Annotated in this window: 213 protein-coding genes, 6 tRNA genes, 1 pseudogene and 2 riboswitches (1 of these 222 only partly in view); of the genes and pseudogenes, 183 read left to right on the top strand and 37 right to left on the bottom strand. The window is 41.0% G+C overall.

All coding sequences use genetic code 11. The features are described from left to right. The 4 genes from PT285_RS08920 to PT285_RS08905 form a co-directional block, all read left to right on the top strand. Positions 1 to 542 carry the 3' portion of an XRE family transcriptional regulator gene (locus PT285_RS08920; protein ID WP_277149802.1) on the top strand. It extends 361 nt beyond the left edge of the window, so the window shows 542 of its 903 coding nt (coding positions 362-903); the start codon falls outside the window, past its left edge; its stop codon occupies positions 540 to 542. Next, positions 535 to 1,266 (top strand): lantibiotic ABC transporter permease, encoded by a 732-nt coding sequence (locus PT285_RS08915; RefSeq protein WP_277149800.1) that lies wholly within the window; start codon positions 535 to 537, stop codon positions 1,264 to 1,266. The genes PT285_RS08920 and PT285_RS08915 overlap by 8 nt, the downstream gene beginning before the upstream one ends. Positions 1,267 to 1,447: 181 nt before the next feature. Then, positions 1,448 to 3,040, top strand: coding sequence for an ABC transporter ATP-binding protein (locus PT285_RS08910; RefSeq protein WP_277149798.1), 1,593 nt, complete (start codon positions 1,448 to 1,450; stop codon positions 3,038 to 3,040). After that, a complete protein-coding gene (locus PT285_RS08905) occupies positions 3,030 to 4,619 on the top strand; it encodes an ABC transporter ATP-binding protein (RefSeq protein WP_277149796.1) in 1,590 nt (529 codons plus the stop codon). The genes PT285_RS08910 and PT285_RS08905 overlap by 11 nt, the downstream gene beginning before the upstream one ends. Before the next feature lie 94 nt (positions 4,620 to 4,713). Here PT285_RS08905 and PT285_RS08900 read toward each other — a convergent pair whose 3' ends face one another. Continuing rightward, a complete protein-coding gene (locus PT285_RS08900; protein WP_277149794.1) occupies positions 4,714 to 6,078 on the bottom strand; it encodes an HD domain-containing protein in 1,365 nt (454 codons plus the stop codon). A gap of 119 nt (positions 6,079 to 6,197) precedes the next feature. Here PT285_RS08900 and PT285_RS08895 point away from each other — a divergent pair, with 119 nt between their 5' ends. The 5 genes from PT285_RS08895 to PT285_RS08875 all read left to right on the top strand — a co-directional run bounded on the left by PT285_RS08895 (position 6,198) and on the right by PT285_RS08875 (position 10,575). Continuing rightward, positions 6,198 to 6,602 (top strand): DUF1934 domain-containing protein, encoded by a 405-nt coding sequence (locus tag PT285_RS08895; RefSeq protein WP_277149791.1) that lies wholly within the window; start codon positions 6,198 to 6,200, stop codon positions 6,600 to 6,602. A gap of 46 nt (positions 6,603 to 6,648) precedes the next feature. Next, a complete protein-coding gene (gene rpoE, locus PT285_RS08890) occupies positions 6,649 to 7,200 on the top strand; it encodes a DNA-directed RNA polymerase subunit delta (RefSeq protein WP_277149788.1) in 552 nt (183 codons plus the stop codon). Positions 7,201 to 7,325: 125 nt separating this feature from the next. Further along, positions 7,326 to 8,945, top strand: coding sequence for a CTP synthase (locus tag PT285_RS08885; protein ID WP_277149786.1), 1,620 nt, complete (start codon positions 7,326 to 7,328; stop codon positions 8,943 to 8,945). 126 nt (positions 8,946 to 9,071) lie between these two features. After that, on the top strand, positions 9,072 to 10,346 hold the full coding sequence (locus PT285_RS08880) for a UDP-N-acetylglucosamine 1-carboxyvinyltransferase (protein WP_277149784.1): 1,275 nt from the start codon (positions 9,072 to 9,074) through the stop codon (positions 10,344 to 10,346). Positions 10,347 to 10,431: 85 nt separating this feature from the next. Further along, positions 10,432 to 10,575, top strand: coding sequence for a hypothetical protein (locus tag PT285_RS08875; protein WP_277149783.1), 144 nt, complete (start codon positions 10,432 to 10,434; stop codon positions 10,573 to 10,575). A gap of 65 nt (positions 10,576 to 10,640) precedes the next feature. Here PT285_RS08875 and PT285_RS08870 read toward each other — a convergent pair whose 3' ends face one another. Then, positions 10,641 to 12,056 carry a C69 family dipeptidase gene (locus tag PT285_RS08870; RefSeq protein WP_277149781.1) on the bottom strand — a complete coding sequence of 472 codons (1,416 nt, stop codon included), beginning with the start codon at positions 12,054 to 12,056 and terminating at the stop codon, positions 10,641 to 10,643. Between the two features lie 163 nt (positions 12,057 to 12,219). Then, a riboswitch (purine riboswitch) is annotated at positions 12,220 to 12,317 on the top strand. Positions 12,318 to 12,384: 67 nt separating this feature from the next. Between PT285_RS08870 and PT285_RS08865 the strand changes: the two genes are divergently transcribed. Both PT285_RS08865 and PT285_RS08860 read left to right on the top strand, forming a co-directional pair. Beyond that, a complete protein-coding gene (locus PT285_RS08865) occupies positions 12,385 to 13,776 on the top strand; it encodes a glycoside hydrolase family 1 protein (protein WP_277149778.1) in 1,392 nt (463 codons plus the stop codon). A 36-nt stretch (positions 13,777 to 13,812) separates the two neighbouring features. Beyond that, a complete protein-coding gene (locus PT285_RS08860; protein ID WP_277149776.1) occupies positions 13,813 to 15,102 on the top strand; it encodes a PTS sugar transporter subunit IIC in 1,290 nt (429 codons plus the stop codon). A gap of 61 nt (positions 15,103 to 15,163) precedes the next feature. On the opposite strand, the gene PT285_RS08855 is transcribed toward PT285_RS08860, so the two are convergent. Next, positions 15,164 to 15,751, bottom strand: coding sequence for a xanthine phosphoribosyltransferase (locus PT285_RS08855; protein ID WP_277149774.1), 588 nt, complete (start codon positions 15,749 to 15,751; stop codon positions 15,164 to 15,166). Between the two features lie 77 nt (positions 15,752 to 15,828). Then, a riboswitch (purine riboswitch) is annotated at positions 15,829 to 15,926 on the bottom strand. Between the two features lie 197 nt (positions 15,927 to 16,123). On the opposite strand from PT285_RS08855, the gene guaA reads away from it, so the two are divergent. From guaA to PT285_RS08830, 5 genes are all read left to right on the top strand, one after another. Beyond that, positions 16,124 to 17,662, top strand: a complete 1,539-nt coding sequence (guaA, locus tag PT285_RS08850; protein WP_277150672.1) for a glutamine-hydrolyzing GMP synthase — start codon at positions 16,124 to 16,126, stop codon at positions 17,660 to 17,662. Between the two features lie 103 nt (positions 17,663 to 17,765). Next, a complete protein-coding gene (locus PT285_RS08845) occupies positions 17,766 to 19,943 on the top strand; it encodes a M13 family metallopeptidase (RefSeq protein WP_277149773.1) in 2,178 nt (725 codons plus the stop codon). Between the two features lie 74 nt (positions 19,944 to 20,017). Further along, positions 20,018 to 20,479, top strand: coding sequence for a GNAT family N-acetyltransferase (locus PT285_RS08840; RefSeq protein ID WP_277149771.1), 462 nt, complete (start codon positions 20,018 to 20,020; stop codon positions 20,477 to 20,479). Positions 20,480 to 20,568: 89 nt separating this feature from the next. Beyond that, complete coding sequence (locus PT285_RS08835) at positions 20,569 to 21,057, top strand: prolyl-tRNA synthetase associated domain-containing protein (RefSeq protein WP_277149769.1); 489 nt, start codon at positions 20,569 to 20,571, stop codon at positions 21,055 to 21,057. A gap of 16 nt (positions 21,058 to 21,073) precedes the next feature. Beyond that, entirely contained in the window at positions 21,074 to 21,475 is a 402-nt protein-coding gene (locus PT285_RS08830) for a hypothetical protein (protein WP_277149767.1), read from the top strand. 203 nt (positions 21,476 to 21,678) lie between these two features. On the opposite strand, the gene PT285_RS08825 is transcribed toward PT285_RS08830, so the two are convergent. From PT285_RS08825 to PT285_RS08810, 4 genes are all read right to left on the bottom strand, one after another. Then, positions 21,679 to 22,227: an ECF transporter S component gene (locus PT285_RS08825; RefSeq protein ID WP_277149765.1), complete on the bottom strand. Its 549-nt coding sequence runs from the start codon at positions 22,225 to 22,227 to the stop codon at positions 21,679 to 21,681. 3 nt (positions 22,228 to 22,230) lie between these two features. After that, positions 22,231 to 23,076 (bottom strand): pyridoxamine kinase, encoded by an 846-nt coding sequence (locus tag PT285_RS08820; protein WP_277149764.1) that lies wholly within the window; start codon positions 23,074 to 23,076, stop codon positions 22,231 to 22,233. Between the two features lie 216 nt (positions 23,077 to 23,292). Continuing rightward, a complete protein-coding gene (locus PT285_RS08815; RefSeq protein ID WP_277150669.1) occupies positions 23,293 to 24,207 on the bottom strand; it encodes an L-lactate dehydrogenase in 915 nt (304 codons plus the stop codon). A 206-nt stretch (positions 24,208 to 24,413) separates the two neighbouring features. Continuing rightward, positions 24,414 to 25,721, bottom strand: a complete 1,308-nt coding sequence (locus tag PT285_RS08810) for an APC family permease (RefSeq protein WP_277149762.1) — start codon at positions 25,719 to 25,721, stop codon at positions 24,414 to 24,416. A gap of 443 nt (positions 25,722 to 26,164) precedes the next feature. Between PT285_RS08810 and PT285_RS08805 the strand changes: the two genes are divergently transcribed. From PT285_RS08805 to alr, 14 genes are all read left to right on the top strand, one after another. Beyond that, positions 26,165 to 28,243: a BglG family transcription antiterminator gene (locus PT285_RS08805; RefSeq protein ID WP_277149760.1), complete on the top strand. Its 2,079-nt coding sequence runs from the start codon at positions 26,165 to 26,167 to the stop codon at positions 28,241 to 28,243. Between the two features lie 33 nt (positions 28,244 to 28,276). Beyond that, entirely contained in the window at positions 28,277 to 28,582 is a 306-nt protein-coding gene (locus tag PT285_RS08800) for a PTS sugar transporter subunit IIB (protein ID WP_277149759.1), read from the top strand. Positions 28,583 to 28,595: 13 nt separating this feature from the next. Next, positions 28,596 to 29,927 carry a PTS sugar transporter subunit IIC gene (locus PT285_RS08795; RefSeq protein ID WP_277149758.1) on the top strand — a complete coding sequence of 444 codons (1,332 nt, stop codon included), beginning with the start codon at positions 28,596 to 28,598 and terminating at the stop codon, positions 29,925 to 29,927. Positions 29,928 to 29,941: 14 nt separating this feature from the next. Beyond that, positions 29,942 to 30,382 (top strand): tetratricopeptide repeat protein, encoded by a 441-nt coding sequence (locus PT285_RS08790; RefSeq protein ID WP_277149756.1) that lies wholly within the window; start codon positions 29,942 to 29,944, stop codon positions 30,380 to 30,382. A gap of 62 nt (positions 30,383 to 30,444) precedes the next feature. Then, entirely contained in the window at positions 30,445 to 31,284 is an 840-nt protein-coding gene (locus PT285_RS08785; protein WP_277149754.1) for a class II fructose-bisphosphate aldolase, read from the top strand. Between the two features lie 15 nt (positions 31,285 to 31,299). Beyond that, the gene (locus tag PT285_RS08780) at positions 31,300 to 31,905 is read left to right on the top strand and encodes an AAA family ATPase (RefSeq protein WP_277149753.1); all 606 of its coding nucleotides are present in this window, start codon (positions 31,300 to 31,302) and stop codon (positions 31,903 to 31,905) included. Positions 31,906 to 32,202: 297 nt separating this feature from the next. Then, positions 32,203 to 32,853, top strand: a complete 651-nt coding sequence (gene deoC / locus PT285_RS08775) for a deoxyribose-phosphate aldolase (RefSeq protein WP_277149752.1) — start codon at positions 32,203 to 32,205, stop codon at positions 32,851 to 32,853. A 172-nt stretch (positions 32,854 to 33,025) separates the two neighbouring features. Further along, positions 33,026 to 33,940 carry a ribokinase gene (gene rbsK, locus PT285_RS08770; protein WP_277149750.1) on the top strand — a complete coding sequence of 305 codons (915 nt, stop codon included), beginning with the start codon at positions 33,026 to 33,028 and terminating at the stop codon, positions 33,938 to 33,940. Positions 33,941 to 34,020: 80 nt separating this feature from the next. Then, complete coding sequence (locus tag PT285_RS08765) at positions 34,021 to 34,554, top strand: hypothetical protein (protein WP_277149748.1); 534 nt, start codon at positions 34,021 to 34,023, stop codon at positions 34,552 to 34,554. Positions 34,555 to 34,658: 104 nt separating this feature from the next. Further along, entirely contained in the window at positions 34,659 to 34,907 is a 249-nt protein-coding gene (locus PT285_RS08760; RefSeq protein WP_277149746.1) for a type B 50S ribosomal protein L31, read from the top strand. A gap of 132 nt (positions 34,908 to 35,039) precedes the next feature. Beyond that, positions 35,040 to 36,407, top strand: a complete 1,368-nt coding sequence (murF, locus tag PT285_RS08755) for a UDP-N-acetylmuramoyl-tripeptide--D-alanyl-D-alanine ligase (protein ID WP_277149745.1) — start codon at positions 35,040 to 35,042, stop codon at positions 36,405 to 36,407. A 9-nt stretch (positions 36,408 to 36,416) separates the two neighbouring features. Further along, the gene (locus PT285_RS08750; RefSeq protein WP_277149743.1) at positions 36,417 to 37,916 is read left to right on the top strand and encodes a DEAD/DEAH box helicase; all 1,500 of its coding nucleotides are present in this window, start codon (positions 36,417 to 36,419) and stop codon (positions 37,914 to 37,916) included. A 78-nt stretch (positions 37,917 to 37,994) separates the two neighbouring features. Continuing rightward, positions 37,995 to 38,351, top strand: coding sequence for a holo-ACP synthase (gene acpS / locus PT285_RS08745; RefSeq protein ID WP_277149742.1), 357 nt, complete (start codon positions 37,995 to 37,997; stop codon positions 38,349 to 38,351). Further along, positions 38,351 to 39,481 (top strand): alanine racemase, encoded by a 1,131-nt coding sequence (gene alr / locus PT285_RS08740; protein ID WP_277149740.1) that lies wholly within the window; start codon positions 38,351 to 38,353, stop codon positions 39,479 to 39,481. The genes acpS and alr overlap by 1 nt, the downstream gene beginning before the upstream one ends. A 58-nt stretch (positions 39,482 to 39,539) precedes the next feature. Here alr and cbpA read toward each other — a convergent pair whose 3' ends face one another. Further along, a complete protein-coding gene (gene cbpA, locus PT285_RS08735; protein ID WP_277149738.1) occupies positions 39,540 to 40,244 on the bottom strand; it encodes a cyclic di-AMP binding protein CbpA in 705 nt (234 codons plus the stop codon). A gap of 166 nt (positions 40,245 to 40,410) precedes the next feature. Here cbpA and pth point away from each other — a divergent pair, with 166 nt between their 5' ends. The 16 genes from pth to rpoC all read left to right on the top strand — a co-directional run bounded on the left by pth (position 40,411) and on the right by rpoC (position 63,813). Further along, positions 40,411 to 40,968 (top strand): aminoacyl-tRNA hydrolase, encoded by a 558-nt coding sequence (gene pth, locus PT285_RS08730; protein WP_277149736.1) that lies wholly within the window; start codon positions 40,411 to 40,413, stop codon positions 40,966 to 40,968. A gap of 1 nt (position 40,969) precedes the next feature. After that, the gene (gene mfd, locus PT285_RS08725) at positions 40,970 to 44,464 is read left to right on the top strand and encodes a transcription-repair coupling factor (protein ID WP_277149734.1); all 3,495 of its coding nucleotides are present in this window, start codon (positions 40,970 to 40,972) and stop codon (positions 44,462 to 44,464) included. Positions 44,465 to 44,474: 10 nt separating this feature from the next. Next, positions 44,475 to 44,717 carry an RNA-binding S4 domain-containing protein gene (locus PT285_RS08720; RefSeq protein WP_277149732.1) on the top strand — a complete coding sequence of 81 codons (243 nt, stop codon included), beginning with the start codon at positions 44,475 to 44,477 and terminating at the stop codon, positions 44,715 to 44,717. Positions 44,718 to 44,780: 63 nt separating this feature from the next. Then, positions 44,781 to 45,158, top strand: a complete 378-nt coding sequence (locus tag PT285_RS08715) for a septum formation initiator family protein (protein WP_277149730.1) — start codon at positions 44,781 to 44,783, stop codon at positions 45,156 to 45,158. Next, on the top strand, positions 45,155 to 45,523 hold the full coding sequence (locus PT285_RS08710) for a S1 RNA-binding domain-containing protein (protein WP_277149727.1): 369 nt from the start codon (positions 45,155 to 45,157) through the stop codon (positions 45,521 to 45,523). The genes PT285_RS08715 and PT285_RS08710 overlap by 4 nt, the downstream gene beginning before the upstream one ends. Continuing rightward, entirely contained in the window at positions 45,507 to 46,766 is a 1,260-nt protein-coding gene (gene tilS / locus PT285_RS08705; RefSeq protein ID WP_277149725.1) for a tRNA lysidine(34) synthetase TilS, read from the top strand. The genes PT285_RS08710 and tilS overlap by 17 nt, the downstream gene beginning before the upstream one ends. Before the next feature lie 90 nt (positions 46,767 to 46,856). After that, the gene (ftsH, locus tag PT285_RS08700) at positions 46,857 to 49,010 is read left to right on the top strand and encodes an ATP-dependent zinc metalloprotease FtsH (protein WP_277149723.1); all 2,154 of its coding nucleotides are present in this window, start codon (positions 46,857 to 46,859) and stop codon (positions 49,008 to 49,010) included. 55 nt (positions 49,011 to 49,065) lie between these two features. Next, on the top strand, positions 49,066 to 49,956 hold the full coding sequence (gene hslO, locus PT285_RS08695; protein ID WP_277149721.1) for an Hsp33 family molecular chaperone HslO: 891 nt from the start codon (positions 49,066 to 49,068) through the stop codon (positions 49,954 to 49,956). A gap of 93 nt (positions 49,957 to 50,049) precedes the next feature. Further along, complete coding sequence (locus PT285_RS08690) at positions 50,050 to 50,673, top strand: histidine phosphatase family protein (RefSeq protein WP_277149719.1); 624 nt, start codon at positions 50,050 to 50,052, stop codon at positions 50,671 to 50,673. Between the two features lie 58 nt (positions 50,674 to 50,731). Then, the gene (gene dusB, locus PT285_RS08685) at positions 50,732 to 51,751 is read left to right on the top strand and encodes a tRNA dihydrouridine synthase DusB (RefSeq protein WP_277149717.1); all 1,020 of its coding nucleotides are present in this window, start codon (positions 50,732 to 50,734) and stop codon (positions 51,749 to 51,751) included. A 15-nt stretch (positions 51,752 to 51,766) separates the two neighbouring features. Further along, positions 51,767 to 53,317, top strand: a complete 1,551-nt coding sequence (lysS, locus tag PT285_RS08680) for a lysine--tRNA ligase (protein WP_277149715.1) — start codon at positions 51,767 to 51,769, stop codon at positions 53,315 to 53,317. A 97-nt stretch (positions 53,318 to 53,414) separates the two neighbouring features. Beyond that, positions 53,415 to 53,489, top strand: a tRNA-Gly gene (locus tag PT285_RS08675). Between the two features lie 40 nt (positions 53,490 to 53,529). Next, positions 53,530 to 53,603: transfer RNA gene (locus tag PT285_RS08670), tRNA-Pro, on the top strand. A gap of 151 nt (positions 53,604 to 53,754) precedes the next feature. Further along, positions 53,755 to 56,241 carry an ATP-dependent Clp protease ATP-binding subunit gene (locus PT285_RS08665; protein WP_277149713.1) on the top strand — a complete coding sequence of 829 codons (2,487 nt, stop codon included), beginning with the start codon at positions 53,755 to 53,757 and terminating at the stop codon, positions 56,239 to 56,241. 234 nt (positions 56,242 to 56,475) lie between these two features. After that, positions 56,476 to 60,135 carry a DNA-directed RNA polymerase subunit beta gene (locus PT285_RS08660; protein WP_277149711.1) on the top strand — a complete coding sequence of 1,220 codons (3,660 nt, stop codon included), beginning with the start codon at positions 56,476 to 56,478 and terminating at the stop codon, positions 60,133 to 60,135. A gap of 12 nt (positions 60,136 to 60,147) precedes the next feature. Beyond that, entirely contained in the window at positions 60,148 to 63,813 is a 3,666-nt protein-coding gene (gene rpoC, locus PT285_RS08655; protein ID WP_277149709.1) for a DNA-directed RNA polymerase subunit beta', read from the top strand. Between the two features lie 204 nt (positions 63,814 to 64,017). Here the strand turns inward: rpoC and PT285_RS08650 are convergent, their stop codons facing one another. Next, entirely contained in the window at positions 64,018 to 66,789 is a 2,772-nt protein-coding gene (locus PT285_RS08650) for a sigma-54-dependent transcriptional regulator (protein ID WP_277149707.1), read from the bottom strand. Between the two features lie 285 nt (positions 66,790 to 67,074). Between PT285_RS08650 and PT285_RS08645 the strand changes: the two genes are divergently transcribed. From PT285_RS08645 to alsE, 6 genes are read left to right on the top strand one after another with little or no spacing between them, the layout of a single operon-like run. After that, positions 67,075 to 67,482 (top strand): PTS sugar transporter subunit IIA, encoded by a 408-nt coding sequence (locus PT285_RS08645; protein ID WP_277149705.1) that lies wholly within the window; start codon positions 67,075 to 67,077, stop codon positions 67,480 to 67,482. Between the two features lie 14 nt (positions 67,483 to 67,496). Then, the gene (locus PT285_RS08640) at positions 67,497 to 67,982 is read left to right on the top strand and encodes a PTS sugar transporter subunit IIB (RefSeq protein WP_277149703.1); all 486 of its coding nucleotides are present in this window, start codon (positions 67,497 to 67,499) and stop codon (positions 67,980 to 67,982) included. A gap of 16 nt (positions 67,983 to 67,998) precedes the next feature. Then, the gene (locus tag PT285_RS08635; protein ID WP_277149701.1) at positions 67,999 to 68,748 is read left to right on the top strand and encodes a PTS sugar transporter subunit IIC; all 750 of its coding nucleotides are present in this window, start codon (positions 67,999 to 68,001) and stop codon (positions 68,746 to 68,748) included. A gap of 24 nt (positions 68,749 to 68,772) precedes the next feature. Further along, the gene (locus tag PT285_RS08630; protein ID WP_277149699.1) at positions 68,773 to 69,597 is read left to right on the top strand and encodes a PTS system mannose/fructose/sorbose family transporter subunit IID; all 825 of its coding nucleotides are present in this window, start codon (positions 68,773 to 68,775) and stop codon (positions 69,595 to 69,597) included. Between the two features lie 18 nt (positions 69,598 to 69,615). Further along, entirely contained in the window at positions 69,616 to 70,659 is a 1,044-nt protein-coding gene (locus tag PT285_RS08625; RefSeq protein WP_277149697.1) for a galactitol-1-phosphate 5-dehydrogenase, read from the top strand. A 40-nt stretch (positions 70,660 to 70,699) separates the two neighbouring features. Next, positions 70,700 to 71,356: a D-allulose 6-phosphate 3-epimerase gene (alsE, locus tag PT285_RS08620; RefSeq protein WP_277149695.1), complete on the top strand. Its 657-nt coding sequence runs from the start codon at positions 70,700 to 70,702 to the stop codon at positions 71,354 to 71,356. Positions 71,357 to 71,624: 268 nt separating this feature from the next. Here alsE and PT285_RS08615 read toward each other — a convergent pair whose 3' ends face one another. Further along, entirely contained in the window at positions 71,625 to 72,170 is a 546-nt protein-coding gene (locus tag PT285_RS08615; RefSeq protein ID WP_277149693.1) for a TIGR01440 family protein, read from the bottom strand. Between the two features lie 135 nt (positions 72,171 to 72,305). Between PT285_RS08615 and PT285_RS08610 the strand changes: the two genes are divergently transcribed. Beyond that, the gene (locus tag PT285_RS08610) at positions 72,306 to 72,821 is read left to right on the top strand and encodes an ECF transporter S component (RefSeq protein ID WP_277149692.1); all 516 of its coding nucleotides are present in this window, start codon (positions 72,306 to 72,308) and stop codon (positions 72,819 to 72,821) included. 44 nt (positions 72,822 to 72,865) lie between these two features. Here the strand turns inward: PT285_RS08610 and PT285_RS08605 are convergent, their stop codons facing one another. After that, positions 72,866 to 73,558, bottom strand: a complete 693-nt coding sequence (locus PT285_RS08605; protein ID WP_277149690.1) for a prepilin peptidase — start codon at positions 73,556 to 73,558, stop codon at positions 72,866 to 72,868. Between the two features lie 175 nt (positions 73,559 to 73,733). On the opposite strand from PT285_RS08605, the gene rpsL reads away from it, so the two are divergent. From rpsL to rplQ, 34 genes are all read left to right on the top strand, one after another. Continuing rightward, positions 73,734 to 74,141 (top strand): 30S ribosomal protein S12, encoded by a 408-nt coding sequence (gene rpsL, locus PT285_RS08600; RefSeq protein WP_277149688.1) that lies wholly within the window; start codon positions 73,734 to 73,736, stop codon positions 74,139 to 74,141. A 14-nt stretch (positions 74,142 to 74,155) separates the two neighbouring features. Further along, complete coding sequence (rpsG, locus tag PT285_RS08595) at positions 74,156 to 74,626, top strand: 30S ribosomal protein S7 (RefSeq protein WP_277149686.1); 471 nt, start codon at positions 74,156 to 74,158, stop codon at positions 74,624 to 74,626. Positions 74,627 to 74,652: 26 nt separating this feature from the next. Next, a complete protein-coding gene (gene fusA, locus PT285_RS08590; RefSeq protein ID WP_277149684.1) occupies positions 74,653 to 76,746 on the top strand; it encodes an elongation factor G in 2,094 nt (697 codons plus the stop codon). A 737-nt stretch (positions 76,747 to 77,483) separates the two neighbouring features. Further along, a complete protein-coding gene (locus tag PT285_RS08585) occupies positions 77,484 to 86,345 on the top strand; it encodes a BspA family leucine-rich repeat surface protein (protein ID WP_277149682.1) in 8,862 nt (2,953 codons plus the stop codon). A 23-nt stretch (positions 86,346 to 86,368) separates the two neighbouring features. Continuing rightward, positions 86,369 to 92,329, top strand: coding sequence for a BspA family leucine-rich repeat surface protein (locus PT285_RS08580; RefSeq protein ID WP_277149679.1), 5,961 nt, complete (start codon positions 86,369 to 86,371; stop codon positions 92,327 to 92,329). Positions 92,330 to 92,716: 387 nt separating this feature from the next. Then, a complete protein-coding gene (gene rpsJ / locus PT285_RS08575) occupies positions 92,717 to 93,025 on the top strand; it encodes a 30S ribosomal protein S10 (RefSeq protein WP_060459198.1) in 309 nt (102 codons plus the stop codon). A gap of 24 nt (positions 93,026 to 93,049) precedes the next feature. Further along, positions 93,050 to 93,679, top strand: a complete 630-nt coding sequence (gene rplC, locus PT285_RS08570; protein ID WP_277149676.1) for a 50S ribosomal protein L3 — start codon at positions 93,050 to 93,052, stop codon at positions 93,677 to 93,679. Positions 93,680 to 93,693: 14 nt separating this feature from the next. Next, the gene (gene rplD, locus PT285_RS08565; protein ID WP_277149674.1) at positions 93,694 to 94,311 is read left to right on the top strand and encodes a 50S ribosomal protein L4; all 618 of its coding nucleotides are present in this window, start codon (positions 93,694 to 93,696) and stop codon (positions 94,309 to 94,311) included. Beyond that, positions 94,311 to 94,619 carry a 50S ribosomal protein L23 gene (rplW, locus tag PT285_RS08560; RefSeq protein WP_277149672.1) on the top strand — a complete coding sequence of 103 codons (309 nt, stop codon included), beginning with the start codon at positions 94,311 to 94,313 and terminating at the stop codon, positions 94,617 to 94,619. Before rplD ends, rplW begins: the two co-directional genes overlap by 1 nt. Before the next feature lie 15 nt (positions 94,620 to 94,634). Further along, entirely contained in the window at positions 94,635 to 95,471 is an 837-nt protein-coding gene (rplB, locus tag PT285_RS08555) for a 50S ribosomal protein L2 (protein WP_277149670.1), read from the top strand. 19 nt (positions 95,472 to 95,490) lie between these two features. Further along, on the top strand, positions 95,491 to 95,778 hold the full coding sequence (rpsS, locus tag PT285_RS08550) for a 30S ribosomal protein S19 (protein WP_277149668.1): 288 nt from the start codon (positions 95,491 to 95,493) through the stop codon (positions 95,776 to 95,778). A gap of 19 nt (positions 95,779 to 95,797) precedes the next feature. Next, positions 95,798 to 96,151, top strand: coding sequence for a 50S ribosomal protein L22 (gene rplV, locus PT285_RS08545; protein WP_277149666.1), 354 nt, complete (start codon positions 95,798 to 95,800; stop codon positions 96,149 to 96,151). Positions 96,152 to 96,164: 13 nt separating this feature from the next. Next, on the top strand, positions 96,165 to 96,836 hold the full coding sequence (gene rpsC, locus PT285_RS08540; RefSeq protein WP_277149664.1) for a 30S ribosomal protein S3: 672 nt from the start codon (positions 96,165 to 96,167) through the stop codon (positions 96,834 to 96,836). Then, on the top strand, positions 96,836 to 97,276 hold the full coding sequence (rplP, locus tag PT285_RS08535) for a 50S ribosomal protein L16 (RefSeq protein ID WP_277149662.1): 441 nt from the start codon (positions 96,836 to 96,838) through the stop codon (positions 97,274 to 97,276). Before rpsC ends, rplP begins: the two co-directional genes overlap by 1 nt. Continuing rightward, the gene (rpmC, locus tag PT285_RS08530; RefSeq protein WP_277149660.1) at positions 97,266 to 97,463 is read left to right on the top strand and encodes a 50S ribosomal protein L29; all 198 of its coding nucleotides are present in this window, start codon (positions 97,266 to 97,268) and stop codon (positions 97,461 to 97,463) included. Before rplP ends, rpmC begins: the two co-directional genes overlap by 11 nt. 18 nt (positions 97,464 to 97,481) lie before the next feature. Then, positions 97,482 to 97,748 carry a 30S ribosomal protein S17 gene (gene rpsQ / locus PT285_RS08525; RefSeq protein WP_277149658.1) on the top strand — a complete coding sequence of 89 codons (267 nt, stop codon included), beginning with the start codon at positions 97,482 to 97,484 and terminating at the stop codon, positions 97,746 to 97,748. Positions 97,749 to 97,779: 31 nt separating this feature from the next. Then, complete coding sequence (rplN, locus tag PT285_RS08520; protein WP_277149656.1) at positions 97,780 to 98,148, top strand: 50S ribosomal protein L14; 369 nt, start codon at positions 97,780 to 97,782, stop codon at positions 98,146 to 98,148. A 19-nt stretch (positions 98,149 to 98,167) separates the two neighbouring features. Next, complete coding sequence (rplX, locus tag PT285_RS08515) at positions 98,168 to 98,428, top strand: 50S ribosomal protein L24 (RefSeq protein WP_277149654.1); 261 nt, start codon at positions 98,168 to 98,170, stop codon at positions 98,426 to 98,428. A 14-nt stretch (positions 98,429 to 98,442) separates the two neighbouring features. Continuing rightward, positions 98,443 to 98,985, top strand: a complete 543-nt coding sequence (gene rplE / locus PT285_RS08510) for a 50S ribosomal protein L5 (protein WP_277149652.1) — start codon at positions 98,443 to 98,445, stop codon at positions 98,983 to 98,985. A 12-nt stretch (positions 98,986 to 98,997) separates the two neighbouring features. Continuing rightward, positions 98,998 to 99,183 (top strand): type Z 30S ribosomal protein S14, encoded by a 186-nt coding sequence (locus PT285_RS08505; protein WP_046307561.1) that lies wholly within the window; start codon positions 98,998 to 99,000, stop codon positions 99,181 to 99,183. A gap of 24 nt (positions 99,184 to 99,207) precedes the next feature. Then, positions 99,208 to 99,606: a 30S ribosomal protein S8 gene (gene rpsH, locus PT285_RS08500; protein WP_277149650.1), complete on the top strand. Its 399-nt coding sequence runs from the start codon at positions 99,208 to 99,210 to the stop codon at positions 99,604 to 99,606. A gap of 24 nt (positions 99,607 to 99,630) precedes the next feature. Next, a complete protein-coding gene (rplF, locus tag PT285_RS08495) occupies positions 99,631 to 100,161 on the top strand; it encodes a 50S ribosomal protein L6 (protein WP_277149648.1) in 531 nt (176 codons plus the stop codon). Between the two features lie 24 nt (positions 100,162 to 100,185). Beyond that, positions 100,186 to 100,545: a 50S ribosomal protein L18 gene (gene rplR / locus PT285_RS08490; RefSeq protein WP_277149646.1), complete on the top strand. Its 360-nt coding sequence runs from the start codon at positions 100,186 to 100,188 to the stop codon at positions 100,543 to 100,545. A 16-nt stretch (positions 100,546 to 100,561) separates the two neighbouring features. Then, a complete protein-coding gene (gene rpsE, locus PT285_RS08485; RefSeq protein WP_277149644.1) occupies positions 100,562 to 101,071 on the top strand; it encodes a 30S ribosomal protein S5 in 510 nt (169 codons plus the stop codon). A 12-nt stretch (positions 101,072 to 101,083) separates the two neighbouring features. Next, on the top strand, positions 101,084 to 101,269 hold the full coding sequence (gene rpmD / locus PT285_RS08480) for a 50S ribosomal protein L30 (RefSeq protein ID WP_277149642.1): 186 nt from the start codon (positions 101,084 to 101,086) through the stop codon (positions 101,267 to 101,269). Positions 101,270 to 101,292: 23 nt separating this feature from the next. Beyond that, the gene (gene rplO, locus PT285_RS08475) at positions 101,293 to 101,733 is read left to right on the top strand and encodes a 50S ribosomal protein L15 (RefSeq protein ID WP_277149640.1); all 441 of its coding nucleotides are present in this window, start codon (positions 101,293 to 101,295) and stop codon (positions 101,731 to 101,733) included. Continuing rightward, positions 101,733 to 103,028 (top strand): preprotein translocase subunit SecY, encoded by a 1,296-nt coding sequence (gene secY / locus PT285_RS08470; RefSeq protein WP_277149638.1) that lies wholly within the window; start codon positions 101,733 to 101,735, stop codon positions 103,026 to 103,028. The genes rplO and secY overlap by 1 nt, the downstream gene beginning before the upstream one ends. Before the next feature lie 10 nt (positions 103,029 to 103,038). Beyond that, the gene (locus tag PT285_RS08465) at positions 103,039 to 103,695 is read left to right on the top strand and encodes an adenylate kinase (RefSeq protein ID WP_277149636.1); all 657 of its coding nucleotides are present in this window, start codon (positions 103,039 to 103,041) and stop codon (positions 103,693 to 103,695) included. 65 nt (positions 103,696 to 103,760) lie between these two features. Beyond that, on the top strand, positions 103,761 to 103,982 hold the full coding sequence (infA, locus tag PT285_RS08460; protein ID WP_034980408.1) for a translation initiation factor IF-1: 222 nt from the start codon (positions 103,761 to 103,763) through the stop codon (positions 103,980 to 103,982). Between the two features lie 15 nt (positions 103,983 to 103,997). Then, positions 103,998 to 104,114 (top strand): 50S ribosomal protein L36, encoded by a 117-nt coding sequence (gene rpmJ / locus PT285_RS08455; protein ID WP_003647815.1) that lies wholly within the window; start codon positions 103,998 to 104,000, stop codon positions 104,112 to 104,114. A 23-nt stretch (positions 104,115 to 104,137) separates the two neighbouring features. Further along, positions 104,138 to 104,488, top strand: a complete 351-nt coding sequence (gene rpsM, locus PT285_RS08450; RefSeq protein ID WP_277149634.1) for a 30S ribosomal protein S13 — start codon at positions 104,138 to 104,140, stop codon at positions 104,486 to 104,488. A 15-nt stretch (positions 104,489 to 104,503) separates the two neighbouring features. Then, positions 104,504 to 104,887, top strand: a complete 384-nt coding sequence (rpsK, locus tag PT285_RS08445; protein WP_277149632.1) for a 30S ribosomal protein S11 — start codon at positions 104,504 to 104,506, stop codon at positions 104,885 to 104,887. 42 nt (positions 104,888 to 104,929) lie between these two features. Continuing rightward, positions 104,930 to 105,868: a DNA-directed RNA polymerase subunit alpha gene (locus PT285_RS08440; RefSeq protein WP_277149630.1), complete on the top strand. Its 939-nt coding sequence runs from the start codon at positions 104,930 to 104,932 to the stop codon at positions 105,866 to 105,868. A gap of 28 nt (positions 105,869 to 105,896) precedes the next feature. Next, on the top strand, positions 105,897 to 106,280 hold the full coding sequence (gene rplQ, locus PT285_RS08435) for a 50S ribosomal protein L17 (protein WP_277149629.1): 384 nt from the start codon (positions 105,897 to 105,899) through the stop codon (positions 106,278 to 106,280). A gap of 185 nt (positions 106,281 to 106,465) precedes the next feature. On the opposite strand, the gene PT285_RS08430 is transcribed toward rplQ, so the two are convergent. Then, a complete protein-coding gene (locus PT285_RS08430) occupies positions 106,466 to 106,666 on the bottom strand; it encodes a hypothetical protein (RefSeq protein ID WP_277149626.1) in 201 nt (66 codons plus the stop codon). Positions 106,667 to 106,872: 206 nt separating this feature from the next. Between PT285_RS08430 and PT285_RS08425 the strand changes: the two genes are divergently transcribed. The 9 genes from PT285_RS08425 to PT285_RS08385 all read left to right on the top strand — a co-directional run bounded on the left by PT285_RS08425 (position 106,873) and on the right by PT285_RS08385 (position 114,646). Next, positions 106,873 to 107,724 (top strand): energy-coupling factor ABC transporter ATP-binding protein, encoded by an 852-nt coding sequence (locus tag PT285_RS08425; protein ID WP_277149625.1) that lies wholly within the window; start codon positions 106,873 to 106,875, stop codon positions 107,722 to 107,724. Next, complete coding sequence (locus tag PT285_RS08420) at positions 107,700 to 108,545, top strand: energy-coupling factor transporter ATPase (protein WP_277149622.1); 846 nt, start codon at positions 107,700 to 107,702, stop codon at positions 108,543 to 108,545. The genes PT285_RS08425 and PT285_RS08420 overlap by 25 nt, the downstream gene beginning before the upstream one ends. A gap of 4 nt (positions 108,546 to 108,549) precedes the next feature. Next, positions 108,550 to 109,347 carry an energy-coupling factor transporter transmembrane component T gene (locus PT285_RS08415; RefSeq protein ID WP_277149620.1) on the top strand — a complete coding sequence of 266 codons (798 nt, stop codon included), beginning with the start codon at positions 108,550 to 108,552 and terminating at the stop codon, positions 109,345 to 109,347. Next, a complete protein-coding gene (truA, locus tag PT285_RS08410) occupies positions 109,348 to 110,136 on the top strand; it encodes a tRNA pseudouridine(38-40) synthase TruA (RefSeq protein ID WP_277149618.1) in 789 nt (262 codons plus the stop codon). Between the two features lie 104 nt (positions 110,137 to 110,240). Beyond that, positions 110,241 to 110,684, top strand: a complete 444-nt coding sequence (gene rplM / locus PT285_RS08405) for a 50S ribosomal protein L13 (protein ID WP_277149616.1) — start codon at positions 110,241 to 110,243, stop codon at positions 110,682 to 110,684. 12 nt (positions 110,685 to 110,696) lie between these two features. Further along, the gene (gene rpsI / locus PT285_RS08400; protein WP_277149614.1) at positions 110,697 to 111,092 is read left to right on the top strand and encodes a 30S ribosomal protein S9; all 396 of its coding nucleotides are present in this window, start codon (positions 110,697 to 110,699) and stop codon (positions 111,090 to 111,092) included. A 205-nt stretch (positions 111,093 to 111,297) separates the two neighbouring features. After that, a complete protein-coding gene (locus PT285_RS08395; protein WP_277149612.1) occupies positions 111,298 to 112,134 on the top strand; it encodes an acetoacetate decarboxylase family protein in 837 nt (278 codons plus the stop codon). 138 nt (positions 112,135 to 112,272) lie between these two features. After that, positions 112,273 to 114,267, top strand: a complete 1,995-nt coding sequence (locus PT285_RS08390) for a translation factor GTPase family protein (protein ID WP_277149610.1) — start codon at positions 112,273 to 112,275, stop codon at positions 114,265 to 114,267. 115 nt (positions 114,268 to 114,382) lie between these two features. Further along, complete coding sequence (locus PT285_RS08385; RefSeq protein ID WP_277149608.1) at positions 114,383 to 114,646, top strand: hypothetical protein; 264 nt, start codon at positions 114,383 to 114,385, stop codon at positions 114,644 to 114,646. 119 nt (positions 114,647 to 114,765) lie between these two features. Here the strand turns inward: PT285_RS08385 and PT285_RS08380 are convergent, their stop codons facing one another. The 3 genes from PT285_RS08380 to PT285_RS08370 form a co-directional block, all read right to left on the bottom strand. Next, the gene (locus PT285_RS08380; protein WP_277149606.1) at positions 114,766 to 115,212 is read right to left on the bottom strand and encodes a helix-turn-helix domain-containing protein; all 447 of its coding nucleotides are present in this window, start codon (positions 115,210 to 115,212) and stop codon (positions 114,766 to 114,768) included. A gap of 99 nt (positions 115,213 to 115,311) precedes the next feature. Then, a complete protein-coding gene (locus PT285_RS08375) occupies positions 115,312 to 116,379 on the bottom strand; it encodes an LLM class flavin-dependent oxidoreductase (protein ID WP_277149604.1) in 1,068 nt (355 codons plus the stop codon). Between the two features lie 280 nt (positions 116,380 to 116,659). Then, a complete protein-coding gene (locus PT285_RS08370; RefSeq protein ID WP_277149602.1) occupies positions 116,660 to 117,550 on the bottom strand; it encodes a LysR family transcriptional regulator in 891 nt (296 codons plus the stop codon). 363 nt (positions 117,551 to 117,913) lie between these two features. Here PT285_RS08370 and PT285_RS08365 point away from each other — a divergent pair, with 363 nt between their 5' ends. The 9 genes and pseudogenes from PT285_RS08365 (at position 117,914) to PT285_RS11350 (ending at position 123,171) form a co-directional block, all read left to right on the top strand. Further along, positions 117,914 to 118,768 (top strand): DUF3737 family protein, encoded by an 855-nt coding sequence (locus PT285_RS08365; RefSeq protein WP_277149600.1) that lies wholly within the window; start codon positions 117,914 to 117,916, stop codon positions 118,766 to 118,768. Between the two features lie 2 nt (positions 118,769 to 118,770). Then, positions 118,771 to 119,934 carry a MalY/PatB family protein gene (locus PT285_RS08360; protein ID WP_277149599.1) on the top strand — a complete coding sequence of 388 codons (1,164 nt, stop codon included), beginning with the start codon at positions 118,771 to 118,773 and terminating at the stop codon, positions 119,932 to 119,934. A 13-nt stretch (positions 119,935 to 119,947) separates the two neighbouring features. Then, positions 119,948 to 120,121, top strand: a complete 174-nt coding sequence (locus PT285_RS11455) for a hypothetical protein (protein WP_277149597.1) — start codon at positions 119,948 to 119,950, stop codon at positions 120,119 to 120,121. 15 nt (positions 120,122 to 120,136) lie between these two features. After that, positions 120,137 to 120,244, top strand: a complete 108-nt coding sequence (locus PT285_RS11450) for an NAD(P)H-dependent oxidoreductase (RefSeq protein ID WP_277149595.1) — start codon at positions 120,137 to 120,139, stop codon at positions 120,242 to 120,244. Beyond that, positions 120,205 to 120,369: pseudogene (locus tag PT285_RS08345) on the top strand (DapH/DapD/GlmU-related protein); the annotation flags it as partial. The gene PT285_RS11450 and the pseudogene PT285_RS08345, both read left to right, overlap by 40 nt. Before the next feature lies 1 nt (position 120,370). Next, positions 120,371 to 121,378 (top strand): aldo/keto reductase, encoded by a 1,008-nt coding sequence (locus tag PT285_RS08340; RefSeq protein ID WP_277149593.1) that lies wholly within the window; start codon positions 120,371 to 120,373, stop codon positions 121,376 to 121,378. Positions 121,379 to 121,414: 36 nt separating this feature from the next. After that, positions 121,415 to 122,296: an alpha/beta hydrolase gene (locus PT285_RS08335; RefSeq protein ID WP_277149591.1), complete on the top strand. Its 882-nt coding sequence runs from the start codon at positions 121,415 to 121,417 to the stop codon at positions 122,294 to 122,296. A gap of 15 nt (positions 122,297 to 122,311) precedes the next feature. After that, complete coding sequence (locus PT285_RS08330) at positions 122,312 to 122,899, top strand: histidine phosphatase family protein (RefSeq protein WP_277149589.1); 588 nt, start codon at positions 122,312 to 122,314, stop codon at positions 122,897 to 122,899. A gap of 185 nt (positions 122,900 to 123,084) precedes the next feature. After that, positions 123,085 to 123,171: a putative holin-like toxin gene (locus tag PT285_RS11350; RefSeq protein WP_308203027.1), complete on the top strand. Its 87-nt coding sequence runs from the start codon at positions 123,085 to 123,087 to the stop codon at positions 123,169 to 123,171. Between the two features lie 300 nt (positions 123,172 to 123,471). Here PT285_RS11350 and PT285_RS08320 read toward each other — a convergent pair whose 3' ends face one another. The 5 genes from PT285_RS08320 to PT285_RS08300 all read right to left on the bottom strand — a co-directional run bounded on the left by PT285_RS08320 (position 123,472) and on the right by PT285_RS08300 (position 127,719). Then, positions 123,472 to 123,588 carry an integrase gene (locus PT285_RS08320; protein ID WP_277149587.1) on the bottom strand — a complete coding sequence of 39 codons (117 nt, stop codon included), beginning with the start codon at positions 123,586 to 123,588 and terminating at the stop codon, positions 123,472 to 123,474. Positions 123,589 to 123,733: 145 nt separating this feature from the next. Beyond that, positions 123,734 to 125,209, bottom strand: coding sequence for a hypothetical protein (locus PT285_RS08315; RefSeq protein WP_277149585.1), 1,476 nt, complete (start codon positions 125,207 to 125,209; stop codon positions 123,734 to 123,736). 4 nt (positions 125,210 to 125,213) lie between these two features. Then, positions 125,214 to 126,086, bottom strand: a complete 873-nt coding sequence (locus tag PT285_RS08310; protein ID WP_277149583.1) for an ATP-binding cassette domain-containing protein — start codon at positions 126,084 to 126,086, stop codon at positions 125,214 to 125,216. A gap of 347 nt (positions 126,087 to 126,433) precedes the next feature. After that, positions 126,434 to 127,018: a DJ-1 family glyoxalase III gene (locus PT285_RS08305; RefSeq protein WP_277149581.1), complete on the bottom strand. Its 585-nt coding sequence runs from the start codon at positions 127,016 to 127,018 to the stop codon at positions 126,434 to 126,436. Positions 127,019 to 127,059: 41 nt separating this feature from the next. Then, the gene (locus tag PT285_RS08300) at positions 127,060 to 127,719 is read right to left on the bottom strand and encodes an HAD family hydrolase (RefSeq protein WP_277149579.1); all 660 of its coding nucleotides are present in this window, start codon (positions 127,717 to 127,719) and stop codon (positions 127,060 to 127,062) included. 80 nt (positions 127,720 to 127,799) lie between these two features. Here PT285_RS08300 and PT285_RS08295 point away from each other — a divergent pair, with 80 nt between their 5' ends. The 15 genes from PT285_RS08295 to PT285_RS08225 all read left to right on the top strand — a co-directional run bounded on the left by PT285_RS08295 (position 127,800) and on the right by PT285_RS08225 (position 143,019). Next, positions 127,800 to 128,561, top strand: coding sequence for a sulfite exporter TauE/SafE family protein (locus PT285_RS08295; RefSeq protein ID WP_374211471.1), 762 nt, complete (start codon positions 127,800 to 127,802; stop codon positions 128,559 to 128,561). Positions 128,562 to 128,597: 36 nt separating this feature from the next. Next, positions 128,598 to 129,278 (top strand): histidine phosphatase family protein, encoded by a 681-nt coding sequence (locus PT285_RS08290; RefSeq protein WP_277149577.1) that lies wholly within the window; start codon positions 128,598 to 128,600, stop codon positions 129,276 to 129,278. A gap of 51 nt (positions 129,279 to 129,329) precedes the next feature. Continuing rightward, the gene (locus tag PT285_RS08285) at positions 129,330 to 130,214 is read left to right on the top strand and encodes a cation diffusion facilitator family transporter (RefSeq protein WP_277149574.1); all 885 of its coding nucleotides are present in this window, start codon (positions 129,330 to 129,332) and stop codon (positions 130,212 to 130,214) included. Positions 130,215 to 130,234: 20 nt separating this feature from the next. Next, positions 130,235 to 130,417: a DUF308 domain-containing protein gene (locus tag PT285_RS08280; protein ID WP_277149572.1), complete on the top strand. Its 183-nt coding sequence runs from the start codon at positions 130,235 to 130,237 to the stop codon at positions 130,415 to 130,417. A 2-nt stretch (positions 130,418 to 130,419) separates the two neighbouring features. Continuing rightward, positions 130,420 to 131,097 carry a 2,3-diphosphoglycerate-dependent phosphoglycerate mutase gene (locus tag PT285_RS08275; protein WP_277149570.1) on the top strand — a complete coding sequence of 226 codons (678 nt, stop codon included), beginning with the start codon at positions 130,420 to 130,422 and terminating at the stop codon, positions 131,095 to 131,097. A gap of 98 nt (positions 131,098 to 131,195) precedes the next feature. Next, a complete protein-coding gene (locus PT285_RS08270; protein ID WP_277149568.1) occupies positions 131,196 to 132,131 on the top strand; it encodes an AAA family ATPase in 936 nt (311 codons plus the stop codon). A 223-nt stretch (positions 132,132 to 132,354) separates the two neighbouring features. Then, positions 132,355 to 133,119, top strand: coding sequence for a DeoR/GlpR family DNA-binding transcription regulator (locus PT285_RS08265; RefSeq protein ID WP_277149566.1), 765 nt, complete (start codon positions 132,355 to 132,357; stop codon positions 133,117 to 133,119). 267 nt (positions 133,120 to 133,386) lie between these two features. Beyond that, positions 133,387 to 134,769 carry a Xaa-Pro peptidase family protein gene (locus PT285_RS08260; protein ID WP_277149564.1) on the top strand — a complete coding sequence of 461 codons (1,383 nt, stop codon included), beginning with the start codon at positions 133,387 to 133,389 and terminating at the stop codon, positions 134,767 to 134,769. A gap of 65 nt (positions 134,770 to 134,834) precedes the next feature. After that, positions 134,835 to 135,359, top strand: coding sequence for a pyridoxamine 5'-phosphate oxidase family protein (locus PT285_RS08255; protein ID WP_277149562.1), 525 nt, complete (start codon positions 134,835 to 134,837; stop codon positions 135,357 to 135,359). A 32-nt stretch (positions 135,360 to 135,391) separates the two neighbouring features. Beyond that, positions 135,392 to 136,291, top strand: a complete 900-nt coding sequence (locus PT285_RS08250; RefSeq protein WP_277149560.1) for an aldose 1-epimerase family protein — start codon at positions 135,392 to 135,394, stop codon at positions 136,289 to 136,291. A 239-nt stretch (positions 136,292 to 136,530) separates the two neighbouring features. Continuing rightward, positions 136,531 to 138,594: a BglG family transcription antiterminator gene (locus PT285_RS08245; protein WP_277149558.1), complete on the top strand. Its 2,064-nt coding sequence runs from the start codon at positions 136,531 to 136,533 to the stop codon at positions 138,592 to 138,594. 113 nt (positions 138,595 to 138,707) lie between these two features. Then, positions 138,708 to 140,495, top strand: a complete 1,788-nt coding sequence (locus PT285_RS08240; RefSeq protein ID WP_277149556.1) for a PTS mannitol transporter subunit IICBA — start codon at positions 138,708 to 138,710, stop codon at positions 140,493 to 140,495. 14 nt (positions 140,496 to 140,509) lie between these two features. After that, positions 140,510 to 140,956: a PTS sugar transporter subunit IIA gene (locus PT285_RS08235; protein WP_277149554.1), complete on the top strand. Its 447-nt coding sequence runs from the start codon at positions 140,510 to 140,512 to the stop codon at positions 140,954 to 140,956. A 1-nt stretch (position 140,957) separates the two neighbouring features. Then, positions 140,958 to 142,115, top strand: a complete 1,158-nt coding sequence (locus PT285_RS08230) for a mannitol-1-phosphate 5-dehydrogenase (RefSeq protein ID WP_277149552.1) — start codon at positions 140,958 to 140,960, stop codon at positions 142,113 to 142,115. A gap of 322 nt (positions 142,116 to 142,437) precedes the next feature. Next, on the top strand, positions 142,438 to 143,019 hold the full coding sequence (locus PT285_RS08225) for a hypothetical protein (protein WP_277149551.1): 582 nt from the start codon (positions 142,438 to 142,440) through the stop codon (positions 143,017 to 143,019). A 114-nt stretch (positions 143,020 to 143,133) separates the two neighbouring features. Here PT285_RS08225 and PT285_RS08220 read toward each other — a convergent pair whose 3' ends face one another. Beyond that, positions 143,134 to 143,532, bottom strand: coding sequence for a MerR family transcriptional regulator (locus tag PT285_RS08220; protein ID WP_277149548.1), 399 nt, complete (start codon positions 143,530 to 143,532; stop codon positions 143,134 to 143,136). 97 nt (positions 143,533 to 143,629) lie between these two features. Here PT285_RS08220 and PT285_RS08215 point away from each other — a divergent pair, with 97 nt between their 5' ends. Continuing rightward, positions 143,630 to 144,373, top strand: coding sequence for an SDR family oxidoreductase (locus PT285_RS08215; RefSeq protein ID WP_277149546.1), 744 nt, complete (start codon positions 143,630 to 143,632; stop codon positions 144,371 to 144,373). Positions 144,374 to 144,427: 54 nt separating this feature from the next. After that, positions 144,428 to 144,757, top strand: a complete 330-nt coding sequence (locus PT285_RS08210) for a carboxymuconolactone decarboxylase family protein (protein WP_277149544.1) — start codon at positions 144,428 to 144,430, stop codon at positions 144,755 to 144,757. A gap of 193 nt (positions 144,758 to 144,950) precedes the next feature. On the opposite strand, the gene PT285_RS08205 is transcribed toward PT285_RS08210, so the two are convergent. Next, positions 144,951 to 145,913 (bottom strand): D-2-hydroxyacid dehydrogenase, encoded by a 963-nt coding sequence (locus PT285_RS08205; protein ID WP_277149542.1) that lies wholly within the window; start codon positions 145,911 to 145,913, stop codon positions 144,951 to 144,953. Between the two features lie 177 nt (positions 145,914 to 146,090). Between PT285_RS08205 and PT285_RS08200 the strand changes: the two genes are divergently transcribed. From PT285_RS08200 to PT285_RS08185, 4 genes are all read left to right on the top strand, one after another. Beyond that, positions 146,091 to 146,690, top strand: coding sequence for a nicotinate-nucleotide adenylyltransferase (locus PT285_RS08200; RefSeq protein WP_277149540.1), 600 nt, complete (start codon positions 146,091 to 146,093; stop codon positions 146,688 to 146,690). 146 nt (positions 146,691 to 146,836) lie between these two features. Next, on the top strand, positions 146,837 to 148,309 hold the full coding sequence (locus PT285_RS08195; RefSeq protein ID WP_277149538.1) for a nicotinate phosphoribosyltransferase: 1,473 nt from the start codon (positions 146,837 to 146,839) through the stop codon (positions 148,307 to 148,309). Positions 148,310 to 148,312: 3 nt separating this feature from the next. After that, on the top strand, positions 148,313 to 149,143 hold the full coding sequence (nadE, locus tag PT285_RS08190) for an ammonia-dependent NAD(+) synthetase (RefSeq protein WP_277149536.1): 831 nt from the start codon (positions 148,313 to 148,315) through the stop codon (positions 149,141 to 149,143). After that, a complete protein-coding gene (locus tag PT285_RS08185; RefSeq protein ID WP_277149534.1) occupies positions 149,143 to 149,688 on the top strand; it encodes a histidine phosphatase family protein in 546 nt (181 codons plus the stop codon). Before nadE ends, PT285_RS08185 begins: the two co-directional genes overlap by 1 nt. A 93-nt stretch (positions 149,689 to 149,781) precedes the next feature. Here the strand turns inward: PT285_RS08185 and PT285_RS08180 are convergent, their stop codons facing one another. Then, positions 149,782 to 150,864, bottom strand: a complete 1,083-nt coding sequence (locus tag PT285_RS08180; protein ID WP_277149532.1) for a PTS sugar transporter subunit IIC — start codon at positions 150,862 to 150,864, stop codon at positions 149,782 to 149,784. A 124-nt stretch (positions 150,865 to 150,988) separates the two neighbouring features. Further along, positions 150,989 to 152,758 (bottom strand): oligopeptide ABC transporter substrate-binding protein, encoded by a 1,770-nt coding sequence (locus PT285_RS08175; RefSeq protein ID WP_277149530.1) that lies wholly within the window; start codon positions 152,756 to 152,758, stop codon positions 150,989 to 150,991. Between the two features lie 151 nt (positions 152,759 to 152,909). On the opposite strand from PT285_RS08175, the gene PT285_RS08170 reads away from it, so the two are divergent. Next, a complete protein-coding gene (locus PT285_RS08170; RefSeq protein WP_277149528.1) occupies positions 152,910 to 155,669 on the top strand; it encodes a TIM-barrel domain-containing protein in 2,760 nt (919 codons plus the stop codon). Positions 155,670 to 155,734: 65 nt separating this feature from the next. Here the strand turns inward: PT285_RS08170 and PT285_RS08165 are convergent, their stop codons facing one another. Continuing rightward, positions 155,735 to 156,205 carry a hypothetical protein gene (locus PT285_RS08165; protein ID WP_277149526.1) on the bottom strand — a complete coding sequence of 157 codons (471 nt, stop codon included), beginning with the start codon at positions 156,203 to 156,205 and terminating at the stop codon, positions 155,735 to 155,737. Between the two features lie 222 nt (positions 156,206 to 156,427). Between PT285_RS08165 and PT285_RS08160 the strand changes: the two genes are divergently transcribed. The 11 genes from PT285_RS08160 (at position 156,428) to PT285_RS08110 (ending at position 166,810) form a co-directional block, all read left to right on the top strand. After that, on the top strand, positions 156,428 to 157,144 hold the full coding sequence (locus tag PT285_RS08160; protein ID WP_277149524.1) for a GntR family transcriptional regulator: 717 nt from the start codon (positions 156,428 to 156,430) through the stop codon (positions 157,142 to 157,144). Between the two features lie 21 nt (positions 157,145 to 157,165). After that, complete coding sequence (locus PT285_RS08155; protein WP_277149522.1) at positions 157,166 to 158,335, top strand: SIS domain-containing protein; 1,170 nt, start codon at positions 157,166 to 157,168, stop codon at positions 158,333 to 158,335. 337 nt (positions 158,336 to 158,672) lie between these two features. After that, on the top strand, positions 158,673 to 159,161 hold the full coding sequence (locus PT285_RS08150) for a PTS sugar transporter subunit IIB (RefSeq protein WP_277149521.1): 489 nt from the start codon (positions 158,673 to 158,675) through the stop codon (positions 159,159 to 159,161). A gap of 11 nt (positions 159,162 to 159,172) precedes the next feature. After that, on the top strand, positions 159,173 to 160,078 hold the full coding sequence (locus PT285_RS08145) for a PTS sugar transporter subunit IIC (RefSeq protein WP_277149519.1): 906 nt from the start codon (positions 159,173 to 159,175) through the stop codon (positions 160,076 to 160,078). Continuing rightward, positions 160,065 to 160,883 carry a PTS system mannose/fructose/sorbose family transporter subunit IID gene (locus PT285_RS08140; protein WP_277149517.1) on the top strand — a complete coding sequence of 273 codons (819 nt, stop codon included), beginning with the start codon at positions 160,065 to 160,067 and terminating at the stop codon, positions 160,881 to 160,883. The genes PT285_RS08145 and PT285_RS08140 overlap by 14 nt, the downstream gene beginning before the upstream one ends. Before the next feature lie 57 nt (positions 160,884 to 160,940). Further along, the gene (locus PT285_RS08135; RefSeq protein WP_277149515.1) at positions 160,941 to 161,342 is read left to right on the top strand and encodes a PTS sugar transporter subunit IIA; all 402 of its coding nucleotides are present in this window, start codon (positions 160,941 to 160,943) and stop codon (positions 161,340 to 161,342) included. 336 nt (positions 161,343 to 161,678) lie between these two features. Beyond that, positions 161,679 to 162,527, top strand: coding sequence for a PRD domain-containing protein (locus PT285_RS08130; protein ID WP_277150663.1), 849 nt, complete (start codon positions 161,679 to 161,681; stop codon positions 162,525 to 162,527). 109 nt (positions 162,528 to 162,636) lie between these two features. Continuing rightward, the gene (locus tag PT285_RS08125) at positions 162,637 to 163,497 is read left to right on the top strand and encodes an MBL fold metallo-hydrolase (protein WP_277149513.1); all 861 of its coding nucleotides are present in this window, start codon (positions 162,637 to 162,639) and stop codon (positions 163,495 to 163,497) included. Next, positions 163,494 to 164,906, top strand: a complete 1,413-nt coding sequence (locus PT285_RS08120; RefSeq protein ID WP_277149511.1) for a glycoside hydrolase family 1 protein — start codon at positions 163,494 to 163,496, stop codon at positions 164,904 to 164,906. Before PT285_RS08125 ends, PT285_RS08120 begins: the two co-directional genes overlap by 4 nt. A gap of 21 nt (positions 164,907 to 164,927) precedes the next feature. Further along, positions 164,928 to 166,307, top strand: a complete 1,380-nt coding sequence (locus tag PT285_RS08115) for a PTS transporter subunit EIIC (protein WP_277149509.1) — start codon at positions 164,928 to 164,930, stop codon at positions 166,305 to 166,307. Positions 166,308 to 166,324: 17 nt separating this feature from the next. Continuing rightward, the gene (locus PT285_RS08110) at positions 166,325 to 166,810 is read left to right on the top strand and encodes a PTS glucose transporter subunit IIA (protein ID WP_277149508.1); all 486 of its coding nucleotides are present in this window, start codon (positions 166,325 to 166,327) and stop codon (positions 166,808 to 166,810) included. Between the two features lie 113 nt (positions 166,811 to 166,923). Here the strand turns inward: PT285_RS08110 and PT285_RS08105 are convergent, their stop codons facing one another. Then, entirely contained in the window at positions 166,924 to 168,942 is a 2,019-nt protein-coding gene (locus tag PT285_RS08105) for a hypothetical protein (RefSeq protein ID WP_277149506.1), read from the bottom strand. 269 nt (positions 168,943 to 169,211) lie between these two features. Here PT285_RS08105 and PT285_RS08100 point away from each other — a divergent pair, with 269 nt between their 5' ends. The 10 genes from PT285_RS08100 to PT285_RS08055 all read left to right on the top strand — a co-directional run bounded on the left by PT285_RS08100 (position 169,212) and on the right by PT285_RS08055 (position 181,856). Further along, positions 169,212 to 169,967, top strand: coding sequence for a DeoR/GlpR family DNA-binding transcription regulator (locus tag PT285_RS08100; protein ID WP_277149504.1), 756 nt, complete (start codon positions 169,212 to 169,214; stop codon positions 169,965 to 169,967). Positions 169,968 to 169,993: 26 nt separating this feature from the next. After that, entirely contained in the window at positions 169,994 to 170,422 is a 429-nt protein-coding gene (gene lacA, locus PT285_RS08095) for a galactose-6-phosphate isomerase subunit LacA (protein ID WP_277149502.1), read from the top strand. Positions 170,423 to 170,435: 13 nt separating this feature from the next. Continuing rightward, positions 170,436 to 171,011 carry a galactose-6-phosphate isomerase subunit LacB gene (lacB, locus tag PT285_RS08090; RefSeq protein WP_277149500.1) on the top strand — a complete coding sequence of 192 codons (576 nt, stop codon included), beginning with the start codon at positions 170,436 to 170,438 and terminating at the stop codon, positions 171,009 to 171,011. A gap of 188 nt (positions 171,012 to 171,199) precedes the next feature. Beyond that, positions 171,200 to 171,694: a PTS sugar transporter subunit IIA gene (locus PT285_RS08085; protein ID WP_277149498.1), complete on the top strand. Its 495-nt coding sequence runs from the start codon at positions 171,200 to 171,202 to the stop codon at positions 171,692 to 171,694. A gap of 9 nt (positions 171,695 to 171,703) precedes the next feature. Continuing rightward, complete coding sequence (locus tag PT285_RS08080) at positions 171,704 to 172,018, top strand: PTS fructose transporter subunit IIB (RefSeq protein WP_277149496.1); 315 nt, start codon at positions 171,704 to 171,706, stop codon at positions 172,016 to 172,018. Positions 172,019 to 172,046: 28 nt separating this feature from the next. Further along, positions 172,047 to 173,477 (top strand): PTS transporter subunit IIC, encoded by a 1,431-nt coding sequence (locus PT285_RS08075; RefSeq protein ID WP_277149494.1) that lies wholly within the window; start codon positions 172,047 to 172,049, stop codon positions 173,475 to 173,477. A 21-nt stretch (positions 173,478 to 173,498) separates the two neighbouring features. Further along, positions 173,499 to 173,750 (top strand): hypothetical protein, encoded by a 252-nt coding sequence (locus PT285_RS08070; RefSeq protein ID WP_277150661.1) that lies wholly within the window; start codon positions 173,499 to 173,501, stop codon positions 173,748 to 173,750. A 228-nt stretch (positions 173,751 to 173,978) separates the two neighbouring features. Then, the gene (locus PT285_RS08065) at positions 173,979 to 174,971 is read left to right on the top strand and encodes a tagatose 1,6-diphosphate aldolase (RefSeq protein ID WP_277150659.1); all 993 of its coding nucleotides are present in this window, start codon (positions 173,979 to 173,981) and stop codon (positions 174,969 to 174,971) included. Between the two features lie 595 nt (positions 174,972 to 175,566). After that, a complete protein-coding gene (locus PT285_RS08060; protein WP_277149492.1) occupies positions 175,567 to 180,591 on the top strand; it encodes an SLAP domain-containing protein in 5,025 nt (1,674 codons plus the stop codon). A gap of 266 nt (positions 180,592 to 180,857) precedes the next feature. After that, positions 180,858 to 181,856 carry a 2-hydroxyacid dehydrogenase gene (locus PT285_RS08055; protein WP_277149490.1) on the top strand — a complete coding sequence of 333 codons (999 nt, stop codon included), beginning with the start codon at positions 180,858 to 180,860 and terminating at the stop codon, positions 181,854 to 181,856. A gap of 106 nt (positions 181,857 to 181,962) precedes the next feature. Here the strand turns inward: PT285_RS08055 and PT285_RS08050 are convergent, their stop codons facing one another. From PT285_RS08050 to PT285_RS08030, 5 genes are all read right to left on the bottom strand, one after another. Further along, the gene (locus tag PT285_RS08050; protein ID WP_277149488.1) at positions 181,963 to 182,415 is read right to left on the bottom strand and encodes a MarR family winged helix-turn-helix transcriptional regulator; all 453 of its coding nucleotides are present in this window, start codon (positions 182,413 to 182,415) and stop codon (positions 181,963 to 181,965) included. 101 nt (positions 182,416 to 182,516) lie between these two features. Then, on the bottom strand, positions 182,517 to 183,920 hold the full coding sequence (locus PT285_RS08045; protein WP_277149486.1) for an MDR family MFS transporter: 1,404 nt from the start codon (positions 183,918 to 183,920) through the stop codon (positions 182,517 to 182,519). Positions 183,921 to 183,989: 69 nt separating this feature from the next. Continuing rightward, positions 183,990 to 185,762 carry an FAD-dependent oxidoreductase gene (locus tag PT285_RS08040; RefSeq protein WP_277150657.1) on the bottom strand — a complete coding sequence of 591 codons (1,773 nt, stop codon included), beginning with the start codon at positions 185,760 to 185,762 and terminating at the stop codon, positions 183,990 to 183,992. Between the two features lie 191 nt (positions 185,763 to 185,953). Then, positions 185,954 to 186,538: an NAD(P)H-dependent oxidoreductase gene (locus PT285_RS08035; RefSeq protein ID WP_277149484.1), complete on the bottom strand. Its 585-nt coding sequence runs from the start codon at positions 186,536 to 186,538 to the stop codon at positions 185,954 to 185,956. Continuing rightward, entirely contained in the window at positions 186,538 to 187,074 is a 537-nt protein-coding gene (locus tag PT285_RS08030; protein ID WP_277149482.1) for a TetR/AcrR family transcriptional regulator, read from the bottom strand. The genes PT285_RS08035 and PT285_RS08030 overlap by 1 nt, the downstream gene beginning before the upstream one ends. Positions 187,075 to 187,635: 561 nt before the next feature. Between PT285_RS08030 and PT285_RS08025 the strand changes: the two genes are divergently transcribed. Together PT285_RS08025 and PT285_RS08020 are read left to right on the top strand one after the other, a co-directional pair. Continuing rightward, positions 187,636 to 188,310: a hypothetical protein gene (locus PT285_RS08025; protein WP_277149480.1), complete on the top strand. Its 675-nt coding sequence runs from the start codon at positions 187,636 to 187,638 to the stop codon at positions 188,308 to 188,310. A 179-nt stretch (positions 188,311 to 188,489) separates the two neighbouring features. Then, positions 188,490 to 189,584 (top strand): SEC10/PgrA surface exclusion domain-containing protein, encoded by a 1,095-nt coding sequence (locus PT285_RS08020; RefSeq protein ID WP_277149478.1) that lies wholly within the window; start codon positions 188,490 to 188,492, stop codon positions 189,582 to 189,584. Positions 189,585 to 189,589: 5 nt separating this feature from the next. Here the strand turns inward: PT285_RS08020 and PT285_RS08015 are convergent, their stop codons facing one another. Then, positions 189,590 to 190,405, bottom strand: a complete 816-nt coding sequence (locus PT285_RS08015; RefSeq protein ID WP_277149476.1) for a Cof-type HAD-IIB family hydrolase — start codon at positions 190,403 to 190,405, stop codon at positions 189,590 to 189,592. A 78-nt stretch (positions 190,406 to 190,483) separates the two neighbouring features. Between PT285_RS08015 and PT285_RS08010 the strand changes: the two genes are divergently transcribed. Next, positions 190,484 to 191,002 (top strand): GNAT family N-acetyltransferase, encoded by a 519-nt coding sequence (locus tag PT285_RS08010; protein ID WP_277149475.1) that lies wholly within the window; start codon positions 190,484 to 190,486, stop codon positions 191,000 to 191,002. A 74-nt stretch (positions 191,003 to 191,076) separates the two neighbouring features. Then, positions 191,077 to 191,148 (top strand) — tRNA-Gln (locus PT285_RS08005). 1,569 nt (positions 191,149 to 192,717) lie between these two features. On the opposite strand, the gene PT285_RS08000 is transcribed toward PT285_RS08005, so the two are convergent. Further along, complete coding sequence (locus PT285_RS08000; protein ID WP_277149473.1) at positions 192,718 to 193,140, bottom strand: hypothetical protein; 423 nt, start codon at positions 193,138 to 193,140, stop codon at positions 192,718 to 192,720. Positions 193,141 to 194,393: 1,253 nt separating this feature from the next. Between PT285_RS08000 and PT285_RS07995 the strand changes: the two genes are divergently transcribed. After that, positions 194,394 to 194,864, top strand: a complete 471-nt coding sequence (locus PT285_RS07995; protein WP_277149471.1) for a YSIRK-type signal peptide-containing protein — start codon at positions 194,394 to 194,396, stop codon at positions 194,862 to 194,864. 228 nt (positions 194,865 to 195,092) lie between these two features. Here the strand turns inward: PT285_RS07995 and PT285_RS07990 are convergent, their stop codons facing one another. Beyond that, entirely contained in the window at positions 195,093 to 195,404 is a 312-nt protein-coding gene (locus PT285_RS07990) for an SLAP domain-containing protein (protein WP_277149469.1), read from the bottom strand. A 200-nt stretch (positions 195,405 to 195,604) separates the two neighbouring features. On the opposite strand from PT285_RS07990, the gene PT285_RS07985 reads away from it, so the two are divergent. From PT285_RS07985 to PT285_RS07965, 5 genes are all read left to right on the top strand, one after another. Then, positions 195,605 to 196,786, top strand: a complete 1,182-nt coding sequence (locus PT285_RS07985) for an aminotransferase class I/II-fold pyridoxal phosphate-dependent enzyme (RefSeq protein ID WP_277149467.1) — start codon at positions 195,605 to 195,607, stop codon at positions 196,784 to 196,786. A gap of 61 nt (positions 196,787 to 196,847) precedes the next feature. Further along, positions 196,848 to 196,929: transfer RNA gene (locus tag PT285_RS07980), tRNA-Tyr, on the top strand. Between the two features lie 6 nt (positions 196,930 to 196,935). Then, positions 196,936 to 197,007, top strand: a tRNA-Gln gene (locus PT285_RS07975). Positions 197,008 to 197,087: 80 nt separating this feature from the next. Then, positions 197,088 to 198,203: a hypothetical protein gene (locus PT285_RS07970; protein ID WP_277149466.1), complete on the top strand. Its 1,116-nt coding sequence runs from the start codon at positions 197,088 to 197,090 to the stop codon at positions 198,201 to 198,203. A gap of 86 nt (positions 198,204 to 198,289) precedes the next feature. After that, positions 198,290 to 198,988: a GntR family transcriptional regulator gene (locus tag PT285_RS07965; RefSeq protein WP_277149464.1), complete on the top strand. Its 699-nt coding sequence runs from the start codon at positions 198,290 to 198,292 to the stop codon at positions 198,986 to 198,988. 55 nt (positions 198,989 to 199,043) lie between these two features. Here the strand turns inward: PT285_RS07965 and tagD are convergent, their stop codons facing one another. Then, a complete protein-coding gene (tagD, locus tag PT285_RS07960; RefSeq protein WP_277149462.1) occupies positions 199,044 to 199,430 on the bottom strand; it encodes a glycerol-3-phosphate cytidylyltransferase in 387 nt (128 codons plus the stop codon). Between the two features lie 238 nt (positions 199,431 to 199,668). Between tagD and PT285_RS07955 the strand changes: the two genes are divergently transcribed. The 5 genes from PT285_RS07955 (at position 199,669) to PT285_RS07935 (ending at position 207,048) form a co-directional block, all read left to right on the top strand. Then, positions 199,669 to 200,400, top strand: a complete 732-nt coding sequence (locus PT285_RS07955; protein WP_277149460.1) for a WecB/TagA/CpsF family glycosyltransferase — start codon at positions 199,669 to 199,671, stop codon at positions 200,398 to 200,400. A 3-nt stretch (positions 200,401 to 200,403) separates the two neighbouring features. Next, on the top strand, positions 200,404 to 201,501 hold the full coding sequence (locus PT285_RS07950; RefSeq protein WP_277149458.1) for a glycosyltransferase: 1,098 nt from the start codon (positions 200,404 to 200,406) through the stop codon (positions 201,499 to 201,501). A 198-nt stretch (positions 201,502 to 201,699) separates the two neighbouring features. Next, the gene (locus PT285_RS07945) at positions 201,700 to 204,369 is read left to right on the top strand and encodes a calcium-translocating P-type ATPase, PMCA-type (protein WP_277149456.1); all 2,670 of its coding nucleotides are present in this window, start codon (positions 201,700 to 201,702) and stop codon (positions 204,367 to 204,369) included. A 233-nt stretch (positions 204,370 to 204,602) separates the two neighbouring features. Beyond that, entirely contained in the window at positions 204,603 to 205,838 is a 1,236-nt protein-coding gene (locus PT285_RS07940; protein WP_277149424.1) for an ArgE/DapE family deacylase, read from the top strand. Between the two features lie 34 nt (positions 205,839 to 205,872). After that, positions 205,873 to 207,048, top strand: a complete 1,176-nt coding sequence (locus tag PT285_RS07935) for a hypothetical protein (RefSeq protein WP_277149422.1) — start codon at positions 205,873 to 205,875, stop codon at positions 207,046 to 207,048. Positions 207,049 to 207,117: 69 nt separating this feature from the next. Here the strand turns inward: PT285_RS07935 and PT285_RS07930 are convergent, their stop codons facing one another. Further along, positions 207,118 to 207,561 carry a GAF domain-containing protein gene (locus tag PT285_RS07930; RefSeq protein WP_277149420.1) on the bottom strand — a complete coding sequence of 148 codons (444 nt, stop codon included), beginning with the start codon at positions 207,559 to 207,561 and terminating at the stop codon, positions 207,118 to 207,120. Positions 207,562 to 207,946: 385 nt separating this feature from the next. Here PT285_RS07930 and PT285_RS07925 point away from each other — a divergent pair, with 385 nt between their 5' ends. The 19 genes from PT285_RS07925 (at position 207,947) to PT285_RS07835 (ending at position 227,190) form a co-directional block, all read left to right on the top strand. After that, positions 207,947 to 208,684 (top strand): amino acid ABC transporter ATP-binding protein, encoded by a 738-nt coding sequence (locus PT285_RS07925; protein WP_277149418.1) that lies wholly within the window; start codon positions 207,947 to 207,949, stop codon positions 208,682 to 208,684. A 12-nt stretch (positions 208,685 to 208,696) separates the two neighbouring features. Then, positions 208,697 to 209,512, top strand: coding sequence for a transporter substrate-binding domain-containing protein (locus tag PT285_RS07920; protein ID WP_277150655.1), 816 nt, complete (start codon positions 208,697 to 208,699; stop codon positions 209,510 to 209,512). Next, a complete protein-coding gene (locus PT285_RS07915) occupies positions 209,509 to 210,147 on the top strand; it encodes an amino acid ABC transporter permease (RefSeq protein WP_277149416.1) in 639 nt (212 codons plus the stop codon). Before PT285_RS07920 ends, PT285_RS07915 begins: the two co-directional genes overlap by 4 nt. Positions 210,148 to 210,159: 12 nt before the next feature. Next, complete coding sequence (locus tag PT285_RS07910; protein WP_277149414.1) at positions 210,160 to 210,813, top strand: amino acid ABC transporter permease; 654 nt, start codon at positions 210,160 to 210,162, stop codon at positions 210,811 to 210,813. Between the two features lie 88 nt (positions 210,814 to 210,901). Beyond that, positions 210,902 to 212,050, top strand: a complete 1,149-nt coding sequence (locus PT285_RS07905) for a CDP-glycerol glycerophosphotransferase family protein (protein WP_277149412.1) — start codon at positions 210,902 to 210,904, stop codon at positions 212,048 to 212,050. Between the two features lie 10 nt (positions 212,051 to 212,060). Further along, on the top strand, positions 212,061 to 213,491 hold the full coding sequence (locus PT285_RS07900; RefSeq protein ID WP_277149410.1) for an oligosaccharide flippase family protein: 1,431 nt from the start codon (positions 212,061 to 212,063) through the stop codon (positions 213,489 to 213,491). Positions 213,492 to 213,493: 2 nt separating this feature from the next. After that, the gene (locus tag PT285_RS07895; protein WP_277149408.1) at positions 213,494 to 214,192 is read left to right on the top strand and encodes a glycosyltransferase family 32 protein; all 699 of its coding nucleotides are present in this window, start codon (positions 213,494 to 213,496) and stop codon (positions 214,190 to 214,192) included. Positions 214,193 to 214,203: 11 nt separating this feature from the next. Further along, on the top strand, positions 214,204 to 214,674 hold the full coding sequence (locus PT285_RS07890; protein ID WP_277149406.1) for a SprT family protein: 471 nt from the start codon (positions 214,204 to 214,206) through the stop codon (positions 214,672 to 214,674). Then, positions 214,671 to 215,117, top strand: coding sequence for a SprT family protein (locus PT285_RS07885; RefSeq protein WP_277149404.1), 447 nt, complete (start codon positions 214,671 to 214,673; stop codon positions 215,115 to 215,117). Before PT285_RS07890 ends, PT285_RS07885 begins: the two co-directional genes overlap by 4 nt. A gap of 105 nt (positions 215,118 to 215,222) precedes the next feature. Further along, a complete protein-coding gene (locus PT285_RS07880; RefSeq protein WP_277149402.1) occupies positions 215,223 to 216,524 on the top strand; it encodes a hypothetical protein in 1,302 nt (433 codons plus the stop codon). 133 nt (positions 216,525 to 216,657) lie between these two features. Next, positions 216,658 to 216,743, top strand: a tRNA-Leu gene (locus tag PT285_RS07875). A 115-nt stretch (positions 216,744 to 216,858) separates the two neighbouring features. Further along, positions 216,859 to 217,506, top strand: a complete 648-nt coding sequence (locus PT285_RS07870) for a glycoside hydrolase family 73 protein (RefSeq protein WP_277149400.1) — start codon at positions 216,859 to 216,861, stop codon at positions 217,504 to 217,506. A gap of 89 nt (positions 217,507 to 217,595) precedes the next feature. Then, a complete protein-coding gene (gene pcrA / locus PT285_RS07865) occupies positions 217,596 to 219,842 on the top strand; it encodes a DNA helicase PcrA (protein ID WP_277149398.1) in 2,247 nt (748 codons plus the stop codon). A 40-nt stretch (positions 219,843 to 219,882) separates the two neighbouring features. Beyond that, complete coding sequence (gene ligA, locus PT285_RS07860) at positions 219,883 to 221,889, top strand: NAD-dependent DNA ligase LigA (protein ID WP_277149396.1); 2,007 nt, start codon at positions 219,883 to 219,885, stop codon at positions 221,887 to 221,889. 13 nt (positions 221,890 to 221,902) lie between these two features. Continuing rightward, positions 221,903 to 223,042 (top strand): CamS family sex pheromone protein, encoded by a 1,140-nt coding sequence (locus PT285_RS07855; RefSeq protein ID WP_277149394.1) that lies wholly within the window; start codon positions 221,903 to 221,905, stop codon positions 223,040 to 223,042. A gap of 12 nt (positions 223,043 to 223,054) precedes the next feature. After that, entirely contained in the window at positions 223,055 to 223,357 is a 303-nt protein-coding gene (gene gatC, locus PT285_RS07850; protein ID WP_277149392.1) for an Asp-tRNA(Asn)/Glu-tRNA(Gln) amidotransferase subunit GatC, read from the top strand. After that, on the top strand, positions 223,357 to 224,799 hold the full coding sequence (gene gatA / locus PT285_RS07845; protein ID WP_277149390.1) for an Asp-tRNA(Asn)/Glu-tRNA(Gln) amidotransferase subunit GatA: 1,443 nt from the start codon (positions 223,357 to 223,359) through the stop codon (positions 224,797 to 224,799). The genes gatC and gatA overlap by 1 nt, the downstream gene beginning before the upstream one ends. Positions 224,800 to 224,803: 4 nt before the next feature. Beyond that, positions 224,804 to 226,234, top strand: a complete 1,431-nt coding sequence (gatB, locus tag PT285_RS07840; protein WP_277149389.1) for an Asp-tRNA(Asn)/Glu-tRNA(Gln) amidotransferase subunit GatB — start codon at positions 224,804 to 224,806, stop codon at positions 226,232 to 226,234. Positions 226,235 to 226,260: 26 nt separating this feature from the next. Continuing rightward, positions 226,261 to 227,190: a diacylglycerol kinase family lipid kinase gene (locus PT285_RS07835; protein WP_277149387.1), complete on the top strand. Its 930-nt coding sequence runs from the start codon at positions 226,261 to 226,263 to the stop codon at positions 227,188 to 227,190. Between the two features lie 226 nt (positions 227,191 to 227,416). Here the strand turns inward: PT285_RS07835 and PT285_RS07830 are convergent, their stop codons facing one another. Continuing rightward, positions 227,417 to 228,127 carry a Bax inhibitor-1/YccA family protein gene (locus tag PT285_RS07830; RefSeq protein WP_277149385.1) on the bottom strand — a complete coding sequence of 237 codons (711 nt, stop codon included), beginning with the start codon at positions 228,125 to 228,127 and terminating at the stop codon, positions 227,417 to 227,419. A gap of 564 nt (positions 228,128 to 228,691) precedes the next feature. Here PT285_RS07830 and PT285_RS07825 point away from each other — a divergent pair. Beyond that, positions 228,692 to 230,647 (top strand): M13 family metallopeptidase, encoded by a 1,956-nt coding sequence (locus PT285_RS07825; protein WP_277150653.1) that lies wholly within the window; start codon positions 228,692 to 228,694, stop codon positions 230,645 to 230,647. Positions 230,648 to 230,686 lie beyond the last annotated feature (39 nt).

The raw sequence follows: 230,686 nt of genomic DNA, 5'->3' as shown, positions 1-230,686 counted from the left end.
AATTATTGCAACCAGACGATGGCAAGATTGAATTATTTTATGATCCTAAAGCAGATTTAAGTATCATGCCGCAGGAAAATGTTTTAATCGATACTTTGAAAGTTACTGAGCAAATCCAGTTAGAAGCGGCGATCGATCAGGTCTATGATAAAGAACAGATTTCTGTGATGCTGGATGAATTTAATCTCAAGCAGCAGGCCAAAATTACTATTAATAAGTTGTCGGGCGGGCAAAAACGCAGGCTGTTGTTACTCATGACCTTAATTAAGCCGAGCAAGTTCTTGATTTTCGATGAACCGACCGCAGGTATGGATTTACAATCAATCGATTTCTTTTGGCAGCGACTGGATCATGTGAACAGCACGGTTTTAACTACCACGCATGATTTTAACCAGATTGATAAATATTTTTCCCGGGTTGTCTTGCTAAAAGATGGTCAGATTACGCAGGATGTCAGCGTGGATGAAATTCACCGCCACCACCAGACAATTGAACAATGGTACCGGCATTTTAACGATGGCAAGGAGACTAACAATGATTAAATGGCTACAATTAAAACATATTTTGCGTAATCCGCGTTTCTTATTATTTACGATTGTGATTCCAGGTGCATGGTATGTGCTGATGTTAAACATGATACCTTCACATACCGACATTAATTACGTGATTTTTTTAATTGCGTGTCTGTGGGGCATAGGCGGCAACTCGGTCGTGACTTTTGGCAAAAGAATTAATTCAGGCCGGCAATATTATGCACTAAAAGATAAGACATCTTTTTATTCCCTGGGAAATTACTTAGTGGATCAGGTTTTTCTGCAAGTACTGTTAAATTTATTGATTATTGCATTTAACCTTGTAATTGGCTTTGTCAGTTCACGATTGACATTTGATTATAAACTAATTATTTGCGTATTGCTGCTGAGTCTTGCAGGGCTATATACCAGTGTGATTGGCTTTACCTTGGGAATATTATTGCAGGCAGAAACATTAGATGCGCTAGACTTTCCCTTGATGTTAATTATGATGATGTTAGTTAGTCCCTTTAATTCATTTATGAGCACGAATAATGATTTTCTTAAATTAGTGATCAATATTCAAAAATTCTTCCCTTTTCATTATATTTATAACGCCCTCAATGATTTGTTAACTAAACAATCCCTGGTTAATGATTTAGGTTTGCTGTGTTTAACTTTTGTTGTTACGCTCATTCCGTGGCTAATAATTATTTGGTGGAAAGACAAGAAAGGCGAACTGAATGCCTTTTAAAAGAATTAAAAAAATTAGTGAAAGTTCTTTTGCTTGTACAGCAAGGGAGCTTTTTATTTTGGTTAGAAAAATCGACCACCTAGTAGGTTGCAGCGACCACTTAGTAAAAAGCCATTGCGTTTAATCAAAAATAAGCCTTAAATGATAAATAGATAAAATATTTATTTAGAAGGAGAGAGAAATGAACGTTAAAGAAATAATTAAAAGTAATTTACCGCGAGCTTTGTTCATTATGATTGTTTACATCATTTATTCGTGCGCGGGTACCATATCGGAGTATATGCTGAAATTTGCCACAAATAGTCTCAAAGTGGCAAATTTTCGCAGTTTCCTATTCTGGATGATGATTGAAGCAGCCGCGGGAATTTTAAGTGTAATTCTTTTTTCACTTGCTGCTTATAGTTCGAACAAGCAGGTTCAAGCTTATTTGCACCAGGTGCGTGATCAGTTGATGCACCATTATTATGGCAGCGGCAAAAGTAAACTTTCAGAAATGGAAAACGAACTGGGCAATAACATGAAAATCTTAGCAGATACTTATGCTCAGCCTTGGCTCGCCATTTTTGAAAATGTGCTGGTAGTTGCCATGTCAATCGGGGTTCTGCTTTCTTTACATTGGAGCCTGATTTTAGCGACAGCAGTGATAACCATCATCATCTTTTTATTACCCAAAATCATGGAAAAGCCGTTGGCGAAGGCAACAGCTAACGCTTCTGAACAAAATTCCCGCTTTTTAGACACGATTGAGCATTGGGTTAGCGGCTTAAACGAACTTCGGCGTTACCAGGCTTTTCCTAGGATGAACAAAGAGCTAGACCGTAGCAGTCAAAAATTAGCGCAGGCCAATATCAAAAAGCAAAATTTGCGCGGTGTCGCTATTGGCCTAAATGGTTTAGGCAATGTGCTAGGGCAAGTTGGTTTAAGTGTTTTTGCCTTGATTTTATTTTTCAATCACCAAATTGATCTTGGTAGCTGGATGGTAGCTGCTAGCTTTGGGTCTAGTATTTTTAATGGATTGTGGCAGATTATTGACGCCGTAACGATGATCAATTCTACCGCCGAATTACGCAAGCAGACTTACCAGCTGCGGCAGAATATTCGTCTGTCAGCGGCGCAACCCGTTAATAGTGTTGAAGTTAACGATCTAGTTGTGCAGTATCAAAACGGCGAGAAAATTAATTATCCTGATTTTACGATTAAACCAGGTGATAAAGTGCTGCTCACTGGGGATTCGGGCAGCGGTAAATCAACGCTGTTTAAAGTTTTATTAGGTGAGCTTGAACCTAAGCAAGGGCAGGTTGTCTATCTGACCAATCAGGGGCAAAAGGTGAGTCCTAAAGAAGCACAAGTTGGCTATATTGCTCAAGACAGCAATTTATTTCCTGCCAACATTGCCAATAATATTACGATGTTTGCGGATAAATTGCAGGCCAAAGTACCAGCAGTTGCAGAGCAAATGCAGCTGACACCAGACCTGGCTGCTTTTCCCGCAGGCATAGAAACGCAGGTTGATTTAGACCAAGATAATTTGTCGGGTGGCCAGAAGCAAAAAGTTGTTTTAGCGAGAGCAAAAATCCATGAAACGCAGATGGTGTTATTAGATGAGGCAACGAGTGCAATTGATAGTAAGACGACTAGTAAAATCATTCATGAATTACTGCAGTCCCAACAGACGCTGCTCTTAATTGCACATAACTTTAGTTCGGAATTAGTGCAGCAGTTTGATTATCAAATTCATTTACAGGGAAGGAAGGGAACAGAAAATGACGATTAAGGGCTTTTTTAAAGAGAATCCAGTACGTTTCATTTTGCTGTTTTGTGGTGCCGTTTTTGTACCTGCAGCAGCGATTGGCGTAACTTGGCTAACCGCCTTAATGACCACGGCTGTCAAAAAATGGCAGCCTGCTTTAGCCTTTTGGCTGGCAGCAGTTAGTGCCATCCTATTTTTAGCAAATTACCTTGTTCAAGGCTGGGTAACGTCGTTAAGCGCTAAACAAGAAGAAGAATATAACGTGACTTTACGCCGCGGCATTAACCAGCATTATTTCTATGATGGCGCTGACCACAAGGTAGCTCAGGTGCAAAACCGTTTAACTAACGACTTAGTGCAGGCAAATGAAGATTATTTTGCTGCTTGGCTAAATGTAATCATGGGGATTAGTTTCTTCGTTTCCGTTTTTATTTTGCTAGTCAGCTTTCATTGGTTATTGCTAGTGACCGTAATTTTAATGTCAGTTGTTTCATTAATCTTGCCTAAGCTGCTTGAAAAACAGTTGCAAACGGCCACGATTCATCTTTCGGAGGCCAATAAGTTTTATCTGGATAGCTTGGAAAAATGGCTGTCAGGCTTAGCTGAGATTAGGCGTTATTTAGCTGGCGGCAAGCTTTTTAAAGTAATGCAGACCAGTTCTAAAAAGTTAGAGGATGCTAATGTTAAGCAGATTGGTGTCAGGCAAATTCTGCGGGTAATTACTGGAACTGTTTCTGGAATTTTTAGTTTTTTACTTTTCGTATTAGCAGGTTGGCTGATTACACACAATCAAGTTCAGTTCGGTGTTTTCATTGCGGTGGGGAACTGCCAGTATTATCTTTCTAGTTCAATTCAGCAAATTATTGGGGCTTACGGGCAAATCAAAGGTGTCAAGACCTTAAGGGATAAGATTACCGTTTCTGCTAGTCCGGTTGCCAAAACTGAAATGAAAAATGTTGAAACACCGGTTGCTCTGGCAACATCTGATTTAAGTTTAAAGTTTCCCAATGGTGAGAGCCTAGTTTTTCCAGATATTGACGTAAAGAAGGGCGAAAAGATTTTACTAACTGGCGATTCGGGCGCCGGTAAAACTACCCTGTTCAAACTGCTACTAGGCGAAATTAAACCGGCGACGGGCAAAGTGATTTTCAAAGATGAAGCTGGGCAAGGGATTAAGCCTGATTTGAGTAAAATCGGCTATATTCCGCAACAACCAGTACTGTTTCCGGCAACGATTGCCGACAATATGACGATGTTCAATGCTAAACTGAAACAAAATTTGGCGCCGCTAGTGGAAAAAGTCCAGTTTGCTGACGATGTTGCCAAGTTTAGTGCTGGCCTTGACGAAGAAATTAATTTGAACAAGCTGAATATTTCGGGTGGCCAAAGGCAGAAGATTGTTTTAGTGCGCGCCTTAGTGCACCAAAGTGAAATCATTTTGATTGATGAGGGGACAAGTGCAATTGACCAAAGGGCAACGATGGAAATCCTGCGGCAAGTGACTAAGAGCGACGCCACCGTGCTGTTTATTGCCCATAGTTTCAACGCGGAGATGAAAGACCTATTTGACCGCGAAATTCATTTGGTGAAGAATAAGAAATAAGTTTAGGAAATTCGCTTTTTAGTGTAAATCTGCTGCTTTTTCTTGATTTTTAGTTTGCGGCTATAGAACTGAATTTTCCATAGCCGTTTGAGACTCACTCTTTTTTCTTTGGCCTTCTTAAATACCGCAGTGCACCATTTTTAACGTATTTTTGAAATTGCTGGTATAAGGGATCAAAAATTTGCGGTTCGCTGCTGTTGGACATCATGATTTTCGGGAAGAAGAACCGCTCGTCTCCCTGAAGTGTTCCGTTCAGCGCACGGACCAACGGGCTAAGCTGTGACAGTTCGATTAAGTTGCCGTCATCCTGCATGATTTCAATTTGACTGTTGGCATTTTTACCGCTTGGTTTATAAGCATCATACGGTTCATCGAAAGCTGAGTTGGTGTCGGTGTAATAAGTCGGGTTGAAACCGGCCTGCTTGATCAAATCCTTCAGTTTTGGCAGCAGGTTCTTGGTTTCCTCATCAATTTTGACACTGGCAAGCGGCTTGCGGTAGAGGTAGCGCGCGGCTAAATCTGCTAAAATCGGATCCGCCGAATTGGTCCACATGGAAAAGTTGGTTTCCATCACGCCGTCATCCAGTTTAAGATAGTCGCTCAAGGTCCAGTTTCCTTCCAGAAACTTGGCTAGACTGGGAGTTACCTGCAAAATGCCGCGCCGGTATACAATTTTTGCCCGTTCAAGCAGGTGGTGCAGGATAATTTCCATTGAACGACCGACGCGGTGGAAGTATACTTGCTGGTACATCTGGTAACGGGAGACGATGTAATCCTCAACCGCGTGCATCCCGCTGTTGGTAAAGCAGATGCCATCGCTGTACGGCCTGATTTCGCGTAAAATGCGTGAAAGGTCAAACTTGCCATAAGTAACGCCGGTAAAATAGGCATCCCTTTCTAAATAATCCATCCGGTCGGCATCCGCCTGGCTGGAGATCATCTTGACCACTTGGGGATTGGGATAAGTCTTGGCAATGACGCTGGCCACCAGCTCGGGAAAATTAGGTGCGACCTGCTTTAATGCCTGGTTAATTTCTGTGTTAGGATCGGTAATGATTTTTTGCCCAATTTTTTCGTGATTGGTGCCAAATAGGTGCTCAAAGGTGTGGGAATAGGGTCCATGGCCGATATCATGCAGCAATCCGGCACATTCAACTAAGAGCCGGTTGTTGTCGTCCCAAAGCCCGTCGCCTGGATTTTGCGTAGGATACTTTTCCGCAAAAATATTGCAAATGCGCCTAGTTAATTCGTAAACGCCCAAGTTATGTTCAAAGCGGGTGTGCGTGGCGCCGGGAAAAACATAGCTGATCGGGCCCAGCTGCTTGATGCGACGCATCCGCTGGAATTCTTTGCTGGATAAAACATCTAAAACAACCTGGTCATCGATATGAATGTATTCGTGAACCGGATCGCGCAGCACAATTTCGTTTGTTAATTTCTTACTTTGAAATCTTGCCATAAAAATTTCCTCAAGCTTGTCTGTTAATTTTTCCGTGAATATATATTAAAATAGTCTTGACTAAATGAATTATAGCAAATAAGTTGGTGAAATGGTTAAGTAAGTGGTATTTTTAGTAAATGAGCAAAATAAAAATTGATTTTACGAGTATAATCAAGCAGGAAGAAGAAACCGAAACTTTTAATAAGCAGGCTGCGGGCGAGATGGTTGTCACAAACGGGGTGAGGAGAATCTCCTACCTGGAAGACGGCACAATCCCGGTGAAAATGCTGCTGAAAGATAACGAGCTGATTATCAGGCGCGGCGTGAACCAGAATAACTATTCCTTACTCAAATTTGTTCCGGGTGAAAAAGAGGCCTGTCGCTATCTTATGGAAGGACGGCAGATGGATCTGGTCAGCAGCACTAACTTGCTTGAATTTTTGGCAAAGCAGGATGGATCACAGGAACTGCGGATTGAATATGACCTCTTTAGTGGGCTATACTTAATAGGTAACTACGCAGTGACATTGATTTTTACTTAAACGCTTAGTAAAATAGTAGGGACTGTAAAAAGAGAGGACATACATCGTGGGATTAAACGACTTTAAAGATAAAAATCGCAATGAATTGTCGATGATTGAGGTTGCACGGGCAATTTTGGAAGATAACAATAAGAGAATGGCATTTGCCGACATTGTTAACGCCGTGCAAAAATACCTAAATGAAAGTGACGAAGAAATTCGGGAACGTTTGCCGCAGTTTTACACTGATATGAACACCAACGGTGAGTTTATTTCCATGGGTGAAAATATTTGGGCTTTGCGGTCGTGGTTTCCGTATGAGTCGGTTGACGAAGAGGTCAACCACCCAGAAGATGAGGACGATCAGGACACCCGTAAGCACCACCAAAAAGTTAATGCCTTTCTTGCCGATGCTACCGGCAGCGATGACATCATTGATTACGATAATGATGACCCAGAAGATGAAGATCTAGATGAAGCGGCAGCTGATACTGATGACTTCACCGATGATGAAGCAGACTTTGATGATGCCGACGAAGAAGATGAAGATCTGCCTGACAGCATTCAGGGTCAGTTGACGCAGTTAGATGATGATGACGAAGACGAAGAAGATGAATAAATCTGCTTGACTTACTGGTCAAAAATAGATAATATTTTATTTGGGCACCCTAAGTGCGTTTATGCTCCCGTTAGTGGGAGCTTTTTTTATTGGTTATTACTTAAAAGCAAAAAGGAGTTTGGCAAATGACAAAATACATCTTTGTTACCGGTGGTGTTGTATCGTCCCTTGGTAAAGGCATTACGGCTTCAAGTTTGGGGCGTCTGCTTAAAAACCGCGGCTTAAAGGTTACAATGCAGAAGTTTGATCCGTACATTAATATTGATCCCGGTACAATGAATCCCTACCAGCATGGTGAGGTTTATGTTACTGATGACGGAACAGAGGCCGACCTTGACCTGGGCCACTATGAACGGATTGTTGATGTGCGTACCAGTAAGTATTCAAATGTGACTACCGGTAAGATCTATAAGGAAGTATTGGAAAAGGAACGCCGCGGTGATTATCATGGTGCAACTGTGCAAGTGATTCCGCATATTACTGATATGATCAAGCAGAAGATTATGCGTGCCGGCCTGACCACCGATTCAGATGTAGTCATTTCCGAAATTGGCGGGACCGTTGGTGACATTGAGTCAACTCCTTTTATGGAAGCAATTCGGCAGATGCGGCGTGAAGTTGGTGAAGAAAATGTGATGTATATCCACTGTACCTTAGTGCCATATTTGCACGCTGCCCAGGAAATGAAAACCAAACCAACCCAGCATTCCGTTGCTGAACTGCGTAATATTGGAATTCAGCCCAACATGCTGGTGCTGCGTGCCGAGAAGCCAGTTGATCAGGAACACAAGGATAAGATTTCCACCTTCACGGATGTTCCGGTTGACCGGATTATTGAATCAATCAATGTGCCGTCACTCTTTGACCTGCCGTTGGCTTTCCAAGAACAGGGCATGGACCAAAAGGTCTGTGATTTCCTGCATCTTGACAGCCCGAAAAAAGAAGCCGATATGGCAGAATGGAAGCGGCTTGATGAACGGGCAAAGAACTTGAAGCACACCACTAAGATTACTTTGGTTGGGAAATATGTTGAACTTGAAGATGCTTATATTTCGGTGACGGATGCATTGCAACATGCGGGCTATCTTTATAACACCAAGATTGAGGTTAATAAAGTACAGGCCGAAGATGTGACTGAGGACAATATCGCTGATTACATGAAGGTTGCAGACGGTTTGATCGTGCCCGGAGGTTTTGGTAATCGGGGTTATGAGGGCATGATTACCGCGATTAAGTATGCCCGTGAAAATGATATTCCATTTTTGGGTGTTTGTTTGGGGATGCAGCTGACAAGCATCGAATTTGCCCGCAACGTTTTGGGACTGAAGGATGCGAATACGACCGAGGCTGATCCTAACACCAAGCACAATGTGATCGACATTATGGCCGATAAACGTGATGAAGAAAATATCGGCGGAACCTTGCGGCTGGGCCTCTATCCAGCTACCCTAAAGAAGGGCACCAAGACGGCGGCTGCTTATGACAACCAGGAAGTAATCCAGGAGCGTCATCGTCACCGTTATGAATTTAATAACGAATACCGTGAAGCTTTTGAAAAAGCCGGCATGACGATTTCCGGTGTTTCTCCGGATAACCACTTAGTAGAAATTATTGAGCTGCCAAAGAATAAATTCTTCATTGCTGCCCAGTATCACCCAGAATTCTTAAGCAGACCGCAAAGACCGGAAGGCCTTTACAAGGCCTTCATCGGCGCTGCAAGCGGCTTGCCGGAAGATAAATTTTAAGTGATTTAATCGGATAAAAAACAGTTTTTTAAAGAAGGAAAGACTTAGTTCTTTCCTTGTTTTTTCCATAAATTTCCTTTACCATTATTATGGTTAAACAGTAAATAGAAAAGGATTTTTCCCCAGATGAAGCAAATGATAATTCATGGTGGAAAGCCCCTGCAGGGCGATGTTTGGATCGGCGGCGCCAAAAACTCAACGGTTGCGCTTATCCCAGCATCAATTTTGTCAAGAACGCCGGTAACCTTGGAAGGTGTTCCAAGAATTGCAGACGTAGATAACTTAATGGATCTTTTGGCCGAAATGGATGTTGAAAGTGATTTTCACGAAATGACTTTACGCATCAATCCGGTACACATTAAGATGCGTCCCTTGCCCAGTGGCAAGATAAAGAGTTTGCGTGCGTCTTATTACTTTATGGGTGCGCTGCTTGGACGGTTTGGCAAGGCTGTGGTCGGTTTTCCCGGTGGTGACGATATCGGACCGCGTCCCATTGATCAGCATATTAAAGGGTTTGAGGCTTTAGGTGCAAGTGTAAAAAACGAAAATGATCAAATAATTATTACTGCTCCGGCGGATGGCTTACATGGTGCAGATATTCACCTTAAGATGCCGTCTGTTGGTGCAACCATGAATATTATTATGGCAAGTGTAACGGCCCAGGGACAGACAACGATTGCTAATGCAGCTAAAGAGCCGGAGATAATTGATTTAGCAACTTTTTTGAACAATATGGGGGCCGTAATTCGTGGTGCCGGGACTGATTCAATCAGGATCGAGGGAGTGCCACAGCTGCGGGCGCAGGCGCCGCACACAATTATTCCCGATCGCATTGAGGCTGGCACCTATATTTCCTTAGCCGGGTGCATTGGTAACGGTATCCGTATTCACAATATTATTGAAGAACATCTTGATTCATATTTAGCTAAGGTAGAAGAAATGGGCGTTGTCATTAAGGCAGAAGAGGATTCGCTTTATGTTTACCCTGCCGGTGAACTAAAAATGGTGCAGGTTAAGACCGGTGCCTATCCGGGTTTTGCTACGGACTTGCAGCAGCCGCTTACGCCGCTGTTGCTGACTGCGAAGAATGGTGAAGGAGTGGTGATTGATCAAATTTATCCCAAACGGATCGGGCACATTGCCGAACTACAAAAGATGGGTGCGGATATCAAGGTTGAGGATAATATTATTTTGGTTCATCCAACACCAAAACTTCATGGTGCGGTTGTATCGGCGGGTGAGATCAGAGCTGGAGCCTGTTTGATGATTAGCGGACTGATGGCTGACGGCACGACCGTGATCAATAATGCCGGAAATATCTTGCGCGGTTATGACCGGGTGCAGGAAAAATTACGTCAGCTTGGCGCTGATGTGACGATTAAAGACGCGGAAGAAGCGTAAAATTGTTTTAAGAGAGCTTGAAATGTAAAAGTTTCGGGCTTTTGTGTGAATGATTAGAGGCAAGACATTTTAGGAGAGAACAAAAATGAAGAGTGAAACTGAAAAAATGCTTGATGAACTAACCAAAGATGATCCGGAATTAAAAGAGTATGCAGAGCAATATGGCAGGCAGCTTGAGGCTTCTGTGTTAATCAGGCATTGTAAGGGGAAAAACAGTAATTTATTTTGAATAGCAAAAATGCAGCAAAGTTAGTCGCTCTGCTGCATTTTAAATTTATTTTCAAACTTCAAATATTAATCAAGTAAATCATATTTAAGAGTCATAAGATTGTGGCCTTCATCAACCATATTGCCCAAGAGTTCAATGGTATTATTGTAAACTTGGTCGGCCATCTTTTGGTTGGCTGCTTCAAGTGCCTTTTGTAGTTCCTTGCCAGATTTACCTTTAACCTCTTTGTCTGTCTCGTGTTGAATTTGGTGGCATTCTGCGAGTGATTTTTGCTCAAAATCGTTTTCTAATTCGCCATATACCTTAAAGTTGGTGTCACCCAATTGGGCGGTCAGCTTGTTGAGCCAGAAAATTTTATTCAAATCAAACTTCGGTGAGGTTTGGTAACTGGCAGGCGTCGTCGTGACATTGGTATAAAACGGCACCATGCAATTAAAGGTATTTGGTCCAAAAGCTAACCATTGTACACCGGCAATTGCCTCTGGAACATCGTTTCTAACTTGTAAAATATGCGTTTCAAAATTACGGTTAAGGGCAATCGGACGCAGCGCCTTTTTTTCTGCCGTTGTTCCTTCATTACCGTAAACATCGTACGGGGTGTCTTGGTAGTGTGAGCTTTCAATCCAGGCAATGTCCTCAATGCTGATTTTACGGTTAGCGTGACAGATAAAGGGCTGCTCCTGGTCGCCAGGCTGACCGCCGAATTCAGGGTCAAAGTAATTGTGAACGAACCAAGCACGCGGATTGTTGTAATGGGCATCCTTGATAGTTGAACTGCCAAAAATGTGGCGCATGTTGTAGCCTTCGCGGTCAGGATTTAAATGATATTCTTTAATCAAGTCTTCTAAATCGGCAGATGCCATAAAGCCGTCTTTGCCAAAATGGAATTCATCAATGTTAAGGCGGTTCGGGGCAATCACATAGGCATCATCGGGAATGCGGCGTGCAATCCAGTGGTGGCCGCCGATTGATTCAAGATACCAAATTTCATTTTTATCGGCAAAAGCCATGCCGTTCATTTCATAGGTGCCGTATTTTTCAAGAAGGTAGCTGACACGCTTAACGCCATCAAGCGCATTGTGCAGGTATGGCAGTGTTAAGGTAACAAGGTCTTCTTCACCGAGGCCGCCTTTCTTGGTCAACGGATCGATTCCCTGAATGCGGCAATTTGTTGTGATGGTTTCCGTTGCCGTCATCGCCACATTATCTTCGTTAATTCCGGCTGCAGCCCAAATTCCGGATTTACCCGAAACGTCAGGAGCACTGGTATAGCGCAGCGGATTTGCCAATAGGTCGGCATCATCAATTTTTTGGTGACTGATCACACTCTCGTAATGCTTTGGCTGTTCATTGGCGTTGACAGCTTTAAATCCCTCAGGAATAATTTCTCTACCGCCGTCCTCACTCCTGGCGATCATTGTTGAACCGTCAAGTGAGGCGTTTTTTCCTACTAAAATTGTTGTACATTCTGTTTGTTTCATTTAAAACGTCCTTTCTGCTTTCATATACGTTATATTGTATAAAAAATAAGATATTGCTGGCAACGAAAATAGAAAGTTTCTTTTGATTTTTAGCAAAGCTGGCTTCTAAACGATATGCAGCAATAAAATTTGTTTTGACATGTAAAAATCATTAATGCTATAATGAATACGCTTAATAATATTAAATATAGTATTGCAATAGGGGCAATAGTTTCTACTCAGAGCCTTAAATTCTGAACTATCAGATTGTTTGCCTATTGCAGTAATTAAGGGAGTCTCTTTTATTACAATAGTTGATGAAAGAGACTCTTATTGTTTGGAGGAAAAGATGCAAACTGATTTTTTGTGGGGTGGTGCGACTGCTTCGTACCAATGTGAAGGTGCATGGAACGTAGATGGCAAAGCAGAATCTATGTGGGATCACTATTTGCATGAACAGAATTTGGAAAATGGTGATATTGCCAGTGATCATTACCACCGTTTTGAAGAAGATATTCGAATGATGCAAGAAGGGGGTCAGAATGCATACCGTTTTTCATTATCGTGGCCGCGAATCATTAAAGATCGTGATGGAACTATTAATCCCAAAGGAATTGAGTTTTACAATCGATTAATTGATTGTTGCTTAGATCATGGAATTACGCCATTTGTCACGCTGTATCACTGGGACTTGCCTCAATATTGGCAGGAATTAGGAGGCTGGCTTAATGATGAAACTTGTTTGGCATATGAACATTATGCCCAAGTTTGTTTCCAGGCATTTGGTGATCGAGTTAAATACTGGTCAACGTTTAATGAACCAAAATGGTTCACAGTTAACGGCTATTTAATTGGAAATTATCCTCCAAATGATCATAATTTGCAGCATACGATTGAATGTGGCTTTAACGTTATGTATGCCAGCAGTTTAGCAGTACAGGCTTTTAAAAAGTTAAAACTTTCAGGGCAAATTGGGATTGTTCATAGCTACTCTCCAGTTGATGGAGTTGACAACACGATTGAAACACAAATAGCGATGCGCAATGCTGATAATTATGCTAATAATTGGGTTTTAGATACTGCTGCGTTAGGCGAATTTCCGATAGATTTAATTTCTAAATTAGCCGAAACCTGCGATGTTTCTTTTATGAAACCTGATAAGCTAGCGACAATTAAAAATAATACAGTTGATTTTTTAGGCTTAAATTATTATGCACGCACCTTAGTCAAACCGTACAGCGGTGGCGAGACAAAGATGGTTTTTAACAATACTGGTAAAAAAGGTTCTACGCAGATGCGAATAAAGAATTGGTTTGAGCAGGTCATGGATCCTAATAGTGAGTACACTGAATGGGATACAGAAATTTATCCTCAAGGATTGCAAGAGGGCTTGCTGCGTGCTTACCATAAATACCATTTGCCAATTTTTATTACTGAAAATGGTGTTGGCTTCCGTGAAAATGTTCAGGTTCCAGAAGTACAAGATAACTACCGCATTTCTTTTATGAATGATCATATTAACGCTTTGATGAATGCGCAAGATCTTGGTGCAGATATTCGTGGCTACTTTACGTGGGCTCCGTTTGATCTTTATTCGTGGATGAATGGTGTGGAGAAACGTTACGGGTTAGTGGCTGTTGATTTCAAAACTCAGGAAAGACGTCCCAAAGCTTCATACTATTGGTACAAAGATGTTATCACTTCAAATGGAAAAGTAATTAAACGAAAAAAATATTGTTAAGTTCATAATTAAAATATTTATTATTAAGGAGAAAATATGAAATCTAATACAATGATGGATTGGATGAATAAACATATTACGCCTTTTGCCAATAAGTTAGCTAATCAGCGTCATTTGGCAGCTATTCGTGATACATTTATGACAATTTTGCCAATCACCCTTTTTGGTTCAATATTTGTGATTCTAGGTGCAGCACCGCCAGTGACTAAAAATAGTAATGGCTTCTTATTGGCTTGGGCTAGTTTTGCTAAACAAAATGCTTTGGCCTTAACTTGGCTTAGTACTGTATCGATGAGTGCGATGTCGATTTTTATTTGTGTTGGCATAACCTATTTTCTTTGCAAACACTATAAAGAAAATCCGCTTTCTCCCATTATGTTTTCATTGGTCGGCTTTTTTATGCTGGTTTTTGACCCTAAGAAGTTGGATTTTACTGGCAATGTTGCTGATATAAGTTATTGGGATGGCCGTGGAATCATAATGGCCTTGTTAATTTCTATTTTGACCACCGAAGCATATCATGCTATGCGTAAACACGATTTTGGCAGAATTAAAATGCCTGAAGGAGTTCCTTCTGCTTTATCTGAAAGTTTTGCTTCTTTTGTGCCTGCATTGGTTATTATGGGAATAGATGCTGCCTTTTTCATTATTTTCCATCTCAACCATACTACTGCTGTTAAGGCGATGTATAGTCTTCTTTCACCTAGTTTCAAGGTGGCTGATAGTTTACCAATCACCATCTTACTAACGATTCTTGTACATCTATTTTGGTTCTTTGGTGTTCATGATGCTGCTCTTGCTGGTATTTTGGGACCAATTAGAGATGGTAATTTATCAATAAATGCCGCTGCTAAATTGGCTGGTCATGAATTACCACGAATTTTCACAACGCCATTCTGGGTTTACTTCGTAATTATCGGTGGCTGTGGTTCGGTTTTGTCTTTAGCGATTTTAATGTCTTTTTCTAAATCAAAGCAATTGAAGACAGTCGGTAGAGTAGGATTAGTACCAGCATTCTTTGGAATTTCTGAACCAATGATTTTTGGAACGCCGCTCATGCTTAATCCTATTTTCTTTATTCCGTTTATCTTTACGTCGGTGGCTAATGCGACTATCAGCTATCTGTGTATGTCCTTAGGAATAGTCAAAAAGACTTTTGCACTGTTCTCTTGGCAAATGCCTGCCCCAATCGGAGCATTTCTTTCAACAATGGATTGGCGAGCTACTGTACTAGTTTTGGCTTTAATTCTTTTAGATGCCATTCTGTATTATCCGTTTATGAAAGTTTATGAGCAAAACTTATTAAAAGAAGAACAAGCTGAATAATATGTGGAAAGTACTTCATTCTTAATTGAGTGAAGTATTTTTGTCTTAATGCTAGTTAGGATTAAATTTTTGTTTCTTCTCCAGCAAAGTGCACCTGATCATCTGCAAAACTAGTTATGTCAGCCAAGGCTTCCAAGCGGTAACCGTGGCTTTTGACCCAGTCGCTGCCGCCCTGAAAAGTTTTAGCAACGACAACCCCAACGCCGGCAATCTGGCAGCCAGCCTGGTTGGCAATATTGATCATGCCCTTGATCGCCTCGCCGTGAGCTAGGAAGTCGTCGACAATCAGCAAGTTGTCATTTGCGTGCAGAAATTTCTGTTCCACACAGATTTTGTTAGTGACTTTTTTCGTGTATGAAAAAACATTGGCCGTGTATAAGGAATCATTCAGGGTCGATGGTTTCTTTTTCCGGGCAAAAACCATGGGCACATGCAGCTCATAAGCTGCCATGATGCCGGGAGCAATTCCCGATGCCTCACAGGTTAAAACTTTGGTAACATTGCTGTCTTGAAACAGACGGGCAAATTCTTTGCCGATTGCCATCATTAAGTCAGAATCAACTTGATGGTTTAAGAATGAATTGATTTTTAGCACTTCTCCCGGCAATACAACGCCGTCTTTTCGAATGCGATCTTCTAATAATTTCAATTTGCTCCTCCTTGAATAAAAAAGGGCTTTTTCACCTGAATTAGGTAAAAGAAGCCCTTTTTGACAGCAGAAAACAGCTGCAACTTGCAAGTACCTATAGTTCAGAATTTACGGTTCTAAGTAGAAACTGCCGCCCTTATTGCGTCAATATATAGATAATATTTGATTGTTGGTTAAACTTTAGCAAAAACTAGCGGCCTTGGCAAGACATTAGCAAATAAAACCGAATTATTATCTTTTTATACAAAAGATAATTCGTAAAAATTATAATCTTAAATAAAAATCATTTGACCTGCAAGCTAATTCTTAGTAAAGTTGAATTGATTTAAGCAAGTGAATTTAGTAAGGGGTGCTCAAGTGGCTGAAAAAAAGATGAAGGACTTTGATGAAATTATTGTGCTGGATTTTGGCAGTCAGTACAATCAATTAATCACACGGCGGCTGCGGGATTTTGGGATTTATTCCGAATTGCTGCCGCATGATATCAGTATGGAAAAAATCAAAGAAATCAAACCGAAAGGAATTATTTTTTCCGGTGGACCGAACAGTATTTATGATGAAAATGCGCTCAAAGTTGATCCCGCAATTTTTAAGCTGGGGATTCCCATCTTAGGCATCTGTTATGGGATGCAGCTGATGTCCTATTACTTGGGCGGAAAAGTTGAGAAGGCTGCCAATTCCGAATATGGCCGTGCCGATATCAAGGTGGAAGACCGGCAGGATGTGCTGTTCAGTGGCTTGCCCGAAGATGAATACGTTTGGATGAGTCACGGTGACCTCGTTACTTCTGCACCGAAGAATTTTAAGGTGGTTGCTTCAAGTAAAAATTGTCCGATTTCCGCGATTGCCAACGATGCTGATAATTTTTACGGGATTCAGTTTCATGCCGAGGTGCGCAATACCCAGTACGGCTTGGATATTTTGCATAATTTTGCTTTTAAGGTCTGCAAGGCAAACAATAATTGGTCGATGAATGATTTTATTGATTTGCAGATTGCGGCTATCCGGGCCGAAGTCGGAAATAAAAAGGTGATTCTTGGCTTATCCGGTGGCGTCGATTCAAGTGTGACAGCTACTCTGCTTCATAAAGCAATTGGCAATCAGCTGACCGCGATTTTTGTTGACCACGGAATGCTGCGTAAAAATGAGGGTGATGAGGTAATGGCCGCTCTTAGCCGCGATCTGGGCGTCAATATTATCCGGGTTAACGCTCAGGAACGTTTTTTATCTAAGCTCAAGGGCGTCACTGATCCCGAGCAAAAACGAAAGATTATCGGCAAGGAATTTATTGAAGTATTTAGTGATGAAGCCAAAAAGATTAAGGATGTTGATTTTTTGGCGCAGGGGACGCTCTATACCGATGTGATTGAGAGCGGGACGAATACCGCGCAAACGATTAAGTCACACCACAATGTTGGCGGCCTGCCTAAGGACATGCACTTCAAGCTGATTGAACCACTGCGCAAATTATTCAAGGATGAGGTGCGCGAGCTTGGTGAAAAGCTGGGGATTCCGCATGATCTAGTTTGGCGGCAGCCATTTCCGGGCCCAGGCCTGGGTATCCGGGTCTTAGGTGAGGTTACTGAAGATAAACTGGCACTGGTGCGCGAAAGTGACGCAATTCTGCGTGATGAAATTAAAAAGGCAGGCCTAGAAGAAAAGATTTGGCAATACTTTACGGTTTTGCCAGGCATTAGGTCTGTTGGCGTGATGGGCGATGGCCGGACTTACGATTACACGATTGGCATCCGGGCGGTAACTTCGATTGACGGGATGACCGCCGATTTTGCCCGGATTCCGTGGGAAGTTTTACAAAAGGTGTCAACTAGAATCGTGGACGAAGTTGATCACATTAACCGCGTCGTCTATGACGTGACGAGTAAGCCGCCGTCAACGATTGAATGGGAATAATTGCTTAAACCAGCTGCTGAAAAATTTAAAAAACAAGTTGAATGTTAGCGCTAGCACTGCTATAATTACACTGTATTATTAAGATAGGACACAAGGTGTAAGAATGAAAAGCAAGTCTAAAATACTAATCTCATCGATTGCGGCAATAATTGCAGCTAGTCTGCTGGCCGTAGCCAATAATGAGAATAATAATCAGGATGTTTTGGCAGCTATTACCAAAAGCAGTGTTGTCAATAAGCGCGTTGTTAAACCACGCCGACAAGCAAAAGCTTATGCAGTAAAGAATAAGCCAGTTAAAAATGTAAAAACCGCTAAAAAGCCGGTTAAGGCTGAACAAACAAAAGCAGCTCGCGGCGGCAGTGGCGATGTGCTGAAGCCTAAAGTAGGCACGCGGCCGCAGGATAATTTGTATTTGGCGGTTAATTCCAAGTGGATGAAAAAGGCTAAAATACCGGCAGATGCGGTAAGCACGGGGTCAACGGATGAAATTAGTTTGAAAGTTAACCGGCAATTGCGACAGGATATGGCTGATTTTGCTGACGGTAAAAAGCCGTTGCCAAACATTCCGAATTTTGATAAAGCGGTTGAGCTGTATAAGTTAGCACGGGATATTGATAAACGCAACAATGATGGGGCTGCGCCAATCAAGGCAGATTTGGCAAAACTTGAAGGAATTAAGGATTTTGCCGATTTTAATGCTAAAGCCGCTGATTTATATAATAACGGTATGGATTTGCCACTCGATCTGACTGTTTCTCCCGATATGAAAAATGCGCAGAAGAACGCACTCTATTTTAGTTCGGCCGGGACATTTTTGCCGGATACCAGCAGTTATAAAGATCCAAATTCTCAGAAATTACTTGCCGTTTTAAAGAAGCAGTCAATTGACCTCTTGAAACTGGCCGGAGTTTCTGAAACTGATGCAACTACTTATGCGGAAAATGCACTTAAATTTGATGGTATATTAGCTAAAAATGTTAAATCAGCTGAGCAGAATGCGGACGTAACCAGCCAATATAACCCAATGAGCATACAGAATTTTAAAGCTAAATTTACTAACTTTGATATTCAGCAGTTTTTAAAGGGAACGGTTGGCAAGGAGCCTGACCAAATTATCGTGACCGATCCTAAATTCTTAACCAATATTAACCAAGTGATCAATCAGGATAATTTTGCCGCTCTTAAAGGTTGGTTAATCGTTGACTTTATCAATGGAGCTGCTGGTGAACTTTCTCAGAAATTTATTGAAACTGCCTTTCCGTTTTCGCAGGCAATAGGTGGTCAAGCTAAGCTGCCTTCAACTGACAAGCAAGCCTTTAGTTTTGTTAATGGCGATTTTGGTGAATTAATTGGAATTTATTATGGTCAAACTTATTTTGGTGCTGATGCGAAAAAAGACGTCACCAATATGGTTAATAAAATATTGCAGACTTACGAAAGCCGGTTGCAAAATAATACTTGGCTGTCGAAAGCAACTAAAGAGAAAGCAATTGATAAGCTGAAGTCACTGGTTGTCAAGGTAGGTTATCCAGACGAGCAGTCGGGATCTTATAAAAATATTCAAATAACGCCGGCAAGTCAAGGCGGGACTTTGTATGGAAACGACCAAGCAATGACTATTGAAAGCATCAAAGAAAATCTTGCGCAATTGTTTAAACCGGTCAACCGCAACATCTGGGCGATGTCCGGAGCGGAAGTGAATGCTGCTTACAATCCGCAAGTAAACGATGTTACCTTGCCAGCTGCCATTTTGCAGGCACCATTTTATAGTAAAACTCAAAGCAGAGCAGCTAATTGGGGCGGCATCGGTACTGTAATTGGTCATGAGATTTCCCATGCTTTTGACAATAATGGTGCCCAATTTGATAAATATGGTAATTTGCATAATTGGTGGACGCAAAAAGATTACACTGAATTCAAAAAGCGGATTAAGGCTGAGGATAAACTATTCAATGGCATTAAATATGCTGGAACGAAGATAAAGGGTAAGCAAATAGTTTCGGAAAACGTTGCCGATTTAGGTGGTTTGACGGTTGCGCTGCAAGTTGCCAAAAGCGAAGGCGACAATTTGCGGGAACTATTTGAAAACAATGCTCGAATTTGGCGATTAAAAGCAACGCCGCAAGCAATTAAGACGATTCTTGCTGTTGATGTGCATGCACCAAATCCTTTGCGGGCAAATGTTCAAGCACAATGCCAAGATGACTTCTATAAGGTCTTTAAAGTTAAGTCATCTGACGGGATGTGGCTAGATCCAAAAAAGCGGATCCAAATATGGTAATTTGAATGTTCAAGTAATACGCATTTTCATTATTTTGTTGGAGATGCGTATTTTGTTTTAAAGAAGAGGCATTTATGGATACTAAATTGCAGTTGTATGAACTCACTGATAAAGATCTAGCACAGACTGCTGACTTATTTATTCACACCTTTACGCAACCGCCGTGGTGTGAAGAATATGAATCACGCGAACAGGTGATAAATTTTTTTGCTGCCTATATGAAAAGCAATTATTTTGTCGGCTACATTTTGAAGGATGGAGAAGAAATAATTGCATTGAGCATTGGCTTTAAAAAGCCTTGGATAAAAGGTATGGAATATTATATTGATGAGTTTTGTGTTGCTCCCGAATATCAGGGACAGGGCGTTGGCAGCAACTTTTTGAAGCTGATTGATGCTGCGATTAGCACTAAAGGCATGACAGGTATGATCTTAAACACGGGCAAAGGTTATCCGGCCGAACAGTTTTATCTTAAAAATGGTTTTACACAATTAGAAGATCTGATTGTACTTGCTAAAGTAAGTGATAAAAATTAGAGAGAGAGATTGTTGAGCAATCTCTCTCTTTTTTGTTAAGTGGTCTTGCTATATACTATGATTTAAAATTTGATTTCGGGGTGACTAATATGGACAAACAAGAAGTATATCGCTATCTAAATGAGAAAAACATTTGGCATGAAACTGTGGAGCATAAGGCTGTTTACAATATGGCAGAAACGGCTGAAATTAATTTGCCACATCCGGAAGCTAGTGCGAAAAATTTATTTCTACGTGATGATAAAAAGCAGAATTATTATTTAATTACGGTTAAGAGTGATCGCCGAGTTGATCTTAAAAAATTTCGCCGAAATAATGACACTAGAAGACTGTCCTTTACTTCAGAAAGTGAATTAAAGGCAATTCTGGGATTAATTCCGGGAGCAGTAACTCCTTTAGGATTGCTAAATGATGAGGAACGCAAAGTGCAATTCTTTATTGACGAATACTTCTTGCAGCAGTCAGGAATAATTGCCGTGCATCCAAATGACAATACGGCAACAGTTTGGCTGAAAACGCCAGACTTAATTGGGATTATCAAGGAACATGGTAATCAGGTTAAGGTAATGAAGAGTTAAAAAGGAGAAAATTTTGATGATACCAACATACAAAGACTTTACACATCAGCCTAGTCATTTATCTGTTACTGATGCAGAGTCCATCTATCAAGAGTTGGTTGATTTAACTACTGCCATGAATGATAGAAAGTTAAACGATCTGGTGACAAATTTAATTCAAAAGGCAGTTACATATACTGAAGTGCGTGCACAATGGTTACTTTTATCAAGTATAGAAAAAATGCAAATTGACCGCCATCGTACCGATCTGCACAATGATTTTATTGCTGCGGTTAATATTGTTCAGCGCTATATGAAACAGAAGGATGTGCCAACTGATTGGTATGAGCGGTTAGTGCCCACAGGAATTGTGGATCGCAAGCGAGTTGGCGACTTTGCCTGTTATATTAGCTATGTCTATGCAGTAAATGCTAGATAAATAGAAAAATTAGGAGGTTCATAATGAAGTCAATCTCGTACTCCGCATTCTTGGCAGCAATTGAAAAATGGTCAAGGAAAGATATGTGAATGAGAAAGGTGAAGACTATTTGGTCGGATGATGAAGGTTTAAAAATAGTTGCAGTACGTTGCCATTACACAAAATAAAAGATTGTTCCCAAGTAAAATTGAGAGCAATCTTTTTTATCTCCTCACCGAACGATAAAACTTCCTTACTGCAAAATATAGAATAGGTGTCATAATCGCTGTCGTAATTGAGTTAACTACGGTAGCCGGTAAACTCAAGAATGACGCAATCAGTGCCGCCTTGAGATTGGTGCCAATCATCAGCGCTTCAACGATCGAAACACAGTAGGTCGTGAAAATCTTAGTAATTCCCGCGACAATGGCAATAATAATGATGTTGCGCTTGGTATCCTGATAGTTGAACGCCTTGAAGATAGAGCTGATTACGGTCGCAACAACCACAACTTCCAGCATTGTTAGCCAAGACGTGGCTGCGTAGCCATTTAAAATGTCAAAACTGCCTAAACCAATAATTCCTGCCAGCATCCCGTTGCGAAAACCTAGAAACAAAATTGCCACTGCAGTTAACGTGTTGCCAAAGTGAATAAACGGCCTACCAACCATTGCCGGAATCGGTATCCGCAGAACCCAAATCCCAATATAAATAATTGCGGCAAATAATCCAGTCATTGTTAAAGCTGCTAACGAATTTTTTTGTTCACGCATAATTTACTCCTCCAAGTTAGAACTAATCTTTTCAATAAAAGCTGGCAGGCTGCTGGCATAATTTATTCCTAGACGTTGATCGCGGTCGGCCGGTAAATCCTTAATGGCCGAGCCGATAAAAGTACTTGCTGCTTTTGCGGCATTTTTAAGTGTTTGCTTGTGCAAAATACCTGCTAAAAGTGCTGCTGCAAAAATATCCCCGGATCCAAAATAGTTGCCGTTGATTTTAGGTGTAACAATCTGCCAAATGTTTTTAGCACCATCATCGCTGCCCACAATGGCAATTTCCTTGCCGCAGTTGATTCCTGTGATAACAATCTGCTTGACGGCAAAGCGCTCAGCAAGCTGTTTCAGTATTTGCGGCGCTGCTGTCAAGTCCGCTTGTGCCAGTTCGGGCCTGTCTAACAAGAAACTGGCTTCCGTTAGGTTTGGGGTAATCACGGTTGCCTGCATGATTAATTTTTGCATTTGTTCCACATATTCAGCGTTAAAACCGTGATACAATTTTCCGTGATCGCCCATTACAGGATCAATTAGAATGATGCTATCGCTGTTGCTTATCTTGCTTAAGCTTGAATGCCATTTTTTTAGTGCATTCATTCCCAGATAGCCCAGGTAAATAGAATTAAATTTGACCTGTAAATCTTGCCAGTGTGCAAAAATCTTCGTCATTTCTGCGCTCAAATCTAAATAAGTGTTGTCACCAAAGCCGCCAGTATGGGTTGAAAGCAGAGCAGTGGGCAAGACACTGACGTCACCGCCGCTGGCCGCTAATATTGGCAGTACTGTGACCAATGAAACTTGACCAATGCAGGAAATATCTTGACTGATTAATACGTCTAAATTCAAAGCTAAACTCCTTTGGTAATGTTTATTACAGTATAGCATTATTTATTAGTTTTAAATTAAAAATTAGATTGGCTAAATCTAATATTTAACGGTATAGGTCGAAACATTCTACGCTAACGTGATGGGGAAAAGTTCTATTTTTACTTTACACCTAGTCCAAGAGTAAAGTAAAAAGCAAGTAACCCTTGGAAGATTACTTGCCTATCTTTTACATGCTTAATTAAATTCTTTTTTAGTTTTTTCTTTAATCGCATCTGCAGTTTGTTGCAGTTGCTTCTTTTCTTCATCGGTTAGATTTAGTTCAAGCCTTTGCACAATACCTGATCTGCCAATAATTGCCGGATATGACATGTAAGTGTCGTATTGCTTTTGGTAATTAGAAACGGGCATCTCCGTGTGTGAATCGCTCAAAACAGCTTCAGCCAAGCGGGTTGCAGCAGCAGCAATTCCATAATTGGTATATTGCTTTCCTGCATAAACGGTGTAGCCGCCACGTTTGATTTCATGATTCATGTCCTCTAAATTCCACGAATTTTCTTTTGCAATTTCTGTGAATGGCTTTTGCAAGGCGGTGACTGTTGACCAAGCAGTAAATTGCGAATCCCCGTGTTCACCTAAAGTGAAGCCGATAACTGAACGGGGGTCAATCTTCATCTTTTTACCAACAGCTCGCTTCATCCGTGCGGTGTCAAGCAAAGTTCCAGTTCCAAGAACTTGGTTCTTAGGCAAGCCGGTCAATTTCTGATACATACTTGTGATCACGTCTACCGGATTAGAAATACAAATGATAATGCCATTAAATCCACTTTTCTTGATCTCGGGGGCAACTTGTTTAATTTGCTCGCTATTGAAGCGCAATTCGCCAAAACGATCCTCAGCAGAAAGCTTAATTTTGCCGACCGCACTGATAATAATGTCTGCGTCTTTTAAGGCCGCATAATCGTTCACAATTATATTTGCATGATGCTGCAGATTGGCCATTGCATCTTCAAAGTCAAGCGCATCAGCATTAACTTTAGCTTCATTCTTATCAATTAAAACTAGGTCATCAACTAACCCGGTCGCAATCAACTGATGTGCAACCGTACTGCCAACATGACCATCACCAATAACTCCAATTTTACTCATAATAATTCCTCACAATTCTTAAAAAGAAAACAGCCCAGCTGTTTTCTTTATTATAGTAGCTTATTTAATAAAAATAAATTTAATTTTAAAAAAATATGAATTTTTTAGCAAACAAAATGCAAAGACATAAAGTAATTTTGCAATATGACGTGATACGCGGTAACAATGAAAAAGCTTTTGTCGATTAAATGGACTCTGTTAAGGTGCCGTTAATTATTCACCTTCCTTTGGACAAAATAATATACGGGCCAGCCGCTCAGCGTCAGCAAGATGCCGATGATTGCTAAGACCGGTTGGGTGAGGCTGGTGTTAATGACAATGAAGAGCCCGCCAATGATTGCCAAAATGGGCGGCAGCGGATAAAGCGGAATTTTATATGGCCGCATCAATTCGGGTTCTCTTTTCCGCAAAATGAACACACCGATAAATAATAGAATGGAAAAAATCCACGAAACGTAAACCAGCATATCAGTCAAAGTATCGAAGGTACCGGATAAAATCATGACGGCAGCAATGGCGCATTCAAACAACATACTGTTGGTTGGGACATGAGTTTTACTGTTTAATTTACCGAAAAAGTTCGCAGCCGGTAATTGTTTTTTTGTACCGAGGGCATAGGGCATGCGCGATCCCAGCATCAGGTGGCCGTTAGCTGCCCCAAAGATTGATACGAGAATACCAATTGCAAGAATCTTACCGCCAAGATCACCAAAAAGCTTTTGTGCAGTTAACATGGCTGTGGCCTGATTGCCGACAATTTGGTGCCACGGAACCATTCTGATGTAACCCCAATTGAGCATGGTATATACAATAGTCACGCCCACCAGTCCCCAACTGATCGCTTTAGCCAAAGTTTTTGCGGGATTTTTAATTTCACTGGCCAGATTACCGACACTGAGCCAGCCATCATAAGCAAATAGCACTGCCAGCAGCGCTTGGCCAAAAGCGGTCGCTGCGTTAGCCGAAAAACTATGGGGAAGAGTTGTGCCAGCCAATTGGTTAGGCGCTTTGCTGAAAACTGCTGCCAGCGCAATAGCGATGATCGGAATAAGCTTAACAATTAACGAAACTTTTTGCACTTTGCTACTTAGTTTTGTTCCCAGCCAGTTAACTATTAGTAAAATCAACATGACAGCAAAAGCAATCATCGTGGTTGAAAAACTGCTGAAACCAGGCATTTCCCGCAGCTGAGTGGCAAACACGATTGCCAGGGCGGCGATGTTGGCCGGATAGTAGATAATAATTAGCGACCAGCCGAACAGAAAGGAAATCTTTGGTCCATAAATTGCTTCCAAGTATTTAACGGGGCCGCCGTCTTCCGGATAAATTGCCGCTAATTCGGCAATGCTGAGTCCGGCCATGATAGTAATAAAACCGGCAAGCGGCCAAACAAGAATACTCAACCACGGGTTGTGTGTCAGTGTCGAAACTGTAGCAATTTTAAAAAAAGCACCACCGCCAATCATGGTTCCCATAACGGTGGCCAGGGCTGCAAAAAAGTTTAATTCACGTTTCATAATCTTTCTCTCAAAATTAGTTAATATTTATTGAGCAATTATAGCAAAGTTTTGCAGAAAAAGTGTAATCCAAGTAATGCTTTACCAATATTTCAGATTTTGCCCAGTAAATTGCGACATTAGGTGAGCTTGAATTATAAAACCATAAAATAAATTTATTTATGTTAAAGCTTTATCAAGCAATAGGCCCACACTTTTAATTACTATCTGACTGAAATCTGAAAGCTAGAAATTATATAGGAAAAGTTTGATTTCCGGCTTTTTTAACGTACAAATGTAAGTTTTCTATATGTTATATTTTAGATAACATGTAAGCTTTTATACTTTCAAAAGTCAGGTGAAATAATATGTACTACGTATGAATTGTTTCCAAAGGAAAATGAACTAATCTGTTCTTTTAAATGTAAACGAATTCAGCTAATATTAAAAATGAGGTAAAGGATATGAAAGATCGACAATTATATATCTTAAATTCTTTAATAGAAGATGAACCTTTAAAAATTAAAGAGTTAAGCCATTCATTGGGCGTATCATCTCGGACGGTCAGAAATGATCTTAAAGAAATTAATTTTAAGTTAGAGCAATTATCAATTTCTAGAGTTGATAACTGTAGGGGCAATCTTTCACTATCTCTTACCTCAATTGAAAAAAATAAATTACTAGAATATTTGAAAACTACCGACAGCAATTTAATTTCGCCTAAGAATCGCCAGCTTGAGATAATTCTTGACTTTTTAAAATATCCAAAGAAGATAAAGATTTTTGAAGAACAAAAAAGGTTGGAAATTAGCAAGAGTACCATGGATAAAGATATGAAACAAATAAGAGAATATTTGTCAAAATACTCTTTAAATTTAAGTACTCAACAAGGTGCGGAAGTAATAGGTGCTGAGAAGAATATTAGAATTATGATGCAGCAGTTAATGGTTGCCAACGTTGATATTTCTGAATTCACAGATAAAACAGTAATAAATAAAAGCGATAGTTATAAACTTATTGTTGACTTCTTTGGATTAAATGTTTTTTCTCAATCTAGGAAAATTGCATATAAGTTAATAGCTGGCGGGAAATATGAAGGTGTTTCTGCAAGAGAAATACAAGTTAGTCTTCTATTAGCGATTTGGGTTAGCCGCATTTCCAATAAAAAATATATTAGTGAGAGTGAAAGCTCTTATGTTGAAACTCAAGAAAATAAAGTATCTTCTTTAATCGATGACCTTACCGTAAGATTGCACATCTGTGCACCTGTTGCAGAAAAAAAGTATCTGGCATATTCTTTGAAGTCTTTTTTGGGTAAGAATCACGAAAATATTTTTACTTGGAGTCAATCACAGGTATTAAGCGTAAAACTAATTAACTTTATGACTGATAAAGAGAATATCAGTTATAAAGATTCAGAGAAGTTTTTTGAGCAATTAAATTCGCATATTACTGATTTTTTGCAGAGGCAAAAAGATCATATACATATTTATAATCCATTGACAAATCTTTTGAAAAGTAATTATAGCAGTACTTTTAATGATATCAGTGAATTTTTTAAAACGAATTATCCTCATGATGAAGTATCTGATGAAGAGAAAGCATACATAGTAGTATATTTTGTAACATATGCTGAACAAGTATCTAAAAATGAGAGCACTTACCGAATTGCTGTGCTTTGTAATTATGGTGAAGCAACGGGACAGCTGCTTGCAACTAATATTGCGCGGAATTTAAATGTGGAAATTGTTGCTATTTTAGGATTACAAAATATAAATACTTTAAATAAATTAAATATTGATTTTGTGGTTAAAACAATTAATTATCCATTAAAAAACATTCCTAGTTTCCAGTTATCACCTGTGCCTCAAGCCAAAGATTATCGGCATTTAAAGGAATTTGCTCAAGGATTAAATCTGCAGAATCGTAGTTTCTTGAATAAGCATAAGGTAGATGATAGTAGTAATTTATTGAAAAATATAATAAAAATCATTGAAAAGGATTTGCACAAAAAAGTTAACAGTCAGTTAGTTGATGACTTAATTAGAGCTTTTTCAAATCACAAGATAATGGTAAAAGAAAGTGTGGTAAGGCCTATGATAGGGAATTTACTTACCAATAATAAAATTCAGCTCCATTTAAAGTCTAGCAATTGGACTGATGCTATAGAAAAAGCGGCTTCCCCGCTTCTAGATAATGGTTCAATAGACCAAAATTATGTTAAAGCAATGGAGAAATCTGTTGTTGATTATGGCGCTTATATTGTTATTGGACCAGGTATTGCACTTGCACATGCGCGCCCTGAGGATGGTGTAAATAAGCTTGATGTTAGTGTCGCTACTTTAGATCCAGCAATTAATTTTGGTAATAAAGATAATGATCCTGTCAAAGTTATATTTGTTTTAGCGGCTATTGATAATTATTCTCATTTGAATATTTTAAAAGGAGTAATTAATTTGATTCATCAACCTGGAAAGATTGATGAATTAGCTGAAGCAGAAGACATTAATAGTTTTAAGAATATATTATTTAAAAAGAATTAATACATAATAAATTGTGTTTAGGAGGTAATAATTATGGCTAAAGTGCCTAGTGTGTACTTTATTTGTGGTAATGGATTAGGCTCAAGTTTGGCGTGCCAAATGGAAGCTGATGATGTATTTTCAGAGGCTGGCATTGAAGTAAAGTCAGATCATGATTCCATTTCAGATGTTCCATCTTTAAATGCGGATGTAATTGTTTCTGCAAGCAATTTTGAATCTCAATTTGAGAATACTCAAATTGACCCTAAAACAAAAATTGTATACTTAAACAATATTGTTGATAAGGAAGAAATTAAAGAAAAGATTTTGCCAATCGTAAAAGAAATAGCTGAAAGTTAAGAGGGTGAATTAAATGGTAGTTGTTGAATGGATAATTAATAATATATTAACCCAAGCAGCGATTTTGATTTCATTAATTGCGTTTCTGGGATTAGTACTTCAAGGTAAAAAAGTCGGAGAAGTAATTAGTGGTACGCTTAAAACTTTATTAGGTTTTGAAGTACTGAGTGCTGGATCAACCATTATTCAGCAAAGCTTGGCTTATTTTGCTGTTATTTTCCAACATGGCTTTCATACCCAAGGCATTGTTCCAAGTATTGAAGCTATTAACGGACAAGCCATGAATAAATTGGGCTTGGGTAATGACATTGCTTTAACGTTATTAGGTATTTTTATTGTCAACATTATTATTGCAAGATTTACTAAATGGAAATATGTGTTCTTAACAGGTCAAGCATTGCTTTGGATGTCAACCATGACTGTTATTGGTGGCCACTTTGCAGGTCTTAAAGGATTTCCATTAATTTTAATGGGTAGTATTATCGGTGGTATTTTTGCAATAGCTATGCCGGCATTGGCCCAACCCATTGTTAGAAAAATTACCGGTAATAATTCAATCGCTTTGGGCCACTTCTGTACGATTGGGTACTTAGTTGAAGCTGGTGTTGCTTGGTTAGTAAGAGACCGTAAAGTTGACCAACATGTTAAGAAGATGAGTGAAAGGAAAGACTCATGGGAACATGTTAAGTTTCCTAAGAGCATGTCATTCTTACAAGATAACAGTCTTTCAATTATGGTAGTAATGGTTCCTTTGTATATTATTACTGCAGCATTAGCAGGCCCTTATTGGTGCGCAAAGGCAGCAGCAGGTGCAGCTGGTAGTATTAATTACATTGTTTATGCTTTCCTACAAGCTATTGAATTTACTGTTGGTGTGTACGTAATGCTTTCTGGTGTACGTCTAATGTTAGGTGAAATTGTGCCAGCCTTCCGTGGTATTGCGATGAAGATTGTTCCAGATTCAATCCCTGCATTAGACTGTCCAGTATTATTTCCATACGCTCCTAATTCAGTAATCGTTGGCTTTATTACTACTACTATTGGTACTTTGATTGGTATGTTTGTGACTCCTGTTCTAGGCTTAGCAGTTATTTTGCCTGGTATGACGTCTAACTTCTTTGCTGGTGGTACAGCTGGAATATTTGGTAATGCAATCGGTGGCAAACGTGGTGCTGTAATTGGTGGTATTGTTCACGGCTTGTTTATTACCCTACTTCCGGCATTGTTAGTTGTAGCTCTGTCAAAGGTAGGCTTTGTAAATGCTACTGCTACTGATGTAGATACAATTACTGCAGCACTCATTTATCTTTGGGTTATTGCTCCTGCCTTTAAAGCATTTGGTTAAAGTGGGGTTGTAATATGTCTTTTTGGTCAAAATTATTCAAGTCTACAAAGGATCCGGATTCAAATAATAAAGGATCTGCAAATCCAGCGACTAAATTATCAGAAGAAGAAAAATCAAAGATAGAATCAGAAATAAAGCAATTAAACGATCAAATTAAAAGTGAAAAAAATGCTGATTCAGAATCAGACGATTTTAGTAAAAAGAAAGCGGAGGTATTAACTCAGTTAGGCAAGGATTATCAAAGGATTGGCAATATTGATGAAGCAATTAATGCATATGAGACTAGTCTTAAGTGCAATGAAGATTTTGGTCCAGCCTTCGATGGTTTGCTTACATTGTATGACGAAAAACGCAAGCAAGCTTCATATGCCAAAGATAATGATGAGATTCAAAAATGGCTTAACAAGAGTGATAGCCTTACAGCTTTGTCAAAGAAAATCATGAGATCCAAATAGTTCTGATCTTAATAATTTTAGAATTAAATTTATTTTTGAGAGAAAACTCTCTAGGAGAAAAAATGGCTTATAAAACTTTAAAAGAAGTATTGAAAGATGCGGAAGATAATAACTTCACTGTAGGTGCATTCAATGCTCATAATTTAGAAATGGTGCCAGCAATGATTGAGGCTGCTCATGAAGAAGGAGCGCCAGTAGTTATTCAAACATCTGTCGCTACTGCACGCTACGTGGGTATGTCTAATTTTGTTGCGGTATGTAAGAGTATGGCAACTAATGAAGCTGTTGACGTAGTTCTTCACCTCGACCATGCACGTGATATTAAGGATATTGAAGATGCAATTGCAGCTGGCTATAGTTCGGTAATGTTTGATGGTTCACTACTTTCATTTAAAGAAAATATTGAAAAGACTAAGAGAGTTGTTGACTTTGCTCATGCACGTGGAGTGTCTGTGGAAGGCGAGATTGGTACCATTGGTGGTACAGAAGAAGGATTTACTGTTAAAGAAGGAAATTATACTCGTCCAGAAGATGCTGTTAAATTCTTACAAGAATGTGATGTAGATGCGTTAGCTGTTGGTGTAGGTACTCATCATGGTCAATTTCAGTCTAAGACTAAGTTGAACTTTCCGTTAATCGAAGAATTACATAAAAAGCTGAATAGACCAATGGTTATTCATGGTGGTACTGGTGTTAAAGAAGAAGATTATCATAGATTAACTGAAAATGGTATTAGAAAATTTAATGTAGGTACTGAGATTTTGGTAGCATGGACTAAAAAGGCTAAAGAAATGTTTGGTGAAACGGAAGTTAATAATTCTTTGAGGAATAATATTATTCCGTGTAATGATGAAGTTAATAAAATTATCAAACATAAGATTGAATTATTTATGAATAAGTAATAGAGGGTGTTTTCATTGAAAAGAACCCTGCTACTTCTCGCTGGCAGCCCTGGGACGGGAAAGACATATTTTGATAATTTGATTAGAAAAGAGATTCCTGGCTTTAACGAAACATCAATAGATGTTTTTAAAGAAAGTATGTATGATGAGTATGGGTTTAATAATCAGTCTGAAAAAAATGAACTTGATGAGAAAGCCTATAAACTTTTTTATAAGAGTATCGAAAGTTTGATGGAACAGGGCAAATCAATTATTTGTGATTATCCTTTTTCTTATCGTCAACATGATACTTTAGAAAAATTAGCTGAAAAATACAATTTTCAAATAATCACTATTACTTTAAGAGCTGATCTTAATATTTTGTATGAACGTCAAAAGAAACGTGATTTAGATCCTGAACGTCATTTAGGATATCTTATGAATCATTATCATAAAGGTGACGTTGTAGAAGATAGGACTAAAGTTGATATTCAGAGACCAAAAGAAGAATTTGAAGCATTCAACCAAAAACGTGATTATGCTCATTTCAAACTTGGAAAAACGATATTTTTAAATGTTTCTGATTTTAGTAAAGTTGATTATACAGGGACCATAGAGAAGATCAAGTCATGGATTAAATAAAACTAATCTATTTCATTTGTTTTGAATTTTTATTATGGGTTTGCAATTTACTTGATAGTAAAAATATTCTGATTATTGAATTAGTTGTTTCTGCAACTAAAAAAGAAAAAAGGATTTCTGAGTTTTTCTCAAGAATCCTTTTATTTTAAGTAAATATTAGTAGCAAATTTAGTAAAAACTTTCAGTGGAGGTGTTATGTGGTAATCATTTTAGGGCTTTGAAATGATGCCTAATATTGTCGGAAATACAATGGCAAAATTGAAGAAAAGATAAAAATAAATATTTTTGGAGTTTATTATGGAACTAAGTAAATATATAGATCACACATTATTAATACCAGATGCTACCGAAAAACAAGTTGATGAAGTGATACAGCAAGCTGTTGATAATCATTTTCATGCCGTTATGATAAACCCATATTGGGTGAAGAAAGTAAGCGAGGCATTAAAGGGCACAAAAATTTCTACAGCTTGTGTAATAGGATTCCCGTTGGGTGCCAATACTACTAGAATAAAAACTTTAGAAGCTGAGGATGCTATTGCAAATGGTGTAAATGAAATAGATATGGTCATGAATATTGGTGAAATGAAATCAGGTCACTACGACAAAGTTGAAGAAGATATTCAGGCTGTAGTTAATGTGGGACACGCTTCGAATAAAATTGTTAAAGTTATAATTGAGACATGTTTATTAACAGATAATGAGATCACAAAAGCTTCTAAGATTGTTGCCAAAACCGGTGCAGATTTTGTTAAAAGTTCAACAGGGTTTTCAACAGAAGGTGCAACCGTTCATGGCGTGGAGTTAATGTATGACGCAGTTAAGGGGACGCATACACAGGTTAAAGCTTCAGGTGGTATACACACAGCTAGCGAAGCACAAGAGATGATTAACGCCGGAGCCACAAGATTAGGTGTAAGTCACAGTATGGCAATTATTGGAAAATAGTTGTATGACAGTTGGTTATGATTCAAAAAGTAGGTGGACTGGGAAATAAAATATTTAACTTTCGCCTAGGAAAATTACACTCTTTTTGCGTAATTTCTAGTTTTCAAGTTTAAATTACTATTTAAAGATGCGATAATTACACTAGAAATAAAAGAGTTAAAGGAGCAACATCATGAACACTGTGACAATTATTGGAAGCATCAATCTTGACACCAACTTACGGGTTGAACGGATGGTTAGGCCGGGTGAAACGATTCATGCCAAAGAGCATTATTCGGCTGCTGGGGGCAAAGGCGCCAATCAAGCGATGGCTGCTGCTCGCTGCGGAACCCGGACGAATTTTATCGGGGCGGTCGGCAACGACTTGCCGGGCAAACAGATGCTGAACTTACTTAAAGATGAAGGAATTAATATTTCCGGTATTCAGACAATCAAAGATGAATCAACGGGTCAAGCCTTTATCACGGTTGATGATGTGGGGCAAAATTCGATCACGCTTTATTCTGGCGCCAATTACGATTTTACGGTTGATGATGTTGCACAGAATGCCGACTTAATAAATAGTAGTGATTTTGTGCTTGCTCAGTTTGAAACACCGCTTGCGGCAACGCTCAGGGGTTTTCAGATTGCCCATGAGAAGGGAATAAAAACCATTTTAAATCCAGCTCCCGCAATTAAAGAAATTCCGCAGGAATTGCTGGAAGTGACCGACATGATCACACCTAATGAAACCGAAGCCGAAACGATCACCGGGGTGCACGTTACAGATTTAGCCAGTGCTAAACAAGCGGCAGATAAACTGCATGCCTTGGGTGTTTCAGCTGTGATTATCACGATTGGGGCCAAAGGAGCTTTTTATGATTTCGCGGGGCAATCTGCATTGGTGCCGGCATACAAGGTTAAAGCAGTTGATACAACTGCTGCCGGTGATACTTTTATCGGGGCCATGGTCAGTCAACTCAAACCGGATTTTTCTAACTTGAAGGCAGCAATTAACTTTGCCAACAAGGCTTCATCACTGACCGTTCAGAGCTATGGTGCGCAGCCATCCATTCCGTACAAAAAAGAAGTTGAGCAAATTAAATAATATTTGATATAATTTTATTCTTTATCAGGAGTATAATTAATGTATACTTATGACTAATATTAATAACAAGATAAGGAAATATGATGATGAGCGAAACGAGTTCAGAAGAAACAAGCAGGCAAGACCTTGAGACGAAATATAACTTAGAAGCGGAAAAGCCTAAGGGTGCATATTCCGATGAAAAAATCATGTCCTATGAAAAGCGGATGGGTTTTCCCGTTGCGGAAGATGATTTTGTGATCGTTCAGCAGGGCTCACCCATTAAGCGGACAGTGGCCGGTAATTTTTTCGGCGGCCCGATAGTCGGTGGGTTAGCTTCATTAACGGCTAAGTGGTTTATTATGTGCTTTAAAGATGATGGTATCTTACTTTTGGGCTTGAATTTAATGAGTGGTTTTTCGGGGAAAAACTTGTTTATTCCGAAAGAAAGCATCAAACAAGTTACTGCTAAAAAAGCGCTCAGTGTTTTTGGTGTTATGAAAATTGAACTGGTGACTGATAATGACAAGAAATTGAAATTTCAAAATCGCTGGCAGGCCAGTAATAAGAATCTCAAATTAATTTCGGAGAACCACAAGCATTTACCTGACTTAGCTGCTAAGTATGATGATTAGCTTGGTCAAAAAGACTTGAAAAGATTGCTTGAAGATGGTAGAGTAATAAACGTTAATCGGTTAATCTATAACCTGAAAGACGGTTATGGCAAAGGAGTAATAATATGAAACAAGGTATACATCCAGATTACCAACAAGTTGTCTTTATGGACTCGGCTACAGGTGCTAAATTCTTAGCTGGTTCAACTTTGACAGCAAAGGAAACAGTAGATTATGAAGGTAAGACTTACCCATTAATTCGGGTTGAAATTTCTTCAGATTCCCACCCATTCTATACTGGCAAACAGAAGTTTGCTCAAGCAGATGGCCGGATCGAGAGATTCAACAAGAAATATGGCATGAACAACAAGTAATACCTTTGATCTGGTGGAAGCAGTCCCATTGGGGCTGCTTTTTTTCGCAACAAGCGATTACTTTGTCGCAGGTAGTAAAAGCAAGTATAATTACTGCTGTATTATGAATTTGTATTTTAGGAGTAGATATAAATGAAAATGCAACTGGCAGAAATTGCCAAGGCACTTGGTGCAACTTGTTCGGGTAACAGTGAAACAATTATTACTTCTGTTGCCTTTGACTCTAGAAAAATTAAAGAAGGCGGCCTCTTTATACCTTTAAAAGGTGAAAGAGATGGGCATGATTTTATTGTTAGTGCAATTAATAATGGTGCTGCCGCCACTTTATGGGAGAAGGGGCACCCAAATAAACCTGAAAAAATTGCGGTGATTGAAGTTGACGATCCGCTAATGGCAATGCAGGCTTTAGCCAAATATTATTTGGGCAAGGTAAATCCAACGGTTGTCGGCATTACCGGCTCAAACGGCAAGACGACAACCAAGGACATGACGGCGGCCGTCTTAACCAAACGCTTCAATGTTCATAAGACCGAAGCCAATTTTAATAATGAGATTGGTGTGCCGCTGACAATTTTGGAAATGAAACCCAATACGGAAATCTTGGTTTTGGAAATGGGGATGGATCATGCGGGCCAACTCCACCATTTGAGTGAGTTAACGCATCCTGATGTGACTGTGATCACCATGATTGGTGAAGCACATATTGAGTTTTTGGGCAGCCGGGCGCATATTGCAGATGCAAAAATGGAAATTACGGATTTCTTGCAAGAAGACGGCGAATTGATTTATAACGGTGACGAGCCGCTTTTAAGAGAACGGGCAGCAAAGCTTGAACAGGATCAGGCAACTTTTGGTTTTAGTGAAAGTGACACTGTTTACGCCACAAAATTTCGCAGTTATAAGCACCATGCCAGCTTCTGGATAAACGGCTCAAAGCAGAAATTTATGATTCCGATGATTGGCAAGCACAACGTTTCTAATGCGATGGCAGCATTATCAGTTGGCCGTTATTTCGGGGAAACTGATGAAGAAATTGCCAATGCTCTGGCCGATTTTGCTCCTACGGCCAACAGAATGGAATGGGAAAAAGGCGATGTGGGTGAAGATATCATGAGTGATGTTTATAACTCCAACCCCACTGCTGTACGCGCCGTTATTACCAGTTTTGGGCAAATTCGGGTGCCAGCTGGCGGTCGTCGAATTGCTGTTTTGGGCGATATGCTTGAACTAGGCGAACGGTCGGCAAGTTTACATGCGGGCCTGACTGATTGCCTTGATCCCCAGGTGATTAACGAAGTTTATTTGCTGGGAACGCAAATGAAGAATTTATATGATGCTTTACAGGGTAAATATGCCCCTGCACAATTGCATTATTACGGACAAGATCACATGCAACGCATGATTGATGATTTAAAGAATGATATTAAGCCGGACGACATCGTGGTTTTAAAGGGCTCACACGGGATGCACCTGGAACAAGTAGTTGAGCGGCTTAGATAGGAGAATTTGGTGAAATTTTCGGAATTAGGATTAAATGATGAGCTGTTAAAAGCAATTAAACGATCGGGCTTTGAGGAAGCAACGCCGATCCAGGAACAGACAATTCCTCTTGCTTTAGCCGGTAAGGATGTGATCGGCCAGGCACAAACGGGTACTGGTAAAACAGCTGCTTTTTCGCTGCCGATTTTACAAAACCTGGATAAACACAGCAAGACGATTCAAGCTTTGATACTTGAACCGACGCGTGAATTGGCGATTCAAACCCAAGAGGAACTTTTCCGCCTAGGCCGTGATGAAAAGGCCCGGGTACAGGTTGTTTACGGTGGTGCCGATATTGGTCGGCAGATTCGCTCGCTTAAACACCATGTACCGGCCATTTTAGTTGGCACCCCCGGACGCCTGCTTGATCACCTTAAGCGCAAGACGATCAATCTTGAGAACGTTAATACAATAGTTTTGGACGAAGCTGATGAAATGCTGGACATGGGCTTTATCAAGGATATTGAAAGCATTTTGGGCTATGTGAAAAACCGCAAGCAGACCCTGCTCTTCAGTGCAACCATGCCGCAACCGATCTTGCGCATCAGCGAAAAGTTTATGCATGATCCGGAGATTGTCCGGATTAAGGCCAAAGAATTGACCGCGGATCTGATTGACCAGTATTTTGTTCGGGCCAAGGATTCGGAAAAATTTGATATTATGTGTCGCCTGATTGATGTTGAAGGGCCAGATCTGGCGCTAGTTTTTGTCCGAACTAAGCGCCGCGTCGACGAAGTCAACCGCGGCTTGCAGGCACGCGGCTACAATTCAGCCGGAATTCATGGTGACTTGTCACAGGACCGGCGAATGAGTGTTTTGAAACGATTCCGTGCTGGTAAACTGGATATTTTGGTGGCAACTGATGTTGCTGCTCGGGGCCTAGATATTTCGGGTGTAACCCATGTTTATAACTACGATATCCCGCAGGATCCGGATTCATATGTTCACCGGATTGGCCGTACGGGGCGTGCTGGTCAAAACGGAATTTCGGTAACTTTTGTCACTCCGAATGAAATTGGCTACATGCGCACAATTGAGCAGTTAACCAAGAAAAAGATGACACCGCTCCTTCCGCCAACTGATGATGAGGCACTTCATGGTCAGCTGAAACTGGCTAAGTCTAAGATTGAAGACCTGATGAAGGATGACTTGACCAAGTACACCAAGGATGCTAATGACTTGCTGGAAAATTATTCAGCCCTTGATCTAGTTTCCGCCTTTTTGAAAAATCTGGCTAAGGATTCTTCTGATGTGGAGGTTAAGATCAGTTCGGAAAAACCGTTGCCGTATAAGGGTAACGGCCGCCGCAGTGGCGGTCATGGCGGATATCGCGGTCGCAGCAGTCGGAATGGCAGCCGTGGCCGTGGAAATTATCGCAGCGGTCGCCGTGATAGTGGTAATCGTTATGGCCATGGTCGGCGCGGCAATGGCGGTGGTCACAAATTTGTGATTAAAAACAAAAAAGATTAATCTTTCTTATAAAAATGAGTTGTTTTAATTTACAACTCATTTTTTAGATTATAATTATTTTTTGTATGAGGTAGAAAAATGATTAAAGGTGTAGGAATTGATGTCGTGGAAGTTGCTCGGGTCAAAAAAATTGTTGCTCGCGGCGATTCTTTTGCCAAGAAAGTTTTGACACCAAATGAATTTGCCCAGTACAAAAAAATGCAGGGCAAACGCAAGGTGGAATATTTGGGCGGACGCTTTTCACTCAAGGAATCCTTTTCGAAGGCAATGGGAACAGGCTTGGGCAAAGAGGTCGGTCTGCAGGATGTGGAAACACTGTGGAATGATGTTGGACATCCGGTGATGACGTCGACCAAGTTTTCCGGCAAGATTTTTCCCAGCATTTCGCACGATAATCACGAAATTGTTACATTGGTAGTTTTGGAGGAAGAATAATGGTTCCAGGCAGGCACCGGCCCGCAGTTGTTCGGGTCGATTTGAGCGCAATTAGAGAAAATGTTGCAGAAGAAGTTAAACGGTTGAAGCCTAAGCAGAAATTATTTGCGGTGGTCAAGGCTAATGCATATGGTCATGGTGCGATTCCAGTGGCCAAAACCGCCCTTAAAGCTGGCGCAGATGGCTTTTGTGTGGCGCTTCTTGATGAGGCGTTGGAGTTGCGGCAGGCAGGAATTGTTAAGCCGATTTTAGTTTTAGGCGTTACACCTGCGGAAGATGCACCGCTAGCGGCAGTCCATGATGTTTCGCTAGCCGTACCTAATCTTGCTTGGCTAAAGCAGGCTGAACAGTTTTTGCAAGAAGAACAGCTGCAGCTGAAGATTCATTTAGCAATTGATTCCGGAATGGGTCGAATTGGTTTTAGTGAAGATGACGAATTTGTTGCGGCTAACAAATTTTTAACGGCCAACAAATCTTTCTTTATCGAAGGCATGTTTACTCATTTTGCCTCGGCCGACAGCAGTGATGAGCGGTATTTCCAAAAGCAGGTTGCACGTTTTAACCATATGAAAGAACTGCTGACAATTAAGCCGAAGTGGATCCATGTGGATAATACTGCCGCAAGCGTTTTTGACAAAAATGTCCCGAGTGATATCGTTCGTTTCGGCATTGGTATCTATGGCTTGAATCCATCTTCTAATCCGGCCAGTCCAGATTTGCACGCTGCCCTAAAATTACGGCCAGCGCTGTCATTAGTCAGCGAATTGACACATGTTAAAATTATTCATCAGGGCGACGGTGTCGGCTATGGCTCGACTTACGTGGCCGATGGCGACCAAGTTATTGGCACCGTGCCGGTAGGTTACGCCGATGGCTGGCTGCGCAAGTTTCAGGGTTTTAAGGTAAAAGTGGGCGATAGTTACTGCCCAATTGTCGGGCGGGTGTGCATGGACCAGTTCATGGTGCGTTTGCCGCAGACCATGCCAGTCGGGACCAAGGTTGTTCTGATTTCTAATGACCCGGCAGAACCCAATAACATTAAAGCGGCCGCTGACTATTTGGACACAATTCACTACGAGGTGGCCTGCATGCTCAATGACCGCTTGCCGCGCGTCTATGATAATGAATAATTTTAGGCATAAAAAAACTTTTCCGTTCTCTTGGAAAAGTTTTTTGCTTAAAAAATATTTATTTCTTCTCTTGATTAATGTAAACGCCCGGATTTTCGTCGCTCATCAAGGTCATTCCTGCTTGCAGGTCTTCGATCTCGGAAACCACATACCCCTTGTGGTCCAACTTGCTGACGATCTCCTTCAATGTTTCTTCGCTGACACCAGCAGGTAAGGTAAACAAAATTCTGCGGACAAAATTGCCGCCTAATTGACCAGCCGAAGCATCCAAAGTCATTGTTCCTGCGATGTTACAGTATTTAGTGATGATTTTGGACATTTTAACTAAATTGCCCCGCGAGTCATCTGTCAAGACGGTCAAAACATAGGAACCATTTTTGACATTCCAAGCATCAGACAGCATGTCTAACAGTTTGGAGTGGGTTAAGATACCGTAAAACTTATTGTCTTCGTCTAGCACAGCGATATAAGGTAAATCTTTGATGGTAAAGAAAACCTTGAAAAACGGTGAATTAACCTTGATTGTCTTAGTTGCGTTTTTAAGTAGATAAGTAACTGGCAGACTCATATCGCCGCCCTGGGATTTGTGGCGGTAGATGTGCATCTTGTAGATGTTGCCCCGAAAGATTGTTCCGGTATCATCTAAAATCGGCACACACCTAAAACCGGAATCTTCAAGGATTTTCAGGGCTTCCTCAAGAGTCACGTGTTCATTAACTGTTGTTAAGTAATCTTTTTTAATAACTGAAGATTTGATAAGCATGCGCTTGCCTCCATTCCAAAATATTCTTTGTAATTATATCATAGAAATAGTAGAAATTAAATAAACATTAAAATCATCTTTTGAATTATCTATACCTGATTTTTGCGCACTATTTTAGTTAGCGGTTGTGCTATCATTAATAAGATAATGTATGAGGGGAATAGAAATGAAAATTATTGCAGGGTTAGGCAACCCCGGGAAGAAATATGATCAAACTAAGCACAATACCGGATTTATGGCGTTGGATAATTATTTGCGCAAAAATAATTTAGCCCTAGACAAGGACAAGTTTGAAGGCTTGTGGACCAAGCAAAAGGTTGCAGGTGAAGATGCCATCTTTCTTGAACCGCAGACTTTTATGAATGATTCGGGCCGCTCAGTTGCCCAAGTAGCTAATTTTTTCAAAGTTAAGCCGGAAGACATTATGATTATTCATGATGATATGGACATGCCGATTGGTAAGATCCGGCTTCGTGCCGGCGGCAAGTCCGGTGGGCACAACGGGATAAAAAGCATCATCCGTGACCTGGGAACAGACAAGTTCAATCGGCTGAAGATCGGTATTCGCCATCCGGAAAAGGCGACGGTGGTTTCATGGGTTTTGACACCGTTTAACGATGAGCAACAGAAGTTGATGGATGCGGCTTTTGCCACCAGTGGTGAGATCATTGCCGATTTTATTGCTGGTAAAAGCTGCCAATACCTGATGAATAAGTATAATTAGCATGCAATTAACAGAAATCGTTGCGCAAGATAAAGAGCTGCGCAATTTTATTGGCAAAACTGAACAAGTAAAAAATTCACTGATCACTGGCGCCAATGCCGGTGCTTTTAGTCTGCTGTTAAAGCAAATGGTCACGCAGCTCCAGGTGCCGGTACTTTTGGTTGAAGAAAATGAAAATAAAGCCCAAAAATTAACTGGTGCACTAAGCGGTATTATGGCAGATGACCAGGTACAGTCGTTTCCGGTGGATGCGACGATCGCCACACAAACCGCAGTTAGCTCCCCCGATGAACTGAGCAGCCGGGTTCAGGCCCTGAATTTTTTACTTTCGGGAAAACCGGGCATTGTTGTAGTGACACCGCAGGCACTGCAGTATAAATTATCCTTACCGGCGGAATTTGCTCAGGCCCAACGTGAACTGCTTCCGGGTAATGAATATGATTTGCAGGAATTAACCGCATTTCTTGTTTCTGTTGGTTATCAGCGGCAGAATTTGGTCGCCAAACCCGGCGAATTTGCTTTGCGTGGTGATATTCTGGATGTTTATCCGTTGGATCGGGAATTCCCGGTGCGAATTGAATTTTTTGGTGACGAAATTGATACTATCAAGGAATTTGACTTGTCTACCCAGCGCAGTAAAAAGGAAGTTGTGCAAGTAACGATTACGCCGGCATTAGACCGGGTGTTTGTGCCGGCCGCTTTTCAGCGGGCAGCAGATAAGATTACGGCAGCAATGGCCGATGCCCCAGCACCGGAAAAAGCGGTGTCTGACCACTTTACCGGTGTCTTGGACCAATTAAAAGATAATACTTTGCCGCAAAATTATTCTTTCTTGGTTGATTATTTGCTGGAAGAGCCGACAAGTCTGCTTGCTTATTTTGCCAAAAAAGGTGTAATTCTGTTAGACGATTGGCCCTTAATTAGTCAGGCGGTAAAAACTGTTGACCAGCAGAATGCCGGTTTTATTGATGATGAATTGAAAACCGGTGCAATGCTGCCGGGGCAGGAAATTCGCGCCAATTTTGCTAAAACTTGGTCTCGCGACCAGCACCATCACGTTTATTTTTCACTTTTTCAGCGCAGCATGGGCCGGCTTCGCTTGGGTCAGCTGTTTAACTGGCAGACAAGGGAAGCTGACCAATTTTTCAGTCAAATGCCGCTGATTAAAACCCAGCTTGAAGCCTACCAGAAAACCGGGCAAACGGTAATTTTGCAGGCTGATAATGAAAAAAGGGCACAGCAAATCAGTCAGACAATGGCCGATTTTGACATGAATATTCCGGTTGTCCCAGCAGATGATTTGCTTCAGGGCCGCACACAAATTGTTGTTGGTGCGTTTGCTAGTGGTTTTGTGCTGCCGACCGTTAAACTTGTCTTTTTGACGGAACGTGAGCTGTTTAACCAGCAAGTTCAACATAAAAAGCGGATCAAGACACTGGAAAATGCCCAGCGCCTGCGCAATTATACAGAATTAAAACCCGGTGACTATGTTGTGCATGTCAACCACGGCATTGGCCGTTTTGAGGGCATCAAGACACTGGAAAGTAATGGCACTAAGCGTGACTACATTACTATTACCTACCAGCACGGCGACCAGCTGTTTGTTCCGGCTGACCAGCTGGGCCTGGTACAGAAATATGTTGCTTCAGAAGGAAAACGGCCGCGAATTAATAAGCTGGGCGGCAGCGAGTGGGCGAAAACCAAGCGCAAAGTGCAGTCAAAGGTTGAGGACATTGCCGATGATTTGATTGACTTGTATGCCAAGCGTGAATCTGAGAAAGGGCATGCCTTTTTGCCGGATGACGACTTGCAACGCAAGTTTGAAGCCGAATTTCCTTACGTTGAGACGCCGGATCAACTGCGGTCAATTAAGGAAATCAAGGCGGACATGGAACAAGACAAGCCGATGGACCGCCTGCTTGTTGGGGATGTTGGTTTTGGTAAAACCGAAGTGGCGCTGCGGGCTGCTTTTAAGGCAATCGAAGATAATAAGCAGGTCGCTTTCTTGGTGCCGACGACGATTCTGGCTCAGCAGCATTACGAGACGATCCAGGATCGTTTTAAAGATTTTCCAGTGAATTTTGCCATGCTTTCGCGCTTTCAGACACCAGCCGAATCCAAGAAAATAATTGCCGGACTTAAATCCGGGAAAATTGACCTCGTCGTGGGGACGCACCGTCTCTTGTCAAAAGATGTACAGTTTAAGAATCTGGGTTTGCTGATTGTTGACGAGGAACAGCGTTTTGGCGTCAAGCACAAGGAAAAATTGAAGGAATTAAAGGCTAACATTGACGTCTTGACGCTGACAGCAACGCCGATTCCGCGCACCTTGCACATGTCGATGGTCGGCGTGCGCGACTTGTCCGTGATGGAAACACCGCCGGCCAACCGTTACCCGATTCAGACCTATGTAATGGAACAGCTTCCCAGTGTAATTAAGGACGCCTGTCTGCGTGAGATGCAGCGCGGCGGTCAAGTCTTCTATTTACACAACCGCATTAGCGATATTGATGAGGTTGTGGAAGAGCTGCAAAAACTGATTCCTCAAGCGCGAATTGCTAGTGTGCACGGGCGCATGAGCCAAAATCAAATGGAAGATATCCTTTATCGCTTTTTGAACCGGGAGTTTGACGTTCTGGTGACCACGACAATCATTGAGACCGGGATTGATATGCCTAACGTTAACACGATGATTGTTGAAAATGCCGATCATTACGGTTTGAGCCAGCTCTACCAGCTTCGAGGCCGGATCGGTCGCAGCGCCCGGCTTGCCTACGCCTACTTTCTTTATCAGCCGAATAAGGTCTTGACAGAAGTCGGTGAAAAGCGCTTGGATGCCATTCGTGATTTTACCGAGTTGGGATCTGGGTTTAAAATTGCCATGCGCGATTTATCAATTCGCGGGGCCGGCAACATGTTGGGTGCCCAGCAGCACGGCTTTATTGACAGTGTCGGCTACGACCTTTATTCGCAGATGCTCAGTGATGCCATTAAGCAGCGCAAAGGCAAAAAGAAGCATAAACGGTCTAATGCCGAAATTGCCCTCGGGCTTGAGGCTTACATTCCTGATACTTACATTGCTGACCAGGAAGAGAAAATCGAATTTTATAAAAAAATCAAGTCAGTTACCGAACAGGATGAACTAGCAGAAATTAAGGATGAGCTGATTGACCGCTTCGGCGATTATCCGGCCCCTGTGGAAAACTTGCTGGCTGTTTCGGGCCTAAAAGCTGCCGCGGATTATGCGCAAGCAGTTAACATTATCAAAAATGGTGCTAAAGTTAAAGTGGAATTTAATAATCACGCTTCGCGTGAACTTGAAGGCCCCAACATTTTTAAGGCGCTTGAGCACGTTAATCTGAAGGCGCGCATCAGCATGACACGGGAAAAGCGCTTGGTGATTCTGCTTGAACTGCCAACTGACATGACCAACCGCATGCTGTTTAATGAATTAACGACTTTTATGCAGGCGGCAGGCAAAATTGTGCAAAGATAAAGAGGTAAAAATGAGAATTGATAAATTTTTAAAGATATCACGCCTAGTTAAACGGCGTCCGATTGCCAAAGAGATGGCTGATCAAGGCCGGATCAAGGTCAACGACAAGGTTGTCAAATCCAGTTACGATGTTAAAATTGGCGATGTGATTGAGGTTGGCTACGGCACAAGACAGGTCAAGGCCAAGGTCTGCAGCATTCGTGAGACCACCAAAAAAGCTGAGGCCAGTGAATTATACGAACTGCTTGACTGATGACTTTTAAACGGTAAATTGTTATAATTAGATTAAGATTTTTAGCCTAAGCAGGGGAGATTAATGAGGGGACCACGTATTTATAATTCGCTTAGCCCGGAAGAACAGAGAGCCCGGTTAAAGCGCAAGCAAAAACAAAAAATAAGAGAAGTACACCGTGTACGAATCAACCGGATTATTGCCGTTTTTGCAATTATCGTTGTTATTTTAGGCATTCAAATTGCGATCATGCTTGCCAAGACTAAGCGGATTGACGGTCAGGTGCAGGCAGCCAAGCAATCGTTGACAAAGGTAAACAGACAGCGCAAGGATCTGGCTGCCAAAAAAGCCGATCTCAAAGATCCAGATTATGTTGCGAAATTGATTCGTGAGAAGTTTTATTATTCGAAGCCGAATGAAAAAGTATTTAACTTACCGAGAAAGAACAATTCAGATCAATGAAGTACCAAGTTGGCCAGCGGGTAACTGGCGTGATTAATAACATAACTGATCTTGGGATTTTTTTGACCCTTCCGGGTCGACGGTCGGGGCTAGTCCACCACGATGATTTTGGTGAAAACTGGCTGCGTGAGCGCCATAATTTTCGGAATGGACAAGAAATCCGGGTGGTAGTTATTCATAATTTTAAAGGCAAATTGGCGCTTTCGCTCAAGCGGGTTAATGATCCACTGCTTATTGATCCGCTCAACCAGTTTTCCAAAACTAAGACTACCGACTTTGAGCAGGTCATGAACAAGACACTAAAAGATGCCAAAAAAGAAATTACATATCTGAAAAAAGAATTGGCTGATGAAACAAGTTATTGATTTTTTTAAAGCACATAACTTGCCGCTTATAAATAGGAAATTAGTGGTGGCGGTGAGTGCCGGACCTGATTCGATGGCCCTGTTGGCGTTGCTCAATGAGGAAAAACGCCGCTATCATTTTCAATTGGTGGCGGCACATTTTGACCACCAGCTGCGCGCTGATTCTGCTAAAGAAGCAAAAATAATTAAGCAATATTGTGCTGAGCATGATATTGTTTTTGTTAGCGGAAAATGGCAGAGGCATGGGCCGCTAAAAAAGGGCGTTGAAGCTGCCGCCAGAAAGGCACGTTATGCTTTTTTGGTGGAAACGGTCAATCAATATCACGGCGACTATTTGCTGACGGCGCACCATAACGATGATCTGCTGGAAAACATTCTGCTTAAGTTTATTCGTTCGGGAGATCCTAGCGAAATGAACAGTTTGCAGGCAGTCGGCTCAATGCATGGTGTTATTTTGTTGCGGCCGCTGCTTACCTGGACAAAAGCTGAACTGCTTGCTTTCGATCAGGCTCATCAAATTGCTTTTGTCACCGATGAGACCAACTTGGCTGATGATACGCAGCGCAATCGCCTGCGGCATCACGTTGTGCCGCTTTTGAAAGAAGAAAATCCCAAATTGGGTCAGAATGCCTTAAATTTTAGTAAAAAAATTTCCTTGTTAAACGGTTTCATAGACAAAGAATTTGCTAAAATTGGCCCACCCCAGTTATTCTTAAATGTGGCTTATCGTTTGTCCGTGCAGGCGTTAAATGGTTTAACGAGTGCACAGCAGCGACTTTATTGGCAGCACTTTATTTGGCAAAAATGGCATTTGCGGGTAAATGAACATTTAGCCGGATTCGTTTTGGTTACTTACCGCGGCTACTTTTATTTAAGCAGGGGTAACTTGCAGCCGACTGCTGCGCGGTTGCCGGTGAAATTAGACCAGCAGTTTTCATTTAACGGTCGTCAGCTAGTTTTGACAACGACCATCAATAAGGACTTGCACTGCCTGGGCAGCTTTTATGCCAAACCGCAGCAGAATTTTGCTGTCGGTCCGCTGCCGGCGGGAGCAAAATTGCTTTTGCAAAATGGCCAGCATGTAAAAAGCAAGAAAAAATTTGCGGAAAATTCCATTCCCGCAAATCTGCGGCCTTTTTGTCTAACGATTTATGCGGGGACAGAGCCCGTATTCGTTGAGCAGACATACAAGCAGCAAACTTTTTCGCGTTTGAATAGGCATTACTATCTGTACGCGTACTAAATAATAAGAAATTATAAAATATTAGAGCATTAATGCTAATTGTGTTAAACTTTTAAGCGTATATGTTTAGAAACTTTGCGGAGGTTTTTTATGAAGAATAACCGGAATCGGCTGTTTTCAAACGGCCTGTTCTATATAGTTGTTTTCCTTCTGTTACTGGGAGGGATCAATTGGGCACTTGGCGGCAACAATAATTCTGGTGGCAGTGAAAATATCAGCTATTCAGAGTTTGTTAAAGAATTGCGTCAAGGCAAAATAAAGAGTTTTAACGTTCAGCCTTCAAACGGTGTTTATTCTGTATCGGGTAAATATAAAAAAGCACAGGGGAATACAGGCAGCGCGAAAAACAGTCTTGACTTTTTCAATGGTAGTTCAGGTAAAGAAGTAACTAGTTTTTCGACGACAATGCTGCAGAACAATTCCAGTGTTTCGACCGTGCAGGACTTAGCCCAAAAGAATGGCGTTAAGATGTCGAACCAGGAAGAATCGCAGTCGGGCAACTGGATCTCGACGATTGTCATGCTCGTCCCGACGATTCTGTTCATCGTCATGTTATGGATGATGATGAGCCAAGCTGGCGGCGGCCGCGGCGGCAGCGGTGGCGGCGGAATTATGAATTTCGGCCGCACCCATGTTAAACCTGAAGATCCCAAGAAAAATCATGTCCGCTTTTCAGACGTTGCCGGTGAGGAAGAAGAGAAGCAGGAACTGGTTGAAGTCGTTGAATTCTTAAAGAATCCATCGAAATACACCAATTTGGGCGCTAAAATTCCGTCGGGTGTTTTGCTTGAGGGCCCTCCGGGTACTGGTAAAACCCTGCTTGCCCGTGCGGTTGCCGGTGAAGCCAACGTTCCGTTTTATTCAATTTCCGGATCAGACTTTGTTGAAATGTTTGTTGGTGTTGGTGCCAGCCGTGTACGTGACTTGTTTACTAATGCAAAAAAGAGCGCACCAAGTATTATCTTTATTGATGAAATCGATGCAATCGGCCGGCGCCGTGGCAACGGCATGGGCGGCGGCAACGATGAGCGTGAGCAGACTTTAAACCAGTTGCTGGTTGAAATGGACGGCTTTGAAGGAAACGAGGGTGTAATTGTCATTGCGGCAACCAACCGTTCTGATGTGCTTGATCCCGCTTTGCTGCGTCCGGGTCGTTTTGACCGGAAGGTTTTAGTTGGCAGCCCTGATGTTCGTGGTCGTGAAGCAATTTTACGTGTTCATGCCAAAAATATGCCGCTGGCTGATGACGTTGACTTAAAAGAAGTCGCACGGCAGACGCCAGGCTTTGTTGGTGCCGACCTGGCCAACTTGCTTAATGAGGCGGCACTTCTGGCCGCACGGCGCAACGGCACAGAAATTACCGCATCTGATGTTGATGAAGCCGAGGATCGGGTAATCGCTGGTCCGGCAAAGAAGGACAGCCTGATTTCCAAAAAAGACCGGCAGCGGGTTGCTTTCCACGAAGCCGGTCACTCAATTTGTGGTCTGGTTTTAAGTGATTCACGGACAGTCCGCAAGGTCACAATTGTTCCGCATGGCCGCACCGGTGGCTATAACCTGATGCTGCCAAAAGACGATCAATACCTGCTGACCAAGGATCAGCTGATGGAGCAGCTTGTCGGTTTAATGGGCGGCCGGGCCGGTGAAGAGGTTGTCGTTGGCGGCCAGTCAACGGGAGCTTCAAACGACTTTGAGCAGGCAACCCAGATTGCGCACAGCATGGTGGTCAATTACGGGATGACTAAATCTTTAGGATTAGTTGAACTTGAAAAAGAGGGCGAATCCAATCCTTATAATATGAAGCCATACAGTGAGGCCACCTCTGCGAAGATCGACGAAGCTGTGAGACAACTTCTTGATGAGGCTCATACTAAAGCAGTCGAGATTGTCGAAACGCATCGGGATACGCACCGCATTATTGCCGAGGCTTTGCTGAAGTACGAAACTTTGGATGAAAAGCAGATTATGTCTCTTTATAAGACAGGCAAGATGCCAGAAAAGCAAGAGGAATTTCCAAGTGAGTCGAAGGCTTCAACTTATGAAGAAGCTAAGGCTGCGGCTGAAAAAAGAGAAGTTCTTAAGGCAAAAAAGAAGGATAAGGATGCTGCAAAATCCGAAGAAGCTAAGGATGGATTAGCTACTCCTTCTGAATTGGAAAAGAATAAGGAAGTTGAAGAGAAGAATCCTGAAAAACCGCAAGGAGTGGATTCCGATCAAGATGATGATTCGCCAAGTGACGAATAAATTTGATAAAAAAGAGGGCCTGTTTCATTAGGCTCTCTTTTTTTAGGAGAAAGATATGAGCGATTATTTAGTTAAGGCAATTGATAAAACAAAAAATTTACGGCTGCTGACGATTACCGCTAAGGATGTTGTCCAAGAAGCACAAACGCGGCATGATACCTGGTCAGCCTCTTCCGCGGTGCTGGGAAGGACATTAGTTGCCGGCTTGCTGCTTGCGGGTGCTGAATTGACAGACAAGGAAGAGCTGACGGTCCGCTTGCTGGGGGATGGTCCCGTTGGGCCGACGGTCGTAACGGCACAGGCTGACTTAACCGTTAAGGGCTATGTAAAAAATCCCCATATTGCTTTGCCACCCAAAAAAGATGGGCATATTGATGTTAAGACGGCGGTTGGTCAGGGAATGATGGAAGTAACCAAGGATTTGGGGTTGAAAAAACCTTATACAGGGCAGGTACCAATCATTTCGGGTGAAATTGCCGAAGATGTGGCCTACTATTTGACAAAGTCGGAGCAAATTCCTTCTGCAGTGGGCTTATCGGTTTTTGTTAATCCTAATAATAGTATCGGTGAGGCCGGCGGCTTCATGCTGCAGGCCTTGCCAGGTGCCAGTCAACACCTGATTGACCTTACGATTAAGCGAATCAATCTGTTGCCGGCATTGTCAGACGCATTTTTATCCGGAATGACACCAGAGGCCTTGGCAGGCAAAATTTTGGGTAAAGGATATAAGTTGCTGGAAAAAGATGCAGTAGCCTTTAAATGTGACTGTTCAAAGGAAAAATATGCGGGAATCTTGGAAACATTAAAGACAAATCAGCTCGACGCAATGATTAATGAAGATCACGGTGCAGAACTGACCTGCAGTTTTTGCGGCAACCAGTACCATTATGACGAAGCGGAATTAAAGGTAATTTTGGCTAAAAAGAAAGAAGATAAAGAGTATTAGCCTTAAAAATGTAATATTTACTAAACAATGAGGTCGATTCTTCGTTATAATGAAGTAAGTTAATTAATAAAGAATATAAGGAGAATTTTGTAAATGTTAAATGTCTATATTGTTCGGCATGGAGAAACGGATACCAATAAGTCGCATAGTATCAATGGTGCGTCCATGAATCTGCCTTTAAATGAAACTGGGGTTAAGCAGGTAGAACTGCTTCGTGATAGTTTTGATACCAGTAAAATTGATTATGTTTATGCAAGTCCATTGAAAAGGGCGCAAGAAACAGCAGAAATTTTAGATCAGGGGCGTCACCAAATTATCACTGATAACCGGTTAACAGAAATGAATTATGGTGATTGGGACGGTAAGACATCTGACGAAATTTATAATGTGTATCCACAAGTATTTGATGATCTCGGGTTTTTTAAAGAAAACTATAATGACTATTGTAATGGTGAATCTTTTCAACATTTGGCTGAACGAGTAATGTCTTTTTGGCATGAACTGCTGCAAAAACACGTTAATCAGTCTGTTTTGCTGGTTTTTCACGGGACTGCTTCACGGACAATGGTGCAAAATGTTTTGCAGATACCTGATATGAGCATGGTTACAGAAGTTGATAATGCTGGGGTGGTTAATTTTGTGGTTAATGACAAAACTAAATATCCGACACTTCTTTATTACAATCGGGTTGCACCAGGTAAATTTTTTATTGAATAGCACTTGCTCTTAGAAGCTTTTTTGGTATCATAATTAAGGTATTTGAAAGGATGATTTGGTGGATAATAGCTGGAAAATTCGCGACATTACAATTCCCAACCGGGTTGTTGTTGCACCGATGGCAGGTGTGTCCAACTCTGCTTTCCGGATGATTTGCAAGGAGTTTGGCGCAGGCCTGGTTGTCTGTGAGATGATTTCGGATCACGGGATTATTTATCGGAATAAAAAAACCATGTCGATGATGAAAGTGGATCCGCGGGAACACCCGATGAGCATTCAGATTTTTGGCGGGACTGAAGAAACACTGCTTGAAGCAGCCCAATATATCGACCAGCACACTGCGGCGGATATTATTGACATCAACATGGGTTGCCCGGTGCCGAAGGTTACCAAAACTGATGCCGGCTCGAAATGGCTGCTTGACGCCAATAAAATTTATCAAATGGTGCACGCCGTGGTACAGAATGTCAGTAAACCGGTTTCGGTTAAAATGCGCATTGGCTGGGATCGTAAGCATATTTTTGCGGTTGAAAATGCGTTAGCCGCTCAGGAAGCCGGTGCCAGCATGATTGCTATGCATGGTCGAACCAGAAAGCAAATGTATCAGGGGCACGCTGACTGGGAAACTCTGCACGACGTAGCCCAGGCACTAGAGATTCCGTTTGTTGCTAATGGTGATATTACGACGCCGGAACTAGCCAAAAAGGCCCTAGATGAGATCGGTTCGACGGCGGTAATGGTTGGAAGAGCGGCTTTGGGTAATCCGTGGATTTTAAAGGATATGACCCACTATTTGGCTATGGGGGAAAAATTACAACCACAAACCGTACGTGAAAAAGTGGCTACGGCTGAACATCAATTAACTAGGCTGGTTGACCTAAAAGGCGAAAAGATCGCGGTTCCGGAATTTCGGCAGCAGGCTGCTTACTATTTAAAGGGAATTCCCCGTTCAGCCCGGACACGTGCTAAAATAAATGATGTTTGGACTAAGCAAGAAGTATTTGATCTGCTTGATAGTTTTGTTGATGATTATGAAAAACGGCAGTCCCAGCGCGAAATGGTTGATAGTGCTAAGTAATGGAGGAAAGATAAATTGGCAAAAAATGAGATGAATGACCAGCTGATAGTTCGTCGTCAAAAGTTAGAGGAATTACGTGAGAACGGAATCGAGCCCTTTGGTAGAAGAAAATTTGACCGGCAGGATCTGGCTAGCACGTTAGAAGAAAAATATGCTAAGGATGACAAAGAAGAACTAAACAACGATATGCCCAAGACCAAGATTGCTGGGCGGATGCTTGCCAAGCGCGGCAAGGGCAAAGTCGGCTTTGCCGATCTTTATGACCGGACCGGTAAAATTCAGATTTACGTCCGTAAGGATATTGTTGGCGAAGACAACTACCAAATCTTTAAGAAATCTGATATCGGCGACTTTTTAGGAATTGACGGCGAGGTCATGAAGACAGATACCGGTGAGTTGACAATTCGGGCAACGCACGTCACGTTCCTTTCCAAGGCACTGCGGCCGTTACCTGAAAAATATCACGGCCTAAAAGATGTCGAGCAAATATACCGGCAACGTTATCTTGATCTGATTACCAACCGTGAAAGTTATGAGCGTTTTGTCAACCGGACTAAGATTATTCAAGCCATTCGTGATTACTTAAATGGCTTGGACTTTTTGGAAGTTGAAACTCCAGTCTTGCATAACATTCCCGGTGGAGCTGAGGCACGGCCTTTTGTTACCCATCATAATGCCTTAGATATTGATTTATACATGCGCATCGCCTTAGAGCTGCCGCTGAAGCGGCTGATTGTCGGCGATATGGAGCGCGTTTACGAGATTGGCCGGGTCTTTAGAAATGAAGGAATCGATACCCACCACAATCCAGAATTTACAGAGCTGGAAACTTATGCTGCATACTGGGACTTCCATAATGTTATGGATGAAGCCGAGGGCATCATTCGGGCGGCTGCCGAAGTTGTTTCAAAAGACGGCAAGGTTAATTATCAGGGTACGGAGATCGACTTAGGTAAGCCATTCCGCCGTGTGCACATGGTTGACTTGATCAAAGAAAAAACTGGCGTTGATTTTTGGCAGAAAATGTCTGTTGCTGAAGCGGCCAAGATTGCTGAGGAACATGATATTAAGGTTGAAAAATTCTGGAAGGTTGGCCATATTATTAACGCATTCTTTGAAAAATATTGTGAGGAAACAATTGTTGATCCGACCTTTGTTTATGGTCATCCGGTGGAAATTTCCCCACTGGCAAAGAAGAATGCAGATGATCCGCGTTTCACCGACCGCTTTGAGATCTACATCATGGGTGAGGAATACGGTAATGCCTTTTCTGAGCTGAATGATCCGGACGATCAGCGTGAGCGCTTTGAGGCGCAAATGGCTGAACGTGAAGCCGGCAATGATGAAGCCGACATGATCGATGAGGATTACCTGCGGGCGATGGAATACGGTATGCCGCCGACAGGAGGCCTTGGCATCGGAATTGACCGGTTGGTGATGCTGCTGACAGATGCCCCTGCAATCAGGGATGTTCTTCTCTTCCCGACGATGCGTCCGGAAAAGGTTGAAGATATTGACCGTGAAGTTCAGGAAGATTTAAAGAAAAAGGCCAATAAAGCCAAGTAAGTTTAGTCAAATTAAGAAATTCTCTAAGCAGAATTTCTTTTTTTATGCAAAAAAGGCTTGCAAATTAAAGTGGGTTTGCTATAATAATATTTGTCTTGCGGAAGTAGTTCAGTGGTAGAACATCACCTTGCCATGGTGGGGGTCGCGGGTTCGAATCCCGTCTTCCGCTCCAAGATGAATGGCTCGCTTGCATTGGTGAGCCTTTTTATTAGCGGGAAATAGCTCAGCTTGGTAGAGCGCTACGTTCGGGACGTAGAGGTCGCAGGTTCGAATCCTGTTTTCCCGATATGAAGCTGTCTGAAAGGGCGGCTTTTCTTTTTGCAGCTATTTAATTGTGCTGTGTAAGTTAGATATTCGCTTATAGCTTGCGATTTTGTTATAATGTTTGAAATGTTTTTGAAGAATACTAAGTAATTCATTTTTGGGATGGTGCAATAATGACAAATTCATACAGTAATAGTGCGAACCAGGTTTTGGAAATTGCGCGTGAGCAGGCACAAGATTTTCATCACCGGCTGATTGGAACGGAACATGTATTATTGGCCTTAGTTATTGAGTCGGATGGTGAAGCCGGCAAAGATTTGCGTGCATGGGGCGTAACGCCAACAAGTGTCCGTGAGGAAATTGAGCGCTATACCGGTTATGGTTCAGCGGCTAACACTAATTATATGGAAATTTCGCCAAGGCTAAGCATGGCACTGGCTTATGCCAAGACTTTGGCAGACCGCATGGGATCACCGGAAATTAAAACCGGCCATATTTTATTGAGCCTGATTTCGAGCGAACAGATTTTGTCTGCCACCATTTTAAAAAATCTTAACGTTAACCTTGATTCGCTTGAAGATGATGTTCATACCAGTCTTGGCGAAAATAATGACATTGAAGATGACTCCGGCTGGTTTGAAGAAGAATTTGGTGATGCAGGGCAAGGAACCAGTGAACAGAAGAAGAGTACAACGCCGACGCTTGACCAGGTTTCTGTTGATTTAAATGAACGAGCACGCAACGATCAGATTGATCCGGTTATTGGCCGTGAAACAGAGCTGACACGCGTGATTGAAATTTTGCTGCGCAGAACAAAGAATAACCCGATTCTGATTGGCGAGCCGGGAGTCGGCAAAACGGCGGTAGCTGAAGCGCTGGCAACTGAAATTATCAATAAAAAGGTGCCCCGCGAGCTGCGAAATAAGCGGGTAGTGGCTTTGGACCTGGGCAGTTTGGTTGCCGGGACAAGATACCGCGGCGAATTTGAGGAGCGGATTAAAAAAATCATCAAAGAAATTACTCAAGATGGGAAAATAATTCTATTTATCGATGAACTGCATACCTTAATCGGTGCGGGGGCTGCCGAAGGTTCAATTGATGCCGCCAATATTTTAAAGCCGTCGCTTGCACGTGGTGATATCCAAATCATTGGGGCAACAACTTTCGATGAATACCAAAAATACATTGAAAAGGATCAGGCGCTAGCCAGAAGATTTCAACAGGTGCGCTTGAATGAACCGTCAAAGAAAGAATCGCTGGCAATTTTACAGGGGTTAAGGCCCAAATATGAAAAATTTCATCATGTAAAAATTACTCAGGCCAGCCTTGAGAGTGCGGTTGAATTGTCGAGTCGCTATATTTCTAATCGTTACTTGCCGGATAAGGCAATTGATTTAATTGATGAGGCTAGTGCAGGTGTCAAGATGAAGAAAGATGCTGGCTCTGACAAACGTTTATATCAGGTTGATGAGCAGCTTAAAAAGACGATTGCGCAGAAAAATGCGGCGGCAGTCAGCCAAAACTTTGTTGAAGCGGCAAAATTGCAGGATAAGGAAAACAGTCTGCAATTTCGACGCGAAAAGCTGGTTAATGATTTAGATGATGCGGTTAAAGCAGGTGCGGTTGTTCAGCCTAAAGATATTGCCAAGACAGTTTCTAATTGGACCGGGGTTCCAGTTACACAGATGACACGCAGCGAGCAGCAACAGCTGTCTAATTTGGAAAAAATCTTGCACAAGCGGATTATTGGGCAGAATGAAGCCGTTATGGCGGTGGCACAGGCAATTCGCCGTAACCGCAGCGGAATTAAAGATGAAAAGCGGCCAATTGGCTCGTTCCTATTTTTAGGGCCAACCGGTGTCGGGAAAACGGAATTAGCAAAGGCTGTGGCTGAAGCAATGTTCGGTTCGGAAAGTAATTTAATTCGGGTTGATATGTCTGAATACATGGACCAAATTGCCAGCAGCAAATTAATTGGTTCTGCGCCCGGCTACGTTGGCTATGAAGAGGGCGGTCAGTTATCAGAGCAGGTGCGCCGTCATCCGTATTCGGTTGTTTTACTTGATGAGGTTGAAAAAGCGCATCCGGATGTGTTTAATATGCTGCTGCAGGTTTTAGATGACGGCTTTTTGACGGATTCTAAGGGCCGCAAGGTTGATTTTAGAAACACGATTATTATCATGACCTCGAACTTAGGTTCAAGAAGTATTTTTGAAACTAAGAAACTGGGCTTCAGCGCAGACAATGAGGACCAAGCAAAAATTCGTAAGGAACGTGTGCGTCAAGCACTTAAACAGTTCTTCCGGCCAGAATTTTTGAACCGGATTGATGATACGATTATCTTTAATGAGCTGACTCAAAATGAATTGCGGCAGGTTGTATCGTTGCTAACTAATAGGTTAATCAAGCGCTTAGGTAAACAGGGAATCCAATTGAAGCTTTCCCCGGCTGCACTTAATCAGATTGCTAAAGACGGTTATAATCCCGAGATGGGGGCAAGACCTTTGCGCCGGGCGATTCAGACTGATATTGAAAATCAAATTGCCGAAATGATGATTAAGAGTGAGCTGGTTAAAGGCGATGTACTGAAAATTGGCAGTAACCACGGCAAGTTGAAATTTGTAATTGATTCTAATAGCGAAAAAGTTGCCAGCAAATAAATGATAGTGACAGTAGTTATTATTTGACAAAAGAACGAATTTACAGTATATTTTAGAGTGTTTTAAAAGGCTGAGGTTCAGTATTTTGTTGATCTATTGTCCAACAAAATGATAAAGACAAAAACGACAGTGGTTGTTTTTGTCTTTTTTATGCATAAAATTGCCTGCCCTAGCTTTTGTAATCAAAATGTAATATTTAATATTTGCTTTTCCAAACAGAAAGGATGTTTTTCCTTGTTAAACGGACACGTAGTAAATTTTGGCCAACACCGAACAAGACGCAGTTTCTCGCGGATTAAAGAAGTGTTGAAGCTCCCTAATTTAACAGATGTACAAACCGAATCATACAAGTGGTTTCTTGATGAGGGCATTAAAGAAGTCTTTGATGACATTATGCCAATCAGTGACTTTTCAGGTAAACTGTCGCTGGAATATGTCGGCTATAAGCTGCAGAAGCCGAAGTACACCGTTGATGAGGCGCGTGATCATGATGCAACTTATTCCGCACCGATGCATGTTACTCTTAAATTAACCAATCAAAAAACAGGTGAAATCAAGACCCAGGATGTCTTCTTCGGTGATTTGCCCCTGATGACGGAATCCGGCTCATTTATTATTAATGGTGCTGAAAGGGTAATTGTTTCCCAACTTGTCAGATCACCGAGTGTTTACTATTCCGGTGATTACGATAAAAACGGCCGGCAGATTTTTGGTACGACTGTCATCCCCAACCGTGGTGCTTGGCTTGAATACGAAACTGATGCCAAGAATGTTTCGTATGTCCGGGTAGACCGGACCCGTAAGCTGCCACTGACTGTCTTTGTTCGGGCCATGGGTTTTGGTTCCGATGGTGAAATTCTGGATATGTTTGGTCAAAGCGACTCTTTGCAGTTTACCTTGGACAAAGATGTTCATAAAAACCCGGCTGATTCGCGTGTTGCCGAGGCCTTAAAGGATATTTATGAGCGTCTACGCCCGGGTGAGCCGAAAACAACGGATTCTTCACGTTCACTGCTGTATGCCCGTTTCTTTGATCCGCGCCGTTATGATCTCGCTCCGGTTGGCCGTTACAAGGTTAATAAGAAGCTGTCATTGAAGAATCGTTTGTATGGTCAAACTTTGGCTGAAACATTGGCAGATCCGGATACTGGTGAAATTGTGGCCAAAAAGGGCACAGTTGTGACCCATGAATTAATGGAAACACTTGAGAAGTACCTTGACCGTGATGATTTCAAGATGGTTACTTATGAGCCTTCAAAGGAGGGCGTTTTACCAGATCCGATTACGGTTCAAGAAATCAAGGTTTACTCTAAAGTCAATCCAGAGCGTGTTGTCAAGATGATGTCCAACGGTCATATTGATAAGAGCGTTAAGCATCTGACACCAGCCGATGTTTTGGCTTCAATCAATTACTTCTTCTTACTGCAAGATGAAATCGGTAATACAGATGATATTGACCACCTAGGCAACCGTCGTATCCGCCGGGTTGGTGAATTGCTGCAGAATCAATTTAGAATAGGTTTGGCAAGAATGGAACGGGTTGTTCGTGAACGGATGTCCATCCAAGATCCATCCACCGTTACGCCGCAGCAACTGATTAATATTCGGCCGATTGTTGCCAGCCTAAAAGAATTCTTTGGCTCTTCTCAGCTGTCACAATTTATGGATCAACATAATCCGTTAGGTGAATTGACGCATAAGCGGCGGATGTCCGCTTTAGGGCCTGGCGGGTTGACGCGTGACCGTGCCGGTTATGAAGTTCGTGATGTGCACTATACCCAGTATGGCCGTCTGTGTCCAATTGAGACTCCAGAAGGGCCCAACATTGGATTAATCAACTCTTTAGCAACTTATGCCGTAATTAACAAGTATGGTTTTATTGAAACCCCATACCGGCGTGTTTCGTGGAAGACCCACAAGGTTACTGACAAGATTGATTACTTAACTGCTGATGTTGAGGATAACTACATTATCGCCGGTGCCAACACCCACCTTAATCCGGATGGTTCCTTTAAGGATAAACTGATTTTGGCTCGGTCAAAGGAAGATAATGTCGAGGTTAGTCCAGATAAGATTGACTACATGGACGTTATTCCCAAGCAGGTTGTGTCTGTGGCTTCTGCATGTATCCCGTTTTTGGAAAACGATGACTCTAACCGGGCATTAATGGGTGCCAACCAGCAGCGTCAGGCAGCGCCATTAATTAATCCGCATAGTGCCCTTGTTGGTACCGGGATGGAATACCGGGCTGCTCACGATTCTGGTGCAGCTTTGGTTGCTAAGGCTGCCGGTGTTGTTGAATATGCCGATGCCAATGATATTCGGATTAGGCGTGCTGATTCTACTTTGGACAAATACACCTTAGAAAAGTACCGGCGGTCAAACAATTCCAAATCATACAACCAAACACCAAATGTGAATATTGGCGATCAAGTTGAAGAGGGCGAAGTAATTGCCAACGGTCCAACAATGGATCATGGTGAGCTTGCATTGGGGCAAAATCCTGTTATTGCCTTCATGACTTGGAACATGTACAACTATGAAGATGCAATCATGCTTTCAGAACGACTGGTTAAAGACGATGTTTACACTTCGATCAGTATTGAGGACTATGAATCTGAGGCACGGGATACCAAGCTTGGTCCTGAGGAAATTACGCGTGAATTGCCGAACGTAGGTGAGGATGCGCTTAAGGACCTTGATGGTGAGGGAATTGTCCGTATCGGTGCTGAAGTTCATGACGGCGACATCTTAGTTGGTAAGGTTACGCCTAAAGGGGTAACCGAGTTGTCAGCCGAAGAAAGATTGCTGCACGCAATATTTGGTGAAAAGGCACGTGAAGTCCGTGATACATCATTGCGGGTTCCTCACGGCGGCGGCGGAATTGTTCGTGACGTTAAAGTTTACACACGGGAAAATGGTGATGAACTTTCCCCAGGCGTTAATACTTTGGTTCGTGTTTACATTGCCCAGAAGAGAAAAATTCAGGTTGGAGACAAGATGTCCGGACGTCACGGGAACAAAGGTACTGTTGCCGCTGTTGTTCCTGAAGAAGACATGCCATATCTGCCAGATGGTACACCAGTCGATATTTGTTTGAACCCGATGGGTGTTCCTTCACGTATGAATATTGGGCAGCTGCTTGAATTGCACTTAGGCCGGGCTGCTAATACTTTGGGAATTCACGTTGCCACGCCTGTATTTGATGGTGCTAGCGAAGATGACGTGTGGGACACTGTTCATAAAGCCGGAATCGATAAAGATGGTAAGACCATTATTTATGATGGTCGGACCGGTGAACCTTTCCACAACCGGGTTTCAATTGGAATCATGCACTATCTCAAGCTAACGCACATGGTCGATGATAAGATTCACGCACGTTCGATTGGGCCGTACTCATTAGTTACCCAGCAACCTCTAGGTGGTAAAGCACAATTTGGTGGCCAGCGGTTTGGTGAAATGGAAGTTTGGGCTCTTGAGGCTTACGGTGCCGCTTATACACTGCAGGAAATTTTAACTTACAAGTCCGATGATGTTGTTGGCCGAGTTAAGGCCTACGAAGCAATCGTCAAGGGTGAGCGAATTCCCAAACCAGGTGTTCCGGAATCTTTCCGCGTTTTGGTTAAGGAATTGCAATCACTTGGGCTGGATATCCGTGTTCTTGACATGGATCACAAAGAAATTGAACTACGTGATATGGATGATGATTCAAATGAACATTTGAATATTGATACATTGTCACGGATGGCCGAAGAACAGCAAAAGAAGAGATTGGCCGATACAACCGCTAAATCGGAGGATGCAGCTGATGAAGATACAGAAGAGGCCACGCAAGCGGAAACTCCTGCACCAGCTGATGAGTCTGACGATGATAATAAGATTTCTAACAAGTAGGAGGTTAAACTTTTGATCGACGTAAATAAGTTTGAAAGCATGCAAATTGGTCTTGCCTCACCTAATAAGATCAGAAGCTGGTCATATGGCGAAGTTAAAAAGCCAGAGACGATAAATTATCGTACTTTAAAACCAGAAAAAGACGGTCTGTTCGATGAACGGATTTTTGGGCCGACTAAGGATTGGTCCTGTGCCTGTGGCAAGTACAAGGGTGTGCGCTACCGCGGTATTGTCTGTGACCGCTGCGGTGTTGAAGTTACTTCTGCTAAGGTAAGAAGAGAGCGGATGGGGCACATTGAGTTAGCTGCTCCTGTTACGCATATCTGGTATTTTAAAGGGATTCCTTCACGGATGGGCTTAATCTTGGACATGTCGCCAAGACTGCTTGAGGAAGTTATCTACTTTGCTGCCTATATCGTGATCGACGCTGGCGATACCGACTTAGAGCCGAAACAATTATTGACGGAAGCTGAATACCGTGAGCAAAAGGCAAAGTTTGGCAATCGTTTTGTCGCCAAAATGGGTGCAGAAGCAATTCGCGATTTGCTGAAGAAAGTTGATTTGGCTAAAGAAGTTACCGATCTGAAAAAAGAATTGCAGACAGCAACTGGCCAAAAGCGGACACGGGCAATCAGGAGACTTGATATTCTTGATGCTTTCAAAGATTCCGGCAATAAGCCTGAATGGATGGTGATTGACGCCGTCCCGGTCATTCCACCAGACTTGCGGCCGATGGTCCAGCTTGAAGGTGGACGTTTTGCCACTTCTGATTTGAACGACTTATACCGGCGTGTGATTAACCGGAACAATCGTTTGAAGCGTCTGCTTGATTTGAATGCCCCGAATATTATTGTACAAAACGAAAAACGGATGCTGCAGGAAGCTGTTGATGCCTTAATTGACAATGGTCGGCGCGGTCGTCCCGTTGTTGGGCCAGGTAACCGTCCGCTTAAGTCGCTGTCACATATGCTTAAGGGTAAGCAGGGCCGTTTCCGTCAAAACTTGCTTGGTAAACGTGTTGACTACTCTGGCCGTTCGGTTATTGATGTTTCACCAAAATTGAAGTTTTATCAATGTGGTGTTCCGCGGCCGATGGCACTTGAATTATTTAAACCATTTGTTATGCACGAATTGGTTAAACGCAAAATTGCTTCAAATATTAAGAATGCCAAACGTAAGATTGACCGTGAAGATGATGAAGTTTGGGATGTACTTGAAGATGTAATTAAAGAGCGGACGGTTCTCTTGAATCGGGCCCCTACTTTGCACCGTTTGAGTATCCAAGCCTTTGAACCAGTTCTAGTTTCAGGAAAGTCAATCAGGCTGCATCCATTGGCCTGTGAAGCGTACAATGCTGACTTTGACGGGGACCAGATGGCGATCCATGTTCCGTTATCAGATGAAGCTGTTGCGGAATCACGGCTTTTGATGCTGGCTGCCCACCATATTTTGGCGCCTAAGGATGGCAAGCCGATCGTTACCCCATCACAGGATATTGTGCTCGGCAATTATTGGTTGACGCAGGCTGAACGTGGTCGTGAAGGTGAAGGGATGATTTTCAATTCACCGCAGGAAGCAACAATTGCATATGAAAATGGTGATATTCACTACCATACAATTATTGGAATGGCTGCCGATTCAATGCCGGAAAAGAAATGGCCTAAAGGTTATGAGGATGGTATTTTTATTACCACATATGGCAAGCTGATTTTCAACCAAATTTTCCCAGACGATTACTTCTATATCAATGAACCAACCGAAGAAAACCTGAATAATCCGCTTGCGGCAAAATATTTCCTGGCTAATGGGGAAGACATCCACAAAAAGATTGACGATATTGGTGATGATCTGGTTTCGACACCGTTTAAGAAGGGCTTCTTGTCAGATTCGATTGCGACAATTTACAAGTACTACAAGGTGCAGCGGACTTCCGAATACCTTGATGATCTGAAAAAGCTTGGTTACACCAGTTCAACTACTTCGGGAATTACGATCGGAATGACCGATGTTCCGGAAATCGATGATAAGGATGAAAAGGTTGCCAAGGCCCACAAACAGGTTGACCTTGTTTCTAAACAATTTAGACGCGGCCTTATTACCGAGCAGGAACGGCATGACCGTGTGATTAGTATTTGGAATGAGTGTAAGGATCAGGTTCAGGATGAAATTGCCCAGATCTATGATCCGCGCAACCCAATTACAATCATGGCCGACTCTGGTGCCCGTGGTAATATTTCCAACTTTACACAGTTAGCCGGGATGCGTGGCTTGATGGCCACGCCAAACGGTGGATTGTTTGAAATTCCTGTTACCTCTAACTTCAAGGAAGGTTTATCAGTTCTGGAGCTGTTCATGTCCACGCATGGTGCTCGTAAGGGAATGACAGATACGGCTTTGAAGACCGCGCAGTCTGGCTACCTGACCCGGCGCTTAGTCGATGTTGCTCAGGATGTAATTATTCGTGACGAAGATTGTGGCACTGACCGGGGAATTGTTGTTCATGCAATCATGGAAGGTGACGAGTTGATTGAACCGCTCTATGACCGTCTGCTTGGACGGTTTACTGGTGAAACTGTTAAAGACCCGAAGACCGGTGAAGCAATCGTTGGTCCGGATGTGATGATTGATGAAGACTTGGCGCACAAAATTTGTGATGCTGGCGTTACTAACGTCAAAATTCGCTCAATTTTGACCTGTGACACACCGCACGGTGTTTGCCGTAAGTGTTACGGGATGAACCTTGCCACTGGCGAAGAAGTTGAAGTTGGTGAAGCTGTTGGTACGGTTGCCGCTCAATCAATTGGTGAGCCTGGTACCCAGCTGACTTTGCGGACCTTCCATAACGGTGGTGTTGCCGGTGCTGAAGATATTACACAGGGTCTTCCTCGTGTGCAAGAGCTGTTTGAGGCACGTAACCCTAAAGGTCGGGCAATCATTTCTGAAGTTGATGGTGTGATTGATTCAATTCAGGAAAATCCTGCTGAACATACGCGTGAAATAACCGTTAAAGGTAAGATTGATACCAGAAGTTATAGCATTCCGTATACTGCTTCTGTTGCTGTTGCTGAGGGTGACACAGTTCGCCGCGGTGACAAGCTAACACTTGGTTCAATTGATCCTAAGGAATTGATTCAGGTAACGGATACTTTAACGACCGAAGAATATATCTTGGTTGAAGTTCAAAAAGCATACCGGATGCAGGGTGTGGATATTTCCGACAAGCACGTCGAGGTTTTGACGCGGCAAATGCTGCAAAAAGTTCGTGTGCTGGATCCGGGCGAAACCAATCTTTTGCCTGGTGAGGTAATGGATATTGGTGACTTTAAGGCACGCAACAAGGATGTTATTATTTCTGGTGGCATACCAGCGACTGCTCAAAGTGTAATTTTAGGAATTACTAAAGCCGCTTTGGAAACAAACAGTTTCTTGTCGGCAGCTTCATTCCAGGAAACCACGCGGGTTCTTACTGATGCCTCAATTAGAGGTAAGAATGATCCGTTGCTTGGTCTGAAAGAGAACGTTATTATTGGTAAAATTATTCCAGCCGGAACCGGCCTTCCGATTTATCGTGATATGGAACCAAAAGCCGATGTTGAGAAGCCTGAATCTGTTTATTCAATCGCTGATATTGAAAAACAAATGAAGGAAGCAGACAAAGCTAAGGCTGAAAAAGATTAAACAAGATAAAAAGCTGATCTACAAAATGTTGTGGGTCAGCTTTTTTTGTGCTCAAATATGAATAGGTAATAGCAAAAATTTAAAACCTTCCAAATCGTTAAATTACGGAATCAGAATCAGCTTCAGGCTGACATCAAATAGTAAAGCAATTGATCAGAGATTTTTTAAGTTAGTAAACATATTCTCTATCTAAATTACTGGCTATTATATTTCATCTTTAAATATTGCTAAAATATATCTTTTTTCAGTACTGTTAAATTTTATTTTTAAAGGAATTTCAACATTGCTTTTTAGACCAGTAAATAGAAATGAGCTAAAATTTGTATTTTCCAGTTTATCATTTTTAACTTTTAACTGTTCATTTTGTAAAGCTCGTTCAGCAGCAAAAGCTGTATGAATGAATACCTTTATTATTAATGAATTGGAAAATTTTTTATTGTAATAAGTAAGATCATGCAACCATGATTCCATGTAGTTAATTATTTTATATGGATTCAAGACGATTAACTGCTTATCAAGTATAGAATGGCAAATATTAGAAATGATTGAAGGCGTCTTACTTTTTGCCAATCCCTTTTTGGTTACCGGCTTATTCAATATTAATGCACGCAATCTGCCTTCCCCGTTGCCAGATAATAGATTTTCCATTGAAATAAATGGAATTGATGAATCATTAGGTGATTTAGTTCCAACCGCAGCTATTATATTATAATTCCTTTTTAAAGCAGCTATTTTTTTAAAGTTTAAGACAGACAAGTTAATAACTTCAATTTCTTCTCTATTTTCAGTTGTATCTTCAATAATTTGGTGAATTACGTTAGCTAATTTTTGAGCCGTTCCTTCACCGGACATACAGATAGATAATATGGCTTTAGTATGGCTGTTGCTATTTTTAGAACTTAGGTCTCTAAAATTATCGACAATACTTTTTTTGGTATCGGTAACTAATTCATTAACTGTATATTTTGAAAAATTCGCCTTTCTGGTTACTTCTAATGCGATCGGTGTTGAAACAAAGTCCATGGATTGTACTGCTATACCAGTTTTATCATGAATTTTTTTATCTAAATGTGTTAGAGACCCCATGTCACTGAGAATAATCACGCCCTTATTTTGATTTACTTTTTTAACTGCCTCACATAATTTGGGGAATATAGTGGTTATACTTTTTGAAAGTGGCATGTCAACAGCCATTATGTTTACTTTTCCTAATAAGTTTTTAACAACTTCAACAATCCCTGAAGCGATACTGTCGCCATGACAACTCACTACTATTCCTATTTTATTGTTGGAATATAGGCTATCGATAGAATTTAATAATTCAGTAAGATAAACAACTTCTATGTTCGGTAGAATTATGTTTTGCTTTTTTTCAATAATGTCTTTAAATTTTAAAGCTACATCATATTCTTTTGGATACTTCTTTTTAGCATTTTCAATTTCAGAGATCATAGATAAATCATTTTTATTATTATGTGCCAAAAAAGAATCAAGGTGTAAACCTAAATAAAAAATAAAACGGTAATCAAACTTTTTTTTCAACGCTTTTTCAGCTAAAAATTGTAGCTCTTTACATAATTCAATCGTTTCTTTTGAAATAAATTCGTCTGCAATTGAAGTTTTTGGATTTAGCTTCAGTAAGCTTTTAATATGAAAGCGAATATCAGTTAATAAATATTGATTTATTCTTTCTGTTGGAATATTTTGATGTTCCAAAGTGCTTTTTTTTCTACGTAAAATATCATATATATTTTCTTCTTTATTGATATTTGGAATACTTTGATTTGGCTTGATCAAATTTCTTAAATTTAGAAGATTTGAAATCGTGTCAAAATCTTGTTCTGATAGTAATTGTTGATTTTTATTCAAATCGCTATCAGGGACATCTGCTTCACTTATAGAAATAAACTTCTCGTTTTCATTATCTAAACTTGTAACAAAGGATTTGGCACAAGTTAGTTGAATTTGAGTTTTAAGTTGCCCTATATTTGCATAATTTGGAACGGAAAGTAGACGAACGTATACACCTATATCAACGTACAAATTTTTTCGGATACGCTGAGCTTCTTGCTGAAATAAGAAATTGCATAGTTCGATTTTTTCTACAATTGGTCTTGAACTTAACGAAGGTATTTTTATCAGTGTAGGTATTCGTCTTATAAATGTATTCAGTAGCGAGGAAGAAGGGTTTTCAGTAGTTGCACAAATAACGAGCAAGTTTGCGGAACGCTTTTTTTCTTTTTCACCTAGTCTATTAAATTTACCATGATCTAAAAGATAAAATAGCATTTCTTGACCCTCTGGGGGTAAACGATGGACTTCATCCAGAAATAAAATTCCATTGTTAGCATGCTCAACAATACCTTCATCATCATTAAGTGCCCCCGTATAAGCCCCCTTAATATGTCCGAATAAGTGATCCATCAATAATTGGGGATTATCGTAAAAATCAGCACAATTAAAAACGACAAACGGAGCATCATTAGAGATAAGTCTGTTTTCCTTAGCATATTCATACATAATGTTAGCAAAATATGTTTTGCCGGAACCAGTTGGTCCCGTGATTAAAATATTTAAACCATGAGGTGGGTAGGCGATTGAAGCTTTTGCAATCGAAATAGCTTTTGCTAAGCTTCCGTTATAACCAATCAACTTAGAAAAAACATGATTAGAAGTTGCATTAGCACATTTCTGTATGAGTTCATCATAGCTATCAAAAATATTTTTATTAGTCATTAAACCTAATTTTTGTTTTAAAAAATTTGTTGCAATATATTTGACAGGATATTCTTTTATTTTAGTGACCATCTTTTTTTCAATCAGTTTATTCAATTCATGGCTTGTATTTGCTCGGCTTATTCCAAGTTGATTTGCAATATCTACAGTTGAGAAACCGTGTTTTTGCTTAAATTTTTCACTGGACATTGAATCACAGTCTGTAAGAAGCGCTTGGTATATTTTTTCTTTTTGAGTCATATGGACATCCTTCTTAAATATTAAATAGTTTAACAAAGTAAACACTCTTAAAAATTTACTTTGAATAGTTTTACGTTAATATTGAATTTATTACTTAGTCTAATATATAATAGTCTAATTTTCTTATTTAAGAAAGCGAATTCAAGAGTTTGAAATTATTGGAAAAAGTGTTTTGAATTTACAAACACTTTTAAAAAAATACAGACTAACTAGATAATTGAACGGTTGGCATGAAAATTGCTAATAAGTAGGCGTAGATAATTATAGAATGGATGGTGAATTTATTTGATTGGAATACTTGTTGTAACCCATGGAAAATTAGCTCAAGGATTTAAGCATGCAAGTGAAATGATTGCAGGAAAAGCTGATCAATTTGGTGTTTTAGGATTAAGTGAAGGAGAAAATATTGAGGATTTCAAAAATAAGGTAAGTAAAAAGATAAGCGATTTGAACTCGGGTAAAGGAGTAATTGTCCTTTGTGATCTTTTTGGTGCAAGTCCGTATAACGTAACATTACAAAGTTATCCGAAATTAAAATCAAGCGTCGAATATGAAATTGTTTCGGGGGTCAATTTACCTATGATCATTGAAACTATTTTAGAAAGGCGAAATTATGACAATTTAGCTCACCTTGTAGCCCATATTGCAGAAGTCGGTAAAAGTGCTATTAGAATTCAAAATTTTAATTTTTAGAAAGGAAAATACTTATGTCAGAAATAGTTTTGAGTAGAATTGATGATCGGTTAATTCACGGACAAGTCATGACTGCTTGGGTAAAAGTAACACATGCAAATTGCATAATTGTGATTGACGACGGTGTAGCTAATGATGATTTTATGTCAGAAGTCATTAAAATGTCCGCACCTAATGGAATAAAAGTGTTTGTTTTTAATGTTGAAACTGCGATAAAAAAATTACAAGGAACGTTAGAAAATGACGGCAAGAATGACAAAATTGTCTTATTAGCTAAGAATCCATTTACATTTGAGAAAATGATTGATGCTGGCGTCCAACTTAAAAAAATTATTCTAGGAGGAATGGGGGCTAGAAAAGATCGAGATGTGCTTTATAGGAATATTTCAGCTACTGAACAAGAAAAGGAAGCACTTAGAAAAATTCAATCATCTGGTGTGGAAGTGAAAATTCATATAATACCTGATCAGAAGGAAATAGATATATCTAAATTACTATAAAAGGAGGAGCAAAATTATGCTAATTTCAGCAATATTAGTATGTTTGATAGCCACTATGGCAAATTGGTGGCCAAGTCAATTAATAACCCGTTCGTGGTTTTATCCTGTTTGGACAGGGCTATTAGTTGGGTTAGCTTTAGGTCAACCCATGTTAGGAATGAAAGCAGGAGCATATATTAATCTAGCATATTTAGGCTGGATTACTGCAGGTGGTACTATGCCTGGGAATTTACCTGTAGCTGCTGTATTTGGTCCAGCAATGACCATACTTTCAAAAGCAGATCCCAGTTTAGGCGTTTCCTTTGCGGTTCCCTTCAGCCTTTTTGGAATTCTAACTTTTCAAATAACAATGTCGTTAAATTCAATCTGGGTACATAAAGCAGAAGATTACTTAGAAAAAGGAAATATACGCGCTATGCGTTTGATGAACTTTGTTCCATCAGGAATTCTTAATTTTATTGTTGTAGGTATTCCAGCGTTTGTTATGGTTTATTTTGGTTCAGGTGTAATGCGTCAATTTTTAGCTTCAATTCCAACTTCACTGGTAAGTGCAATGCAGGTAGTTGGTGCAATAATGCCAGCTTTAGGAATTGCAATGCTGTTAAACTTTATGGGTCAAAAGAAAATTATGCCATTTTACTTTTTAGGATTTTTACTTTCAGTATATATGAAAATGGACATTGTCGGTGTAACCGCATTAGCCGTTGTTCTGGGCGTCGTCTTTTATACAACTAATTTTTTGGAAAAAGCAGATGAAAATAATTAAATATAAAAAAGGAGAGAAAAAAATATGGTTAAATTATCGAAGCTAGACCTAGTAAAAAATTGGGCGCTAATATATTCTAACGAAGCTTCTTATAACTATGAGCGGCTACAAGCGCTCGGACAAGCAAATGCAATGGTACCCATTATAAGAAAGCTTTATCCTGATAATAAAGATCGCCAAGTTGAAGAATTGAAAAAATATTTTGTATTTTATAATACAGAACCTTCATTTATAGGTACAGTAATACCTGGTATTGCAACTGCAATGGAAGAACAGCGTGCAAATGGAGCTGAAGAAATTACGGCTGAAACTATTAATGGTTTAAGAACTGGATTAATGGGACCAATTGCCGGAATCGGAGACACACTAAGTCAAGGAATAATTTATCCAATTTTAGCTGGTATAGCATGTTCATTAGCAATTCAAGGTAATTATATTGGTCCAATCTTTTTTGAAGTTGCTTACAAAGCATTACTAATAGGATGTGGATGGACAATGTATCGATTGGGCTATTCAAAAGGAAAAGCATTTATCTTGGATATGATGAGAAAGGGAACTATTGCAAAGTTAACTGATATTTTTGGCATGATTGGGTTAATGGTTGTCGGTTCTATGACAGCGTCTCGCGTGTTAGTGAGGATTCCGCTCGTATTAAAAATTGGACAGGTTACGTTGAATGTACAAAAACAAGTACTTGATGCCTTTATGCCAAGCTTACTACCATTAGGGATAACTTTACTGGTATATTGGCTAGTCAGGAAAAAGATAAATGTTAATTGGATTATTTTAGGTATTTTTGTTGTTGGTATTTTAGGAAGTTATTTGAATATCTTTGGTGTAATCAAGTAAAATATATGGAGAAATAAAATGAAAGCAGTTGCTTTAACTAAAATTGGAAAATTGGAAATGATAGAAAAGGAAAAGCCACAGCCTAAAGAAGGTGAAGTTCTTGTACAAATAAAAGCAGCAGGAATTTGTGGTTCAGATATTCCTAGAGTTTTTGTTAATGGCGCCTATCATTTTCCAACTGTATTAGGTCATGAATTTTCTGGAAAAATTGTAGAAACGGGTAAAAATGTTGATAGTAAAATGCTTGGCTCTCGGGTCGCTGTTTTTCCGTTGCTTCCTTGTCATAAATGTAAGTATTGTGTAGCTGGACATTTTGTTCAATGTGAGAATTATCATTATTTTGGATCTAGAAATGATGGTGCCTTTGAGGAATATTTAGCAGTTCCTACATTCAATTTGTTACCGATTAGTGACAATATTTCTTATGAAGAAGCGGCAATGATTGAACCAGCTACTGTTGCGCAGCATGCTATTCAAAAAGCACATTTAAGGCTTGGAGATAATGTTGTTGTGTATGGCGCTGGACCAATTGGAATGATGGCTGCAAGATGGGCAAAAATAAATGGCGCAAATGAGGTCATTCTTTTTGATATTGATAAAGAAAAAATTGCATTAGCCAAATCATTAGGTTTTGATCATATCCTTTATAATAGGGGTAATGAAAATAGTGCTGCAATTCAAGAGATTTTTAATGGAGAATTAGCGGATGTAGCCGTAGAAGCAACTGGCAATACTCATTCATTTAATGACTGTGTAAATTCAATCAGAAAATTTGGTAAAGTTATTATGTTAGGAAACCCACATTCTGAAATGACATTAGATCAAAGTGTATATGATCAGTGTATGAGAAAAGAGGGCGAAATACTGAGTGTTTATAATAGTGTATTTAAAGGATATCCGATTGATGAATGGAAAGTAACTGAAAGAGCAGTATCATCAGGTAGATTAAAAATCAATGATTTGATTACTCAAAAAGTAAGTATTGATAATTTAATTGAACTTTTTGAAACAATTCATGACCATAAGGAAGTTTCATGTAAAGCAATGATGGTTAATAAATAAATTATTATAATTAGTAAAATTTTAATGGAAGGATTTTGTTATGCAAGCTTCTTTGTCTTTGATGTGTATGGACTTGAATAATGTTGAAAAGCAAATAAATTTATTAAATGACTTTGCAGATTTTTATCATGTTGATATTATGGATGGACATTATGTAAAAAATATCGTTTTATCACCTGATTTTATTAAATCTATCAAAAAAATAGTTAAAAAGCCGATTGATGCGCATCTAATGGTTACAAATCCAGAAAACTATATTGATGAGCTTTTAAAAAATGGAACAGATATTTTTGATATGCATGCAGATACTTTGCATGGACAAGCTTTTAGATTAATAAATAAAATAAAAGAAAAAGGTCGGCAAGTTGGTATTGTTTTAAATCCTGAAGATAACATTACCATGATTATGCCGTATATTGAAAAAATAGATGTGATAACAATTATGACCGTAGATCCGGGTTTTGCTGGTCAAAAATTTATTAAGGAAAGTGTTGAAAAGATTAAATCTCTTGATAAGTTGAGAACAGATAAAAAATTATGCTTTAGAATTCAAGTAGATGGGTCATGTAATGAAAATACAGTTGGCGTATTATCCAATGCTGGTACAGATACGATGATTCTAGGTTCTAGCGGTTTCTTTGGTTATTCAGATGATATTAGCGCATGTATAAAATACGCTAGAGAATATTTAGGTTAAAGTGCTAAGGCAAAAATAATTAATATGTAATTTTAGTTGAGTACTTAAAAAATTAAAAAGATGTGTCTGGGAAAAAACTAGATACGAAAAGGAACGTTAGTTTTTAATATTAACGTTCCTTTTTGGATATAAATAATTAATCGGATTATGTTGCAAAAAACTTATCTAAGTTAAAAATAATTCCAGCAGCATTCGATTTTTATAGATGTGTTTAAAGCATATCTATAAAAATTAGAGTTTTTTCCCAGACACATCTTTTTAGAGAAAACTAAGCGTGATACTGTGCTCTTTCGCCACCGATCAATTTTGGCCTTGATTTTAAGCAGACAACGTTTGCCATGCCAATTTTGGGGTCGGTAATTTTAACCGGAATTTGGACAAACTTGACGTGCATGCCGATTTCCGTGCCGCCGATATCAATGCCGCCAAAAGCCGAAATATGCTCAACTTCGACGGGATCTTTCATTGCTTGATACCCTGCAACTTGGGTTGCACCGCCAGCATGAAGTGCGGGAACAACGCTGACAATTTCGAAGTGATTTGCTTGCGCCACTTTTCTTTCCACAAGCAAGGCACGGTTGATGTGCTCACAGCCTTGAATTGCGATATTGATGTTTCTTTTTGCAAGGTAATCATGAATTGTATTGTAGACTGTTTCGCCGACTTCTTTGTTTGAGCTGCTGCCTTTCCAGTTGCCGATTATTTCCGATGTGCTGCAGCCGACTACGAACAAGCCGCCTTCAGGAAAAGTAACGCGTGAAAAATACTCATCAAGAATTCTGATGATATCGTCCTTAATTGTTGAAATATCCATTAATTGATCTCCCCTTCTATTATTATCATTTATTGTTGCATTATTTTATTCGTGCTGCAACAAATTATATCAAACATTATGCAGCTAAAGTGTTAAGATAACAAAGTATAGCAAATCAGGAAAAGAGACAATAAGATGCAAACAAAAAAAGATTTTTCTTTGAAGAAGTTGGTGCTGTTAGCTTTATTAATCGCCGTCAATGTTGCTGTTAGTCGGATCTTTATTATTCCGGTGCCGCTGACGCACGGAAGTGTGAACTTATGTGATGCGATTATTTTATTGGTAGCATTAATATTTGGCCCCAGTTCGGGAATAATTGTTGGCGGTCTTTCTGGTTTTTTACTGGATTTGCTATCGGGTTATGGTCAGTTTATGTTTTTCTCTCTGATCGTCCATGGCTTAGAAGGATTAATCGCCGGATTAATAAATCAATATCTGCATTTAAATAAATACCTGATTACAGCTTTTATTGCTGGCTTAGTCGGAATAGTCGTCATGGTAGCGGGCTATTGCTTGACGGATACCATCTTGTACACATGGAGTGCCGGATTTGCCGGGATTTTTACTAATACTATTCAGGGCTTGGTTGGGCTGCTTATTGCCCTGGTACTATTGCCGAAATTAAGAAAATTATTGCCCAAGTTTATCTAAAATGATGTTTGTAAAACTGTTGCGAAGTGGCGCAGCAGTTTTTCTTATCTGAGTAATTGAACAATCAGCCCACAAAAAATATAGGGAATAAAGGCTACTTCTTGCTGCTTGTCGCGCTCTTTATACTCGCCGCAAAAAATTAATAAAAAAAGCAACGCGGCACCTAAAAATGTTAGGTTAGCAAATTCAGGTTGAAAATAGAAAGCGAGAATCAGGTAGATTAATAGGTCGCCCAAGCCCATTTTTTGTTTGCTTACCTGGTAGACAAGTAAAATTAAGATAGGAAGTAATTCGATATAGTCGTAAGCTGTAAACTTAGGCACAGTCTGCCAAGCTTTGACGATTGTCAAAATTGCTGCCGGATAAAGCATCACCAGGTGAAATTCCATCTGGTTGTAATCGCTAATTGCAGCCAGCAGCAGTGAAAAAATAACAATGGCAGTAGCGATTCCGTTCAGCGTATAAAGATTAACTTTCATAAAGGCAAAGCCGCCAATAACCTCAATTATCACAAGTTCAACCGGAATCTGGGCATGGCAATAACGGCAGTGCCCCCTAAGCAAAAAATATGAAAATATTGGAATCTCATCAAGCAGGCTAAGCTCAAAGCCGCAATTAGTGCATTTTGAGCGCTTGAAGATAAAATCCTCTTTGCCAAAGCGGTTAGCAACAACTGCGGCATGGGATGCAAGACAGGTGCCGATTGCAAAATTAGTCAGATATAATATTAAGTTCATTTCATTTACCTCTGCATAAAGAGATACGAAAAAAGCCGGCGTTCTTTTTAAAAACATTTGCTTTATTTGCAAAAACGAGTAAAATAGTTTCTGTGTGTTTTGAAGATAAGTCTGGGATAAAAAAGAAACTCCTGGATGTGTGAACAAAATATAAAATTTTAGGAGGAAAAAATTAATGCCAACCATTAACCAATTGGTAAGAAAAGGCCGTCACACAAAGACGACCAAGTCAAAGTCACCAGCTTTAAGCTATGGCTACAACAGTATGAAGAAGGAACTGGTATTTAATCCAGCACCGCAGATGCGCGGGGTTGCTACTCGTGTCGGTACGATGACACCAAAGAAGCCAAACTCAGCTTTGCGTAAGTATGCCCGTGTTCGTCTGTCCAACTTAATCGAAGTTACCGCTTATATTCCTGGCGAAGGCCATAACTTGCAGGAGCACTCGGTTGTTTTGATCCGTGGTGGCCGTGTAAAGGACCTTCCTGGTGTACGTTACCATATTATCCGTGGTGCCCTTGATACTGCCGGTGTTGATGGCAGAAAACAGGGTCGTTCCAAGTACGGTGCTAAGAAAGATTAAGGAGGAGTTAAATAATGCCTAGAAAAGGACATGTAGCTAAAAGAGACGTTTTAGCAGATCCAGTTTATAACTCAAAACTTGTTACTAAGTTAATCAACCACTTAATGGTTGACGGTAAAAGAGCTAAGGCATCTTCAATCCTTTATGATGCTTTTAACATCGTTAAAGACAAGACCGGCAAGGAGCCACTTGATGTTTTTGAAGAAGCTATGAACAATATTATGCCAGTTTTGGAAGTTAGAGCCCGCCGGATCGGTGGTTCCAACTACCAAATCCCCGTTGAAGTTCGTCCCGAAAGAAGAACTACTTTAGGCTTGAGATGGCTTGTTTCCTATGCCCGTCTGCGTAATGAGCATACAATGGATGAGCGTTTAGCTAATGAAATCATTGATGCTTCAAATAACACCGGTTCAGCAGTTAAGAAGCGTGAAGATGTTCACCGGATGGCAGAAGCAAACCGTGCCTTTGCACATTATCGTTTCTAATTTAGTTTTTAAGGAGATAAGAATCTATGGCTAATAAGCGTGAATTTCCATTAGAAAAAACACGTAATATTGGTATCATGGCCCACATTGATGCGGGTAAGACTACCACTACTGAGCGTATCCTTTACTACACCGGTAAGATCCATAAAATTGGTGAAACCCATGAAGGTGACAGCCAGATGGACTGGATGGACGAGGAAAAGGAACGTGGGATTACGATCACTTCCGCTGCCACGACTGCGCAATGGAAAGATCACAGAATCAACATTATTGATACCCCGGGACACGTTGACTTCACGATTGAGGTTGAGCGTTCACTCCGGGTACTTGACGGTGCTGTGACCGTTCTTGATGCTCAGGCCGGGGTTGAGCCGCAAACTGAAAATGTTTGGCGTCAGGCCGAGACCTACGGTGTTCCGCGGATTGTTTTTGTTAATAAAATGGATAAAATCGGGGCCGACTTTGATAACTCCGTTAAATCTTTGCATGAACGCTTGAATGCAAATGCCTTGGCTGTTCAAATGCCGATTGGCGCTGCTGAGACTTTTGAAGGTGTTATTGACCTGATTAACATGGTTGCTGACGTTTATGATGAAGATCAGCTTGGTTCTAAGTGGGAAACGATTCCGGTTCCCGATGAATACAAGGAAGAAGCGCAAAAGCGCCGCGATGCTTTAATTGAGCAAGTAGCTGATGTTGATGACGGCATTATGGAAAAGTACTTGGATGGTGCAGAAATTTCAATTGACGAGTTAAAGGCAGCAATCCGTAAAGCAACTTTGGATCTGAAATTGTTCCCAGTATTTGCTGGTTCTGCATTTAAGAACAAGGGTGTCCAGATGATGCTTGACGGTGTGGTTGACTATTTGCCGTCACCATTAGATGTTAAGCCTTATATTGCTCATGATCCTAAGACTGGTGAAGAAGTTGAATTAGTTGCTGGGGATGACAAGCCGTTTTCAGCTTTGGCATTCAAGATTGCGACTGACCCGTTTGTTGGCCGTTTAACCTATATCCGGGTTTATACCGGTTCATTGGAATCAGGTTCGTATGTATTGAACGCTTCAAAGAACGGTCGTGAGCGTGTTGGTCGTTTGCTGCAAATGCACGCCAACTCACGTAAGGAAATCCCGGAAGTATTTTCAGGTGATATTGCCGGTGCCATTGGTTTGAAGAATACGACCACTGGTGATTCATTGACTGATCCGGATCACCCGCTTATTTTGGAAAGTTTGGAAGTTCCTGATCCGGTTATTCAGGTTTCTATTGAGCCAAAATCAAAGGCTGACCGTGATAAGCTGGATGTTGCCCTGCAGAAGCTGACCGAGGAAGACCCGACCTTTAGAGCTGAAACTAATGCCGAAACCGGCCAAACTTTGATTGCCGGAATGGGTGAATTGCACCTGCAAATCATGGTTGAGCGGATGAAGCGTGAATTCCACGTTGAAGCAACAATCGGTGAACCACAAGTTGCTTACCGTGAAACCTTTACTAAGGAAGCTAAGGCTCAAGGTAAGTTTGTCCGTCAGTCAGGTGGTAAAGGCCAATACGGTGACGTTTGGATTGACTTTACACCAAATGAACGGGGCAAAGGCTACGAATTTGAAGATGCCATCGTCGGCGGGGTTGTTCCGCGTGAATTTATCCCATCAGTTGATGCTGGTTTGCAGGAATCAATGAAGAATGGTATTTTAGCCGGCTACCCGTTGATCGATGTTAAGGCTAAACTTTATGATGGTAGTTATCACGAAGTCGACTCATCTGAAGCAGCCTTTAAGGTTGCTGCCTCACTCGCTTTGAGAAACGCTTCATCTAAGGCTGGTGCCGTTATTTTGGAGCCGATCATGAAGGTTCAAGTAATTACTCCTGAAGAGTACTTGGGTGACGTTATGGGTTCAATCACCGCTCGCCGTGGTACGATGGGTGATATGCAGGATCGTTCCGGTGCCAAGGTGCTGAATGCCATGGTTCCGTTAGCTGAAATGTTTGGCTATGCAACTACTTTGCGTTCGTCAACCCAGGGTCGTGGGACATTCACGATGGTCTTTGACCACTACTCGGCAACACCGAAATCAATTCAAGAAGAAATTATTAAGAAACGCGGCGGAAATGCGAACTAATTTTTGCTGCTAATATAAAAATTTAAAACTTTTCAAGTTTTTGCGCTATTGGTAAATCCAGTAGCGCTTTTTTTGCTTACTTTTAATATATATTACTTTTAAAAACCATAATCTACCATTTTTGACTCGAGTATGAATCATTTTCAAGCAAAATTGCTCCAAAATATCCTCTAAAATAACATAACTTTTATAAAATCAAGTGCTACAAATACTGCCAAACTGCCATTTATAGTCTATAGTTAAAATTGCTTTTATCTTGCAAACAAAAATCACCAAAAACCTGCAGGTTCTTCGTACTAAATAGTAACAGTTAATCTAACAGTAACGGTGGAAAAGATATTTTCACTGTTATTTTTATTAAAAGTTAATTTTTTACGCGGCTTTTTTTACTGCCTAAACTGTTATTGCTTTTTACTGAGTTATTCTATACTTTACTAAGTATTTGATTATAATTTGAAACCTTTTAATTATTTAGTTATGAAGAAATATTGTAATTATTTTTTGTTTTAAAATTGTTTGCTGTCTCATCGTACAATCATTGTCTGTCTGCTTCTTTTCGGTTGATATATAAGTGTTACCTGTAAGTAGAATATGTTTTAAAATGCTTTTCAAATAAAAGCCATTGTTATTAATTTTTTTCTAATTGTTATTAAAAATAACGTTTACAAAAATTGCATTTTGTTTTATCATTAACTATATATATAATTATATTTGAAGACAGATAATCAGGAGGTCAAATGTTGAGTAGGAATAACTTTACTGAGCGGTCTAAAAAAATTGGATCGCAGAATAAGCAAGAAAATTTTTCAATTCGCAAGCTAACAGTTGGGGCAGCTTCTGTCCTGATTGGTCTTGGTTTTGTTAATGCTAATAATCAAGTAGTTAAAGCTGATGCCCAAAAGCCGCAAGGCGAGACCAACGTGCAAACTAATAATCAGGGGCAGACAGCATCTAGTTCGGCAGACCAGCAACAAGCTGATACAGCTACCACTGCAGGTACTAATGCTTCTATTAATGATAATACGCAGACAGGAAAACATAACCAAGCAGAGGCCAGTGACCAACCAAAGGTCAAACTAACGACTTTTGCCGGCTTAACTTCATTTTTGCGTGACGCAACAGTACCTGAAACACCTAAGACAAGTGAAGAAGTACCAGCTTCTGCGCCGTCTAGTTCGGCTGAGCAGCAGCCAGAGGATACAGCTGATCAAAACAAGAAAGTTGAAGCAGAACAGAAATTAAATGCGGCAGCAACTAGTTTGAATACTGCATTGGATCAAGCTAAGACAATCAGTAACTCGGACAAGTATAAGCAGGAAACCTTGGAAAAGCAGGAAGCACTGCAAACGACGATCGCTCAGGCACAGACAGTGGCTAATAAATACCATGATTTGGGCAGTTCACCATTGTCGGAAGATGATCAGACCAAGCTGCTTGCTGATATTACTGCGGCCTCAGATAAGTTGACGACACTGCTGGCAGAATACACTACAAAAAAAGAGCAAGTAGGCCCTCAAGATGGGATTTCACTGCGTTCTAATTCGGGAACCGATGGCAGCGATTCATGGGAATTTAATAGTAGCACAGGTACCTTAACCTATAGAGCTGTTGGTGACGGCAAACTTTCTGGTTACAATTATAATTATTATGATGATGGCAGTATTAGTAACATTATGTCCCGTGCCGGAATTTCTGCTTATAGTGTTAAGAAAATTGTTTTTGGTAATGATATTAAGTTGGCTGCAAATAGTTCGCGTAAATTTGCAGATTTGCCTAATTTGACAGCAATTGAAGGGCTTAATAATTTAGATACCAGTGCAGTAACAGACATGTCCTATATGTTTTGTAATGATAGCAGTTTGACGAGTCTAGATTTGCCTAATTGGAATACCGGTAACGTGACTAATATGTCCTATATGTTTTGTAGTGTTAGGAATTTGACTAGTTTGAATTTGTCTAGCTGGAATACTGGCAGCGTGTATAACATGTCCCATATGTTTGATGGCAACGGCAATAGCCATTTGGCCACTATAACTCTTGGTAACGGCTGGCACACAGCTGTTACAGTTGACGCAGGTGGCAACCCAATTGGAACAGACATGTCTTATATGTTTGCTAATCTCTATGGACAGTCGGGGCAATATACTGGACTGCAAACTTTAAATCTTACTGGATTAGATACCAGCAATGCGGGCAATATGGCTGATATGTTTTATAATGATCGAGAATTAACAAGCATTACATTTGGCAGTTGGAACACCAGCAAGGTAACGAATATGAGCCAAATGTTTTATAATGATCAAAAATTGAAAACCGCGGATTTGAATATTGCTGCTTCAGGCAACTACTGGAATACCGGCAGCGTAACGAACATGAGCCAAATGTTTTCTTACACAGGCTTGACTGATACTTTGGATCTAAGCAATTGGAATGTCGGCAACGTAGAAGATATGAGCCAAATGTTTTCTTACAGCTCTAATTTGCGCGGTATAACTTTTACGAACTGGAATACCGGCAAAGTAAAAAATATGAGTAATATGTTTCAAACTACACGCTTAACCAGCTTGAATGTTAGTAATTTTGATACTCATAGTGTAACGGATATGAGTTACATGTTTAATAATATTGGATCCAGTATTACTACTTTAACATTGGCTAAATCAGTTAATAGTTGGGATACCAGTAAAGTGGTAAATATGAACAATATGTTTTCTAGTACATATTTTTCCGTTATCGGTTCTGGCGGTCTAAATTTAGATAGTTGGGATACCAGCAGTGTAACTGACATGTCAGGTATGTTTCAGTCTATGTACAACTTAACTAGTGTGGATTTGGATAAATGGAATATCAGCAAAGTAACTACCATGAACAGTATGTTTAAAAGTGACGGCAGTTTGAAATCGATAGACTTGCATCATAATGGAAATAACTGGGCCATTGGCAGTGATAGTAGTGTGACTAGTATTGATATGGGACAGATGTTTCGTGACTGTTCCAGTTTAAAGACGGATTCTAGTACTAAAGCATTAAACTTAGATGGTTGGGATACTAGTAAAGTAACGAATATGAGCCGAATGTTTCAGAATTGTTCAAGACTAACGTCTTCAGATGACATAATGAATATATCTAATTGGGACACAAGTAATGTAGTCAATATGAGAAAAATGTTTCGTGACTGTACAAATTTAAAAACTTTATCTATCAATAATTGGAATACAAGCAATGTACAGAACATGGCTGAGATGTTTTATAATGATACGCAGTTAGGCAATGATGGCACCAATACTTTGAACATTGACAAATGGAATACCAGTAGTGTCAGAGGAGCTAATACTTACGATCTTGACGATCCTTGGGATGATTATGACTATAATAATGGAATGCAGTACATGTTTTATAAGTGTACCAGCTTAAAGAAATTAGACTTGCATGCTTATACAGATAGCGCAGGTTCCCATTGGGATGTCAGTGGAACAATTGGTGGCAATAACGCCATGGACTATATGTTTGCGGGTTGTAGCAACTTAGAAGATTTAGACATTCATTCATGGGATACTACCAATGTGGTAAGAATGAGTTATATGTTTTCTGGTTGTACAAAATTGAATTCAACAACGATTCATGATGGTTCAGCACCGGGATCGCCAACTAAATTCACTTTAGATGCTTCTGGATCTTATTGGCATACTGGTAATGTAACCACAATGCGGGGGATGTTTGTAAATTGCAGTGCTCTGAATAATTTCACCTTTAAGAACTGGAATACCGAGAGTGTTAGAGACATGAGCATTATGTTCGAGAATTGCACGAGCTTAACTGGAGATTCAGTCGCTAAGAGCGGGATTGCGACTTTTAATACTTCTGCGGTTACTACAATGGCTTCTATGTTTCAGAATTGTACTAGCTTAGTTAGCCTAGATTTACATGCATATTCTGATGGTTCTGGTAAGCATTGGGATGTCAGTGGAACAATTGGCGGTAGCAACACAATGGGCTGGATGTTTGCCGGCTGCACTAATTTGGAAGATTTGGACATTCATTCATGGGATACCATGAATGTAAAAGATATGAGTTATATGTTTTATAACTGCACTAAGTTAAATTCGACAACGATTCATAATGGAGCACCAAATGGGTTGCCACCGACATGGCCGACTACAACTCCGACTGCCTTTACTTTGAATTCTTCAGGATCTTATTGGAATACTGGTAAAGTAACCACAATGCAGGGAATGTTTCTGAATTGTACTGATTTGAATGATATTGATTTTAAGGGCGGCTGGATTAACAGTAACTTGGATGATATGAGTTACATGTTTAATAAATGCACGAGCTTGACTGGGAAATCGGTAGATGCTAACGGAATTGCCGACTTTAAGACTTCTAAGGTATCAACTATGGCGCACATGTTCGACGGTGATAGTTCAATAAAGGACCTGGTCTTAAAATATGACACCGGTAACTTGCTTTATATGTCATATATGTTTGCCAATATGTATGATTCAACTACACCAGAAAAGGGCTTAAAGTACATAGATATTACCAAGATGAATACCAGTACGGTAACTGATATGTCCTACCTGTTTCATAATGACGAATTATTAAATAACTTAAATGTTGACACTTTTAATACGGATTTTGCTGAAAACATGTCTTACATGTTTAATAATTGTCGCAGCTTAACACAAGCAGGCTCTGATGATGTACTTGATGATATTGATCCAGATACACATTCCGAATATCGCCCTAGCTATTATCCGAAACACGAGTTTAATGTTAGCAACTGGATCACACGCTTTGTTAGCAACATGGATCACATGTTTGCTGGTGATAAAAGTTTAGATATTTTAAACCTTAAACGCCAGCCTAATTATAAGAATCAGGAAGCCTGGAATACTAGTAATGTTGCTAATATGACGAGCATGTTTGATGGCGATATCGTTTTGACAAGCATTGGTGACGTCAGTGGTTGGGACACTACTAGTGTGCAGTATATGACTTCCATGTTTAATAACGATAAGAAATTAGTTGGTGAAGGCAACAAACTAGATTTAAGCGGCTGGGATACCCGTAGCGCTTTGGACATGAACAACATGTTTAACAGCAATGAAGCTTTAACTACTTTAAAGCTTGGTCCTCATTGGGATACAGATAATGTCGGCAGTACCTCTACATCTTATGGCATGAAATCCATGTTCAACGATAACAAAAATTTGACAACGATTGATAATAATGGTGCGCCTTGGGGTACTGCTAATATTACAGATATGTCCAATATGTTTAACGGTGATGCCAAAGTTACCAACTTGGATTTTGTTGATAGCTTTGACACAAGTAATGTCACTAATATGACCAATATGTTTAATGGAAATAGTAGTTTGACGGGGTTGGATTTGCATACTTGGAATACCGGCAATGTTACTAGTATGCAAAGCATGTTCAATGGTGATGAAGCTCTGACTACCTTGACTTTAGGTTCTGCTTGGGACACTAGAAAAGTTACTGATATGCGAAATATGTTTAACAATACCAAGAAGATTAAGGAGCTTGACCTAAGTAGTTTTTACACTGAGAGATTGTATACTTATTATGGAATGGCCAACGCATTTAATAACATGGGTGCCGATTCCAGTGTAAAAACTTTTATCTTGCATTTAGGGAAATTCAGAATCCCCAACGATGCTTGGGGCAACTTTAAGTGGAAGAATATGCAAGCTATGGGTGACAGCCATGATTATAACGAACCTGCAGGCCATGTCTATAAATTAGATAAATTCAAAGATGCATATAATCAGGCTTATCTTGAATATGCTCCAGCTAAAGAAACTTATGTTCTGCGACTTCATGGTGATGATAATTTACGTTATAAGGTTAAGCCGACAAGGAATTCGGGTGTAGAAGCTGATGGTAACATATTTATAATTAAGGCACACACAGGGCAGACCCAAGCAGTAACTGCGCAATATCCTGCAGCTGATATTCTTTCATTTTCAGATAGCGATGACTCCGACGCTGAAAAATCTTATGATGATTTATTAAATCATACAGCTGATGATATTATTCCTACTAATAAAGTAATTCAGTCTGCAAATTGGATGCTTTCTTCAGATAAGAATTGGTCGGTGGATTCCGAGGGCAATGTTTTGTCTAAGGGCGGTGTCCTTGACAATGACGGTAAATTGATTGATGGTGCAACCAATACTCCACAGGGTAATCAAGGTAATGCGGTAATCCATATTAAATATGGGGACAATACCGAAACTTATGTACCAGTTAAGGTACAATTGCCGAAGTTTGTAGCTGGTGATATGCAGGAAGTCACGTCTGTGAGAACATTGCCAGTCGAAGCTCAAGCGCGGGCTGCAGTTAAAACTAGTATTTCTAACAGTGGATTATCAACTTGGGGTAAATCGCATTTAACTTATTCCTGGGTTAAGAGTAAAGATGATCTTAGGCCCTTACAAGAGAGTGATGTGAATGTAATTGGCGATCTCAATGTAGCTGTTAAGATTACTTATACCACTAATGGCAGTCCTGATGGTTCTGAGGTCATACCGGTTATCTTGCTGGTACGGCAATATTCTGATGAATTTCCGATCTCAATTACTCGAGATGGTACTGTTCCTGCAAGCATAACGACACACGCAATTGGCAGCACACTCAAAGTTCCCACACCGAAAGCTTTCTCTAAGGATAATATGTCAGACATGACAAACCTAATCACGGTTAATGACGCTGCATCAGGCAATACCAATATCACTTCTCCGGAAGGCGTTAATGTTGATAGAATCATTGATCACCTAGATTGGGCAAGTGGGGGTGCTCCTACATTTATTGATAACGGTGCTCCTCTAGCTAATACCTGCCAGATAGTTGCTCACTATACAGACCATTCATATGGGGTAGGAACTGGGGTAAAAGTACACGTATTCGGCGGGATACTTCAAAGCGGTTATAGTGCTTCGGGGATCACTTTAATAGCTGGCGGCTCCTTGCCTCCAGCAGCAAGTACAACGGATCCAGCAAGTGCATTAACTGCAACAAGTGTTACAGCTATTAATAATCAATTTGGTAATAATGTTACGTATAGCTGGTCAACTTCACCTGATGGGGTAGTCGCTCCTACTAGTGATACTACCGGTAAAGGCGGCATTAAGAGTATTTACGTCATTATTGATTATGGTGATGGAACCACACAGGCGGTACCCGTAACTCTAAATGTTAAGGATATGTCAACTGAGTATCCTGATGTTGGCTATATCGGTGGCACCAAGTCGATTCATGCGGTAGATGATAGTACAGACGCACCAACTTTAAACTTTGCTGCCATGATAGGTGATCTTAGATATAATTCGACCACTTCACCGACTGCCTTTCCAGCTGGCAAGATTGCTGCACTTGAATGGGCCAGTGCAACTAATAGTGTTCCTGGCTACACTACTAATAAGATTGGTCCGCAGACTGGTCAAGTGCAGATCAGGTATAGTGATGGTTCAATAAGTAAGCCGCTTGATATTCATTTTAATGTTGAAGGTGCGACAGTCACTAATCATACTAAAACCTATCCGTGCGGTGAAGTTCCTTCTGCAGCAGATTTTCTGGATGGTACTAATGGCACCCAGGCACCGTCTAGCTATGGTGCTAGTTACAAGTGGGTTGATGCGATCAATCACCAGGAACTAGCTGTAAATGATGCTAAAGGCACTGTTGCAGCGGCAATTGAAGTCACTTATCATGATGGGGTTAAAACTACTCACCAATATTTACCAGTAACTTTAGTCCTACAAACAGTAGCTGATCAGCATGCGGGTGAATTTACATCTAATAGCTTAACTACCCATGTTGGTGTTGACCCTAATAACTTTAATGTGCATTCATATGTTACTAATCATGGTTCATTAGCGGAAGGCCAAGGTGCAAATGATTATCAAATCGTTTGGCAAACACAACCGGATACAAGTGCCACTGGATTAAAAGATGATGGTACTAAAGATGTGCATGCAGCAGCACGCATTACTTTTAACAAGGACGGCTCGCAGCTTACCGTGTCTGTTCCGGTAACAATTAATGGTGCGGTTATTAAGAACAGTGATACTGCTAAGACGCTTTATCTGAATGATGCCGCCTTATCTGCCGGCCAACAAACGGATATTGCCAATTATTATGTTAACTCTAGCAAGCTTGGCAGCTATGCCCCGACATACACAGTTAAGTTAAATAATAATAAAGCCGCAATAACGGTTCATTATAATGATGGTATTGCACAGACGCTTCCGGATGTTCCATTTAAGGTCGTTAGGCCGGTTACATTTACCCGACCGGCTGAAACTTACCAAGGCAATTCTATAACTGCACAGCAAGTGCTCGCTAATTACAGCGAACTAGCAAGTATTCCGGGGATGACAATAACTAATGAGCTTTCCGGAATTAATTTCAATCAAACTGGTACCCAAACGGGATACGTTAACCTTAACTATACAGCTGATGACTCTGCGTTTTCTGATTTCAACGGCAGTTTTGCAGTTCCGGTAACAGTCAAGGTCAACGTACGACCGGTAGATAATTCAATGGCTGCTAACTTCCATCCGAATGCTGGCGGCGTTCAGGTACCGCAATATACGGATTTGCCGTCACACAATAATTATGCGGATCAAGCTGTTACTAATGCGAATGAAATGCCGGCCGGCACGAACTACACTTGGGGCACCACCAGCACAGCTGATACTTCTACTAAGGACAAAACGGATAAGACATTTGTCACGGTTAATTATCCAGATGGTTCTGTCGGCTCAATTCCCGTTAAGGTTAACGTGGGTGATCCCCAAGAAAGCGACATTGTCTTGAAACACAACGCTTACCTTTATGATAAGCAGGGCAAGCGGGTCAACGGCCAAACTTTACAGAGCGGGTCAACGGTTAAGACATACGGGACGGCTCTAATCAATAACCGGATGTACTACATTATTGAGGCTGACAAGTATTATATTAAAGCCGGCAACGTTGTGGGCAAGAAACGTAAGTTGGACTCGACAGCCCATGTTTATGATAAATACGGTCAGCAAACTAATGATCAGGTAATTTATGCGGGAACCGGTGTTACTACGTACGGTACCCCAGTCATGATTAAAGGGCAGAAATACTATTTGATTGATAATAACAAGTACGTGCCTGCTGACAATTTCCCGCCGGCATCTGATACTTGGATTGATCCGACAGTTCATGGAAATAGTGATACTTCAGGCGGCGTCAAGAAGGAAACGATGCATGCTGCTTACTTCTACAATAAAAATGGCAAACGCAAGAGCAAGGCAATTTTGAAGGCTGGATCCAGTGTTGTAACTTACGGCAAGACAACGATTAAGCATAAGCAGTATTACGTTTTGGATAACGATGAATTTTTGCTGGCAAGTAATATTGATGCTGTTAAACGTCATATAAAGCATCAGGCTAACGTGATTGATCGTTACGGTAAGGCAACGGGTAAAAAGCTGCATAAGGGCAGCAAGGTTTCTGTTTACGGCAAAGCTGTCAAGATTAATGGTGTCAGCTGCTACGTTATTGGCGATAACCAATACGTTAAAGCCAGCAAGCTGAAATAAGATAGGATTTGGAGGAACGCATCGTGTTAAGCAAAAATAATAGTAATGAACGGAAAAGAAAAAGCGAACTGCAGAATAAGCAGGAACATTTTTCCCTGCGTAAATTGACAATAGGTACGACTTCAGTTCTCTTGGGTTTCAGCTTCATTCAGGCTAATAGCCAAGTGGTTAAGGCGGACACAATTAAAGGGACAGATGAAACAAATGTAACGGCTAATAAAGCAGATGAAGCAGCCGCCAAGCAGAAGGAGGCTGTACCTGCTAAATCTAAGCAGGCCAATCTGGCCACATATGCCGGTTTAACATCCTTTTTAAGGGGTGAACTGGAAGTACCGCAGGAATCACAGGGCAGTACCAGCAGCGCTGCTGCATCTTCTGCGGCATCATCAGCTGCAGCTGTACCAGCTTCGACTGCAGCAAGCACAGGCAGTGCTGCAACTTCTGCGGCATCATCAGCTGCAGCTGCACCTGCTTCGACTGCGACAAGCACTGGCATGGGCAGTGCGGCAATAGATTCTGCGGCGTCAGTTGATTCGACACCTGATGCTGCTGGCGCAGAGAGGTTACCAGAACCGGAGCCGGTTACAGTTGGCCCTCAGGCAGATGACGCTATTAAATATTCTTATGGATATGATGGGAATTGTACTTGGAAATATGATACCCGCTCTAAAACGATAACTTTTACAGCAATGGCAGACAATAGTCATGTTACTAGCTTAGCAGCTGGTATGCTTAATTCAGGAAATATTTTAACTGCAGTTCAGACTATTAGTCCATATGATCCGACGAATCCAGCGAATGCTTCAACTAAGTTTAGTATTCTTGTGAATGAAGTTAAGGTGATCAATTTTGATAAATCTAATGGGCAAATTAAACTGCCTGCAAGTTGTTATCAGCTGTTCTCTGACTTGAGAGCTCTTAAGGAAATCGATGGTTTAGATGAGGTGGATACCAGTGCTGTCACTGATATGCGCTATATGTTTTATAATGACTATAGCTTGTTGAAACTGAAACTAGATAACTGGGACATGACCAACGTTAGGTATATAGATTGCATGTTTTATAATGATCCCGCGTTAAAAACTCTGACAATGGCTAATAGTACCAATAGCAAAGCTTCAGCTGATCGCAATTGTCTAAGTTTAGATTACAACGTATTTGGTGGTGATAGCGCATTAACCAAATTAGTTTTACCTAGGATTAGGATAAGTAATTTGCCTAATGATGCATTTGGTCCTTTAAAAAATAATCTGAGGACTTTAGATGTTAGTCAGTTGGATACTTATGGTGTAACTAATCTTGGTACTTATTATGACTATGGTTCTAGTGCATTTTCCCACTTTGGAAACTTAACGGAAATTATCGGAATAGACAAGTTGGATGTTAGTCAGGTTACCAATATGGCTGATATGTTTTGCAATGATTCTAAGCTTCAAAAGCTGGATCTATCTGGATGGGATACCCGCAACCTCGGACAAGAAAATTATGATGACTATGCTCCCGGAGATGCAAGTTCAATAGGTTCTGCGTATCGATATTATGGGATGGCCAGCATGTTTGAGGGTGATAGTTCACTTCAGGAAATCATCTTAGGTCCCAACTGGTCTACAGGAAATAATATTGGACATCCTGTTAATCCCATACCTGCAGCTGGTAATTATACGAATGCCAGTTATTCGATGTATCGAATGTTTTATGGCGATACTAAACTAAAAACGATTAGATATGAAGATGCTAGTTCGCATGTATGGGAAATGGGTCACGTTGCACACGCGGAAAGGATGTTTTCTGGAGCCAATAACCTTACGAAGACCTCATTGGCGAATATCGGCGTTAGCAAGTGGGACACCAGCAACCTTAAGAATGCGGAAAGTATGTTTTCCGAAATTGGCAGTCTAACAACAGGATCTGAAGATGCGTTAACGGAGTTGGATTTGCATACCTGGAACACCAGCAACGTAACTAATATGACCAATATGTTTTCTGGTGCTAGCAGTTTGACGAACTTAAATCTAAGTGACTGGGATACCAGTAAAGTAACTGATATGTCTAATATGTTTTCTAACGCCAGTGGTTTAACAACGGTAGAGTTAAGCAATTGGAATACCAGCAGTGTGACTAATATGACCAATATGTTTTATAATGCCAGCAGCTTAACGAACTTGAATTTAAGTAATTGGGATACCAGTCGTGTAACTAATATGTCCAGTATGTTTTATAATGCCAGCAAATTACAGGAGTTGAATTTAGGCAGAAATGGTGAGACTTCTGGGAATCAAGTATTTGTTACAACTAATAGTGTTGCTAATATGAGTAATATGTTTTATGGAACTGGCAGTGCTAATGATCAGGCCCATTCTTTGCACTTGCGCTTAGGTGATTTTCAAATTGCGGATAATGCTTGGAATGGTTTTGACGGCTCAAAGCAATATCCTCTTGATGTACTTGCTTATAATGGTTCTAGCCAAGGCACAATAACTTATCAAAACTTAAAGAATCGTTATAGCTCAAATAGCAGGTCAGACACAGATAATGTCTATGTGGTACTTTTGCATAAAGCCGATAAAGAGCGCTATAAGTTACAGATTACTGGAAATTATCCGACGATAATGGAGCATAAGAACTTACGGGAAGCTATTGGAATCGATACTCTTACAGAATTAAATTCGGTCAAGTTCAATGATACTGAAGATGGCGGAGATTTTTCTATTGACGCTTTAAAGGGAAGGGAAGATTATTTTAAAAATAAAAGTTACTATACTATTGCTTCTGTTGCATGGTCAGACAGTAAAGCAATAGATAGTACAGGTGCAGAGGTAGACGGGGGCGCAATTAGCAAAGAAGGTTTCGTCACACCTGATGCGGCGAATATTGTGCCTGGTCCAAACGCATTAAGAGCTAATGCTGTTATTGAAGTAACCTTTGGCAACGGTGAAGTCTGCCCTATTCCTATTATTGTAAAAATTCCAAAAATAGAAGCGGGAACTCGGCAATATACGCAGCTTAGGACGATTCCAAGTGCGACTAAGGCTAAGCTGGCAGTAAAAATAGATGGTCAGCCAGCTACTAACGGATGGGGTGCCACACCAGAAAACAACAATACAGATAAGTGGACCTTAGACTATAAGTGGGTAAAAAATATTGGCACTACTGTTGCTCCTAACTGGGTACCTTTAGTGGACTCGGACTCAAATGATTTGGACCAGCACAAGACGTATACTAATATTGGGGTTGAAATCACTTATTCACAGCCTAGCGGTAAGCTTGACGGTGTCCAAGATATATCGGTGCCGCTAGAAGTTAAGAATTATAATGATGCATATAAGATAATTTTCAATAGTAGTGGTGCATTGCATTTGCATGAAAAGACGACTGCTAGTGGTAAGCCGATTAGTTTGACTGCAAGTCAAGTTGGCCCAGTTGAATTTGATGATCCTACCACTTGGAGTCAGTTCCTTGATGTTAGACCGAGAGATGGCTTTGCAAGTGCTGCTCCTATAACTGAGGGCTTGTCTGAAATTATTAAGTCGGTTAAATGGAAGACTGAGCCGACACTAAGCAATTTGGGGATTAATTCTGTAACTAATCAACTCGAAATAACTTATCAAGATGGTGCGACTACAGATGTAGGGGATAGCTCGGATCCTGTTAAAGTAAATTATTCTGGCGGGCGACCTTCTGGCAATACGAAGACCATTAGTATTAACCACTCCGATGATTTGGATACAGTTGCTGCTAAAAACGCTATCGACCATAGTAAAGTTGATGACTTTTATAAAGCAAGTTATAGCTGGTCTAAAGATGCGGAGATTACTTCTACTCCGGATGTTAGTCATGTTGGTCACCAAACAGTCTATGTTTTGATTGATTATCATGATGGTAATAAACAGGCTGTTCCTGTAGATTTAAATGTTACAGCCATGAAGGATGACTATACGCCGCATGTCACTGCCGGGAAAGAGATTATTATTCATCGAACGGATCATGGTGATGCATTCGATGCTCAGAACTACCCTCGAATTCCGGTAATTACAGATCCTGCTATGATTGATAATCTGTTGACCTTGAAGGATGGCAGCGATACGCCATTTTTACCTCCTGTCAGTCCGTCTTCTGTAGTAAGTAAGATTGTATGGGATACAAGTAATACTGATATTCCAGCAAGTGATGGTGCGGATGTGCAGAATCATAAGCTGCAAATTGTTTATACTGATGGTTCACATGAACTTACTGAAGAAAAAGCCGCCTTTAAGGTTGAAGGAGTATCCATAAATGCTTCGGCTACCGGTGTTACGCAATCCGGCTCTAATTATAAAGCAGCCTATATTCAGGGAACGGTACCTGCAGCTGAAACTTTGGTAAAGGAGCCGACATCTTTTCACTTTTCACCTACCTATAAATGGGTAAAGAATGACAGTACACATGCCGAACTGCCTCTTTCGGATCTAAACACTGCATCTGGTGAGATTGATGCCGCAATTGAGGTTACCTATTCGGACAGTAGGCACCAATACCTGCCGATTAAATTAACAATTAATACTAGAGCTGGTGTCAGCAGATGTTCACCGATTGACCAAACGGTTCATGTCAATAAGCGTCTTAATTTGAGTGACCTAGTTAGCGTTAAGATGCCAGATGGGGTTACCGATGTTAATACGTCAGAATATCAGCTGTCTTGGGTAGATGGTGCTCCTGATCTCTCAGTTGCCAGCCTTGCTGGTGCTACCGCAAAGCAGATCCAGAAAAAGATAAGAGTTACGTTTAATCGTGGCGAGTCGTTTCAGGACGTTCGCGTTACTATTACGCTAGTTGGTGCGCAGCTGAATCCTTCTGCCGTAGCTAAGAAGGATTATCTAGGCAGTTCGGGCATGAATCTTAGTGAAGATAATGTAAAGGATATTGCTTCTTATTATCTTGATACCAGCACGGTTAATTCTATAGCCACTTATTCGTTGGAGCAGACGGGTGATACCGTTACCCTGACCGTCAAATATAATGATGATAATTGGCAGCAGGTCTTTACTGATATTCCTTTAGAGCTAGTTAGGGGAGAAATCAGTAATAATGCTATTCATGCGGATCAATATACTGTTTTTGGAACTAATGACATCAAGCGGATTCTGCTCAACTACGACAAGGTTGCAAGTACTGGAGCCACAATTGACAAGACAATTACTGGCATTAACTTGGCACAGCCTGATAATACACATCCGCAAATCGGTAATTTCAGAATCTACTATCCTGCAGACCAGCAGGCAGGTTTGCCTGAGGTCACTGAAACCATACCGGTAAAAGTCATGGTTAGTCATATTGACGGCGATGACCCGAAGGCTAAACCTGTAGTTTCAAAGTCAAAAGCAGTTAAGCTGCTCTCAGGCAGCGTTATTGTCCCGCAGCATACCGACCTTGCAGCCCATAATGAATATGCCAAAGGTGCTGTGACCAGTGTTAATGCAATGCCGGATGGTTGTGAATATGTTTGGGACAAAGATCATATTCCGGCAACGGATAAGGAAGGTACATACAGCAGTTTTGTCAACGTTCGCTATCCGAACGGGACATTTGTTTCGGTACCGGTAAAGGTAACGGTGGTTGGGCCTACGCTTAACGAAGCAATCCTGATGCATAATTCGTATATTTATAATCAAGATGCTAACCGGGTTACTAACCGAGTCTTGCAGCAGGGCCTTAAGGTCAAAACCTATGGCACAGCGCTGCTCGAAGGCAAACTCTACTACCATCTGGAAGGCAACCAGTACGTTAAAGCCGGCAATATTGATGGGCAGAAGCGCAAGCTGATTAAGACCAGTTATGTTTATGATAAATCGGGTCAGCGGATTGCGGATAAGACCATTTATGAAGGTACAGAGATAACGACGTACGGCGCACATGTAAAAATAAAGCACGGCAAATATTACGCAATTGGTATCAATGAGTTTATCAAGGCCGATGCAGTGAATAAATTTATTACTGAAAAAAGTTAATAGCGAGTTTGAGTGAAAACTCTGATTTTTAGAAAAGAAACCAATGAAGATGTTTAAATTCTTCACTGGTTTCTTTTGTTCATGACATTAAAGTTTCGTACAATTAAGGCCGCTTTATTTCCATGCAAAGATTATTATTGCTGCTAACATTTGGAATACTTTTTACCGCAAATAATTAAAAAAGTGTCCTAAACCCTTGATATTTAAGACTATTCCAAGTACAATAGTCTTTGTGCGTTCAGGGGGTTACTATGCCCTAATCGCATAATTGTTGTTAAGCGTTGATGCAAAAGGTTGCGGCACACCAGGCTGCATTGCCACGGAGGTGTGTCGGTAATTTTTGTTCAGCTAGTCATCTTTTAAAGAGGACGTTAAGGAGGTAATTCAATGGCAAGTCAATCAATTCGTATTCGACTCAAGTCATACGAACATGGTATTCTCGATGAATCAGCTGCTAAGATTGTAGCTACTGCTAAGAGAACCGGTGCAGAAATTTCTGGACCAGTTCCATTGCCAACAGAAAGGGTTTTGTTCACTGTTCTTCGTTCACCACACAAGAACAAGGATTCACGTGAGCAGTTTGAAATGCGGACCCACAAGCGGTTAATCGACATTTTAAGTCCTACACCTAAGACTGTTGACTCATTAATGAAGCTTGATCTTCCAAGTGGTGTTGACATCGAAATCAAATTATAATTTTTTAGAGAAAGAGGTGTAATCATGACCAAAGGAATCTTAGGAAGAAAAGTTGGGATGACTCAAGTTTTCACTAAAGATGGTATCCTTGTTCCCGTAACTGTTGTGGAAGCAGATCCTAATGTTGTTATGCAAGTTAAGACTGTTGAATCAGACGGCTACGAAGCAGTTCAATTGGGATACCAAGATAAGCGTGAAGTATTGAGCAACAAACCAGAAAAAGGTCATGCTGCAAAAGCAAAGACTTCGCCTAAGCGCTTCATACGTGAAATCCGCGGAGTTGAGCTTAAGGACTACGAAGTCGGCTCAGAAGTTACTGTGGATACATTTAAGGAAGGCGACGTCGTTGACGTTACCGGAACTACAAGAGGTCATGGATACCAGGGTAACATTAAGCGTTGGGGCCAATCACGTGGACCAGAAACTCACGGTTCAAGATACCACAGAATTCCTGGTTCAATGGGTTCAATCATTAACCGTGTGCCAAAGGGCAAGCGTCTGCCAGGACACATGGGCGTGAAGAAAGTTACCATTGAAAACTTAGTAATTGAAAAAGTTGTTGCAGACAAGAATGTTTTAATGATCAAGGGCAACGTTCCAGGTGCCAAGAATTCATTAATTATTGTTAGATCTGCTGCTAAAGCTACTAAATAGGAAGGAGGACTAGAATGGCTAATTTAAAGGTTATCGATCAAGCTGGCAAAGAATCCGGCAGCGTTACTTTGAATGACAAGGTGTTTGGGATTGAGCCCAATGAAAATCTTGTTTTTGAAGCAATTATCAGGCAAAGAGCTGGAAGACGCCAAGGTACTTCTAAAGTGAAGAACAGATCTGCTGTTCGCGGCGGTGGTAAGAAACCATGGAAGCAAAAGGGTACGGGTCGTGCTCGTCAAGGTTCCATCAGGTCACCACAATGGCGCGGCGGCGGTATTGTTTTTGGACCAACACCACGTTCTTATGCATATTCAATGCCAAGAAAGCAACGTCGTTTGGCTATCAAGTCGGTTCTTTCTCAAAAGGTAATTGATCAAGATTTAATTGTTTTAGACAAGCTGACGATGTCAGCACCTAAGACAAAAGAATTGGTATCGATCCTGAACAGCTTAAAGGTTGAAGGCAAAGTTTTAATCGTTTCCGATGATGAAAATGTAAAACTCTCAGCAGGAAACTTAGCCAAGGTTAAGGTTGTACCTGTTAACAGCTTAAACGTTGAAGATGCAGTTAACTACCAAAAACTAATCTTAACTCAAGATGCTGTCAAGAAAATTGAGGAGGTTTGGGCTTAATGGATGCACGCGATATTATTTTAAGACCTGTCATTACTGAAAAGTCCACGAACTTGATGGACGATAAGAAGTACACGTTCAATGTGCTCTTAACCGCTACTAAAACTCAAGTTCGCAGTGCTGTCGAGGAAATTTTTGATGTTAAAGTCAAAAAAGTCAATATCATGAATGTTCGTGGTAAGGACAAGCGTGTTGGTCGTTACACTGGTAAGACAGCACGTACGCGTAAAGCAATCGTTACTTTAACTGAGGATTCAAACGACATTAAAGTCTTCAAGGATGAAGATAAACAAGAAGATAAGAAGTAATAGGAGGTCAGTCAATTGGCTATTAAAATTTATAAGCCAACCACAAATGGTCGCCGTAATATGACTTCTTCTGACTTTGCTGAAATTACTAAGAGCAAGCCAGAACGTACTTTACTTGAATCACAATCGCATACAGCTGGTCGTAATTCATATGGTCACATTACTAGCAGACACCGTGGTGGTGGTCACAAACAGAAATACCGTATCATTGATTTCAAGCGTAACAAGGACAATGCCAAGGCAGTTGTAAAGGCAATCGAATATGATCCTAACAGAACTGCAGACATTGCTTTGCTTCACTACACCGACGGAGTTAAAACTTATATTTTGGCCCCTAAGGGTTTGAATGTTGGTGACATCGTTGAATCTGGTGAAACTGCTGATATTAAGCCGGGTAATGCTTTACTTTTGAAGAATATCCCAACAGGTACGTCAATTCATAACATTGAATTAAAACCTGGCAAAGGCGGACAGCTTGTAAGAAGTGCTGGTGCCAGTGCACAAGTTTTAGGCAATGATGGCAGTTACACTTTGGTTAGATTACAGAGTGGTGAAGTTCGTAAGATTTTATCAACTTGCCGTGCAACTGTCGGTATAGTTGGCAATGAACAGCATTCATTAATCCAATTAGGTAAAGCAGGTCGTTCACGTTGGCTTGGCAGACGTCCACAATCACGTGGTTCCGTAATGAACCCGAATGATCACCCACATGGTGGTGGTGAAGGTAAGGCACCTGTAGGCCGTCCACAGCCAATGACACCATGGGGCAAGAAGTCACGCGGTGTTAAGACCAGAAATGCTAAGAAGTCAAGTGAAAAATTAATTATTCGTCACCGTAAGGGTAGCAAATAATAGAAGGAGGGGTTAATTAATGAGCCGTAGTATTAAAAAAGGTCCTTTTGCTGACGCATCTTTATTAAAAAAGGTTGATGCACAAGCAGATTCAGACAAAAAACAGGTTATTAAGACTTGGTCACGTCGTTCAACTATTTTTCCTTCCTTCGTTGGTTTGACGATAGCTGTTTACGATGGTAGAAAACATGTTCCGGTTTACATTACCGAGGATATGGTTGGTCATAAGCTAGGTGAATTTGTTCCAACAAGAACTTTTCATGGTCACAGAACTAGCGCTGATAAGGCCACGGCAGCCAAAGCTTAAGGAAAGGAGAAACACTTAAATGGCAGAACAAATTAGTTCAGCAAGAGCTGAAGCAAGAACTGTTCGGATTGCTCCAAGAAAAGCTCGTCTAGTCATCGATTTAATTCGTGGCAAAAGCGTTGCTGAAGCATTGGCAATCTTAGAATTTACGCCTAGAGCTGCTTCCCCAATCGTTGAAAAAGTTTTACGTTCAGCTATCGCTAACGCAGAACACAACTACGATCTTGAAAGTGCTAATTTATACGTATCAGAAGCATACGTAAATGAAGGTGCAACTTTAAAGAGATTTCGCCCACGGGCAAAAGGTATGGCTTCTCCGATTAACAAGAGAACTAGTCACGTAGTTGTAGTAGTTTCAGAAAAGAACGATTAAGGGAGGTATATTAATGGGTCAAAAAATTAACCCAAATGGTTTCCGTCTAGGTGTCATTCGTGACTGGGAATCAAAATGGTATGCTGACAGAGGATATAAAGAAACTTTAAATGAAGATATTCGGATTAGAAAGTTCATTTCGAAGAAATTAAAAGATGCCTCTGTTTCTACTATAGAAATAGAACGTGCCGCTAACAAGATCAATGTTTCAATTCATACTTCAAAACCGGGTATGGTCATTGGTAAAGGCGGTGTCGAAGTTGAAGCTTTGAGGAAGCAACTGAATGCTTTAACCAAGAAACAAGTGCACGTCAACATTGTTGAAATTAAAAAGCCGGATCTTGATGCTAAGTTAGTTGCTGACAGTATTGCTAGTCAATTGGAAGCCCGGATTGCTTTCAGACGTGCGATCCGTCAAGCAACGCAAAGAACAATGCGTGCCGGCGCTAAGGGAATCAGGGTACAAACTTCTGGCCGTTTGAACGGAGCTGATATGGCACGTAGAGAGTGGCATACTGAAGGCCGGGTTCCATTACAGACCTTAAGAGCTGATATTGCATATGCATGGGTTAATGCTTACACGACATACGGTGAAATCGGTGTCCAAGTTTGGATTAATCGTGGTGAAGTATTGCCTTCTAAGAACAAAAAAGATGCAAAAGCAGTGAAGGGAGGAAATGAATAATGCCTTTAATACCAAAGCGAGTAAAGCACCGTCGTGAATTCCGTGGGAAGATGCGTGGTGCCGCTAAGGGCGGTAAAACGATTGCCTTTGGTGAATACGGCTTACAAGCTCTCGAATCGCACTGGATCACTACTCAACAAATTGAGGCAGCCCGTGTTGCCATGACTCGGTACATGAAGCGTGGTGGTAAAGTTTGGATTAGAATTTTCCCGCAAAAATCATACACTGCTAAAGGTGTTGGTGTCCGGATGGGTTCTGGTAAAGGTGCACCTGCAGGCTGGGTAGCTGTAGTCAAAAGAGAAAAAATCATGTTTGAAATTGGCGGTGTTAATGAAGCGACAGCGCGTGAAGCTTTGCGTCTTGCTTCAACCAAATTGCCAATCAAATGTAAGTTTGTTACTAAAAGTTCGGAAGTAGGTGGCAATTCTAATGAAGGCTAAGGATATCAGAGAGTTAACTACTGATCAGATGTTAGACAAGGAAAAGCAATATAAAGAAGAACTTTTTAACTTGCGTTTCCAACAAGCAACGGGTCAATTAGAAAATACCGCTCGTCTCGGCAAAGTCCGCAAAAATATCGCAAGAATTAAAACAATTCTTAGCGAAAAAGCGTTAGAAGAAAATTAGTGGAAGGGAGTTATTAACTTGAGCGAATCAATCGAAAGAAATCATCGTCACGTATATCAAGGGCGCGTAATTTCTGATAAGATGGACAAAACAATTACGGTTGTAGTTGATACTTATAAGAATCACCCTGTTTACAAGAAGCGCATTAGATATTCCAAGAAATATTATGCACAAGACGAAAATAATGAAGCTAAAGTTGGCGATACTGTTCGTATCATGGAAACTCGTCCATTATCTCGTACAAAACGCTTCCGTTTAGTTGAAATTGTTAAAAAATCTGTTTAGTTTGCGGATTTAGTGAGGGGAGGATTACACAGTGATTCAAAACGAAACCCGTTTGAAAGTTGCTGATAACTCTGGTGCCAGAGAACTTTTAGTTATTAGAGTCTTAGGTGGATCTAAACGTAAGACCGGTAATATTGGTGATATTGTGGTGGCAACTGTTAAACAAGCAACACCAGGTGGCGTTGTCAAAAAAGGTGACGTCGTTAAAGCTGTTATCGTTAGAACAAAATCAGGCGCACGGCGCGAAGATGGTTCGTACATAAAGTTTGACGAAAATGCTGGAGTAGTTATTAACGCAGATAAGAGTCCACGCGGTACTCGTATCTTTGGACCAGTTGCACGTGAGTTACGTGAGCACGATTTTATGAAGATCGTCTCTCTTGCTCCCGAAGTCATATAATTGTAAGTGAGGTGCACTGATGTTTGTTAAGACTGGTGACAAGGTAAAAATTATTGCCGGAAAAGATAAAGGCAAAGAAGGTACTGTTCTGTCTGTTAACGTTAAAAAGAACCGGGTAGTGGTTAAGGGCGTTAACGTGATCAAGAAACATGAAAAGCCTTCACAAAGTAATGCAAATGGTGGCGTGGTTGAATCTGAAGGCTCAATTCACGCATCAAATGTAAAAGTCATTACTAAAGCCGAAAATAACAAAAAAGAAGATAAGAAAGAGAAGAAATAGAGGGGAGGATACAAATGGCAAGTTATTTAGTTAAAGAATACAAAGAAAAGGTTGCTCCTGCTTTGATGACCAAGTTTAACTATGATTCAAGCATGCAAGTTCCTAAAATTGAAAAGATCGTTTTGAATATGGGCGTTGGCGATGCTGTTTCAAATGCGAAGAACTTAGATGAAGCAGTTGAGGAATTAACCTTGATTTCTGGACAAAAGCCTTTGATTACTAAAGCGAAGAAATCAATTGCCAACTTCCGTCTACGTGAAGGAATGTCAATTGGTGCCAAGGTAACACTTAGAGGCGACAGAATGTATGATTTCTTGTACAAGTTAATCAATGTTTCGCTTCCGCGTGTTCGTGATTTCCGAGGTGTTTCAAGTCGTTCATTTGATGGCCGCGGCAACTATACTTTGGGTATTAAAGAGCAATTGATTTTCCCAGAAATTGACTTCGATAAAGTTAACCGTACTAGAGGATTAGATGTTGTTATCGTTACTACTGCTAATACCGATGAAGAAGCACATGAACTTCTGAGTCAGTTTGGTATGCCGTTTGCAAAATAATGGAGGACATTAATGGCTAAGACATCACAAAAAATTAGAAATCATCGTCCTGCTAAGTTCTCTTCACGTGAATATACACGCTGTGAGAGATGTGGACGCCCACACTCTGTGTACCGTAAATTCGGTTTATGCCGTATCTGCTTGAAAGATTTGGCACACAAGGGTCAAATTCCTGGTCTTAAAAAGGCTAGTTGGTAGTGAACGGTTAGGAGGATAGCATAAATGGTCATGACAGATCCGATTGCAGATTACTTGACTAGAATTAGAAATGCCAACACGGCAAAACATGATTCTGTTGAGGTACCTGCATCAAATATTAAAAAATCTATTTCAGAAATTTTGAAACGCGAAGGCTTTATCCGTGATTATGAAGTTACTGATGACAATAAGCAGGGCATTATCAAAATTTTCTTGAAGTACGGTCCAAACGGCGAGCGTGTCATTTCAGGATTAAAGAGAATTTCTAAGCCTGGTCTTAGAAACTACGTTAATTCTGAAAACTTACCTAAAGTTCTTAACGGCTTGGGTATTGCCATCGTTTCTACTTCTGCCGGTGTAATTACTGACAAGGAAGCTAGACAAAAAGGCGTTGGCGGCGAAGTTGTCGCTTATGTTTGGTAATTCTGACAGAAAGGAGAACAATCAATGAGCCGTATCGGTTTAAAGACAATTGTGGTTCCTGACAGTGTCACAGTTACCAAAAAAGGTGACGACATTACTGTCAAGGGTCCAAAGGGTGAGTTAACTAGATATTTCGACCCGATCATTACTTTTTCACAAAAAGACAATGAAATTAACTTTTCACGTTCAAATGAAAATGATAAACCACTTCATGGTACTGAAAGAGCAAATTTAGCATCAATGATCGAAGGAGTAGTTAACGGATATAAGAAAACTTTGAAGTTAGTCGGTGTTGGTTACCGTGCACAAGCACAGGGCGACAAGATAACTTTGAATGTTGGGTACTCACATCCTGTTATTTTAACTGCACCAAAAGGTGTTACAGTTAAAACAACTTCTGCTACAGATATTGAAGTAGAAGGTATTTCAAAACAAAATGTTGGTCAATTTGCAGCTGAAATCCGCGACATACGTCCACCAGAGCCATATAAGGGCAAGGGTATTCGTTACACAAACGAATACGTACGTCGTAAGGAAGGTAAGACTGGTAAATAGTTTATAAATTTTTGAGGTGAAATTGTGATTTCAAAACCAGATAAAAACAAATTACGCTTAAAGCGTCACAAACGTATTCGTAGTCGTATTTCTGGTACTGCTGAGCGCCCACGCTTAAGTATTTTTCGTTCTAACAAAAACATCTACGCGCAATTAGTTGATGACGTAGCGGGTGTAACGCTAGCAAGTGCCTCAACTTTGGATAAGTCCATTTCTGAGGATGATACCAAAGTAGATCAAGCTAAGGCTGTTGGTAAAGCAATCGCTGAAGCAGCAAAAGCTAAGAATATTTCAACTGTTGTATTTGATAGAAGTGGTTATTTATACCACGGCCGTATTTCAGCTTTGGCAGATGCCGCTCGCGAAAACGGATTAGATTTCTAGGGAAGGGAGAATATACATGGCAAACCGCAACGATTCTCGCAATAATCGTAAGAATAAAGACGATATCGAAGATCAGTTAGTAGCAATCAACCGCGTTACTAAAGTTGTAAAAGGTGGACAGCGGATGAGATTTGCTGCCCTAGTAGTTGTTGGCGACAAAAAGGGTCGTGTAGGCTTTGGTACTGGTAAAGCTCAAGAAGTTCCAGAAGCAATCCGTAAGGCCGTTGAAAATGGCAAGAAGCATATGATCAACGTTCCTAAGGTCGGCACAACCATTCCGCACGAAGTAATTGGTCACTATGGTTCAGGTAGTATTTTATTTAAACCGGCTCCTGCAGGTTCTGGTGTTGCCGCCGGTGGTGCCGTTCGTATCGTTATGGATATGGCCGGAATTACTGACGTGACTTCAAAATCACTTGGTTCAAACACACCAATTAATGTTGTTCGTGCCACAATGGACGGCCTGAAGCGGCTTAGAACCAGTGAGGAAGTTGAAAAACTGCGTCACGCAACGAGTTTAGATTAGGGAGAATTATAGATGACTGATTTAAAAGTTACTTTAATTAGAAGTGTTGCGCACCGTCTGCCTAACCAGAAAAAAGTTGTAAAGGCTCTTGGTTTAGGCCGAGTAAGTAGTACTGCTGTTTTACCAGACAATGCAGCTACTCGTGGTGCATTAATGAAAATTGCTCACTTGATCTCTGTTGAAGAGATTAATAAATAATTAGTCAAGGAGGTGCCGAATTAATGAAGCTTCATGAATTACATGCTGCTGAAGGTTCACGTTCGATTAGGAAACGCGTTGGTCGGGGAACTTCAAGTGGTTATGGAAAAACTTCTGGCCGTGGACAAAAGGGACAATTGTCTCGTCAAGGCGGTCACACCCGTTTGGGATTTGAAGGTGGGCAAATGCCGCTTTTCAGAACTATGCCTAAGCGTGGGTTTAAGAACATTAACCGTAAGGAATATTCAATTATCAATTTAGATGACCTTAACAAGTTTAAAGACGGCAGTGAAGTAACTGTTGCTAATCTGAAAGAAAACGGTCTGGTAAAGAAAGATTTATCAGGTGTTAAATTACTTGCTAGTGGTGAACTAAAAGTCAAAGTAAACGTAAAGGTTAATAAAGTTTCCGCAGCTGCAAAGAAAGCAGTTGAAGCCGCTGGCGGAACTGTTGAGGTGATCTAATGTTTTCGACCTTGAAGAACGCCTTTAAGGATAAGGAAATTAGAAATAAAATTTATTTTACGCTCTTTATTCTATTGTTGTATCGCATCGGTGCGAATATCACCGTACCAGGTGTTAATGCAAAAGCGATCACACAGGTTGCACAAACTGGGTTAGTGCCAATGCTGGATACAGTATCCGGTGGTGGGCTAGATAATTATTCAATTTTTTCTTTAGGAGTTTCTCCATACATTACTGCGCAAATTGTTATACAGTTGTTGCAGATGGACATTGTTCCCGTCTTAGTTGAATGGGGCAAGCAGGGAGAAGTTGGCCGGCGCAAAACTAATCAGGTTACAAGGTATTTGGCATTAGTTGTTGCCTTTTTCCAAAGTATTGGGATTACGCTGGGCTTTAATGCGCTAACCCAAATGGGTCTGGTCAAGTCGCAAACCCCGCAGTCTTATATTCAAATCGCAATCATTATGACCGCGGGTACGATGATGCTAACTTGGTTAGGCGATGAAATTACCGATAAGGGGCTTGGCAATGGTGTTTCAGTGATAATTTTTGCTGGGATCATTGCTAGACTGCCTGCGGGTATGTGGCAAATCTATAAAGATGAGATTATTAATAATAATGCTAGTGATCGTTGGCAAGGAATTTTGTTCTTCATCGCGATTATTGTTGCAGTTTTGATTGTAACAAAATTAGTTACCTGGGTGGAACAAGCAGACCGTCGTATTCCAATTCAATACACGAGGAGGGCGACGGTCAGCGGTTCTGAAAGTTTTTTGCCGTTAAAGGTTAATGTTTCAGGAGTTATTCCGGTAATTTTTGCGAGTTCGTTTATTATTACACCAGCAACAATTTTGCTGCTTTTTCAGAAGTCCCAAGGCGATCAGCAATGGTACCAAGTAATGACTAATATCTTTAGTTTGCAGACCACGCCTGGAGTTATCATCTATACCCTGCTAATTATTTTATTTACATTCTTCTATGCTTTTGTTCAGGTTAATCCGGAGAAGCTAGCCAAGAACTTGCAAAAGCAGGGTGCGTACATTCCAAGCATTTGGCCGGGACAAGATACTCAAGATTATATTTCTAAGCTATTGATGCGTTTATCGACTGTTGGGTCAGTTTTCTTGGGTTTAGTTGCCTTGTTACCACAGCTCGCTACTAACTTTTGGGGACTACCAAGCTCAATTGGTTTGGGTGGAACGAGTCTTCTGATTGTTATCGGGGTTGTTCTTGAATTGTCACGGCAAATCAACGGTTTGTTGATGAAACGTGAGTACGTTGGATTCATTAGATAGGAACGGATAAATGATTAACTTAATTCTTTTAGGTTTGCCAGGTGCTGGCAAAGGCACGGCATCAGAACAAATTGTTGATAAATATCACCTAACTCATATCTCAACTGGGGATATGTTTAGAGAAGCAATGGCTAACAAGACCAAGGTTGGTCTTGAAGCTAAAAGTTACATTGACAAGGGTAATTTGGTGCCGGATGAAGTAACTGCCAAACTTGTTGAGGAGCGTTTAAGTCAACCTGATATTAAAGAGGGGTTTATTTTAGACGGCTTTCCGCGGACAACTGTGCAGGCTGAATTATTAGAGGGAATTACGCAGAGGCTTAATAAGCCTTTGACAAGTGTCATTTCCCTTGAGGTAAAAGAGCAGACTTTAATCGACCGTTTGTCAGCCCGTTTCATGTGTAAAAAGTGTGGTGCCACATATAATAAGATTTCCAAGATGCCGAAAGTTGCAAATACTTGTGATCGCTGCGGCAGCCATGAATTTTATCAACGTGAAGATGACAAGCCGGAAGTAGTTAAGAATCGGCTTGAAGTAAATGAAAAAATGAATTCCCCATTGAAGGACTTTTATGAAAAGAAGGGTTTGTTGACTGTGATTAATGGTGAACAAACTCCAAAAAAGGTCTTTGAAGATATAAGCGCGGTTCTTGATAAACAACAGTAATTGGTATAATTATTGTTCCGTGTTATAATTTCAAAGTATGACTGTTTAATTGCGGAGGAACAACTTTGGCAAAAGATGATGTCATTGAAGTAAAAGGCAAAGTGGTTGATACTTTGCCTAATGCTATGTTTAAAGTTGAATTGGAAAATGGCGCAGTTATTTTAGCACATGTTTCTGGTAAAATTCGGATGCATTATATTCGAATTCTGCCAGGCGACCGTGTTACTGTGGAACTTTCGCCATACGATTTGACTAAAGGTAGAATTACGTATCGGTTTATCAAATAAATAACGGAGGTAAACATGAAGGTTAGACCATCTGTTAAACCAATGTGTGAACATTGTAAGATTATAAAAAGACATGGCCGTGTGATGGTTATTTGCTCTGCAAATCCTAAGCACAAGCAGCGTCAAGGTTAAATAAATTTAGGAGGTGCAATTTTATGGCACGTATTGCTGGTGTTGACTTACCAAGAGATAAAAGAATAGTTGTCGCTCTGACATACATTTATGGTATTGGTGAACCAACAGCTAAAAAGATTTGTGCAGATTCCGGTGTTTCTGAGGACATTCGTTCAAAAGATTTGACGCCAGAAGACCAGGAAAAGTTACGTACAGAGGTTGATAAGTACCGTGTTGAAGGTGACTTGCGTCGTCAAGTCAGCATGAATATCAAGCGTTTAGTTGATATTGGCTCTTATCGTGGTATGCGTCACCGCCGCGGCTTACCGGTTCGCGGTCAAAACACTAAAAATAATGCCCGTACTCGTAAGGGCAGTAAAAAGAATAAATAATAAGGAGGTTTATTGATGCCTAAAACAGCACGTAAGCGTCGTGTGAAGAAGCATGTCGAAAAGGGCGTTGCTCACATTCACTCTACGTTTAATAATACTTTAGTCATGATTACTGACGTTCAAGGTAATGCAGTTGCCTGGTCTTCAGCTGGTGCACTGGGCTTTAAGGGTAGCCGTAAATCAACGCCATTTGCTGCTCAAATGGCTGCTGAAGCCGCAGCTAAGAGTGCAATGGATCAAGGAATGAAACATATTGAAGTTTCAGTTAAAGGTCCTGGTTCAGGTCGTGAATCAGCTATTCGCGCATTGCAGGCAGCAGGTCTTGAGATCACTGCAATTCGTGATGTTACACCGGTCCCACATAATGGTTCCAGACCACCAAAACGTCGCCGTGTTTAATTTAGTTCTTAAAGGACGTTACGTTTTGAAGGGGGCCTAGTAATGATTGAATTTGAAAAACCAAATATTACTATAATTGATCAAGAAGATACTTATGGTAAATTTGTTATTGAACCACTTGAACGGGGGTTTGGTACTACTTTAGGCAACTCGTTGCGTAGAGTTTTGCTGACATCGATTACCGGTACTGGGCTTGTTTATGTTCAAATTGATGGTGTCTTACATGAATTCTCAACGGTTCCTGGCGTCAGAGAAGATGTAGCCAAGATGATTCTGAATCTGAAAAAACTTGAATTAAAGTGTCATTCAGATGAACAAAAGGTTATTGAATTAGACGTTGAAGGTCCGGCTACTGTAACTGCCGACGATCTTAAAGTTGATGCGGATGTAGAGATTTTAAATCCAGATCAGTATATTTGTACAATTGCTGATGGTGGACATTTACATATGCAGATTGCAATTAAAAATGGTCGTGGCTACGTTGCGGCTAGTGACAACAAGAGTGATGAAATGCCGATTGGTGTGATTCCAGTTGATTCGCTTTTTTCACCGATTGAAAAAGTCAATTATCAGGTTGAATCAGCTCGTGTTGGTAAAAGGGATGATTTTGATAAGCTTACCCTGACAATTTGGACCAATGGTTCTATTAAGCCTAATGATGCCCTTAGTTTCGCTGCCAAAATTTTAGTGGAACATTTTAAAGTGTTTGAAACTGCTGATGCAACTACCGAGTTTGAAGATGTAATGGTTGAAAAGGAAGACGATCAGAAGGAAAAGAAGCTTGAGATGACCATCGAAGAGCTTGATCTTTCAGTTCGTTCGTATAACTGTTTGAAACGTGCAGGCATTAATACGCTGCAGGAGTTAACTGATAAGACCGAAGCAGATATGATGCGTGTGCGCAACTTGGGACGTAAGTCATTAGAAGAAGTCAAAAACAAATTAGTTGATTTAGGACTTTCACTTCGTCAAGAAGATTAATTTAACTAGGTATAAAGGAGGTAAATTGATGGCATACCGTAAATTAGGTCGCGATAGTGCACATAGAAAAGCAATGCTGAGAGAAATGACTACTCAATTATTTATCAATGAACGCATTGTGACTACTGAAACACGTGCAAAAGAAATCCGTAAAACTGCCGAAAAGATGATAACTTTAGGTAAGCGGGGAGATTTAGCTGCCAGAAGACAAGCTGCAGCTTATGTGCGTGATGAAATTGCAGATATTCACGAAGAAAAAGATGCAGTTGTTGTTAAATCAGCATTGCAAAAATTATTCAGTGATATTGCACCTCGTTACAAAGATCGCAATGGTGGTTACACCAGAATTATGAAGTTGGCATTGGCTCGTAAGGGCGATGGCGCTCCGATGGTTATTTTGGAATTAGTTTAATTTAGAATAATCACAACTTAATAGCTATTAAGAATTATCCGTGAAAGTGAGAATAAGCGTAGAGATGATGACGAAAGTTTAGTCTAGCTTAGATAATGAAAATTATCCCTCTTCATGGGTGATTTTTTTTGCAAAAAAATTGCTAAACAGGGCATTTTCCTGCTTAGCAAACTAAAAGTTTAAATTTAATGAAAATGATTGTACAGCAAGTCGTACACATGGTGTGAAAAGCCAGGTGCGAATAACAGTGTTAAGAAAGCTATCAGAGCAAGAATGCCAATTATCATAAATAGCCATTTCCAAGATTTTTTGTGTATCTTTTTGGTTGCCAAAAAAACACAGGTAAGTCCAATGATTAACGATAAGATCATTAAATCAAATCCCATAATAATCCTCCTAGATTAATATTTTCATGTTAGTTTAGCGATTACAAGTTATAAAGTGCTTAAGATCACATTGTGAATCGATTAAGAATAATATAATTTAAACTATTTAATATTTTTTGTACAAGAATATGGTTGGAAAGCCAGTTAACCCCACAATTTTGTGGTGTTTTTTGGTACAATAGATAAGATTATAGGGCGGTGAAAAAATGGCAGATGACAACATTATTAGTGTAAAAGATATTACCTTTACATACCCCGAGGCTCAAGAAGCGGCAATTGATGATGTGAGTTTTAATATTAAACGCGGTTCGTGGACCGCAATCATTGGTCATAACGGCAGCGGCAAGTCGACGCTGACGCGGCTTCTTAATGGTTTACTAGTGGTAGATAATCCGGCAGAATCTTCAATTGAGGTTGATGGCATCAAGTTAAGTGAACAAACCGTTTGGGAAGTTCGTAATCGGATTGGAATTGTTTTTCAAAATCCCGATAACCAGTTTGTTGGCGCAACCGTAGCTGATGATGTTGCCTTTGGCTTAGAAAACCGCGGCGTGCCCAGAGAAAAAATGCTGAAAATTGTTCCGGAAATGATTAATGAAGTTGGAATGACCAAGTATCTTAACGCGGAGCCTGAAAGTTTGTCGGGCGGTCAGAAACAGCGAGTGGCGATTGCCGGCATATTAGCCATTAATCCCCAAATAATTATTTTAGACGAGGCAACAGCGATGCTTGATCCTGAGGGCCGCACAAGAATCTTAGAAATTGTTAAACGCATGAATCAGGAGGCCGGCTTAACCGTAATTTCGATTACTCATGATATTGATGAGGCCAGCTTGGCTGACCAAATTATGGTCATGAACGATGGTAAAATTGTTGATCAGGGCAGTGTGCGTGCGGTTTTTAATAAAGGAGAATTGTTAAGGGAGCTTGGCTTAGACGTTCCGTTTGCAGCACAGGTAAAGGAAGAATTGGTGAAAGCTGGCACCGCGATTCCCGCATCCGTTGGTTCAGAAAAAGAGTTGGTAAATTATTTATGTCAATTAAATTCAGCAAAGTAAATTATGTCTATTCTCCTGGTTCACCGATGGAAGAAAAGGGTCTTGACAATATCAGTTTTGAACTTAAGGATAAGCAGTTCATTGCGATCATTGGTCACACGGGCAGCGGCAAATCCACGCTGATGCAGCACTTTAATGCCTTATTGAAACCAACATCCGGCAGGATTGAAATTGCAGGGACAACAATTGAACCAACGACAGCCAATAAAAATCTTCATGATTTGCGCAAGCATGTTAGCCTCGTTTTTCAATTTCCGGAAGCCCAGTTATTTGAAAATAGCGTGCTTGCGGATATTGCCTTTGGTCCCAAAAACTTTGGTTACACAGATGAGCAGGCAAAAGAAGTTGCTTGGAAATGGTTGAAAAAAGTTGGATTGCCCAATGAGATCGCTGAGCGTTCGCCCTTTGAACTATCTGGCGGGCAGATGCGTCGTGTAGCGATTGCCGGGGTGCTGGCCTATGAGCCGGATATTCTTTGCCTTGATGAGCCGGCTGCCGGTCTTGATCCGTTGGCAAGAAAGCAGATGATGCAACTGTTTGCGAATTATCAGCAAGAAGGGCATACCGTTATTTTGGTAACTCACAATATGGACGATGTTGCCAATTATGCCGATGATGTTCTGGTGCTTGAGCAGGGCAGGTTGATTAAACACGCCGCACCCAAGGAAGTGTTTAAGGACCGCTCATGGCTGCAGAAACATCATTTGGATGAGCCGCGGGCGTCATTGTTTGCCGCACAGTTAAAAAATTTTGTTTTTACTAAGCCACCGTTAACACGGGCAGAACTAGTCAAAGGTATTGAAGAAAATTTAAAGGGATGAGTTTGTGAGTAAAATTCTGATTGGTCGTTATTTACCTGGTAATTCACTTGTTTATAAAATGGACCCACGGGGCAAGCTGCTGGCGACGATTTTTTTCATTTTTATTATCTTCTTGGCAAATAATTGGCTTACATACGGAATCATTACGGCCTTTACCATTGCTGCAGTTGCTGCAACTAAGCTGAAGCCGAAAGTTTTTTGGGATGGGGTTAAGCCGCTGATTTGGCTGATTTTGTTTACTTCGCTCCTGCAGTTGTTCTTTACCACGGGCGGAACTGTTTACTGGCAGTGGACAATTTTTTCATTGACAAGCTACGGGATAACTAATGCAATTTACATTTTTATTCGTTTTACATTAATTATTCTGATTTCAACGGTGATGACAGTTACTACGATGCCGCTGCAGATTGCGGACGCGATGGAGTGGATTATGACGCCGCTAAAGTGGGTCAAGGTTCCGGTAGATAAGATTGCCCTGGTTATGTCGATTGCATTGCGCTTTGTTCCCACCTTATTTGATGAGACTTTCAAAATAATGAACGCCCAGCGTTCACGGGGCGCCGATTTTAATAATGGAGGCTTGATAAAAAGAGCCAAGGCGATTACACCGTTACTTGTTCCCTTATTTATTAATTCTTTGGAAACAGCGGTTGATCTGTCAACAGCAATGGAGTCGCGCGGCTATCGTGGCGACGTTGGTAGAAGCCGCTTCCGCATATTGCGGTGGTCAAAATATGATTTGTATAATTTGGTCTTTTTTGTTGTACTGATTTTATTATTAGTTCTGTTTAGGACACGGTAAATGAATACGAGATATAAGATGACAGTAGCCTATGACGGGCACTTTTTTCATGGCTTTCAAGCCCAGCCGAAGCAGCGCACGGTTCAGGGAGTAATCGAGACAGCCCTCAAGAAGATGACCAAGGGGATATATGTGAAGGTTGAAGGGTCGGGCAGAACCGATGCTGGAGTTCATTCCCTAGGTCAGGTAATTCATTTTGATTACCCGGGAAATATTATTCCGGCTGAAAGGATGTTGTATGCACTTAACTCAATGATGCCGCTGGATGTTGAGTTTACGGATTCAGAAATCGTGGCAAATGACTTTCATGTTCGTTACAGCACTACGGGAAAATGGTATCGTTACCGGGTTAGCCTGGATAAATTTGTTAATCCTTTCAAACGCTTTTATACGGGACATTATCCTTACCAAGTTGACTTGAGAAAAATGCAGCTTGCGGCAAAGGATTTGCTCGGCGAACATGATTTTACAAGTTTCGCGGCAAGTGGTGGCCAAATTAAAAATAAGGTACGCACAATGTATTACGTTAATGTCCAGAGGGATGAAAAAGAAAATGAGCTGATTTTTGATTTCATTTGTTCGGGCTTTCTTTATAATATGGTGCGAATTCTTGTGGCTGCGCTGCTCGAGATTGGTAATGGCAAGCGGCCAGTTGACGACTTTCCACGAATAATTAAAAGCAAGAATCGCCAGGAAGTAAGGGAAACAGCGCAAGCAAGTGGTTTGTATCTCTACCATGTTTTTTATGAAAAAATACCCGAGAAATACAGGCTGGACCAACATTTATAATTGACTTTTGGCCAAAAAAGACGTAATCTAGAACAGTATGTTTGTCCATGATAGGCCCCGGCAACTTATTGTTTTCAAACGACGAATAAACGGAGGAATTTACATTGCGTACTACACAATTAGCAAAACCTAATGAAATTGAACGTAAATGGTATGTTATTGATGCAACTGATGTCTCTTTGGGACGTTTATCAACAGCAGTAGCTACTATTTTGAGAGGGAAGAATAAGCCTCAATATACACCAAATGTTGACACGGGTGACAACGTTATTGTTATTAACGCTGCTAAGCTGAAGTTAACTGGGAAAAAGGCTTCCGACAAGATTTATTACCACCACTCTGGTTGGCGTGGCGGCATCAAGGCTACTCCTGCTGGTGACCTGCTTGCTAATAATCCTGTTAAATTAGTTGAAATGTCGGTTAAGGGCATGCTGCCCAAGAATACGCTTGGTCACCAAGAATTCTTAAAGATGCATGTTTATGCTGATGCTGAACACAAGCATGAAGCACAAAAACCTGAGCAGTTAGACATTAACAAATTAATTTAGGAGGTTAAATAAATGGCACAACAAGTTGCATATGCAGGTACAGGTCGCCGCAAGAATTCAGTTGCGCGTGTACGTTTAGTACCAGGTAACGGTAAAATTACTGTTAACGATAAAGATGTTGATCAATATATTCCATTTCCTAACTTGGTTAAGGATTTAAAACAACCGTTAACGTTGACAGAAACTGAAGGTCAATATGACGTTAAGGTAAATGTTAACGGCGGTGGCTTTTCCGGTCAAGCTGGTGCAATCCGTCTTGGAATTGCTCGTTCACTTTTGGAAGTTGACCCAGATTTCCGTGGTCCACTGAAGAAGGCAGGTTTCTTAACTCGTGATCCAAGAATGGTTGAAAGAAAGAAGCCAGGTCTGAAGAAGGCCCGCAAGGCTTCACAATTCTCAAAGCGTTAATTTTCATTTACGTTTAGTAAAAAAGATATCCGAAAGGATATCTTTTTTTGTAGATTAATTTTCCTACCTAAATTAGTAAAAAAGCTAAGTTTGCTAAATAATTCACTTGAAATAACAAGAAAATAGGGTAATATTATTAATGTATATGTTTGCGCTTCCAAAAATATGAAACGCACGTGATTTTATTATATTAGGAGGAAAAATAATGTCAGGATTTGTTGTAGATAAAAATGCAATTGAGAATTTTTCTAAGAATTCAGATATGAAAGATGAAGAAGGAATTTTGTTTGCTTATGAGAGTGATCAAGCCGTTTTAGATGAAATTATTCCTAAGCCTCTAAAAGTAATTTCCCCGATTGTTGGTGGCTATGTTGCAAATATTGGAAAACCAACGTTTAGTAACCCTTATTTAGAAGAAATGCTTTCCGTGATGGTTAGTTATAAAGATAAAGTCGGCGCCTACCCATTGCAGTTGCTGCTTTATGGTGCTGGTGCGGAAGCAGCAACAATTGCTGGCCGCGAAAGCATGGGAATGCCGAAAAAACTTGCCGATTCGATTGAATTAACGAGAACTGGCAATGAGGCATTTGCCAAAGTAAACCGTAACGGCAAGACTTTGATTGATTTAAAATGGCAAGCAGGGCAGCCGAATGACAGTTTATTTATTTCAGCTCTTGGTGGATTGGTTTCTACAAAACAAGCTTCAGATGCAACATCATTTTTCTTTAAATATGTCTGGAATCAACGTGAAGACACTAGTGCGTATTTAGATAATCTCGAGTTGGTTGCCGTTAATTTGCATTCAGTTGCTGATAAGGCTCAGCCAGGAAAACTGACAATTAAGTTGGCTTCAACCGAAAATGATCCTTTAGGCGAACTCAAGGTTGTCAAACCACTGGGCGCAACTTGGTATCATTATCAAACCAGTGCTATTGGCAAATATGAGCGTTTGGGTCGGTTTGACTCGGATGAAATCGCACCTTATCTTATCACTAGTAGGTTTGACCATGCCTTTTATGATTCTCAAGCTACCAGTTTTTAATTTTTAACTGCAGACTAGTTCCCGATATTTTATCGGTGCTAGTTTTTTTATTTTTCTGGCCTAAAGATAAAATTACAATTGGAGTAGAATAAACTTTAGAGAAAAATTTAAACGGATTTTGTGAAAGGACTGTTCTGGTTGAAGCAAATAGTTGTAGGGGTTTTAGCAAATGTAGATGCGGGTAAAACCACGCTGTCTGAGGCATTGCTTTATCAAAGTGGTGTTTTACGAAAATTGGGTCGCGTTGACAACGGGGATGCATTTTTGGATACAGAAGCCTTGGAAAAGAAGCGTGGCATTACCATTTTTGCCCATCAAGCAGAATTAACTTATCAGGATTTGCAAATAACCTTGCTTGATACTCCGGGGCACGTGGACTTTGCTAGCCAAACCGAGCAGGTGCTGCAGGTGCTTGATTACGCTATTTTGGTGATTTCGGGAACCGCCGGAATTCAGGCTTACACGAAAATCTTGTGGGACTTGCTTGAAAAATACCATGTACCAACTTTTGTCTTTGTGAATAAGATGGATGCGGTAAATTTGGGGCAGAATGAACTGCTGAAGCAGGAGCAAAAAACCCTCGCTGCTGAATTAATTCCTTTTACAGAAAAGAATGGGCAGCTTTCTCCTGCGACCCTTGAGGAAATCGCACTCCAGGAGGAGACGGTTTTATCCGATTACCTTGAAAATGGAAAGTTAGCCGATGCAGTTATTCAGAAAATGATTCAGCAACGAAAAATTTTTCCGGTATATTTTGGCTCCGGCCTTAAATTAGCCGGCATAAACGAATTTCTTGCGGGTTTGGCAAGATGGACGGTAGGCTACAAAGCAAAAACGAGTGAATTTGGCGGTCGAGTTTTTAAAATTTCGCATAACCCCAAGGGTGAACGCTTAACGTGGCTGAGGGTAATGAGCGGCACGCTGAAGCCCAAACAAACGCTACTGAAGCAGGAAAAAATTAATGAAATCTACGTTTATCAGGGTGAAAAGCGCCAGGCGATACAGGAAGTTGCCGCGGGTCAGATCTGTACAATCCCGGGAATGAAAGAAACGTATCCTGGTCAGGGATTAGGGATGCAGCCAGATGGACAGAAGCCGGTAATTGAGCCTGTGTTAAATTATGTTGTTGATACAAAGGATTATGATCCGCTGAAATGTCTTGCCGCCCTGCAGGAAATTCAAGATGAAGATCGTGAATTGCATGTTTCCTGGTCGGAGCATGAGCAGGAAATTCAGGTTCGCATCATGGGTGAAGTGCAGCTGGAAGTTTTACAGCAGCTCTTGCTTGAGCGCTTCAATTTAGACCTGGCTTTTGGTAAGGGTAAAATTTTGTATAAAGAAACCGTCACTGCCGCGGTTGAAGGCGTGGGCCACTTTGAGCCGTTACGGCATTATGCGGAAACGCACCTTATTTTGCAACCTTTGCCTGCAGGCAGCGGACTGGTATTTGCAGATGAATGCCCTGATGAAGTATTAGCACCGAATTGGCAAAAGCAGGTGATGAGTGACCTTAAAAATAAAGAGCACCTAGGCGTTTTAATCGGTGCCCCGCTTACTGATATGAAAATCACCTTAATCAGCGGTCATTATAACTATAAACACACTCAAGGCGGCGATTTTCGCAAAGCAACTTGGCGGGCGGTGCGGCAAGGACTGATGCTGTTGCGGGCGAAAGACCAATGTCAGCTGCTTGAACCCTGGTACAGGTTTAAGCTAACCGTGGATCAAGATCAGGTGGGGCATGCATTCAATGATATTAATGATATTGAGCAGATGCACGGTAAGATCGATACACCTGAAATGACTGCTAATGGCCAGGTGCAGACACTCACGGGCACGGCACCAGTTGCTCAAATGCAGAATTATGCGCAAAAGGTTCGCGACTATACACATGGCAAAGGACAGCTTGAATGCGTGTTTGATTATTACTATCCTTGTCAAAATGCTGCAGAAATTATTGCGGCAGCAAATTATGTGCCAACGCATGATTTGGCTAACACTCCCGATTCGGTCTTTTGTCCCAATGAGATTGCTACCCGCATTCCGTGGGATGAGGTTGCCAAATGGGCGCACGTTCCATATCAAAAAAAGTATAAAAATGGCGGTTACCCGGCATATGAAAGTGGGCTTTGATTTTTAATGGTTAACCTCAGCTCCTAAATTTTAAATTAATATTAGTTATTACCCTTGCCTTAATTATTTTTGTGATAAAATATTTCTAATTTTAAAAGTGAAGTGCAACTTGAAAATGGCTAAAAAAGTGATTAAAGATAATTTCCGTAATTTAAATGATGATAAACGCTATGCAGCGTTGGCAAAGACTCATAAAATTTATAGTTTTATTTTATCGTTAGCTGCGATTTTTGTTTGCTTTTTAATTTGGGCTGTTATGTGCAACTTTGAATTATTCGCCAAAACGATTGTAGTAACTTTTATTATTTTAGTGATTTACATGGGCGTCAGCGATTTTTTGGATTTACGTGAACATCTGCACCATAAGAATGAAAAATAATATAAAAAAAGAGCTCAATTAGTCTGAACCACCAACTTAATTAATGCACATAAAGTAATGAGAACAGCTATATTGAGCATCTTTTCTGTGACTTTGAAAACAAGGCGGAGAAATTAAGTTTAAGACTTGCGTGAAGAGCCCTTCTGGGCCTTATTGATCAGATAAAATTTATTAATTTCGTAAGCCAAGCCGCCCACAATGTAAATTACCCAAAGGGTTGCCCATAGTGGGGGATAAATTAGTGAACCAACTATGTAAATGGCGGTCTCTGCTATTCCATAAATTTTTCTGAGCTCACGCAATTGCTCGTCTAAATAAAATGAAGCTTGTTCGTTATTCACACTTTTTGTGTCCTCTTGTTCGTTATCCTTACCAGCAAGGAGAGTATCGAGGGAAACGTTGAATAGCTTGCCTAATTGGACAACTTTGTCTAAATCCGGCTGGGCGTCGCCATTTTCCCATTTAGAAACGGATTGTCGTGAGACGTCCATTTTTTCAGCTAATTCTTCCTGTGACCAATTTTTCTTCAGGCGCAAGTTTCTGATGCGCTCGTTTAATGTATCCATACCTATCTACCTCTTATAATTAATACAGGTATTATAGCGTAACTAGCGGTTGCCTTCTACAAACCGCCGGTTAAAAACGGGGTAACCAGCAGTTGCATTTTAATTAGCAAATTGGTATTGGCCTGATTTAATCAGGTCTTTGACCATTGGCACTACTTTTTTACCATAAAGACGCAGAGATTGTTCCCGCATCGTGGTGTATTGGCCACCGGCGCCGTAAATGAAGTCAAATCGTTTAACACCTAACTTAGTGATTTTAGCGGCAATCTTATGGGCAACATGTTCTGGGGTACCGATGTAGTATGAGCCTTCCTTAATTTCGTAATCAAAGCGTTCCTTGGTCATTGGCGGCCAGCCCCGGTCAGCACCGATGCGATCCATCGATCTGCGCAAATATTTCCAGCCAACCGCGTAAGCTTTTTCATCGCTTTCAGCAATCACGCCGTGTGAATGCATTCCTAGCGGGTATTGCGGATTGTCGTATTTGGCGGCGGCTTTTTGGTAAAGTTCAACCAATGGTTTAAAGCGTACAGGGTCACCTCCAATGATTGCCAAAATGACGGGGAAGCCGTAGTAAGCTGCCCGCAAGATTGATTCGGGGGTGCCGCCGACCCCAATATAAGTCTCTAATTTGTGCCCGTTGATTTTAGGGTAGAGTTCGACATTCTTGAGATTTTGCGTAAATTTACTTTTCCAGGTAACGGGGCCGCCTTCTAACAGTTTGTTAAAAAGCGCGACTTTTTCTTCAAATAATTCGTTGTAGTTGTCTAGGTCATAGCCGAATAACGGAAAAGATTCGGCGAACGAACCGCGCCCCAGCATGATCTGGGCACGGCCGTGGGATAGATTATCAAGCGTGGCAAAACGCTCGTAAACCCGGACGGGATCGTCAGAACTTAAAACCGTCACGCCTGTACTTAGCTTGATCTTTTTAGTGACGGTCGCGATTGCTGCCAGGACCATTTCTGGGCTGGAAATAGCGTATTCCGGCCGGTGGTGTTCACCAAGAGCGATGACATCAATTCCCAAATCATCGGCCAGTTTTGCTTCTTTAACAATTTGCTCGAGGGCAGCTTCATAGTTTTCCGGTTGGTTAGTTTCCGGATTATCGAGAACGTCACCGAAAGAATCAACGCCAAAAATCAACTTATCATTATTAGTTTGCATAATTTTTCCTCCATATTACTTACTTTTTGTAAGAACAATCTTTTTAAAAGATACTATGTTAGGAAAAACAAGTCAAATTTCCGTGCTGACTGTTAACAAAAATAATTTCAATAAAAAACAGAATCCCACTAGGTTACCAGCGGGTTGGTCAAGTAAAAAATATTCTTCTGACTTAACAGGAGAATATTTTTTATGCCTTTTAAGCATAGTAAGCATTGCAATTTAGGTATTAGACATTATCGTCTGAGCAACATATGATAATTGAGAAAGGAAAAACAAATTATAAGGTTTGTTTATCTGGTGGTAAAAGCTTTTTCAGCTGGTGCAGAAAAGCTTTGGCTGCTTGTGACAAGAGTGCTGTTGTCGGCCAAATGAGCGTTGAATGAATGATTAAACTTGGCTCCAATGGAATAAATTTTAAGTCTGTGTTCTGAGTATTGACAATTTTATCTAAACAGAGCACATGACCGACACCGCATTTGGCCAGCACCGCAGCGTTATTGAGCAGATTATAGGTGGCAACAATGTGGAAGGAAAAATTGTTGCTGCCAAACCAATCAGTTAATAAATTGCGGCTGTTGTGCCGCTGCGGCATGATCACGGGTTGGCCGATCAAATCGTTAACTTTAATCGTTGTCTTTTGAGCGAGGGCTGAATCACGCCTAGTCAAGATCCCCCATCTGGTAGCTCCCGGCAGCATTAAAAAGTTGTAATCAACTTTATCAAAGGGTTCGAGGACAAAGCCAAAATCAAAGACACCGTTCTGAATTTTGTATTTAACCTCGGTGGCGTCACAGCTGTAGAGGTTAACGGTTACCTTGGGAGCAACGGCATTTAACTGCTTGATTGCCGCGGCAATGCTGCTGATCATCGGCGCTTCCGAGCAGCCAATAAACACACTGCCGCTTATTTCGCTGGTTTTACCGATATTGTCCACGGTCTTGTCGGCAAGTGTCAGCAGTTGCCGTGCCTGGTTTGCCAGGTATTCCCCGTCAGCGGTCAGCTTAATTGTCCGTGTGCTGCGGGTAAAAAGGGTCACACCTAATTCTTGTTCCAGCTCGTGGATTTGGCGGGAAATGGTTGGCTGTGAAACGTGCAATTTGGCCGCTGCACGCGAAATGTTGCGTTCGTTTGCGATCGTTAAAAAATAGCGTAATACTCTAAATTCCAATGGTGTTCACCTTATCTTTTGTTTGTAAGAAACTATTTTAGTAGTTAGCTGCTCTGTCTGCATTCAGTCTGTTTTTCTGTGCCTCTTGCCACTGCTTGCTCATAATATCTGAGAGTGGAAACGGATAAATCAAACTTAATGGCAATTTCACTTATTGAATGATTTTCTTTCATAAATTTGCGCCTAAAATCTTTTTATTTTCTTCTTGACCTAAAGTTAGGTTGAGGTCGTAAAATGATTTTGTCATATCAAATAAAAAAATTATAAATGAAAGTAGCATAGTTTCATGGAGATATTTTATCTTTTGTCAGCAAGAAACACAGTTATCATAGCAAGTATTATAGTTTAATTCTAGAGGTTAAAATGAAAATATATCAAGAAAAACATTATTCCGGTGAACGGCCAATGTTTGCCACCGCAGACGCCAAGTTTATCAATACCACTTTTGGCATCGGTGAATCACCGCTGAAAGAAAGCAAGAACCTTATTTTAGACGGAGTTATTTTTCAATATAAGTACCCGCTTTGGTACACAGACAATGTTTCTGTCAAGAATACTATCTTAGAAAAAATGGCCCGCTCGGGCATTTGGTATGCTAAAAACTTGCGGATGCAGGATTGCACATTGCAGGCACCAAAGCTTTTTCGGCGCTGTCAAAAGATTACTTTAAACAATGTTGATTTTGCTGATGCGCAAGAAACTTTTTGGAATTGTCACGAGGTTAAGTTAACGAATGTGCAAGCTACTGGTGATTATTTTGGCATGAACAGCAGCAAGTTGAAGGCAGACCATTTAAAAATCGTTGGCAATTATGCCTTTGATGGTGCGAGCGATGTAGAAATTCACGATTCGGTGCTGCTGTCTAAAGATGCCTTTTGGAACTGTCAAAACGTTACGATCTATGACTCGGTGATCAATGGCGAATATTTAGGCTGGAATACGAAAAATCTAACGTTAATCAATTGTACAATTTCTGGCTATCAGGATTTATGTTACATCGATCATTTAGTTTTGCACAATTGCCGGTTATTACAAACAGACTTGTCGTTTGAGTACTGCTCAGACATTGATGCGGAGGTTACAACAACAATCTCCAGCGTCAAAAATCCGCTTAGTGGGCAGATTAAGGCGCCAAAAATCAATTTGCTGATTTTGGATAAAACAAAAGTTGATCCCACTGCGACTGAAATAATTGCCAAAATTGGAGAGCGAAAATAATTATGAATTATGATTTTACAACAATAGTTTCACGCAGAAATACAAATTCCGCTAAGTGGGATGTGGGAAAAAATGAATTGCCAATGTCGCTTGCAGACATGGACTTTCGGGCTGCTCCCGAAATTGTGACGGCGATGCAAGCAAAAGTTAATCTTGGGGTATTTGGCTATGAGAATATCCCTGAGGATTATTACCAAGCGGTTATCAATTGGTACCAAACGCAGCACCACGCCCAAATAAAGCGGGAATGGCTGCTTTACGCAAACGGCGTTATTCCAGCGCTGTCATCACTTGTTCGCTGGGCGACAAATATTGGCGACAATATTTTGGTGCAGGCACCGGTTTATGATATCTTTTTCCATTCGATCGAAAATAATGGCCGGCACACATTGAGCAGCGACTTGGCTTATGATGGCAATTCTTATCGCATTGACTGGCATGATTTGGAAGAAAAACTTGCGGAACCGCTGACGACAATGATGATTCTGTGCAATCCGCATAATCCGGTCGGTAAAGTTTGGACAAGAGATGAATTGCGTAAGATTTTAAACTTGTGTACGACTTATCATGTCAAACTGGTTAGCGATGAAATTCATGGTGATTTGGCATGGGGCAAGACAATATATACGCCACTTTTTTCTTTGGTTAAAAGTGGGAATGAGCAAATTGTAACGCTGGTTTCACCAAGTAAAGCCTTTAATGTCGCCGCCTTACATGCTGCGACGGTGATTGTGCCGGATGAAAACTTGCGCAATCAGATTAACCGCGGTCTAAATAACGATGAACTAGCGGAACCTAATATTCTGTCGGTTCCGGGAACAATTGCCGCCTATCGTGATGGCAAAGATTGGATTGCCGCATTGCAGCAGCAGCTGAAAGCAAATTGGCTATTGGCGGTTAATTTTATTAAGGACAATATTCCAGAATTAAAAATTTCTTCTGGCCGCGCCACCTATTTGATGTGGCTTGATGTGTCGCACTGGACGCAAAATTCTGCGGAACTTGCGGAAATTATCAGAGCTAAAACCGGTCTGATTTTAGCTCCGGGAACGGTGTACCGCGGCAATGGCAAATATTTTTTGCGGCTGAATTATGCCTGCCCAAGTCAGATGTTATTAGATGGATTGAATCGCTTAAAGCAGGTTTTAAATCCGGATAAATTATAGTAGGGGATTTACAATGAAAATTTTAGTAGAAGTGTTTCATCCTAACTTAGCTGTTTCTAAAGTCAACGCTTGTTTAATGAATGAACTTAAAAAGTATTCTGGTTCACAGTTGAAAGTGCGGGATGAGTATGCTCATTATCCCGATTGGCAGATTGATGTTGCCAAAGAACAGGCCTTGCTTGAATGAGCCGACCGAATTGTCTTGCAGTTTCCGTTTTATTGGTATAGCTGCCCACCATTGCTGAAAAAATGGGAAGATGATGTTTTGGAGCATGGCTGGGCAGCGGCGCGATTATTTTGCCGGGAGTGACAATTGGCGAAAACGCCATCGTCGGTGCAGGTGCCGTTGTCACCAAGGATGTGGCGACCAATACGGTTGTTGCCGGTGTTCCTGCCAAGTTTATTCGGCCAATTAAGTCGAGCAAAGGAGAATAAAATGAAATACGCAAATTTAGGTAAAACTGATATCAAGGTGTCAAAAGTCTGTGTCGGCTGTATGAGTTTTGGCAAGGCCGGGAGCATGCATGATTGGACGCTGGATGAAGCGGCCAGTGACCGGGTCATCGGTCACGCCTTGGATCTGGGAATCAACTTTTTTGATACGGCCAACGGCTATTCAGCCGGAACGAGCGAGGAATACCTGGGCAAGGCAATTAAAAATCACACATCAAGAGACAAAGTAGTGATTTCGTCAAAGGTTTATTTTAATCCGGGGCGCCTGTCGAAAGAAGCTATCAACCGGGAAATTGACGGCACGTTGACGCGGCTGGGGACTGATTACCTTGATCTCTACCTGATTCACCGCTTTGACTATGACACGCCAATCGAGGAAACGATGGCGGCACTTGATCATTTGGTTAAAATTGGCAAAGTTCGGGCAATTGGTGCTTCTGCCATGTACGGCTACCAATTTTATAATATGCAGCTGGCTGCGCGTGATCACGGCTGGACCCAGTTTTCGGCAATGGAAAATCACTATAACTTGCTCTACCGCGAAGATGAGCATGAATTAATTCCGATTTGTAAACAGATGGGGGTGTCGCTGATGCCCTACAGCCCACTAGCTGCGGGGCGGCTGGCTCGGCCTAACTGGGATGCCAATACCTTGCGCAGCAGGACTGACCGCGTTGCCCGCGGCAAGTACGATCATACGAAAAAGTATGACCTGCAGATTACCAAGCGGGTTAACGAATTGGCGGAAAAATATGGTGTGCAGATGTCGCAAATTGCGCTGGCCTGGCAGTGGGCCAAGGGTGTGACGGCGCCGATAATTGGGGCCACCAAGGCCAGTCATTTTGATAGCGCGGCGGCAGCATTAGATGTTAAATTAACAGATGAAGATATTGCCTACCTGGAAGAGCCGTATCTGCCGCACAAAATTGTTGGGGCAATTGACCACAATCCGGCGGAAGGTGTGATGCTGCTAGATGAAGATCTGAAATAGCATGCTAAGTTAGGCAAATAGCGGAGGTACAGGCAAATGACTAAAAAAAGGAAAACAATTGTTACGTTAATTATTGGTGTTTTTTGCCTGCTGCTTGCAGCTGGTGCCTTTTGCTTCTTGCGGCAAGAAAAGCAGACTTATCAGGTCGATTCTAAGGCTGATGTTGGTAAGGTTGAAAACCGTGGGACCGTCGTGCCAACACTCTATCTTCACGGCTGGGGTGCGAGTGCCAGGTCAACCAACAGTATGATTGCTTATGCAGAAAAACATAATGGTGCTCAGAAAGTGCTGACTGCAACGATTCTGCGAGATGGCCGGGTCAGGCTGAAAGGTGCTTGGGCGGCCAATGTTAAGCGGCCGTTGATTCAGGTTGTGATGCAGGACAATAAAAACGGCGATTACTACCAGACACGGGAATGGTTTTACAATTTAATCGTGTTGTTGCAGAAGAAATATCGTATTCGGCGTTACAATATTGTTGCACACTCGATGGGTAACCTGACCACGATTTTTTACCAAATGAAATATGGCAGCAGGAAGAATTTACCGCGGCTGCAAAAACAGGTAGATTTGGGTGGACATTTTGACGGGATTATCGGCATGGATGATCAGCCTAACCGCAACAAAATTTTGGCGGATGGCCGGCCCAAGTATTTGAATAAGTCTTATAAATACTTGCTGAAGAACAGGAAAAATTATCCCCGCGGGGTTGCAATCCTGAATATTTTTGGCAATAAGGAAGACGGTACCAATTCGGACGGGGATGTCAGTGTTGTTTCGGCACGCTCGTTGGCTTATCTGGTGCGCGGCCGCGCACGGAGCTACCGTGAAGTTGAGATTAAGGGCGCAAACGGCCAGCACAGCAAGCTGCACGAAAATCCTCGGGTTGACCGGTTAATCGGGAACTTTTTGTGGTAAAAGGAGAAAAATTTAATGAAGGAACTGTACTTAATGCGGCATAGCCAAACTTTATTTAATCAACTGCATCGGATTCAGGGAGCTTCGGATTCGCCGTTGACGGCTCAAGGGATCGCCGATGCCCAAGAGGTAGGCCGTTATTTTAAACAACAGGATATCACATTTGATCACGCCTATTCTTCAACGCAGGAGCGGGCGTGTGATACGCTGGAAAACATTACAAGTCAACCTTACGAACGGCTGAAAGGATTAAAAGAATGGAATTTTGGCGTGTTTGAGGGTCAGAGTGAGCAACTGAATCCTCATGACGACAGCAGCCGTCATTCTTATGGTGATTTTTTCCTGCAGTTTGGCGGTGAATCAGACCTGCAGGTGCAGGAGCGGATGAATAAGACGCTGACTAAAATTATGGACAGGCCGGATCATCAACGGGTTCTTGCCGTCAGCCATGGCGGTGCCTGCTTCATGTTTCTGCAAAAATGGCTGCCGTATGCCGAAATTAAGAAACGGGTTAAAAATTTCCACAATTGCTGCATTCTAAAATTTGCTTATGATGCAGGGAAATTTACCTTTATTGAAGCAATCAATGTTAAGGAACTGTAGCAATTATTAGTAGCATTACAAAATAACCATTCAGATTTCTGTCTGAATGGTTTTTAAATTTCTGGTATAATTTAGTTAGCGTAGAAAAGTTAATAAAGGGCGGTTGACTATCGTTTGAAAGGAGCTGAGGCTTATGAACTCATTTGGAGTCATATTCCAACCTCTTACTAGAAAGGCAGTCACTTGTGAGTGTGTTCGAAGCAATATCTTTGATGTTGCTGTTTGGCACGTTTATCACTGCTTTGTTGACATATATCGACAAGCATAAGTAAGCACAAAAAACCGTCCTGATGATAACTTGCACAGTTACAGGACGATTTAATCGTTATATTATAACTGGTAGTTGACCGCCCTTTTGCGGCGGTTCTACGCCAAGAAGTCATGCTAATAACATGGCTTCTTTTCTTTACATCAATATTATAGCATATTGTTTTAAAAACAAGTAAGAAAGTCAATTTGCTGAATTGTCAAATCAAGTGCAACACCTGGATTAAAGACTAAACTGAATAATATGTTTTTGTTGCTAGTTGGTGCAGATGGAGCGTAGCGAAATCTGCACCAACTTTTTTCTGTCAGGCTATCTCTGCCGTAAATACTTCCTTTGCTGTTTGATATCCGAGAATTCTCCGATATTTGTTATTCAAGGCATTTTGTGCCCGTTTTACATATTCATCAGTCACCTTTGACATTGTCTTGCCCTTAGGGAAAAATTCTCGCTTACCATACTCCAGAAGAGCTATTCGACCGAGAACTTGATCGGATTTACCAAGTTTCTGCTTAAAAAGTGTTCAATTTAATATTGTAATTCTCGAAAATATAACTTAGCTTTATATTCTATTTATCTTTTAACAAAATTCCTTGTAAACAAACTAGTCCTAGTGCTACCACGAAATAAATTGATTCTACTAGCGAAATGCTCCTACCCATAATCGGTAAAAATAAAGTTGCACCATTTAGATAAATAAACCAAAAAATAACCATAAAAAAGACAAACAACCGATTGTCTCCAGTCATTTTTCCCAAAAGCCATGCAAACAATACTAGAAAAAACGTAAAGCTTACTAACAAAAATGCTCCTTTCCCAGATTTAATAATAATTGGAAATAGCAAGAGCAACGTACTAAAAAATCCGGCTAAACATTCGAAAAGTGCTTGCTTTCTACGACCGTTATTAATAGTCTTTAGCCACACATTCATTCCCATTTTTTGCCCCTGAACACCTATATTGCTCAAGAATGGCAATGCTACTAGCAAAATTAATGGTAATAAAAATTGTACACATGTTTGTCGATCAGAACCTAGCGCGATCAACCACAAAATCAATATTCCCAATTTAACCCAATAAGACATTGGCCGCCATAAATTAATAAAAGATAATTTTAATAGTGGGAAAGGTCTGATTGCTTTATTTGAAACTGGCTGTTTTGCTTTCTTATAAGAAGCAGCTGACTTTTTAACTTTACTTTGACAACGATGCGGCGCAAAAAATATTACAGTCATTAGAAAGAATATTAGAAAAAATATTATCTGCCAACCGAATACTGCTACATTTTGTTTTGAAAGTGAAATTGCTGGAAAAATCAAATCTCTAGTTCCCGTATTTTTTATCGTGCTTGATAACACACCTAAACTGCCAAAAGATTTGCCACTTGCAGCAATACAGGCTTTACGTATTGTTTCTATTAGGTAAACATTACCAGAAAAATTACCAATTCTAGCAATAAAATTAGTCGGATCGGTCGTTCCCCAAATATAACTTATTAATATTAAGACACTAATTAAAATTGTTCCTAAAGTCCCGCGTAAAAAAGAAACAGTTTCACTAAAGATCGCTAAGATGGCAATCAAAACTATTCCAGGAATCATTAGTAAAAATGGCATTAAGAATTGTTGCCAGCTAAGGCTCTGCCCCGGGAAACGTATTAAAATCATTGCAAAAGAGCCAATTATAATAAATATAAGCAAACTAAACATTAATGTGCATGCAGATAATAATTTGCCTAAAATATATTTAATCTTAGAGAATTGAATAGAAGACATTAGTTCTGCTGCACCGTTTTCTTGGTCAACTGTGAGCGTATTTTTTAAATAAATGTATTCAATTATCGGTAAAAATAACCCCAAAACCAAGCAAACACTGATTGGAATCCAAGTTGGATTACTTGCTTGTTGATAAATTTTAGGATCAATCGTAAATACACTAAAACTGCTATTACGATTAGGCGAACCGATCACACCCATAAACAGAGCTAGCAGCACTAATATCCAGTAACTCCAACGCCGCATTCGTTCTTTAGAATCAGCCTGCATAATTCTAAGCACTCTGATCACAACTTTCAATCAAAGCTAAACTTGCATCTTCTAAACTAGGAACAACCAATTTAGCAGCACTGTTAGGAGTATTTTTTTGAATAACACGCACATGAAGGCCATCAGAACCTTGAATAAGTGAGCTTACATTTGTTAAGTTACTGATGTTTGTTCCACTAGGCAGAACATATTCCCAAACTAAATTTTGTGCTTTTGCAATCAAACCTGACGCAGTTCCTTGGTATTTAATCGTTCCTGATTGTAAAATAATTAAATCATTAGCAATTGCTTCAATATCAGAAATAATATGAGTTGATAATAAAACTATTCGCTTTACAGCAAGTTCAGCCAAAGTATTCCGAAGAATCACACGCTCAATCGGATCAAGACCAGCGGTTGGTTCATCAACTACAATGATTTTTGGATCACCCAAAAGAGCGGCTATCAGCCCAACTCTCTGAATCATACCTCCAGAAAAATTTGCTAATTTTTTTCTACCTACGTTTGACAACTGAAATTTTGTCAACAAAGAATCAATCTGAGTTACACTCTCTTTTTGTGGTAGATTCTTCAATGCTGCAATATATTGTAAATATTCCATTGCTGTTAAGTGAGAATAAAATGGAACTTTTTGCGGCATATAACCAATTAGTTGCCGCATTTTTTTCGGCTCCTTAACAATGTTTACACCATCAAGCATAATCTTTCCACTACCTGGTTTAATAATAGTGGCAATAACTTTAAGTAAAGTTGACTTACCAGCACCATTAGGACCAATTAGTCCAATCAATCCACCAGATTTTATTGTAAAATTCAAGTTATTCAAGATTAAGTTTGAATTCAGACTCAATGATAAATTAACTACTTTTAATTGCATAACATACTTTCCTTTTATAAACTATATAAAAACATTATACTACCTTTTAATATTTATATCAGCAGTTTACAGCTTCTGTGACTGCTGTTTTTCATTTTCAAAGAATTTGAGTGCATGAATTAAGCAAGCGCAATTGCCTAAAGTATTTCAAATTAAATATTATTTCTCATCAACCGGACTTGACGAACAGTTTTTTTATTGGCAGCAGCAGGTAAAAATTAAAAACTTAAGGCAGAAAAGCTGTAAACTGCTGGTATGATATAAAAAATGAAGATGATAAATTGTAACAAAAATCTCTCTTCAATTTTTTACTTTGAAGAGAGATTTTTTACTTTTTTCGTGTTTAACTACAGGCTGTCTTGAATATTGTCTGCTAGGTAATTGTAAAGCATCCCTTGCTTAAGGGCCTTGGTATCAATTTCCAAAGCCTCGGCAATCTGGTAGGCAAATGCCCACGCGGTTGCCGGGCCTCGGCTGGTGATTACCTTTTTGTCCTTATCAACGACCGCAATTGTTTCCTGAAAATTCCCATTTTGAGCATCTTTTTTGGTTTGCTCGTCGAAACCAGGGTAGCAGGTATAATCGGCATTATCTAAAACGCCGTAGCGTGCTAACGCAATTGGGGCTGCACACATGGCTGCATCCCATTTGCCTTTTTCCTGGCGCTGCACCATCAAATCACGTAATTTCTGATTGTCACGCAGGTTTTCCGCACCAGTTTTCCCGCCCGGAAAAGCAACAACGTCATAGTCCAATAGGCTGTCGTCTACGGTCTTGTCACAGGTTAATTGGATATTGTGGTCACCGTTAACCTGTTTGCTGGTCAAGCCCACCATGTCAGCTTGGATACCCAGCCGGCGAAAAACATCAATGATGCTGAGGCCTTCAACTTCTTCACAGCCGTCAGCAAATACAACAGCAATTTTTGTCATAATAATTTCCTTTCTTAATCTTTTTATCTTTATTATAATGCTTAATCTAGGTCAAGATAAAACAATAAATCACTCAATTTGGTCAAATGCAATGTTGGGTGCGGAGTGATTGGAATCTTATCCTTTTTCGGTGCCAGCCAAAGCGATTTGAGGTTAGCATTTTCCGCGCCCTGAATTTCTTCGGCCAGACTGGTGCCGATAACCATTGTGGTATCTGGATCAATGTCTGTATTATCCTGCAAAATTTGGTAAAAAATATTTTTATTGGGCAATGAAACGGTGAAATTATCACGGAAGTAACTTTTAGCAAAATAGGTCAGCAGCTCGCTGTCTGCTAACCGTGGTACAATTTGCGCCCTTTTTTCTTTAGCAAGCAGAATTAACTGCAGTTGCCCATGCACGGTGTCCAAAAATTCGGCCGCGCCCTTGATCAACTGCTTCTGTTGCTGCATTTTTTTCATAAAAATTGTTCTTGCATTGTCAAATTTGGCTGGCAAAAAGGTTTGCAGCAGCAAGCTTATTTGTTCGTCTTCGCTAAGTAATTTTAACTGCTTCTGCAGGTCGGTGTATTTCAGCCGTTCCCCCGGGCCAAAATCATGCCCGTATTCCTTTAGCGTCTGCCGCAGGGCATTTTGCAGCGCTGCCTTTTCGTTTAGGATGCTTCCCTCTGGAATAAAAATTAATGTCGTAAATCTCGTCATTATTGTAATAACCTTCTTTATCTTTACTTCCCACTTGCATTATAATAGATAAGATTATTTTAAAAAAGGGGAGTAACGGAATGCTGTCACTTGGGGAAATTATTTTTATCTTGTTTGGGGGTGTTGCCGGCGGTCTGCTGTCATCGGTTGCGTCAATGGCGTCGCTTGCCTCGTACCCGGTGCTGCTGGCGGTGGGAATTCCGCCGGTTTACGCTAATGTGACCAACGATGCGGCCCTGATTTGGACCAGCATCGGTTCGACAATTTCGTCGACCAAAGAGCTTAAGGGCCACTGGAAGCAGGTCGGTTTTTACTCATTGTTTACGGTTGTTGGCTCCCTAATCGGCTGCCTATTGCTGTTATCTTTTCCGGCCAAAGTGTTTGAAAAATTGGTGCCGTTTTTTATTGCGGGTTCGGGAATCATGGTTCTTGCTTCCAGCAAACATCATAGCTTAGAGCCGCACAAAAAGCCGCTTTGGCAACAAATTTTTTATATCGCGGCGCTTCTCGTCATGGGAATTTACAGCGGTTATTTTGGCGCTGCCGGCGGCGTGATTGTTCTGGTTTTATTGACCTATATCACCGATGAAAAATTCATCGTGGTTAATGCCATTAAGAACGTAATCTGCGGCCTCGCCAATCTGGTTGCCCTGATTGTGTTTATCTTTACCTCCCACATTTATTGGCTGCAGGTAATTCCGCTGGCTGTCGGGATGTTTATCGGCGGCTACTTAGGGATGGGTATCCTGCGCCACGTTCCGGCCAAGGCGGTCAGAATCTTTATTGCCTGTCTGGCTTTTTGTCAGGCCAGCTACTTCTTTTGGCAAGCATATTTGCAGTGAGTTTGATACAATTATAAAAAGAAAGGGGAATGCATTTTGCAAACAGAAGTTTATTTGGTACGGCACGGTGAAACCATGTTTAATACACTGAATAAGGTTCAGGGTTGGTGTGATTCACCGCTGACGACCAAGGGAATAAATGATTTGAAAAAAACAGCGGTGGCACTCAGTAAAGTGCATTTTGACAACATGTATTCTTCCGATCTGAAACGGGCCATCGACACGGTAAATCTGATGAAAAATGCCAATCAGGTATCCCAAATTGGCAAGATTAAAAAACTGCCGGAGTTTCGGGAAGTCTTTTTTGGTTCATTCGAAGGCGATGACATTAATGAGACATGGGCGCAAGTGGCACTTGCTGCCGGAATCAAAAACGAAGATGATGTCACTAAAATTATTAATACTATCGGGATTGATAATTTTCGTAAAGCAACCAAGAAGGCGGATCCGCGCCACTTGGCGGAGGATACCGCTCAGCTCGATGCCAGAATGGGGCAGGCCGTCAAGGCGCTGCATGCTGTGACCCGCAACGAGAAGCGGGTACTGCTGGTTTCCCACGGTGATTTTATCAAGACGCTGGGAATCAAGTACTGGGATCAAAGCGACGGGGTTCACGATATTGAATTTCCAGACAATGGCAGTGTCAGTCGCGGGATTCTGTCCGATGATGGCAAGTTTGAAATTGTTGATTATAATGTCAACGCAGCAAGTCTGTGATGTCCTACTAAAAAAGTGGGACTTTTTTTATCGAGGAAAGCAGGAATTCAAATGAAAAAAGACCAGACGACTAAACGTTATGCATATGTGACTGCTTTGAATGTGATTATTACGATCGCCGAATTTATCGGCGGTGCGGTTTCCGGTTCATTAGCGCTGCTGTCGGATGCCGTTCATAATCTGAGCGATGTCGGCGCAATCATCCTGTCCTTTGTGGCCCATCTGATCAGCGGCCGCAAGCGTGACAAGAATAAAACCTTCGGCTATGAGCGGGCAGAAACCTTAGCGGCTTTTACCAACGGCATTATTTTGATTATTATCAGCGTGTTCTTGTTTTTTGAGGCCATCGGCCGTTTTTGGCAGCCGGAAGAAATCAAGGGCGGCATCATGCTGGTGGTTTCGGCCATCGGGCTAGCCGCCAATTTCGTTTCCATGCTGGCGATGCACAGCGATGCGAAGGAAAGCCTGAATGTCCGTTCAACCTTTGTCCACATGCTCAGTGATGCCCTCTCCAGTGTCGCGGTCGTTGCCGGAGCCATCTTCATTTACTTTTACCATGTTTCCTGGCTTGATCCGCTGTTAACGATGCTGGTTTCCGTCTTTGTCCTGCATGAGGCCTGGGAGATTACCAGCAAGGCGGCCAACGTTCTGATGGAATCCAATCCAGATATCGATCTGGAACGCGTGAACCAAATCGTGTTGGCTTTTCCGGAAATTAAAAATATCCACCACGTGCATGTATGGCGCTACAGCGATAACTATATCATGCTGGATGCCCACGTGAATGTCGCTCCGAACCTGACAGCTGGTGAATTTGAACAGTTAACCCAAAAAATTGGCAAGCAGCTGCAGGAGCAGCTCGGCGTCAACCACATTAATTTTCAGGTGGAATGCGAACGCGGCAAAAATGATGATATGATTGTATCAGACCAATAATGTGAATTTGGGGAGAAAAAATGAAAATTGAAACAAATATTTTTACGGCAATCATCGTCTTGATTGTTGGTTTGTATGACATGGCCTATGCCTTTAACAGACGCAGGCAGCCCAATAACAAGCAGGGAATTTGGGCCTTTATGATTCTTGGTGTGATTTTTACAATCGGCGGCATTGTTTTAATAATAATGAATTTGGTGTAGTCATGGTCAAGCTTGTTTTGCTGCGGCACGGGCAGAGTGCCGCAAATGCCAGCAATACTTATACCGGCTGGAATGACGTGCCCCTGACTGCTGCGGGCAAGGAGCAGGCGCAGAGAGCCGGTAATTTAGTTAAGCAGATTCCTGATTTTCTCCCCACGCATATTCATACCTCTGTACTGTCGCGAGCCATTATTACGGCCAACATTGTCGCGGATGTGTGCAATTTTTTGTACCTGCCGCTGACGAAGACCTGGCGCCTGAACGAACGCAATTATGGTAAATTGCGCGGCCTGAACAAGGATTTGTCGCGGAAAATTTACGGTGCCGACCAGGTGCTGGAATGGCGGCGCGGTTTTTATGCGATTCCGCCAAAGCCGGACAAGCCGCTGACCAACCGGCGCTACCGCCGGTGTGATCCCCGCTTTGTGCCGCAGGCTGAGAGCCTTTACCAAACCCAGCAGCGAGTCTTGCCGTATTACCACGCGCATGTGACCACACATTTATTAAGGGGTGAGGACCAGTTGATTGTGGCGCACGGATCAAGTCTGCGAGCCCTGATTAAGAAGCTGGAAGAAATTAATGATCAAGACATTATCAAGCTGGAAGTGCCCAATGCTGAGCCGATTGTGTATACAATGGATAGTCAGCTGCGAATTGTGGACAAACAAATTTTAAAATAGATTTTTGATTAAGCTCTTTCAAACTAAGGAAATACGTTAATGTATGGTAAAATTTATTGGATATAAATTTTTTAAATTCTTAGTTTGGAGTATAGGTAATGCGTAAAATATTTTTACTGCGAGGTGCACCTGGCTCCGGTAAATCATCCTTCATTATCCGTCATCACTTACAGCCATACGCAATTATGCGTGATCAAATCAGGTTACTATTGGCGGATTTAACAGTTTATTATGATGAAGATACCGATTACTTACATCAAGTAATTCCGCGTCACGTTTCGGCGCAGACAGAGCAAATAGTGGACCAACTGGTTGAACATAAGATGGCGCACGGAGAAACGGTGATTGTTGACGGCACACATATTGCGCCGGAATCAATTGAACATTTTCACCCGCTGGCTGAGCGCTATCGTTACGAGGTGTTTGTGGTCGATTTAATGTATCGTAAAACATTGAATAGCCTGTTAAACAGAAATGAAGTGCGGATGCAGTATGACTGGGTTAGGCCGGAGGTAATTGAGCAGATGTACTACTCTTATCGTGAGCACCCGGAGGTGCCTTATTGGGCGCGGGTAATTTCACCTAACCAAATGGTTCATGCGCTTTCGCAGCGGGAAAGCAACCTGGATCATTTTGGCCATGTGATTGCGGTGCCGGATAAGGTTGAGGAGCGGCAGTTTCCCCACGTTAATATTGCGAATTTTTATTTTTCGTTTAATGACGAATTTACTGCAAGGTACGGTACTTACCGCAATGTGGTTACGATTGGTAAAACCAAGGAGGAAGTCGTTCGCGATTTTCGCCTACCCTTTTTCGTCTTTAAATTTCACCACAAACATTTTTTGATTTCAGCGTATCCGGTTAGAAATGAAATGCTGGACCCGATTAAAAAGGTCAAGGGTGTTTGGACGTATTCGACGGGGCTGTATAATGTGACGGATTTTGTTCGTGAATTTCCGGAAAGCGAGTCGCAGCATGTGCACCAGTTTAATTTGAGCAAGCTGCAGTCGGACCGGCTGCTGCACATCTGGTAAAAAGTGAAGATTGAGTTTTAAATAAGGACTGTTTTCTGTTATTCGGTAGGTGAAGGTCCTTTTTTATTTTATGTTTATTTACTTTAATTTTATGCTGTTTTAAACTGTAACTAAGTTTGCAAAAGATAGAGTCTTGGTATATGGAAATAAACGGCTTTAATTCCATAATAAATTATAACGACCATTATGTGTGGCCATTTTTTATAATATAGAGGTTATTTAAGTGAATCAAAAGCAGCGGCAGAAGTATATTGCAGAAATTTTAAGAATCAAAGGCAGCATTTCTACAAATGAATTAGTGAAAAAATTCGGCGTTTCCAAAATGACGATTGGCAGAGATCTGAAAAAACTGGAAGCTCTTGGTATTGCCGAACCGTTTCACGGCGGTGCAATGTATAAGGACAGCAATGTCTTGGAATACCCGATTGTCGTTAAACAAGATCTATTTGTTAACGAGAAACAGCGGATCGCCAAAGCTGCTGTCCAGAATGTTGCAGATGGCAGTTCGATCTTTATTGGAGCAGGCACTACCGCTTTGGCTGTTTCTTTGGAATTGTTAGCGAAAAAGGACTGCACTTTTTATACCAACTCATTATCGGTCGTTAATTATTTTGCCAAGGTTAAGGATCTCGATTTGCATGTCATTCCGGGAAAATACCGTTCCATGTCGGATGGTTTCTTAGGAATTGAAGCAACAGAATATATTACTAACTTGTACTTTGATTACTGCTTTATGGGAACAGATGGGGTTGCTCAAGATGGCACAATCAGCGTTCATTCGGCAGATGATGCGTTGACCAAAAAAATGGTGGTTGAGCATACTAAATCAGCTAGTTTGGTCTTTGATCACAGTAAAGTCGGGAAAAAACTGTTGCATGGATTTAGTAACGCCACAAATTTTGAGCACATTATCACCGATTATCAGGAAATGGCGACTTTTTTTTCGGAAAAATTGCAAATAAATTCGCCAAGCATTATTACAGTCTAACAAGATACATGCAGCAATAATTGATTAAGCATATTAGCAGCAATATGCTTTTTGTTTGCGGCAAATTTCAAAAACTTTATTTTAAAATTTCATGACTATTACTTGCAAATCATTTTTTTAACAATTTTATGTTAATTTATGTTATTTTAGGTTTTAATATAATTTTTTTGTTAATTTATGTTGCAATGTAAGCGATACAATGTTATTATTTGTTATGAAAAGAAATAAAACTAGTAGAAATGTAAACAGAGGTGCATAAATTTAGTTATGAAAATCAATTTAACACAAATCCCAATGCCAAAATTGACAGAAGATGCAGTTCCGGTAAAACTGACAGAAGAAACTATGACACAGCGGAAAGAAAAGCTGCTGCAGCAAATGAAAAAAAGGAATTTGGACACGGTGGTTATTTATGCTGACCGTGAGCACGGTGCGAACTTCGAATACTTCACCGGTTTTGTTCCCCGGTTTGAAGAAGCAATGCTAGTCATTCACAAAACAGGCAAGGCTTTTCTTTTACTGGGCAACGAAAATACCAAAATGGTTGAACATGCAAGAATTCAGGCAGAATTAATTCATGTTCCGTTCTTTTCATTGCCTAATCAGCCGATGAAAGATGAGGCGCCGTTAGAAAATGTATTTCGGCAAGCACAAATTGAGACAACTGCTCGCATAGCACTGATTGGCTGGAAGAACTTTACGTCTACCTGTGAAGACAACACCCATTTATATGATGTGCCGTATTATCTGGTTGATGCGCTCAAAAAGATTAGTGAAAATCCGGCAAATATAGTTAATGGCACCGACATGTTAATTTCAGCCGTGTCTGGCCTCCGTACCATTAATAATGCTAACGAAATTGCTCATTATGAGTATGGTGCAACATTAGCCGGAATTGGCGTATTAAGGACAATCAATGCGGTGGCCCCAGGAAAAACAGAAACGGAACTGGCAAATAACCTGGCGCTTGACGGGCAGCCTAACAATGTCTTCACAATCTGCGCTGCTGGGGAACGATTTACGGATGGCAATTTTTACCCCGAAAATAAAGCAGTTCAGTTAGGGGAACCATTTTCCACCTCAGTTGGTTACAAAGGCGGATTATCCAGCCGCGCAGCGTATGTTGCAACCGATCAAACTGATTTGCCGGCTAGTCAGCAAGACTACGTTTCGAAACTGGCCGCACCGTATTATGGGGCAGTAGTTACTTGGCTGGAAAATATGAGAATTGGTAACAAAGCTAATGACATTTACGATGCAATTGAAAGTGCAATTCCTAAAAAAGATTACCACTGGAAATTAAATCCTGGGCATTTCGTTGCGGACGAAGAATGGTTGTCTTCACCATTTTATCCTGGTTCGGCTGCTAGAATTAAAAGTGGACAAATGTTACAGGTTGATATTATTCCTTCAATTGCTGGTTATGGCGGTACCGGCTGTGAAGATGGCGTGGCAATTGCGGACAAGCAATTACGGGCTGAGCTTGCTGATTACTACCCAACCACTTGGAAGCGGATGTGCCGCCGGCAAAAATTTATCCGGGAAGAATTACATATTAAGATTGCAGACGAGGTTTTGCCGCTAAACGATATTGTCGCTTATTACCGGCCTTACTTGTTAAACCATAAAATGGCATTTAGAAAAGATTAGGCTAGCCGCTGTCAGCAGTAATTCTCTGGCAGATTTGAATAAATAAGATAATGAAAGGTAAAAAAATGGCATTTAAACAAGAATTTCCGATGAGGCGCACCAAGGATCAGATATTAGATACGGAAGAAATTTTAAAGATAATCGAGGCTGCACGTTATATTCACTGGGGTCTTAAGGATAAGAGGAGTCTTTATCCTTATGTTGTGACAACTGATTATGGTTATGAGTATGTGGATAATGTATTACGATTTTATATTCATGGTGCTCCCGCAGGAAGAAAATTGAATTTGATTCGCGAAGATCCGCACGTAGGCTTTAATCTTGAAGCAGACGCTAATCTTTGGCGACCACAAAAAGAGCATGATTATAATTTCACGACAAATTATGAGTCGGTTGTCGGAACCGCCTTGGCAGAAGAAGTGGATGATCCTAGGGAAAAAGCCCATGGATTAAGTCTTTTGATTAAGCATGAGGCACATGAAATTTTTCAAGAAAATGAATACGCAGACCATGATTTATCCTATGTGAAAATATTGAAATTCACGGTTCAGAATTTAAGTGCAAAACATCATTTTAGACCCAAGATGTAACTACTTGAGTGAACTGAAAGAGGGTGAAAAAAATGGATGATAAACAGTTTGTTTTAGAAAATGATTTATTAAAAATTACCGTCCATTCAAAAGGAGCGGAAGTTAAAAGTATTTTTAATAAGGCGCTTCAGGTGGAATATTTGTGGCAGGGAAATGAATATTCATGGAAGAGAACTTTTCCAATTCTTTTTCCCATTGTTGGCAAGCTGAGAAACAACCAGTTTTCTTATCAAAAGCATACCTATCAAATGATGCAGCATGGCTTTGCTCGAGACAGCTATTTCACTGTAGTCGATGCTAGTCCAAAAAAGATTACTTTGCAGCTTACGGCTAACCAAAATTCGCGCAAAATTTATCCCTTTGCTTTTCGGTTAGAGGTAAGTTACACACTCAACAAAAATTCCCTGCAAATAAATTATTGTGTTACCAACACTTCGACCGGTGCCAAACTCTTTTATTCAATTGGCGGGCATCCCGGTTTTAATGTTCCTTTCTTAAGGGAGACTGTTTTTACTGATTATTACCTGGAATTCACGCAGGCAGAGGGTGGTAACAGGCAGCAATATTTTTTAAATTCAGATTCACTGCTGTTGCCAAAGACACGCAAAATTGCTAACTCCAAGACCAGCTTCAGACTTTCGCATGAATTGTTCAAGAACGAAGCAATTATTATGAATTTAGTTCAGCCGCAGGAAACTTTTACAATAAGGCATAAGTCGCTGCCGCATTCGGTGGCAGTGACAATGTTCAACACGCCCTTGATGGACTTCTGGTCTTCTTATCCAAATTATGGCGATTTTGTTTCGGTCGAACCATGCTGGGGACTGGCGGATCCAGCTGCCGCTTACGGCGATTTTAGCCGTAAACCGTTTGTCAACTGTCTGGAACCGTTGAAGGCGCAGACACACCGATACACGTTGACTTTTAGTTAGATTGTGCGTAGAAATTATTAAAAATGTTCTATGAAGTGCTTGTAGTATTGGTTGAGGTATCAGGTGCAAATTCTTGCATAATTATGGTCAATAAAGTGAAGGATTAAAGATAGGTAAAAATAAGGACTGGCTTTGAGTCCTTATTTGCGTGGATTAAGTAGATTCTAGATAATAAACCGAGGAAAAGTAGTACAATAAGCATGGTATGATAAAACGTATATGTATATTGGAAAATGTTTATGAGTATATTAAGCCAACGCCAGCAAATAATTCTTACAAGCCTAGTTCAAAATAAAACTGGTTTAGATGCCAATGAATTTGCAAGTTTACTAAAAGTCAGTAAAAGGACCTTTTACCGTGAAATTGAAAATTTGCAGGCATTATTAGAGAAAAAGGACTTAAAAATTGTTAAGAAGAAGCGGGTTTATTCTCTTCAAGGAAAGCCAGCTTCAATCACCGCACTCGCTGCAAATTTAGCCGCCCAAAATGCTCCGACTTTTTTGTCCGTTAGTCAGCGGCAAACAGCTTTGATTATTAGCCTGCTGCTCAGTAATGAACCGCAAAAAATTCTTAACTTGGCACTTGATTTACGTGTAAGTGAATCAACAATCAGTAATGATTTAAATTTGGTTGAGCAGTTTTTGACAGGCAGCTCTGTTAAACTGGAAAAGAAAAAGGGTGTGGGAATTTATTTACAGGCTGCTGAGAATCTGCGGCGTAACTTGCTGGTCAGCCTGCTTGCGAGCGAAATTAATGATTATGATTTCTTTCGGTATCTGAATGATCAATTTGAAGAGGGCAATGATTTCTTTTTGGCGCTGTTACCGCTAGAACTGCTCCAAAAAATCAAACTGGTTCTTGACCAAACCGTTTTTGCCAAAATTAAAATAAAAAATGATCAGGAAATGGTCAGGATAATTTTAACCTTTACCATTACGGTTATGCGGATTAAAAAGGGCTGTTCATTAGAGAAAAATGATGCGCTAACCCTCACACCGCAATTTCACAAAATGGTGGCGGATTTTGCGGCGGAACTCGCTAAGAAGACTAAAATAACACTCGCAGAACCGGATATTATTTACTTGGCTGAATCCTTAGCAGGAATTGTCAAGCAGCGGGTGACGCTGCATTATGATAATGATGATGAATTAAAGCTTTCGTTTCAAGTTAAGAATTTTGTCGGCAGAGTTTCACAGAAGACAGGCTATGACTTTCAGGCAAACCCCAGCTTTGTCAATAAATTAACCAGTCATATTTTAAGTTTACTGGAAAACAATGTTGTGCCGTTACCAAATGTTAAAATTCAAACTTTGGACAGTCTGCGCAAAAGATTTCAAAAGCTGTACCTGACAGTCAAAGAGGCGTGGGAACAAGAATTTCCCTGGTATAAAATTTCTTCTTCCGAAATGGAACTGCTGCTGCTTTATTTTGCCAATGAGTATGAAAATAAATATGATGTCAATAAGTTTAGCGTTTTGATTGTCTGTGAGAATGGGATCGGTGTCTCTTCAATCTTGCGCAGCCGGATTAGACAAGAAGTTCCGGAAATTAAGAATATTACTCTGAGTAAAATTTCTGATTTACCATTATTGAACTTGTCAAAATATGATTTGCTTTTATCAACGATTGAGCTGAAAAATTTTACGGCTAATTATCAGCTCGTAAGTCCGCTTTTACCCGCCGAGCAGGTTAATAAAATCAAAGACTATTTAGCAGATTATTCCCCTAAATCAAATAAGAAGTGCGGCTTGCTTCCAACCACCAGTGGGGGTGCAACGGAGCAGTTGTCTCAGGCCACAATTGATACGTTATTTTGCAACGAGTTGGTCAATGGAATCAAGGTGGAGACAATTACCGCTGATTTTTCGACGACAATGGAGTTGATTCGCCTATGTTTAGCTAAAACAGAAGATTCTGTCATTCGGGATAAACGAATCGTGGCGCAAAAAATAGATGAGCGGATCAAGGCTGCCCCGGTGGGAATTCCCGGAAGCAATCTTGCCCTTTTTCATACAAGTAATAGGGAGATCAAACGCTGCCAATTTTGCGTTTTTGATTTACAAAAGCAGCTGCGGCTTGAAGCAATGGACCACAATTTTATTAATGTCAGCCGTGTCTTGCTGATGCTCGGACCGGAAAATTTATCTTCTGCCGAACAAGATGTTATGAGCCTGGTGAGTAGCATGATTATTATGAATGATTTCAATTTGGCGTTGTTTAGCCATGGTACCGAGCAGCAGCTTAAGGATGCGGTTGCTAAAGAATGCTTGGTAGAAATTTTGCAAAAATTCAGGGATAAGTGAAGCAATTAACAAAAACTGTCATGCTAATTTGTGCCAATTATACTTCTTCATTTCATTGAAAGCGATTGCTGTTAATCTTATGATTAAAGCAGATGAAAGAAGGAGGAGATTTGATGTCTCAAGAAAATACAGGATCTTCAGTAAAGGTGAAGATTCAAAAATTTGGTACATTTTTGTCCGGGATGATCATGCCCAACATTGGTGCGATTATTGCCTGGGGATTGACTGCCGCCATTTTTATGACGCCTAACGGCTGGTTCCCTAACCCGCAAATTAATAATTTGAGTAAGCCGATGCTTAATTATCTGCTGCCGCTACTGATTGGTTATACCGGTGGTAAAATGGTCGACGAAGAGCGTGGTGCCGTAATTGGTGCGATTGCCACGATCGGGGTAATTGTTGGTAGTGATCAGCCAATGTTCTTAGGTGCCATGATTATGGGGCCGCTAGGTGCGTGGTTGATGAAAAAAGTCGATAATCTGTTCCAACACAAGATTAAATCTGGTTTTGAAATGATTTACGACAACTTCTCACTTGGTATTTTGGGTCTGATGTTGGCAATTTTTGCCTACTTTATCGTTAATCCAATCATGGTAACAGGCAGCCGCTGGGCCAGCAGCGCAGTTGATGCCATTATCCGGGTTCACATGCTGCCGCTAGCCAACATTATTATTGAACCGGCTAAAGTATTGTTTTTAAACAATGCAATCGGCAACGGAATCTTGGTACCTCTAGGAATTCAGCAAGCTGCACAAGCCGGTAAGTCGGTTTTGTTCATGATGGAATCAAACCCCGGTCCAGGCTTAGGAATTTTGCTGGCCTTTATGTTGTTTGGCAAGGGCAGTTCCAAGAGTTCTGCACCTGGTGCTGCAATCATTGAATTCTTTGGTGGGATTCACGAAATTTACTTCCCATATATTTTAATGAAGCCAATTCTGATCTTAGCTGCAATGGCCGGCGGTGTAACGGGAACATTCCTGTTTTCAGTCCTCGGCGGCGGTTTGAAGGCTGCAGCTTCGCCTGGCTCAATTATTGCGATGTTAATTGTTTCCGCTAAAGGCAGTTACTTTGGCAATATTGTTGGTGTGCTCGGTGCTGCAATTGTTTCATTTGTTATTTCGGCAATTATTTTGAAGAATGACAAGAGTACAGACGATGACCTGGCTACTAAGCAACAGCAGATGCAGGCAATGAAGGCAGAATCTAAAGGTGAGGCAATGCCTTCATCGACAGAAGCTGTTAATTCAGTTGCATCTTATGCTGATGTTAAGAAAGTTATTTTTGCCTGTGATGCTGGAATGGGTTCTTCCGCCATGGGTGCGTCACTTCTCCGTGACAAATTTAAGAAAGCAAATATTAATATTGATGTGACCAACATGGCCATCAGAAATCTGAAAGATGATGCTGGGTTATTAGTTATCACTCAGGATCAGCTGGCTGACCGGTCATTACAAAAGACTCCTAGTGCTTTGCATATTTCAGTCGACAACTTTTTAAGTAGTCCAAAATATGATGAAATCGTTGCTAATTTCACGGCTTTGAGCCAGGTTAATGATAACGATACTAAGAAAGCTGCTGAAGCCGCAAACGAAACCAATGCTTTAGATAAAGTGGATTTTTCTAAGGTTAAAGAAGTTAACTTTATTCGCCATGACCAGCATGTTGGGACTTCCACAATGGCAACAAGTCTGTTTGCTGATAAAATGAAAGAAGCAGGAAAGACCGTTCCTGTTAAAGCAGTTAGAATTGAAGATATCGATGATGATCCAAGTCATTTGGTAATTGTTACACCTGAGGCTGAACGGAATTTGAAATTACGCTACAGCAAAATTCAGGTTATTGTTGAAGATGATTTACTCCAAGGCAAAGAACTGGATGAAATCGTTGCAAAACTTAACTAAAAGGACATAGTTTAATGAAATTAAAGACAAACATGATTAAGCTTGACCAAGAAGTGCCAACTAGAGATCAGGCAATTAGAATTGCGGGTCAACTGCTGGTTGATGGCGGCTGCGTTGCGCCGGAGTACATTGATTCCATGATTGCGCGTAACAATGATGTGTCAACCTATATGGGTAACTTCATTGCAATTCCGCACGGAACCGATGAGGGTAAAAAGTATATCAAAGAAACAGGAATTTCCATCGTACAAATTCCGATGGGGGTTGACTTTAGTAAACCCGATGAAGATCAGGAGCAGTTGGTTACGGTTGTCTTTGGGATTGCCGGTAAAGATAATGAACATTTAAATATTTTGTCGCAAATCGCATTGTTCTGCAGCAATGTTGCTAATGTTGCCAAAATTGCTGATGCTAAAACACCAGAAGAAATTGTTGATTTATTGCAGGAGATAGGAAAATAGAATGAGAGCAGTACATTTTGGTGCCGGAAATATTGGCCGCGGCTTTATTGGCGAAACGTTGAATGATAGCGGTTTCGGTGTTGACTTCGTTGATGTCAATGAAACCATTATTGGCGAGCTGAATAAGCGCGGTGAATATGAGATTGAGTTAGCGGCGCCGGGCAAGAAGCGGATCCACGTGACGAACGTTGACGGGATTAATAACGGCAAGGAGCCGGAAAAGGTGATTGACGCGATTAAAACAACCGACATGATCACAACCGCGATCGGCCCGAAAATTTTACCAATAATTGCCCCGCTGATTGCTCAAGGCTTGACCGCGCGAATTAAGGCCGGTAATACACAGCCACTGGATGTGATTGCGTGTGAGAACATGATTGGCGGCTCGCAGCACTTAAAGGAAGATGTCTACAGTCATTTAGATGAGGACATCAAACCTAAAGTTGACCAGTATATTGGCTTCCCGAATGCCGCTGTTGACCGGATTGTGCCGATTCAGCATCATGATGATCCGCTCTTTGTTTCGGTTGAAGATTTCAAGGAATGGGTCATTGACAAGAGCCAGATGAAAAATCAAGCGATCACGCTTAAAGGCGTTGACTATGCAGAAGATTTGGAACCGTATATTGAAAGAAAATTGTTTTCTGTCAATACCGGGCACGCCACGGTGGCCTACACCGGCAAGAGCCTGGGTTACGAAACAATTGGGGATGCGATTAAGGATCCGCAGGTTTTGACGCAGGTTAAAAAGGTTTTGGGTGAAACGCGGGCACTTCTTTTCAGCAAGTGGCATGAAATTTTTACCGAAAAGAGCCTGGAAGATTACCACGAAAAGATTCTGCACAGATTTCAGAATCCGTATATTTCGGATGACGTTGCCCGGGTGGGCAGAACGCCAATCCGCAAGCTAGGTTATGATGAACGGTTCATCCGGCCGATTAGGGAGCTGAAGGAACGCGGCCTTGATTATAGCGCTTTGGTTGAAACTGTCGGCAGGATTTACTTGTTTGATGAGCCGGGCGACAGCGAGAGTCAGAAATTGCAAAAGATGCTGCAAGATGATGACCTTAACCAGGTAATTGTTGCCACGACAGGTCTAAAGAATGACCAAGAATTGGCCAATGAAATTGCTGCGGCCTATCAGAAAGCTAAGAAGTAAGTTTGTTTAGGCGCCTGTCGGGAAAGCTGACTAATAAGCTAGTATTTTTTGAATAAAAATTATTAATGCACGTTGTTGGTGTTTTACCAAAAACGTGCATTTTAATTTGCTTATAAATTATGAAGTTTGACTTTATTATTCTTTACAAGAATTAGTATTGATACTAAACTAAGGGTATAATTGGGATGAGAGATAAGTGGCTTGAATTTTTTGACGTTTAAACAAAGAAAATATGCTCTTCCGAAAGTAGGCCTGGGCAAGAGCATTACTTTTAATACGACCTACGAGAAAACAAAATAGTTATAATCGTGAGGTAAAGATAATGAAGAAAAAATTATTGACGATTTTGACGTGCCTGGCTTTATCTATTGCCGGTATGACAACTTTAGGAATCAAGAATTCGCAGCCGGTTGAAGCTAAAACAGGTGATAAATATGGAATTGTTAAACCGTTTGTGCTGCCAAAATCGTGGCGTGGTAATTGGTATGATGCAACGGGCGCTGCAAGTAAGATTTGGAAAAGTGGTTACAATAAGCCCGAAAATTCTATCTGGGTTATGGGAAAAGTCAAAGGCACGAATAAGTATCCTTGGCAAATGTCGAAAAAGTGGAAAAATCAAAAAAATCCAGTTGCAAGTAATAAGAAACTCTTTACCCACTACACACGGGGTACATGGAAACGAATGAAGGGTGTGAAATGGGCAGTTGTCACGTGGGCTTTGAATAAAAAGTTTACTAAGAAGAATAGTACAGCTTTTGCCTGCCATTATGAAAAGCTGAATGGCAAGCGGCATAAAGTGCTCTTTTGGGCAAACGGCAAGGGTAAAGTCGTTGGCCAGAGATTTAAGGATGTGAATTTAGCCCAGAAATACGGCAAGTATCATTTCAAGGATATGTCATATTAGGATAAAATTTGAATAACGAAAAAAGTCTGTCAGCATGGTTTTAAAACCGTATTGACAGGCTTTTTCATTTTAACTGGCTGTGTAATAAGTCTGTTAAGTAGTATGAAACGAATTTTATTTTTTCTTTAGTAAATTACTTCGATAAGGAATTTCGTGGCGTTGCAATTGCGTATACAAATTTTCTTTTTTTTCAATGTATTTAAGATTTTCTTTCATTAGTGAGATCTGCTGTTCAATTTTTTGTTTGCTTTCTTCTAAAATATTTTTTCGTTTAACGATTGTTTTTTCGCCTTCTAGACAAAGCTGCATATATTTTTTGATTTCTGCGATTGACATTCCGCATCTTTTTAGGCAGATAACATCTTTTATCCAGTTAAGGTCATATTCGTCAAATATTCGATGATTATTCTTGTCTCGTTTTACATTTGGGATTAGGCCCTTATTACAGTAAAATTTCAGTGTTTCATAGCTGATATTGCTTTTGCGGCAGACATCCATCATTTTATATAACATTTTTAATTCTCCTTTACAGGTAGTAACTACCGGCTAATATAATATAAGAATAACAGGTAATTTGATAAATTCAATTTTAGTAAAGGAATATTAAGAGATGGGAAATAATAAAGCTAAAGTTATTGCGATTACGGGTGCATCATCCGGAATAGGTGAGGCTACGGCACTGAAATTGGCGGCAGCCGGCTATAAAATTATGCTTGGAGCGCGCAGGGAAGAGCGTTTAAAGGAAATTACTGGCAAAATAACGGCTTCAGGTGGTCAAGCAGATTATGCAATAACTGATGTAACAGATATTTGCAGTGTAGAAAAATTGGCTAAAAAAGCTTGCAGTAGTTTTGGCCGAATTGACGTGTGGATGAACAATGCGGGAATAATGCCGCATTCACCGTTTAGTATGGACCGGGTAGACGATTGGGAAGCAATGATTGATACCAATTTAAAAGGTGTTTTGTATGGAATCCATGCCGCGTTACCAATTATGCATGAGCAAGGATCAGGGCAATTTATTAATGTTGCTTCTATTGCTGCCCATGCCGTTCATCAAGGCGGCGGTGTTTATTCAGCTACTAAAGCCGGAGTATGGATGATTAGTGAAGCACTGAGACAAGAAGAGGCTGCTAATAATATTCGCGTTACTACTGTTTCTCCGGGAGCGATTGCAACGGAATTAGTCGATCATATGACTGTTTCTGAAATCAGAGCTAATACACGAAAGAATTTTTATGATAAATTAGCAATTCCAGCAGAACGAATTGCAGATACGCTTAAATTGGCGGTGGAATTGCCAGCTGATACGACAATTAATGAATTGGTTATTCGGCCAACTGCCCAGGTTTAATATTCATTATGAGAAAATAAGACAATTTGAAGTTTAGATAGAAGGGGATTACTAATGTTTAAAAAACAAACAGCAGGCAGAAACAGGCTAGGTGAGTTTGCACCGCAATTTGCCGCATTAAATGATGATGTTTTATTCGGTCAAGTATGGTCACGTGAGGATGAATTATCCGCGCATGATCGGTCACTAACTACAATTGCTGCCTTGATAGCGATGGGTAACACTGAGCAAATCGCCGATCATTTGAAAGTAGGTAAAAATAATGGTATTACCAAAAAAGAAATTGTTGCTGAAATTACCCAGTTAGCCTTTTATGCTGGCTGGCCGAAAGCTTGGTCTGCTTTTAATCGTGCTAAGAAATTTGGAATGATGAAGAAGAAGTAGTCCAACAGTCAGGTGTATTTGCAACCGGTTCTACTGAATGATTGGAGCCTGTGGATGCAAAAAAATATGCTAAATTGGTACATAAGTCAGTTGTGTAAAATAAAAACTTGCAGTAATTTTTAAAACAAAAACAAAATATCCTTGCTTTCCATACAATTGAAAGGCAGGGATATTTTTATCTGTGTCATTAATTCTAGTTGACTACGTTTAATTCTTGACCGTTTAGGTATGCTCGCAGATTGTCGAACACGACGCCAAGCAGCCGGTTGCGTGTTTCGCGCGGTGCCCAGGCAATGTGCGGGGTAATAATGCAATTTTTCGCCGTAAGTAGCGGGCTTGTGGCCGGGATCGGCTCAATTTGAGCAACATCTACCGCTGCTGCAGCAATTTTGTCATCATTTAGGGCTTGGGCCAAATCCTGTTCATTAATTAACCCGCCCCGGGATGTATTAATCAAGATTGCGCTTGGCTTCATCTTTTCAAGTGTGTCCTTGCAGATCATTGCGGTTGTTTCGGGTGCCTGTAAAACGTGCAGGCTGACCACGTCTGCTTTTTCTAACAACTCATCCAAGCTGACCTGCTTTGCCCATGCTGGCACATCAGTTTTGGGTCGATGATTATAAAAAATGACGTTCATGGAGAAAGCATGACCAATTTCTGCTACTTTTTGGGCAATTCGACCAAAGCCGATCAAGCCAAGTGTCTTGTCCTTGAGTTCTATCAGCTGTTTAGCCCAGAACGTGAAGTCGGGATTGCTTGTCCAGCGTCCTTCGTGTACCAATTTGTTGTGCAGGCAAACGTGGCTGGTAATCTCTAGTAAAAGGGCAAAGGTAAACTGGGCAACGGCATCGGTACCGTAGGTAGGCACATTGGTCACAGGGATGCTGGCTTCTCTAGCAGCTGCTGTATCAATGACGTTATAACCGGTGGCGGTTACGCCAATGTATTTGAGCTTGGGTGCTTTGGTAATTACTTCTTTGTCTAGAGGTGTCTTATTTGTCAGGACGATTTCCGCGTCCCCGATCCGCCGTAAAATTTTCGCATTGTCATCAGTTGGTGTCCGGTCGTAGAATGTGCACTCACCAAATTCCTTTAGCGGTGTCCAGTCTAAATCACCAGGATTCAAGGCATAGCTATCCAAATTCACAATTTTCATTTTATTACCTTCATTCTGTAGTTATTATTAACGCTCTAGTTCCTAGTTTACTATAAACTAAAAATTAATGAATGTTATTTAATTGGGCCAATGCTAAATTGTTCTATGCGAAAAAGTGGTATATTTGATAAATGTAGATAAAATTTAGCATCAAATACATGTTAATGGAGACTAAAAATGAATGATTCCGCGGAGCAGAATTTACAAAAAAAGATAAAAAAAATTGGGATACTGGGTGGCACCTTTAATCCGGTTCATTTTGCCCATTTGGTGATCGCCGAGCAGGCACGTACACAGCTGCACTTAGATGAAATTTGGTTTATTCCCACCAATATTCCTAATCTAAAAGAGAAACCACAGATTGCTGCGGAAGATCGTCTTGCCATGCTGCAGCTGGCTTTGCAGGATAATCCTCATTTTAAAATCAAACTGTTTGAACTGGAACGTGGCGGGGTCTCCTATACGGTCGACACATTAGCCTACCTGCACCATAAATTCCCGGCTAAGTATTACTGGCTGCTTGGCAGCGACCAAATTGAACAATTTGGGGACTGGAAGGATCCTGACCAAATTGTGCGGCTGGCTACTTTGGTAGGGATTAAGCGCGGTGGATTTTCTGTAATCTCTTCTTATCCTGTTACTTGGCTTGATGCACCGGAAATCAAATTAAGCTCAACTAAAATTAGGAAAATGATTAGGGCAGATCGCTCGGTTCGGTATTTGCTGCCGGATGCGGTTATTTCCTATATTAAATACAAAAAATTATATCAAAAATAATCACGGCTACTGTAAATCAACTCAAATTAATCAATTTCTATGCAAAACACGAACTTCATTAATATTAATATGCCATATTGCTGGATTACGCGAAAGATATTATAATTATTCTGATTATTGTTCTCATTATTATTTTAGGAGGAAAGATGTTTTATCAAGAATTAGACAAAGATGATTCGTTAATTTTGCATACGGATTTGTATGAGCTGAATATGATGTATACATATTTCAAGAAGGGCATCGCCGAACGCCACGCTGTTTTTGAAGCATATTACCGTGATGAGCCGTTTGGCAATGGTTATACGATCTATGCCGGGCTGGAACACGTAATTATGTACCTGCAAAATTTGCATTTTAAGGAAAGCGATTTGCAATATTTGAAGGAAGAGGTCGGCTATGATGACGACTTTATTGATTATTTGCGGCATTTTGAATGTAAATTGACGGTGCGTTCAATGCAAGAGGGCGAAATTGCTTTTGCCAATGAGCCGCTAGTGCAGGTTGAAGGACCACTAGCCCAATGTCAGCTGGTGGAAACAGCAATTTTAAACATCATTAACTACCAGACTCTGCTGGCAACCAAAGCAGCCCGGGTTAAGCTAGCCGTTCAGGGCGACGGCGTGATGGAATTCGGCAGCCGCCGGGCTCAGGAAGCTGATGCCGCTATTTGGGGCACGCGTGCGGCCTACATCGGTGGCTTTGACTCAACGAGTAACGTGCGGGCCGGCAAATTATTTGGCATTCCGGTTTCTGGAACCCACGCACATTCCCTGGTTGAAGCGTTTGGCAGTGAGTATGAGGCCTTTAAAGCATATGCCGAAACGCACCACAATTGTGTTTTTCTGGTTGATACTTATGATACGATCCGCAGCGGCGTTCCTAATGCAATCAAGGTTGCCAATGAAATGGGCGACAAGATTAATTTCCAAGGAATCAGAATTGACTCTGGGGACATGGCTTACATTTCCAAAAAGGTACGTAAGCAGCTTGATGCCGCTGGTTATCCTAATGCCAAAATCTTTGCTTCCAATGACCTAGACGAAACAACGATTACCAGCTTGAAGATGCAGGGAGCTAAAATCGACGTTTGGGGTATCGGCACCAAATATATTACGGCTTATGACCAACCGGCTCTTGGGGCAGTTTATAAGCTGGTGTCAATGGAAGGCCCGAACCACGAAATGCATGATACCCTGAAGATTTCTTCTAATGCCAGCAAAGTGTCGACTCCTGGTAAAAAACAGATTTGGCGAATTACGGCTAATACAGCGAAGAAAAACGAGGGTGACTGGGTTGCCCGGGTTGGTGAGGATCCGCGCAAGCTGGGTTCACTTTACATGTTCCATCCGCAATACACCTATATCAACAAGGTAGTTAAGGACTATACGGCTCGGCCGCTGCTGCAGGATATTTTTGTTGAGGGCAAACTGGTTTACAAGCAACCCAAATTGGTCGATATTAAAAAATTCTGTGCGGATAATCTGGATAAGTTGTGGGATGAATACAAACGCAGCTTGAACCCACAGGAATATCCAGTTGACTTGTCGCAAGATTTGTATGATAGTAAGACCAAGTTAATTAAGGATATTCGTGCAAAAATTGCTAAAGGAAATAATTAGTCAATGAAAAAACTACAAGAAAAGATAATTGCATATGAGCATGTGCTGCCGCAGATTGATCCCCAGAAGGAAATTAGACGTTCAGTTGACTTCATAAAGGATTATTTAAAAACCAATTCTTTTGTTAAATCACTGGTTTTGGGTGTTTCTGGCGGCCAAGATTCCACATTGGCGGGCAAACTGTGTCAGATGGCGGTTAATGAACTGCGCCAGGAAACCGGCGATGACGCTTACCAGTACATTGCTGTCCGGCTGCCATACGATGTTCAGGCAGATGCCCAGGATGTGGCCGACGCAATTGCTTTTCAAGAGCCGGATCAGGATTTGACGGTGAATATCAAGCCTGCCGTTGATGCTGTGGTTAAAAGTGTGACAGAAACCGGGCAAAAGATCACTGATTTTAATAAAGGTAACGTTAAAGCCCGGGAACGGATGGTGGTTCAGTATGCGATTGCGGGTGCCAATCAGGGTGTGGTTATTGGCACCGATCATGCGGCCGAGAATTTCAGCGGCTTTTACACTAAATATGGTGATGGAGCAGCAGATTTAACGCCGCTATTTCGGCTGGATAAGCGGCAGGGCAAGCAGATGCTTAAGGCGCTGCATTGTCCTGAACACTTATACATGAAGGCACCGACGGCAGATTTGGAAGAGGATCGTCCGGCTTTGCCTGATGAGCAGGCCTTGGGCGTAACTTACGAGGAAGTTGACGATTATTTGGAAGGTAAGGATGTTCCTGCTAAAGCTGCTCAAAGAATTGAGCAACTGTGGCTTAAGAGTGAGCATAAGCGTCATTTACCGATCACCGTGTTCGATGACTTCTGGAAAAAATAATGCCGGTTGTCGATTTAATCAGGCATGGTGAACCAGACATTAATGTTCACGATGATTTTCAGCGGCCGCTCACAGCGCACGGACAAGTGCAGGCCCAAAGGTTAACTAAATTATTAGCTAGTGTTCCTTATATGGCTGTTTTTTCCAGTCCGTTAATTAGAGCTATTAGGACAGTTCAACCTGTGGCCCTTGCTCATGGTTTGAAAGCTCAGACCAGCAATTTGCTGGTTGAACGCAAAATGCCGGTTTGGTTTGAAGATGGTCAAGAATTTACCGATTATGTTGAACGGCAATGGTCAGATTTTACTTTTGCTAAAAATGGCGGTGAATCATTAAAGCAGGCCCAGACGCGGTATGTTCAGTTTATCAGCCGTTTGGATGAAACGGCTGTTGCTGCTGTCGGTTCACACGGAACGGTGATGAGTACAATTTATGAATTGGTACATCCGGGAATGGGTTTTGTCTTTTGGCAAAGATTACCTTATGCAGCGGTGTTACGGGTTAAATTGAAGCACGGTGCTTTTATCAGGGCAGAGCTGCTATAAAGATTATTGCTAGTTATTAAAATAGGCATTCAAAAAGACATTAGAAACGAATCTAATGTCTTTTTGAGTTGCATAATTATTTCTTAATCTGAATTAGTCGCCTAAGTAAGCGAAAGCAACTTTTTCATCGTAAACATGCATCATTTTCCCTAAAATAAACCGGCAAGCTAGCGCAACTGCAGCTGGAATAATAAACCAGGCAATAAGTGCCAAAATCCAACTGATGCTTTGGCTGCCAGCGTTCAGTGATGCAAGCGGACCAACAATTCCGACAAGGCCGAAACCTGCTGATGCTGGCGTCCCAGAAATTCCCCAGAGGGCAACCGGAATTGCAGAAACCGTTGCGGTAATCAGAATTGGCAGCATAATAATTGGGTGCCTGAAAAGGTTCGGAATCATCATTTTCATTGCTCCCAAAGCAACAGCGATCGTTACGCCGGCCTTGTTAACCTTCCATGAGTGGACAACCAAAACGATTGTGGTAGCGGCAACGCCCATTGCGGCGGCACCGGCGGCAATTCCGTTTAGCTGAATGGCCATCCCAATTGCGACCGTTGAAACCGGGGTAACAATCAGCAGGGCGAACATCCAAGCAATTAGAATACACATAATGACTGGCTGCAGCTTAGTGAATGAAGCAATAATTGCTCCTAAGCCGGTCGTGATTTTGCTAACCCAAGGCAATAATAGAAAACCGATGTAAGCTGAACCTCCACCAACGATGATGGGACTCAATACAATTTTAACAGACCCAAAATGATTGCCAATTAGCAACGTCAAGGCAACAGCGATTGCTGCTGTGATCATTGTGTTAATCAGGTCTCCCGTCCCCGAAGAGATGAAGATACCGGGCTGCTTTGTTGCCGGATTGACTGCCAACGGATTAAATTGGGTAACACCGGAGCCGACATAAGCGCTGCCTGCGACGACAGCAATATCTAAAGCAGAAAAACCAAATTGGTAGGCAATTAACGCACCGATCAAAAGCGGTGTTGCCACTTGGTAGACCAGCAAGACATGGGTTAAGCCAACCGTAATCGGATTATTACCAAATAATTTTAAAATTGCGCTTAGCACAGCATTCGGAATCAAACCGACAATAATTCCTGTCGCCGTTCCTGATAGAATTTTATTAAAAAAGTCCTTTACTGTGATTGATTTTTTACTATTATCCATATTCACTCCCTCAATCTATAAAGATAGATACTAGTTTTCAAGGAATAATAACACTTTAGTTAGCAAAAATCTATACTAAAATTAAATTTATTTAATTTTAGTATAATATTTTTGTGGTAAAGCACTATTTGGCAAAACCAATATCATACCAAATTGGGTGTGTATTGGCTGCCCTGTCTGGGTCACGTGAGTAGTTTGTTAATTTTTTATTAACTGCTGTAATCGTGTATAGCGAATCCAGCGGCACCACATAGGCTTCATCATCCATGTATTTTTGCCATTTATGGAAAACCTTAACCCGATAATCATGATTAAAAGCTTTTTGTGAATCCATTTCGGCAATCAGCTTGGTATTTTCAGGAGTGGCATAACGTGAATAATTAGAAGCAGATTTTAAACCGTAAAGATTGGCCTGGGACGGCTCGGTTGATAAACCAAAACCTCCGATATATACATCCACTGCGGGATCGTCTTTCGTTATTTTATCGTAAAATGAATTGCTTTCCATTAGCCGGTCGCCCATTAGTTGCACGTTCAGCCCAATTTTGTGCCATTGCTGCAGGTAATTTTGAATGATCGGTTCTTGGGTAGCATTGCCGCTCATTGCTAAAAAGTTAATCTTGAGCGGCTTGCCGTTTGGCAGACAACGCCACTTGCCCTTCTTCTTGTAGCCGGCTTTGTCTAAAATTTGGTTGGCCTTATTCAGATTATATGTGTAGCCTTTGATGTTCTTGTCAAAGTAGTCGCCAAATTGCGCTGGAATTAGAGTTGGAACACGAAACTTCAGTCCCTGGGTGTAGCGCTTATCAACCTGCTCAACGTTCATCGCATAGGCCATTGCCTGACGCAGCGGCTTTCTGTTCATCTTGGCGTTTTTGTTCATCACGTTTTCGCCCAGCTTGTTGTTCCACTTACCGACTTTGAAGGCCAGGTAGTAGTAAACCAGCGGCACTTGGGCGACAAAGTTATAACTGGCAGTGTTTTTAACTTGGTTCCACTGCGTGTTCACCACGTCAATCACATCAAATTTGTGGCTCTTTAACGCTTGTGAAGCGGTATTGGTTGAAACAACCGAAATGGAAATCTTGTCCAATTTCGGCCTGCCGCGCCAGTAATATTTGTTTGGTACCCAGATAATTGATTGTCCCCGCGTGATTTTTTGTACACGGTATGGCCCAAAGAAAAGCGGGGCTTTGCGAACCTGGTCACAGGACTTTAACTTGCCAAAAGGCACACTCTTAAGGTAATGATAGGGTACGGCGGTCTCACTGTAACAGTTGCTGCCGGCATTATACATCCCGGGCATGATTTTCTTAAAGTGGAGGACAATTGACCGTCCATTTTGACCATCTGGGTATGTAATTCCGCTAATGGTCTTGGCCTGCCCGTCATGGTATTCTTTGATGCCCTCAATGTTTTCAATTTGTTCGCTGTAACGTTCGCAATTGGTCTTTTTGTTGGCAATTACTTCATAAGAATACTCTAGGTCTTTGGCGTTTACCTGGTGGCCGTCGGACCATTTGACACCATTTTTAACAGTGATTGTCACCGTCTTGTTGTTCCTGTTTATTTTCAGAGTTGCGGGACCCTTGTCATTAATTTTATAATGATTGTTATAGTAAAAAAGCGTTTCATCGCCAAACTGTGAAGCCAGGTAATCGACACTATCTTCAGAGATTTCGTCCAAAAAAATTCCCTGAAACGGAGTGTCGGTTTCAAGCGCTACCCTGATTGTTCCTCCTTGCTTGACCGGTTTGGTAGGAACAGAAGTAGGGAATTTATTGCTTGGGCTGCTATTGTTGTTCGCGGTGGTGTTCTTTTTGCCGCAGGCAGTTAATGCCAGGGCGAGCACAGGCACAAGCGTGATAAACTTTAAAATTTTGTGCTTATTCATTTTGATCACTCCTTGAATTTAGACACTGATTGCGTTAACATTTATTATTAAATTAAAATTATAATTGTAATAAATAATAGCAGGATAAGAAGTAAATTACAATATTTTTTTAAGATAAGCAAGTTGCGATAGAAAAAGGAAAATTATAACAATGAATCAAAAAATTACAAGTGTGATTAAAAAAGAAGGGTATTGCGAAATTACCTATGAAGACGGGGTGGTTGGGCGCTTATATTTAATTGCGCCTAATCTGTTCCGCTATTACGTTGATCCTTCAGGACAATATGCGGCACCGAAGCAATCGCAGCCAGATCTGCACGCCCAGATTTTGGCCCCGGAAATCGCTGCAGATGGTAGTGCAGAATTGAATAATTCTATCCTGACAGAAACAGCGACAACTTTTTGCCTTAAAGCCAGTGAATTAATGATTAATTTTGCTAAATCGGCGGGCACAATGAGTGTTGAGCGCAAGGGCGAGACCGTGCTGGCGGAAGCAAAACCGTTAACGGTTAAAAAAGACGGCAGCAGCCAGGTGCTGCTTGATGAAGCAGGAAGCAAGTATTTTGGCGGCGGCACCCAAAACGGGCGTTTCAATTTGACTGGCGAAGAAGTGCAGATTGCCAATACCAACAATTGGATCGACCAAGGGGTAACCTCACCAGCACCTTTTTACTGGTCAACTAGTGGTTACGGTGTCTTGCGTAATACTTTTGCCCGGGGAGTCTATGATTTTGCCAGCAAGCAAAATGGCCGGGTCACGACCACGCATAATGAAGAGCGCTTTGATGCGTTTTATTTCTTTGCGGATACAGCTTACGGACTGATTCATGCCTACCAACAGCTGACTGGTTTGCCGCTCCTACTGCCCCTCTATGGTTTTTATGAGGCACATTTGAATGCCTATAACCGTGATTACTGGGTAGAAACGAATGCGAATGCTGGGGGTGCAATTAGATACCCAAATGGCAAATATTACAAAGAATATCAGCCGCAAAAGCTGCCCAAGGAGTTGAAGGATAAGGCAATTAGGGAAAATTTGAACGGTGAAGGCGGAGAAGAGAATTATGAGCTTAGCGCCCGGGGGATGCTGGACCAGTATCTGCAGCAGGACCTGCCGTTAGGCTGGTTTTTGCCTAATGATGGTTATGGTGCCGGATACGGTCAAACTAAGACCCTCGCTGGCAATGTTGCTAATCTGCGAGAATTTGTGGAATATGCAAATTCCCGCGGGGTTGAGGTTGGTTTGTGGACGCAGCAAAATTTGCTGCCAGTTGATCCTGACCATCCCAAAACAAGCGACCGTGACTTTGAGCAGGAACTGCGAGCAGGTGTGATGGCTCTGAAAACTGATGTTGCTTGGGTTGGGTCTGGCTATTCTTTTGGCTTGAATGGCACGCAGACTGCTGCCGCAATGATTAAAAAAATTAAGGGGGATGCGCTACGACCTTTTATCATCACCGTTGACGGCTGGGCCGGTACTCAGAATACTGCGGCTGTTTGGACCGGCGATGAAAAGGGCGGTCAGTGGGAATATATTCGTTTCCAGATTCCGACTTATATCGGTGAAGGCTTGTCAGGGCAACCTAATGTTGCTTCAGATATGGACGGAATTTTTTACGGTGGCAATCCGGTCGTCAATACACGCGATTATCAGTGGAAGGCATTTACACCAATTCAGCTGAACATGGACGGCTGGGGCACCAATCCGAAGAATCCTTTTGCTTTTTCAAAAAACATTACGGCAATTAACCGCGCCTACCTCAAACAGAAGACCATGCTTTTACCTTATATCTACAGCATCGCGCACGAAGCGGTTGTCGCTGGTAAACCGCTGATTAGAGCAATGTTTTTGGAATATCCCGCTCTGCCTGAATGTTATACCAATCTGGTAAAGTACCAGTATTTGTGGGGCGAGAGTTTCTTAATCGCGCCCATTTACCAAAATACGCAGGCGGATCAAGCAGGCAACGATATTCGTAATGGTATTTATCTTCCAGATGAACAGCAAATTTGGTTTGATTATTATACGGGCAAGGCTTATCGGGGCGGCCAGGTGGTGAACAATTTTGCAGCACCGCTGTGGAAGCTGCCGGTGTTTGTTAAGGCGGGGGCAATTATCCCTAAGGCTGCACCGACCAATACACCGGCTGAATATGAAAAGGTCAAGCAGGAGCGTCAATTGGAAATCTATCCTGCGGGTGAAAATTGCTTTAATTGGTATGAAGATGACGATATTTCAGATAAGTACAAGCAGGGCCAATCTGCCCAGACGAAAATTAGCAGCAAGCTTGCTGGTACGGAGCTGACGGTGATAATTAATCCGACGGCTGGCACCTATGCAGGAATGACAGCAGAGCGGCCGACGGAGTTAGCAATCAAGACGGAGCAGGCACCGACCGCTGTTTCTGTAGCCATTGCTGCCAAAGATGTGGTGCTGCACGAGGCAAAAGATTTGGAAGATTTTCAAAAATCCGCCAACAGTTACTTTTGGGATAGACAATATGTAACAAATCCCTATTTGCGAGAAATGGGTGCAGACCTGGCACAGAACTTTTTACGTGTAAAAATTGCCCCTGTGGATATTAGCCAAGATAAGATTGTCCTGCGTGTTAAAGGGGTTAAACTCCAAACAGATGCGGTCAATGAGTTACCAACCAAAAAGATTGCATTGGCTGGTCCTGCAGGTTTAAGTGATAGTTTAGCGCTGACGGCCAAGCTTGCATGGGAACCGGCAGATGAAAATCTTGGTCGGGTTACCTATAATGTTAAGGTTGATGGTCTTTTATACACTGGTTTACCCGATCCGCTGCTGGTACTACATGATTTAAGACCAGCTTCGCAGCACTGGTACCAAGTACAGACTGTTACCTCTTCTGGTTATTCCGGCTGGAGTGCGAAAAAGTATTTTTAATTATAGAATGAAAAAGGAACAAGAATTAAACTTGCTCCTTTTGTTTTTAATGCAAACAATACAGCTTATCTGCCGAGGTATTTGTTAAAGTCCCCCTTAACTTCATAAGAATAGTCATGCTTTATCTTGCTTCTGGTATAAACAGAAAAGTAGCCCATGTTGTAATAGCTCTTCATGACTCTTCTTCCGTGAATTTTTCTCTGTGATAACCAAAAAGACCCAATTTCTTGATAATGATAGCTAAACTTGTTCAAATCGTAATAGGCCTTGCCATTTTGTTTGTACTGCATCACATGCAGTTTTTTAGCGCCTTTTTTATTTAAACTGCAAAGGACTTTACCATTTAATATGCATGAGTGTTTGGTAATTTTGAAATGTTGCCATTTATTGTTACCCTCATAACGGTACCAATTTCCTCTTAATTCTGTCGGCGTCGCGGAATGCCCCATATATTTAGCCTGTGCAGGTAACGGAGTTGTTATTCCGATAGCAGTTACCACTAATACTGCTATTACCGCATTTATCAATTTTTTCATTTTCATTTCTACCTCCCTATACTATTATACCTTTTACGAATAAGTAGATGCATTCTCTTTTGCTAACCAGTTCGTTTTTTTATGCAGCAGTTATTAGCAATTTTTCCCCTATGACATTTGAATGCAATTTTGTGTTTTCTATCCAATAAAAATTGCATTTAAGCGGTTTCTTTGCTAGAATTTAGGAAGTGGTATCAACCAGTAAGAGAGGAAGTGTTGCTTATGGAAAAACCACTTTATCGCAAAGTAATTTCAGATTTAGAAAATAAAATTGATTCAATGAGAGCAAATGACCAGTTGCCTAGCGAGCGCCAGCTTTTAACGGATTACGATGTTAGTCGGAATACTATTAGGCTAGCACTTAAGGACCTAGAAGACCGGGGCGTAATTTATCGTTTGCATGGTAAAGGGACTTTTGTTGCGGGCAGGTATCTTAATAAGCTGAATATTGGGGGCATGTATTCTTTTTCTGAGGATACATCTCGGTATGGGCGAACGGCGACCACGCAGAATAAGAAGCTTGAGCTGGTTGTTCCTAACCACAATATTTCCGACCAGTTAAATTTGCAAGAAGAAGACAAAACCTACCGCTTGATTCGACTGCGTCTAGCCGATGATGAGCCGATGATCTATAGCAAAACTTATTTGCCAGAAAAGCTTTTCCCTGATTTAAAAATTACTGATTTGGAAAATGATACTCTTTATAGCGTATTAAAGAAAAAATATAATCAGCGCAGTGTGATGGCTTTTGAAGATGTGCAAGCAGTCAGTCTTGACGATGAGGCAAGTGCCTCTCTTCATGAAAAAGTTGGATCACCAAGTCTGAAAATATATCGTAAGACAATTAATGATAAAAATGTTCCGGTTGAATTTACCATTTCCTTAGCACGGGGAGATAAGTTTGTTTACCGGTCACGGCAATATAATCATTTGGTTTGATTTTGAAAGGAAGTTGTAAAAATGTTTTCAAAAAATGATGATGAGTTAACAAAAATGGGTGCGGTAATTACTACGCGCGAGATTCAGCAGGAGCCGAAGTTATGGCAGCAAACTTTTAAGCTCTACCAGGAACATGAGCAGGAAATCCACGATTTTTTGACTAAAATTACTGCTAAATGGAGCAAGGTGCGAGTTGTCTTCACGGGTGCGGGCAGCAGTGCCTATGTTGGCAATACGGTTTTGCCATACCTTAAACTGCACGGCGACCGGTCGCGCTTTGACTTTGAAGCAATTGACACGACCAAGATCGTCTCAACCCCACGTGACTATCTGGAAGAAGACACACCGACCATTTTGATTTCCTATGCGCGCAGCGGAAATTCACCGGAATCGGTGGCAACGGTTGAATTGGCGAAAAAATTAGTTAAGAACTTGTATCAGATCGCGATTACTTGTGCACCGGATGCTAGGCTCGCTGATGATTTGAAAGATGATCCTAATGCCCTTGTTTTCTTGACACCAATTAAGTCGCTAGATCAGGGCTTTGCCATGACCGGCTCGTTTTCCTGTATGACGCTGGCCACCTTGTTGATCTTTGATACGCTGGCAGACGATAAGAAGGCTGCCTGTGTTGCCGCAATTGCTAAAATGGGTGAGAGCGTCATTGCTAGAGAAGATGAAATTCAAAAAATTGTCGATACCGATTTTAACCGAATTGTATATACTGGTAGCGGTTGTTTAGGGGGATTGGCTCAGGAAGCCAGATTGAAGATTCTGGAGTTAACCGCTGGTGAGGTTGCTGCCTTGTTTGACACGTCCATGGGTCTGCGTCACGGTCCTAAGTCTTTCTTGAATAGTAAGACAATTGTTTTCAATTTCGTTTCAAATGATGATTATACTAGGCAATACGATTTGGATATTCTAAATGAAATCAAGGATGATCAGATTGTGCCGCTCGTCATGGCCGTTGGACAGCCAAAAGACGGACAAAATTTTGCTGGTAAATCATTTACGTTTGCAGGTGAAGATTTGTTGCCTGATGCCTACATGGCTTTTCCAGATATTATGTTCGCCCAAACAATCGCATTGCTGACCTCAATTAAAGTTCATAATAAGCCGGATACACCGTCGCCAACTGGAACAGTTAACCGGGTCGTAAAGGGCGTTACTATTCATGAACTCAATAAGTAATTTAATGTGTTCATTTCTATATGAAACACTTGTTTAATCATAGCAGTCATCCATACCAGTTGCACATCTTCCATGTTTTAAACTGCGATGACTTGCTTATACAAAAAAGTTGCATGCTTTAAAAAAATTTATTTTTAAGCTAGACAGGCAAGCAATATATCTAACAGAGCACTTTTGTGCTCTGTTTTTTGTATAATTTTAAATTTATGGTTGACAAAAATTGGTTGGTACCTTATCATAATACCTGAAAGCGCTTCAGGGTATCAAAAATATTTTTAGATATTTCTGGTATCGGTTCCAATCTGTTAACGTTTTGTTGTAATATGGAGGAATTAATATGAACATAGTGGGTGCAAGAGTTGATCAACGTTTGGTTCACGGTCAAGTTGCTAATCTTTGGACACCGAATCTTCAAGTTGAGCGCATTATCGTTGTTGATGACGATGCCTCGAAGAGCGATATTCAAAAGAGCGGCTTGCGAATGGCGACGCCGATGACAACGAGATTGAGTGTTTTGACGGCTGATGTTGCTGCAGATCATTTGAATAATGAGCGTTATGGCAAGCAACGGCTTTTCATTGTTGCTAAACGGCCTGAACGCTTCCTTGATTTAATTGATCGAGGAGTGAAAATTGAGACTGTCAACGTTGGTAACATGCCTAAGGGAGATGATACTACTGCTTTGACCAAGCAGGTTAGTGTTAACCAGGCTGATGTTGAGGTTTTTAAGCAGCTTATTGATAAAGGTGTAAAACTTACGGTTCAGTTAACTCCACGTGATGATTCACATGATCTGATGAAACTGATAGATGAAAAGATGAAGTAGGAGGTCATAAAATGGCTTGGTGGCAAATATTATTATTAACTTTGTATGCCGGATATGAAATTCTTGATGAATTGCAAATTTATTCATCGCTGAATACACCTGTTGGTGCTGGCTTGATTGCTGGTTTAGTTATGGGTGATTTGAAAACCGGCTTATTCATTGGTGCAGGAATGCAATTGATGGTTTTAGGTGTTGGTACCTTTGGTGGTGCTTCTAAGATTGATGCGACGACCGGTACGGTTCTGGCAACAGCTTTCTCAACCAGTGTTAGGGGCATGAGTCCACAAACAGCAATTTCTTCAATTGCCGTTCCCGTTGCCGCAATCATGGTTGAACTAGACGTGTTAGCGCGTTTTGCCAACACATACTTCTCACACAGAATTGACCACTTAATTGACCAAGACAAGATTAATTATAAGGCGGTTGAACGAAACGTCCTTTATGGTGCGATTCCTTGGGCTTTGTCTCGTGCAATTCCTGTCTTTATTGCTTTAGCTTTTGGTCAAGGTTTGGTTCAAACAATTGCTAATGCCTTGAATGGTCAGTTAAGCTGGCTTGGTACCGGTTTAACCCTTGCGGGTGCTACCCTTCCAGCTGTCGGCTTTGCGATTTTGCTCAGAAACCTTCCGGTTAAAAAGCATATTGCATACTTAATTCTTGGCTTCACATTAACGACATTGTTCTCAGTATTGTTTACAAATGTTCAAACATTAGGTGTAGGCGTTGCTGCTATTAACAAGACTTTTGTAGGTGGCTTTAATGGCTTATCAATGCTGGCAATGGCTCTGATTGGCCTTGCGCTTGCAATTCTACACTACAAGAATTTGCCTGCTTCTAAACCAGCAGCGGAGACTGCAACTAGTCAAAAAGTATCAAGTGTTGATGATGGAGGAGAGATTACTGATGACGAACTCTAAACCAAATTATAAATTAACTGATGATGACTTTAGACAGATTAATAGAAGATCCTTGTTTGGTTATCAGTTAGGATGGAACTATGAAAGAATGCAGAATAGTGGCTATTTGTACACGATTCTGCCACAATTGCGGAAAATTTATGGCGATGATACACCTGAATTAAAGCAAATGATGAAGACACACATGCAGTTCTTCAATACTTCCAACTTCTTCAACACAATTGTTACTGGTATTGACCTAGCAATTGAGGAAAATGAAGGTGTTGAAGGAAAAGATGCGGTTGAAAGTATCAAGGTTGGTTTGATGGGGCCGTTTGCCGCTATTGGTGACTCAATCTTTGCTTCTTTAATTCCAGCGATCTTTGGTGCTTTGGCAGCCTCAATGGCTCATGATGGTAGTCCGGTTGGTGTCTTGATTTGGATCGCAGCCAGTTTACTAATCTGTGTCTTTCGTTGGAAGCAATTACGTTTTGCTTATAAGCAAGGTACATCTTTGGTTACGGATATGCGTGACCAAATGAATGCTATAACTGATTCAGCAACCGTTCTAGGTGTGTTTATGGTTGGTGCTCTGGTAGCAACCATGATTAACATTAAATTCAGCTGGGTGCCAAAAATCGGTAGTGTTACAATGAATATTCAAAATAATCTTGATATGATTCTTCCAAAACTATTACCTGCTTTAGTTGTTGGCTTTGTCTACTGGCTTCTAGGCAAGAAGAAGATGACTTCGACCAAAGCTATCTTAATCGTAATCGTTCTATGTGTAATTTGCGGTGGTTTAGGTATCATATCTAAGGCCTAATTGCTTAAGACTAAATTTATTATTCTCTTAAATTTGATGGAAACTAGGTAAACATTTATGGCAGAAAAGGAATTAATTTTAATTAGTCATGGCAATATGGCAGAAGGCGTTAAGGCAAGTGCAGAACTCATCATGGGCGAGCAAGAACACATTCATACTGTATGTTTGTTGCCGGAAGACAGTCCTGAAGATTTTCAGGCAAAGTTTGAAAAAGCGATAGCTGATTACGTGCTCGAAGATGTAACTGTTTTTGCTGACCTGATGGGTGGCACGCCTGCTAACACGGTCAGCCGTATGATAATGGGTGGTCAAAATATTCATTTGCTTTCCGGCATGAATCTGCCGATGGTTATTGAATGGCTCAACAGTCAAATGAGTGGAGCAGAATCTGATTATATTACGGCTGCGAAGGCAGGAATAGTTGATATCAATCAGATGCTGGGTAATATGAAAAAATAACAAGCGTTTTTCAAAATAAGAAAGATTCTGGAGTAATTCTAGAATCTTTTTTTGTGCAGATTTTTGTAAAAAGTTTGAAAAAGTGCTTGTTCTGGGATTAGTTTCATAATTTATAATGCAATATGGCCACTTGTTTACCTTTTAATACTAATGCGGTTTGATTTTTAGACCTTTAGTTGGCGAATTTTTTCCTTATTGGAAATAAACTATTCATGAATAAAAAAAGTATTGACAAAAATTATTTTCTGGTTTAATATACTTATTGTAGGCGCTTACGTAAGGAGTTATAAGTATTAGAATAAAATTTAATCTATTTATATTTAGGTGATTATCTTGATGATTTCACAGGTGTTAAACAATAATGTTCTACTTGTGGAGGATGGAAAAAATCAAGAGCAAATAATTTGGGGTAGAGGAATTGGTTTTAAAGCTCACAGCGGACAGAATTATGATCCGCAGCCAAGTGATAAAGTTTTTTCGTCTATGCCCCAAACTGATGATAAATGGATTAGTTCATTTAAACAATTATCTGATAAAATACCACGAGAATATTTTGAACTGACAGATAAAATAATCCAGCTTGCAAGAAAAGAAATTGATTCAGATTTTGATGAACATTTGTTGCTGCCGTTAACTGATCATATTTATTTTGCTGTTGAACGGATCAAGCAGGGATTAAATTTATTTAATCCAATGTTATTTGATTTAAAACGCTTTTTTACTAAAGAATATGGCGTTGGGAAGCAAGCTCAAAAAATGATTGAGCAGCTTTCGGGCGTTAAAGTATCGGATGATGAAGCTGGCTTTATAGCAATGCACTTGGTTGAGCACGAGATGAAGCGCTCGAATGGTCAGATAAAAAATTTCTCTAATATTATGAATATTTTTACCGATATAACTAATATTATTGAATCTGTTTTTGGTCGCAAATTTTCTGAGAACGATGTTTCTCTGACTAGATTGATGACACATTTGTATTATTTGATCTTACGTTCTAACACGAAAGAAAAATATTCTGGTTTATCTTCAGATAGTGCTCTATTAAAAGATATAATGAGTCAGCATCAAAAAGCTGGAATTTGCTTGAAACAGATTACGAAGTATCTGGAGCAAAAAATTGATTACCATTTTAATGATTCAGATCGTCTTTATCTTTTAATACACATCATCCATATAGCTGAATAAGGGCTTGTAACATTGAGTTGGCAACACCCAGAAATTGTACCGAATACATTAACTTGTATTTAGATATGATTTTTGGGTGTTTTTTATATATTTTAAGGAGCAGGTAAGCATGATAAACAATATTTATGCGAGTGTTAATAAAGTTGAAAAAAATTTATATTGCTTAAAAGAAGTAGATTCCATTAATCGTTATCTAATTATCGGTAAAAAGTATGCATTACTTTTTGACTGTGGATACGGGTACATTGATTTTACCAGTCAGATTAAAGAGATAACGAATTTACCATTGATTGTGGTTAATAGTCATGGTGATCCAGACCATGCGCTTGGAAGCTATCTGTTTGAGCATGTTTATATCCATATTGCAGACTATAACAGTCTTTTAGCTATTGATAATGACAGTGCCATGAAGAAAATGACTATTGATTATAGATTAAAAAAGCTGCCTGGATTAAAAGAAAAAATGTCGATTGAGTCATATATCAAACCTAACTTATCTAAGACTGAATTTTCCTTTGTTAAAGATGGGGATTCATTTGATTTAGGGTGCTTGCACGCACACATCATTCATATTCCAGGACATACACCAGGCTCAATTGCTTTGTATATACCTGAAAATGGGTGGCTATTTACAGGTGATAGCGTAGATTATCATAATATTTTTTATCAAACTGGGTTAGGGCACCATGCACCGTTAAAAACATATGTATCATCCATGAAAAAGTTGAATGAACTTAAAGATAAGTTTTCATGTATATACCCGGCACATGGGCAATATCCTATTCCTACAGATGCTATTACAGAAATGATTGAGGGAGTTTACGATTTACTCAAAAATTATAAAAATGATAAATTGGAACCTTCAATGGGCGGCATGGCATATGCCCATCATTATAAGCATTTTTATCTTTTATACCAAAAGGACGTACTTAACGAAGCTCTTTTACATGGTATTGAGGACAAAAAATGATGCAAAATTTGAAATTTCCAAATAATTTTCTTTGGGGCGGTGCAACTGCTGCTTTTCAAATCGAAGGTGCGTGGAATGAAGGCGGTAAAGGTGTTACTACCTTAGATATGCTGGACCACGGTGGAAGAAATATTAAAAAGAATGTGCTGAATGAAATTCCTAAATTTTCTTTATACCACACTGCGATTGATTTCTATCATACATATCCAGATGATATAAAGTTGCTTTCAGAATTAGGAGTGAAAGCTCTTAGGATATCTATTAGTTGGGCCAGAATCTTTCCCAATGGAGATGATTCTGAGCCTAACGAGACCGGACTAGCATTTTATGACAAAGTCTTAGATGAACTGCTTAAGTATAATATTCAACCCGTTGTGACAATCAATCATTTTGACTTACCGATTAATCTTTCTATCAAATATGGTGGTTGGAAAAACAAAAAATTAATTAACTTATATCGAAAATATGCCCAAACAATTTTTTTACGCTACCGAAACAAAGTAAAATATTGGCTCACGTTTAACGAAATAAACATTTCACTAAAAAGTCCGTATATCGGAGCGGGAGTTTTACTCAATGAAAATGATGATAAGGAAAAGGTCATTTTTCAAGCATTACACAATCAATTTGTTGCTAGTGCGTTTGCGGTGGCTGATGGACATAAAATAAATCCTGATTTCAAAATTGGCATGATGCTTGCAGGTCAAATAACATACCCATATTCTGCTAATCCTGATGATAGTTTGAAGGCATATCAAGAAGATGAATTGTCATTTCTCTGCTCTGATGTTCAGGTAAAGGGAAAATATCCTAAATGGGTCTTAAACTATTGGGAAAAGAATAATATTCACATTGATACAACAGCCGATGAACTAAAAATTATTGCTGATAATAAAGTTGATTTTATTGGCATTAGTTATTATTCAAGTAAATGCACGAGTGTAGATGATAAGTTAAAAAAAGAATATGTAAAAGGGAATATTTTTGATACTTTAAAAAATCCATATCTGAAACAAACAGAATGGGGATGGCAGGAAGATCCAGTTGGGTTACGTTTACTGCTTAATCGCTTGTGGAACAGGTATAATTTACCAATTTTTATCGTAGAAAATGGATTAGGTGCAAAAGATACGGTTACATCCAGCAATAAAATAAATGACCAGTATAGAATAGAATATTTAAATCAACATATAAATGCAGTAGCTCAAGCAATTAATGATGGTATTGAAATAATAGGCTATTTGATTTGGGGAATTATTGATTTAGTTAGTGCTTCTGAAGGCCAAATGTCCAAACGCTATGGCGTAATTTATGTAGATATAGATGACAATGGATGTGGGAGCGGAAAAAGACTTAAAAAAGAAAGCTTTTATTGGTTTAAGAAGACTATTGAAAATAATGGAAATTAATTTTAAAGAGGAATGATTTATATGAATAAATATGATTCAGATGCAAAAAAAATAATTGCAAGTGTTGGTGGATCGCAAAATATTGATGATGTGTTTCATTGTATGACACGAGTTCGCTTCAATTTGCGGGATCAATCATTAGTAAATGAGCAAGCTATTTCCGATTTACCTATAGTAAAAGGGATTGCTAAGTCTGGCGAACAATTTCAAATTGTTATTGGTGGTGAAGTTGATAATATATGTACAGCAATAAAAAATAATTTAAATAAAAATGATTTAAATAGTGAAAAGATTACAAATAGCAGCAAAGTTACAAAAGCTAAAAATAAAGATAGATGGTACAAACGTTTGCTGGATATTCTTTCTGGAACCATGATTCCTTTGATTGGAGTAATTATTGGGGCCGGAATGGTATTAGCAATAATTACATTGTTAGAAACGTTTGGGATTGTTTCTAAAACTTCTGGGACTTATCAATTTTTCTATGCTTTAGGTAACGTGGCTCTCTACTTTATGCCGGTTTTTGTTGGTTATACTAGTGCTAAACAATTTCATGCCGATCCTTTTATGGGACTGTTGCTAGGAGCAGCATTAATTTATCCAGATATCACTAAATTGATTATGTCTCATGCAGGACTATCTATTTTTGGAATAAAGATTGCAGCATTTTCTTATTCTGGAACGGTTCTTCCTGTTATTCTCGCAACTTGGTTTATGAGTTACGTTGAGCGGTTTGCTAAGAAAATTTGTCCTAAAATTATTGCATCGTTTGGTGTGCCATTAATTATAATTTTAATTACGGTGCCGGTTACTTATTTAGTGATTGGACCTATTGGTGGAGTGTTAACATCAGTAATAAATGTTAGTGTAGTATGGTTATCAAAACATGCGGGATTTTTAGCTATCGGATTGATTGCCGCACTAATGCCGTTTTTAGTAATGTCAGGATTACACATGAGTCTAATCCCAATTGGGCTTGCAATCCTTGCATCCTCAGGTTACGATCCCATTGTTACACCTGCATTTATGGTTTATAACATGGCAATGGCAGGTGCCTGCTTGTCTCAAGCAATTTTTTCTCATGATTCTGGTAAAAAGCAATTGGGCTACTCTAGCTGTGTTTCTGCGCTTTTAGGCATTACTGAACCTGGTCTTTTTGGGGTAGTAGTTCCTGCCAAAACACCATTGATTGCCACAAGTGTATCCTGTGCTATAGCAGGAATTATAGCAGGATTTATTAAATATTTGGTATATGTTCCAATGTCACAATCACTGCTCTCAATTCCTGCCGCTATGAATACTACTAATGCAATTAAGGCTGTAGCCGTTATAATTATTTCATTTACTATTAGTTTTGTAGTTAATTATTTCTTTAGTAGAAATAGCAAAGATAGGAAATAGTTAATGGAGAATAGATTATGTTTAAATTGTTTAAAAAGCAGTCGAAGTTCGAAAAGCTTGTTTCGCCAGTTAGGGGCAGATTAATTCCAATTACTGATGTTTCCGATCAAATGTTTGCTGGCAAAGTTATGGGGGACGGCTTTGCCATTGTTCCCAATGATGATCAAATTTATTCCCCTGTAAGCGGAGAAATTAAGTCAATCTTTAAGACTAAACATGCGATAACGATTGAAACAACTGCCGGTTTAGAAGTGCTGCTGCATTTTGGGGTTGATACCGTTGAATTAAAGGGTGCCCCCTTCAAACTAGCTGTTGAGGAGGGACAAAAAATTGAACCGGATACTTTTATTGGCACTATGGACAGGGCAATGGTCATTGCCAATAAAAAATCGACGGAGATAATTGTAGTTTTTACAAATATGGATAAAATTAAAGAACTGCCGCTAATTGAACCTCAAGAAATTAAGCATGGCACAGAAATTGGCAATATTCAGTTAAATTAGGATTATTAGGCAAAAATAAAGATAAAAAAAGATGATAGAGGTTTATTTCTCCATCATCTTTTTTTGTGTGCATGTCATGAATAATAACTAGACGGTACTATTCATTGGCAGATTTAAAAAATCAGCTGAATAGTTTCGAGGGGCTTAATTTCTTCGTCAATCGTGGCTATGCCGTCCTTGACATGAAGTTTTACCTTTTTACTTTCGTAATTATTGCCTTTTAGGCGCAGCAGCTTGGCTTTATCTTGAGGTAAATCTTTTGCCAGGTGCCAGCGAATCTTGCTGTAGCCGTCAAGAGTAAAATTAGCCAGCCAGGCGCTCTTGCCGTCAGCCTGCACCATTAATTTCGTGTTCGGCATGTCCAGCAGATAATCGACCTTGCTAATGCTGTCCAGCATCTGTTTCAGAAGGCCAGCTTTGTAGCTGGTGAACTGTGATTCCCAGCCGTGTTTTGGGTCTTGATCCATCGGCAGGACGATGATGTGCTGGTCAATCACAGCCATCATGTTACCCAGACGCTGATCAAGGGAATTATAGGCACTGGACCAAATTGTTACATCACTGCCCTTTTCATAGTCGATTTGAAGATAGTTGCCAGTGTGTTGCAGCATTGTGATGCGCGGGTTAGTCATACCGTCAACTGAGTGGCCATCGGCCTGCTCAAATGACTGGTAGGCGCTGCGGCAGGGATGCCATTCGGCATGTTTAATGTGCAGTAAGCTTTTAAGTCCTCGATCGAGTAAGACGTTGATGCTCTCACCATCCAGCAGAACAGTATTATTTTGCAATAAAGATGTAATTTCTTCATTAGTAAAATTGCGCAGGAGCTGTCCCGAAATTGCCACTGTTTGCTGGTTTAATTGCAGATCGTCAGTGACCGGTAAAATTTCTGTAGCAAAGCCGAAGCTGCCAAGCAGGCTGGCCCAGTTTTTTTCGTGCGGCAGCAGTTCTTCGATTGCTTTGCCCGAACTGGTCTGCAGGGTAAAGGAAGAGTCTTGGTCAACCAAAATTTTAATTCCGCGCAAATGCTTGATTGGCAGCCGCTTGTCTGTAAGTTGAGAGATAAACGGTTTAATTTCTGCCAAACATTCGGCATAATGCCAATCATCATTAATGCCGTTACCCATCATGTCGAACAGATTTAGCAGGATTCCTTTGCTACCGATTAACGCGCTGGTGATAATTTGAAATTTGGTAAAAGCAACGGATTTCACCAGTGGCGAATACATGTAACTTTCGAGTTCGGGATATAGCTCAGCATCTTCTCCCAAGTAAGCTGCGGTGATGCGGCTGTATTCTTCAAACGCGCGTCCGTAAGCAAGCGGCGCCACTTCGTTATAAGCCGGTAAATGCGGCCGCGCCACTTTGGGATGATTTTTACCGGCTTGAGCGGCAAAGAGTTTGTCCCAGTCACGCCCCTCAAGTGCATGCCAGTCGGGATAAGAGGTCATTTGTGCCAGATCGGTTTCGGGGCTAACTTGGTGGACTGCCTGTTCAATTAAATGTTCGTTTTCGATCATTTCTTTGCGGGCCTGTTCCAAGTATATTTTGCGTTCCGGTGTCGGCCTACCCGGCTTGAGCATTTGGTTAACAAATGCGGCGCGCGTTTCGTCCTTGCCTAATTTTTCTAGGTACAGCTTCATGTGATAGTCACAAAAGCACATTAGTTTGCGTGGTGTGTGGTTGTAGTGGCGAAAATCGTCCTCCAGCCATAAGCGCCGGGGATGGATGCTGGCGTATTGGGCATAACGGGCAGCAATATATTTGCGCCAAGTTGGGTCGGCAGGGCAGGCCATGTCTTGCGCCTTGTTGCCGTCGATGTCAACAAAGGTGCGAAAGCCAATCTTGGGATTAACTTGGTAGCCGCGGTCTGAATGCATAATTGTTGTCCACGGGTTCAGGCTGGTTGTGACGCCTAGTCCGCTTAATTTTTCCTGCAAGGGTGCGATGGCATCCAGCCAGACCTGTGTTTCTTCTTTAGTTAAGTGGCTGTGATTCAGCTCCTCGCCATTGATAAAAAATGCCACATCATCAATTTGGGCTCTTTTAACAAAAGCAAACAATTTTTGGTCTTTTTCTGCAGTGTTGGTCCTGGGATCCAGCATGTAGCGCAGTGTATAAGTAAAGCTCATTTAAGTTCTCCTCGTATTATATTGATAACCAAAGTTTAACATGTTTGTCGCAAAACTTTGGCATTAAGAGCCTTATTTTATGGTAGAGTAAATAATTATAATGTCCTTTAAAGTAATTTGATACATAAAGGTAAAGTTTTTATAAGATCGACAGCACAGATGATTTTATTTAGTATCAAACATATTCAAACATTGACAAACATAAAAGAACATGTATACTAAAGGAGAACTAAGTTAGCTGTTTAACCCAATTGAAAAAGTAGGTAACTATGCTAAAAAGTGAAAGATTAAAAGAAATTTTACAGGCAGTAAGCACGCAAAAGTTCGTTACTGTTGATGAACTGGCCAAGGTGCTAGACGTGTCCAACATGACAATCAGGCGTGATCTGAACGAACTGGCGAAATCCGATAAAATTTTGCGGGTTCACGGCGGGGCTCAGCTAATTTCTGATCAGAGTAAGACGGAAAAGAGCTATAAGCAGAAGCGTGAGATTCACGGTAAGGAAAAGATTGAGATCGCAAAACGGGCTTGTAATTTAATTCAAGAAAATGAGTCGATTTATGTTGGACCGGGGACAACCCTGGAATTAATGGTTGCTAACCTCAAACTTAAGCATTTGCGGATTGTTACGAATTCTTTGCCGGTTTTTGAAGCGGCTAGAAATAACATGAATGATTATGACTTGATCATGATTGGCGGCTCCTACCGCAGGATCAGTGGTGCTTTTTTAGGTGCATTAGCGAATGCAGAATTAAAAACAATGTCGTTTTCCATTGGTTTTGTCGGCGTTAACGGCATCAAAAATAATGCTCTGACAACAGCTAACTTAGAAGAAGGGCAAACAGAAGGTATTGGACTGGATCATTCACAGATGAAGTTTGTGGTGGCTGACAATTCTAAATTGAATCACAGCGATTTTCATCAATTTTACGATTTGAATGATGTGGATGGGTTGATTACCAATCGCGGCATCGATCCAGAAGTGGAAAAACATTACAGTCAATACACAACTGTTTACAAGTAGTTGTTTATTGGAAGGTGATTTGGATTATGAAAGTTGTTATCGGCAGTGATCGGGACGGCTTTGCTTTAAAGGAAAAAGTTAAGCAGTACCTTGAAAAACACGATTATGATGTATTAGATGTTACTCCGGAGCCGGCAGAAGACTTTGTCGAATCAAGCTTAAAAGTAACGCATGAAGTGATTGACAACGGCATCAAAAAGGCAATTATGTTTGACGAATACGGTGTTGGCTCTGCAATGGCTTCAAATAAGGTGAAAGGTATGGTAACCGCTAATGTCAATGAAGAAAGAACGGCACACATGACGGCGATGCATAACGGTGCCAAGGCAATTGCTTTAGGCAGCGGGATTGTCGGTGAAAAACTGGCTGAGAATATTGTGCAGCACTATCTTGATACTGATTATGCGGGCGGCCGGCACCAGATTCGGCTTAACATGCTTGAAGAAATGATTTAAGGAGGCATTCTAGATGTTTGATAATGATCGACCACAACCAGAATATGTTGATCCAAAAATTAATAAGCACACAGTAGTTGCTTTGGGCAATGACCACATTGTTACCGCGGTTAAGGTGCTGATTTCTGACCATTTAAAGGCTGAAGGCTACCAAGTAATTGATGAAGGAACGCATGACAATACGAGGACGCATTACCCAATGTATGGTAAGCGTGTGGCTGAAGATGTTGCTGACGGCCGCGCCAATGTCGGTATCGTTCTTTGTGGTACCGGTATTGGGATTTCGACTGCCGCTGATAAAAATGAGGGCATTCGGGCTGCAATGGTTGGCGATGTTACGCAAGCCGAGTATGCTAAAAGAGAATTGAATGCCAATATTTTAGGCTTTGGCGGGATCGTTTTAGGCCGCGACTTTATTTTCGATATTGTCGATTCGTTCCTTAATGCCAAATATCAACCAACGGATGAAAGTGAAAAGTTGATTGATAAAATTGACCAGATTGCTAAGCCAAACCCAGATCAAAAGGATAATATTCATTTCTTTGATGAAGAAAACAAGAAATGGGCCGATGGTGTTTATCACGATTAGCTAGGGTAACTGCACTAAAATAAATATGCTTATGCCATAATTATCTTAAAAAAGATAATTATGGTTTTTTATGCAAAAAGACTTGAAATATTGAAAAAGCTTACATATAATATTAATTAGCAAGCGAACATAATCAAACATAATAAAACAAAAACGAAAGCTTGCTAATTTAGAGAGAAGGTGCACAGATGGTCGATGATAAGAATAGTTTGTTTAACCCAGATGCAGTTTTTGTCAGTAATGCCAAAAATGTGAGTGAGTTCTTTCAAGAAGTTTCTGAAAAACTGCTTGCAGAGAAGCTTGTCAAAGGTAATTTTTTAGAAGAAATCACTAAACGAGAAGAAAAATACCCAACAGGGCTTGATACTTCCCCAATTGCGCAGGAGTTGCCCAACATTGCGGTTCCGCACACAGAGGGTGAATTTGTGAATACACGGCTGATTGTTCCGGTGGCATTATTAAACTCGATTCAGTTTAAAAATATGATTATTCCAGATGAAAATTTGACGGTAAAGTTTGTATTTATGATTTTGAATAATGATCCAACGGGACAAGCTAATATATTAGCGCAAATTATGGACTTTCTTCGACTTACACCGGTTTCGAAGTTGCAATGGTTGTTTAATCGCACATCAGAAAAGGAAATTTATCAATTCATGTGTGAGAATTTTGAAAAAATGTAGGAGGATATTATGGCTAGACAAGTTAAATTTATTGCTGCTTGTGGTGCGGGAGTTAATTCTTCACACCAGATTAAAGATGCAGTGGAAGCAGAAATGAAAAAGCGCGGTTATAACGTCAAAGTTGATGCTTATATGATCAAGGACGTTAATGAAGATTTGTTGTCGAATTATGATGGCTATTTGACAATTGCAAAAACGGATCTCTCCTTTACACCAAAGATTCCTTTAATTGATGCTGGTGCGATTTTATACCGAATTCCGGCAATGGCTAAGCCTGTTTATGACAATGTTGAAAAAGTTGTTAAGGAAGTTAGTGCACAATAATCTATTTGAAAGGAAATAAAAAATAAAAATGAATGGAATAATTAATTTCGCTAATTCTCTTTTTAAACCTTTAATTGATATGGGTGCCGCAACCATCATGCTGATTGTGTTGACCCTGATTGCCGTTTTATTTAGAGTTAAATTTAGCAAGGCTCTAGAAGGCGGTATGAAGTTAGCGATTGCGATTACTGCAATTGGCAACATCATGAACATGTTGACGACTTCGTTCCAGCAACCGATGCAGCAATTTGTTAAGCATACCGGTATCCACATGGATATGCAGGATATGGGCTGGGCACCTCTAGCAACGATTACCTGGGGCTCGCCCTATACGCTGTTTTATTTGTTAGTGTTAATTATTTTAAATGTTGTTTTACTGGTACTGAATAAAACCAATACACTCGATGTTGATATTTTTGATGTTTGGCACCTAGCTTTTGACGGTCTGTTCTGTGTTTACGTTGGCGCCCCGCTGTGGCTGTCAACACTGCTGGTTATTTTCATTGGTACTATGAAGATTATTAATTCTGATTTGATGAAACCGACATTCAATGATCTTCTTGATGCTCCTGAAGGCAACCCAATGACCACGACGCACATGAACTACATGATGAACCCAATTATTATGGTCTTCAATAAGTTCTTTGATAAGTGCCTGCCATGGCTTGATAAATTTGACTTTGACTCAACTAAATTAAATGAAAAAATCGGCTTCTGGGGAAGCAGATTTGCCATCGGTGTTTATCTAGGAGTCTTTGTTTCCTTACTTGCCGGCAATAATTTTGCCACCGAGCAGGGTTGGAAAGACATGTTTACCCTATCATTTGTTGGTGGTTCATGTATTGAATTATTCTCTGTAATCGGTTCATGGTTTATCGCTTCGGTTGAGCCGTTGTCACAAGGAATCGCCGACTTTGCCACGAAGAAGTTTTCTGGACGTACGTTCAATATCGGACTTGACTGGCCGTTCTTGGCAGGACGTTCCGAAATCTGGGCAGCTGCCAATGTTCTGGCACCAATCATGATGCTTGAAGCCATGATTTTACCAGGCAACAGATTAATGCCGTTAGGAGGAATCATTGCCATGGGTGTAACGCCAGCGTTGCTGGTTGTTACCCGCGGTAAAATTATCCGGATGATTATTATTGGGACGATTGAATTACCAGTCTTCCTTTGGGCCGGAACGATGGTTGGCCCGTTTGTTACTAATATGGCGCACTCAGTTGGTGCTGCTATTCCTGCACATACGCTGGTTTCCGATACAACGATGGAAGGCCCTGTTGAAAAATACTTGGCATTCTTAGTTGGTAATGCTTGGAAGCAGCACGGCATGTTCATTCTTTACGCAATTCTTGCACTGGCTGCTTACCTATTACTGTTTTGGTGGTATGCTCGTGAAATGAAGCAGCGCAACGCTGAATACGCAGCAGCAGCTGCTAAGGCCATTGAAAAAGCTTAATTTGATTAATTTTTGTCGAAGGTGATTGGATTGAAAAAAGCAAAAGTAACAGCACAAGAAAAATCCAGGAGAAATCGCTTGTTTTTGTGGGCAATCTTTGTCGTGATGGTCAACTTGTTGAAGTTGGTAATGAAAAATTGGTTGACGAATTTAGTTGCAATGGTGGGGACAATTTATGCATTATACCGCATTGTTGTCTATGACAATCCGAAAAATCGCCTAAGTCAAAAGTATTATGACTGGAAAGGCCATAAGTTAAATAAGAATAATTAGTGCTTTTAGAAAGTCTTGTTAAGATTTAATACCATTATAATGTACGCTGTTATAATGGTATTACTTATGTGTAGGGAAAAGACCGGCTATTTTATGAAAGAATTTACTACTTTATAAATTTGTTGTGAAAAACTTTACGGGAATGGGATATTTGCTTTTCAAGTGGTTGGTATCAGTATATAATCAAGATGTATAAAATGTTTAGATTACCATAAGGAGAATAAAATGATGAGAACAATTTCACCAGAGGTTGCAAAACACATGGAAAACTTGTCGACGGACAAGGGTGTAATCAGTGCATTGGCAATTGACCAGAGAGGTTCATTGAAAAAGATGCTGGCCAAAGCTGCTAACAAACCAGCAGATGAAACCACGATTGTTGATTTTAAGAAGGCAATTTCTAGCGAACTGACACCGTATGCGTCGGCAATTCTGACGGATCCGGAATATGGTCTGCCAGCTACCAAGCTGCGGGACAAGAACTGCGGGCTGCTGCTTTCATACGAAAAGACCGGTTATGACACAACCAAACCCGGCAGAATGCCTGATTTGATTGCTAACCAGTCTGGTTTAAGGATCAAGAACGAAGATGGAGATGCTATCAAGTTCATGCTTTACTATGATCCAGATGAGGGCAAAGAAATTAATGATAAAAAGCAAGCCTTCGTTGAGCGTGTCGGCGCTGAAGCTAAAGCAAATGAATTACCATTTTTCTTGGAAATAGTAACTTATGATGCCAATATTGCTGATGTAAAGAGCGAAGAATTTGCTAAGGTTAAGGCTGATAAGGTCTTGGAGACGATGAAAGAATTTTCTAAGCCTGAATATTGCGTTACGGTTTTGAAAGTAGAAATTCCGTTTAACATTAAATTCGTTGAAGGTTTTAACGGTGATAATAATGCGATTTACAGCCAAGAAGAAGCTAAGGACTTGCTCAAGAAACAATCAGAGATTACTGATTTACCATATATCTTCTTGTCTGCTGGTGTAACTTCAGAAGAGTTTATTGCCGAAATTAAAATGGCCGAAGAAGCTGGTGCTGACTTTAACGGTGTTCTTTGCGGCCGTGCCACATGGAAGCCAGCAATCAAGCCATTTGCTGCGGAAGGCGAAGAAGTTGGCAAGAAATGGTTGGCAACTCAGGGTAAAGCAAACATTGAAAACCTGAACGCGGCTTTAATCGGGGCTAAGTCATGGCGTGAGAAACTAAAAGTTAAGTAAAAAATTTATGACTATAAAATGAATCCTGTTGATGAGACCTTCGTTGTGTCTTGTTAACAGGATATTTTTTACGGAAAAAGGATATTATCTGGATAAAGGCAATAGTACCAAGGTAAATATCATAGTTAGTCAAAGAAATACCAGATAAGCGATGTAATAATTTATAAATGGATTAGAATTATCCAAGTTACTGAGCTAGTGAATTTAAAAGGTCAAGTATCACTATCAAAGTTCTTCTTTGGAGTTCAGAATGTAGAGCAAAGTATAGATGGAATTTATGAATTTTAATTTTTTATTATTATATTTACTAAAACATTTTAAAATATTGGCGAGAATCTCAAGCATATCATTTTCATAACATAACTTATAATACTTTATTTAATGCGGTATGTATGGATAAGATTTTTAGCCTGGCTAATAATCAAGTAGGGCCACGGATTAATTTAATAATATAATTAGCTGCATGCCACTTATATAAAAGATAATCTAATAATTGTTATATAGGTATTCAATAATTTTATTTAATGAGCTATAATATAATTATGAAGCGCTTTCTAGTCAAAAATGTATTGGTAAGATTGCAGAGGTTTTATTTATGACTAGAAATAATAAAAATGTTAAACAAAAATTTGCTGGTGAGCATTTTAATACCTGGTCGATTAGACATTTAGGTAAGGGTGCTGCATCCGTAGCAATTGCTACTGGAATTTTGTATGCTGTGCTGCCAGCACAGACTGCCAATGCGGCAACTACGAATGTTGATAAGCAAACAAGGAAAACTATTCATAGGAATAAGGTGAAGAAACAATTTCAAACAGTAAATGATTTAACTACTAATGATACTGAAACTACAGATACTAATAGCAATACAGTAGATATTGACGAAAACAAAACAGTAGACACGGATAAAAATAAAACTGTAAATGCAGATGTGAATACGAATAAAAAAGTTGATGTCCAAGATGAAAAAAGTGATCCGGCAGTAACTGATGGTATTACAAGTATTACTAAGCAAGATAAATATTTTGAGATTACTTATAATAATGGTCAGGTAGCACGGCTTTACATTTTAAACAACAAGACTTTTAGGTATTACGTTGATCCAACTAAAGTTTATGGGGATCCTGTACAATCCAAAGATGGGTTAAATGCTAAAATTTTCGCTGACGATGTCAGCGTTGAAGGCACCGATGGTTTAGCGGCCACAACTTTAGAGTCAACCAGCACAGGCTGGTCACTTAATACTGGAACAATTGTGATTAACTTTGATAAAACGAAGGGCACAATGAGTGTCAATAAAGGCCAAAATACTGTTTTACAAGAAACTAAACAAGTTGAAGTGAAAGCAGATAAGACTACTGAGACACTCAAAGATGATCCGGGAAGCCACTACTACGGTGGTGGTACACAAAACGGAAAATTCAATCTTGATAGGGAAAATGTGCGAATTGTTAATACTAATAATTGGGTAGATGGGGGCGTAGCCTCGCCTAATCCGTTTTACTGGTCAACTAAAGGTTATGGTGTATTGCGAAATACCTTTAGGCCAGGCAATTATGATTTTGATACTTCCCAAGATGGAACAATTGCGACAACTCATAATGAAAATCGTTTTGATGCAGTTTATTTCTTTGATGATCGGCCGTACGATTTAATTCATGATTATCAAGAATTAACTGGTGAACCGGCTTTGACGCCGATTTATGGCTTTTATGAAGCACATTTGAACGCTTATAACCGTGATTATTGGGTAAAAGTTGATTCAAACACTCAAGGCGCAATTAAATATCCGGATGGCAACTATTATAAAGAATATCAGCCAGATGCTCTTCCAGCAGGAGATAAAAGTACGGCTATTCGAGAGACTCTAAATGGTGAAAAAGGTGGCACTGATTATCAATTTAGTGCACGAGCAATGCTTGATCAATATCTAAGCCATGAAATGCCGATTGGTTGGTTTTTGCCTAATGATGGCTATGGTGCTGGTTATGGTCAAACCAATACCTTAGAAGGTAACATTCAAAATTTGAAAGATTTTATTACCTATGCAAATAGTAAGGGCGTTCAGGTTGGCCTTTGGACACAGCAGAATCTTTCACCGGTGGATCCAGCTAATCCGCAGCCAACAGACCGTGATTTTGAAAAAGAAGTAGAAGCAGGTGTTGTAGCTCTGAAAACAGATGTTGTCTGGGTTGGTTATGGATATTCTTTTGGATTGAATGCTACACAAACTGCTGCTAATATGATCAAAAAAATTAAAGGTGATGCTGTAAGACCATTTATTGTTTCTCTTGATGGTTGGGCCGGTACGCAGAATACGGCCGCTGTTTGGACAGGCGATGAAACTGGTGGTAAATGGGAATATATTCGCTTTCAGATTCCTACTTACATTGGTGAGGGACTGTCTGGTCAACCAAATGCCGCGTCTGATATGGATGCTATTTTTGGTGGTGGCGATCCGGTTATTAATGCTCGAGAATATGAGTGGAAAGCCTTCACACCAATTCAATTAAACATGGATGGCTGGGGCACTAATCCAAAGAATCCTTTTGCTTTTGATGATAAGAATCCAAATGTTACTAAGATTAACCGTGCTTATTTGAAGCAAAAGACCATGCTCATGCCTTATATTTATAGTATGGCCTCCGATGCAACTACTCAAGGTAAGCCGATGGTTAGGGCAATGTTTTTGGATTATCCTAATGAACCAGAAGCTTATACTGATTTAGTTAAATATCAGTACATGTGGGGTGACAATCTTTTAATTGCACCGATTTATCAAAATACGGCAATGAAAGCTAATGGTGATGACGTTCGTAATGGGATTTACTTACCAAATAAAGATCAAGTTTGGATTGATTACTATACTGGCAAAGAATATCAAGGTGGACAAGTAATCAATAACTTTGATGCGCCGCTTTGGAAGTTGCCAGTCTTTATTAAAGCAGGAGCAATTCTTCCAACGGCACCAGCAACTAATACACCAAATGATTATTTAGCTAAAAGAAATCAGCGGCAATTCCAAATTTATCCTTCAGGTAGTAGTGAATTCAATGTCTATGAAGATGATGGAATTTCAGCTAAGTATAAGGAAGGTAGTAAGGCTAGCACTTTAGTTAAGAGTGTGCTGGATGGCAATAAATTAACGATTAATGTGGCACCAACTACAGGTAACTATGATGGAATGGATAAGAATCGGACAACAGAATTTGCTATCCGGACTAAAAAGGAACCAACAGCAGTGACAGCTAAAGTTGGTGGGCAAACTGTAACTTTGACTAAAGCTACTAGTTTAGCTAATTTTAATAGTGGGACTAATGTTTACTATTATGACCAACATTATCTGACCAATTCCTATTTATCAGATGCTGGTGCAACGGGACTGGACCAATCATTCTTAAGAATTAAATTAGGTCAAACAGATGTTAGTCAAAATAGCATTCAAGTTAACGTTGAGGGCATTGATGAAACACCGAATATTACTAATACAATTCCAGCTGAGGATGCAAGCATTAAAGTTCCGACAAATGTTAAACAAGATACCAGTAAGATTACGCCAACAGCTATTGGTGTAACTTGGGATGCAGTAACTGGTGCTACCAGCTATAATGTTAAGGCAGACGGTGTAGTTTATACAGGCCTCACAAACCCGAATTTTGTATTAAGTGAGATTAAACCGAAAACGGAGCATACGTTTCAAGTACAAACGGTTACGGCGAATGGTGTTTCAGCATGGAGTGAAGAACTGAAAATATCATCTACAGAAGATCCATTGAAGAATGCAGTTCAGATTAATTACGATAATACTATCTCAGGCGATAATACTAGACCAGGCTTAGGAACAACAGATGACAAAATTTGGCAAAGTGGCTATCCTGTTAAGAACTTATTTGATCATGACTTAACAACTATGTCGCATACCTTGTGGTATCCAGATGCGGGCTTAAATGCAACACCGCTAACAATTACTGCTCATCTTAATGGGATTACCAATTTAGATAAACTAGTATATGTCCCGCGTGATAATGCTGGTAATGGGAATATTTCGGGAATGAATGTTCAAACAAGTATTGATGGCATTCATTGGAATGAGACTGATGCCTCGGGTTGGAATAAGGATGCCAGTCAAAAAGAGATTAAATTTGCTCCTGGAACTAAAGCCTATTATTTGAAATTTACAATTCCAGCTGGAGTTACGACTGGTAATTTCTTCTCTGGACAAGAAATTTTGTTATATCAAAAGGATGGTACTGATGTGGTACTTCCAGGAGACATTACTGGTGACCATACAATTGATTCTAACGATGAAACTTCACTTCATAACTATGTTGGTGAAACCAAGGGTGAAGATAATGACTTTGATGGCTACGTTGAAAATGGTGACCTTAACCAAAATGGTGTGATCGATGCTTTTGATATTGATTATGTAATGACGCAAGTTGGTGATCGGGCTAACTTTGGTCCTGATGGTAAGATTGTTCCATCTGGTAAATTAACCATTAAAACCGATAAGACGAGTTATAAACGTGGCGATACGATTACAGTTACTGTCAGTGGCTTTAATCTTAACCATGTAAATGCTCTATCGTCATGTTTACCATATGATAAAGATGAACTAGAATTTGAAAGTATTGAGAATGGTGACTTGACAAGTGGCATGGTTAGTTTTGCCAAGAACAAGACACACTCAGATGGTTCAACTGATGTTTACGTTGATTACAGTAATCGTGGTGAAGCACCAAGAATAAATAATGGTTATGGAACAGTTGCTGTTATCAAGTTTAAGGCGCTTGAACCGATTAATGGTAGAAGTATCTCATTTGTGCTTGGTGATCAAATGTTGGCTAACCAGTATGCAATGGAATATGAACCAGCTGATTCAAGAATGGTTACTGTCAGGGTAAAAAGTGAAGATTCTTCGAGTACTGGAAATAGCGGTTCGAACGGTTCTTCAGGTAGTAATGGAGGCAATACCTCAAACGGCTCTGACGGAAGCAGTGGGTCAAATGGTTCTTCTTCAGGTAACAGTGGAAGCGGCAGTTCGAATGGCTCTTCAGGTAACGCTGGGAGCAATACTTCAAGCAGTTCTACTGGAAGCGGCAGCTCGAACGGCTCTTTAGGTAGCACTGGGAGCAATACCTCAAGCGGTTCTACTGGAAGCAACGGTTCAAACGGTTCTTCAGGTAACAATTCAAACGGCAGCTCAAATGGTTCGTCAACTCCTAGTGGTAGTAATCATAATCATGTAATACCGATTGCTAAAGAAAAGAAAAGAATTAATCATAACGCTTATGTCTATGATAATAAAGGAACCAAGATTAAGCATAGCTTTTTGAAAGCTGGAGAAAAAGTAGTTATTCAAGGGATTGTTACCATCAAAGGTAAAAAATTCTATGATATTGGTAACGATCAGTATATAATTGCTAAAAACATTGATGGCACTAAACGCAAATTAAGGCATAACGCTTTTGTTTACAATAGTAAGGGTAAACGGATTAAACATAAAGTTCTGAAAAAGAATGTAAAGGTTAAAGTATATGGTAGTGCGATTACAATTAAGCATCATAAATATTATGTAATTGGCAAAGGAAGGTACATTAAAGTTAATAATATTAAATAAAGTAGTATAAAGAACTTAAACATAGCTTTAATTGTTGCCAGATTATGGTTTGCTAAAGGCTAAGTAAAAAGTTTAATCAACGTAAAAATGGCGTGCTTCAGAGCACGTTATTTTTGTGTAGGTGAATGTTTTAGGGTTGTAGTCTGCAAATCATCAATTATTTTTGTAAATTTTAGTGCTTTTAGTGAAAATTTTCTGAAAAATTTGGTAAAATTTATTTTGTTATCGTATTTTTAGTTTATTTTTATTATTGAGTGAGAGTAAAGATGTTTAAGATTGTTGCTTATGGTGTTCGTAAAAATGAAGTGCCATATTTTAAAAAGTTAAATAAATATAATTATGATTTAAAGCTGGAGTCGGACCTGTTAACGCACGACAATATTGATACGGCTAAAGGCGCGGATGCCGTCTTGCTGCGGGCCAACTGCAAGGCTGATGCCGTTAATCTTGCCAAACTGAATGAGTGGGGCATTAAGTATATTTTTACCCGTACGGTTGGTTACAACCATATTGACTTGAAAGCTGCGGCCAAATACGACATGAAGGTGGCGCGGGTTCCGGCATATTCGCCATATGCGGTTGCCGAGCTGGCTATGACCTTAGGCATGATGCTTTTTCGCCATACCAATTTAGCTGCTAACGAAACCAATCAGGGCGATTTTCGTGTTCGCAGCAGCATGTTTGCCCGGGAGATTCATTCAGGTACGGTGGGAATTATCGGCACGGGCCGCATTGGCGCGACCGAGGCCAAGCTTTATCATGGCATGGGCACGACGGTTTTGGGCTATGATCCATATCCAAGTGATTTTGCCAAGCAATTTGTAACCTTCGTCAGTCAGGATGAATTGTTGCAAAAGTCCGATATTGTTTCAATTCACACACCCTATTTTCCTGGAAAAAATGATCAGATGATCAATGCCGAATTTTTGAATAAAATGAAGGACGGGGCAATTTTGGTTAACACGGCCAGGACGCAGCTGGCGGATTATCCAGCAATTATTGCGGCTATTAAATCGGGCAAGCTTGCTGGCTTTGCGACCGATGTTCTGCCGAATGAAACGGCTGTTTTGGGCCATAAGTTTGATGGTGAAATTACAGATCCGTTGGCCAAACAGCTGCAGGAACTGTATCCTAAAGTCCTGATGACGCCGCATATTGGTTCATATACCAGCCCGGCTCTGACCGACATGATTCGGATCAGTTACGAAAACTTTCACCAGGTCCTAAAAACTGGTCACACTAATAATGATGTTAAGTTGAGTTAATCACGATCACATAAATTATAAAATTCAATTTTGACTTAATTTAGCCATAGTAAAACCCCGAAGTTAGTTGATCTAATTTCGGGGTTTTAGCTTCTTTGCTGAAAAACTATTTAAAATTACTAATTATCACGGAAAGCATCTTGGCCAAAGTAGCCGCATCTTTTTCGCTCATGCCGGCGATGATCTGCTGATTAACATCATTCATTACGTCATAGATCTCATCGATCCGCGCGACCATCAACTTTTGTGCTTGACTTGTCAGAGCGAGCGTGACCTGTCTGCGGTCACTTTCAAGGTGGCCGACTTCAACCAGGCCCGCTTTTTCTAATCGCCGCACAATACTTCTGATTGTCGGATGACTAAGAACGAAGCGATCCGCTAATTCCTTCTGAATTACTGGCTGCTTTCCTGCTTCATACAGGGAAACGAGCAGCATACTCTGTACGCCAGTTAAATTATAATCACTAAACAAGTTCAAAATCCGCTGGTTCAGTTCTTTTTCAATCAAAGTGTTGGCAATCTTAATTTGTGGTCCAATTTCTCTCGTGAATTCTTGCATTTAGTTACCTCACAAGTATGTAGTTTACTAGATTATTTTCAAAATACAACTTGTAGTCCGAATTCACGGCTTAAATCGGACCTTTTATTAATTTGTCAGCACTACTTGTTTTCTTCCTTGGCTGTCGGTAAAAAGATTGAACCGATCAAGCCGATAATTGCAAAAATAAGCATTAGAATGAAACCCCAGCGGTAACCTCTAGCTAAGGCCACACTGTGATTAGCACCGGCATTAGCCGAACTCAAGGTAATTACCAGCATGGCTAATGCTGTGCCAAGCGACCCGCCAATCTGCCTGATTGTTGATGAACCGGCATTGGCGTGTGCGGTCAGTTGTCCCGTAACTTGATTAATTCCGGCGGTAAAGGTCGTCATCATGGTAAAGGAAATACCGACCATTCGCAGGGCATAACAAAGCCCGATTACTAGCAGACTAGTTTGCGGATTGAACCAGAGCATTGGAATTGTTCCCAGTAAAAGCATGGTAAAGCCAAATAAGGACAGTTTTTTAATTCCCATCTTGTCATACAGACTGCCGGACACCGGATTGCAGACAATCATTATCAAAGCCCCGGGCATCATAACTAAACCAGAAGTGAGGGCCGTTTCGCCGCGGGTTGTCTGCAAATAAAGCGGCAGAACTAGTTCAACGCCAACCATCGCAATATTGCTGATTGTGCTGAGGAGGGTACACAGGTCAAATTTCAGATTCTTAAATACCCGAATGTCTAATAGCGGTTCCGTTAAGTGTAATTGCCGCCGGCAGAACAGGTACATGATTACCAGGCCAATTACGAAAACCAGTCCTAGTGTTAGGGTTATTTTGCCCGTATTGCCAATTTCTGACAGGGCATACAGAATCATCCCGAATCCTAAAATTGACTCAATAAAAGAAATTACATCTGTACTGCTCATGTGCGGCGTCGTGATATTTTGCATCGCGAAAATTGCACAAAAGCCGGTAATCCCACTAACAATGCTCAAAATAATAAACAGCATCTGCCAACCGGAATATTTTAAGATTAAACCGGAAATTGTCGGCCCAATAGCTGGTCCAAAGCCGATTACTAAACCGGTAATTCCCATGGCCATGCCACGCTTTTCCGGCGGGAACATCATTAAAATAACGTTCTGAATGAAAGGCATCAGGCCGCCCGCAGCAACTGCTTCAATGATGCGCCCTGTCAATAAAACCGGGAAATTTGGTGCGAACACACAAATAACTGAACCAACAAAGAAGATGCCCATCATTGTCAAATAATTCTGCTTCAGGCTAAAAGATTCATAGATCCATGCGGACATCGGAATCATTAACCCAACCACAAGCAGGTAGGCGGTTGTTAGCCACTGGGCTACCCCCTGACTAACACCAAAAGATTTCATGATGGTTGGCAGGGCATTATTCAAAAAGGTTTCCGCTAACAGTGCCACGAAAGCCCCAAAGAGTAACACTACCATCATTAGATTACGTTTTTTAGCGGAGATTTGTTTAATCTTATTCGCCATTTATTTTCTCCTTTTTGTAGTAAACTACACTTTTGCTTATAAAATATTCAAATTCAGACAATTGCCCTGCTACTTTTGCTCGGCCATCGCTTCAACGGCCATTCTGCCCGAATTGATCGCAAAGCCCATTGAATTACCTGGCAGTGTGAAATTGTAGCTATCGCCGTAAATCGTGTTAGCATCCTGACCTGAGCAATACAAACCTGGAATAATTTGATTGTGTTTGCCAAAGACGCGCATGTTTTCATCAGTGCGAATTCCGCCCAAAGTAGCATAGGCCGCAAGATAAAATTTCCCCACAATATAACCGCCTTTACCGCTAATTGCTCGCAAATATTTTGCTGGTTTGAAGAATTGCGGATCTTGGTGGGCAGCACACATCTTATTATAGTCGGTGACCACCTGAGTCAATTTACCAGTCGGAATAGCTAACTTTTCGGCTAATTCGGCTAAAGTGTTAGCTGCAATAATTCCTTCATAATGTTCAGCAGCTGCCCGCTTAATTTCATCTGGAATCCCGCCAAAAGGATTGCCAGGGGAAACGATATTGACAATATCTACGCCTGTTTCCATATATTCATCCAGCATTTGACCGTCCATGATGCAGTAGGCGTAATGACCAGGCTGCAGCATCAAGGCATTGCCGGTATAAGTCGTATTACCCATTTCGGCTTCGTTCATAAAACGTTCGCCGTTTTGGTTAATCAGCAGGTTAGGCTGTCTTAGACCGGCATCACTGTGGAAGTAGCGGATATTATGCGGCAATGAAAAAATAGTTTCGACCGTTTCTGAAGCCTTGTCTTTCTTGGCTCCGGCCTGCCACATCATCTTTAAACCGTCGCCCGTGATTCCAGGAACCTCAAAGTCAAAGAAGTCCTCATTTAGGTTCAGCCCCAGCTCATCGTGCAGCATCTCTTTATTTGAAGCAAAGCCGCCAGTGGCTACCAACACAAATTTAGCACTTACTTCATAAGTCTGATTACCGCTCTGCGCAACTAAGCCAGTAAGTCTTTCACCTGTTTTTACAAGACCAATTGCCGGTGTTTTCAAGTAAAATTTTGCTCCCAGTTTTTCTGCCTGATGATACATCCGTTTATTCATCCATGATGCGGCAGCAGGGCCTGGAGTGCTGCCGTCTTCCGGCTGCACAATATGCCACGTAGCATTTGCGCCCTTAAAATAAGGAAAGGCGCCAGCAAATTTGACACCCATGTTTTGCAGCCACTTAATTGTTTCGGCAGACTTAGCAAAATATTTCTTAACTAAGGCACCATTGACCCGGTAATGAGTATAATTCATGTGTTCGGCAAACGCTTCTTCAACTGAAATATCATTAAAATTATCTTTTTGAATCTGGGTGTCAATTCCCAGTGGCCCCATGCCCATGCTGCCAGTGCCGCCGACATTGGCATTCTTTTCAAAAACTACGGCCTTTAAGCCGTGCTCGCCAGCTGTCACGGCGGCTGCAAGACCTGACGGGCCCGCACCGATAATTGCAACGTCTGTTGTAATTTGCCGGGTGGCAGCAGCTTTTTCTTGCTTAACGCTTTTTTCGGCATGCGCAGTTACACCTGCACCTGCCTGCACTAAGGCCTTTTTTACCGCATTCTTGATGCCCGCAGAAGTCATTGAGGCCCCGCTAATTGCATCAACATCATAAGTCTGCTGTTGGACAATTTTTGGGGGCAACTGTGCTAACGGGCTATCGGCAATTCCGTTTGTTTCGGATTGCGCAATTATTTTAACCTGAAAAATTTTGCCATTTTGTACTGTAACAGCAACCTTTATCGGGCCGCCATGACCATCAGCCTGGTCATTATATGTACCATCTTTTAAATGCATCGTCACTAATTCACTCCTTATTACGATACTTGTTAAATCAATCACTTCGACTTAACATCGGAATTATAGCACTGCACTTTTCTTCTAGCAATAGTGTAGCGTGCTACATTTTATAAAAATTTTACCGTAAGCAAAAACCCAAAGTTAAATGTCTTACTTTGGGTTGCAGATTATTTTTTATTTCCGTTTTGCTATTTAAACTGATACTTGCTGATCTTTTGCAGATATTTTTTCCTTCTGGCTAAAGAAGAATTCGTGATGCCGCCAAAGTGCAGCCAGTGCCGGTCGTGCATCCCCAGCTGGCGCAGGGTCTGATTCATGAAGACATGTTTGATGGCGTTGCCGGAAAAAAATCTAATGTAGAATTTTGGTGAGGTGGAGCTTGTTAAAACATAGGTATGCTTGATATTGGTCAGCTCACCATGCACACCGGTTTTTGAAATTGTGTGCGACAGTCCCGGACCTTCTTTCATCACTTTATCGATGAAACCCTTGAGCATACCCGGAATGCTGTTCCACCAAAGCGGCATGATGAAGATAATGGACGAACATTCTTTAAGAAGTGCAAGGTAGTCAGTTACAAGCGGATCGTGGGTCTGACCGCTGTGAAATAAGCGCAGCTCTTCCTGATCGTAGATCGGGTTAAAGTGTTCGGCATAGAGGTCAATTATCTGGTATTTTCTTTCTATGTTATTCAAGTTGTCCGTGACGGCTTCCAACACTGCATGATTAAAACTCTTTTCGTAGGGATGGCAGTAAATGATTAAAGTGGTCATTATTTTTCACCTCCCAGCAATTCCTGTAGAGTAGTTTTGACAAGTGTTTTGTCGTAATGGGTCACACCGTTTTGAATAAGAAAAGCGTAGCCCTGAATGAAGGACCAAATTTGAATGAAGAAGTCCTGCTTGGAAGTTCCGGACTTTACGTCTAGGTCAGCAATTAGGGCCCGTATTTTTGCCAAAAACGGGTAGGCACTGACTTCAGAATTGAGGGCAGCAACGGCCGCTTCGTTAAAGAAAAGAAAGTTCATGATGTTGGGATGCAGCTCAACCTGTTGAACGAAATAGTCGGCAATTTGCAGAATTTGGTTAGCGGGTTTCGGGGCAGTCAAATTAACCTGGGCAATAAATTCCTGCGACAGCTGGCTGGTAACTTTTTGGTACAAGTCTTCCTTGCTTGCAAAGTGCTTGTAAAAGGCGCCGGTGGTTAGGCCCAATGAGCTGGTCAGTTTGCGCAAGGACAAGTTTTGGTAGCCCTGCTTGTCGATGACATTGATAGTTTTGGTGATTAATTCTGTTTCAGTATTTTCCATTTTTTCTCCTGGATAACGATGTTATCTAAATTATGATAACACCGTTATCCAAGAAAGACAAATAAAAAACCGCGGTTCCGAAGCGAACCACGATCTTACAAAGATTAATCTTCTACTTTTTTGGCTTCATTCATCGCCTTGGTGATTGACGGGTTCTTGGAATGACAGTCTTTAATCATTTGCAGGTCTTTTTCGTCTAATTTAACAACGTATTTGCTCATTTTCCTTCTTCTTTCTGTAAAAATTATAAGTTAACTATAGCACGATTGTGCAATATTTGCATTGAACTGTTGCAGTTATGTTGCAGCAGCTAGTGCTTAGAGACTTATTTGGCTTATGCAAAAACAGCAGAATTCTTGTTTTAGCAGGAGCTAAACCGCATTCAGGCTTATTTTACAATATTACAAAATTTTTCGTTAAGTAACCGCATCTTAATGTCCGAGTAGGCTTTCTGTTATGCTTCTGAAATTTTATGGTTGTAGTATGTAGACAATCAATTTGGTGATGTGAGAATTTTTTCAGCCAGATTGTGCATGTGTATTAAATAAGGAGAGAATTTTTTTGAAAATCAAATCTATCTTAGTTAAGCAAGCAGCAGTAGCAGCATTATCAGTTGCGGGAATAGTTGCTGTAAATAATGTAAGTGCAGATAATGCACAGGCAGCGACTGTCGCAAATGATGCCAAGGTTGTCACGGTCAACTACGTTGAAGGCAATACAATCAAAGTTTGGGACAGCTACAAGCATCCTAAGGCTACTGGACAAGTTTTATCAAGTAATTCTTCATGGAAAGTTATTAAAACTGCACGTGACAGTGCGGGTCATAAATGGTATGATCTCGGTAAAAATCAATGGGTGATGGCCAAGTACGTCAATCCGGGCTACGAGCCGGAAAACGCAGCACCTGCTGCAGACGACCAAACTTCAAACACTGTTAATGATGCTAATGATGCTGTTAGCACCAATACGGCAGCTACAGACAATGTGACAGCAACGCCTAACGTTGCTTCGGATTCTGACGCAAGTGCCAAGGCATGGATTGCTAATCAGGAATCCGGCGGCTCATACAGTGTACAAAATGGTCAATATGTCGGCAAATATCAGTTATCAGCTTCATATCTTAACGGTGATTATTCCGCAGCCAACCAAGAACAGGCTGCAGATAATTATGTTACTAGCCGTTATGGTTCATGGGCTGCAGCTAAGGCTTTTTGGCAGGCTAACGGCTGGTATTAAAATCGTAAAAATTTAACAGTCAAAAAGATAGTTCTGCGGAGCTATCTTTTTTTAGCTGTCCGGATAGAAAGCAACGGTAGATTAATCTGTTTGTAATTTTGTAGTAAAAGATTTTAATTGGATATGTGTTAAAATAAAAAATAATAAGTTAATTAAATTATCACTGTCAAGGGAGAATTATGAAAAAAAGCAAATTAGTTGTAACTGCTTTGAGTACGCTCTTTTTATTTACAGGAACAACATTAACTACGGCTAATCAAATTCAAACCGTTCAGGCCGCTAGGACGCAGGGCCATGTATTTGTCAGAGGAAAGAAAAATATTCGGCTGTACAAGGGAAATGGCAAGAGTTCGCACTATTTTGCCGTTCCCAAGAAAAAATATGCTTATTCGGCCAAGAAATATTTGAAGATTGGCAGGAAAAAGTATTTGGCATACAGAATCGGCAACCAATCCCAGTGGCTGTTGGCCAAAAAAGCGCGGGTCGTCAAGCATCAAAATAAGCCGGAGCCCAAGCCGCAGGAACCAGCAACGGCTTACCAAGAAGCCAAGATGAAGATGCCCGATGGCTATACCAGAAGCGAGCTGCTCAAGGCCTATCAAGGACATCCCAGCCCAGCATTTATCCTTGCCTCAATGAAAGGCATGGATAATAACAACTTCAGCCGCAGCCAGATTTCCGAGAGCAAGGAGGACGATGATACAATTATTAATCCGGCTGCCCTTACCTTGGATCAGAGCTTAGAGTTGTCTCAGTTTTCCTTGCGTCTGATTAATGAGGCGAGAAGCGATCTTGGCCTGCGGCCGTGGACCTACAGCCTGGGAACGCAAAAATTGGCGGACGATATCTCCAATGAATACACGCAAAATAATAAAACAATTCAGGATGGTCATTACGTTCAAGGCATTGTCCGTGCTTGCAAGGCCAATGGCTTAAACCTTGATGACAATTATATTGAGGATATGGCCGGTTTTTATAATCTGAACCAAACGATGTCAATCACCGAAATGAAAAAAAACATTTACTTCGGTTTGAAACAAATGCTCTTTGGTTATACCGGCAGCGGCGAAGAACAGCGGGCTCAGCAGGATTATTATCAAGAATGGGAACATGCTGGTGACCTGTTTAACACACAAGGTTCCACACATGATGGTGATTACGACTATTTTGGCTTTAGCATCTCCCGTAATAATAATATTTATTCGCTGCACTTCATCAACGTGGCAACATTTATTGTCGACAGTAAGAAGTACAATACATCTTTTAAGCCGTAACGGCGTTAATTTTTAAAAATAAATTTGGCGAAAGCATTGCTGATTCCGTCCGCATCATTTGAGGTGGTGACATAATCGGCGTGCTTTTTTGCTTCTGCGTGGCCGTTGCCCATGCAGATAGCAATGCCAGCAAAGTCAAACATGGAAATGTCGTTGCGTTCGTCGCCGATGGCCATCACGCTGTTAGCGGGGATGCCTAGGGCCTGGCATAATTCCCGCAGGCCGTTGCCTTTGTTAACCGCCGGGTTAATCAATTCAATAAAATGTTTGTCGGTACGGGCAACGGTTAACTTTTCATCGAATTTCTGCTTGACCTGTGTTTCATATTTGTCAAGCAATTCTTTGCTGCCGACAAAGCAGCCCTTGGCAATTTCGTGATCGGGAGCCAGCTCATCAGGCGTGCGCACATAGAGCGGTGCCAGATTTTCGTAGGCCTGGATGTAAACCATTAAGTCAATGTTGTGGTTAGGGGTGATGATGCGCGAAGAGGTATCCACGATGTTGACGGGCAGGCAGTGAGCCACGGAAAAAGCGGTCATTTGCCGGTAGCAGCTGGTCGGGATCAGATCTTCGGTGATTACTTTACCAGCAGTGTTTTGGGTAATTGCCCCGTTCAGGGTAACGACGTATTCATCGGGGCCACTGATGCCCAGCTCTTTTAAATGAGCCGTGAGCCCTGCAAATGGTCGGCCGGAGCAAAGCACGATTTTGACATCGCGAGTTAATGCCTTCTTAACAGCCACGACAGTACTGAGCTGAATTTTACCTTGAGAATTTAATAATGTGCCATCCATGTCAATAGCTACTAATTTGATTGTCATTTTGTCAATCCTCTCTGTATTTTTTCATTTATTTTTATTATACTAAATAATGTTAATTGATGGCAGGGGAGAAGCAGGATGGCAGTTTACACGCGTTTAGCTAAAAGTGAAGATTTACCTGCGATAATGAAGATTATTGCGCAGGCCAAGGAATTATTAAAACAGGATGGCAGCCCGCAGTGGCAGGACGGCCAGCCAAATGCGGAAATGTTTACCGAGGATATCCGCCTGAAACGTGCCTATGTTCTGGTGGTTGATGAGCAAGTTGCGGGGGTGGCGACCTTGATGACCACGCCTGAACCGAGCTACCAGGAAATTCAGGGTGCGTGGAATAATGCCGTCGCACCGTACGCAACGATTCATCGGATTGCTATTTCCGCTATTTACCGCGGCCGCAATCTGGCAGCAATTTTTATCTCTACTTTGCTGTCGCGCGGTTATGAACTGGGCCTGCGCAATTTTCGCATTGATACGCATGCGCTCAACAAGCGGATGCAAAGTGTGATTAGGAAGGCGGGCTATTCTTACCGCGGGATTATTTACGTTAATCCGACGAAAGACGGCGCGCGGTATGCTTATGAGCTTAATTTGGAATAAAATTTTGCTTGACGGGGAGCCGTTCATCTCCTATACTTAACAATATTGAGTGACAAGTAAAAGCTCAAATATCTTGGGTTATAGCCAAGCGGTAAGGCACTAGTTTTTGGTACTAGTATGCGCTGGTTCGAATCCAGCTAACCCAATTAAAGTAATTAGTCTTAATGTCAACTAGCTTTGAATGTTGATGTTAAGGCTTTTTTGTTAAATGAAATTAGGTAAAATCGAACTGAATTATGTGTTTAGGTTACATTATTCGGTTACAACATTTTTGAGAATTGGTTCGGCTAAAAATATGGCTTTCTGAAATTAGTTGAAATTAGGTTACAACATTTGGTGCATCCCTTTAGGGTGTTAAATTGTTTACAGCCTATTTGTTTAAGTTAAATCGCTACTGGGTACCGAAATGGTATTGAGTTATTCAGTCGTGTTTTGCGACGGTATTAAAAAATCCTCTGCGCTAACAGAGGATCATTTTAATGACTGCCTAAAGTAATCGGCTTTAGGACTTGTTTGGAGATTAACTCCAGTGCATCATTCAATTTAATTCTACAATATTTAAAGCCATTGTCAATAAGTAGAACTCTGGTAAAATGACTAATGGAATTACTAGAGATTTAATCACTCTCAATTATGGTAATTCTAGGAGGTGAAACTCCAGTGTATTCACTCATAATTGGTTTAGTATCAGGAATACTAGCCAATGTTATTGCTAACATGATTGTCGATTATATCAAACGTCATTATAAGCAATAATTTTAAAAGGGGAGCGTGTGGGCAATACCACTGCTCTCTTTTTTATTATAGCAGAAATGTACTTGGGGATGCTAACCACCTTCCTAAATTGGGGTAATGGTTTTATATGGGGTCGCGTTTTGTTACTCCATGTAATAGTTTCAGTATGAGCCTTTTAGGATTAAAAGTGTCGCGTTTTGCGACAATCGTGAAGCATTCACAATTAATATCTAAGGTCGTTCTGAACGACTTTAAATTTAGATCACACTGAGTGATGTGTTTATTAAATCATTGCGAACAATTTAGGATTTATAAAGTTGTCATAAAGAGGGGATGCGCATACGCACGTCCTTTGTTTTTATAAGCGTAACTGTAACTACGTTCATGAGTTGACCGCTTCCTGTTAGTAAGGTAGTTAACAAGTGCACCTAAAGGTACAGTTGCTACTGTTACTCTTTTTTGAGTAAGGTCAGTCATATTGACCTTAAAATTTTAAATGGGGTGAGAGCCATTTAGAAAATTCGTGGTACTTTAAAATCACTACGAAATGATAAATTCGCTGTCTTTCAAAAGGTCAGCAGAATAAAAAATAAAATTAATGTTGCCGTTTGTATGTTCGCGGTGCCTTTGAAGTACCACGACTATATACTTCAAAAGTATTTAGAAAGTTCTGTTTTAGAACTTTAGTTAGATGAGTCCAATTTTGGATTGGTTATTTTATTAAATCTACTATCGTTTAAAACGAGAGCTGTTAGACATTTTTGTCTAACCGAATCCAATTTTGGATTCTGATATTTATCAGAAATCAATTTTGCGTTTTGATGAGCCCCCATTTTTGGGGTTTGAGGAGATATTGCTATGGGTCAATTTTGGCCCCATCTTTTTATAGCCTCCGAGAACTCCGAATAGCGCCAATTTAGGCATAAAAATAGAGAAGTGGTAAAGAAGTTAACCACCTCTCTGTATAAACCGCTGTAAGATTAATTATTTAGGTAAATATCAGACATCCCTAACAGGTCACAAATGTTTGCTGCTGTTTCGTAATTATCCTGTTTTAAATTGACCATATTATATTTATAAACCTTAACTACGTTACTGTTATCACGAATTTTAATGTTCCTGTACATTGTATCTTTGTCATTCCAGTTAATTAATGCTGTTAGTACATCCCTAACGCTGTCATAGTTGTAAAACCAATCTTCTCCATGTTCTTGGGTGGTATCAATTAAATTTTTTAGCTGAATAAGCATAAGTAAATTTTTCTTTTTGTAATCTTTAAGCGTTGGTTTTATCTGGTCACCGTTAAGAGTGGTAATAGTCCCTAATTTTCCATTTTTAGAGTTAAATTTTATTAATTTGTCTAATATTTGTTTGGCATTAGGGTATTCGATTTCTGTGTTCATGTTTTAGCTCCTTTATTTTAAATTCTCTTTGGTTTGTACGCAGGTTTTAGCAGGTTGTATGTACGGTTATCCTCACGGACGCTTGAAATTGCCTTAAAATCGCTCTCTGCTAATCGAAATTTCAGGTTTTATAGGTTTTGCTGTCAAGTTTTGTTAGGTTCTTTGAATAAAAAAGTTGGGTTTTGTTGGGTTTAAAATACTGGCTTTTTCCGTAAAGATTAACCATACTTCAAGCCAATAAATGCTTTAGTATCAATGCTTTACGAGGTTTACTCCTATGCAAAAAAGTTCTAGTTTTGGTTTATCACGCGAGAAAATGATACTGTTGCGGCTCCTCAAACGTTCAGGTAGGGGCGGGGGATGCACACGAACTTTTTTTAATTACTCACGATTTTACCAAAAAGCTTAATTACTGCTCATATAAAATTTAGAGACATTTTGGGTGAGTGCTCCCTCGGTAACGAAAACAGGCCCCCGCCTGTCTTAAAAATAAACCTCTAGGTCTAGGGTATTTTCTCGGCTTATACCTTATTTTATCTGTGCTTTATTGTATTGGCTTGCAAAACTCTAATAATGCTTCGGGGTTAAGTCGCTTATAATATTGCGATTGACCGTAATTAATCAGTGGTAAGATGTCTTTTACTCGTTTATCTTCAAAGTAACGTGAAATTAAGATAGTGCAGCTAACCCAATATTAGGTAATTAATCTTAATGTCAACTAGCTTCGAGTGTTGATGTTAAGGCTTTTTTGTTAAATGAAATTAGGTAAAGTTAAACTGAATTATGTTAATCGGTGCAAAATTTTTGGCAATGATGGATTAATCAAAATATTCTAAAGTTTGCTTATGACATTTGGCATAGTTTTTAAAGTAAATAATTTGTAAATCGTTCAAAATTGTTCAAAACAGTTCATGAGTCGTTCAATTTCATTCAAAATCGTTCATGCTCATTTTATGTGAAATACATAGAACATAGTTAGAATATAAGTTTTAGAATAAAAGTTAGAAAAACAAGCGGATAAATTTAATAACAAGCAGAGGCGCACACACTTCCTGTCTATTTTTTATTTGCTCATTATGATAAGAAAAAGCTTTTAGCATAAAATTATTTAATGCGTAACAAACAGTTATTTAATCTAAGAGATTTATGTAAGAGTTGCATTTACTTTTGCAGTAAAATAATTTATCATCATCTTATATTTATTCGCGTATAGAAAACGGATAAAAATATCAAAAAGGATAACTAAAAATAACATGAATGATAAAAATAATTTTCACGAACACTTAAAAAGAATACAAATAACTGACAAGAAGGATCGTTTTTCGATTAAAAAATTGATGGTGGGTATAACTTCGGTAATTTTGGGCTTTAATTTATTTAGTGCAAAATTGCAGGAGGCAGAGGCCGAATCGATTGATTCAGAAGGTGAAGATGAAATTGATTTAAATGATAAGAATGTCGCACTGGACAAGCAAGTCCCGCAAGCATCTACCAGTAAGCAAAGTAAACGCGTTGATGTAAATGTAAAAAGCACTGCTGCTTTGTCTGCAAAGAAAGCTGAGTACAAATTACAATTAAGCACTTTTTCGGGACTAACCATGTTTTTGCGTGAAAATGCGGCTCAGGATACGCAAAAAGTACAGACAAGACAAGCGTCAAGTGTCATCAACAAGCCAGATGTAAATCGCACACAGGAACCAAAACAACTAAATGAAACTGTTTAAAACACAGACAATTGGCTTCAAGAAAATTAATGGCAAAGGGTATTGAGTGTTCTTCATTGCTGATAGAAACTTTAAAGCAACATTGAAATTTTTCCGCCACCATTTTGCCAATATGCTTCCAAATTGTTTTGTTTTCAGATTATGTGGGTGCAGATGATATAAAAAATAAAAAAGCACCTCCGATTGGGAGACGCTTCTTTAACCTTCTTAATATTGGTGCAATGGTCTTTATTTGAAGTTTGCGCGTTTAACGTAACGCTTATCACCGATAATGTAGTGGGCCCTGCCCTTGATCTTAACCGGTTTGCCATAAGTGCGAATTTTGGCTTTTCTTGCTAATTTCTTTTTGCCAACACGGTGAGCGTGCTGGTCATAGATATAAGCATTTTGGGTTAACTTTCTGATATTACCGTCGATGTTACCTGCTGCAATTCTCTTGCCATTGGCAAATTCATAGAATCTGCGACCGTTGATAGTTTCGGAAACCGCAACATAGATTCTGGAATCAAGATTTAAAATGAAAACAACAAATTTACGCAATAAAGCGATTGTTTTTATCTACCGCGGCTACCCCGTCAAATATCCAAAGAATTTCTTGGCGGGGTTTGGGCTTGTGGCAAATCACAGTGCTAAAGGAGATGAAGTATAATAAAAGCCAAAATTAAAAAATAATTATAGAAAATATAGTAGATACATTGTATAATTAACGTATTTATAAGAGAAAGTGGTGTACAAATATTATGGTTGATTTGAAAAAATATATGAAAAAAGGCTTAGCTGAGGCTGCAGAAAATCCGATTCTGAAGTTTTCTACTTATGCCAGCAAGATCCCGGATGTTGTGAAGTTTACGCTGGGTGAGCCTGACTTTAACACGCCGGATCATATTAAGGAAGCTGCAAAAAAGGGGATTGATGATAACCATTCCCACTACGCCCCTTCAAACGGAACGCCGGGCGCAAGGAAAGCAGCCAGTGAATTTTTGGCTAAGAAGTATGGGCAAAAATATGATCCTGATACCGAGGTGCTGATTACCAACGGGGTAAGTGAGGCAATTTTTGATGTAGTAACCGCCGTCTTTAATCCCGGTGATGTGATGGTTGTCCCAACACCAATCTTTCCGTTGTATATGACCGATGAGGGTATTTTGAATACTGGAATAAAAATCGTGGAAATTGATACTTCAGACGATGGCTTTAAGCTGACACCGGAAAAACTGCAAAAAGTGATTGATGAGTACGGCGATCACGTCCGGATGCTGGTTATGAACTATCCGACTAACCCAACAGGTGTGATGTACAGTCAGGATGAATTGAATGCGCTGGCCGATGTGATTCGCGATAAGCCGATTTTTGCTCTGTGTGACGAAATTTACAGTGAATTAAACTATGATCAGCCGCATGCATCAATGGAAAAGACATTGCATGATCAGGTAATTTTAATGAATGGTGTGTCCAAAGCTTGGGCAATGACCGGTTACCGGATTGGGGTTATCTGTGCACCGAAGGACATTCTGACGCAGCTAGCTAAGGTGCACCAGGCCATTGCTACCACTGAGCCGACGCCAATGCAGGATGCGGCCGAGGAAGCATTCAAGAACGGGATAGATGATGCTGCGCCAATGAAAGCAGAATTCTTGAAGCGCCGGGATGTCTTGTATGACGGCTTAACCAAACTGGGCTTTGACTGTGTCAAGCCGAATGGCGCCTTCTATATTTTTGCTAAAATTCCGGAAGGTCTTGAGCAAGACGATAACAAGTTTATCTATGACCTGGTCGAAAAGGCGCATGTTGCTCTGACTGCTGGTTCTTGCTTTGCCGCAGCTGGCGCCGGCTACGTTCGCTTCTCTTATGCAGTTGCGATGGACCAAATCAAAGAAGGCTTGCGGCGTATAGAAAAATACGTCAACGAAAATAAAAAATAGTTAGTAAAAATTTTACTTGCAATTGCGCACGTTTTTCGCTAAGATAGTTTACGTGCGTTATGGAGGAGTAGCGAAGTGGCTAAACGCGGCGGTCTGTAAAACCGCTCTCCCTGAGTTCGGCGGTTCGAATCCACCCTCCTCCACTTGATTGGGTTATAGCCAAGCGGTAAGGCACTAGTTTTTGGTACTAGTATGCGCTGGTTCGAATCCAGCTAACCCAATTGTTCTTACGAACACCCAACCCAAAAGAATGAAGCAGCTTTTCAAGTTTGCTTCTTTTTTTATTCAAAGGAGTTTTTAAATGTCTAGATTAGTTAGGGTCGGAGCTGGAGGTGAAGAGATCGGCTGGCATGAGGCGCTGAAAGATCTGCGTGCTGACGATGTGCTGCTGCTTGAGCCGGGTTTCTATGAATTGCCCCAGGGAATTACCTTGTGCGATGTCACGATCAAGGGCAGCGGCAGCTTGCCCGAAGATACGACTATCTTGGGCTATGTTGATGTGGCAATCGACAGTCGCTACGTCACCTTAGAAAATCTCTGCATTAATACTAATAATGAGCGCAATAGCCTCTATGTTCCGCCGGAAGCTGACAGCTATCTGAGTTTGCGCAATTGTCTAATTAAGGGTTACGGCAGTGATACAGCCACAATTGCGCTTAACGGCAAGGTGACACTTGAACTATATTCGGTTAAGATTCTGGCCGGGTCGGTTTCCGTTTATCAAAATGCCAATTTCCGTCTGGAGGTAAATGACTCGGTCCTAGCTAACCCCTCTGACGAATATTGTGCCCTAGCACTTGAGGGCAAGGGAACGGCGATCATTAATAATTCACAGGTTCACGGCAGCATTGATACTTTTGCTGCAACTAATGCCGAGCTTGACCTTAACAATTCGGTGGTTGATTACCTCCTGCTTTACGGACAAACCTGGTTAAACATGCTTAACAGTGAGGTTTTGGCAAAAGATGATGCCAGTCTGTATATCGGGGATGAATGCTGGATCAATATCATTAATTGCAAGTTTAACGGCGGAATTTATACGGATAAACAGCCCCACATCATTTTGCAGAATATTGTTTGTGACCGTTTGGTCGGGGTAGGAGACAGTCAGTTGACCGTCATTAATTCGGTAATTATGGCGCACGCAGATTTTCAGGATAATGCTGTTTGCTCGGTAAGACGAACGACATTCAATAGTGATGGTAGTTACCAGTACTTTTTAGCACTCAGCAATCATGCCAGACTTGATGGGCACGATTTGATATTGAATGCCAACGGGACGGATATGGCGGTACAGGACGATGCTCGACTGGAAATGCACGTCTTGGAGAGTGAAGGTGACCATTTGCGCGTTGAATGCCAGCAAAAACCCAACGTCCATATTTTGGGAGCGAAGTGGACCATTATCAATAAATAAAGGGAAATTGGCGCATTAATTTTGGTTGTGCAAGTTAGACCAATTTAGATTATAATTAAGATACACATTTTGGAGGTTACTCATTGATGGAAGAACCAATGTATATCAAGATTCATAATCAAATTAAGCGCGATATTGAGAATCACGTTTACCGTGTGGGCAGTAGAATCCCGGCCGAGCGGCAGTTGGCGGTCAAATTTGGGGTGTCGCGGATGACATTGCGGCAGGCGATCAAAACGCTTGAGGATGAAGGAATATTGGAACGGCGTCTTGGGAGTGGCACTTACGTTGCCAGTCAAAAAGTTCAGGAAAAAATGTCCGGCATTATGTCCTTTACCGAAATTACCCAGGCAAACGGGCAGACGCCTTCGAGTAAGTTGATTTCCTATAAAGTGGGCCAGCCCTCCTTATCTGAAAAAGAGCGGTTAAACCTCGCAGGAGATGCTGAGGTGCTGCGGATGGAACGGATCCGCTATGCCGACAACGTGCCAATCTGTTATGAGGTCGTAACGATTCCGCATGAATTGATTGCCAAACTGTCGAAAGCGGATATCTCTGCCCATTTGTACCGGACACTTGAAGCCCACGGTTACCAAGTGGGGCAGGTAACGGAGCATATTTCGGCAGCGATTGCCAATGAACAGGATGCCCGCTTACTTGATGTCAAGAAAGGAGAACCCCTGATTACACGGCTGCAGGTGACGGATTTGTCAACAGGCCAGCCGTTTGAGTATACCAGGGCGAGTTACGTGGCCGACCGGTTTGAATTCACTTTTTCAAAATAATTTTGCGAAAAGTAAAAACGCAAGAGAAATTACAAAATAGTTTCTCTTGCATTTTTTACTTTAAGTCAGCTTTGATTTTACTGGTAGAAATACCCGGTGTACGCGGCAGATACACTACTTTGCAGTAAGGCTTGAGAAAATCAAATTTTCCGGTCCAGTCGTTGCCCATGACAAAAGTATCAATATGATATTTTTGCACATCGGCAGCTTTTTGCTCCCAATTTTCTTCTGGGATCACCTCGTCAACGTAGCGGATTGCCTCCAGAATATATTTACGTTCAGCGTAGTTGTTATAAGATTCCTTGTGCTTTTGCAGTTCGTTGAATTCGTCGGTTGAAAGCCCGACAATCAGGTAGTCGCCTAGTTCTTTTGCCCGTTTAAGCAGGCGCACATGGCCATAATGCAGCAGGTCAAACGTGCCGTATGTAATAACTTTTTTCATCTTTAGTTTCTCCAATTACTATCAAATTAATCGTATCATATTTGCATAAAAATAATAAATAATTATTGTCAGAGTTAATTTTGCCAATTGGTAGATAACTTTTCTCTTTCAAACTAAAACTTATACCCTCTCTTTTTTCAAACAATGTCATTTCGTTTTTGATAATAAACCATAAAATGCTATGTAATTATTGGGATAAAAGGTAAAATAAAAGAAAAAGGATGCGGGGGCAAGTTTGATGAACAAAGTAAATGTTTTAGGGGTCAATTTTGATAACAAGACTTTGAACCAGTTTCAAAATGAGTTTATCGGCCGCCTAAATGAACACAAATCAACCTTTATCGTAACTGCGAATCCGGAAATCGTCATGTCGGCTAACGAAAATCCGGAATTTATGAAAATTTTGACAAGCGATGCCGATTATATTACTGCCGATGGGATCGGAGTGGTTAAAGCTGCTAAAATGTTGAAAACTCCTCTGCCCGAACGGGTAACCGGCTACGACTTGTTTACCTGGCTGATGAAGGTGGCCAATGAGCGTAACTTGCGTGTCTATTTAATTGGGGCAAAACCGGCTGTTATTCATGCTGTTCAGGAGAAGATTGCGCGTGATTATCCGGAAATTCAGTTAGTCGGTGCCGAAGATGGTTATTTTAAGGATGACCTGGATCTGGTTGCTTTAAGAATCGAACGGACGCAGCCGGATTTGGTCTTTGCCGCCTTGGGTTCGCCTCGGCAGGAAAAATTACTGGCAATTTTACGCAAGAATTTGCTGCCAGCGGTCATGATGGGAGTCGGCGGTTCGTTTGATGTTTTCTCAGGGGTGGTTAAACGTGCGCCTAAATTTTATCAGGAAGCCCATCTGGAATGGTTTTACCGCTTAGTGAAAAATCCTTGGCGGTTCAAAAGAATGCTGGTTTTGCCTAAGTTTGTCAATGATGTCAGAAAGTCACGAAAAGAACAGAAGTAGTCTATGAAGATTTTGCATGTTAATGCGGGCCTGGAAGCGGGCGGCGGGTTGACACATATTATTAATTTGCTAACAGAAGCAAAAAAAGAGGGCCAGGATTTTGTCCTGCTGGTTTTTGCTGAGGGGCCAGTTGCTAAGGCTGCGCGTGCGGCTCAGCTTGAAGTTCATGTTTTGGGTGCAAACAGCCGCTATGATTTTAGCAGTTTGAGGCGGCTTGCTGCCTTCATCAATCACGGTCATTATGATATCGTCCATACACATGGGGCACGGGCAAACTTATACCTGTCTCTGATTAAGCGAAAAATTACTGCCCGCTGGTGCGTCACGGTTCACTCCGATCCTTACCTTGACTTTTCCGGTCGGGGAATTATGGGCAAGATTTTTACCCAATTAAATTTGCGGGCACTAAAAAAGGCAGATTGGCTTTTTGCGGTGACCAAGCGTTTTAAAAAGCTGCTGGTAACAAAAGCAAAAATTAATCCAACCAAAGTTTATGTCATTTATAATGGAATCTTTTTTCATACGAACAATTCACTTCCTCCTAAGGAGGAGCACCGCGGCTTTAACCTGATTAATGTTGCCCGTGCTGAAAAGGTTAAAGGGCAGGATTTGCTGCTGCGCGCGGTTAAAAATATTAATAATCCGGACATTCACCTTTACTTTGCCGGCGACGGCAGTGAACTGTCAAAGTTAAAAAGTTTGACCCGGGAGCTGGAACTTACTGCTCAGGTCACCTTTCTGGGTTTTTTAACGCAAGAGCAGTTAACTGAACTGTACCGCAGGATGGATCTGGCGGTTCTGGCGTCTTATTCAGAAAGTTTCCCGCTTGTTCTGCTTGAGGCGAGTGATAATTTGGTGCCGCTTTTGTCGACGGCCGTGGGTGATATCGAAATGATGATTCCCGATCGGCAGCACGGCTTTGTTGCTAAAATTGGTGATCTGACTTCACTGACTGCCGGATTAAGAACTGCGTTAGAAATGAATGACCAGGAGCTGGTAGCGATGGCTAAGCGGGAAAAAGATTATTTGGTGCATAATTTTGCGGTGAAGCAGCAGTTGGCGGTGATTTTGCGGGTATATGAGCGATATTTAAAAGCGTAAATTACTTAAATCTTGATAATTAAACTTGTTAAATTGTAATTTTATCTTTATAATTAACATAATCATAAGGGAGTAACGGCAAATTTTTGTGGTAAGTTCAACAGCCGGGGAAGGATTTCCTCTGGGCTTACCTTAATTAGTGAGACTTATGTGCGGGAATGAAGCACATAAGTCTCTTTTTTATCAGGAGGAAACTAAGTGGCAAAAGCATACTATAAGCAAAAAGTAAGTGAAGTTGCACATGATTTTAAGACTGCGGTGGCTAAGGGCTTAAGCAGCGACCAGGTACAGGAAAGAACCGCGCAGTATGGGCCTAACAGTCTGGCGAGTCAGAAGAAGACGAGCCTGCTGCGGCGTTTCGTTGATCAATTTAAAGATTTTATGATTATCGTTTTGATCATCGCGGCGTTATTATCCGGATTTGTTGCTAAGGAGTGGACGGATGCTGCCATCATCATGATTGTGGTTATCCTGAATGCCGTCCTAGGCGTTTTTCAAGAGACCCGTTCCGAGGAAGCAATTTCCGCTCTGAAGAAAATGGCCACCCCGAGTGCCCGTGTCCGCCGGAACGGCGTAATTAGCGAGATTCCCAGTACAGCCTTAGTGCCAGGGGATGTTGTTCTGCTTGAGGCGGGTGATGTAGTTCCGGCCGACATGCGGCTTGTCAAGAGTGAAAGCCTTAAGATCGAAGAATCGGCTCTAACCGGTGAATCGGTTCCGGTTGATAAAAAAAGCGAGCAATTGCCTGATGAAAAGGTAGCGCTGGCCGACCAGGTTAATATGGCTTTTTCTAATACCAATGTTACTTACGGCCGCGGCGAAGGCATCGTCGTTGCAACGGGGATGCAGACCGAAGTTGGTAAAATTGCTACGATGATTAATAATGCCGATGAGACAGATACGCCGCTGAAACAAAATTTGAATCAGCTGGGTAAAACGCTGACGATCATGATTCTGGTTGTCTGTGCCGTTGTCTTTGTGGTGGGTCTGATTACCAAACGGGGCACGGAGCCGACCAACAAGCTGATTATTGACATGTTTTTAGTAGCCGTTTCGCTTGCCGTTGCCGCAATTCCCGAGGGACTGCCAGCAATCGTGACAATTATTTTGGCGCTTGGCACTCAAACTATGGCCAAGCACAAGGCGATTGTGCGCAAGCTCCCGGCCGTAGAAACGCTTGGTGCGACCGATATTATTTGTTCGGATAAGACGGGCACACTTACGCAGAATAAGATGACAGTCGAAAAGCTGTATTATGATGGTAAGTTTCATCAGGCTGACGAGGCAATAAAAGCGGAAAATCCGGCGCTTTTGACCATGGTTTTGGCAAACGATACCAAGATTGAACAGGGGCAAAAATTGTTAGGCGATCCTACCGAAACAGCCCTTGTCCAGTATGCGCTGCAGCAAAAAATTGCGGTATCAGATTTACTGAGTGACCATCACCGTGTTCAAGAAGTTCCCTTTGACTCGGAAAGAAAATTGATGAGTACGGTCAATCAGGATGGTGGCCAGTACTTTGTTGCGGTTAAGGGTGCACCCGATCAGCTTCTAAAGCGAGTAACTGAGATTAATCTTGGCGGCCAGGTTACTGCAATTAATGAAAAACAAAAGCAGGAAATTTTGGCTGCTAACCAGGAAATGGGCAGTAAGGCCTTGCGGGTCTTGGGTCTAGCATACAAACTGGTTAAGGAAACTTATGACAAGCCGACGACGGAAAATGTTGAACAGGATTTGATTTTTGCTGGTCTGGTAGGAATGATTGATCCTGAGCGTCCTGAGGCCAAGAAGGCGATTGCCGAAGCGCATAGCGCGGGAATTACGACGGTGATGATCACGGGTGATCACCAAGTCACGGCGCAGGCAATTGCTGAGCGGCTGGGTATTATTCAGCCGGGACAAAATAAGCGGGTAATTACTGGTGCCGAGCTTGACGAACTAAGCGATGATTATTTTGAAAAGCATGTCGGTGACTACAGTGTTTATGCCCGGGTTTCGCCCGAACACAAGGTGCGGATTGTCAAGGCATGGCAGGCCAACGGTAAAATTGTGGCGATGACTGGTGATGGGGTTAATGATGCTCCCAGCCTGAAGCAAGCCGATATCGGAATCGGCATGGGCATCACCGGTACAGAGGTGTCTAAAGGAGCCAGTGACATGGTGCTTGCCGATGATAACTTTGCGACAATTGTTGAGGCGGTTAAGCAGGGACGGAAGGTCTTCAGCAATATTCAGAAGTCCATTTTGTATTTGATGAGCTGCAATGTAGGTGAAGTTTTAACCGTCTTCATGATGACCATGCTTGGCTGGGATATTCTGGCTCCGGTGCAGCTTCTCTGGATTAACCTGGTGACGGATACGCTGCCAGCAATTGCCTTAGGGGTTGAACCGGTTGAAAACGGCGTGATGAAACGCAAACCTCGCGGCAAAAAATCTAACTTCTTCAGCGGCGGCGTTGCCAGTTCAATTATTTATCAGGGAATTTTAGAGGGAGCACTAGTTTTAGGTGCCTATCAGCTAGGTTTGAATGTCGGCCCTCATGTTGATAATCCGGCAATGCAGCACGGTGACGCTTTGACGATGGCCTTTTTGACTTTAGGCTTAATCCAGCTGTTTCATGCCTTTAATTCGAAATATGTCCACCAGTCGATTTTTAATAAGAAAACCTTTGCTAACAAGTGGTTTAACTGGGCAATTCTAATTTCTGCGCTTGTGATGTCAGCGGTTGAATTGCCGTTTATGACTAGATTCTTCGATGTGACTGAACTTGATGCTGCGCAATGGCTGGTGGTTCTAGGGGCAGGTGTCTTAATGATTTTAATTGTTGAATCTGTCAAATTTGTTCAGCGGCGCTTAGGCAAAAGATAAGTAAAACATTGGTTATTAGTTAAAAAAGAGGATAAACAAAAAATATAAGTTTTGTAGTTGAAAGGCTGACCTGACCTTGTGTCATGGCCAGCTTTTTTGTTTGGTCGATTGCTATTTCCCAAAAAGATGAAAAAATAATAAAAATACTATGTGTTTTTAAAATTTTATGATATATTTAATGACATACTTATTAGTGTTATCAATTGATAAAACGTAAGTGGACGAGAGGACTGATGAAAATGGACGAAAAACAAAAATTAGCAGTGTTAGAAAAACTGGTTAGCTTTAAATCAGTTAATGGACATGAATATCCAGTAGCGGTATATCTGCAATCCTTACTCAAACAGGCAGGGATCACGAGTAAAATTATATCGCTGGGCAATGATCGGGCTAATTTAGTTGCAGAGATTGGTTCAGGTAAGCCGGTGTTAGGCGTAGTCGGTCACATGGATGTAGTTGATGTTGAACTGGATAATTGGAAAACCGATCCGTTTAAGTTAACTGCCAAGGGCGATAAATTATACGGTCGCGGTACCACCGACATGAAGGGCGGCCTAGCTGCGATGGTCATCGCAATGATGGATTTAAAAGAAAAAAAGGTGCCGTTAAATGGAACGATTCGGCTGCTGGTAACAGCGGGAGAAGAGATTGGCCTTCCGGGTTCCAAGAAATTTTACAAGGATGGCTATATGAAGGACGTTGACACTTTGATTGTTGGTGAGCCTTCTGGCTTCCGTGCTCCGTATGCAAGCAAGGGTGCGCTGAACATTTATGTTAAATCGGTCGGTAAGGCCGCCCATAGCTCGATGCCTAAGCTGGGCAACAACGCGGTTGAGCATCTGATTAATGTTCTGAATAAAATTAAGGAAAAAATCACTAGTGTTATGGCAGAACGGCATAACAAGGATCTGGGTGATACTGTCTTTAATATTGATGCTTTTCACGGCGGCAAGCAGCCGAATGCGATTCCGGGTTATGCCGAAGCGATTGTCAATGTTAGAACAATTCCTGAGTTCAGCAATAAAGAAATTTTGCAGGATGTCTCCGATATTATTGATGATTACAACGCACACACTAACGGTCACATCAGTTATTCAGTTGATAACGACATCATCCCGATTGTTGGTGATGCCAATTCCAAAATTCTCAAGTTAGTCCAAAAACTGGGTGCACCGTATGCCAAAAAGTATTATGCTTCCCAAAACTATTCCGCAGACGAGTTAGCAGAAATGAAAAAGGCGGCAGATCTATCAGGCTTGAAGTTTGCAACTGATAAAATTCTGCCGATGGGAATTTCCGGAGCCACGGATGCTTCTGAGCTGCTGATTGATCACCCAGTCGGTTGCAATTATGTAATGTTTGGTCCGGGTAACGATAACGAACACGGTAATAATGAATACCTTTCAAAGACGATGTACTTGGAATTTATTGATTTGTATGAGGAATTGTTTACTAAGTTTTTTGCTTAATAAATAATTCACTTTTGGAGGAGGTTATACTCTAATGGAAGCAATCGCAGCATTTTTACTAATTATGATTTGTCTATTTATTGGGGAATGGGTGTCGAAGCTGACCAAAGCGTATCTGCCATCAATGTTTATTTCGGCGGTGTTGTTTATGATCGGTTACTGGACCTTCTTCCCCAAGAATTTATCAACGCTGGCAACATTCAGCGACAGCGCGGCCCAGCTATTTTTGGCTCTGAACCTAGTCCATTTGGGGACGATGATGAGTCTAAAACAGTTGCTTCAACAGTGGAAGGCGGTTTGTATCGCCCTGCTGGGCGTAGCCGGGACGGTTGCGCTGACACTGTCGGTTGGTTCCATGCTCTTGGGCTGGAAGACAGTTGTTGCCGGTATTCCACCGCTGACAGGTGGAATTGTTGCCGCCCTCCTCATGACCAACGGTTTGAAACAGCAGGGGATCATGTCGCTGGCGGCACTCCCGATTGCCATGGTCGTGATGCACTCGTTAGTTGGCTATCCGTTAACTTCGATGATGCTGAAAAAAGAAGGCAAGCGCTTGATCGGTGTCTTTAAAAAACAGGGCGGAAAGGTGAGAACTGTTCAGACAGCAGACGAATCCGCGGCACCGAAAAAAAAGAAGCAGTGGCTTCCTAAGGATTATGAAACAGCTTCCTTTATTTTGGCTAAGGTGGCCCTGGTGGCCCTGGCCGCTGAAGGATTTTCGGCCTTGTTGCATAATGCCATTAACTCCAGCATTATGTGTTTGATTTTTGGGGTAATTTTCCACCAGCTAGGTTTCTTGGAGGATCATGCCTTAGAGAAGGCTGGCATCTATAACTGGATTATGTATGGAATCATTACCTACTGTTTTGCTCAGCTGAGCCTGGTCTCACCTGCCCAATTGGGGCCACTGGTAGTGCGGATTTTGACCTTAATTGTTTTGGGATTAATCGGCATGTTCATTGCATCGTTCCTTTTGGCTAAACCGTTTAAGATGACTTGGTACATGGCTTATGCGTGTTCCCTAACAGCACTTTTCGGTTTCCCGATGGACTATCTTCTGACTAATGAGGTTGCCCACACGGTGGCCGAAACGCCTGAACAAGAAAAATTCTTGCAGGATACCATGGTACCGCAGATGTTAGTCGGCGGGTTTGCCACAGTTTCAATTGCTTCCGTTGCAATTGCCTCAATTTTCTTAAAAATATTATAAGCAAAAAATATTGGCAAAGTGAAGTGCAAGTAGCACCGGCTTTGCCAATATTTGTATGCGGGTAAAAATTTATACTAGCTGAATTATTTTCTTTAAATATTTTGCATCGATCTGGTCAAAGTTGTTAAAGTCGTGGCTGTCAATATCTAAAACAGCAAGTAGTTGTTCGTTTTTAATCAGCGGCACGACAATTTCGGAATTGGTATCCGCGTCACAGGCAATGTGGCCGCTGAATTTATGAACATCGGGCACTATTTGCGTTTTTTGCGTTTGGGCGGCGGTTCCGCAGACACCCCGGCCAAGCGGAATGTGCATGCAGGCAACCGGACCCTGAAAGGGACCAAGAATTAATTCACCATTTTGGTAGCGGTAAAAACCGGCATAGCTGACATTGGGCAAACCTGAAAAAAGTAATGCGGCAAGGTTGCTCATGCTGGCAATGAGGTCGTGTTCATCCTTGAGCAATGCGGCTGCTTGTTGCTCAAGCAATTGGTAATTTTCTGATTTTTCCATATATGAAACCTTTCTTAACTGATGGCAATAACTATTCGATTATCCAATTATTTAAATCTTGAAAATTGCTGAAGCTATATTAACTGGTAAAAGTAATAAATAAGCTGTAATATACTTTATTGTACAAAATTTTCTGTAAAAGATTAAGTCTTGAAATTGAATTCAAAATACCAGCAATTGCACTGGATATTTTAGAACACAGCCTTGGTAGAAACCAAAGCCGTGTTTTTATTTGAATAAACTAAAAACAAGCTGAGATAAACGATAGGTATAGTAAATAATAATTAAAAATTACAATTTAAAGACAAGATATTTTTAATTTTGGCGATGATAGGGTAAAATTGTAGCAATAACCTATTTTTAATAGAAAGGGAAGATGATTAGAATGTCAATGATCGAGTTCCATAATGTTCAAAAATTTTACGGACATTTTCAAGCGTTATACGACATTAACCTAGAAATTGATAAGGGGGAAACCGTTGTTTTAATCGGACCATCGGGCTCGGGTAAGAGTACACTGGTAAGAACTGTTAATGGCCTGGAATCAATTCAGGGAGGCAAGCTCATTGTGAATAATCATGACCTGTCTAATCCTAAGACTAACTTTAACATTTTGCGGCGGGATGTTGGCATGGTTTTCCAGCACTTCAATTTGTATGCCAATAAGACGGTGTTAGAAAATATTATGCTGGCGCCGCGCATTGTTAGTCACATGCCTGAGGAAGAAAATAAGAAGCAGGCAATGCAGCTTTTGAAGATGGTCGGCCTCGAAAGCAAAGCCGATAACAAACCGTCACAAATCTCCGGTGGTCAAAAGCAGCGGGTGGCGATTGCCCGGTCGCTTGCGATGCGGCCCAAACTGCTTTTATTTGATGAGCCGACTTCCGCCTTGGATCCAGAAATGATAGATGATGTTTTGCAGGTTATCAAGAAGGTTACTTCAGACAGTAACATGACTTCTTTGATCGTTACCCACGAAATGGGCTTTGCCAAAGAGGTTGCCAACCGTGTTATTTTTATGGATCAAGGACGAATTGTTGAGGATGATGACACGAAGTCATTCTTTAAGCAGCCGAAGACGGAACGGGCACAGCAATTCTTGAGTAAAATTATTTCACACTAAGGAGGGCCAATGATGAAAAAGAAATTTTGGCTGGTTTCCTTACTATTTAGTGTACTTTTATTAGTGGGCTGCGGCCGCAGCACCGCCGATCAGTCTGTCTTAAAGAACGCTGAGGCAAGCAAGACCATCACCTGGGGAGTTAAGGGCGATGTTAAATTGTTTGGTTTGATTGATGTGCGTGATGGACAACAAAAAGGTTTTGACGTTGATATGGCCAAGTTGATTACCAAAAAAATTCTTGGTCCCAAGGGCAAAGCAATTTTTGTGACCACAACCTCGCAGTCACGGATTCCGCTCCTAAAGAATGGCAACGTTGATGCGGTAATTGCCACAATGTCGATTACCCCAGAGCGTAAAAAGACGATTGATTTTTCACATTCCTATTTTGATGCTGGCCAGTCCCTGCTTGTTCCTGCAAATTCCAAAATTAAGAGCACACGGGATTTAAACGGCAAAACGGTAATTGGGGTTGTCGGTGCCAACTCTGTGCAAAATATTAAGGCCAAGGCGCCAAAGGCCAAAGTAATTGAATTGCAGGACTATGCTCAGGCAATGAATGCCCTGAAATCACATCAAGGCGACGCACTAACGACCGATAACGGTATTTTATATGGCTTAGCGGTTGAGAACCCCGGCTATGAAGTGCGCGGGGGGACTTTCACCAAGGAACCTTATGGCGTTGCCGTTAACAAGGGACAGAAGTCTTTCACACGGGCTGTCGATAAGGCCGTCTTGGAAATTCAGCATGATGGCGAATATAACCAGTTAATTAGAAAATGGTTTGGCGACGTGCCGGGATTTAACTATAAGGAGTTGTATAGACGATGATAAATATTTTTACTCATTTTAGTAACCAACTTCTTGTTGGTTTTGGCTGGACCGTTTTATCAAGCGTTTTGGCATTGATTTTTAGCCTGATAATTGGTGGCGCTTTTGCCATTATGGAGGTTGTCCCGAATAAGGTCGCCCGCTTCATCGGCCATGCTTACGTGGAAATCTTCCGCAACATTCCGCTGCTGGTTATTACCATGTTTTTTTACTTGGTAATTCCGATGTATGTTGTCAAGATCAACGGCTTTACTGCCGGAACAATTGGGCTGACTTTGTATACCTCTGCATTTATTGCTGAAACGATCCGGTCTGGGATTCAGTCGGTCTCAAAGGGCCAAATGGAAGGTGCTCGTTCAACCGGGATGACCTACTGGCAGGCAATGCGCTACATTATTTTGCCGCAGGCGTTTAAAATTGTGATTCCGCCGCTGGGCAACCAATTTATTAACTTGGTAAAGAATTCCTCGGTTTTAGCCTTTGTTGCTGGTTTCGACCTGATGTATCAAGCTAATTCAATTGCATCAATAACTTTTGATACGATTAACAGTTATCTAGTTGTTGGCGTTTTGTATTTGATCATTACGCTGCCGCTTAGTTATTACATGCGGTACTTGGAAAAGAAAGTGGCTTAGGAGGTATTTGAAATGCAAAATTGGATTAATGCTTTTTCCTGGCTGAACGTGCGCTTTTTGCTCATGGGTTTATGGGTAACGATTTATATTTCCGTTATTTCGGTAATTTTAAGTTTTATCATTGGTTCGGTTCTGGGAATTATTCGCTATTCAAAAATTAAATATTTGTCCGCAATTGTCGGGTTCGTGATTGATATTATTCGCAACATACCACTGCTGCTGATAATCTTTTTTACCTACTTCGGACTGCCGAACTTTGGTTTTCGGCCGAATACGATTCCGGCTGCAATCATTGCCATGACCGTGTTTGAATCCTGCATGATTGCGGAGATTGTCCGTTCGGGTCTCAATGCGGTTGATGAGGGGCAAATGGAAGGCTGTCGTTCGGTCGGGATGACCTTTGGTCAGGCCCTGTGGCATGTGGTTTTGCCTCAAGGCTACAAAAAGATGATTCCGGCGCTGATTAGTCAATTCGTTTCACTGATCAAGGATACTTCCTTAGCAACGATCATTGTGGTACCGGAATTGTTGCAGCACGCCCAGGTTATTTACGGACAAAATGCCAACTATATCTTGCCGATGTTTGCGGCTTTAGCAGTCCTTTACTTCATTGTCTGCTTTACGCTTTCGCTGATTGGCAACGAAATTGGGAAGCATATGGCTTAAATTTTTAAAAATAATTATGAAAAAGCTTGAGTTTACTCAGGCTTTTTTTGTAATCTTAAGATGAAAAGTATTTTACGGGAAGTTAATCATGAAAAGTTTTTTGTTTCGGCTGTATTTAGCAGTGATGAAATTTTGCGCACGGCTGGTGCCAATGAAGGATAAGCACATTGTCATTCTGAATGGTGCGGGCAGATCAGGGTCAAACGGCTATCTCTTTTATAAGTATCTGCGGTCAAATCAACCTGATTATGATGTTTCGCTGGTTGAACCATGGCCCTCATCGCATCTGCCATGGAGTGTTTGGCGCAGAATAGGTGCGGCTAAATATGTGATTACAACCCACCAGCCATTTAAGGTACATAAAGGCCAAGTCAATGTGCAGTTTTGGCATGGCGTGCCGCTGAAACGCATGGGTTTGATGGCATTTAATACCAAGCGGCGTGACAATCACCGTAATGCTAAATTATGGCGTAAACAGACCGATATTATGTGCTCCAGTTCGGATTTATATGAAACATTAATGAGTGCCTGCATTGGCATTGAAGCTGTTAAGTACCAGAAATTAGGTTTTCCCCGGCTTGATAGTTTGCAGCAGCCGATTATTTCTAAAGAGCAGCTGCTGAAAGATTTATTTGCTGCTGTGGATAAGCAGGCGCAAATCGGCATTTATATGCCCACATTTCGCTACGAGTTAGCTGACTCCAGTGTGATGGTAAAAATTAAAGCTGGTAATTTTTTTGCCTTTGCTGACTTCAGTGGTGATGAGCTAAATAGTGCATTAAAAACGCAGCACCAATACCTGATTGTTAAACTGCATCCCTATGAAATGCGGCTGTTCTCTGACCTGAATAGTCATTATTCTAATATTGCATTTTTGAATAACAGTTACTTGGAACAACATGATTATGATTTATACGAACTATTAGGTGATACAGACTTTTTAATGACGGATTTTTCTTCCATTTACTTTGACTATCTGCATTTGGATAAGCCGATTATCTTTATCACTAATTACTTGGTACAATATGAAAAAACACGAGGACTGCTTCTGGGGCCTTATAAAGAAGTAGTGCCGGGCCAATGTGTTGAAACACAAGCAGAATTGTTAGCTGGTCTGCAAAACTTAGATAATAAAAAGTGGCAGCAAAAACGGGCATACTGGTTGGCGCTAACTGATCAGGTAAATTCTTCAAATAATTGTGCTGACATCTTTGCAGGGATGACGGGAAAATATTAGGGGTAAAAAAGTGAAGCGAACCTTTTTAAACATTTTATATAACGCGGTTTACCAAATATTTTTGGTATTAGTGCCGCTAATCACGGTGCCGTATTTGGCACGTGTTTTAGGGCCTAGAACCTATGGTATTTACAGTAATGTCAATAACATTATTCAATTTCTGATGATTTTTTGTACGCTATCGGTTTCTTATATTGGTATGCGCACGATCTCGCAGACACGTGCTTACGGGAACCATAAGGATTTGACTGCAGCTTTTTGGGGTTTGTGGTATTTTCAAGGCATTGCCGGGATTGTAACGATTGCTATCGTTGTCCTGGCTGCCAGCCTGTTTCATTTTAAATATTGGAATTACCTGCTGTTAATGGTACCGTATCTGATTTCTGCTCAAGTAGATATTTCCTGGTTTTTTCAGGGGCTGGCCGATTTCGGCCGGGTGGTCTTGAAAAATACGGCGGTCAAGCTGGTTTCGGTAGTCCTGATTTTGCTGTGGGTAAAAAATACCGAGGATCTGTGGAAATACTTACTAATCATGTCGGTTTCGACAATGCTGGGCTCGTTTGTTTTTTGGTTTGATATCCACCGCTATGTCGGTCGTCCCGTTTGGCATTTTTACCGCTACCGAACCACCATTGTGGAGATTATCACGCTGTTAATCCCGCAGATCGCAACCCAGATCTATACATCGTTAGATAAACCAATATTAGGCCTGTTTCAGAATTCGACCCAGGTCGCTTACTACGATAATTCGCAGCGGATTTCCAATATGGTTCTGGGGATTGTGACCAGCATTTCCTTGGTGATCATGCCGAAAATGGCGAGTGAAGGCAAGAAGGAGCAGCGGGTTGTCTTGAAAAAATCACTAGAGGCAACCATCATGCTGGGAACACTGTTTGCGGTCATCATTATGGCTAATACTAAGCAGTTTGTGCCGTTCTTTTTTGGCAGCAAGTTTATCCCGATGACGCCGCTAATGTTTTTCTTTACCCTAACGATTATTGTCATTCCAACCGGTGGTGTTTTTGCTAATCAGTTTGCCTTGGCCAATCACCGCGACAAGGATTATGCGATTCCGGTGATTGTTGGCGCGGTTTTAGAAGTGATCTTGAGCTACTTTCTTGATCAGTACTATGGTGCGGCCGGTGCAATGGTGGCAATTTTATTGACGGAAGCTGTGGTTTTGCTGCTGCGGTTGTGGATTGTGCGGGACGGCTATGATTTTAAATATTCCTTCCAGGATATTCCCAAATATTTTATTATTGCTGCAATTACCCTTCTTATCGGGATGATAATGCCTAATCTGGTTGCGTCAGTTTTCATTAATATGGTAATAAAATCGATCGTTATGCTGGTTATTTATCTTGGCTTAATGTTCATGATGAAACTTGATTTTAACCAGGATATTATTCAACTGCTCCAAAAATTTTTTAAGCGAGGTTAAAGATGATTCCCAAAATTATTCATTATGTCTGGGTTGGTGGCAATCCTAAGCCCAAAAACATTCAGCGCTGCATGAAAACCTGGCAGAAGCATTTGCAGGGCTACAAAATTATTGAATGGAACGAAGATAATTTTGATATCAATGAAAATAAGTATGTTGCGCAGGCATACAAGGCCAAGAAGTGGGCCTTTGTTTCTGATTATATTCGGGCTAAAGCTGTATACGATATGGGTGGAATCTATTTCGATACCGATGTTCTGGTGCTGGACGATTTACAGGATTTGCTCAAGAACCGGGCCTTTGTTGGTTTTGAAAATCCGGCTAACCCGTTTACCGCTGTTTTTGGTGCTGAAAAGGGGCACCCGTTAATCAAGGATATGCTGGATTATTATGACGACCGTAATTTTGCATTTGACAAGCAGGATCAGCTTGCAGGAGTTAATACGATTTCGGTTTCTAATATTCTAAAAGAAAAGTACGGTGTTAAAGCCAATAACCAAGAGCAAGTAGTCAAGGATGGTATTCATGTGTATCCCGATGGGATTTTATGCAACCCGTCGCCTAATTCAAAAACAATCCACATCTTTACCGGTACATGGATGGAAGGGGCCAAGCCGCTTAAGCGCAAGCTGGTGACGGCACTCAAGGTGCGGATTAAGACCAAAAAAGAAGCGGGTTTATATGCGAAAGTTTTTAGATAAAAGGTGAAAAAATGGATGAAAAACAAGCTAATTTGCAATCAATGGTAGAACGACTTTCCTGGATCGGTTTTGATAGTCCTTTTACTGGCCAGGTTAAATTTAACAAGCAACTGACGACTACCGCGGGTTATTATTATCCGCGGGATCATCATCTTGAAATTAATGAACGCCTTTTTACTGAAGAATATGATGACGTTGTAATCAGAGTAATTCTTCATCTTTTGGTTCATTATCATTTGGATTTGGCTGGTCAGGATTATCGGGACCGAAGTGCAGCATTTAAGGAAGAACTTCAAAGAGTTCAAGGCCTTGGCTGCTATACCGAAGTTTATAACGTTCAAATTATCGAGTCGCTATACTACTGTCCGCAATGCGATCTTTATTATTCGCGCATGCTCCGATCGAGAAATCGTTACTATCGCTGCAGTAACTGTCGTAAAAAGTTGCAGCCAGTTAAAAATTGTCAAATTAAAGCAAAATGAATGAAAAGGAACTACAAAAATTAGTTGAAGAAATCTCCTTGCAATGTTTTGGCCGGCCGTTTTTACATCAGGTCAAAATCAATCGGCGCATGACAACAACGGGTGGACGCTATCATCTTAGTGACCACCACCTGGAAATTAATGCGCATTTTTTAGTGTCGCAATACCGGGCAGAACTTATTGGTATTATCAAGCACGAATTGTGTCACTACCATTTACACCTGCTTGGGCTAGGTTCTAATCATCGTGATCCCGAATTTAAATTTTTGCTCGCTAAAGTCGGCGGCAGCCTATATGCTCCTGATATTGGTTTAAGGCGCAAACAGAAGGTAAATTATATTTACGTTTGCCAAGATTGTGGCAGCAAATATCAACGGGTTCGTCGGATTAATCTTCGTCGCTACCGCTGCGGTAAATGTGGCGGACAGCTATGCTTACAGTAGTTTTCTTATATAAATATTATTTTTATTAAAGATAGATTATGCTACTTATTTATTTTATAATAATATATAAGTAGCTTTAATTTCAAAATAGATTTAGGAGATAATATGAAAAAGAAGGCGAGAAAAATATTAGCGCTCATTGCGCTACTGGGAATCAACAGTCTGTTAGTTGCTAATCAAGTTATACCGACTCAGGCAAACGTTAAGACTTCAATTAAAAAAGAAAAGTCACATTATTTAAAGGCTTTTCCTAAAAAAATGCGTGGCACTTGGTATAGCTATATTGATGACCGCTTAGATAAAATTACAATTACTAAGACAAAGCTTCGGCTTAAAAATGGCAATGTCTTTAATTTGGTAAAAAAAGCTAAAAGTGCACAAGGTAAACAGCATTATTTGACTGCTGTTAATAAGGAAACTGCCGACGGCATTGTTGCCAAAGGTAAAAATAAATATGTTGCAACTAAGGAAAACAGTAAAGCTTTTAATGACTACAGGATGGATCGCTTAAATGGCCAGCAGGTGCTGCTGGTTGGATGTTCACGATCTAATAATTATTTTCGTAGTAAAAAAGCAGCTGAGAAATATACCAAAACTTATTATCAGCAGGCAACGTTAATGTTGCCTAAAAATTATTCACTTGCGGGTGTCCGTAAAACAAAAGTCAGCGATGGCCAGCCTGACAAGCAGCTGCTAGCGGCTTCAAAGAAGGGCATGAAGATAAGTGACTTTAACCGCACGGCTGCTCTAGAAAGTGCGTCCGACAAGCAGCTGGTTGATCCTGGAAAATTAACTGCAGATCAGCAAATCGAAATCAATGCATTTACTTTACGTTTGATTAATCAGGCAAGAAGCTGTCTTAAACTGCAGCCATGGCGTGCAAGTACAAACACGCAGAAACTGGCAACTGATATTGCATCGACATATAACAGCAGCAAAAAGAAAAGTATGGGTGTAGACCCTGCTTTGGTAACCAGTGTGGGCAAGGCTAACGGTCTTAATCTTACCGCAGACCAGGGTGCTTTAATTGATGTCGTGCAATCTGAAGGAGCAACCGGTATGGATAAAATTTCACTAGCGGTGGTAAAGAAAATAATTTATCGGCAAATTAAGGACGGTTTATTTGGTTATTATGGTATGGAAAATGGGCTTGGTTTTTTTAATCTGGGCTTTAACTGGCGGTTTTCTGATGCACAGCGCGAGCTTAATAATTCAAAAAATTATCGGGGCTATATGACCAATCTGTTAAATGCAGATGGCAATAATTATGATGGCGATTTTGATTATTTTGGTTTTAGCATCTCTAATCTTAAAGGAATGCCAGATCCAGCATATGAATTTCATTTTGTTTGCCTGCCATCAAGGATGCTGGAAGATAAAAGTATTAACGTTTCATTTAAGCCGTAATGACAAAGTAAATATTTGAGTAATGCTCCGTAGTTGATTAGCTGCGGGGTATTTTTGCTAGCTAGGCGATAAAAAATTCTAAAATACGCTTGTCTGAATCTGTTTTTTGGGTTATGATTATTAACGTACTATTGCGGGCATGGCGGAATGGCAGACGCGCAAGACTAAGGATCTTGTGATCGCTTTTAGATCGTGGAAGTTCGAGTCTTCTTGCCCGCATAGATATGGATGAAACAGTGAGTTTCATCTTTTTTTATTTTAAAAATTAATTACAACGTGAGGAATTTGCGTAATCCGGGTTATACTTAAAGTAATAATCAAGGAGTAAAACATTATGGCTAAAAAGCGTAAACGTAAAAATCATCAAACCGCGCATATCATCATTCGGACCTTTATCATTTTATTTTTGCTGCTGATTGCCTTTATTGGTTTTCGGTATTACCGCCGGCAGGCACTTCAGGCGGAGCAGATCCGGCAGGAACAGCTGGCAAGGCAAGAAGCTCGTGAAAAAATCATTCGCCAGCATAAGGCTTTTATTAAAAAAATCGGGCCGATTGCGAAAGAAGTTGACAAGTTTTATGACTTGCTTCCCAGCATCACAATTGCCCAGGCCTGTCTGGAAAGTGATTATGGGCAAAGTGATCTGTCGCAGAAATACAATAATTTATTTGGGGTCAAAGGCACTAATCCCAATACTTCGGCCGTTTTAGTAACCAAGGAGTACGTCAAGGGCGAGTGGCATCAAGTCAAGGCGCGGTTTCAGATTTATGATTCATACGAAGCGTCAATTCGGGCCCATGCGGAACTTTTTCAGAAAGGGACCAGCTGGAATGCCCAGCAGTATAGCCATGTCTTAAAGTCGAAAAATTACCAGGAGCAGGCCAAAGCACTGGTGACGGACGGCTATGCGACCGATCCTAATTATGCGGATAAATTGATTAATTTAATTGAGCAATATCACCTTGATAAATATGATAAGTAGTGTGTGACGCAAAAGTTGCGCCACTTTTTGTTATAATTGAGAGAAGTTATTGTATTTAAGATGGCAACCATCTTGTGAAGGGAATTGAAATGAGCGAAGAGGCAATTTTAGAGGGATTAAATCCAGAGCAAAAAGAGGCAGTTACAACAACTGAAGGACCGCTTTTGGTGGTTGCGGGTGCAGGCTCTGGCAAAACTTCAGTTTTGACGCGGCGAATTGCCTACCTGGTTGAAGAAAATCAAGTTTTACCCTGGAATATTCTAGCGATTACCTTCACCAATAAGGCGGCAGCCGAAATGCGTGAGCGGGAGGCTAAACTTCTCGGACCGTCTGCCGGCAATATCTGGATGTCAACGTTTCATGCTTTGTGTGTCCGAATTTTACGCCGTGATGCCGATAAAATCGGCTACAGTCATAACTTTTCGATTGCAGATTCGGCAGAACAGCTGACGTTAATCAAGCATATTGAAAAAGATCGGAATATTAACCCCAAGATGTATGATCCGCGCGGAATCTTGTCGACGATTTCTAATGGCAAAAATGATTTGCTGACGCCGGATGCATTTGCGGCAGCGGCATCTTCGCCTTTTGAAAAGGTGACGGCTGAGGTATATCACGAATACCAAAAGCGCCTTAAAGATGGGCAAATAATGGACTTTGATGACCTGATCATGCAGACGCTGGTTTTATTTAAAAAAGATCCGACAACATTGCATTATTATCAGAATAAATTCCGTTATCTGCTGGTTGATGAGTACCAGGATACCAATCAGGCCCAGTACGAGCTCTGCCACGAATTGGCAGCCCAATATAAGAATATTTGTGTCGTCGGGGATGCTGACCAGTCAATCTATGGCTGGCGCGGGGCCAACATGGAAAACATCATGAATTTTGAGCATGATTACCAGAAGGATGGTGTTAAAACCGTTAAGCTTGAGCAAAACTACCGCTCAACTGGTCACATTCTTGCTGCTGCTAATTCCGTGATTAAAAATAACCGTAACCGCAAGGCTAAGAATTTATGGACCGACCAGGGTCAGGGTCAAAAAGTTTCTTATTATCAGGCTCAGAGCGGGGATGATGAGGCCCACTTTATTATCAGCAAAATCCAGGAAAAGGTTGACGACAAGAAAAACAGTTACAAGGATTTTGCGGTTTTGTATCGGACCAACGCCCAGTCAAGAACGGTTGAGGAAGCTTTTGTAAAATCCAATATTCCCTACCAAATTGTCGGCGGGCACAAGTTCTATGACCGCAAAGAAATTATGGACATCATGGCTTATTTGAAATTGGTTGCTAATCCTGCCGATACAATGAGCTTTAACCGGATTATTAATACCCCTAAACGCGGCATCGGAGCGGTCACGGTTGATAAATTTTTGAATTTTGCAACCGACAATAATTTTGACCTGTTGACCGCCTTGACTAACGTCGGTCAGGCCACTATTTCCAATCGTCCGGTAATGAAACTGAGTGATTTTGGCAGCAAGCTGCGTGACTGCATTAATTTTGCTAAAAGTCATTCAGTAACCGGTTTGACTGAGAAAATTTTGGCGGATTTTGATTACACCAGCAGCCTCAAGGCGCAGCACACGATTGAGGCCGATACGCGCTTGGAAAACCTGGACGAATTTCTGTCAGTAACCAAGCGTTTTGATGATCAATATGAAGAAGCTGACGGCTCTGAGCCACTGAGTGACTTTTTGGCTGAGGTTTCGCTCTTAAGTGATCAGGATGATTTAGAAGAACAAGACGATCAGGTGACGCTGATGACTCTGCATGCAGCTAAGGGATTGGAATTTCCTGTGGTTTTCCTGATTGGAATGGAAGATGGCCTCTTTCCGCTGTCGCGGGCGCTGCTTGATGATGACCAGCTGGAAGAAGAACGGCGCTTGGCTTATGTCGGTATCACCCGAGCCAAGCAGGAATTGTTTTTAACTAATGCTTATTCACGGATGATGTATGGGCGGTTGCAGAATAATCAGCCGTCACGTTTCTTGGAAGAAATTTCCGGTGATGACTTAGAAGTAGTTAACCCGAATGCGGCGAACAGCATGTTAGATGATGCCTTTCAAAAGCAGGCGGCACCGTTTGCTAACCGTGATGAACGTGCACGGGCCGAGGTTTATACGCCGCGGGCTAAACACGCTGCCGGTGCCGTCGGTGCAGAAAAAAAAGGTTGGAATGTTGGCGACCAGGTGGAACACAAATCCTGGGGCCGCGGTGTTGTGACCAAGGTCAACGGCAAAGGTGAAGACATGGAACTGGATATTGCCTTTACCGGTAAGGGAATTAAGCGGCTGTTGGCTGCTTTTGCCCCAATTAAAAAGATTTAATTAAATTGTTGTTTAATATTTTTAGTCAGGAGGAAAAGCGATGGCAGACCTAACATTAAATGAAGCTAAACCAGAAGTTGCTGCACTCAGAAAAGAACTTAACAAATGGGCTGATGCCTATTATTCAAAGGATGCACCGGAAGTTGAGGACAGTACCTATGACCAAAAATATAATCGTCTCTTGGAGCTGGAGCAGAAGTTTCCAGAACTGGTTACACCAGATTCAATCACGCAAAAAGTAGGCGGTCAGGTTGATACTGAATTTACCAAAGTTGAACATCCGCTTCCGATGTTGTCGATGGGGGATGTTTTTTCTAAAGATGAACTGCGGGAATTTGATCAGCGGGTGCAAAAAGCGGTCGGCCATTCGGTTGCCTATAACGTTGAGCTGAAAATTGACGGCCTGTCAATTGCGCTTGAATACACTAGCGGCCGCCTAACGCGGGCGTCGACCCGGGGCAATGGCTATGTCGGCGAGGATGTGACAGCGAATGCCCTCTATATCAAGGATATTCCGCAAAAATTGCCGCAGCCATTAACAATTGAGGTGCGCGGTGAGTGTTATATGGGTAAAGAAGCCTTTGCCAAGCTCAATCAGGAACGTGATGATGGGGGACTGCCAACCTTTGCTAATCCGCGTAACGCAGCTGCCGGTTCACTGCGTCAGCTTGATGCCAAGGTGACTAAAAGGCGGCATCTGAGTACTTTTATTTATACTTGGGTGCAGCCGCCGGAAGAGATTACCGGTCAGCACCAGGCAATCGCTAAAATGCATGATCTTGGCTTTCATGTTAATGAAACCGGCCGCAGGATTAAGAGTTTAGACGAAATTTTTTCTTTTATTGATGACTACACGGCTAAAAGGGACAGTCTGAGTTACGGCATTGATGGGATTGTGTTGAAGGTCGATGACCTAAACCTGCAGCAAGAACTTGGCAACACTGTTAAGGTGCCGCGCTGGGAAATTGCCTATAAATTTCCGCCGGAAGAGCAGGAAACAGTGGTTCACGAGATTAAATGGACAGTCGGCCGAACCGGTGTGGTGACGCCAACGGCGGTGATGGATCCGGTTCAGCTTGCTGGCACTACCGTGTCGCATGCGGTTCTGCATAATGCAGACTTATTAAAAGAAAAAGATGTCCGAATCGGGGACACGGTTAAGCTGCACAAGGCCGGTGATATCATTCCCGAAATTTCGAAAGTGGTTTTAAGTAAGCGGCCTAAAGATTCCCAGCCGTACCAGATTCCGGAAGTCTGTCCGTCATGCGGGCAGAAGCTGGTCCGGATAGAAGGCGAAGTAGCTTTGCGCTGCGTTAACCCATCTTGTCCGGCACAGGTTGAGGAAGAAATTACTCATTTTGCTTCTCGGCCGGCGATGGATATTGATGGCCTTGGTCCTAAGATTGTGCGGCAGCTGCTGCAGAATGATCTAGTTCATAATGTGGCCGATCTTTACCATCTTCAAGCAGATGATTTAGCTAAGCTTGCTCATTTTCAGGAAAAATCGATTAATAATCTGTTGACAGCGATTACTAAATCCAAGCAAAATTCGCTTGAGCTGCTGCTTACGGGTTTAGGAATTGACCACGTTGGTGCCAAAGTTGCCCGTCTATTGGCGCAAAAGTTTAAAAATATGGCAAAGATTATGGAAGCAGACGTGCAAGAAATTACGGCAATCGCTACAATAGGAATGACAATTGCTGAATCATTGACAACGTATTTTGCTCAGCCTGAGGTGATCAAGCTGATTCAGGAACTGCAGGATAGCGGCTTGAATATGGATTATCTGGGTGCGGATGAGCCGGCGGAAATTGCCGCCAATTTCTTTAAAGGAAAGACCGTGGTTTTAACGGGGAAATTAGCTCATTACAGCAGAAGTGAATTTACCAAAAAACTGCAGGCACTTGGCGCAAAGGTAACCGGTTCGGTCTCAAGCAAAACAGATTACGTTGTTTACGGAGAAGATGCGGGCTCCAAGTTGACAAAAGCAGAAAATTTAGGAGTTCCGCGCTTAACAGAGGAAGAAGCAATTGCGAAGATCGAATAAAGGAAAAAACAAAGTGAAAAAATTTTTTCGGGTATTATTATTGCTTGCTTCGGCCGTTAGTTTAAGTGCCTGCGGCAATTTGAAAAATTCTAGTCTGGCTAACAATTCGAAAACGACATCCAGCACCAAGACGAAAACGTATCAAACGACTGAAACAGGTAACGGCGGCTATACCGTGCTGCTCAAAGACGGACACTATGTGATCAGTCCGATTGCGGGCTTAACAGCCACAACCAATGATAATTCTGTTGATACGCGGGAATTTGAACGGGGACTTATTCAGATTTCTAAGAGCCAGTATTCTACAAGCTCCTATGTTTTCCAGGAAGGACAATATTTGAGCACCTCAACGGTAAATGATTGGTTGGCAAGAAAGGCACCGTCTAATAAAACCGGTTTGAATCCAGCGCTGGGCAGTAAAAAGCAATATAATCCGTATTATTTGGAAGAAATTCTTGAGCAGGATTACCTGACGGGTTCGGGCTCAAGTTATCGTCTTGGCGGAATGAGTATTGGTCTAGCAATGAATTCCGTTGATTATTACCAAAAAGTTAAAGATGGGCCTGAATATCAGGAAGATATTTCCCGTTCTGACCAAAAGGACTATGGTCAGCAAATTGCTGATCAAATAGTTGCTCGTTTGCGCAAACAGAAAGACTTAAGGGATATTCCTCTGACAATTGGCCTTTTTTCAAAAACGAGCAAAGATTCATTAGTTGGTGGAACTTACTTTTTGTACGGGACAGCGGCCGCTAATAGTAGTAAAATAACTAGTTGGAAACCTGTTTCACAGCAAACGGAAGTTTTACCAACAGTTGGTAATGCAAAAGCAATTAACAGCAGTGATGCTTCAAGTTTTAACAGTTTTAAGGAAGCCATTCAGAATTATTTTCCTAATATCAGCGGAGTTACAGCAACCTTGCGCTATGAAAATGGTAAATTAGCTCAAGAAAATATTGCGGTGACTACCCAATTTTATGGTTATGAACAGGTGCAGAGTTTTACCAGGCTGGCATTGTCGACGGCAAAGAAATATTTGCCAAGCAGTGTTCCTTTGGAAATAAAGATTGGTTCTGTTAATAATGTTCAGGCACTGATTGCAAAAGAAACAGCAGATAGTGATTATCAAGTCCATATTTATGGCGGTGAATAAGGAGGTATTTAGTTGGAAATCACAGAAGATACAATTAAGCACGTTGCGGTATTATCGCGGCTGGAGTTTGATGAAAGTAAAATCGGCAAGTTTACCGAAGAAATGGGTTCAATTATCAACATGGCTAATCAGCTTTCAGAAGTTGACACAGAAGGGGTTGCCGAAACGGTTCAAGTGGTTGACCGTGACACGGTTTTCCGCGAAGATAAGCCTGAGCACTGGCAAAGCCGTAGCGAATTAATGGCAAACGTTCCGGATAAGGCTAACGGGTTCATTAAGGTTCCTGTAATTATTAATAAAGATGAGGACGAGTAATGAATTATTTGAAAGAAAATATTGACTCATTAAATAAAAAATTGGCTAACGGCGAATTAACAGCCGACCAACTGGCCCAAGATACGGTTAATAATATTCAGGAGACGGATAAAAAGCTCAATGCTTGGATCACGGTCAAGGACGAAGTTAAACCAGGATCGGACCTTGATTTTGCTAAAAGCAAATTAGCTGGAATCCCGATTGCGATCAAGGACAATATTATTACTAATGGTGTCAAAACCACGGCCGCAAGCAAAATTTTGGGAAATTACATGCCGGTTTATGATGCAACGGTTATCACTAAGTTAAAACAAGCGCGGGCAACCTTTGTTGGCAAGACCAACATGGATGAATTTGCGATGGGATCTTCAACCGAGCATTCATATTTTGGGGTGACGCATAATCCGTGGAATTTGGCTAAAGTTCCTGGTGGCTCGTCCGGTGGTTCAGCTGTTGCTGTTGCCTCGGGCCAGGTAGTAGCTGCTTTAGGTTCCGATACCGGTGGCTCGATCCGCCAGCCGGCAGCATTCAATGGTATTTTTGGGATTAAGCCGACCTATGGCCGTGTATCGCGCTGGGGCCTGATCGCCTTTGCTTCTTCCCTAGATCAAATTGGGGTGATGAGCAAGCGGGTCAAAGATTCGGCTGAGGTATTGAACGTGATTGCCGGCAGCGACGATCATGATTCAACAACTTCTGAGCGTGAGGTACCTGATTTCACCAAGTTTATTGGACAAGATGTTAAGGGCTTGCGGGTCGCTGTTCCTAAGGAATATATGAGTGAGGGTGTTGACAGCGGTGTCCGAGAGGTTGTTCAGCAGCAGATTGATTTGCTGAAAGAAAACGGCGCAATCATCAATGAAGTTTCGCTGCCGCTGACGAAATATGTTGTTCCAACATATTACATCATTGCTTCAAGTGAAGCTTCATCTAACCTGCAGCGTTATGATGGAATCCGCTATGGATACCGTGCTAAGGATACAAAGAATTTATTGGATGTTTACGTTAAGTCACGTTCAGAAGGTTTTGGTCCAGAAGTGCAGCGGCGGATCATCCTGGGCTCTTTTGCCTTGTCTGCTGGTTCTTACGATAAATTTTTCCGGCAGGCTGCTAAGGTGAGAACACTGATTTGCGATGAATTCGATAAGGTCTTTGCGGAAAATGATGTTGTTGTCGGACCGACAACAACCACGCCGGCTTTTGATATTGGCAGTGAAATTTCCGATCCGATTAAAATGTACAATAACGATATTCTGACAATTTCGGCTAATTTAGCCGGAATTCCGGCCGCCAGTGTTCCTGCTGGTTTGGTTGACGGGATGCCGGTTGGTTTCCAAATTATGGCCAAACGGTTTGATGAGGGCAGCATCTTTAGAACAGCTGATTTTGTCGAGCGTGCAAATAAGTTTTATAAACAAACACCGTCTGGAATGGAGGATTAATTGAATGAATTTTAAATCGACAATTGGCTTCGAAGTTCACTTCGAACTAAAAACTAAGAGTAAGATCTTTTCACCTTCACCAGTAAGTTATGGTGCGGAAGCTAACACTGAAACTAACGTCATTGACTGGGCAATGCCAGGGGTACTGCCGTATGTCAATAAGGACGTTTACCGTTTGGGGATCATGGTTGCTTTGGCAACGCATGCGCACGTTTTGCCGACAACCCATTTTGATCGGAAGAACTACTACTATCCAGATAGTCCTAAGGCTTATCAGATTACGCAGTTCTTCCAACCGCTGGCTAGAGACGGCTACGTCGAAATTGAAGTCCATGGCAAGAAGAAGCGAATTGGTATCCACGAAATGCACATTGAGGAAGATGCTGGTAAGAACACGCACGGAACCAACGGCTATTCGTACGTTGACTTAAACCGTCAGGGTGTGCCGCTGCTGGAAGTTGTTTCCGAACCAGAAATTGCTGATCCTGATGAGGGCTATGCATATCTAGAAAAATTGCGGAAAATTGTCCAGTTTACCGGGGCATCTGATGTTAAGATGGAAGAGGGTTCAATGCGGGTTGACACCAATATTTCGATCCGGCCAGCTGGACAAAAGGAACTTGGTACCAAGGTCGAGATGAAGAACCTGAACTCCTTTGAGCACGTGCGTAAATCCCTTGCTTATGAACAAAAACGGCAGGCACAGGTATTGCTTTCCGGCGGCCGGGTTCAGCTTTCAACCCGCCGCTTTGATGAAGCTACCGGTAAAACTGTTTTGGAACGGGTCAAGGAAGGCGATGCAGATTACCGCTATTTCCCAGAACCAGACCTTGCGCCGGATCACATCAGCCAGAAGTGGATTGACGAGATTGCTAAAACTCTTCCGCGAACAGCAGAAGCACGTTATGATGACTATGTGAATAAGTATGGGTTAAAGCCGTACGATGCAGATGTGCTGCTGCAGACTAAAGAAAGTTCAGACTTCTTTGATAAAGCAGTTGCTGCCGGAGCCGATCCACAGCTTGCCGCTAACTGGATGAATACCCAGGTTAATGGTTATTTGAATGATAACCGGGTAACCTTGGCCGACATCAAGTTGACGCCAGAGCATCTGGCTGCCATGATTAAGCTGATTAAAGATGGTACGATTTCTTCGAAAATTGCCAAGAAGGTTTTTGCGGAAACAATCACTAAGGGTACTGACCCCAAGAAATTTGTTGAAGCTCAAGGCATGGTTCAACTTTCAGATAGCAGTGTTCTGGCACCAATGGTCAAGGAAGTTGTTGACAATAACCCACAGTCGGTTGAAGACTTCAAGAATGGTAAGGACCGGGCAATTGGTTACTTGGTGGGCCAAATTATGAAGCAGACCAAGGGTAAGGCAAACCCGAAGATGGTTAATAAACTGTTGAATGAAGAATTACAGAGTCGTTAATAATATTTAGGAAATAGGTAGCAATTATGACTAAAAAAGCAAGATTAATTTATAATCCTGTCTCCGGTCACGAGCAAATGCCAAAAAATGTTGCTGATATTCTAGACGTTTTGGAGCAGGCTGGCTATGAAGCTAGCGCTTTTAGAACGACACCTGAAAAAAAGAGTGCGCAAAATGAGGCAACGCGTGCGGCTGAAGCAGGTTTTGATCTGTTGGTTGCCGCCGGTGGTGATGGGACAATCAATGAAGTTGTGAACGGAATTGCCTTTTTGGATGAGCGACCAAAAATGGCGATCATTCCGGCAGGAACGACCAATGATTATGCCCGTGCACTGGGGATTCCGCGCGACAGCATTTTAGAAGCTGCTAAAATCATTTTGCAGAAAAAAACACGTAAAATGGATATCGGCATGGCTGATTTTTCCGGAGATGAGCAATACTTTGTTAATATTGCTGCCTGCGGCTCTTTGACCGAACTGACCTATGGGGTGCCCTCCGAGGTTAAGTCAGCGTTAGGCTATGCTGCTTACCTAATTAAGGGGGCAGAAATGCTGCCGCACTTGACCGAAAATGAAATGCGGCTAACCTATGATGACGGTGTTTATGAGGGCAAACTGTCAATGTTGCTGCTCGGAATGACCAATACGATTGGCGGTTTTGAGCAGATTATGCCTGATGCCCAGCTCAGTGATGGTCTTTTTCAGCTGATTATTGTCAAGCCGTCCGATCCAGGTAAACTCTTGAAGCTGATGGCACTGGCTTTGAATGGCCGCCATACAGATGATCCCGATATTATTTATACCAAAACTAAAAGCTTAAAGGTTGATCTGATTGGTAAGAGTAAGGGACAAGAGTTGCCGGTAAATCTTGATGGTGAAATTGGCGACTACTGTCCGGTTACTTTTAAAAATTTGCAGCAACGGATCGAATTTTACGTTGGCAAATCTGGTAAATAGAAATAAAGACAACAAAAAGTATCTGGGAAAAAATATGCTTTTGAAAAATTTTATTTAAGAGCAATTATTAAAGTCGAATATTATTGTAAATACCTTTAAATTTTGTAACTTTTTGTAGTGTAATCTAGATAAAAGATTGTATCAAAAAAGGAATGTTAGTTTTTTGATTCTAACATTCCTTTTTGATTTGAATTTTTTCCCAGACACTTTTTTGCTTTACCAATCGTTAATTTCTACTATTTCCGCTTCCGCCGAAGATCTCAAGCAAAAACATAAAAATGTTGATGAAATCAAGGTAAAGTTGCAGTGCGCCCATGACTGCCAAGCCGTTGGTTGAAACCTGCCCACCATAAACGTTATAAATATTTTTCATTTTATTGGCATCGCTGGCCGTTAAACCGGTAAAAATTATGACGCCGATAAAGGAAAAGATATAGGTGATTGTGGGATTATTGAGCAACATGTTGACAATCCAGGCAACCAGAAAACCAATCAGAGCAGCACCTAAATAAGAGTTCCAGTTGGTTAGGTCCCTTTTGGTAAAAGTACCAAAAAGCGCCATTGCGATAAAGACCGCTGCCGATGAAATAAAGGCGGTTGTCAATTGGGTTCCGGTGTAAAAACCGGCAATCAATGAGAATTCAAAGCCGTAAATGACTGCAAGAATCATCAACATGACAAAGCTTGCTACAGGACTGCGATCAGCTTTAAAGCTGATACCCAGTGATAGGCCTAGCGGAACAAACAAAATGATCCACATAATTGAAACCGGCATTTGCATGACAGCACTTCTGAAGACAGTCATAGTCAAGTAGGCTGTGACCGCTGAAACTAAAACTGACAAGCCCATAAGGCTGTACATTCTAGTTAAGAAGTTATTTGTTTCAGAAATGGAATGCACTTGCCGTCTGTTTGGGTTAGTTGAAAAATTATCCATATTATAAAAACATCCTTTCTTTTTTAGCTAGATGTTACTAACTACGGTAACATAAAACAGCTGCATACTAAAGGAAAAAAACTGTATTCAAAAAATCTTAACCAAGATAATAGTGATTAGTAATAAAAAATTGCTGAAAAAATCATTGATTTTTGTTTTTGAAATAGATTGTTCGTTATTTTTTACTAATTATAATACAATATATATCAGTTAAGCTTTATAGTAACTTTATCAAATCTTAATGGTAATAACGCTGATTTCTGGTAAAATAAAATTTGGACAGCGTGAGATGTGAAATGAGGCAGATTTGTGAAAAACAAGTTTAAATTAATAATATTATCAGTTGCGGCGATAATAGCGGGTAGCCCGTTGATTGCGACTAATGACTACAATGTCAGCCAGCCTGTATTTGCAGCTACTACGACAAAAAAAAATGCTGGTAGGAGCACTACTAAAGGGCATCGTAATGCGCATAAGATAAAGGTTAAGGCAGCTAAGCAGACTCCGCCAAGCAGAGGCAATAGGAGTAAGCTTAAAGCTAAGAAGCCTGCCAACGTTAAAAAGCTGACGCAAAAGTCAAAAGCTGCACGTGGCGGTAGTGGCAATGTTCTTAAACCGAAAGTTGGAACGCGGCCGCAGGATAATCTGTATTTAGCAATTAATTCTAAATGGATGAAGAAAGCGAAAATTCCGGCCGATGCTACAAGTACCGGCACATTTGATGAACTTGATTTGAAGATCACGAATGAATTATCACAGGATATGGCAGACTTTGCCGATGGGAAGAAGCAATTGCCTAATCTGCCTAACTTTGACAAGGCCGTTGAGCTATATAAATTAGCACGCGATTTTGATCAGCGTAATCGTGATGGGGCTGAGCCGATCAAGACAGACTTGGCCCAACTTGAAGGAATTACGGATTTTGCGGATTTTAATACTAAAGCAGCCAAACTGTATGATGAAGGTTTTTCATTACCGATTGATATTTCAGTTTCACCAGATATGAAAAATGCAAAAAAGAACGCGCTTTGGTTCAGTCCTACTGGGACCATCTTACCTGATAAAAGCAGTTATCAAGATGCCAACGCCAAGCAGCTATTAGATATTTACCAGAAGCAGTCGGTCGACTTGCTAAAAATGGCCGGGGTTTCAGAGGACCAGGCAACCAGTTACGCCGAGCAAGCAATTAAGTTTGATAGTTTGCTAGCTCAAAATGTTAAATCTGCTGAAGAGAATGCAGATGATGCAAGCCAGTATAACCCAATGAGTATGCAGGATTTTAAGTCCAAGTTTACGGACTTTGATATTCAGCAATTTTTGCAGGGAACAATTGGCAAGGAACCTGAACAAATTATTGTGACTGACCCTGATTTTTTGAATAACGTTAATAAAATTGTTAACAAGGATAACTTTGCTGACCTTAAAGGCTGGCTGATTGTTATGTTTATTAATAACTCTGCTAGTGAGCTTTCGCAAAACTTCCGTGAAGCCAGTTTTCCGTTTGCACAAGCGGTAACAGGACAAGCAAAGCTGTCTTCGGGTGATAAGCAGGCATTTGAAATTGTTGATAATGTTTTTGGTGACTTAATTGGCATCTATTATGGTCAAACTTATTTTGGTGAAGACGCTAAAAAAGATGTTACCAGCATGATTGAAAAAATACTGAAGACATACGAGAAACGGCTGCAAAATAATGACTGGCTTTCCAAAGCAACTAAGCAGCAGGCAATCGATAAGCTGAAGGCGATGAAGGTTAAGGTTGGTTACCCAGACGGAATGCCACTATTTTATTGGCGTACGCAGATCGTTCCGGCAAGTAAAGGCGGCAGCTTGTATTCCAATGTTCGGGCAATGCAAATTGAAAATATTAAAGAAAATTTTGCCCAATTATTTCAACCAGCTGACCGCAACGGATGGGGCATTGCTGGAGACCAAGTTGATGCTGCTTACATTCCGCAAACTAATTCTGTAATAGTTCCAGCAGCTATTTTACAGGCACCATTTTACGATAAAAAGCAGAGCCAGGCCGCTAACCTAGGTGGAATCGGGGCTGTTGTTGGTCATGAGATTTCTCATGCTTTTGACAATAACGGTGCCCGTTATGATAAAGAAGGTGACATGCGTAATTGGTGGACCAAAAAGGACTATGCCGAATTTAAGAAAAAAATTAAGGCAGAAATTAATTTGTTTAATGGGATTAAGTATGGTTCATCAAAGCTGAATGGTAAACAGATAGTTTCGGAAAATATTGCCGACCAAGGCGGTTTGACCGTAGCGATTCAAGTTGCTAAGAGTGAAGGCGACAATTTACGGGAGCTGTTTGAAAATAATGCCAGAGTTTGGAAAATGAAGACAACCCCGCAAGCAATCAAATATATGCTGTCGATTGATGTCCATGCACCGAACCCGTTACGGGCTAACGTGCAGGCACAGTGCCAAAACGAGTTTTACAAGACTTTTAAGGTTAAGTCTACTGATGGAATGTGGCTGTCTCCAAAGAAGCGGGTACATATTTGGTAAAAATCAAAAGTTAAGTCAAACATAGCTTTAATACACGAT

The sequence above is a fragment of the Lactobacillus sp. ESL0791 genome, assembly GCF_029433255.1.
Lineage (GTDB): Bacteria > Bacillota > Bacilli > Lactobacillales > Lactobacillaceae > Lactobacillus.
The sequence above is the reverse complement of the archived record's forward strand: the minus strand, read 5'-3'. Positions and strand labels throughout refer to the sequence as shown.

Excerpts from the sequence above, each read along its gene's own strand:
- PT285_RS08605 (WP_277149690.1), bottom strand. The coding sequence starts at position 73,558 with ATGAACTTAATATTATATCTGACTAATTTTGCAATCGGCACCTGTCTT.
- PT285_RS07935 (WP_277149422.1), top strand. The coding sequence starts at position 205,873 with ATGGAAGCAATCGCAGCATTTTTACTAATTATGATTTGTCTATTTATT.
- rplP (WP_277149662.1), top strand. The coding sequence starts at position 96,836 with ATGCCTTTAATACCAAAGCGAGTAAAGCACCGTCGTGAATTCCGTGGG.
- rplF (WP_277149648.1), top strand. The coding sequence starts at position 99,631 with ATGAGCCGTATCGGTTTAAAGACAATTGTGGTTCCTGACAGTGTCACA.
- PT285_RS08585 (WP_277149682.1), top strand. The coding sequence starts at position 77,484 with ATGTTGAGTAGGAATAACTTTACTGAGCGGTCTAAAAAAATTGGATCG.
- secY (WP_277149638.1), top strand. The coding sequence starts at position 101,733 with ATGTTTTCGACCTTGAAGAACGCCTTTAAGGATAAGGAAATTAGAAAT.
- PT285_RS08710 (WP_277149727.1), top strand. The coding sequence starts at position 45,155 with ATGAAGTACCAAGTTGGCCAGCGGGTAACTGGCGTGATTAATAACATA.
- PT285_RS08110 (WP_277149508.1), top strand. The coding sequence starts at position 166,325 with ATGTTTAAATTGTTTAAAAAGCAGTCGAAGTTCGAAAAGCTTGTTTCG.
- PT285_RS08875 (WP_277149783.1), top strand. The coding sequence starts at position 10,432 with ATGAAGAGTGAAACTGAAAAAATGCTTGATGAACTAACCAAAGATGAT.
- PT285_RS08065 (WP_277150659.1), top strand. The coding sequence starts at position 173,979 with ATGAGAACAATTTCACCAGAGGTTGCAAAACACATGGAAAACTTGTCG.
- PT285_RS07965 (WP_277149464.1), top strand. The coding sequence starts at position 198,290 with ATGGAAGAACCAATGTATATCAAGATTCATAATCAAATTAAGCGCGAT.
- PT285_RS08375 (WP_277149604.1), bottom strand. The coding sequence starts at position 116,379 with ATGCAAACTAATAATGATAAGTTGATTTTTGGCGTTGATTCTTTCGGT.
- PT285_RS08430 (WP_277149626.1), bottom strand. The coding sequence starts at position 106,666 with ATGGGATTTGATTTAATGATCTTATCGTTAATCATTGGACTTACCTGT.
- PT285_RS08270 (WP_277149568.1), top strand. The coding sequence starts at position 131,196 with ATGCGTAAAATATTTTTACTGCGAGGTGCACCTGGCTCCGGTAAATCA.
- PT285_RS08085 (WP_277149498.1), top strand. The coding sequence starts at position 171,200 with ATGGTCGATGATAAGAATAGTTTGTTTAACCCAGATGCAGTTTTTGTC.
- PT285_RS08865 (WP_277149778.1), top strand. The coding sequence starts at position 12,385 with ATGCAAACTGATTTTTTGTGGGGTGGTGCGACTGCTTCGTACCAATGT.
- PT285_RS11455 (WP_277149597.1), top strand. The coding sequence starts at position 119,948 with ATGAAAATTTTAGTAGAAGTGTTTCATCCTAACTTAGCTGTTTCTAAA.
- PT285_RS08870 (WP_277149781.1), bottom strand. The coding sequence starts at position 12,056 with ATGAAACAAACAGAATGTACAACAATTTTAGTAGGAAAAAACGCCTCA.
- PT285_RS08640 (WP_277149703.1), top strand. The coding sequence starts at position 67,497 with ATGTCAGAAATAGTTTTGAGTAGAATTGATGATCGGTTAATTCACGGA.
- PT285_RS08395 (WP_277149612.1), top strand. The coding sequence starts at position 111,298 with ATGTCAGGATTTGTTGTAGATAAAAATGCAATTGAGAATTTTTCTAAG.
- PT285_RS08330 (WP_277149589.1), top strand. The coding sequence starts at position 122,312 with ATGAAGGAACTGTACTTAATGCGGCATAGCCAAACTTTATTTAATCAA.
- PT285_RS07925 (WP_277149418.1), top strand. The coding sequence starts at position 207,947 with ATGTCAATGATCGAGTTCCATAATGTTCAAAAATTTTACGGACATTTT.
- PT285_RS08180 (WP_277149532.1), bottom strand. The coding sequence starts at position 150,864 with ATGGATAATAGTAAAAAATCAATCACAGTAAAGGACTTTTTTAATAAA.
- PT285_RS08665 (WP_277149713.1), top strand. The coding sequence starts at position 53,755 with ATGACAAATTCATACAGTAATAGTGCGAACCAGGTTTTGGAAATTGCG.
- PT285_RS08305 (WP_277149581.1), bottom strand. The coding sequence starts at position 127,018 with ATGACAAAAATTGCTGTTGTATTTGCTGACGGCTGTGAAGAAGTTGAA.
- rpsJ (WP_060459198.1), top strand. The coding sequence starts at position 92,717 with ATGGCAAGTCAATCAATTCGTATTCGACTCAAGTCATACGAACATGGT.
- PT285_RS07880 (WP_277149402.1), top strand. The coding sequence starts at position 215,223 with ATGAAAAAGAAGGCGAGAAAAATATTAGCGCTCATTGCGCTACTGGGA.
- PT285_RS07890 (WP_277149406.1), top strand. The coding sequence starts at position 214,204 with ATGGATGAAAAACAAGCTAATTTGCAATCAATGGTAGAACGACTTTCC.
- PT285_RS08385 (WP_277149608.1), top strand. The coding sequence starts at position 114,383 with ATGGCTAAAAAAGTGATTAAAGATAATTTCCGTAATTTAAATGATGAT.
- PT285_RS08035 (WP_277149484.1), bottom strand. The coding sequence starts at position 186,538 with ATGACCACTTTAATCATTTACTGCCATCCCTACGAAAAGAGTTTTAAT.
- PT285_RS08835 (WP_277149769.1), top strand. The coding sequence starts at position 20,569 with ATGGACAAACAAGAAGTATATCGCTATCTAAATGAGAAAAACATTTGG.
- PT285_RS08915 (WP_277149800.1), top strand. The coding sequence starts at position 535 with ATGATTAAATGGCTACAATTAAAACATATTTTGCGTAATCCGCGTTTC.
- PT285_RS08185 (WP_277149534.1), top strand. The coding sequence starts at position 149,143 with ATGCCGGTTGTCGATTTAATCAGGCATGGTGAACCAGACATTAATGTT.
- guaA (WP_277150672.1), top strand. The coding sequence starts at position 16,124 with ATGAAGGACTTTGATGAAATTATTGTGCTGGATTTTGGCAGTCAGTAC.
- PT285_RS08255 (WP_277149562.1), top strand. The coding sequence starts at position 134,835 with ATGGCATTTAAACAAGAATTTCCGATGAGGCGCACCAAGGATCAGATA.
- PT285_RS08100 (WP_277149504.1), top strand. The coding sequence starts at position 169,212 with ATGCTAAAAAGTGAAAGATTAAAAGAAATTTTACAGGCAGTAAGCACG.
- PT285_RS08280 (WP_277149572.1), top strand. The coding sequence starts at position 130,235 with ATGAAAATTGAAACAAATATTTTTACGGCAATCATCGTCTTGATTGTT.
- PT285_RS08690 (WP_277149719.1), top strand. The coding sequence starts at position 50,050 with ATGTTAAATGTCTATATTGTTCGGCATGGAGAAACGGATACCAATAAG.
- PT285_RS08155 (WP_277149522.1), top strand. The coding sequence starts at position 157,166 with ATGTTTTCAAAAAATGATGATGAGTTAACAAAAATGGGTGCGGTAATT.
- PT285_RS07885 (WP_277149404.1), top strand. The coding sequence starts at position 214,671 with ATGAATGAAAAGGAACTACAAAAATTAGTTGAAGAAATCTCCTTGCAA.
- murF (WP_277149745.1), top strand. The coding sequence starts at position 35,040 with ATGAAAATGCAACTGGCAGAAATTGCCAAGGCACTTGGTGCAACTTGT.
- PT285_RS08825 (WP_277149765.1), bottom strand. The coding sequence starts at position 22,227 with ATGCGTGAACAAAAAAATTCGTTAGCAGCTTTAACAATGACTGGATTA.
- rplV (WP_277149666.1), top strand. The coding sequence starts at position 95,798 with ATGGCAGAACAAATTAGTTCAGCAAGAGCTGAAGCAAGAACTGTTCGG.
- PT285_RS07985 (WP_277149467.1), top strand. The coding sequence starts at position 195,605 with ATGGTTGATTTGAAAAAATATATGAAAAAAGGCTTAGCTGAGGCTGCA.
- PT285_RS08015 (WP_277149476.1), bottom strand. The coding sequence starts at position 190,405 with ATGACAATCAAATTAGTAGCTATTGACATGGATGGCACATTATTAAAT.
- gatB (WP_277149389.1), top strand. The coding sequence starts at position 224,804 with ATGAATTTTAAATCGACAATTGGCTTCGAAGTTCACTTCGAACTAAAA.
- tilS (WP_277149725.1), top strand. The coding sequence starts at position 45,507 with ATGAAACAAGTTATTGATTTTTTTAAAGCACATAACTTGCCGCTTATA.
- PT285_RS07905 (WP_277149412.1), top strand. The coding sequence starts at position 210,902 with ATGAAAAGTTTTTTGTTTCGGCTGTATTTAGCAGTGATGAAATTTTGC.
- PT285_RS08130 (WP_277150663.1), top strand. The coding sequence starts at position 161,679 with ATGATTTCACAGGTGTTAAACAATAATGTTCTACTTGTGGAGGATGGA.
- rpsS (WP_277149668.1), top strand. The coding sequence starts at position 95,491 with ATGAGCCGTAGTATTAAAAAAGGTCCTTTTGCTGACGCATCTTTATTA.
- PT285_RS08840 (WP_277149771.1), top strand. The coding sequence starts at position 20,018 with ATGGATACTAAATTGCAGTTGTATGAACTCACTGATAAAGATCTAGCA.
- PT285_RS08020 (WP_277149478.1), top strand. The coding sequence starts at position 188,490 with ATGAAAAAAAGCAAATTAGTTGTAACTGCTTTGAGTACGCTCTTTTTA.
- rbsK (WP_277149750.1), top strand. The coding sequence starts at position 33,026 with ATGAACACTGTGACAATTATTGGAAGCATCAATCTTGACACCAACTTA.
- nadE (WP_277149536.1), top strand. The coding sequence starts at position 148,313 with ATGAAAAAACTACAAGAAAAGATAATTGCATATGAGCATGTGCTGCCG.
- PT285_RS07915 (WP_277149416.1), top strand. The coding sequence starts at position 209,509 with ATGATAAATATTTTTACTCATTTTAGTAACCAACTTCTTGTTGGTTTT.
- rplD (WP_277149674.1), top strand. The coding sequence starts at position 93,694 with ATGGCTAATTTAAAGGTTATCGATCAAGCTGGCAAAGAATCCGGCAGC.
- PT285_RS08230 (WP_277149552.1), top strand. The coding sequence starts at position 140,958 with ATGAGAGCAGTACATTTTGGTGCCGGAAATATTGGCCGCGGCTTTATT.
- PT285_RS08160 (WP_277149524.1), top strand. The coding sequence starts at position 156,428 with ATGGAAAAACCACTTTATCGCAAAGTAATTTCAGATTTAGAAAATAAA.
- rpsG (WP_277149686.1), top strand. The coding sequence starts at position 74,156 with ATGCCTAGAAAAGGACATGTAGCTAAAAGAGACGTTTTAGCAGATCCA.
- PT285_RS08440 (WP_277149630.1), top strand. The coding sequence starts at position 104,930 with ATGATTGAATTTGAAAAACCAAATATTACTATAATTGATCAAGAAGAT.
- PT285_RS08195 (WP_277149538.1), top strand. The coding sequence starts at position 146,837 with ATGTTTTATCAAGAATTAGACAAAGATGATTCGTTAATTTTGCATACG.
- truA (WP_277149618.1), top strand. The coding sequence starts at position 109,348 with ATGAATACGAGATATAAGATGACAGTAGCCTATGACGGGCACTTTTTT.
- PT285_RS07895 (WP_277149408.1), top strand. The coding sequence starts at position 213,494 with ATGATTCCCAAAATTATTCATTATGTCTGGGTTGGTGGCAATCCTAAG.
- ftsH (WP_277149723.1), top strand. The coding sequence starts at position 46,857 with ATGAAGAATAACCGGAATCGGCTGTTTTCAAACGGCCTGTTCTATATA.
- PT285_RS08630 (WP_277149699.1), top strand. The coding sequence starts at position 68,773 with ATGGTTAAATTATCGAAGCTAGACCTAGTAAAAAATTGGGCGCTAATA.
- PT285_RS08135 (WP_277149515.1), top strand. The coding sequence starts at position 160,941 with ATGGCAGAAAAGGAATTAATTTTAATTAGTCATGGCAATATGGCAGAA.
- PT285_RS08295 (WP_374211471.1), top strand. The coding sequence starts at position 127,800 with ATGCTGTCACTTGGGGAAATTATTTTTATCTTGTTTGGGGGTGTTGCC.
- PT285_RS08225 (WP_277149551.1), top strand. The coding sequence starts at position 142,438 with ATGAAGAAAAAATTATTGACGATTTTGACGTGCCTGGCTTTATCTATT.
- PT285_RS08800 (WP_277149759.1), top strand. The coding sequence starts at position 28,277 with ATGGCTAAAGTGCCTAGTGTGTACTTTATTTGTGGTAATGGATTAGGC.
- PT285_RS07940 (WP_277149424.1), top strand. The coding sequence starts at position 204,603 with ATGAAAATGGACGAAAAACAAAAATTAGCAGTGTTAGAAAAACTGGTT.
- PT285_RS08200 (WP_277149540.1), top strand. The coding sequence starts at position 146,091 with ATGAATGATTCCGCGGAGCAGAATTTACAAAAAAAGATAAAAAAAATT.
- PT285_RS08245 (WP_277149558.1), top strand. The coding sequence starts at position 136,531 with ATGAGTATATTAAGCCAACGCCAGCAAATAATTCTTACAAGCCTAGTT.
- rpsM (WP_277149634.1), top strand. The coding sequence starts at position 104,138 with ATGGCACGTATTGCTGGTGTTGACTTACCAAGAGATAAAAGAATAGTT.
- PT285_RS08010 (WP_277149475.1), top strand. The coding sequence starts at position 190,484 with ATGGCAGTTTACACGCGTTTAGCTAAAAGTGAAGATTTACCTGCGATA.
- PT285_RS08060 (WP_277149492.1), top strand. The coding sequence starts at position 175,567 with ATGACTAGAAATAATAAAAATGTTAAACAAAAATTTGCTGGTGAGCAT.
- cbpA (WP_277149738.1), bottom strand. The coding sequence starts at position 40,244 with ATGCTTATCAAATCTTCAGTTATTAAAAAAGATTACTTAACAACAGTT.
- PT285_RS08115 (WP_277149509.1), top strand. The coding sequence starts at position 164,928 with ATGAATAAATATGATTCAGATGCAAAAAAAATAATTGCAAGTGTTGGT.
- PT285_RS08140 (WP_277149517.1), top strand. The coding sequence starts at position 160,065 with ATGACGAACTCTAAACCAAATTATAAATTAACTGATGATGACTTTAGA.
- alr (WP_277149740.1), top strand. The coding sequence starts at position 38,351 with ATGGTTCCAGGCAGGCACCGGCCCGCAGTTGTTCGGGTCGATTTGAGC.
- PT285_RS08845 (WP_277149773.1), top strand. The coding sequence starts at position 17,766 with ATGAAAAGCAAGTCTAAAATACTAATCTCATCGATTGCGGCAATAATT.
- PT285_RS07910 (WP_277149414.1), top strand. The coding sequence starts at position 210,160 with ATGCAAAATTGGATTAATGCTTTTTCCTGGCTGAACGTGCGCTTTTTG.
- PT285_RS08900 (WP_277149794.1), bottom strand. The coding sequence starts at position 6,078 with ATGGCAAGATTTCAAAGTAAGAAATTAACAAACGAAATTGTGCTGCGC.
- PT285_RS08805 (WP_277149760.1), top strand. The coding sequence starts at position 26,165 with ATGAAAGATCGACAATTATATATCTTAAATTCTTTAATAGAAGATGAA.
- mfd (WP_277149734.1), top strand. The coding sequence starts at position 40,970 with ATGCAATTAACAGAAATCGTTGCGCAAGATAAAGAGCTGCGCAATTTT.
- PT285_RS08235 (WP_277149554.1), top strand. The coding sequence starts at position 140,510 with ATGAAATTAAAGACAAACATGATTAAGCTTGACCAAGAAGTGCCAACT.
- PT285_RS08895 (WP_277149791.1), top strand. The coding sequence starts at position 6,198 with ATGAGCAAAATAAAAATTGATTTTACGAGTATAATCAAGCAGGAAGAA.
- rpmD (WP_277149642.1), top strand. The coding sequence starts at position 101,084 with ATGACTGATTTAAAAGTTACTTTAATTAGAAGTGTTGCGCACCGTCTG.
- PT285_RS08260 (WP_277149564.1), top strand. The coding sequence starts at position 133,387 with ATGAAAATCAATTTAACACAAATCCCAATGCCAAAATTGACAGAAGAT.
- PT285_RS07995 (WP_277149471.1), top strand. The coding sequence starts at position 194,394 with ATGAATGATAAAAATAATTTTCACGAACACTTAAAAAGAATACAAATA.
- gatA (WP_277149390.1), top strand. The coding sequence starts at position 223,357 with ATGAATTATTTGAAAGAAAATATTGACTCATTAAATAAAAAATTGGCT.
- PT285_RS08120 (WP_277149511.1), top strand. The coding sequence starts at position 163,494 with ATGATGCAAAATTTGAAATTTCCAAATAATTTTCTTTGGGGCGGTGCA.
- PT285_RS08810 (WP_277149762.1), bottom strand. The coding sequence starts at position 25,721 with ATGAAACGTGAATTAAACTTTTTTGCAGCCCTGGCCACCGTTATGGGA.
- PT285_RS08790 (WP_277149756.1), top strand. The coding sequence starts at position 29,942 with ATGTCTTTTTGGTCAAAATTATTCAAGTCTACAAAGGATCCGGATTCA.
- PT285_RS08250 (WP_277149560.1), top strand. The coding sequence starts at position 135,392 with ATGGATGATAAACAGTTTGTTTTAGAAAATGATTTATTAAAAATTACC.
- PT285_RS08105 (WP_277149506.1), bottom strand. The coding sequence starts at position 168,942 with ATGAGCTTTACTTATACACTGCGCTACATGCTGGATCCCAGGACCAAC.
- PT285_RS07950 (WP_277149458.1), top strand. The coding sequence starts at position 200,404 with ATGAAGATTTTGCATGTTAATGCGGGCCTGGAAGCGGGCGGCGGGTTG.
- PT285_RS08165 (WP_277149526.1), bottom strand. The coding sequence starts at position 156,205 with ATGAAAAAATTGATAAATGCGGTAATAGCAGTATTAGTGGTAACTGCT.
- rplE (WP_277149652.1), top strand. The coding sequence starts at position 98,443 with ATGGCAAGTTATTTAGTTAAAGAATACAAAGAAAAGGTTGCTCCTGCT.
- PT285_RS08365 (WP_277149600.1), top strand. The coding sequence starts at position 117,914 with ATGAAAATATATCAAGAAAAACATTATTCCGGTGAACGGCCAATGTTT.
- PT285_RS08175 (WP_277149530.1), bottom strand. The coding sequence starts at position 152,758 with ATGAATAAGCACAAAATTTTAAAGTTTATCACGCTTGTGCCTGTGCTC.
- PT285_RS07970 (WP_277149466.1), top strand. The coding sequence starts at position 197,088 with ATGTCTAGATTAGTTAGGGTCGGAGCTGGAGGTGAAGAGATCGGCTGG.
- PT285_RS08145 (WP_277149519.1), top strand. The coding sequence starts at position 159,173 with ATGGCTTGGTGGCAAATATTATTATTAACTTTGTATGCCGGATATGAA.
- PT285_RS07930 (WP_277149420.1), bottom strand. The coding sequence starts at position 207,561 with ATGGAAAAATCAGAAAATTACCAATTGCTTGAGCAACAAGCAGCCGCA.
- PT285_RS08885 (WP_277149786.1), top strand. The coding sequence starts at position 7,326 with ATGACAAAATACATCTTTGTTACCGGTGGTGTTGTATCGTCCCTTGGT.
- hslO (WP_277149721.1), top strand. The coding sequence starts at position 49,066 with ATGAGCGATTATTTAGTTAAGGCAATTGATAAAACAAAAAATTTACGG.
- PT285_RS08650 (WP_277149707.1), bottom strand. The coding sequence starts at position 66,789 with ATGACTCAAAAAGAAAAAATATACCAAGCGCTTCTTACAGACTGTGAT.
- PT285_RS08055 (WP_277149490.1), top strand. The coding sequence starts at position 180,858 with ATGTTTAAGATTGTTGCTTATGGTGTTCGTAAAAATGAAGTGCCATAT.
- PT285_RS08340 (WP_277149593.1), top strand. The coding sequence starts at position 120,371 with ATGAAATACGCAAATTTAGGTAAAACTGATATCAAGGTGTCAAAAGTC.
- PT285_RS08615 (WP_277149693.1), bottom strand. The coding sequence starts at position 72,170 with ATGGATATTTCAACAATTAAGGACGATATCATCAGAATTCTTGATGAG.
- PT285_RS08240 (WP_277149556.1), top strand. The coding sequence starts at position 138,708 with ATGTCTCAAGAAAATACAGGATCTTCAGTAAAGGTGAAGATTCAAAAA.
- lacB (WP_277149500.1), top strand. The coding sequence starts at position 170,436 with ATGTTTGATAATGATCGACCACAACCAGAATATGTTGATCCAAAAATT.
- PT285_RS07835 (WP_277149387.1), top strand. The coding sequence starts at position 226,261 with ATGACTAAAAAAGCAAGATTAATTTATAATCCTGTCTCCGGTCACGAG.
- PT285_RS08310 (WP_277149583.1), bottom strand. The coding sequence starts at position 126,086 with ATGCAATTAAAAGTAGTTAATTTATCATTGAGTCTGAATTCAAACTTA.
- PT285_RS08125 (WP_277149513.1), top strand. The coding sequence starts at position 162,637 with ATGATAAACAATATTTATGCGAGTGTTAATAAAGTTGAAAAAAATTTA.
- PT285_RS08880 (WP_277149784.1), top strand. The coding sequence starts at position 9,072 with ATGAAGCAAATGATAATTCATGGTGGAAAGCCCCTGCAGGGCGATGTT.
- rplO (WP_277149640.1), top strand. The coding sequence starts at position 101,293 with ATGAAGCTTCATGAATTACATGCTGCTGAAGGTTCACGTTCGATTAGG.
- PT285_RS08150 (WP_277149521.1), top strand. The coding sequence starts at position 158,673 with ATGAACATAGTGGGTGCAAGAGTTGATCAACGTTTGGTTCACGGTCAA.
- PT285_RS08170 (WP_277149528.1), top strand. The coding sequence starts at position 152,910 with ATGAATCAAAAAATTACAAGTGTGATTAAAAAAGAAGGGTATTGCGAA.
- deoC (WP_277149752.1), top strand. The coding sequence starts at position 32,203 with ATGGAACTAAGTAAATATATAGATCACACATTATTAATACCAGATGCT.
- PT285_RS08320 (WP_277149587.1), bottom strand. The coding sequence starts at position 123,588 with ATGTCAAAGGTGACTGATGAATATGTAAAACGGGCACAAAATGCCTTG.
- PT285_RS08765 (WP_277149748.1), top strand. The coding sequence starts at position 34,021 with ATGATGATGAGCGAAACGAGTTCAGAAGAAACAAGCAGGCAAGACCTT.
- PT285_RS08220 (WP_277149548.1), bottom strand. The coding sequence starts at position 143,532 with ATGTTATATAAAATGATGGATGTCTGCCGCAAAAGCAATATCAGCTAT.
- rpsI (WP_277149614.1), top strand. The coding sequence starts at position 110,697 with ATGGCACAACAAGTTGCATATGCAGGTACAGGTCGCCGCAAGAATTCA.
- PT285_RS08910 (WP_277149798.1), top strand. The coding sequence starts at position 1,448 with ATGAACGTTAAAGAAATAATTAAAAGTAATTTACCGCGAGCTTTGTTC.
- PT285_RS08380 (WP_277149606.1), bottom strand. The coding sequence starts at position 115,212 with ATGGATACATTAAACGAGCGCATCAGAAACTTGCGCCTGAAGAAAAAT.
- pcrA (WP_277149398.1), top strand. The coding sequence starts at position 217,596 with ATGAGCGAAGAGGCAATTTTAGAGGGATTAAATCCAGAGCAAAAAGAG.
- PT285_RS08465 (WP_277149636.1), top strand. The coding sequence starts at position 103,039 with ATGATTAACTTAATTCTTTTAGGTTTGCCAGGTGCTGGCAAAGGCACG.
- PT285_RS08795 (WP_277149758.1), top strand. The coding sequence starts at position 28,596 with ATGGTAGTTGTTGAATGGATAATTAATAATATATTAACCCAAGCAGCG.
- ligA (WP_277149396.1), top strand. The coding sequence starts at position 219,883 with ATGGCAGACCTAACATTAAATGAAGCTAAACCAGAAGTTGCTGCACTC.
- PT285_RS08045 (WP_277149486.1), bottom strand. The coding sequence starts at position 183,920 with ATGGCGAATAAGATTAAACAAATCTCCGCTAAAAAACGTAATCTAATG.
- PT285_RS08715 (WP_277149730.1), top strand. The coding sequence starts at position 44,781 with ATGAGGGGACCACGTATTTATAATTCGCTTAGCCCGGAAGAACAGAGA.
- PT285_RS08050 (WP_277149488.1), bottom strand. The coding sequence starts at position 182,415 with ATGCAAGAATTCACGAGAGAAATTGGACCACAAATTAAGATTGCCAAC.
- PT285_RS08635 (WP_277149701.1), top strand. The coding sequence starts at position 67,999 with ATGCTAATTTCAGCAATATTAGTATGTTTGATAGCCACTATGGCAAAT.
- acpS (WP_277149742.1), top strand. The coding sequence starts at position 37,995 with ATGATTAAAGGTGTAGGAATTGATGTCGTGGAAGTTGCTCGGGTCAAA.
- pth (WP_277149736.1), top strand. The coding sequence starts at position 40,411 with ATGAAAATTATTGCAGGGTTAGGCAACCCCGGGAAGAAATATGATCAA.
- PT285_RS08300 (WP_277149579.1), bottom strand. The coding sequence starts at position 127,719 with ATGACGAGATTTACGACATTAATTTTTATTCCAGAGGGAAGCATCCTA.
- alsE (WP_277149695.1), top strand. The coding sequence starts at position 70,700 with ATGCAAGCTTCTTTGTCTTTGATGTGTATGGACTTGAATAATGTTGAA.
- rplX (WP_277149654.1), top strand. The coding sequence starts at position 98,168 with ATGTTTGTTAAGACTGGTGACAAGGTAAAAATTATTGCCGGAAAAGAT.
- rpsE (WP_277149644.1), top strand. The coding sequence starts at position 100,562 with ATGGCAAACCGCAACGATTCTCGCAATAATCGTAAGAATAAAGACGAT.
- rplW (WP_277149672.1), top strand. The coding sequence starts at position 94,311 with ATGGATGCACGCGATATTATTTTAAGACCTGTCATTACTGAAAAGTCC.
- rpsH (WP_277149650.1), top strand. The coding sequence starts at position 99,208 with ATGGTCATGACAGATCCGATTGCAGATTACTTGACTAGAATTAGAAAT.
- rpsL (WP_277149688.1), top strand. The coding sequence starts at position 73,734 with ATGCCAACCATTAACCAATTGGTAAGAAAAGGCCGTCACACAAAGACG.
- rpmJ (WP_003647815.1), top strand. The coding sequence starts at position 103,998 with ATGAAGGTTAGACCATCTGTTAAACCAATGTGTGAACATTGTAAGATT.
- PT285_RS08075 (WP_277149494.1), top strand. The coding sequence starts at position 172,047 with ATGAATGGAATAATTAATTTCGCTAATTCTCTTTTTAAACCTTTAATT.
- tagD (WP_277149462.1), bottom strand. The coding sequence starts at position 199,430 with ATGAAAAAAGTTATTACATACGGCACGTTTGACCTGCTGCATTATGGC.
- PT285_RS08000 (WP_277149473.1), bottom strand. The coding sequence starts at position 193,140 with ATGAACACAGAAATCGAATACCCTAATGCCAAACAAATATTAGACAAA.
- PT285_RS07955 (WP_277149460.1), top strand. The coding sequence starts at position 199,669 with ATGAACAAAGTAAATGTTTTAGGGGTCAATTTTGATAACAAGACTTTG.
- PT285_RS07830 (WP_277149385.1), bottom strand. The coding sequence starts at position 228,127 with ATGGATAATTTTTCAACTAACCCAAACAGACGGCAAGTGCATTCCATT.
- rpsC (WP_277149664.1), top strand. The coding sequence starts at position 96,165 with ATGGGTCAAAAAATTAACCCAAATGGTTTCCGTCTAGGTGTCATTCGT.
- PT285_RS08425 (WP_277149625.1), top strand. The coding sequence starts at position 106,873 with ATGGCAGATGACAACATTATTAGTGTAAAAGATATTACCTTTACATAC.
- PT285_RS08720 (WP_277149732.1), top strand. The coding sequence starts at position 44,475 with ATGAGAATTGATAAATTTTTAAAGATATCACGCCTAGTTAAACGGCGT.
- PT285_RS08785 (WP_277149754.1), top strand. The coding sequence starts at position 30,445 with ATGGCTTATAAAACTTTAAAAGAAGTATTGAAAGATGCGGAAGATAAT.
- PT285_RS08505 (WP_046307561.1), top strand. The coding sequence starts at position 98,998 with ATGGCTAAGACATCACAAAAAATTAGAAATCATCGTCCTGCTAAGTTC.
- PT285_RS08760 (WP_277149746.1), top strand. The coding sequence starts at position 34,659 with ATGAAACAAGGTATACATCCAGATTACCAACAAGTTGTCTTTATGGAC.
- PT285_RS08625 (WP_277149697.1), top strand. The coding sequence starts at position 69,616 with ATGAAAGCAGTTGCTTTAACTAAAATTGGAAAATTGGAAATGATAGAA.
- PT285_RS08905 (WP_277149796.1), top strand. The coding sequence starts at position 3,030 with ATGACGATTAAGGGCTTTTTTAAAGAGAATCCAGTACGTTTCATTTTG.
- rplC (WP_277149676.1), top strand. The coding sequence starts at position 93,050 with ATGACCAAAGGAATCTTAGGAAGAAAAGTTGGGATGACTCAAGTTTTC.
- PT285_RS08210 (WP_277149544.1), top strand. The coding sequence starts at position 144,428 with ATGTTTAAAAAACAAACAGCAGGCAGAAACAGGCTAGGTGAGTTTGCA.
- PT285_RS08830 (WP_277149767.1), top strand. The coding sequence starts at position 21,074 with ATGATACCAACATACAAAGACTTTACACATCAGCCTAGTCATTTATCT.
- lacA (WP_277149502.1), top strand. The coding sequence starts at position 169,994 with ATGAAAGTTGTTATCGGCAGTGATCGGGACGGCTTTGCTTTAAAGGAA.
- rplQ (WP_277149629.1), top strand. The coding sequence starts at position 105,897 with ATGGCATACCGTAAATTAGGTCGCGATAGTGCACATAGAAAAGCAATG.
- PT285_RS08315 (WP_277149585.1), bottom strand. The coding sequence starts at position 125,209 with ATGCAGGCTGATTCTAAAGAACGAATGCGGCGTTGGAGTTACTGGATA.
- PT285_RS08335 (WP_277149591.1), top strand. The coding sequence starts at position 121,415 with ATGACTAAAAAAAGGAAAACAATTGTTACGTTAATTATTGGTGTTTTT.
- PT285_RS08215 (WP_277149546.1), top strand. The coding sequence starts at position 143,630 with ATGGGAAATAATAAAGCTAAAGTTATTGCGATTACGGGTGCATCATCC.
- PT285_RS08610 (WP_277149692.1), top strand. The coding sequence starts at position 72,306 with ATGCAAACAAAAAAAGATTTTTCTTTGAAGAAGTTGGTGCTGTTAGCT.
- PT285_RS07870 (WP_277149400.1), top strand. The coding sequence starts at position 216,859 with ATGGCTAAAAAGCGTAAACGTAAAAATCATCAAACCGCGCATATCATC.
- rpmC (WP_277149660.1), top strand. The coding sequence starts at position 97,266 with ATGAAGGCTAAGGATATCAGAGAGTTAACTACTGATCAGATGTTAGAC.
- PT285_RS08205 (WP_277149542.1), bottom strand. The coding sequence starts at position 145,913 with ATGAAAATTGTGAATTTGGATAGCTATGCCTTGAATCCTGGTGATTTA.
- PT285_RS08860 (WP_277149776.1), top strand. The coding sequence starts at position 13,813 with ATGAAATCTAATACAATGATGGATTGGATGAATAAACATATTACGCCT.
- PT285_RS08285 (WP_277149574.1), top strand. The coding sequence starts at position 129,330 with ATGAAAAAAGACCAGACGACTAAACGTTATGCATATGTGACTGCTTTG.
- PT285_RS07920 (WP_277150655.1), top strand. The coding sequence starts at position 208,697 with ATGAAAAAGAAATTTTGGCTGGTTTCCTTACTATTTAGTGTACTTTTA.
- PT285_RS08040 (WP_277150657.1), bottom strand. The coding sequence starts at position 185,762 with ATGCATTTAAAAGATGGTACATATAATGACCAGGCTGATGGTCATGGC.
- PT285_RS08030 (WP_277149482.1), bottom strand. The coding sequence starts at position 187,074 with ATGGAAAATACTGAAACAGAATTAATCACCAAAACTATCAATGTCATC.
- PT285_RS08420 (WP_277149622.1), top strand. The coding sequence starts at position 107,700 with ATGTCAATTAAATTCAGCAAAGTAAATTATGTCTATTCTCCTGGTTCA.
- PT285_RS08360 (WP_277149599.1), top strand. The coding sequence starts at position 118,771 with ATGAATTATGATTTTACAACAATAGTTTCACGCAGAAATACAAATTCC.
- fusA (WP_277149684.1), top strand. The coding sequence starts at position 74,653 with ATGGCTAATAAGCGTGAATTTCCATTAGAAAAAACACGTAATATTGGT.
- PT285_RS08080 (WP_277149496.1), top strand. The coding sequence starts at position 171,704 with ATGGCTAGACAAGTTAAATTTATTGCTGCTTGTGGTGCGGGAGTTAAT.
- rpsK (WP_277149632.1), top strand. The coding sequence starts at position 104,504 with ATGCCTAAAACAGCACGTAAGCGTCGTGTGAAGAAGCATGTCGAAAAG.
- PT285_RS08275 (WP_277149570.1), top strand. The coding sequence starts at position 130,420 with ATGGTCAAGCTTGTTTTGCTGCGGCACGGGCAGAGTGCCGCAAATGCC.